At 72.9% G+C, this 230,686-nt stretch carries 175 protein-coding genes, 1 tRNA gene and 4 pseudogenes (1 of these 180 cut by a window edge); 86 read left to right on the forward strand and 94 right to left on the reverse strand.

The window, feature by feature from the left end:
- The 5 genes from ACIO3P_RS00730 to ACIO3P_RS00750 all read right to left on the reverse strand — a co-directional run.
- Positions 1-303 carry the 5' portion of a toxin Doc gene (locus ACIO3P_RS00730; protein ID WP_329823943.1) on the reverse strand. Its footprint begins 75 nt before the window's first position, so only the first 303 of its 378 coding nucleotides appear in the window; the start codon lies at positions 301-303; its stop codon lies off the left edge, out of view.
- Entirely contained in the window at positions 303-545 is a 243-nt protein-coding gene (locus ACIO3P_RS00735; RefSeq protein WP_329823942.1) for a hypothetical protein, read from the reverse strand. The genes ACIO3P_RS00730 and ACIO3P_RS00735 overlap by 1 nt, the downstream gene beginning before the upstream one ends.
- Positions 546-896: 351 nt before the next feature.
- Positions 897-1,715 (reverse strand): hypothetical protein, encoded by an 819-nt coding sequence (locus ACIO3P_RS00740; RefSeq protein WP_401849670.1) that lies wholly within the window; start codon positions 1,713-1,715, stop codon positions 897-899.
- Between the two features lie 12 nt (positions 1,716-1,727).
- Positions 1,728-2,216: a hypothetical protein gene (locus ACIO3P_RS00745; RefSeq protein WP_401849673.1), complete on the reverse strand. Its 489-nt coding sequence runs from the start codon at positions 2,214-2,216 to the stop codon at positions 1,728-1,730.
- A 9-nt stretch (positions 2,217-2,225) separates the two neighbouring features.
- Entirely contained in the window at positions 2,226-3,680 is a 1,455-nt protein-coding gene (locus ACIO3P_RS00750; protein ID WP_401849675.1) for a helix-turn-helix domain-containing protein, read from the reverse strand.
- Positions 3,681-3,853: 173 nt separating this feature from the next.
- Here ACIO3P_RS00750 and ACIO3P_RS00755 point away from each other — a divergent pair, with 173 nt between their 5' ends.
- Both ACIO3P_RS00755 and ACIO3P_RS00760 read left to right on the forward strand, forming a co-directional pair.
- On the forward strand, positions 3,854-4,312 hold the full coding sequence (locus ACIO3P_RS00755; protein WP_401849677.1) for a hypothetical protein: 459 nt from the start codon (positions 3,854-3,856) through the stop codon (positions 4,310-4,312).
- Positions 4,309-4,647, forward strand: a complete 339-nt coding sequence (locus ACIO3P_RS00760; protein ID WP_401849680.1) for a DUF6415 family natural product biosynthesis protein — start codon at positions 4,309-4,311, stop codon at positions 4,645-4,647. The genes ACIO3P_RS00755 and ACIO3P_RS00760 overlap by 4 nt, the downstream gene beginning before the upstream one ends.
- A gap of 99 nt (positions 4,648-4,746) precedes the next feature.
- Here ACIO3P_RS00760 and ACIO3P_RS00765 read toward each other — a convergent pair whose 3' ends face one another.
- The 5 genes and pseudogenes from ACIO3P_RS00765 to ACIO3P_RS00785 form a co-directional block, all read right to left on the reverse strand.
- Positions 4,747-5,805, reverse strand: coding sequence for a LacI family DNA-binding transcriptional regulator (locus ACIO3P_RS00765; protein WP_401794837.1), 1,059 nt, complete (start codon positions 5,803-5,805; stop codon positions 4,747-4,749).
- Between the two features lie 41 nt (positions 5,806-5,846).
- A complete protein-coding gene (locus ACIO3P_RS00770; protein WP_401849682.1) occupies positions 5,847-7,961 on the reverse strand; it encodes an alpha-galactosidase in 2,115 nt (704 codons plus the stop codon).
- Positions 7,958-8,965 (reverse strand): hydroxyacid dehydrogenase, encoded by a 1,008-nt coding sequence (locus ACIO3P_RS00775; protein WP_401849685.1) that lies wholly within the window; start codon positions 8,963-8,965, stop codon positions 7,958-7,960. Before ACIO3P_RS00775 ends, ACIO3P_RS00770 begins: the two co-directional genes overlap by 4 nt.
- A gap of 214 nt (positions 8,966-9,179) precedes the next feature.
- Positions 9,180-9,503: pseudogene (locus ACIO3P_RS00780) on the reverse strand (glycoside hydrolase 43 family protein); the annotation flags it as partial.
- Between the two features lie 55 nt (positions 9,504-9,558).
- Positions 9,559-9,999, reverse strand: a pseudogene (locus ACIO3P_RS00785) (family 43 glycosylhydrolase); the annotation flags it as partial.
- Positions 10,000-10,445: 446 nt separating this feature from the next.
- Here ACIO3P_RS00785 and ACIO3P_RS00790 point away from each other — a divergent pair.
- A complete protein-coding gene (locus ACIO3P_RS00790; protein WP_401849687.1) occupies positions 10,446-13,412 on the forward strand; it encodes a glycoside hydrolase family 2 TIM barrel-domain containing protein in 2,967 nt (988 codons plus the stop codon).
- A gap of 71 nt (positions 13,413-13,483) precedes the next feature.
- On the opposite strand, the gene ACIO3P_RS00795 is transcribed toward ACIO3P_RS00790, so the two are convergent.
- Genes ACIO3P_RS00795 through ACIO3P_RS00820 form a run of 6 tightly spaced genes read right to left on the reverse strand, consistent with a single transcriptional unit; the run spans position 13,484 to position 19,537 of the window.
- Positions 13,484-14,341, reverse strand: coding sequence for a phosphogluconate dehydrogenase C-terminal domain-containing protein (locus ACIO3P_RS00795; RefSeq protein ID WP_329823922.1), 858 nt, complete (start codon positions 14,339-14,341; stop codon positions 13,484-13,486).
- Positions 14,341-15,141, reverse strand: a complete 801-nt coding sequence (locus ACIO3P_RS00800; RefSeq protein ID WP_401849689.1) for a sugar phosphate isomerase/epimerase family protein — start codon at positions 15,139-15,141, stop codon at positions 14,341-14,343. The genes ACIO3P_RS00795 and ACIO3P_RS00800 overlap by 1 nt, the downstream gene beginning before the upstream one ends.
- A complete protein-coding gene (locus ACIO3P_RS00805; protein WP_329823920.1) occupies positions 15,141-15,926 on the reverse strand; it encodes a triose-phosphate isomerase family protein in 786 nt (261 codons plus the stop codon). Before ACIO3P_RS00805 ends, ACIO3P_RS00800 begins: the two co-directional genes overlap by 1 nt.
- Positions 15,926-16,402, reverse strand: coding sequence for a ribose-5-phosphate isomerase (locus tag ACIO3P_RS00810; protein ID WP_329823919.1), 477 nt, complete (start codon positions 16,400-16,402; stop codon positions 15,926-15,928). Before ACIO3P_RS00810 ends, ACIO3P_RS00805 begins: the two co-directional genes overlap by 1 nt.
- 26 nt (positions 16,403-16,428) lie before the next feature.
- Positions 16,429-18,165, reverse strand: a complete 1,737-nt coding sequence (locus ACIO3P_RS00815) for a dihydroxyacetone kinase family protein (protein ID WP_401849691.1) — start codon at positions 18,163-18,165, stop codon at positions 16,429-16,431.
- 1 nt (position 18,166) lies between these two features.
- Positions 18,167-19,537: an MFS transporter gene (locus ACIO3P_RS00820; protein ID WP_329823917.1), complete on the reverse strand. Its 1,371-nt coding sequence runs from the start codon at positions 19,535-19,537 to the stop codon at positions 18,167-18,169.
- 267 nt (positions 19,538-19,804) lie between these two features.
- Here ACIO3P_RS00820 and ACIO3P_RS00825 point away from each other — a divergent pair, with 267 nt between their 5' ends.
- Entirely contained in the window at positions 19,805-20,596 is a 792-nt protein-coding gene (locus ACIO3P_RS00825) for a FadR/GntR family transcriptional regulator (RefSeq protein ID WP_329823916.1), read from the forward strand.
- Between the two features lie 69 nt (positions 20,597-20,665).
- Here ACIO3P_RS00825 and ACIO3P_RS00830 read toward each other — a convergent pair whose 3' ends face one another.
- Together ACIO3P_RS00830 and ACIO3P_RS00835 are read right to left on the reverse strand one after the other, a co-directional pair.
- Positions 20,666-21,613 carry an MHYT domain-containing protein gene (locus ACIO3P_RS00830; RefSeq protein ID WP_401849693.1) on the reverse strand — a complete coding sequence of 316 codons (948 nt, stop codon included), beginning with the start codon at positions 21,611-21,613 and terminating at the stop codon, positions 20,666-20,668.
- Between the two features lie 220 nt (positions 21,614-21,833).
- Positions 21,834-23,111: an amidohydrolase gene (locus ACIO3P_RS00835; RefSeq protein ID WP_401849695.1), complete on the reverse strand. Its 1,278-nt coding sequence runs from the start codon at positions 23,109-23,111 to the stop codon at positions 21,834-21,836.
- A gap of 202 nt (positions 23,112-23,313) precedes the next feature.
- Between ACIO3P_RS00835 and ACIO3P_RS00840 the strand changes: the two genes are divergently transcribed.
- Entirely contained in the window at positions 23,314-23,490 is a 177-nt protein-coding gene (locus ACIO3P_RS00840) for a thiazolylpeptide-type bacteriocin (RefSeq protein WP_329823913.1), read from the forward strand.
- Between the two features lie 89 nt (positions 23,491-23,579).
- On the opposite strand, the gene ACIO3P_RS00845 is transcribed toward ACIO3P_RS00840, so the two are convergent.
- The 13 genes from ACIO3P_RS00845 to ACIO3P_RS00905 form a co-directional block, all read right to left on the reverse strand.
- Positions 23,580-25,622: a TOMM precursor leader peptide-binding protein gene (locus ACIO3P_RS00845; RefSeq protein ID WP_401849697.1), complete on the reverse strand. Its 2,043-nt coding sequence runs from the start codon at positions 25,620-25,622 to the stop codon at positions 23,580-23,582.
- Positions 25,619-26,374 (reverse strand): ABC transporter permease, encoded by a 756-nt coding sequence (locus ACIO3P_RS00850; RefSeq protein WP_329823911.1) that lies wholly within the window; start codon positions 26,372-26,374, stop codon positions 25,619-25,621. The genes ACIO3P_RS00845 and ACIO3P_RS00850 overlap by 4 nt, the downstream gene beginning before the upstream one ends.
- Entirely contained in the window at positions 26,371-27,417 is a 1,047-nt protein-coding gene (locus tag ACIO3P_RS00855; RefSeq protein WP_401849700.1) for an ATP-binding cassette domain-containing protein, read from the reverse strand. Before ACIO3P_RS00855 ends, ACIO3P_RS00850 begins: the two co-directional genes overlap by 4 nt.
- 62 nt (positions 27,418-27,479) lie before the next feature.
- Positions 27,480-28,595 carry a metalloprotease gene (locus ACIO3P_RS00860; protein ID WP_401849702.1) on the reverse strand — a complete coding sequence of 372 codons (1,116 nt, stop codon included), beginning with the start codon at positions 28,593-28,595 and terminating at the stop codon, positions 27,480-27,482.
- The gene (locus ACIO3P_RS00865) at positions 28,592-29,719 is read right to left on the reverse strand and encodes a lantibiotic dehydratase C-terminal domain-containing protein (RefSeq protein ID WP_401849704.1); all 1,128 of its coding nucleotides are present in this window, start codon (positions 29,717-29,719) and stop codon (positions 28,592-28,594) included. Before ACIO3P_RS00865 ends, ACIO3P_RS00860 begins: the two co-directional genes overlap by 4 nt.
- Entirely contained in the window at positions 29,707-32,724 is a 3,018-nt protein-coding gene (locus tag ACIO3P_RS00870; protein ID WP_401849706.1) for a lantibiotic dehydratase, read from the reverse strand. Before ACIO3P_RS00870 ends, ACIO3P_RS00865 begins: the two co-directional genes overlap by 13 nt.
- Positions 32,725-32,758: 34 nt before the next feature.
- Positions 32,759-34,423 (reverse strand): nitroreductase family protein, encoded by a 1,665-nt coding sequence (locus ACIO3P_RS00875; protein WP_401849708.1) that lies wholly within the window; start codon positions 34,421-34,423, stop codon positions 32,759-32,761.
- 33 nt (positions 34,424-34,456) lie between these two features.
- Positions 34,457-36,403, reverse strand: coding sequence for a TOMM precursor leader peptide-binding protein (locus tag ACIO3P_RS00880; protein WP_401850180.1), 1,947 nt, complete (start codon positions 36,401-36,403; stop codon positions 34,457-34,459).
- 49 nt (positions 36,404-36,452) lie between these two features.
- A complete protein-coding gene (locus tag ACIO3P_RS00885; protein WP_401849710.1) occupies positions 36,453-38,744 on the reverse strand; it encodes a TOMM precursor leader peptide-binding protein in 2,292 nt (763 codons plus the stop codon).
- A 133-nt stretch (positions 38,745-38,877) separates the two neighbouring features.
- The gene (locus tag ACIO3P_RS00890; RefSeq protein ID WP_401849712.1) at positions 38,878-40,743 is read right to left on the reverse strand and encodes a BTAD domain-containing putative transcriptional regulator; all 1,866 of its coding nucleotides are present in this window, start codon (positions 40,741-40,743) and stop codon (positions 38,878-38,880) included.
- A gap of 520 nt (positions 40,744-41,263) precedes the next feature.
- On the reverse strand, positions 41,264-42,067 hold the full coding sequence (locus tag ACIO3P_RS00895; protein ID WP_401849714.1) for a DeoR/GlpR family DNA-binding transcription regulator: 804 nt from the start codon (positions 42,065-42,067) through the stop codon (positions 41,264-41,266).
- 50 nt (positions 42,068-42,117) lie between these two features.
- The gene (gene pdxA / locus ACIO3P_RS00900) at positions 42,118-43,167 is read right to left on the reverse strand and encodes a 4-hydroxythreonine-4-phosphate dehydrogenase PdxA (protein WP_329823901.1); all 1,050 of its coding nucleotides are present in this window, start codon (positions 43,165-43,167) and stop codon (positions 42,118-42,120) included.
- Positions 43,164-44,549, reverse strand: a complete 1,386-nt coding sequence (locus tag ACIO3P_RS00905; RefSeq protein WP_401849716.1) for a four-carbon acid sugar kinase family protein — start codon at positions 44,547-44,549, stop codon at positions 43,164-43,166. The genes pdxA and ACIO3P_RS00905 overlap by 4 nt, the downstream gene beginning before the upstream one ends.
- Positions 44,550-44,802: 253 nt before the next feature.
- On the opposite strand from ACIO3P_RS00905, the gene ACIO3P_RS00910 reads away from it, so the two are divergent.
- The 8 genes from ACIO3P_RS00910 to ACIO3P_RS00945 are packed head-to-tail and all read left to right on the forward strand — an operon-like array spanning position 44,803 to position 53,267.
- Positions 44,803-46,401 carry an ABC transporter substrate-binding protein gene (locus ACIO3P_RS00910; RefSeq protein WP_401849718.1) on the forward strand — a complete coding sequence of 533 codons (1,599 nt, stop codon included), beginning with the start codon at positions 44,803-44,805 and terminating at the stop codon, positions 46,399-46,401.
- 3 nt (positions 46,402-46,404) lie between these two features.
- Positions 46,405-47,334, forward strand: a complete 930-nt coding sequence (locus ACIO3P_RS00915; protein WP_329823898.1) for an ABC transporter permease — start codon at positions 46,405-46,407, stop codon at positions 47,332-47,334.
- Positions 47,335-47,337: 3 nt separating this feature from the next.
- Positions 47,338-48,330: an ABC transporter permease gene (locus ACIO3P_RS00920; protein ID WP_401849720.1), complete on the forward strand. Its 993-nt coding sequence runs from the start codon at positions 47,338-47,340 to the stop codon at positions 48,328-48,330.
- 3 nt (positions 48,331-48,333) lie between these two features.
- Positions 48,334-49,254, forward strand: a complete 921-nt coding sequence (locus tag ACIO3P_RS00925; protein ID WP_401849722.1) for an ABC transporter ATP-binding protein — start codon at positions 48,334-48,336, stop codon at positions 49,252-49,254.
- Positions 49,251-50,186 carry an ABC transporter ATP-binding protein gene (locus ACIO3P_RS00930; protein ID WP_329823895.1) on the forward strand — a complete coding sequence of 312 codons (936 nt, stop codon included), beginning with the start codon at positions 49,251-49,253 and terminating at the stop codon, positions 50,184-50,186. Before ACIO3P_RS00925 ends, ACIO3P_RS00930 begins: the two co-directional genes overlap by 4 nt.
- On the forward strand, positions 50,183-51,172 hold the full coding sequence (locus ACIO3P_RS00935; protein WP_401794774.1) for an aldo/keto reductase: 990 nt from the start codon (positions 50,183-50,185) through the stop codon (positions 51,170-51,172). The genes ACIO3P_RS00930 and ACIO3P_RS00935 overlap by 4 nt, the downstream gene beginning before the upstream one ends.
- 59 nt (positions 51,173-51,231) lie before the next feature.
- Positions 51,232-52,026, forward strand: coding sequence for an aldolase/citrate lyase family protein (locus tag ACIO3P_RS00940; RefSeq protein ID WP_329823893.1), 795 nt, complete (start codon positions 51,232-51,234; stop codon positions 52,024-52,026).
- Positions 52,026-53,267, forward strand: a complete 1,242-nt coding sequence (locus ACIO3P_RS00945) for an exo-alpha-sialidase (protein ID WP_401849724.1) — start codon at positions 52,026-52,028, stop codon at positions 53,265-53,267. Before ACIO3P_RS00940 ends, ACIO3P_RS00945 begins: the two co-directional genes overlap by 1 nt.
- Positions 53,268-53,303: 36 nt before the next feature.
- Here the strand turns inward: ACIO3P_RS00945 and ACIO3P_RS00950 are convergent, their stop codons facing one another.
- Both ACIO3P_RS00950 and ACIO3P_RS00955 read right to left on the reverse strand, forming a co-directional pair.
- Positions 53,304-54,029 (reverse strand): aspartate/glutamate racemase family protein, encoded by a 726-nt coding sequence (locus ACIO3P_RS00950; protein WP_329823891.1) that lies wholly within the window; start codon positions 54,027-54,029, stop codon positions 53,304-53,306.
- Between the two features lie 4 nt (positions 54,030-54,033).
- Positions 54,034-55,545 carry an NCS1 family nucleobase:cation symporter-1 gene (locus tag ACIO3P_RS00955; protein ID WP_401849726.1) on the reverse strand — a complete coding sequence of 504 codons (1,512 nt, stop codon included), beginning with the start codon at positions 55,543-55,545 and terminating at the stop codon, positions 54,034-54,036.
- Between the two features lie 142 nt (positions 55,546-55,687).
- Between ACIO3P_RS00955 and ACIO3P_RS00960 the strand changes: the two genes are divergently transcribed.
- Complete coding sequence (locus ACIO3P_RS00960) at positions 55,688-56,365, forward strand: GntR family transcriptional regulator (RefSeq protein WP_401849728.1); 678 nt, start codon at positions 55,688-55,690, stop codon at positions 56,363-56,365.
- 180 nt (positions 56,366-56,545) lie between these two features.
- Here the strand turns inward: ACIO3P_RS00960 and ACIO3P_RS00965 are convergent, their stop codons facing one another.
- Positions 56,546-56,866, reverse strand: a complete 321-nt coding sequence (locus ACIO3P_RS00965; RefSeq protein WP_329822778.1) for a DUF6191 domain-containing protein — start codon at positions 56,864-56,866, stop codon at positions 56,546-56,548.
- A 169-nt stretch (positions 56,867-57,035) separates the two neighbouring features.
- Here ACIO3P_RS00965 and ACIO3P_RS00970 point away from each other — a divergent pair, with 169 nt between their 5' ends.
- Positions 57,036-58,358: a CAP domain-containing protein gene (locus ACIO3P_RS00970; RefSeq protein ID WP_401849731.1), complete on the forward strand. Its 1,323-nt coding sequence runs from the start codon at positions 57,036-57,038 to the stop codon at positions 58,356-58,358.
- A 9-nt stretch (positions 58,359-58,367) separates the two neighbouring features.
- On the opposite strand, the gene ACIO3P_RS00975 is transcribed toward ACIO3P_RS00970, so the two are convergent.
- Positions 58,368-59,135 carry a DUF4232 domain-containing protein gene (locus ACIO3P_RS00975; RefSeq protein WP_401849733.1) on the reverse strand — a complete coding sequence of 256 codons (768 nt, stop codon included), beginning with the start codon at positions 59,133-59,135 and terminating at the stop codon, positions 58,368-58,370.
- Positions 59,136-59,328: 193 nt separating this feature from the next.
- Here ACIO3P_RS00975 and ACIO3P_RS00980 point away from each other — a divergent pair, with 193 nt between their 5' ends.
- Positions 59,329-60,567: a PP2C family protein-serine/threonine phosphatase gene (locus ACIO3P_RS00980; RefSeq protein WP_329822775.1), complete on the forward strand. Its 1,239-nt coding sequence runs from the start codon at positions 59,329-59,331 to the stop codon at positions 60,565-60,567.
- Here the strand turns inward: ACIO3P_RS00980 and ACIO3P_RS00985 are convergent.
- The 6 genes from ACIO3P_RS00985 to ACIO3P_RS01010 form a co-directional block, all read right to left on the reverse strand.
- Complete coding sequence (locus tag ACIO3P_RS00985; RefSeq protein ID WP_401849735.1) at positions 60,539-61,792, reverse strand: glycosyltransferase 87 family protein; 1,254 nt, start codon at positions 61,790-61,792, stop codon at positions 60,539-60,541. The two genes, ACIO3P_RS00980 and ACIO3P_RS00985, sit on opposite strands and share 29 nt — an antisense overlap.
- Entirely contained in the window at positions 61,789-63,267 is a 1,479-nt protein-coding gene (mptB, locus tag ACIO3P_RS00990) for a polyprenol phosphomannose-dependent alpha 1,6 mannosyltransferase MptB (RefSeq protein ID WP_401849737.1), read from the reverse strand. The genes ACIO3P_RS00985 and mptB overlap by 4 nt, the downstream gene beginning before the upstream one ends.
- 154 nt (positions 63,268-63,421) lie before the next feature.
- Positions 63,422-64,870 (reverse strand): GH1 family beta-glucosidase, encoded by a 1,449-nt coding sequence (locus tag ACIO3P_RS00995; protein WP_401794746.1) that lies wholly within the window; start codon positions 64,868-64,870, stop codon positions 63,422-63,424.
- 55 nt (positions 64,871-64,925) lie between these two features.
- The gene (locus ACIO3P_RS01000) at positions 64,926-65,852 is read right to left on the reverse strand and encodes a carbohydrate ABC transporter permease (RefSeq protein ID WP_329822772.1); all 927 of its coding nucleotides are present in this window, start codon (positions 65,850-65,852) and stop codon (positions 64,926-64,928) included.
- Between the two features lie 18 nt (positions 65,853-65,870).
- Positions 65,871-66,884 (reverse strand): carbohydrate ABC transporter permease, encoded by a 1,014-nt coding sequence (locus ACIO3P_RS01005; RefSeq protein ID WP_401849739.1) that lies wholly within the window; start codon positions 66,882-66,884, stop codon positions 65,871-65,873.
- A gap of 155 nt (positions 66,885-67,039) precedes the next feature.
- Entirely contained in the window at positions 67,040-68,347 is a 1,308-nt protein-coding gene (locus ACIO3P_RS01010) for an ABC transporter substrate-binding protein (protein WP_401794743.1), read from the reverse strand.
- 270 nt (positions 68,348-68,617) lie between these two features.
- Here ACIO3P_RS01010 and ACIO3P_RS01015 point away from each other — a divergent pair, with 270 nt between their 5' ends.
- Positions 68,618-69,646: a LacI family DNA-binding transcriptional regulator gene (locus ACIO3P_RS01015; RefSeq protein ID WP_329822769.1), complete on the forward strand. Its 1,029-nt coding sequence runs from the start codon at positions 68,618-68,620 to the stop codon at positions 69,644-69,646.
- A 127-nt stretch (positions 69,647-69,773) separates the two neighbouring features.
- Here ACIO3P_RS01015 and ACIO3P_RS01020 read toward each other — a convergent pair whose 3' ends face one another.
- Complete coding sequence (locus ACIO3P_RS01020; protein ID WP_329822768.1) at positions 69,774-70,769, reverse strand: SDR family NAD(P)-dependent oxidoreductase; 996 nt, start codon at positions 70,767-70,769, stop codon at positions 69,774-69,776.
- Positions 70,770-70,986: 217 nt separating this feature from the next.
- Between ACIO3P_RS01020 and ACIO3P_RS01025 the strand changes: the two genes are divergently transcribed.
- A complete protein-coding gene (locus ACIO3P_RS01025; RefSeq protein WP_329822767.1) occupies positions 70,987-72,009 on the forward strand; it encodes an alpha/beta hydrolase in 1,023 nt (340 codons plus the stop codon).
- 112 nt (positions 72,010-72,121) lie between these two features.
- On the opposite strand, the gene ACIO3P_RS01030 is transcribed toward ACIO3P_RS01025, so the two are convergent.
- The 5 genes from ACIO3P_RS01030 to ACIO3P_RS01050 form a co-directional block, all read right to left on the reverse strand.
- A complete protein-coding gene (locus ACIO3P_RS01030; protein WP_329822766.1) occupies positions 72,122-73,600 on the reverse strand; it encodes a UDP-N-acetylmuramoyl-L-alanyl-D-glutamate--2,6-diaminopimelate ligase in 1,479 nt (492 codons plus the stop codon).
- Positions 73,601-74,003: 403 nt separating this feature from the next.
- On the reverse strand, positions 74,004-74,972 hold the full coding sequence (locus tag ACIO3P_RS01035; protein ID WP_329822765.1) for a DUF2510 domain-containing protein: 969 nt from the start codon (positions 74,970-74,972) through the stop codon (positions 74,004-74,006).
- 61 nt (positions 74,973-75,033) lie between these two features.
- Positions 75,034-76,443, reverse strand: coding sequence for a carboxyl transferase domain-containing protein (locus tag ACIO3P_RS01040; protein ID WP_401849742.1), 1,410 nt, complete (start codon positions 76,441-76,443; stop codon positions 75,034-75,036).
- Complete coding sequence (locus ACIO3P_RS01045; protein WP_401849744.1) at positions 76,436-77,890, reverse strand: acyl-CoA synthetase; 1,455 nt, start codon at positions 77,888-77,890, stop codon at positions 76,436-76,438. Before ACIO3P_RS01045 ends, ACIO3P_RS01040 begins: the two co-directional genes overlap by 8 nt.
- Positions 77,891-77,925: 35 nt before the next feature.
- Complete coding sequence (locus ACIO3P_RS01050; RefSeq protein ID WP_329822762.1) at positions 77,926-79,203, reverse strand: SLC13 family permease; 1,278 nt, start codon at positions 79,201-79,203, stop codon at positions 77,926-77,928.
- Positions 79,204-79,446: 243 nt separating this feature from the next.
- On the opposite strand from ACIO3P_RS01050, the gene ACIO3P_RS01055 reads away from it, so the two are divergent.
- Complete coding sequence (locus tag ACIO3P_RS01055; protein WP_329822761.1) at positions 79,447-80,163, forward strand: FadR/GntR family transcriptional regulator; 717 nt, start codon at positions 79,447-79,449, stop codon at positions 80,161-80,163.
- Positions 80,164-80,233: 70 nt separating this feature from the next.
- Here ACIO3P_RS01055 and ACIO3P_RS01060 read toward each other — a convergent pair whose 3' ends face one another.
- A complete protein-coding gene (locus ACIO3P_RS01060; protein WP_329822760.1) occupies positions 80,234-81,058 on the reverse strand; it encodes an aldo/keto reductase in 825 nt (274 codons plus the stop codon).
- 98 nt (positions 81,059-81,156) lie between these two features.
- Positions 81,157-82,350: an MFS transporter gene (locus tag ACIO3P_RS01065; RefSeq protein WP_329822759.1), complete on the reverse strand. Its 1,194-nt coding sequence runs from the start codon at positions 82,348-82,350 to the stop codon at positions 81,157-81,159.
- 148 nt (positions 82,351-82,498) lie between these two features.
- Between ACIO3P_RS01065 and ACIO3P_RS01070 the strand changes: the two genes are divergently transcribed.
- Complete coding sequence (locus ACIO3P_RS01070) at positions 82,499-82,957, forward strand: MarR family winged helix-turn-helix transcriptional regulator (protein WP_401849747.1); 459 nt, start codon at positions 82,499-82,501, stop codon at positions 82,955-82,957.
- Positions 82,958-83,079: 122 nt separating this feature from the next.
- Here ACIO3P_RS01070 and ACIO3P_RS01075 read toward each other — a convergent pair whose 3' ends face one another.
- Entirely contained in the window at positions 83,080-83,343 is a 264-nt protein-coding gene (locus ACIO3P_RS01075) for a type B 50S ribosomal protein L31 (RefSeq protein WP_329822757.1), read from the reverse strand.
- A 242-nt stretch (positions 83,344-83,585) separates the two neighbouring features.
- Here ACIO3P_RS01075 and ACIO3P_RS01080 point away from each other — a divergent pair, with 242 nt between their 5' ends.
- Positions 83,586-84,230: a histidine phosphatase family protein gene (locus ACIO3P_RS01080; RefSeq protein WP_401794707.1), complete on the forward strand. Its 645-nt coding sequence runs from the start codon at positions 83,586-83,588 to the stop codon at positions 84,228-84,230.
- A gap of 101 nt (positions 84,231-84,331) precedes the next feature.
- Here ACIO3P_RS01080 and ACIO3P_RS01085 read toward each other — a convergent pair whose 3' ends face one another.
- On the reverse strand, positions 84,332-84,535 hold the full coding sequence (locus tag ACIO3P_RS01085; protein WP_041994569.1) for a cold-shock protein: 204 nt from the start codon (positions 84,533-84,535) through the stop codon (positions 84,332-84,334).
- A gap of 252 nt (positions 84,536-84,787) precedes the next feature.
- A complete protein-coding gene (locus ACIO3P_RS01090) occupies positions 84,788-85,780 on the reverse strand; it encodes an aldo/keto reductase (RefSeq protein WP_401849749.1) in 993 nt (330 codons plus the stop codon).
- 55 nt (positions 85,781-85,835) lie between these two features.
- Between ACIO3P_RS01090 and ACIO3P_RS01095 the strand changes: the two genes are divergently transcribed.
- Positions 85,836-86,552 (forward strand): TetR family transcriptional regulator, encoded by a 717-nt coding sequence (locus ACIO3P_RS01095; protein ID WP_401850182.1) that lies wholly within the window; start codon positions 85,836-85,838, stop codon positions 86,550-86,552.
- Between the two features lie 88 nt (positions 86,553-86,640).
- Complete coding sequence (locus tag ACIO3P_RS01100; RefSeq protein WP_329822788.1) at positions 86,641-88,215, forward strand: MDR family MFS transporter; 1,575 nt, start codon at positions 86,641-86,643, stop codon at positions 88,213-88,215.
- A 76-nt stretch (positions 88,216-88,291) separates the two neighbouring features.
- On the opposite strand, the gene metF is transcribed toward ACIO3P_RS01100, so the two are convergent.
- The 5 genes from metF to ACIO3P_RS01125 all read right to left on the reverse strand — a co-directional run bounded on the left by metF (position 88,292) and on the right by ACIO3P_RS01125 (position 93,101).
- Positions 88,292-89,236 (reverse strand): methylenetetrahydrofolate reductase [NAD(P)H], encoded by a 945-nt coding sequence (gene metF, locus ACIO3P_RS01105; protein ID WP_329822754.1) that lies wholly within the window; start codon positions 89,234-89,236, stop codon positions 88,292-88,294.
- Positions 89,237-89,412: 176 nt separating this feature from the next.
- A complete protein-coding gene (locus ACIO3P_RS01110) occupies positions 89,413-90,501 on the reverse strand; it encodes a PrsW family intramembrane metalloprotease (protein ID WP_329822753.1) in 1,089 nt (362 codons plus the stop codon).
- Positions 90,498-91,118, reverse strand: a complete 621-nt coding sequence (locus tag ACIO3P_RS01115) for a hypothetical protein (RefSeq protein WP_401849751.1) — start codon at positions 91,116-91,118, stop codon at positions 90,498-90,500. The genes ACIO3P_RS01110 and ACIO3P_RS01115 overlap by 4 nt, the downstream gene beginning before the upstream one ends.
- 4 nt (positions 91,119-91,122) lie before the next feature.
- Positions 91,123-91,653: a cupin domain-containing protein gene (locus ACIO3P_RS01120; RefSeq protein ID WP_329822751.1), complete on the reverse strand. Its 531-nt coding sequence runs from the start codon at positions 91,651-91,653 to the stop codon at positions 91,123-91,125.
- A gap of 329 nt (positions 91,654-91,982) precedes the next feature.
- The gene (locus ACIO3P_RS01125) at positions 91,983-93,101 is read right to left on the reverse strand and encodes a type III polyketide synthase (protein ID WP_329822750.1); all 1,119 of its coding nucleotides are present in this window, start codon (positions 93,099-93,101) and stop codon (positions 91,983-91,985) included.
- A gap of 434 nt (positions 93,102-93,535) precedes the next feature.
- Between ACIO3P_RS01125 and ACIO3P_RS01130 the strand changes: the two genes are divergently transcribed.
- Positions 93,536-94,387, forward strand: coding sequence for an NAD(P)H-binding protein (locus tag ACIO3P_RS01130; RefSeq protein ID WP_401849753.1), 852 nt, complete (start codon positions 93,536-93,538; stop codon positions 94,385-94,387).
- 33 nt (positions 94,388-94,420) lie between these two features.
- Here the strand turns inward: ACIO3P_RS01130 and ACIO3P_RS01135 are convergent, their stop codons facing one another.
- Positions 94,421-94,558 (reverse strand): hypothetical protein, encoded by a 138-nt coding sequence (locus ACIO3P_RS01135; RefSeq protein WP_401849755.1) that lies wholly within the window; start codon positions 94,556-94,558, stop codon positions 94,421-94,423.
- A 152-nt stretch (positions 94,559-94,710) separates the two neighbouring features.
- On the opposite strand from ACIO3P_RS01135, the gene ACIO3P_RS01140 reads away from it, so the two are divergent.
- Positions 94,711-95,364, forward strand: coding sequence for a GNAT family N-acetyltransferase (locus ACIO3P_RS01140; RefSeq protein WP_401849757.1), 654 nt, complete (start codon positions 94,711-94,713; stop codon positions 95,362-95,364).
- On the opposite strand, the gene ACIO3P_RS01145 is transcribed toward ACIO3P_RS01140, so the two are convergent.
- From ACIO3P_RS01145 to ACIO3P_RS01155, 3 genes and pseudogenes are all read right to left on the reverse strand, one after another.
- Positions 95,342-95,560: a hypothetical protein gene (locus tag ACIO3P_RS01145; RefSeq protein WP_329822747.1), complete on the reverse strand. Its 219-nt coding sequence runs from the start codon at positions 95,558-95,560 to the stop codon at positions 95,342-95,344. The genes ACIO3P_RS01140 and ACIO3P_RS01145 overlap by 23 nt on opposite strands.
- 88 nt (positions 95,561-95,648) lie before the next feature.
- Positions 95,649-99,158 (reverse strand): phosphodiester glycosidase family protein, encoded by a 3,510-nt coding sequence (locus tag ACIO3P_RS01150; RefSeq protein ID WP_401849759.1) that lies wholly within the window; start codon positions 99,156-99,158, stop codon positions 95,649-95,651.
- Between the two features lie 300 nt (positions 99,159-99,458).
- Positions 99,459-101,141: pseudogene (locus ACIO3P_RS01155) on the reverse strand (SpoIIE family protein phosphatase); the annotation flags it as partial.
- Positions 101,142-101,396: 255 nt separating this feature from the next.
- Between ACIO3P_RS01155 and ACIO3P_RS01160 the strand changes: the two are divergent.
- A complete protein-coding gene (locus ACIO3P_RS01160; protein ID WP_329822746.1) occupies positions 101,397-101,669 on the forward strand; it encodes a chaplin in 273 nt (90 codons plus the stop codon).
- A 113-nt stretch (positions 101,670-101,782) separates the two neighbouring features.
- Here the strand turns inward: ACIO3P_RS01160 and ACIO3P_RS01165 are convergent, their stop codons facing one another.
- The 5 genes from ACIO3P_RS01165 to ACIO3P_RS01185 form a co-directional block, all read right to left on the reverse strand.
- Positions 101,783-102,646 carry a tyrosinase family protein gene (locus tag ACIO3P_RS01165; RefSeq protein WP_401849761.1) on the reverse strand — a complete coding sequence of 288 codons (864 nt, stop codon included), beginning with the start codon at positions 102,644-102,646 and terminating at the stop codon, positions 101,783-101,785.
- A 19-nt stretch (positions 102,647-102,665) separates the two neighbouring features.
- Complete coding sequence (locus ACIO3P_RS01170) at positions 102,666-103,172, reverse strand: tyrosinase family oxidase copper chaperone (RefSeq protein ID WP_401849763.1); 507 nt, start codon at positions 103,170-103,172, stop codon at positions 102,666-102,668.
- Positions 103,173-103,236: 64 nt separating this feature from the next.
- Positions 103,237-103,596 (reverse strand): Asp23/Gls24 family envelope stress response protein, encoded by a 360-nt coding sequence (locus ACIO3P_RS01175; protein WP_329822743.1) that lies wholly within the window; start codon positions 103,594-103,596, stop codon positions 103,237-103,239.
- Positions 103,593-104,297 (reverse strand): hypothetical protein, encoded by a 705-nt coding sequence (locus tag ACIO3P_RS01180; protein ID WP_401849765.1) that lies wholly within the window; start codon positions 104,295-104,297, stop codon positions 103,593-103,595. Before ACIO3P_RS01180 ends, ACIO3P_RS01175 begins: the two co-directional genes overlap by 4 nt.
- Positions 104,288-104,887, reverse strand: coding sequence for an RNA polymerase sigma factor (locus ACIO3P_RS01185; RefSeq protein ID WP_401849767.1), 600 nt, complete (start codon positions 104,885-104,887; stop codon positions 104,288-104,290). The genes ACIO3P_RS01180 and ACIO3P_RS01185 overlap by 10 nt, the downstream gene beginning before the upstream one ends.
- 184 nt (positions 104,888-105,071) lie before the next feature.
- On the opposite strand from ACIO3P_RS01185, the gene ACIO3P_RS01190 reads away from it, so the two are divergent.
- From ACIO3P_RS01190 to ACIO3P_RS01210, 5 genes are all read left to right on the forward strand, one after another.
- Positions 105,072-105,578, forward strand: coding sequence for an Asp23/Gls24 family envelope stress response protein (locus ACIO3P_RS01190; protein WP_401787438.1), 507 nt, complete (start codon positions 105,072-105,074; stop codon positions 105,576-105,578).
- 75 nt (positions 105,579-105,653) lie between these two features.
- On the forward strand, positions 105,654-105,836 hold the full coding sequence (locus ACIO3P_RS01195; RefSeq protein ID WP_329822785.1) for a hypothetical protein: 183 nt from the start codon (positions 105,654-105,656) through the stop codon (positions 105,834-105,836).
- On the forward strand, positions 105,833-106,891 hold the full coding sequence (locus tag ACIO3P_RS01200) for a DUF6286 domain-containing protein (RefSeq protein WP_401849769.1): 1,059 nt from the start codon (positions 105,833-105,835) through the stop codon (positions 106,889-106,891). Before ACIO3P_RS01195 ends, ACIO3P_RS01200 begins: the two co-directional genes overlap by 4 nt.
- Positions 106,875-107,507 carry a hypothetical protein gene (locus ACIO3P_RS01205; RefSeq protein WP_401849770.1) on the forward strand — a complete coding sequence of 211 codons (633 nt, stop codon included), beginning with the start codon at positions 106,875-106,877 and terminating at the stop codon, positions 107,505-107,507. Before ACIO3P_RS01200 ends, ACIO3P_RS01205 begins: the two co-directional genes overlap by 17 nt.
- A gap of 217 nt (positions 107,508-107,724) precedes the next feature.
- Complete coding sequence (locus ACIO3P_RS01210; protein ID WP_329822738.1) at positions 107,725-108,645, forward strand: YihY/virulence factor BrkB family protein; 921 nt, start codon at positions 107,725-107,727, stop codon at positions 108,643-108,645.
- 102 nt (positions 108,646-108,747) lie between these two features.
- Here the strand turns inward: ACIO3P_RS01210 and ACIO3P_RS01215 are convergent, their stop codons facing one another.
- The 9 genes from ACIO3P_RS01215 to ACIO3P_RS01255 all read right to left on the reverse strand — a co-directional run bounded on the left by ACIO3P_RS01215 (position 108,748) and on the right by ACIO3P_RS01255 (position 119,100).
- Positions 108,748-109,815 carry a glycoside hydrolase family 19 protein gene (locus ACIO3P_RS01215; RefSeq protein ID WP_401787426.1) on the reverse strand — a complete coding sequence of 356 codons (1,068 nt, stop codon included), beginning with the start codon at positions 109,813-109,815 and terminating at the stop codon, positions 108,748-108,750.
- A 133-nt stretch (positions 109,816-109,948) separates the two neighbouring features.
- Positions 109,949-110,974, reverse strand: a complete 1,026-nt coding sequence (locus tag ACIO3P_RS01220) for a LacI family DNA-binding transcriptional regulator (protein WP_329822736.1) — start codon at positions 110,972-110,974, stop codon at positions 109,949-109,951.
- Positions 110,974-112,422 (reverse strand): L-fucose/L-arabinose isomerase family protein, encoded by a 1,449-nt coding sequence (locus ACIO3P_RS01225; RefSeq protein WP_329822735.1) that lies wholly within the window; start codon positions 112,420-112,422, stop codon positions 110,974-110,976. Before ACIO3P_RS01225 ends, ACIO3P_RS01220 begins: the two co-directional genes overlap by 1 nt.
- A 37-nt stretch (positions 112,423-112,459) precedes the next feature.
- On the reverse strand, positions 112,460-113,878 hold the full coding sequence (locus tag ACIO3P_RS01230) for a BNR repeat-containing protein (protein WP_401849771.1): 1,419 nt from the start codon (positions 113,876-113,878) through the stop codon (positions 112,460-112,462).
- A gap of 71 nt (positions 113,879-113,949) precedes the next feature.
- Positions 113,950-114,270 (reverse strand): L-rhamnose mutarotase, encoded by a 321-nt coding sequence (locus ACIO3P_RS01235; RefSeq protein ID WP_329822733.1) that lies wholly within the window; start codon positions 114,268-114,270, stop codon positions 113,950-113,952.
- Between the two features lie 17 nt (positions 114,271-114,287).
- Positions 114,288-115,373, reverse strand: a complete 1,086-nt coding sequence (gene rhaS, locus ACIO3P_RS01240) for a rhamnose ABC transporter substrate-binding protein (protein ID WP_401849773.1) — start codon at positions 115,371-115,373, stop codon at positions 114,288-114,290.
- A gap of 52 nt (positions 115,374-115,425) precedes the next feature.
- A complete protein-coding gene (locus tag ACIO3P_RS01245; protein ID WP_401849774.1) occupies positions 115,426-116,499 on the reverse strand; it encodes an ABC transporter permease in 1,074 nt (357 codons plus the stop codon).
- Positions 116,483-117,532 (reverse strand): ABC transporter permease, encoded by a 1,050-nt coding sequence (locus ACIO3P_RS01250; protein WP_329822731.1) that lies wholly within the window; start codon positions 117,530-117,532, stop codon positions 116,483-116,485. The genes ACIO3P_RS01245 and ACIO3P_RS01250 overlap by 17 nt, the downstream gene beginning before the upstream one ends.
- Entirely contained in the window at positions 117,529-119,100 is a 1,572-nt protein-coding gene (locus ACIO3P_RS01255; RefSeq protein WP_329822730.1) for a sugar ABC transporter ATP-binding protein, read from the reverse strand. Before ACIO3P_RS01255 ends, ACIO3P_RS01250 begins: the two co-directional genes overlap by 4 nt.
- 277 nt (positions 119,101-119,377) lie before the next feature.
- On the opposite strand from ACIO3P_RS01255, the gene rhaI reads away from it, so the two are divergent.
- The 4 genes from rhaI to ACIO3P_RS01275 all read left to right on the forward strand — a co-directional run bounded on the left by rhaI (position 119,378) and on the right by ACIO3P_RS01275 (position 125,597).
- Complete coding sequence (gene rhaI, locus ACIO3P_RS01260; protein WP_329822729.1) at positions 119,378-120,547, forward strand: L-rhamnose isomerase; 1,170 nt, start codon at positions 119,378-119,380, stop codon at positions 120,545-120,547.
- Positions 120,548-120,696: 149 nt separating this feature from the next.
- Positions 120,697-122,748 (forward strand): bifunctional aldolase/short-chain dehydrogenase, encoded by a 2,052-nt coding sequence (locus tag ACIO3P_RS01265; RefSeq protein ID WP_329822728.1) that lies wholly within the window; start codon positions 120,697-120,699, stop codon positions 122,746-122,748.
- Positions 122,749-122,908: 160 nt separating this feature from the next.
- On the forward strand, positions 122,909-124,420 hold the full coding sequence (locus ACIO3P_RS01270) for a rhamnulokinase family protein (protein WP_401849775.1): 1,512 nt from the start codon (positions 122,909-122,911) through the stop codon (positions 124,418-124,420).
- 148 nt (positions 124,421-124,568) lie between these two features.
- A complete protein-coding gene (locus ACIO3P_RS01275) occupies positions 124,569-125,597 on the forward strand; it encodes a LacI family DNA-binding transcriptional regulator (RefSeq protein WP_329822726.1) in 1,029 nt (342 codons plus the stop codon).
- Positions 125,598-125,754: 157 nt separating this feature from the next.
- On the opposite strand, the gene ACIO3P_RS01280 is transcribed toward ACIO3P_RS01275, so the two are convergent.
- Entirely contained in the window at positions 125,755-126,246 is a 492-nt protein-coding gene (locus ACIO3P_RS01280; RefSeq protein ID WP_401849776.1) for a GNAT family N-acetyltransferase, read from the reverse strand.
- A gap of 264 nt (positions 126,247-126,510) precedes the next feature.
- On the opposite strand from ACIO3P_RS01280, the gene ACIO3P_RS01285 reads away from it, so the two are divergent.
- Together ACIO3P_RS01285 and ACIO3P_RS01290 are read left to right on the forward strand one after the other, a co-directional pair.
- Positions 126,511-127,248, forward strand: a complete 738-nt coding sequence (locus tag ACIO3P_RS01285) for a carbonic anhydrase (RefSeq protein ID WP_401850184.1) — start codon at positions 126,511-126,513, stop codon at positions 127,246-127,248.
- A gap of 182 nt (positions 127,249-127,430) precedes the next feature.
- Positions 127,431-128,438 carry a fibronectin type III domain-containing protein gene (locus tag ACIO3P_RS01290; protein ID WP_401849777.1) on the forward strand — a complete coding sequence of 336 codons (1,008 nt, stop codon included), beginning with the start codon at positions 127,431-127,433 and terminating at the stop codon, positions 128,436-128,438.
- On the opposite strand, the gene ACIO3P_RS01295 is transcribed toward ACIO3P_RS01290, so the two are convergent.
- Positions 128,423-129,382: a DUF6397 family protein gene (locus ACIO3P_RS01295; RefSeq protein ID WP_401849778.1), complete on the reverse strand. Its 960-nt coding sequence runs from the start codon at positions 129,380-129,382 to the stop codon at positions 128,423-128,425. The two genes, ACIO3P_RS01290 and ACIO3P_RS01295, sit on opposite strands and share 16 nt — an antisense overlap.
- Positions 129,383-129,494: 112 nt before the next feature.
- A complete protein-coding gene (locus tag ACIO3P_RS01300) occupies positions 129,495-129,908 on the reverse strand; it encodes a roadblock/LC7 domain-containing protein (protein WP_329822723.1) in 414 nt (137 codons plus the stop codon).
- Positions 129,909-130,055: 147 nt separating this feature from the next.
- Here ACIO3P_RS01300 and ACIO3P_RS01305 point away from each other — a divergent pair, with 147 nt between their 5' ends.
- The 4 genes and pseudogenes from ACIO3P_RS01305 to ACIO3P_RS01320 all read left to right on the forward strand — a co-directional run bounded on the left by ACIO3P_RS01305 (position 130,056) and on the right by ACIO3P_RS01320 (position 132,637).
- The gene (locus ACIO3P_RS01305) at positions 130,056-130,484 is read left to right on the forward strand and encodes a PPOX class F420-dependent oxidoreductase (RefSeq protein WP_401849780.1); all 429 of its coding nucleotides are present in this window, start codon (positions 130,056-130,058) and stop codon (positions 130,482-130,484) included.
- A gap of 63 nt (positions 130,485-130,547) precedes the next feature.
- Positions 130,548-131,147: a methyltransferase domain-containing protein gene (locus tag ACIO3P_RS01310; RefSeq protein WP_329822721.1), complete on the forward strand. Its 600-nt coding sequence runs from the start codon at positions 130,548-130,550 to the stop codon at positions 131,145-131,147.
- A gap of 189 nt (positions 131,148-131,336) precedes the next feature.
- Positions 131,337-131,606: a hypothetical protein gene (locus ACIO3P_RS01315; protein ID WP_329822781.1), complete on the forward strand. Its 270-nt coding sequence runs from the start codon at positions 131,337-131,339 to the stop codon at positions 131,604-131,606.
- An 82-nt stretch (positions 131,607-131,688) separates the two neighbouring features.
- Positions 131,689-132,637, forward strand: a pseudogene (locus ACIO3P_RS01320) (hypothetical protein).
- Positions 132,638-132,679: 42 nt separating this feature from the next.
- Here ACIO3P_RS01320 and ACIO3P_RS01325 read toward each other — a convergent pair.
- From ACIO3P_RS01325 to ACIO3P_RS01335, 3 genes are all read right to left on the reverse strand, one after another.
- Complete coding sequence (locus ACIO3P_RS01325; protein WP_329822719.1) at positions 132,680-133,150, reverse strand: GNAT family N-acetyltransferase; 471 nt, start codon at positions 133,148-133,150, stop codon at positions 132,680-132,682.
- Positions 133,151-133,233: 83 nt separating this feature from the next.
- Positions 133,234-133,416 carry a hypothetical protein gene (locus ACIO3P_RS01330; RefSeq protein ID WP_329822718.1) on the reverse strand — a complete coding sequence of 61 codons (183 nt, stop codon included), beginning with the start codon at positions 133,414-133,416 and terminating at the stop codon, positions 133,234-133,236.
- Positions 133,417-133,484: 68 nt separating this feature from the next.
- Positions 133,485-134,561 carry a fatty acid desaturase family protein gene (locus ACIO3P_RS01335; RefSeq protein ID WP_401849781.1) on the reverse strand — a complete coding sequence of 359 codons (1,077 nt, stop codon included), beginning with the start codon at positions 134,559-134,561 and terminating at the stop codon, positions 133,485-133,487.
- A 355-nt stretch (positions 134,562-134,916) separates the two neighbouring features.
- On the opposite strand from ACIO3P_RS01335, the gene ACIO3P_RS01340 reads away from it, so the two are divergent.
- From ACIO3P_RS01340 to ACIO3P_RS01430, 19 genes are all read left to right on the forward strand, one after another.
- Positions 134,917-137,892 carry an SNF2-related protein gene (locus tag ACIO3P_RS01340; RefSeq protein ID WP_401849783.1) on the forward strand — a complete coding sequence of 992 codons (2,976 nt, stop codon included), beginning with the start codon at positions 134,917-134,919 and terminating at the stop codon, positions 137,890-137,892.
- The gene (locus ACIO3P_RS01345; protein ID WP_401849784.1) at positions 137,889-139,274 is read left to right on the forward strand and encodes an SWF or SNF family helicase; all 1,386 of its coding nucleotides are present in this window, start codon (positions 137,889-137,891) and stop codon (positions 139,272-139,274) included. The genes ACIO3P_RS01340 and ACIO3P_RS01345 overlap by 4 nt, the downstream gene beginning before the upstream one ends.
- A gap of 99 nt (positions 139,275-139,373) precedes the next feature.
- Positions 139,374-140,627: a GAF domain-containing protein gene (locus tag ACIO3P_RS01350; RefSeq protein ID WP_401849785.1), complete on the forward strand. Its 1,254-nt coding sequence runs from the start codon at positions 139,374-139,376 to the stop codon at positions 140,625-140,627.
- Between the two features lie 145 nt (positions 140,628-140,772).
- Positions 140,773-142,242 carry an aldehyde dehydrogenase family protein gene (locus ACIO3P_RS01355; protein WP_401849787.1) on the forward strand — a complete coding sequence of 490 codons (1,470 nt, stop codon included), beginning with the start codon at positions 140,773-140,775 and terminating at the stop codon, positions 142,240-142,242.
- A complete protein-coding gene (locus ACIO3P_RS01360) occupies positions 142,239-143,798 on the forward strand; it encodes an APC family permease (protein ID WP_401849789.1) in 1,560 nt (519 codons plus the stop codon). Before ACIO3P_RS01355 ends, ACIO3P_RS01360 begins: the two co-directional genes overlap by 4 nt.
- 53 nt (positions 143,799-143,851) lie before the next feature.
- Complete coding sequence (locus ACIO3P_RS01365; protein ID WP_401787370.1) at positions 143,852-145,429, forward strand: GMC family oxidoreductase; 1,578 nt, start codon at positions 143,852-143,854, stop codon at positions 145,427-145,429.
- Positions 145,430-145,529: 100 nt separating this feature from the next.
- Positions 145,530-147,053, forward strand: a complete 1,524-nt coding sequence (locus tag ACIO3P_RS01370) for an aldehyde dehydrogenase family protein (RefSeq protein WP_329822710.1) — start codon at positions 145,530-145,532, stop codon at positions 147,051-147,053.
- 738 nt (positions 147,054-147,791) lie between these two features.
- A complete protein-coding gene (locus tag ACIO3P_RS01375) occupies positions 147,792-149,024 on the forward strand; it encodes a cytochrome P450 (protein WP_401849790.1) in 1,233 nt (410 codons plus the stop codon).
- Positions 149,025-149,250: 226 nt separating this feature from the next.
- The gene (locus tag ACIO3P_RS01380) at positions 149,251-149,940 is read left to right on the forward strand and encodes a restriction endonuclease (RefSeq protein WP_401849792.1); all 690 of its coding nucleotides are present in this window, start codon (positions 149,251-149,253) and stop codon (positions 149,938-149,940) included.
- 194 nt (positions 149,941-150,134) lie between these two features.
- Positions 150,135-150,206 (forward strand) — tRNA-Gln (locus tag ACIO3P_RS01385).
- 3 nt (positions 150,207-150,209) lie between these two features.
- Positions 150,210-152,513, forward strand: coding sequence for a hypothetical protein (locus ACIO3P_RS01390; protein WP_401849793.1), 2,304 nt, complete (start codon positions 150,210-150,212; stop codon positions 152,511-152,513).
- A 206-nt stretch (positions 152,514-152,719) separates the two neighbouring features.
- Positions 152,720-153,124, forward strand: coding sequence for a nuclear transport factor 2 family protein (locus tag ACIO3P_RS01395; protein WP_401849795.1), 405 nt, complete (start codon positions 152,720-152,722; stop codon positions 153,122-153,124).
- A gap of 181 nt (positions 153,125-153,305) precedes the next feature.
- Positions 153,306-154,595 (forward strand): ABC transporter substrate-binding protein, encoded by a 1,290-nt coding sequence (locus tag ACIO3P_RS01400; RefSeq protein ID WP_329822706.1) that lies wholly within the window; start codon positions 153,306-153,308, stop codon positions 154,593-154,595.
- 82 nt (positions 154,596-154,677) lie between these two features.
- Entirely contained in the window at positions 154,678-155,625 is a 948-nt protein-coding gene (locus ACIO3P_RS01405; RefSeq protein ID WP_329822705.1) for a sugar ABC transporter permease, read from the forward strand.
- 28 nt (positions 155,626-155,653) lie between these two features.
- Positions 155,654-156,496 carry a carbohydrate ABC transporter permease gene (locus tag ACIO3P_RS01410; RefSeq protein ID WP_329822704.1) on the forward strand — a complete coding sequence of 281 codons (843 nt, stop codon included), beginning with the start codon at positions 155,654-155,656 and terminating at the stop codon, positions 156,494-156,496.
- A gap of 71 nt (positions 156,497-156,567) precedes the next feature.
- Positions 156,568-157,569: a LacI family DNA-binding transcriptional regulator gene (locus ACIO3P_RS01415; RefSeq protein ID WP_401787635.1), complete on the forward strand. Its 1,002-nt coding sequence runs from the start codon at positions 156,568-156,570 to the stop codon at positions 157,567-157,569.
- 123 nt (positions 157,570-157,692) lie between these two features.
- The gene (locus tag ACIO3P_RS01420) at positions 157,693-159,627 is read left to right on the forward strand and encodes a cellulase family glycosylhydrolase (protein WP_401787354.1); all 1,935 of its coding nucleotides are present in this window, start codon (positions 157,693-157,695) and stop codon (positions 159,625-159,627) included.
- A gap of 253 nt (positions 159,628-159,880) precedes the next feature.
- Positions 159,881-160,480 carry a helix-turn-helix domain-containing protein gene (locus ACIO3P_RS01425; RefSeq protein WP_329822702.1) on the forward strand — a complete coding sequence of 200 codons (600 nt, stop codon included), beginning with the start codon at positions 159,881-159,883 and terminating at the stop codon, positions 160,478-160,480.
- Positions 160,477-160,608 (forward strand): hypothetical protein, encoded by a 132-nt coding sequence (locus ACIO3P_RS01430; RefSeq protein ID WP_329822701.1) that lies wholly within the window; start codon positions 160,477-160,479, stop codon positions 160,606-160,608. The genes ACIO3P_RS01425 and ACIO3P_RS01430 overlap by 4 nt, the downstream gene beginning before the upstream one ends.
- 8 nt (positions 160,609-160,616) lie before the next feature.
- On the opposite strand, the gene ACIO3P_RS01435 is transcribed toward ACIO3P_RS01430, so the two are convergent.
- A complete protein-coding gene (locus tag ACIO3P_RS01435; RefSeq protein WP_401849798.1) occupies positions 160,617-161,768 on the reverse strand; it encodes a serine hydrolase domain-containing protein in 1,152 nt (383 codons plus the stop codon).
- Positions 161,769-162,205: 437 nt separating this feature from the next.
- Here ACIO3P_RS01435 and ACIO3P_RS01440 point away from each other — a divergent pair, with 437 nt between their 5' ends.
- From ACIO3P_RS01440 to ACIO3P_RS01470, 7 genes are all read left to right on the forward strand, one after another.
- Positions 162,206-163,228, forward strand: coding sequence for an LD-carboxypeptidase (locus ACIO3P_RS01440; RefSeq protein WP_401849800.1), 1,023 nt, complete (start codon positions 162,206-162,208; stop codon positions 163,226-163,228).
- Between the two features lie 210 nt (positions 163,229-163,438).
- Complete coding sequence (locus ACIO3P_RS01445) at positions 163,439-164,743, forward strand: alginate lyase family protein (protein ID WP_401849802.1); 1,305 nt, start codon at positions 163,439-163,441, stop codon at positions 164,741-164,743.
- Positions 164,744-164,844: 101 nt separating this feature from the next.
- The gene (locus ACIO3P_RS01450; RefSeq protein WP_401850186.1) at positions 164,845-165,741 is read left to right on the forward strand and encodes a helix-turn-helix domain-containing protein; all 897 of its coding nucleotides are present in this window, start codon (positions 164,845-164,847) and stop codon (positions 165,739-165,741) included.
- A 120-nt stretch (positions 165,742-165,861) separates the two neighbouring features.
- On the forward strand, positions 165,862-166,776 hold the full coding sequence (locus tag ACIO3P_RS01455) for an ABC transporter ATP-binding protein (RefSeq protein WP_401849804.1): 915 nt from the start codon (positions 165,862-165,864) through the stop codon (positions 166,774-166,776).
- Entirely contained in the window at positions 166,773-167,831 is a 1,059-nt protein-coding gene (locus ACIO3P_RS01460) for an iron-siderophore ABC transporter substrate-binding protein (RefSeq protein WP_329822694.1), read from the forward strand. The genes ACIO3P_RS01455 and ACIO3P_RS01460 overlap by 4 nt, the downstream gene beginning before the upstream one ends.
- The gene (locus ACIO3P_RS01465; protein ID WP_329822693.1) at positions 167,828-169,930 is read left to right on the forward strand and encodes an iron ABC transporter permease; all 2,103 of its coding nucleotides are present in this window, start codon (positions 167,828-167,830) and stop codon (positions 169,928-169,930) included. Before ACIO3P_RS01460 ends, ACIO3P_RS01465 begins: the two co-directional genes overlap by 4 nt.
- Before the next feature lie 74 nt (positions 169,931-170,004).
- Positions 170,005-171,180: a peptidase C39 family protein gene (locus tag ACIO3P_RS01470; protein ID WP_329822692.1), complete on the forward strand. Its 1,176-nt coding sequence runs from the start codon at positions 170,005-170,007 to the stop codon at positions 171,178-171,180.
- On the opposite strand, the gene ACIO3P_RS01475 is transcribed toward ACIO3P_RS01470, so the two are convergent.
- Positions 171,089-171,556: an Rrf2 family transcriptional regulator gene (locus tag ACIO3P_RS01475; protein ID WP_329822691.1), complete on the reverse strand. Its 468-nt coding sequence runs from the start codon at positions 171,554-171,556 to the stop codon at positions 171,089-171,091. The two genes, ACIO3P_RS01470 and ACIO3P_RS01475, sit on opposite strands and share 92 nt — an antisense overlap.
- A gap of 153 nt (positions 171,557-171,709) precedes the next feature.
- Here ACIO3P_RS01475 and ACIO3P_RS01480 point away from each other — a divergent pair, with 153 nt between their 5' ends.
- The gene (locus ACIO3P_RS01480) at positions 171,710-172,831 is read left to right on the forward strand and encodes an NADH:flavin oxidoreductase (RefSeq protein ID WP_329822690.1); all 1,122 of its coding nucleotides are present in this window, start codon (positions 171,710-171,712) and stop codon (positions 172,829-172,831) included.
- A 114-nt stretch (positions 172,832-172,945) separates the two neighbouring features.
- Here the strand turns inward: ACIO3P_RS01480 and ACIO3P_RS01485 are convergent, their stop codons facing one another.
- The 5 genes from ACIO3P_RS01485 to ACIO3P_RS01505 all read right to left on the reverse strand — a co-directional run bounded on the left by ACIO3P_RS01485 (position 172,946) and on the right by ACIO3P_RS01505 (position 178,060).
- A complete protein-coding gene (locus ACIO3P_RS01485) occupies positions 172,946-173,614 on the reverse strand; it encodes a hypothetical protein (RefSeq protein ID WP_401849806.1) in 669 nt (222 codons plus the stop codon).
- 117 nt (positions 173,615-173,731) lie between these two features.
- Positions 173,732-174,463 carry a DUF1775 domain-containing protein gene (locus ACIO3P_RS01490; protein WP_401849808.1) on the reverse strand — a complete coding sequence of 244 codons (732 nt, stop codon included), beginning with the start codon at positions 174,461-174,463 and terminating at the stop codon, positions 173,732-173,734.
- A gap of 50 nt (positions 174,464-174,513) precedes the next feature.
- On the reverse strand, positions 174,514-175,170 hold the full coding sequence (locus tag ACIO3P_RS01495) for a thioredoxin domain-containing protein (protein WP_329822687.1): 657 nt from the start codon (positions 175,168-175,170) through the stop codon (positions 174,514-174,516).
- 162 nt (positions 175,171-175,332) lie between these two features.
- Positions 175,333-176,007, reverse strand: coding sequence for a hypothetical protein (locus ACIO3P_RS01500; protein ID WP_401787329.1), 675 nt, complete (start codon positions 176,005-176,007; stop codon positions 175,333-175,335).
- Positions 176,008-176,185: 178 nt separating this feature from the next.
- A complete protein-coding gene (locus ACIO3P_RS01505; protein ID WP_401849809.1) occupies positions 176,186-178,060 on the reverse strand; it encodes an amino acid adenylation domain-containing protein in 1,875 nt (624 codons plus the stop codon).
- 345 nt (positions 178,061-178,405) lie between these two features.
- On the opposite strand from ACIO3P_RS01505, the gene ACIO3P_RS01510 reads away from it, so the two are divergent.
- The 14 genes from ACIO3P_RS01510 to ACIO3P_RS01575 all read left to right on the forward strand — a co-directional run bounded on the left by ACIO3P_RS01510 (position 178,406) and on the right by ACIO3P_RS01575 (position 206,664).
- Positions 178,406-183,127 carry an amino acid adenylation domain-containing protein gene (locus tag ACIO3P_RS01510; protein WP_401849811.1) on the forward strand — a complete coding sequence of 1,574 codons (4,722 nt, stop codon included), beginning with the start codon at positions 178,406-178,408 and terminating at the stop codon, positions 183,125-183,127.
- Positions 183,128-183,129: 2 nt separating this feature from the next.
- Positions 183,130-183,939: a class I SAM-dependent methyltransferase gene (locus tag ACIO3P_RS01515; RefSeq protein ID WP_329822683.1), complete on the forward strand. Its 810-nt coding sequence runs from the start codon at positions 183,130-183,132 to the stop codon at positions 183,937-183,939.
- A gap of 21 nt (positions 183,940-183,960) precedes the next feature.
- Entirely contained in the window at positions 183,961-184,575 is a 615-nt protein-coding gene (locus ACIO3P_RS01520; protein ID WP_329822682.1) for a phosphopantetheine-binding protein, read from the forward strand.
- Complete coding sequence (locus ACIO3P_RS01525; protein ID WP_329822681.1) at positions 184,559-185,386, forward strand: hypothetical protein; 828 nt, start codon at positions 184,559-184,561, stop codon at positions 185,384-185,386. The genes ACIO3P_RS01520 and ACIO3P_RS01525 overlap by 17 nt, the downstream gene beginning before the upstream one ends.
- A gap of 87 nt (positions 185,387-185,473) precedes the next feature.
- The gene (locus ACIO3P_RS01530) at positions 185,474-185,785 is read left to right on the forward strand and encodes a helix-turn-helix transcriptional regulator (protein ID WP_329822680.1); all 312 of its coding nucleotides are present in this window, start codon (positions 185,474-185,476) and stop codon (positions 185,783-185,785) included.
- Positions 185,786-185,824: 39 nt separating this feature from the next.
- Entirely contained in the window at positions 185,825-191,386 is a 5,562-nt protein-coding gene (locus ACIO3P_RS01535; RefSeq protein WP_401849812.1) for an amino acid adenylation domain-containing protein, read from the forward strand.
- A 79-nt stretch (positions 191,387-191,465) separates the two neighbouring features.
- Complete coding sequence (locus ACIO3P_RS01540; protein ID WP_401849813.1) at positions 191,466-193,301, forward strand: hypothetical protein; 1,836 nt, start codon at positions 191,466-191,468, stop codon at positions 193,299-193,301.
- Positions 193,302-193,468: 167 nt separating this feature from the next.
- Complete coding sequence (locus tag ACIO3P_RS01545; protein WP_401787315.1) at positions 193,469-194,293, forward strand: phytanoyl-CoA dioxygenase family protein; 825 nt, start codon at positions 193,469-193,471, stop codon at positions 194,291-194,293.
- A gap of 43 nt (positions 194,294-194,336) precedes the next feature.
- Positions 194,337-197,726, forward strand: a complete 3,390-nt coding sequence (locus tag ACIO3P_RS01550) for an amino acid adenylation domain-containing protein (protein WP_401849815.1) — start codon at positions 194,337-194,339, stop codon at positions 197,724-197,726.
- A gap of 14 nt (positions 197,727-197,740) precedes the next feature.
- A complete protein-coding gene (locus tag ACIO3P_RS01555; protein WP_401787311.1) occupies positions 197,741-197,971 on the forward strand; it encodes an MbtH family protein in 231 nt (76 codons plus the stop codon).
- The gene (gene gntD / locus ACIO3P_RS01560) at positions 197,964-198,980 is read left to right on the forward strand and encodes a guanitoxin biosynthesis L-enduracididine beta-hydroxylase GntD (protein ID WP_401787309.1); all 1,017 of its coding nucleotides are present in this window, start codon (positions 197,964-197,966) and stop codon (positions 198,978-198,980) included. Before ACIO3P_RS01555 ends, gntD begins: the two co-directional genes overlap by 8 nt.
- A complete protein-coding gene (locus tag ACIO3P_RS01565) occupies positions 198,977-203,098 on the forward strand; it encodes an amino acid adenylation domain-containing protein (RefSeq protein WP_401849817.1) in 4,122 nt (1,373 codons plus the stop codon). The genes gntD and ACIO3P_RS01565 overlap by 4 nt, the downstream gene beginning before the upstream one ends.
- A gap of 271 nt (positions 203,099-203,369) precedes the next feature.
- A complete protein-coding gene (locus tag ACIO3P_RS01570; RefSeq protein ID WP_401849819.1) occupies positions 203,370-204,791 on the forward strand; it encodes a cytochrome P450 in 1,422 nt (473 codons plus the stop codon).
- The gene (locus ACIO3P_RS01575; protein ID WP_329822671.1) at positions 204,709-206,664 is read left to right on the forward strand and encodes a class I SAM-dependent methyltransferase; all 1,956 of its coding nucleotides are present in this window, start codon (positions 204,709-204,711) and stop codon (positions 206,662-206,664) included. The genes ACIO3P_RS01570 and ACIO3P_RS01575 overlap by 83 nt, the downstream gene beginning before the upstream one ends.
- On the opposite strand, the gene ACIO3P_RS01580 is transcribed toward ACIO3P_RS01575, so the two are convergent.
- From ACIO3P_RS01580 to ACIO3P_RS01600, 5 genes are all read right to left on the reverse strand, one after another.
- Positions 206,633-207,949 (reverse strand): MFS transporter, encoded by a 1,317-nt coding sequence (locus ACIO3P_RS01580; protein WP_329822670.1) that lies wholly within the window; start codon positions 207,947-207,949, stop codon positions 206,633-206,635. The two genes, ACIO3P_RS01575 and ACIO3P_RS01580, sit on opposite strands and share 32 nt — an antisense overlap.
- On the reverse strand, positions 207,946-208,485 hold the full coding sequence (locus ACIO3P_RS01585) for a helix-turn-helix domain-containing protein (protein ID WP_329822669.1): 540 nt from the start codon (positions 208,483-208,485) through the stop codon (positions 207,946-207,948). The genes ACIO3P_RS01580 and ACIO3P_RS01585 overlap by 4 nt, the downstream gene beginning before the upstream one ends.
- Before the next feature lie 66 nt (positions 208,486-208,551).
- The gene (locus ACIO3P_RS01590; protein WP_329822668.1) at positions 208,552-209,388 is read right to left on the reverse strand and encodes an ABC transporter permease; all 837 of its coding nucleotides are present in this window, start codon (positions 209,386-209,388) and stop codon (positions 208,552-208,554) included.
- Positions 209,385-209,999, reverse strand: coding sequence for an ABC transporter ATP-binding protein (locus ACIO3P_RS01595; RefSeq protein WP_401849820.1), 615 nt, complete (start codon positions 209,997-209,999; stop codon positions 209,385-209,387). Before ACIO3P_RS01595 ends, ACIO3P_RS01590 begins: the two co-directional genes overlap by 4 nt.
- 121 nt (positions 210,000-210,120) lie before the next feature.
- Complete coding sequence (locus ACIO3P_RS01600; RefSeq protein WP_401849821.1) at positions 210,121-211,419, reverse strand: wax ester/triacylglycerol synthase domain-containing protein; 1,299 nt, start codon at positions 211,417-211,419, stop codon at positions 210,121-210,123.
- Between the two features lie 624 nt (positions 211,420-212,043).
- Between ACIO3P_RS01600 and ACIO3P_RS01605 the strand changes: the two genes are divergently transcribed.
- From ACIO3P_RS01605 to ACIO3P_RS01620, 4 genes are all read left to right on the forward strand, one after another.
- Entirely contained in the window at positions 212,044-213,198 is a 1,155-nt protein-coding gene (locus ACIO3P_RS01605) for an SDR family oxidoreductase (RefSeq protein ID WP_401849822.1), read from the forward strand.
- Positions 213,199-213,293: 95 nt separating this feature from the next.
- A complete protein-coding gene (locus ACIO3P_RS01610) occupies positions 213,294-214,877 on the forward strand; it encodes a PfaD family polyunsaturated fatty acid/polyketide biosynthesis protein (RefSeq protein WP_401849824.1) in 1,584 nt (527 codons plus the stop codon).
- A complete protein-coding gene (locus ACIO3P_RS01615) occupies positions 214,874-220,996 on the forward strand; it encodes an SDR family oxidoreductase (RefSeq protein ID WP_401849826.1) in 6,123 nt (2,040 codons plus the stop codon). The genes ACIO3P_RS01610 and ACIO3P_RS01615 overlap by 4 nt, the downstream gene beginning before the upstream one ends.
- A gap of 88 nt (positions 220,997-221,084) precedes the next feature.
- Positions 221,085-227,696 (forward strand): beta-ketoacyl synthase N-terminal-like domain-containing protein, encoded by a 6,612-nt coding sequence (locus ACIO3P_RS01620; protein WP_401849827.1) that lies wholly within the window; start codon positions 221,085-221,087, stop codon positions 227,694-227,696.
- Between the two features lie 65 nt (positions 227,697-227,761).
- Here the strand turns inward: ACIO3P_RS01620 and ACIO3P_RS01625 are convergent, their stop codons facing one another.
- Positions 227,762-230,554 (reverse strand): LuxR C-terminal-related transcriptional regulator, encoded by a 2,793-nt coding sequence (locus ACIO3P_RS01625; protein WP_329822661.1) that lies wholly within the window; start codon positions 230,552-230,554, stop codon positions 227,762-227,764.
- Positions 230,555-230,686 lie beyond the last annotated feature (132 nt).

The following is a 230,686-nucleotide window of genomic DNA, read 5'->3' on the forward strand; positions in this document are numbered from 1 at the left end:
CTCGACGAGCGCCCCGTACGGCGGGTCGATGCCCTCGCCCGAGGCGTGCATGTACGCGGCGGCCACCTGGCAGGCGTACAGGCTGTTGCGGTACGGCAGCGGCTCCAGCCGTACCAGGGTGTGGATGAGAGCCGCGGCGCGCCAGGACACGTCGGGTTCGCTCGTGGCCGGGCGCGGGATGCGGGTCTTGTGCCGGGCGACGGCCGCGACGAGCGCGGAGTAGTCGGCCACGGACACGTCCTCGGGGACGGCCTGCTCCTGTACGTCAAGGAGCCAGGCCACGTCGATGTACAGGACGGGCATCAGGCGGCTTCCACCTGCCGCCCGGCGCCCGGAGCCGGTGGCACCTCGCCCGCGAACGCCTCGTCGAACTCGCCCCGGTGCTGCTCGCCCCACGCGACGGCGTAGCGGACGAACTGCAACCGCTGCTGTTCGCGCAGGGGCAGGTCGTGGACGTACTGCTTGAGCGACTTACCCTCGGCGGCGGCCGCGGCGCGGACGGCTTCGAGCTCGTCGTCGGTGAAGCTGATGTTGAGTGACGGCATACCCCAACGGTACCTAATAGGTACCGCGCCGGGAAAGCGGGCCGTCCGCCCCCTTCCGTCAGTCCTGGTCGGGCAGGTAGGAGGCGAACTCGATCCCGCTCAGATTGCAGCGCCCGTCGTGGTTGTCGTAGATCCGGATCCGCCGGTACGACGCCCGCCGCTCCAGCCCTCGCCTCGTACCACCGCGCGGTGTCGACGCCGCTGACGGTGTGCAGGTCGTGCCAGATCACCCCGTCGTCGGAGCCCTTGACGACGGTGCCGTCGGCCCGGGCGAGCTGGTTCGACCGCGGCAGCAGCCGGATCACGTCGATCACGACGGGGCCCGCGTCCCCCGCACCATTTCCATCCGCATCACACGCTTGCCGTTGTCGTCGAGGCGGTGTGCCGGGCGTAGCCGCGAGCGTGCAGATTGCGCAGGGCGATGTGGAGGATGTTGTCGTTGAGCGCCTCGTCGCCCCGGTGGCCGAGGGTGCGGTGGAACCACTCGGGCAGGTAGTTGGTGGACTCGCCGTAGTTGGCGACGTACCCGTTCTCCCGGGTGTGGCCGGCCTCGGTGACGGTGGTGTAGTGCCGGCCCAGCGGCACTCTGCGCACGACGTTGCCGTCGCGGTCGAGCTTGCTCCTCGCCAGGCCCTTGACCACGTAGCGGCGGTAGTCGTCGGTCCAGCGGGCCGTGGTGTCGTGGTAAAAGAGCGAGTGGAAGAGGTCCAGGTCCTGCCCGTCGGGACCGACCAGCACCTCCTCGCCGAGAAAGGGCTCCCAGCCCAGTGCCTCCCCCGCGATGCGGTGGCTGCGCGCCCTGCCCTCGTAGAACGGCGAGCCGATCACCCGCAGCCCCTCGTGGGCCTCCCACGCTCCTTCGTAGGTGTACATGACCTGGTTGAAGATGTACGAGAGGCGGGAGCGCGCGTAGTCGGAGTTGGCCTTGAGCACCCGTTCCCAAGCGCCGCGCCGGGTGAGCCGGCCGCCGTCCCACCCCACGCCCTTCAGCGAGGTCTCGCCCTCGCTCGTACCGGTGGTGAACTCCTCGTCCAGGAAGGCTTCGAAGGCGGCGCGGCCGAGGATCCCGGGGTCGGCGATGATGTTCTCGACGATGTACAGGGCCTCGCCGAGCGCCTGATGTACCGCGCGCCCCTGCTCTCCTCCGGGAGGGCAGGGGCGCTTCGTCATGTCCGGAACGGCTCAGGTCCTCCGGGCGGCTCCGTCGGGCCAGACCACGTCCACGGGGACACCGGCCGCGCGCGCCTCGGCAACGACGTCCGCCGTACCGCCACCCTTGCCCGCTGCTGGGGGCGCGCCGTTCCACACTGCGACGAGACGGTCCGCACGTTGCAGAAGAACAGCGTTCGCCGACTCGTACGCCTGCCGGTTCGCCGTCTCATGCGGCATCGTCACCACTTCGGCGGCAGCCCCCACCAGGCGGTCGAAGGCTGTCGCATGACTCGGCTTGACCTTTGCTGCCCGGTAGTCCTGGGAGGGGATCACCACAACGAGGCGACCGCCGATGGCGGTCACCTCCTCCGCGAACAGCGTGTCGGACCCGGCCGCGATGCACGACACTCCGGTCAGATCCTCCCGGTACGGCGCCAAGACCTCGCGCAGCGCAGCCCGTACGAGCGGCACGCTCTCCTCGGTCAGGTCCATGTGCCCCGTCACGGCCAGCGTCGTCATGTCCACCCCTCAGCTCGACAGCAAGTCGCGGATACTGTCCCGCGCTTCTCGGACCGTACGCGATGTGCTGTGCCCCACGGTGTACGGGTAGAGCTGGCCGAGCTGGCTGCGGACCCTCCCGGACTGGGTGAGCCGGGCGGCGTCCACCGCCCGGTGTGTCTCCTCCGCGCCGCCCGCGACATCGCCAACAAGGAACTGGCATTCAGCGAGGCCGATCCGATCCAGCGCGTGCGAGCGCCCCGCTTCGGTCCCGCGCGAGGATAGCGCACTGCGGATCTCGGCGGCGGCCCGCTCCGCGTGCCGACGCGGGTCCTGCCGCGCGAGGTCGAGGAGTCGGCCGCCGGTGACGCCAGCCAACTCGGCATCGTCGAAGTACGCAATCCAGTACGGCTCTTCCTCGTCCGGCCCGGCGGTGGCGAGTACTTCGGCTGCCCGCGCCGTTGCCCGCTGGAATCCTGCGGTACGGCCCTGCGCCGCGTACGCCCATGCCTCCCGGGTGTGCAACATCGCGCGGACACGCGGACCGATAACGTCTCGGGCCCCTTCCTGCGCCAGGTTGATGAGCTGGAGGGCATCGTCCGGGCGATCTCGGTAGAGCATCTGCCTGGCCATCCCCGCCAACACGTTGACACCGAACACTGTGTCATCGCCCGCGTGCGCCGACCGCAGAGCGAGCCGGTAGTACTCCTGCGCGCGCCGGTGCAGGCCCGAGTCCCAGGCCATCGTCGCGGCCGTCCCGGCGAGCTGCGCCATGATCCGGTACAGGCGGCTTTCGACCGCTGGCACCTGGTGGTCATCGAGGGCACTGGCGACCTCGCTGAGCTGGCCGAGCACCGCCTTGCGCCGGAGCCCGCCGCCGTACTGGTGGTCCCACTGCCGGAACGCCTTCGCGGTGATCTCCAGCTCGTCTATCTCCCGCATCCCTAGTCGGCCCCGGCGGGACGGCGTCGGCAGCGCGGCGGCGGGCTGGAGCCACCCTTCCAATGAGTCGAGCAGGACGGCGCCGGTCACCGCGGCTCCAGCCAGCGCGCGCGTGACTGCGCGTCGGTCCATCACGAGATCGCTCCTCGTCAGGTCTGCGGCCAGGTCGATGGTGGCGTCGGGCCGCCACGGAACCTCGTCGGCTGCTGGGCGCTCAACTCCCGGCGACTCTGGCGGGTGCTGTGTCTGCTGCTCGTGTTCCCATGGGCGTGGCGCGAGACCGAGCATGTGCCCGGGAATGCGCAGCCCATCGGCGATCCGGCACATCACCTCGAAAGACGTGACGCGCTGGCTGCCGCTGATGATCGTGGACACCTTGCCGGGGGTGAGCTGGCAGGCAGAAGCGATCCTGTTCTGGGACAGGCCGCCCCACTTCTTGATCAGTGCGAAGACCGCGGCGAAGTCGTGCTCAGCGAGGGCTCGCTGTACGTCGTCTCTGTCGAGGACTTCGGGGGCGAGCGGGCCGGGGGTGGTGGCTGCCATGGAGGCCGACTTCCGGAGCGATCCTATGCACGCGCGGGCGCCTTACTGGAACGCCAACGAGCGTATTACCGCCTCGGTAACCCCCGCTGGTTATCCCGCAGTCAGCAAATGAAGCCGACGCTACTTCCATGACTCGGTCGGCTGATGAGAGGGGCACAGGGATGCCCGCCAGAGTGAACGTTGAGACGGCCATCGTTCAGTGGCTCGCGTCTTCCATCCGGGACCCCGAGATCGCTCTCCGGGACTGGGAGGACGGCCGCCTCGCCATCCTTGGCCTGGGAACCGTCTTCGAGGCCGTCAAGGCCCCGCAACGTCTTGTGCACGCCGCGGCCGTGGCCCCCGAGCAGTCGGCGGTGGCCACGGTGCTGGCTCAACTCGGCGGGCCCGTCATCTGGGCGCCGCCCACCTGGTACATGATCCTCGTCTCCGCTGGCACCGCCAGTGACTGGGACTCCCCTCATGCTGGGGTGCTCTTCCACGGCAGCTACCTCCCGGTGCCCAGCCTCGCCCGGACTGGCCCGGAGGGCATCCACTGGGTCGTGCCGCCGGTCCACGCCGACACGCTCTGCTCCCCGGCTGCCGTCGCGCAGCTACTGGATGTCGGCCACCGGCGCCAGGGCCTGTCCCGATGAGCGTCAGCGCCATCGAGACCACTCTCGCCGAGTCAGCCGCTCCCGCCACCACGCGGCCCAGCCACCCCGAGTTGGTCGCGGCCGCCGCAGCGTTGCGGGCTCACATCACGGACCTGCTGCCCGTCGCCGAGAAGCAGGTTGACGGCCTGTGGCGGGGCGGACCGGAGTGGTGCGGCCGTCGGACACGCCTGGACATCGCGCAGCGTCACGCGTCCGACGTCATGCCGGCTTTGCCGCTCTCCGCCCACGTGTACGTATCCCTTCTGCGCCGCGATTGCGAGTGGCTCCTGGAGCACTACGGCCAGGCGCTACTCGCGGCAGGGGCGGCGCGGTGAGGGACGGCGGCGTGTGGGTGGGCGACGAGGTCCACGACGAGCGCACTGGTCGGGACGGCATCGTCACGGACGTAAGCGGTGGTACCGTCGAGGCCGGGCTCAGCGGCCGGGACGCACCGTGGAGCCGCGTACGACGATGTGCGTGCCCAGCATCTGGTGCTGGGCGTCCGGGAGTTCACGCCGGTGCAGGGCGAGCCGTACGGCGGTGCGCCCCAGCTCCTCGTGCGGGATGCTGACGGTGGTCAGGGCCGGGTGCAGGTCGATGGCGACCGGGATGTCGTCGTACCCCACCACGGAGACGTCCTCGGGGACCCGCACACCGCCCTCGCGCAGCGCCTGGAGCACCCCGGCGGCGACCATGTCGGTGGCGGCGAACACGGCGTCGAACTCGGCGCCGGACGCCAGGAGTTCGCTCGCCGCGCGGTATCCGAACGAGCGGGTGAACACACCGTCGACGATCAGCGCGGGATCGGCCTCCCGGCCCAGGGTCTCGTGGGCGCGCAGGAACCCCTCGACCCGCTGGCCGCTGGTGGACAGGCCGGGGACCCGCCCGAGGAAGGCGATCCTGCGGTGTCCCAGGCTCAGCAGGTGGGTCGTCATGGCGAAGGCGCCGTTCTCGTTGTCGTACTCGACCACGGTGGCGGGCACCCCCTCGCCGAGCGGGGGCCGCCCCACGAGCACCAGGCGTGAGCCGGCCCGGTCCAGGGCGTGCGCGAAGTGTGTCATGCGCTCCTGGTACTCCTTGTCGTCCCAGGCGCCGCCGACCACGATGACGGCGTCGGCGCGCTGCTCGCGCATCATCTCCACGACGGCCAGCACGCGCTGCGGGTCGCCGTGGGTCGTGCACAGCATGCACAACCGCCCCTCGGCGGACGCCTGTTCCTCGACACCGCGGGCGACATGGGCGTAGAAGGGGCCGGTGACGTCGTCGACGACGAACGCCACCGTCTTGTTGGTGGATCCGCCGAGCGCCCGCGCGTGCGCGTTGACGACGTAGTCCAGCTCGCGCATGGCGCGGAGCACCCGGGTACGGGTGGCCGCGGCCACCGGATAGGTGCCACCGAGCACCCGGGAGACCGTCGAGGCGGACACCCCGGCGCGTTTGGCGACGTCCCTGACCGTCGATGCTTCCTTACCGGTCGAACCCGTCGCGTTCATGTCCACGTGTGTGTCCCCTCGGCCTGCCGCCTGCGTTGCGCTCACGATAGTGGAGCGGCGGCACAGGAGAGCCGCAGCAGACGGGCCGACGGCGCCCGTGGCAGATCGATCCGCAGCCGTCCGCGCTCCGCGTCGAGCACCGCGCCGCCGGGCGCCACCTGCGGGTAGACGGGGACGACGGAGTGGGTTCCCGCCGGGGCGTCCAGCTCGCACACCTCCTCGGCGCCGCCTCTGCGCCAGATCGCGAGCAGTGTCTCCGTACCGGTGTCGAGGGCGAGCGCGAGCCAGTCGTCGCGCCAGCCGGGCAGTCCGAGCGGCCAGGAGGGCACGGCGTGCGCCAGGGTGCTTCGGTAGCCGCGGTAGCTGTCGAGCGCCTCGGTGACCAGGGCGAGCCGATCCGGTGGGAGCAGGTCGATCCTGCCGCTGAGGTGGACGCGGCCGAGGAGCGCCGACACCAGGGTGAAGACGATCTCCTCGTCGCTCTGTCCCGGCTGGGGGCAGGCCCAGACCGCGCCCTGTTCCGGCGGTACGGCGACCGGCGCGGCGGCGGCCACGGCGGCGAGGAGCAGGGCGTCCTGCTGATCGGTCAGGGACTGTACGGGGACGTGCGCGAGGGTGGCGTGGTCGATGCGCATGCCGCCGGCCGCGCAGCCTTCGAGGACGAGGCCGGGGTGGCGGTCGTGGACGCCGTCGATCCAGTCGAGGTAGGCGCGGTTGTGGGCCAGCAGGCCCTGGCCGGGGCCGTGCGGGCCGCTGTCCGTGCCGGCGCCGATGTCGATGTTGTAGTCGAGCTTCAGATAGCCGAGGCCGAACTCGGTGACCAGCCGGTCCACGGTGGCATCGAGATGGGCGCGCGCCGCGGGGTGGGTCAGGTCGAGCTGGTGGCGGCCCCACTCCGTGAGCCGTACGCCGTCGCGCCGGAAGAACGCCTCGTCGGGCAGGGCGGACGCCAACGGGCTGCGTACGCCGACGACTTCGGGCTCCAGCCAGAGCCCGGGGATCATTCCGGCGGCCTTGACGGCGTCGGTGACCTCGGCGAGTCCGCCGGGGAAGCGGGAGGACGAGGGCTCCCAGGCGCCGACGGAGTCCCACCAGCCCGGCACTCCCCCGGGGCCCTCGCCGGCCCGCTCGTCGTCGTACCAGCCGGCGTCGACGACGAAGTACTCGCAGCCGGTCGCGGCGGCGGCCCGGATCAGGGGCAGCAGCTTCTCCGTCGTGGGGTCGCCCATCAGGCAGTTCATGAAGTCGTTGAACACCACGGGGAGTTCGGTGGTGTCCGGGTGCGGGCGGCGGGTGGCCCGACGGTGGCCGGTGAGGTGCGCGATCGCCGTGTCCCGGTCGGGTGCGAGCGCCACGGTGACGGGCACGGTGGTGAAGCTCTCGCCGGGCGCGAGCCGCAGCGACCAGGCGTGTTCGCGCCGGGTGGGCCCCGACAGCAGCAGGAGGATCTCGTCGAACCGGTCGGCGACCTCGGCGTGCCAGGAGCCGTTGTGTTCGATCTGCCAGGCGAGGACGGCGGAGGGGCCCGCCAGCCACCCCGTCGGGAGGTGTTCCGAGGAGGGCCACGCTCCGGTGCTGGTGCGGGTGATCCGGTTCTTGGTGCCGGTCTGGCCGAAGCGGGTCATGCCGGTGTCGACCAGTCCCGCGTCGCCGAGCGGGGCCCCGCTCCAGCGGTACTCGCCGCTCCACGGGTTGGTCGCGGTCCAGATGCTCACATCGCGTTCCCACTGCCCGGGGCCGGGCGCGCCGAGCAGCTCGGCGATCCCGGCCAGCACGAAGGACGACACACTCTCCACGTCCAACGGGCTTTTCCCGGCGGTCACCTCGGTCCAGGTGTGCAGGACGGGCGCGCCGTCGTCGAGCCGGTAGTGGGTGGCGGCCCGCAGATCCGTCACGGGGTCGTGGGTCCGTACGGTGAGCTGTCGGTCGGCCGTGGTGTGACCGGCGTACCGCAGCCGCCGGGAGACGGAGCCGTCCACATGGCGCTTGCCCGAGGTGCCGGTACGGCCGTGTCCGGCGAGCTCGATCTCGACGAGCGGCAGGGCGGCGCGTCCGGGGGCGGCGCCGAGGGCGAGCCGTGGCGGGTGGCCGGCGTCGGTGGTCAGCCGCAGGGTGAGGGCGTCGGTGCCCCAGATGATGTCGGGGTGCGGGGTCATGCGGCTCTTTCCAGTTCGGCACGGTCGACCTGGTGGGAGAGCGGCACCCCGCGCAGCAGCCGCTCCAGTTCGTCGATGACGCAGAGGCCGAGCCGGTGCAGCTCGTTGCCCTGCGAGCCGGCGATGTGCGGGGTGACGAACGCGTTGGGCAGGTCGAGGAGCGGGGAGTCCGGCGGCAGGGGCTCGGGGTCCGTGACATCGAGTACGGCGCTGATCCTGCCGCCGCGCAGCTCCTCGACGAGCGCCGGGGTGTCGACGAGGCTGCCGCGCGCGGTGTTGACGAGGACCGTGCCCGACTCCATCAGGGCGAGTTCGCGGCGGCCGATGAGGTGCCGGGTCTCGGCGGTCGCGGGCGCGTGGACGGTGACGATGTCGCTGGTCCGCAGCAGTTCGTCCAGGTCCAGCAGGGTGACGCCGAGTCGCGCGGCCTCGGCGGCGTCGACGTACGGGTCGGCGAGCGCGACCCGGAAGTCGAAGGGGCGCAGCAGTTCGATGACACGGCGGCCGATGCGGGACGCTCCCACGATGCCGATGCGGCGGCCGTAGTTCCCGATGCCGGGGATGACCTCCGCGAGGGTGAAGGTGCGGTCGGCGCGGTAGCGCTCGCGGGCGGCGAGGAGTCCCTTGCCCACGAGCATGATCATGCCGAGGGTGTACTCGGCGACGGGCAGGGCGTTGGCGTCGGCGGCCGAGGAGACGACGAGTCCGCGCTCCCAGCAGCCGGGGGTGATCAGGCTCTTGACCGAGCCGGCGGAGTGCAGCACGGCCCGCAGACCGGGGGCCGCCTCCAGCACGCCGGTGTCGATGGCGGGGCTCCCCCATCCGGTGATGAGGACCTCGGCCCTGGCGAGGGCGCCGGCCACCCGTGGGTCGTGGAAGTCCTCGGCCACCAGGGTGGGGTCGATGTCCACCGAGGCCCGGAGCCTGGCCAGGGCGTCGGGCGGAAAGAGCTTCGGCAGGTTCTCTGCACTCATGGCGAACAACGCCAGGGGACGCTCGGGCAAGGGAAGTGGCCTCCGGCTCGGGTCTGTGGCTTCCGTATAGCAACCGATCTCTACGCTAAGCACCCGTGCCCGAGAGGGTCAATGGTGCGGTGTGACAGAAACGGCACCTGAAGAGGGAGTTAAGCGTCACGGTGGGGCGCAGCGGGCACGTCCCGCGTAGAGACCGGTTTCCGAATGGATCAGCCGGATCGGCCGGATCGTGCGGTCGTACGGCTCAGAGGCTGGTGAGCGCGAACCGGTCGAAGTCCGCGGTCACCCGTGTTCCGCCGAGGTCCTGGGCGCAGACGCCGACGAAGGCGCCCGTGAAGCGGAGCCGGTCGCCGTAGTCGTCGGAGAGCTTGCTCGCGTCGAGGACCGGGCCCACCCGGGTCCACTCCGCGCCGTCGGGCGAGGCGCTCAGACGCAGTGCGGCGCCGTCGAAGTCGGCCCGCAGGTGGAGCAGTGGCCACTCCTCGACGGGGAGTTCGCAGTCGGCGGGCTCGGAGTACGCGCCGTCGTCGCAGACGGCCAGGCCGAGCACCCGCCCGCGCCCCGGGGTCGTACTCCTGGAGCACGATGCCTGCGAAGGAGGGGCGGTCGGGACGGTGGTCCCAGCGGAGGTTGACCAGCCAGTGGCGGCCGTCCTCGTCGTGGAAGAGCGAGGGGTCGAAGCCGGAGGAGTTGAGGAAGACCGGCTCCGACCAGAGGCCCTCGATCGAGTCCGCGGTGACCAGGTAGTTGTCGACGTCCTTGTACGGGGAGCCGACGGTCCACACCGGGGAGTAGACGAGCCAGAACCGGCCGCCGTGGAAGGAGAGCGAGGGGGCCCAGACCCCGGCGGAGTTCGCGACACCGCGCAGATCGACGGTGTCAGGGCTGTTCAGGAGATGCCCGGCCGGTTCCCAGTGGACGAGGTCGGTGGAGCGGTGCACGGGGACGGCGGGGAACCACTCGAAGGTCGAGGTGGCGAGGTAGTACGTCTCCCCCACGCGCACGATGCTGGGGTCCGGGTGGAAGCCGGGAAGTACGGGGTTCCGGAGGTGGTCCACGGTCATTCGGGGCCTGCCTTTCACGACACGTTCACGACATGGGTCCGCTGCGGACGGGCCGCCCGCCGGTCGGGGCCCGGCCGCGGGCGGGGCGCCGCCGGCCGCGCCCCGAAGTACGGCCCGATCGCGCCCCGTAGTACGGGCCCGATCGCGCCCCGTACGGCCCGTACGGCCGCGTGGGGACGTGCCGTCGCGCCGCCGCGACGGGTCCCAGCGACCGGGCCGTCCTTGCGCGGGGGCCGCGCGGCCCCGACACTGATCGGGCGCGGGCGGGCTCCTCCATGTAGAAAACGGTTGCTATCCCAGTCAATGAGCCGGACAGGCCCACTCCGCCTCACTGACTTGATTTTCCCTGCCCAAAGGGGGCGACGAGGCGGGGATCAGTCACTTACGCTGCACAGAAACCGCCTTCTACCGGACCCCCGCACCGCCCTCGAAGGGATAAACACTCCGTGCCCAGCGACCGTCTCGACCACGCCTCCCTTGACTATGTCGAAAGCCGCGATCCGGGTCAGGGGCGGCTCGCCCCCCGGGCCCGGTACCGGTCGGATGCCATGACCCTGGACCTGGACGGCGATTGGCGCTTCCGTCTCGCGGACTCCCTGCACACCCTGACGCCGGACTTCGAAGCGCCGGATCACGACGACACCGGATGGGAGCGCATCCCCGTCCCGTCGAGCTGGCAGATGCAGGACATCGCCGGCACACCGCGCTTCGGCACCCCCGCGTACACCAATATCGTCTACCCGTTCCCCGTCGACCCGCCGCGCGTGCCCGACGCCAACCCCACCGGCGAGTACCGGCGGGAGTTCACACTGCCGCGGGAGTGGCCGGGCACCGGGCGCGGTGTGCTGCGCTTCGAAGGGGTCGACTCGGCCTTCGCGGTGTATCTGAACGGCGTCCGGCTCGGCGACGGCAAGGGCAGCCGGCTGCCCACGGAGTTCGACGCGACCGACGCGCTGCGCCCCGGCCGCAATGTCCTCGCCGTACGCGTCCACCAGTGGTCGGCGGGCAGCTACCTGGAGGACCAGGACATGTGGTGGCTGTCCGGGATCTTCCGTTCGGTGGCCCTGCTGCACCGGCCGGAGGCAGGCGTCGGAGACCTCTTCGTCCACGCCGGGTACGACCATCTCACCGGCGAGGGCACCCTGCGGGTGGAGGCCGACGCCACCGGCCGGGTCACCGTGCCCGAGCTCGGGCTCGACCTCGCGGTCGGCGAGCGGGCCACGGCGCCGGTCGAGCCGTGGACGGCGGAGACGCCCCGGCTGTACGACGCGGAGCTGACCACGGCGGGCGAACGGGTCAGGCTGCGGATCGGCTTCCGTACGGTGACGGTCTCCGGGGGCCTGCTGCGGGTCAACGGCACACCGCTCCTGCTGCGCGGGGTCAACCGCCACGAGTGGGACCCGGACACCGGCCGCACCCTCACCACCGAGACGATGCGCCAGGACATCGAGCTGATGAAGCGCCACAACATCAACGCGGTGCGCACCAGCCACTACCCGCCGGACGGCCGCTTCCTCGACCTCTGCGACGAGTTGGGGCTGTGGGTCGTCGACGAGTGCGACCTGGAGACCCACGGCTTCCACCTCAACGACTGGCGCAACAACCCGAGCGCGGACCCGGCCTGGCGCGAGGCGCTGCTCGACCGGATGCACCGTATGGTCGAGCGCGACAAGAACCACGCCAGCGTCATCATGTGGTCGCTGGGCAACGAGTCGGGCACCGGGGACAATCTGCGGGCCATGGCCGACTGGTCGCACGAGCGCGACCCGGGCCGCCCGGTGCACTACGAGGGCGACTGGGACAGCGGCTACGTCGACGTCTACAGCCGGATGTACGCGGACCACGCCGAGACCGACCGGATCGGCCGCGGTACGGAGGACCCGACGACGGACCCGGCGCTGGACGAGCACCGCCGCGCGCTCCCCTTCATCCTCTGCGAGTACGGCCACGCCATGGGCAACGGCCCGGGTGGACTCAGCGAGTACCAGCGCCTCTTCGAGCAGCACCCGCGGCTCCAGGGCGGCTTCATCTGGGAGTGGATCGACCACGGGGTCCGCCGCCGCACCACGGAGGGCGAGGAGTTCTTCGCGTACGGCGGGGACTTCGGCGAGGTGGTCCACGACGGCAACTTCGTGGCCGACGGGCTGGTCTTCCCGGACCGCGCCCCCTCCCCCGGGCTGATCGAGTACAAGAAGGTCGTCGAGCCGGTGGCGATCCGGGTGGACACCGCGGCGCGCACGGTGTCGGTGCGCAACGGCCTGGACTTCGCCGACACCGGTCATCTGCGCTTCCACTGGCAGGTGGAGGACGAGGGCGTCCCCGGCGGACAGGGCGAACTGGCCGTGCCCGTCGTCGCGGCGGGCGACTCGGCCGTGGTGGGCTGGCCGCGCGAACTGAGCGAGGCGGCGGACGCCGCAGCGGCCGGCGCCGAGCGGTGGCTCACCGTCGGCGCGCGGCTCGCCAAGGACGAGCCGTGGGCCCCGGCCGGCCATGAAGTGGCCTGGACGCAGGCGGCGTTGACCGCCGCGGCGCCCGCGCCGATACGCACCGGGGCGGGCGCCGAACCCCGGGTCGACGGTGCGCGGATCGCCCTCGGGGACGGTGTCTTCGACGCGTACACCGGACGTCTGGTACGGCTCGGCGCGCTCCCGGTCCACGGGCCGCGGCTCGATGTGTGGCGCGCGCCCACGGACAACGATCTGCGCGGCTGGCGTGGTTCCGACGCCGAGAAGTGGCGTGCGGCGGGGCTCGACCGGCTGGAGCACAAGGTGCTGTCCGTCGAGCCCGGGGACGGGTCGCTGACCGTGACCACCCGGGTGGCCGCCGCGGGCGGCGACGCCGCGCTGTCGGCGGTCTACCGCTGGAGCGCCGCACCGTCCGCCGGGACCGCCGGCGGCGCGCTGCGGCTGACGCTGGAGGTCCGGCCGATCGGCGCCTGGGACGTGACGCTGCCGCGTCTTGGCCTGCGCGCCGCCGTACCGGCCGCGCTGTCCGCGGTGAGCTGGTTCGGCGCCGGGCCGCACGAGGCGTACCCGGACACCAGGGCCGCCGCCCGCGTCGGACGGTTCGCCTCGGACGTGGACGGCCTCCAGACGCCGTACCTCTTCCCGCAGGAGAACGGCAGCCGTACCGATGTCCGCTGGGTGCGGCTCGCGCCGGCCGGCGGCGGGGCCGGGCTGCGGTTGAGCGGCCCCACGCCCTTCTCGTTCGCCGCCCGCCCCTGGACGAGCGAGGAGCTGGACGCCGCGGCGCACCCGACGGAGCTGGTACGGGGCGACCTCGTCCACCTCACGCTGGACGCGGCGCGGCACGGTATCGGCAGCGCGTCCTGCGGTCCCGGTGTGCTGCCCGAGTACCGGCTCCTCGCCGCTCCGACGGTCTTCACCGTCGACTGGGCGGTCGAGGGGGCGTAGGGCGTGGGACGGCGGTGACCGGCCTCCTCGGGGAGGCCGGTCACCGTGCTACGACCACGCGGGAGCGCGGGTCAGCGCTTGATCTCCTTGATGCGGAGCATGCGCGTGATGACCTTGTCCAGCTCGTCGTCCTCGAAGACCTTCTTCCAGTCGTCCTTGACGATCGACTCACGGCCGTAGTCCATGGCGATCAGGCAGGCGTCGGAGAACGGGTTGTCGCCCTTGAGGGTGTTGGCGAGCGCGACCTGCGTGTGGCCCAGCAGCATCGCGCGGGCGGCGGGCTCCGGCACACCGACGGTGTGGACCGTCTCGTGCAGGGCCTCGGTGAGCAGCGCGCCGACCATGCAGGCGATGGTCTCGACCAGGGTCGGCTCCAGGACGGCGAGCTGCTTGACCGTCACCCAGTGCACGTCCACGACGGGCGCGTACATCGTACGGATGACGGCCTCGGCCAGTTCCCGCACGGCCGGGTCGGGGCCCTCGAAGGCGGCGACGACCTCCTGCGGGGCGGCGATGCCGCCGAAGGTGTCCGCGTACTCCTCCTTGGTGGTGCGCTCCAGGAAGACGGACGGGTGGCAGGGGTGGGCGACGGCGTTGTGCACGTCGTCGCGGCGGGTCAGCAGGCCCGCGTAGGCCGCCGCCGGGTCGAGGGTGAGCAGGACGGCGCCGGGCTTCATCAGCGGGACGAGCTGCTCGGAGACGACACCGAGGACGACGTCCGGCACGGCGAGGATGAGGACATCGGCCTGCTTGGCGGCCTCGTCGGAGTCGGTCAGCTCGCGACCGAGTCCGCGGACCAGCTCCTGGCCCTGGGGCGAGTTCTCGGAGAACAGCGTCCGGAAGTCGCTCCTGACCAGGTTGTTGGAGACGCGCTGGCCCATCTTGCCAGCGGCGCCGATGACGGCGACGGTCTTGTTCTCGGTGGCCATTACTTACTCCTCTGAAGGGTGGTGATGCAGTGCCGGGTCCACTGGGCCTCGATCCGGGCCGTGGTCTCGAACCCGTCGTCCTGCCACGGGAGCCAGTGCTCCACGATCTGGTTGATGGCCCGCTCGTGCGGCCGTACGGTCTCGACGAGGTGGGCGTGGTCGAGCAGGCCCTCGCCCAGCGGGGCGCCGGCGTAGGTGAAGCCGACCCAGCCGTCCCGGCGGCTGAAGGCGAAGTCCTTGACATGAATGTTGACGACGTACGGGGCGGTGGCCTCGACGACATCCCGGGGGCGCTCCAGACGGGCGACGCAGTTGCCCGGATCGAGCACGACGCCCAGGTGGGGGTCGTCGACGGCGCGGACGACGGTGAGGAGGTCGTCGGTGGAGACCTGTTCGTAGGTCTCCAGGCCGAGGGTGACGCCCTGGGCCGCGTAGGCGGGGACGGTGCCCCGCAGCAGCTCGGTGGCCTCCGCGGTGCCGGGGCGGTGGTCGGCCGTGTTCATCATCGAGCGGACGAGGGTGACACCGAGCTTGCGCGCCAGGTCGAGATAGCGGGCGAGATGGTCCCGGCCGACGCCGCGGGTGCCGAGTTCCAGGGTGATGCCCAGGTCCTCGGCGGTGGCGCGGAGGCCGGCGAGGCGGGCGTCGTCGAAGGTCTCGATCAGCGGGTAGTCGCAGATCTGGAAGACGTCGCCGCCCAGTTCCCGGGTGTCGCGGAGCATCTCCTCGACGGTCAGCGGGACCGGGGCGCGCGAGGAGATCCGCCAGAAGTAGGCGTAGGTGCTCAGTCCGTAGGCCATTACGCGTCCGCCTTCACGGTCCGGTCGCTCAGCTCGTCGAGGATCTGTTCGACCGCCCGCGGGTCATGGGCGAAGCGCCCGAGGAAGAGTCCGTCGACGCCCTCGCCGAGGGTGCCCAGGAGCCCGGGGCCCGCGCTGCCGCCGTAGATGACCCGGCTTCCGGCGTACGCGGGCCGCTCCCCGAGCCAGCCGGTCAGGGCGGCGCAGACGCGGGTGATGTGGTCGGGCGAGGCGGGGCGGGGTGCGCCGATCGCCCACTGCGGTTCGTACGCCACGACGACCGGGCCGTGTTCGCCGCCTTCGTGCGCGGCGGTGTCGAGGATGCGCGCCAGCTCGGCGACGGTGCGCTCCGCGGCCTCGGCGGGTTCGGCGGGGTCGAGTTCACCGACGCAGAGCACGGGGGTGAGGCCGTTGCGCAGGGCGGCGGCGGTCTTGGCCGCGACGACGGTGTCGCCCTCGCCGAAGAGGCGGCGGCGTTCGGCGTGGCCGACCTCGGCGTAGGAGCAGCCGATCTCCTTGAGGTACGGGCCCGAGACCTCGCCGGTGAAAGGACCCCGGTCGTCGGTGGCGAGGTCCTGGGCGCCGACGGCGACGCCGGTGCCGTCCAGGACGGTGCCGAGCGGGACGATCGCCGGGAAGGCGGGCAGCACGAACACCTCGGTGAGGCCGCCGGTGACGGCCGGGTGCCGGGAGGCGATGTCGCCGATGCGGCGGGCCCAGTTGAGGGTCTCGTGATGACCGAAGTACATCTTGAGGCTCACCCCGAGCAGGGTGGGAGCGGACATCAGGCGGCGGCTTCCTCTTCGGTCTCGTAGTCGTTCATGAGCTGCACCTTGGCAGCGGAGGCGGACGACTCGTCGAAGCGGTACGTCAGCCACTCGGCGGCCAGCCGGCGGGCCAGTTCGACGCCGACGACGCGCTGGCCGAAGGTGAGGACCTGCGCGTTGTTGGAGAGGACGGCGCGCTCGACGGAGAAGGAGTCGTGGGCGGTGACGGCCCGGATCCCCTTGACCTTGTTGGCGGCGATCGCCACGCCGAGTCCGGTGCCGCAGACGAGCAGGGCGCGGTCGGCCTCGCCGCGCGCGACCATCTCGGCGGCGGCGATGGCGATGGTCGGGTAGGCGGTGTGGCCGTCGGCGTCGACACCGACGTCGGTGACCCCGGCGACGAGTTCGCTGTTCTGGAGGTCCTTCTTCAGTATTTCCTTGTAGTCGAAGCCGGCGTCGTCCGAGCCGACGACGATCCGCAGCTTGTCGCTCATGGGGGGTGCTCCTCGGTGGGTCGGGTTCAGCGGGTGACGAGTACGCCGTGGACGGCGCGGACGATCAGGGCGAGGGAGTGGGCTCCGGCGTCGGGGGTGCCGAGGGACCGCTCGACGTGCGGGCGGGCGCGGCCGATCCGGGGGACGAGGTCGGCGGTGGCCTTCGCGGCCTGTTCGGCGGCGGTGGCGGCGCGGTCCCAGGCGTCGGCGAGGGCGGCGCCCTCGGCGGTGGCGTCGGTGAGGGTCCGCGCGAACGGGACGAGGACGTCGACCATCGTCTTGTCGCCGACCTCGGCCCCGCCCAGGCGCTGTACGGCGGCGGAGGCTTCCGCGACGCCGTGGGCCACGGTCCGCGCGGTGGGCTTCTCGGTGTCGCCGAGCGCGGTGCCGACGGCGTGCAGCAGGACGCCCCACAGGGCGCCGGAGGTGCCGCCGGCCCGGTCGGACCAGGCGTCGGCGGCGGCGTTGACCGTCGTACGGGCGCCGGCGCCCGCCCCGGCGGCGGTGACGGCGGCGAGCCGGGCGGCCTCGGAGCCGCGGCGCATGCCGATGCCGTGGTCGCCGTCGCCGGCGACGGCGTCGATACGGCCGAGTTCGTCGGCGTGGGTGTCCACGATCTCGCTGATGGCGGTGAGCGCGGCGAGCGCGGTGGCCGCCGCCGCGCGGGACTCCTCGGTGGCGGCGGGAATCCCCGCGTCCGTCTCGCCCGTCGCGTCGGCCGGTGCCGGGTCCGTGACCGGAGCGGCCTGCGCGGTGACCGCGCCCTTGCGGTAGGCGGGGGTGTCGGCGCCCGCGGTCCACAGGGCTTCGAGGTCCTCGTCCAGCCAGCAGAGCGTGAGCGAGATGCCCGCCATGTCGAAGCTGGTCACCAGCTCGCCGACCTCGGGTTCGACGGCCTCGACGCCGGCCTCGGCGAGAAGCCGCGCGACCCGGCGGTAGACGACGAACAGTTCCTCGTACTTGACGGTGCCGAGGCCGTTGAGGATGACGGCGGCGCGCGCGCCGCGCGGCTCGTCGACGCCCTCGGGGAGTTCGGCCAGCAGCGTGGAGACCAGCAGTTCGGCGGCCTCGTCGGCCGTCGGGACGTCCTGCTCGCCGATGCCGGGCTCGCCGTGGATGCCGAGGCCGACGGCCATCCGGCCCTCGGCCACGCTGAACAGCGGACTGTCGGCGCCGGGGAGCGTGCAGCCGCCGAAGGCGATGCCGAAGGAGCGGGTACGGGCATTGGCGTGCCGGGCTGCCAGGACCACCTCGTCGAGGGAGCGGCCCTGTTCGGCCGCCGCCGCCGCGGCCTTGAAGACCGGCAGGTCCCCGGCTATGCCGCGGCGCTTGTCGCGCTCGTCCGCGCTCGCGCTGGAGATGTCGTCGGTGACGGCGACCGTACGGGTGTCGACGCCCTCGGCGATGAGCTGCTGCGCCGCCTGTCCGAAGTGCAGGACGTCGCCCGCGTAGTTGCCGTACATGAGGACCACGCCGCCGCCTGCGTGGGCGCTCCGCGCGACGGTGCGGACCTGCCGGGCCGACGGCGAGGCGAAGACGTTGCCGACCGCCGCTCCGTGGGCGAGTCCGGGGCCCACCAGCCCCGAGAAGGCCGGGTAGTGGCCCGAGCCGCCGCCGATCACGACGGCGACCTGGCCCGGCGCGGTCGGCGCGGACCGTACGACACCCCCGGAGACGGGGCGCACCCAGCGGCGGTGGGCCGCCACGAACCCTTCGAGCGCCTCGTCGGCGAAGGCTTCGGGAGCGTTGAACAGGCGGGTCATGTCAGTGCACCTCGAGAAGCGGCTGGTCCGCGGGGTCGGAGGGGTTGGCGGGCCGGCGCCTGGCGAGCACGACCATCAGGACGGCCGACAGGAGCATGAAGCCGCCCACCACGAACATGGAGAGGGTGTACGAGCCGCTGAAGTCCTTGAGCCAGCCCGTGACATAGCCGGCGGCGAAGCCGCCGATGTTGCCCGCGGTGTTGATGAGGGCGATGCCCGCCGCAGCGGCGGCGCCGGTCAGGAAGCGGGAGGGGATCGACCAGAAGACGGGCAGCGCGGCGAAGATCGCACACGCCGTCACGGTGATCACGGCGATGGTCGCGGCCGGGGAGTCCATGTAGAGGGCGACGGGGATGGAGATACCGCCGACGACGGCCGGTCCCGCGACGTGCCAGGTCCTGGTTCCGTGCCGGGTGGCGTGCCGGGACCAGAAGAAGAGGACGACGGCGGCCGGCAGGTACGGGACGGCGGTGATCAGCGCCTTGTCCATCACGCTGAAGGAGGTGCCGAAGCTCTCCTGGAAGCCCTCGATGATCGTGGGCAGGAAGAAGGCGAGCGCGTACAGGCCGTAGATGAAGCCGAAGTAGACCATCGCGAGGATCCAGACGCGGCCGTTGCGGAACGCCTCCTTCAGCGCGGCGCGGCCGTGGCTCTGGTCGGCGCCCGTCTTGGCGGCGTTCTCCGCGGTCAGCTCGGCGGTCAGCCACTCCTTCTCCGCCGGGGTGAGCCACTTGGCGTCGGCGGGCCGGTCGATCAGGTAGAACCAGGCGATGACGCCGAGGAGGATCGCGGGGATCGACACGAACAGGAACATCACGCGCCAGCCCTCAAGGCCGAACAGCCCGTGGTGGCCGATGAGCCAGCCCGCGAGCGGGGCGCCGAAGACCGTGGTGAGCGGCTGGGCCAGGTAGAAGAGCGCGAGCACCTTCGTACGGTGCCGGGTGGGCACCCACTGGCTCAGGAAGAGGATCGCCCCGGGGAAGAAGCCCGCCTCGGCGACACCGAGCAGGAAGCGCAGTGCGTAGAGCTGCTCACTGTTCTGCACCCAGGTGAACAGCAGGGACACGATGCCCCAGGTGACCATGATCCTGGCGAGCCAGCGGCGGGCGCCGAAGCGGTGCAGCGCCATGTTGCTGGGGACTTCCAGAATGATGTATCCGATGAAGAAGACCCCGGAGGCGAATCCGAACTGCGCCGCGGTGAGCGCCAGGTCCTCCCCCATACCGTTCGGCTCCGCGAAGGAGACCGCCGTCCGGTCGAGATAATTCACGAAAAACATCAACGCGACGAACGGGACGAGCCGGATCGAGACCTTCTTGATCGCTGATCGCTCGACGGCGGATGGCGCGGATGGCAACGCGGTAGCACCCATGGTGACTCCCTCGGCAGCGCCGGACAGCTCTGTCCGGACTCGGGTCACAGTCGGCGGCGTTCATGGCTGAAACAGAGCGCAGCACCCGCTCCACCGGCTGATGTGTCTTCAACGTAACCCCCAGAAGAAAATTGGTCACCAATTGACCAATGTGGCGAGCGTCACTCTTAAAGTGATGCACGCCACTCTTGACAAAGGGTGGGGCGACTCGGTTACAGGCGGGTTCAGGACACCTTTGAACAGCGGGAACACCCATCTGGTGTACTGGTGACCGTGACCAGTCAGCCTGATCAGCAATCGCCCGCCTCGCCGGATCTCGCCCAGCTTCTGCGCCCCGTCGTGCGCGAGTCATCGGTGAGCGAGGTCGCCAAGCGGCTTCTCGACCACCTCTCCGCGGGCGACATCAAGCCCGGCACCCGGCTGCCCGCCGAACGTCAGCTCGCCGAGGCCCTGGGGGTCGCGCGGTCCAGCGTGCGGGGCGCCCTCTCGGCCCTCGACGTGCTCGGCATCATCGAGATCCGTCCGGGCTCCGGCTCGTACGTGCGCGAGGGGACCTCGGAGTTCCTGCCGCGCGCCATCAACTGGGGGCTGATGCTCGGGCAGCGGCGCACCCAGGACCTGGTGGAGGTCCGTACCCACATGGAAGGGGTGTCGGCGCGGCTGGCGGCGGAGCGCGCCACCGAGCAGGACGTGGCACGGCTGGAGGAGCATCTGCGGCGGATGCGGGACGCCGGCACGGACGTCGCGGCGTTCATCGACGCGGACATCGCCTTCCACCTGGAAACGGCGAGCATCGCCAGGAACTCGGTGCTGAGCGACATCCTGCACTCCATCCGCGCGCTGCTCCAGGTGTGGATGGAGCGGGTCAGCGATCTGGAGGGGACCGTGAGCGGCACGCTGTGCGAGCACGACGCCGTCCTGGCGGCGATCCGCGCCCATGATCCGGACGCGGCCAACGAGGCGATGGCCGAGCACATGCGGATGGCCAGCGCACGGCTGCGGGAGTCGATCGGCACGGCGGACGACGCGACGGACGGCGCGGCGGAGCGGGACGCGTGAAGCGCCGCCCCGCGACAGGCGGGGCGGCGCTCCGGAACACCTCACCGAACGGCGGTCACCGGGGGACGGTCACCAGTCGTACGGACCCCTGGGGCCCGCGCCCCGGTGCGCCCCCGGCGCCGAGGTGGGCGCCTGGGGCGGCCGGGTGTGCGCCGGCGGCGGGGTGGGCGTCTGGGCCCTGCCGCCGTTCACATCGCCGTACGCCGGCGGCGGCGGCGGGACGGGCCGGGGCGCGGCACCGTTCCGTACGGGCTTCTTGCCGATCGGCCGGTCCCACTCGCCCTCGCCCAGGACGAGGAGAGGGTCGAACATCACCACGACGCCCGCCAGTACCAGGAAGACCGCGGGGCCGAGCAGCAGCGGGAACATGATCGAGGTCGGCGAACCGCCGCCCGCCGAGCCACCGGTGGCGCTCTGAAGGTGCACACTGATCGCCGCCATGCCCGTGTAATGCATGCCGGTCACGGCGACGCCCATCACGAGGCTCGCGCCGAGGCTGGGCAGGAAGCCGTGGATCGACACGGCGGCCCAGAGCGCGGCCGTCGCGGCGACGACGGCGATGACGACCGAGAGCACGACGGTCGTCGTGTCGTACTCCAGCCGTCCGTGCAGACGCATCCCGGACATGCCGATGTAGTGCATGGCCGCGACGCCGAGGCCGGTGATCGTGCCGGCGGTGGTCAGCGTGGCACGGGTCGCCCCCCGGTAGCCGACGATGAAGACCCCCACCCCGACCATGACGATCGCCACGAACAGGCTGAGCACGGTCGTGGGGACGTCGTAACTGACCGGCGCCTCCTCGACCTGGAAGCCGATCATGGCGATGAAGTGCATGGTCCAGATGCCCGAACCGATGGATGTCGCACCGAGCGCCAGCCAACCGGGCTTCCACCCCTGGTCGGTACGCAGCGACCTGGTGGTGCAGCGGAGTCCCAGGGCCCCGCCGAGAACTGCCATGAGATACGCCGCCACCGGTGTGACGACGCCGTAGTTGAACCCGTCGACGGTGCCCTGCATACGTGAGCGCCCTTCCCCCCGTGAGATTTATGTGCAGAAAACGTGTGCACTCGTGGCGAGACTATGGCTATGAGGGGTGGCGTAAAACATCCGTCCCATTACTTGTTGATAAAGGTGCACGGCTCCAAGAGCCCAAGAGCCGCCACATCGGCCGATATCGGCATGTGTCCCGCACCCCGGCCGGCCCCGGCACCCTGGACGGATCCGGATCGACGGTGCGTCAGAAACCCTCGGTGCGCAGCCGGGAGAGCGCCGCGGCCGTCATCGCCGTGATGCCGGCGGGCAGCGCGGTGCGGAGGTCGGGGGCGAACCCCGGGGAGTGGTGGGGCGGGAGGACGGCGAGCTTCTCCTCGGCCGTGCCCGGCGTCCGTGCCCACACCTTCGGGCCCACCACCCCGAACATCCAGTACACCAGCGCGATCCCCGCCTCCCCGTGGACGGGGAGGCCCGCGTCCCCGTACAGCGGGAAGTCCTCGGTCGCCATGGACGGGGGCCAGGACGCCACGCGCTCCGGGCCGAGGAGACGTGCATGGGCCTGGCGTACGACGGCCGTGGCCGCCGGGTCGGGATGGGTGACCGGGGAGCGGGAGACGGTGCGGATCTCCGGGTCCCCGGGGCAGCCGGAGGCGGCGCACTCCGCCCGGACGATCCGCTCCACCGAGGCCGTCATCCGGTCGAGTGTCCGCTCGGACAGGGCGCGGACCGTGATGCCGAGCGTCGCCCGGTCGGAGACGAGGTTGCCCGCCGTCCCGGAGTGGAGGGACCCGACGTTCAGCAGGGCCGGTTCGGTCGGCGCGCACTCGCGGGAGACCACCGTCTGGAGGCGCAGCACCGCCGCGGCGGCGGTGACCAGCGGATCCACCGCGAGGTGCGGGGTGCCCGCGTGACCGCCCCGGCCGTGCACGACGGCCTCGATGCCGGCGCTCCCCGCCAGCATCGGTCCGTACGCGTGGGCGACCATACCGGCGGGCAACAGGGCCGTGTGCTGGGCCAGTACGGCGTCGGGCCGCCCGAACCGCTCGTACAGCCCGTCCGCCAGCAGGGCCCGCGCCCCGGCGAGGGTCTCCTCGGCGGGCTGGCCGACGACCACGACGGTGCCGCGCCAGCTCTCCCGGCCCCGGGCCAGCAGGGACGCGGCGCCCGCGGCGGCGGCCATGTGGAGATCGTGGCCGCAGGCGTGCGCGACGGGGCCACTGCTGGTGTACGGCAGGCCGGTCCGCTCGGTGACGGGCAGCGCGTCCAACTCCGTACGGATCATGACGCGGGGGCCGTCGCCGTTGCGCAGCACTCCGACGACGCCGTGCCCGCCGATGCCGCCCGTCACCGTGTACCCCGCCTCGCGCAGCCACTCCCCCAGCCTGGCCGCCGTACGGCGCTCCTCGCCGGAGAGTTCGGGGTGCTGGTGCAGATCGAGACAGAACGCGACTGCGGGGCGCAGGACGTCCCGCAGTCCGTCCAGCACGGGGGTGTTCTCTCCGGGGTACGCGACGGGGCTCATCCGGTCCATCGTGCGGTGCCCCGGCCGCGTACCGCGTACAGACCGCTGACACGTCCGGTCAGTGGAAGACCCGCCGGGGTGGCAGTGGGTTGGCAGTGGGTTCGGCTGGAATACGAGGGCACCACGGCACCGCCGCAGAGCAGCACGGCACAGGACCACCGGGGAACCCCTCGGGGCCTGGCGTGGAAACCAAGGAGTCACCATGTCCGACAAGAACACCCTCGCCTCGCTGGCCGACGAGATCATGGAGCTGGAGTCGGAGACCTTCGAGATCTCGGACTACTCGGACGCCAGCGAGGTCGTGCTCGCGGGCTCCACGAGCTGCAGCTCCACGTCGACGTGCTCCTCCACCACGAGCACCACGTCCTGCAGCGCCTGATCCGGAGCGCGCCGTCACCGGACGGGCGGCACCCGCGGTCTTCCGCGCGGGTGCCGCCCGTTCGTGTGTGTGCGTGCCCTGGCGGCCTCTCAGGGGAAGGGGTGCGGCACGAGCCGGATCTCCCGCTCGGTCAGCTCCCGGGTGCGCAGCCCCGCGCGGTGGGCCGCGGTGCGCAGTCTCGGCATGCCCGGGGCCCGTCTGCGTGACCAGCCGAAGTCGATCGGCAGCAGACCGGGGACCACGGTGGCCACCGTGCACAGCCCCATGCGGCGCTGTTCCGGTGTGGTCTGGTCGACGACGATCACGTCGTGGCCCGCGCGGACGAGTTCGTCGCGGCAGTGTGTCACGTCGTCGAGCAGGTCGCCGGTACGGGGACGCAGCCGCTCCTCCCAGGTCCGGTAGATCTCCTCCGCCGGGCGGACGGCGGGCGGTTCCAGATAGCCGCGGACGTGCTCGGCCATCCGCGGCAGCCCGTAGAGCTGGGCGTGGTCCTTCAGGTGCAGGACCTTCCCGAAGTCGTCGGCCATGGCCTCCAGTTCGGCGCGGCGCTCCGTCACCTGGCGGGGCAGGTGTGGGATGTAGGTGAGCACTTCGGAGAGGGCGCCCTCCAGGGCGGCGGCCGGGTCCAGGCTCGCGCCGGCGCCGAAGGAGAAGGTGCCGGGGCCGCCGTCGCGCCGTACCGCGAGACCGGTGACGACCGGTACGGCGAGATCGATCCGGTTGTCGAAGGCGTGGACGTCGTAGCCCTGCGCCGCGGCCCGGTCGATCATGGTGCGTACCGTACGGTCCCGTACCGAGCCGAGGTCGATCTCGGTGAGCGGGGTGGCGCCGTACCAGGCGAGCAGGAAGGCGTCCCGCTCGATGAGTTCGAGGAGACCGCCGAGGATCGCCTCCTCCAGGCTGCCGCCGATGGCGCAGCCGTTGGAGCACTCGAAGACGAAGTTGTCGGAGGCGAGGCCCGCGCTGTAGTGGACGAGGCGGGCCGGGACGAGGATCGGGCGGTGGTCGCGCAGGGAGTGCCCCCGGACCCAGGGGATGGGCCGGTCCGGGTCGAAGGGGCTGACCAGCGGGTCGTCGCGGTAGGTCTCGGGCGGGTAGAAGCCGCAGTCGGCGGGCGAGAGGGCCGTGTCCCCTAGGTCGCGGTAGGCCGCGACGACGGGGGCGCCGCCGGTGCGCCGGTGGGTGCCCGCGTACCGTTCCAGCCCCTCCAGGAAGGCGAGGTCGCGGCTGGCGTCGAAGCCGTTGGCCTGGCCGCTCCAGGTGACGTCGGTGAGGCCCGCGTAACCGCGCATGAAGACACTGCCGGCGACCGGTGCGGTGGTGGGCGAGGTGACATTGATCCAGGTGCCCGCGCCGAGGACCCCGGTGACGGGGTTGGCGAGCGCCGTCACCGGCATCGGGTACGCGGACGCCGGGCGCAGCCGGTAGACGCCGGGGGCGGGTTTGGGCCGGCTCACGAGGGTGAGCGGAGCCGCGCCGTCGGCGTCGGCGTCCGTGCCGGAGGCGCGCGGCCCGCAGTGCGGGCAGAGCGGATCGGCGAGCAGGGGGTACGTCCGTACCTCCAGCGTGGCCAGATCCAGCCGTGACACCTGGGGCAGGGACCGGTCGGCGGCGCCGGGCCCCGGCGGGTCCACCCGGTCCGAGAGGACGACGGCGCGGTACAGCGCGTCGACCGCGTCGAGCACATAGGGGGTGAGATCCGGCCAGGGCCCGGCCGCGCGGGTGGCGGAGCCGGTCTCCAGGGCGTCGCGTTCGGTACGGGTGCGCAGCCGCTGCCAGCGCATCGCCAGGCACTGGCCGCAGGCGGGCGCGGTGCCGTCGCCGCCCCAGGGGCCCACCAGCACGTCACGCGAGGTGAGATGGACGGTGGCGGCGGGGCGGACCGCGGCGAAGGGGTCGCCGCCGCGGTGACCGAGGACATCGGCGGCGCCCAGCGGAACCACCGTGGGCGGTGCCGGTACCGGCACCGGACCGGGCACGTGCACCGCGCCCGGTCCGGCGGCCGGTGTGTGGCGCGCGGTGAGCGCCCGCTGGAGCAGGAGGCACGCCGCCGCCAGGGGGGTGCGGTCGTCCGGGGGCGACTGCGGCGGGCCGGCCGCGGCGCCCGCCGTCCGTACGGTGCCGGCCGTCATGCCGCGTTGCTCCAGCGGAACGTCTTCAGCGCGAGCGCCCCGAAGACCACGGTGAACACGGCCAGTCCGCCGCAGCCCAGAGCGATGTCGCCGAGGTCGCCCCGGCCGGTGAGGGCCGCGGACGCCGCGTCGTTGAGATAGCGCAGCGGCAGGACCCGCGAGAAGGTCTGGAGCCAGGACGGCATCATGTCGAGCGGCAGGAACGAGCCGGAGACGAAGGCCATCGGCACCATGAGGCAGTTGGCGATGGCCGCGACCGCCTCGGGGGTACGGGCGTACGAGCCGATGACCACGCCGATGGTGAGGAACGCGGTGATGCCGAGCACCAGCACGGGCAGCGCCAGCGGCCACCGGGCGTCCAGCTCCAGCCCGAAGAGCGGCAGCATGGCCACCACGACGAACACCACCGCCTGCACGACGCCCACCCCGAGGGCGAGGACGTAACGGGAGGCCAGGACCGAGAGGAGCGGGGTCGGGGTCATCCGGATCAGCCGGAGCAGATCGTCACGGCGCCACTGCATGAGGGTGAAGGCGATGCCGAAGACGGCGGCGTTGGCGACACCCCAGGACATCACGCCCGGCGCGATGTACGAGATGTACGGGCGGCCGGTCTCCTCGACCTCCTGGCCCCGGAAGATCAGCCCGAAGACGACCAGGAACAGCAGCGGGAAGGCGAAGGTGAAGAAGAGGGTGGCCTTGTCCCGGATCTGCGCCCGGTAGCCGGCCCCCGTCAGGCTTGCGTACGCGCTCATCCCTGCTGCTCCGTCGTGTCGGTGTCGGTGTGCGTGGTGTCGGTGTGCGTGGATTCGTTGTGCGTGGTGTCGGTGTGTGTCGTTCCGGCGGGGGTCGTTCCGGTGTGCTCGGCGCCGGTGAGCTGGAGGTAGACGTCCTCCAGCGTCGCGGTGCGGGTCTGGACACCGTCCAGGCCGATGCGCGCGTCGACGGCCTGGAGGACCTTTCCCGACGACGCCGTCTCCAGGACCAGGGAGCCGCCCTGCACGGTGACCCGGTCGACGCCCGGGAGGGCCGCCGCGTCCTCCTCGGCCATCCGCTCGACGGGGATCATGAGGCGGGTCGGCGTCGCGGCGGCGGTGACCAGGCGGTGCGGGGAGTCCAGGGCGACGACGGAGCCGCCGACGAGGATCGCCACGCGGTCGCAGAGCGCTTCGGCCTCGTCCAGGTGGTGGGTGGTGTAGACGATGGTGCGGCCCTCGCTCTTGAGTCCGCGCAGCACCTCCCACAGATCGCGGCGGGCCTGCGGGTCCAGCGCGGCGGTGGGTTCGTCCAGGAAGATCAGCTCGGGCCCGTGGACCAGGGCGGACGCGATGGCGAGGCGCTGGCGCTGGCCGCCGGAGAGGTCCTCGACGCGTACGTCGCGCCGGTCGGTCAGCCCGACCGTCTCCAGGGTGCGGTCGGCGTCCTCCCGGCCGGCCCCGTACAGCGCGGCGACGGTACGGAGGTGTTCGCGGGCGGTCTGGCGCACGAAGAAGGCGGACGACTGGGTCTGCACCCCCAGCCGGGGCAGCAGGGCGACGTCCCGGGGCCAGGGGGCCCGGCCGAGCACCGTGACGGTGCCCGAGTCCGGACGGCGCAGGCCCTCCATGATCTCGACCAGGGTGGTCTTCCCGGCGCCGTTGGGGCCGAGGAGCCCGAAGAACTCCCCGCGCCCGACGCGCAGGGAGACACCGTCCACGGCCTGGTGGCCGCCGTATCGTTTACGTATCTCCTCGACGACGATCGCCGGATCGGCGGCTGACTCGTGCGGCACGGACGCCATGGTCCTGGCCTCGCTCATGTGGTTCTGCGCCCCTCTGGGGTTGTGGATCGGTGAACTGGTGGAACGGGTGAACCGGTGGGTCAGTGAAGTAGCAGGAGGACAAGCCCTGTTGTCAGGGCCGCCAGGATGAGTGCGACGAGCAGGGCCGACCCCACGGCGTAGCCGAGGTAGAGGGTCCTGGCCCGGCGCGGGTACGCGGCGGCGTCCGGTCCGCCCCGCAGGCGCAGCCGCAGATAGCGCCCGCTCTCCGGGGCGAGACCGGAGACGCGCAGTGCGTGACCGAGCATCGTGTAGCCGTCGAGCGGCGGCAGCGGAAGGAAGTTGACGAGTGCCTGGACGCTGCCGAGCAGCAGCAGCGCCGACAGGACGCGGCGGGTCGGGTCCCCCGGCGGGAGCGCGGCCCACCAGACGAGGAAGGGCAGCAGGAACAGCAGATTGGCGAAGGCACCGGCGCCCGCGACGGCCATCTGGCGCCGACGGCCACGCAGATAGCGGTAGTTGTCGACCGTGCAGTACATGAGGGCCACCGGCAGCCGCCAGCGCAACCCGATCTCGCCGACGGTCCCGCCGTGGTGCCGTGCGGCGACTCCGTGGGCGAGTTCGTGCAGCGCGGTGGAGAGCCAGAGCAGGGTGCAGACGGCCACCAGGGGGACCGGCTGCCGGACCAGCCACCAGGTGTCCCGGGCCAGTTCGGGCAGATGGGTGGCGAGCAGGACCTCCATCGCCACCGTCAGGGCGGCGAGCGGGAGCAGGACGGGGGTGCGCAGCGCGGGGCGCAGCAGCCGGTGCAGCCGGGTGGTGGTGGCGTGGGCGTCGGCGACCAGCCGCAGGGTGCCCCGCAGCACGGTGCCGTCGAACGGCCCGCCGGGGGTGGGGGGTTCCGGCGCCGGTCGGGGCGGTCCTCCGGCCAGCAGACCCCGGGTGCCGAGCAGGTGGAGCAGCCGCTGCCAGTGCGGGGCTGCGAGGCGTCTGCCGTACGTCAGGGCGTACTCGTCGCCGATCTCCGCGAGGCTGCGGACCCCGTCGAGCCGGGAGATCAGGAAGTACTCCTTCTCCCCGACCTCGAACGACGCGCCCGCCGCCGGCTCCTTGATGAGATGCACGGTGGCGGGGCCGTGCAGCAGCGCGGGGCTGAGGAGGATGTCCGGTCTCAACGCCGGTCTGTGCGAGAGGAGTTCTCCCGGGGGTGTACTCATCGGGCCGCCGCCCGGTGACCCGGGACGTGAGCCGCTTCGGGGGTCGCGCCGGGGGTCGCTTCGGGAGCCGTGTCGGGCGTCTCCCCCTCGCGCAGGACCCGGCCGAGGACGTGTGACAGGTACGCCTCGTCGCGGATGGTGACATGAAGCCGGTTGTTGGTCATGTGCATGTACGGGGACAGCAGCAGCGGCAGGGCGACGGCGGGGTCCGTCACCCGCTCGTCCCGTGTGCCGTCCCAGGAGCGGAACACCAGCTCGCCCTGGACCGCCAACTCCTCGGCACGGGATCGCAGTTCGAGGCAGTGTGCGGCCCAGCCCCGCAGGAGGACGGGGAGCCGGTCCAGCTCGCCCGTCCGGACGGCGTCCCGGATGCCGGAGAAGCGGCGGGCGAGCCCGGGGGCCATGTCCGCGTAGTTCCGGTCGTACTCCTTCGAGCCGATGAAGCCGGTGCCGGGGAACGCGCTGTGCCAGAACTCGTAGTAGCGGTCGAGATAGGCGCCGAGTTCCTCCCGCTCGGGCAGGAAGCAGCCCGCCATGACCATCATCAACTGGGCGGCGGTGCCGAGCAGCACGGTGCGCAGATGAAGGTTCATGGTGTGGAAGGCGTCCATGACGAGTGTGCTGGAGCGGGCGAAGTGCCATTCGGCCAGCTCGATCCCGGCGGGTCCGCCGTACTTGCCGTACTCGGGCTCGTACGGTTCGTGGGAGAAGGAGTTGTTGGGGCGGAGGTTCATCCGGCCCTCGGCGTCCATGAACGCGCCGCGGTCGCCCTCCGGGAACTCGATCTCGAACAGGGTGTTGTAGAACTCGTTGAGGAAACCGGAGTCGACCTCGTAGAGCGCGGGCCGGTTGCGCAGGAAGGTGCTGATGGCCTCCTCGGCCCGGCGGACGACCTCGGGGGTGGCCGCCGCGTCGGCGGGCTTGAGCCGGAGCCTGACGTGCGGGCCCTCCAGCCAGTAGTTGATGAAGAAGTGCCCGGCGAGCAGGCCGTCGGCGGTCAGCTCCGCGACCAGGGGCCGGACGCATCTCACCAGCAGGGGCTGCGGGTTGGCCGCGTAGAAGATGTGGAGGGCCTGCCAGTCGCCGGAGGGGCCGGCGCCGGGGGCGGGGGTCAGCTCTGGCATGTCGGTGTGCCCTTGGTCGTCGGTCGGTCCGGGGTCGAGGCCGGGTGCGAAGGAGCGGTCACGGTCGCAGTCGCGGTCGTGGACGTGGACGCGGTCGTGGTGAAGGTTTCGACGGCCAGTTCCGCGACGTGGTGTCCGCGCGCCGAGCGGACGTGCAGACCGTCCTCGGAGGGGAGCATCTCGCGCAGGACGATCCGGTCGTCCGGGTGGTTCGGCAGCGCCTCGAAAGCGGTGAGCGAGAGCATGCTGTCGAAGTCCACGTACTGCGGCTTGGCGCCCGCGCCGCCCCGGGGGCCGCCGGACACCGTCGCGAAGACCCGGTCGGGCAGTGCGTGGGCGCGCCGCCAGCGCTGCCAGTCGAGGAACCGGTCCTGATCACCGGAGCCCGAACCGGAGCCCGAACCTGAGCCTGCCGCCGAGCCGGAACCCGAGCCGGAACCCGGCCCGGAGGCGGTGCCGAGGCCGGGGCGGCGTACGGGCAGCGCTCCGGCCGTCGTGGCCCAGCTCCGGCGGCTGAGGACGACCTGGCCGTGCGTCACCCGGGGCCGCGAGGTGACCCCGTCCCGCGCCGCGCCCTCCGGGACGCCGCCCCACACGTCCAGGGGCGCCATCGAGGTCGGTGACATCAGCAGCAGGGTGCGCGGTATCTCGGGCAGGGCGAGCGGCACGAGGTAGCCGAGGTACACGGGGATCACCTCGCGGCCGAGCCGTGTGGAGCGCAGGACCAGCCGGTCCGTGGCGGTGTCGTGCTCGACGTACAGATCGTCGAGGTGGATACGGCGCTCCACCGGGACGGAGCTGGACTCGCCGGGGCAGACGATCTGGTGGCCGGTGAGCGGGCTGTGCAGATTGAGGTTGCTGGTGACCGCTCCCCCGGTGATCTCGGCCAGCACCGCGCCGTCGGGGGTGACGGCGGAGGCGGTGTCACGCAGCCCCGCGGAGAACGCGCCGGGCCGTCCCGTCCCGTCCGGTGTGTCGTAGACGTGGGTGAAGCGGCTGAAGGGGAAGGAAAGTCCGCCGTAGGAGCGGTTGAGTACGATCAGCGGCGCGCCGTCCCGCTCCGTCCGCGCGAGTTGCAGGTGGTGGCACTGGGGTACGAAGTCGCCCGCGATCGGGGCGAGTTCGTCCGCGACGAGGGTGAGGTCCCGCTCCCCGAGCCGGATCTCCGCCGCCTCGTCGCCGCCCTGGTCCCACGCCTGTCGCATCCGGTCGACGAACATCCGCCGGGCCGCGTCGAGGGCACGGATCCCGGGCAGCCCGAGCCAGTTCTCCTCCGGGACATAGGCACCCCGGTCGTCGAACGGCCGCCTCTTGGCGGCGAACGAGAGGTACTGGTCGAAGAAGTCCTCGTGGAAGTCGTGGACGAGGCCCAGGAGATCGTCGCACCGGCCGCCGCTGCCGTAGCGAGCCAGGAAGAAGCCCTTGAAGGTGACGCGTTGCGGGAGGGTGAGGTCGAAGGCGGGCAGGATCCGTTCGACGGAGCGCAGGGCCCCGCCGGCGAGCCCGCCGTCCGGCCCGTCCGGTCCGTCCGGTCCGGCCCACGCGTCGAGCCCGCAGGTGAGGTCGCGGCCCGCGCTGACGTCCTCGTACAGCAGGGTCTGCGGCAGTGTGGCGGCCTCGCCGCCGCTCAGCCCGCGCTGCGCGGCCCGCAGTCCGGCGCGCAGTTCCCGCAGCAGTTCGCCCCGCCCGGCCCGGTCGGCGGCGGGGAAGCGGTCGATGGCGCGCAGGGGGGCTTCGAGGGCGGCGGCGAGCCCGTCGGCCCAGGGGCGCCCGAGTGCGGTCAGGGCGTTCCGGAAGGAGCGCAGCGGATCGGGGCTGTGGACATCGGTGTCCAGACACGGCACCCGGACCATGCCGAGCTGGAGGAGGGCGGCCACATAGGTCTCGCAGTGCGCGGGGTCGGCGTCGTGCTCGGTACGGAGCCGGTCGACCAGGTCGCGGTAGCGGGGTTCGGTGTCCCCGTCGAAGAGGCCGAGCAGTTGGTCCAGTGTGCCGCTGCGGCGCAGGAAGAAGAGCCGGTCCTTCACCGCGTCGAAGGTGACGGCCGCCGCGTCGTCGCCGGTGGTGATCCACTGGCGTACATATCTGACCCGGTCGCCGTCGCGCTCCCAGCCCGAGGCGAGGCGTACGGGCAGATCGCCCCGCCGGTCCGGATCGGCGAGGACGAGTTCGGCGAACCGCGCCAGCACGACGACATTCAGCCGGACGTGGCTCGTCCACCGCTCACCGAGCAGGACGGCGGCCGGGTCACCAGGACCCTCACCGTGGTGATCAGCGGCGTCGTGGCCCGAGGCGCCGGCCGTGGCACCGGCCGTGGCACCGTCGTCGAAGGTGCCGGCGGCGACGGCGGTGAAGGTGCTGAAGGGGCTGGTCTTGCACGCCGTCCGGTAGACGTACGAGAGCACCGACCGCTCGATCTTCCGCATCCGCCGGTCGGGAACCGCCCCGGTCCCCGACTGCGCCAGGTACCCGTCGAGTTGTCCCTCCAGGGTCGGGGAGGCGAGCTGGAGGCCGTGGCGCAGCCGGTCCTCGGCGAGCAGCCCCCGCAGCGCGGCGCGCGTCCTGGCGAGTTCGGCGGCGAGCAGCGGTGCGCCCTCGCTCCGCAGCTTCTCCAGCAGACGGCGCTCCCGCAGCCAGTCGGCGGTCGGCTCCACCGCGCCCGGGTCGAGCGCACCGACCAGGCGCAGGGCGCCCTCGGGGTCGGCCGGCAGCCGGTTGTTGAAGATCTGGCGGCGCAGCGCGAGCAGATGCCGGCGGTGCGCCGCGCCCTCCCCGTCCGGGTCGGTGTCGGTGGTGCGCACGAGTGCGTGGAGGAGGTCGCCGAGCGCGGCGCCCCGGCCGCGCAGCCGCTCCTCGGCCTCCAGGACCTCGTCGGCCCAGCGGCGGCTGTCAGCGCAGCGCAGCGCGCGCACGGACTCGACCGGCAGTCCCGCGACGCGCAGCATGAAGCGGCGCCCGGGTTCCCAGGTGGTGCGCGCCGTGCGCGTATCCGTGCCGGGTGTCATGACGGATTCCCCCATTTCTTCCCCCATTTCCCGGTCAGGCGATCTCGTAGCGGAAGTCGGCCGGGTGCGGCCGCTCGTTGCCGAGCAGCATGATCAGCAGTGGTTGTTCACCGGTCCGTTCGAGGCCGAGCTCCTCGATGTACGAGATGTTGTCGAAGCCGAGCGCGACACCGGCTCCGAGCCCGAGCGCCGTGGCCACGGTGTAGAAGGTCTGGGCGACGGCTCCGATCACCCCGTTGACCAGCCGGTATCCGCGGTCTCCCACGGCGTCGAGGACGGCGGCGGTGCGGATGGTCGGGACGATGACCACACCCGCCTGTTCGAGGTTGTAGTTGGAGAGGAAGTAGGTGCGCTGGAGGAAGGGGCCCGGCGGTCCCGGCACCACCGGGAGCAGGGTGTGGGCGGCGGGGTCGTAGGCGTACGCGCCGGGCTCGACGCCCTCGACATGGTTGACGAACGCGTAGTGGGTGACGAGGCCCGGTGTGCCGGTGGCGGGCGGTGGCGCGGGCCGTTCCGCCTCGCTGCCGAGCGAGGCGGTGGCGCAGGCGGCGAGGGTGGCGCCCAGTTGGGCGGGGGTGACGGGGCGGCCGGCGTCGAAGCGTCCGAAGCTGCTGCGGCGCTCGCGCAGGGCGTCGCGGACGCTCACCGGCGGCAGTTCGGCCGCGGGCAGCGGCACGGGGGCGCCGGTCGTCCTCGGTGGTACGGCGGCGGCCGGGGCCAGCGCACCGGGCGCGGGCCGGTCGGTGGCGGCTTCCGTCGTCGCGTGGTGGATGTGCCGCAGGGTCTCGAAGTCCAGGACCGTACGGGAGCGTTCGCTGTCGGTGTGCCGTACGGCCGGGGCCGGGGCCGCGGCGTCGGGCGGCAGGGCGGTGGGTCGTGGTGCGGAGGTGGGGGCGGGGGCGGGTGGCTCCGCGCCGTCCCAGGTCAGCGGGACGACGGCGAAGATGCCCTCCTCCTCGTTGTTCACGCCCAGCAAGCGGCTCAGCCTCATCTCGTCGAACCACAGCGCGGGTTCGACGCTCAGCCCCTGTGCGCGGGCCCAGAGACGCCAGGTCCCGAGGATCGCGCCGAGGTCCATGGTCACCGCGTGGAAGGAGAAACTGTTGTATTTGAAGGCGTTCTGCCAGTACTTGATCCCCAGGACGAGGAACTGGTCCTGATGCCCGTCCGCGTGGCCGAGTGCCGCGCGTACCTCGTCGCTCACGTCGCCGGTGAGCAGCCGCTGCATGGCGTGGTGGGGCGCGCTGTAGTAGTGGACACCGGGCGCGCGCGGCCCGCTGGGGCCGGAGACCCAGTACACACTGACCGGGTACAGTCCGCCGCCCGACGCGGTGCCGCGTGACCAGTTGGCCTGGGTGTAGTGGGGAAGCGCCGCAAGGTCGGTGTTGGTCTGGACGCCGAGCCTGCGTCCGGTCAGCCCGTAGGAGTCCCGCAGCATCCCGGACAGTGTGTCCATGGTGAACGCCCGTGCCGGAAGGGCGGATTGATCCGCACCGTCCGGTCCGTTCCGGCCCAGGCAGCCCGCCGCCACGGTGGCCTCGGCGGGGATGTCCGGGTCCGGCAGCGGGAACGACTCGACACCGGGGTAGAACTTCGACTTCCTGGGCCGGTCCGCCCAGTCGGGGACGAAGTCGGCGGGCTCCATCGGGATCCGGCCGCGCTGCATGATCGCGGCCGCGTACTCATGGGCGTAGCCCACGGGACCCTCCTCTCTGCTGAACGGCTGGGTGGGTCAGGGGAACGGGTGGGGGGCGGGGTTGATGTCCTCGGGCCGCAGATCGTGCTCGCGCAGCCCTGCCGTACGCAGGGCGGTCCGCAGCCGGGGCATGGTGCGGGCGCGCTGCCGGGACCAGCCGAAGTCGATCGGCAGGAGGCCGGGGACGAGCACACTGACGGTGTGCAGGCCGAGTGCGCGCTGTTCGGGGAGGGTCTGGTCGACGACGACCACATCGAATCCGGCCGAGGCGACCGCGTCGACACAGCGCCGCAGGTCTTCCCCGAGGTCCCGGGAGGCCGTGGCCCCGGAGGGGTCCGGCCAGCGCAACTCGCTCACCGGGCGCGGAGGTTCGGCGGGGACGCCGCGGCGGTGCGGGCTGCGCGGGTCGAGGAGGAACCCGGCGTGCTCGCCCATCTCCGGTACGCCGTAGACGAGCGGGTGGTCGTGGAGCGCGGTCACCCGGTCGAAGTCCCGGGCCATGGCGCGCAGCCGGGGCTCGTCGCGCTCGGTGCGGCCGGTGAGGTTGACGGCGTCGGTGGCCATCTCGCAGAGCGCCGAGTCCAGCGCCGATTCCGGGTCCAGCCCGGCGCCCGCGCCGAAGCACATCCGGCCGGGGCCGCCGTCGAAGCGCTCCGCCACGGCGGTGACGACCGGGACGGGGAAAGTGATCCGGGTGTCGAAGAACCGGGCGCGGTAGCCGTACATCGCGAGCCGGTCCACCATGTGCCGGGTGGCGGGGCGGGCGCTGGTGGCCGGGTCGATCTCCGGCAGGGGCTGCTGCCCGTACCAGGCGAGCAGGAACGCGTCGCGCTCGATGACCTCCATGAGCCCGAAGTAGATCGCCTCCTCCGGACAGCCCCCGGAGGCGCAGCCGTTGGAGCTCTCCTGGACGAACCGGTTCTCCAGGCCGGGTGCATGGTAGTACGTCAGCACCTCGGGGACCAGGCGGGGCCGGTCGTCGCGGAGCGAGTACCCCCACACCCAGGGGATCTCGCGGTCGGGTGCGAACGGGCGGACCCGGGGGTTGGCGCGGTGGAACTCCTCGGCGTACAGGCCGACTTCCCTGGGGTCCACGGCATCGGAGCCGAACTGGTCGAGGGTTCCGGTGACGCTGGTGACCCGGGAACGCGCCCGCATCCCCGCGTACCGTTCCATCCCCTCCAGGACGCCGATGCGGTTGCTGCGGTCGTACGAGTCGGCGTGGCCGCCCCAGAACGTCTCGCGGAGATAGTCACCGGCGCGCATCGAGAAGCAGCCGATGGTGGCGGAGGTGGAGGTGGAGGAGATGTCCTGGACGACGGAGGGCCCCAGCGCACCGCACACCGGGTTGGCGAAGGCCGCGACGTCGATGGCGTACGACTCGACCGGGCGCAGCCGGAAGGCGCCGGGGCGGTGTTTGGGTGCGGGGCGCGGGGTGATCCGCGCCGCCTCGGCGCTGTCGGTACGGGGGGTGGCGCAGCGCGGGCACTCCGGGTCGGGCACCAGCGGGTAGCGCCGGACCGTGAGGGTGCGCAGGTCCAGGAGGCGGATCTCGGGGAACGGCCCTTCGGCGGACGCGGGTTGGGCGGCCAGTGCGGTGATCAGGGCGGCGAGGGCGTCCACCGCGAAAGGCGTGGCGTAGGGCCACCCGCCGACGGCCCGGGTCTCCCCGCCGCGTTCGAGGGCGTCGCGCAGCGCCACCGACCGTACGGCCTGCCAGCGGCGGGCCAGGCAGTGCGCGCAGCCCGCCGGGCCCGGGGCGCCGTCGCCCGGTGGCAGGGGGCCGACGACGGCGTGCCCGCCGTACACCTGGACCGGGACGGTCGGCTCGGGGCCGCCGGGCTCCGGGAGGTGCGGGTCCCGCGTCGGGCCCCCGGGCGCGAACGCGTCGCGTGTGCCGAGTGCGGTGACGGTCACCCCGGGGCCGCCGAGTCCGTCGAGTGCGCGGCGGAGCGGGCCGAGCAGTGCCTGCCCCGCCGGGATGTCCCGCCGGGGGCGGCGGGCCCGTCCGTCCGGGCGGGCGTCGAGGGTGCTAGACGCCACGGGGTTCCTCCGTGGTGAGGAGTACGCGGGCGGTCCTGATGCCGGCGGCGGCCAGGTCGGCCGAGCCGGTGTCCGCCATCAGGGCGTCGCGGCCCGTCGCCTTCAGCCGGTCGAGCACCGCGGACCAGGGCGTCCGCGGGCCGGCGACGAGAGGGGCGACGGCCTCGGTGTCGGTGTGATCGGCGGGGCGGATCGTCGACGCGTCGAGGTCGCGCAGGAGCGGGTCGCCGGTGTCGAAGGGTACGGCGGTCTCCTCCCGGCCGAGCTGCACCCGGCCGAGCAGGTCGCGTACGGCGGCGACGGCGGCGCGCTGCCGGTCGGTGTCACTGCCGACGGCCCAGAGCCCCGCTCCCCTGGCGAGCAGGACATGGACGCCGGACCGGTCGCCCTCGCCGAGGTCGAGCAGTTCCAGGCCGACGTCGAGGACGGCGGCGGACCGTACGAGGAAGGTGAGTTCGGCGTCCTCGCCCTCCGCGAGGGCGGCCGGTGCCATCCGGTGTGCCGGGGCGCCGCGCAGGGTGCGGGAGAGCGCGTCGTGGGCGAGGGCGGAGAGCAGTCCGTGGGCGGCGGCCTCGGCCGTCGACATGCCCGCGCCGGTCCCGGCGCCGGTCGGTTCGAAGAGCCGGTCGGTGTTGTGCGGGCCGAAGGTCCGTACGGCCGCGGCGGGCACCAGGACCCGTTCCCCGGTGAGAAGGGAGGTGGCCGAGGTCCAGGCGGTCACCCGCCCACCGGCCGCTGTCGCCCCCGGGCCGATGGCGAGCGCTGCCGGCTCGATGACACGCAACCGCTCCCGCGTGGGACCGGACGGGCGTTCCGTCACCACATCGGTGGTGGGGACGACATGTTCGGCGTACACACCGGCCGCCACGTTCAGGGCCCGCAGCCGGGCGCCCGCGACATGGTGCACGTCGAAGGCGGCGACCCGGCGCCGCGTACCGTGTCCGAGGCCGAACTCGACCACACTGGCCTTCAGCGGTATCTGGGTGAGCGGCTCGTCCGCGAACCGGGTGAAGACGCCGACCCGTGGCCGGACGAGCGTCGAGCGGCGGTTCAGCTCCTCCACCAGTTCGTCGGCCTCCCTGGCCGTGTCCGCCGTCGGCATCGGCGGTGTGCCGTCGCCCACCGACCCGAGATCGACCGGATGTTCACCGGACGGCTCGGCGTCGGTGGCCGTCGCGCCACGGTCGGTGGCGCGGGCGGCGGCCTCGGCGCAGAGCGGGCAGCGGGGGTGCGGCAGCAGGGGTTCGGTGGTGACGTCCAGGGATTTCATGTCCTGGATGATCAGGTGGCCGGCGGTTTCGGCGGGCAGGGCGCCGGTGGTGAGGCGGAAGATCTCGTACCCCAGCAGATTGCCGATCATCGCCGACAGCGGCCCGCCGGGGTGTTCGCCCACCGGTACGGCGCCGGGCAGCGCGAGGCCGTGCCAGATGTCGGCGGCGGCCGCCGCTCCGTCGTGGGCGCCGACGCGCAGCACGGCGCAGGACCAGCAGCCGGTGGTACCGGCCGTCATCAGCGGCCCCACAACGGCCTGTTGGCCGTAGGACCAGGCCGGGAGCAGGGTGCGGCCCTCGGGTACCCCGGCCCGCAGCAGGGGGAAGAGCCGCCCCGGCGCCGCGGGGCCGCCGGTCGTCACGACGATGTCGTACGACGCGAGGTCCGCCCAGCTCACCGCGGTGTCGGGCGCCTCGGGGGCGATCCGCGGGAGGTCCACCGGGCAGCCGTCGGCGGCCGCTTCGCGCGCCTCGGCCTCGATCGCCCCGAGGTTCTCCGTGCCGAGCGCGGGACGCACACCGATGGTGGTGCAGCCGTTGCGGATCAGGCTGAGCACACACCAGCGGGCGACGAGATCGTCACCGAGTACGGCCACGCGCGCGGTGCGGAAGCGCTCGAAGCGGCGTTCCGCGTCGTCGGCGTAGTGGTCGACGTAGGAGATCTGCGGGGCGAACCGGCGGGCCGCGTCGGGCGGTGTGCCGGGGGTGCCGTCGGTGGCCGCCGGAGGCGGGACGGGACGGGCGAAGTCCCGTTCGTAGAGGCTCTTGACCAGCTCACCCACCATGGCGCGCTGCTGGTCGCCGAGTCCCGCGCAGATCTCCGTGACCGAGTGCTCCCCGGTGAGGTGCGGGACGATCAGGGTGGCGAAGCGGTAGGCGGATCGGGCGGTGAGCTGGAACCCGCCGTCCGCGTTGTGGAACAGCACACCGTCCGGTGTCTCGGTGAACAGGACGTCGCGGCGGATGCGCGGACTGGTGGAGGCAACGGCTTCGTAGGTCGCTGAGCCCATGAGAGATGACACCCCTGGATACGTGGTCAAGGTGGCTTGTTCGTAAGGGAGTTAGGGATTTGGGGAGTGAGGGAATTCAGAAGTTCGGGAGCGCGGGAGAGCGGGAGAGCGGCGGAGAGGGCGCGGACCGCTCTCAGTGGGGCACGGTCGCCGCCTCGCGGTCGTTCCGGTCGCCGGCCTGCCGACGCGCGTAGATTTTCAGCAGAGGATGGATGCGGTACGGGCCGGGCGGCCCCTCTTCGAGCAGCCCGGCGTCGGCGAGCCGCTCCAGCGCCTCTTCGGCCTCGGGCGAGTCGCCGAGGGCGTGGGCGGGGACCAGCAGCCCTTCGTGGTCCCCGAGTCGGCGGAAGGCTTCCCGCCAGCGCGGTTCCAGCCGGTCCAGGGCCCGTCCGAACACCTGCGGTACGGACATCCTCGGATCGTCGGCGAGGGAGAGCCTGGCCGGCAGGTCCTCGGCCAGCCAGCGGACACAGTCCTCGACACGCAGCCCGGGGCGGGTCAGCAGCCGGGCGGCGGCGATCCGCAGGCTGAGCGGGAAGTGGCCGCAGACGTGGGCGAGTTCGTCGGCGGCGGCCGGTTCCGCCGCCACCCGTGCGGCGCCGAGCGCCGCGGTGAGCAACTGCCGGGACTCGGCGGGGTCCAGGGTGGAGAGCCGGTGGACGCTGCCGCCGTGGGTGGCCATCAGCCCGGCGAGACCGCGCCGGCTGGTGACGATCGCGGCGCCGCCCGTCACCGCGGGGAGCAGGGGGCGCACCTGGTCGGCGGTGGTGACGTCGTCGAGGACGAGCAGGGTCCTGCCGTCGGCGGCGCCGGGCCGGGGCAGGTGGGCCGTCGCCTCGGCGGGGGTGAGGGCGGTGCCGTCCGGGTGGGTCATGGCGATGACGAACACACCGCCGGGGAAGCTGTCCTGGGTGTCGTGGGCACACTGCCGGGCCAGCGCCGTCTTTCCGATGCCCGGCGCTCCGGAGAGGACCACGAGGGTGGTTCCGGGGGAACACTCCGTCAGCCGGGCCGTGATGTCCGCCCGCTCGGCCGACCGGCCCGCGAAGGACGGCACCGGCGGTACGGGGAGTACCGGAGGCCCGGGAAGCGCGGCAGGCCCGGGGAGCATGGGCGGTACGGGCGGTACGGGCCGGTCCGTCACCCGTACCCCGTCCGCTTCCGCACGGTCGCCGTCGTCCCGGTCCGCGACCGGCGCCGCGCGCCGAGCCGGAGCGGCGATCTCCAGGGGTCCCGCAGGCTGGTCGAGGGCGGGCGGACCGAGGTCGTCGCCGCGCAGGATGGACAGTTCGAGCCGCTGGAGCGAGGCGCCCGGGTCGATGCCCAGTTCCTCCTTGAGCCGGCCCTTCACAGCGCGGTACTCGGCGAGCGCCTCCGACTGCCGTCCCGTGCGGTACAGCGCCTCGATGAGCTGCTCGGAGAAGCGTTCCCGGCCGGGGTGGCGGCGGGCGGCCTCCCACAGGTCGACCAGGACCTGGCGGCACCGGCCCAGCGTCAACTCGATGTCACAGGCCCGTTCGAGGGTGCGCAGCCGCTCCTCGGTGAGTCCCGGCACCTCGTCGCGGTGGAGCATCAGCGAGGGCACGTTGGCCAGCAGGGGCCCCTGCCACAGGGTCAGGGCCTCCTTGAGCCGGTACAGCTCACCCTCGGCGTCCCCGGCCGTGTCCGCCGCCCGTACGAGCATCCGGAACCGCACCAGGTCCAGGGTTCCCGCGTCCACGTTCATCCGGTAGCCGCCGGGCACCGCCTCGATGACATCGCCGGAGACCCCGTACTTGACGAAGATCCGGCGCAGCCTGAGCACGCAGCTCTGGAGCGCGGCCCTGGCCGTCGCCGGCTGGTTCTCGTCCCACAGGGCCCTCAGCAGATAGCCGGTGGAGACGACGGATCCGGGATGGAGGAGCAGGGCCGCCAGCAGGCTGGACGGCTTGGACGGTTTGAGCACAACGACGTCATGACCCTCGGCAATACTCAAAGGGCCCAAAAGCTGGAAACGCACACGACCCCCGCCCCTCGAATCAGCACTCGGGTCCACGACGCATGAAAGTGCCGAAAGATGGGCACCTCACGCCGCCAGGACATCCACAGAACGAATTTCTTCGTTTTCTCCTGTGGTACAGACCTCTGCCGGACCTCACGGATTCCCTACTCCCCCGTATCCGCATGGCCGAGCAGCCCGACACCTGCGGTGCGGGCCTGCTCAACGGAGCGATACGTCCAACTGTGCCGAGAGGCATTAACTGTGCTTTACCAAGAGATGAATAACAGTCGACACATCCTGGAGAGTTTCCACAATGCCACCGCCAAGAACTTGTTGGGGATCCTAGTAACTCGTCGGCGGAAAGTCGACCCTCCGGAACCCACATCGTTCGATATTCCGTACGGACATCCGCCGAGCCACTCCGCAATCGGAAGGAAGCGCTTATTGGGCATGAATGACGATCCGCCCCCGCGAACAGGAACAAAAAGGGAGGTCCCGCGGAGCGTGTGCTCCGCGGGACCTCCCCGGGTGTCCGGTTTCAGTCCGCCGGCCCCCGCGCCGAGCCCGGCTCCGCCGCGGTCAGGACGACCGTGACACCGCGCGAGCGCAGCCCCTCGACGACGCGGGGGTCGGCCGCCCGGTCGGTCACGAGGGTCCAGTCCGCCCTGAGCGGGGTCCAGGTGTGGAAGGGGCGGCGGCCCAGCTTCGCCGCGTGCGCCAGGACGTACACCCGGTCCGCGCGCCGCGCCATCAGCTCCTTGAGCCGCGTCTGGCGCAGGTCGGCCTCGCAGATGCCGTGTTCGGGCGAGACCCCGTCCGTCCCCAGGAAGAGCCGGTCGAACGTCAGGCGTTCCAGGGCCGCTTCGGTCAGCGGCCCCACGAACCCCTGGCTGAGCGGGCGCAGTGTGCCGCCCAGACACTCGACATGGACCGACGCGACGTCCGCCAGCTCCTGCAAGGCCGTCAGACCGGTGGTGGCGACGGTGACGTCCTTCGCGGTACGCAGTTCGTGCGCGAGGGCCCCGACCGTCGAGCCCGCGTCGAGCAGCAGCGACTCCCCGGGGCGCACCTCGGCCGCCGCCCACCGCGCGATGGCCTGCTTGGCCTCGAACGCCTCGCCCGTACGCTGCCGCAGTGACGCCTCGGGGTGGGCGGCCAGCGCCATGGCGCCGCCGTAGGTACGGGCGAGCTGTCCGTCGACGGTGAGCTTCGCCAGGTCGCGGCGGATGGTGGACGCCGTCACACCGAAGAGCCGTGACAGCTCCTCCACACTGGCCAGCCCGGTCGTCGTGGCGAGGTGGACGATACGGTCGCGTCGGGCCTTCGATCCGATGGGGGCCATCGCTGCTGTGTCCTCCGGTCCGGGTGTCCTGTGACGGGGGCGGCCGGTGGTCAACGGGCCGGAGCGGTCGCCATCTCGGCGGCCTGGCGCAGCGCCTCGACCATGCTGCCGGCCTCGGCCCGGCCCGTACCGGCGATGTCGAAGGCGGTGCCGTGGTCGACGGAGGTACGGATGACGGGCAGTCCGACGGTCAGGTTGACGCCCGCTTCGATGCCCATGACCTTGACGGGGCCGTGGCCCTGGTCGTGGTACATGGCGACGATCAGGTCGTAGTCGCCGCGCGAGGCGAGGAAGAAGGCGGTGTCGGCGGGGAGCGGTCCGACGGCGTCGATGCCGTCGGCGCGCAGCACCTCGATGGCCGGAATGATCTTCTCCTCCTCCTCGCCGTAGCCGAACAGGCCGTTCTCCCCGGCGTGCGGGTTGATGCCGCACACCCCGATGACCGGCTCGGGGACACCGGCGCGCACCATCGCCTCGTGGCCGCGGCGCACGGTGCGTTCGACGAGGCCGGGCTCGATCCGGTGCACGGCGTCGATCAGGCCGATGTGCGTGGTGACGTGGATGACCTTCACCTTCGGTGTGGAGAGCATCATCGACACCTCCTCGATGCCGGTGAGGTGCGCGAGGAGTTCGGTGTGTCCGGGGTAGAGGTGGCCGCCCGCGTGCAGGGCCTCCTTGTTCAGCGGCGCGGTGCAGATGCCCTGCACGTCGCCGCGTACGGCGAGTTCGGCGGCGACGCGCACGTACTGGTAGGCGGCGTCGCCCGCGACGGCGGAGAGCCGGCCCCAGGGCAGGTCGGCGGGGAGCAGTCCGAGGTCGATGACGTTGACGCGTCCTTCGGTGAACTCGGCCTGCTCCACGGTCTCGACGGAGACGATCTCGCAGGTGAGGCCGAGGATGTCGGCGGCCTGGCGCAGGCGCGGCGCGTCGCCGATGACAACGGGGCGGCAACGGCGCGCGGTGTCCGCGTGGAGCAGCGCGGGGACGATCACCTCGGGGCCGATGCCCGCGCCGTCGCCCATGGTGACCGCGATGAGCGGGAGCGGCCGGCCGGCGGTGTCGGTCGGCTCCGCGGGGGCGGTCGTCGGGGCTGCGTTCACAGGAACTCTCCTTGCGGTACGGGTGACACGGGCGATGGGGGGACGGACGCGCGGTGCTCGGCGCCCGGTACGGCGGGATCGGTCGTCAGGAGGGGGTCGTCCGGCCGCAGGGCGCGGGCGATGAGCAGCAGGGATCCGGTGTCGCCGTAACTCCCGGGGCGGGTGACGACCGTACGGCCGTCGGAGGCGAGGGAGCGTACGGCGCCGTGGTGGATCTGGCCGGACGGGAGGAGGTGGGTGATGCCGAGCGTGTCCAGCACGCGCCGCGCCGTCTCGCCGCCGGTGAGGACGAGGTCGGCGGGTCCGGGCGCCGCGGCGACGGTACGGGCGAGTCCGGCCACCACCCGGCGGGCGGCGCCGGGCCGGACACCGCGGGTGTGGTCCACGCTGACGACCGTGACGGCGCCCGGGTCCACGGTGAGCGGGAGGCACGCGCCGGGTTGGGCGAGCAGGTCCGCCGACAGCGCGGTGTGGCGGGCCCCGACGGCGACGAGTTGCGCGATCTGCGCAACGGCGGCGGGTTCCGCGGTGCCGACGACCACGAGCAGCGGGCGGCCGGCCGTACGGGCGGGCTCCGCTGACGGGCCGTCCGGTGACGGGTCGTCCGCCGGCGGGCCGTCCGGTGGCGGCCCGTCCCCCGACGCTCCGCCGTCGGCGTCGAGGAGGCGGCCGAGGGCGGCGGCGAGTCCGCCCGTCCCCATCAGCCGTACGCCAGGACCCAGCCGGAGCGCGGCGGCGGCGATCGCGTCGAGGTCGGCGTCCGTCTCCGCGTCGCACACCGGCCGCCGCCCGGCCAGGGCGAGCGCGCGCAGGTGCTCCGTCAGCTCCTGGGCGGGGCCGCGTACGGCGGTGAGCGGGACCGGTGCCGTACGCGGGTCGCCGAGCGCGGCGGCCACCGACAGTGGCGCGGGCAGCGGTTCGGCGCGCCAGGCGTCCGTGGCGTGCAGCGGGGTTCCGTGCAGGTGGACGACGCCGTCGCGGACGGTGCGGCCGGCCACCGGCAGCGCGGGGGCGATGACGAGTGCGGCGGCGCCCTCCGCGTAGGCGGCGGTCTCGGCGGCGAGGTTGCCGCGCAGCAGGGAGTCCGTCTTCTTGATCAGTACGGTGGAGGCGTCGGCGCCCCGTACCGCCTCCCGTACGGCGGAGGCGGCCGGTTCGGCGTCGAGCTGCCGGGTGTCGAGGTCCACGACGAGCGCCTCGCCGGGAGCGGGCCGCTCGGTGGCCGCGGGGCCCAGGAGGATCCGGGCGGGGCGGCGCAGCGCGGCGGCCGTCTCGGCCGCGCCGGACAGGTCGTCCGCGAGGGCGAGCACCCGCAGCGCCCGGGGCCCGCCGGGCGGCCAGGACGCGCCGTGCGGCTCGGGACCGGCCTGGTGAGGGAACACGGATACCTCCTCGGGCGACCCGGGGCGGGCTGCCTCGGTGCCCGATGATGGCACAGGTTGCGCGAAGTGCGCGAGACCTCTTGCGCGGAACACGCAATCGTGCCACCTTGTGCGGCGCGACACCTGTTGGTGCGACACGGACCGGCCACCGCGCCGGCCGGACCGGCACCGACGACTGGGCCCCGTCGCGGGACAGGGCCCAGGAGCCGCTGGACGAGCGAGTCCAGCACCCCGGAACCCGAGAAGGTCGACGATGACCCCTACTCCTCAGAGCGCTCCCCCCGACGCTCCCCCGCGTGCGGCGGTCGACCGCCGCACCCTGCTGCGCTGGGGCGCCGTCGGCGGCGCCGGCCTCGCCCTCGCCCCGCTGTCCGCCTGCGCGGGGCCCACCGGCGCCCCCGGCCCCGGCACCCTCACCCTCGGTCTGAACCGTTCGCTGGTGAGCCTGGACAACAAGCTCAACCAGTTCGACGCCGCGGTCACCGTGCAGCGCGCCGTACGGCAGGCACTCACCCGTATCGGCCCCGGTATGCAGCCGCGGCTCGTCCTCGCCGACCGCTTCGAGATGGCGGAGCCCACCGCGTGGACGGTGCGGCTGCGCGAGGGCGTGTGCTACTCGGACGGCAGCCCCGTCACCGTCGAGGACGTCGCCACCGCCCTCAAGATGTACGGCAAGGTCAACGGCTCCTTCCTGCTCGGTCTCTTCCCCGAACTGCCCACGGTGGAGAAGACCGGCGCCCGTACGTTCCTGCTGCACACCGGCAAGCCCGTACCGGTCCTCGACCGGCTGATGGCCAACATCCACATCACACCGTCCGCCGCCAACCGCCCCGAGGAGTTGCGGAGCGGGCTCGGCTCCGGTCCGTACCGCGTCCTCAAGGCGAACGCGGGCGCCGGCGAGTACACCCTCGGCCGCAACCCCGCCTACTGGGGGCGGCGCCCGCGGATCGAGACCGTACGGGTCAGGTTCGTCCCCGAGGAGTCCAGCCGGGTCGTCGCGCTGCGCAGTGGTGAACTCGACGTCGTCGACACCCTCACACCGGACTCGGCCGAACAGCTCACCGGGCTCCCCGGCGTCCGGGTCGAGCAGACCGCCGGTGTCCGGATGTGCCAGCTCTTCTACAACTTCCGCAAGCCGGAGGGGAGTCCGCTCGCCGACCCCCGGGTGCGCAAGGCCCTCACGTACGCGATCGACGGCAGGGCCCTGGTCGAGGACGTGCTGAACGGCTCGGCGGAGGAGGCCGGCGGTGTGGTGCCGCTCGCCCTCGAAGGCGCCGTGCGCACCGGCGGTTACGTGTACGACCCCGGCAGGGCACGCGCCCTGCTCAGGTCGCTGGGCGCCACGGACCTGCGGATCAGGATCATCTGGGAGTCGGGCGAGTTCGCGGCCGACGCCTCCGTCATGGAGGCGGTCGTGGACATGCTGGGATCGGTCGGTGTCCGCGCCTCGCTCCGCCAGTTCGAGCCGGGCGGCGACATCCTGACGTGGCGTCAGGGCAAGGCCGGTGACTGGGACGTCATCGGCAACGGCTACGGCAGCCCCACCGGCCAGGCGCTCACCACCCTCCAGGGCATGTACGGCGGCACCCCCGCCAAGGAACGCACCCGCGACGCCTTCATGGGGTACGTCGTCCCGCACGTCGAGAAGCAGCTCACCGCCGCCTCCACCCAGGTGGACGACGCCGAGCGCACCCGGCAGCTCGCCGCGGTCCAGAAGGCCATCTGGGAGACGTGGCCCAGCCTCTGGGCCTTCGCGCCGAAGACCCTGCTGGCCCGCAGGACCCGGGTGCGCGGCCTGTCGCTGCTGCCGATCAACTCCTACGACCTGTCCGCCGTACGGCTGGAGGGCTGAGCCGTGCCGAAGTATCTCGCCCGCCGGCTCGGCCAGAGCCTGCTCACCGTCTTCCTCACCCTGACCACGGTCTTCCTGCTGGTCCGGCTCGCGCCCGGCGACCCCGCCGCCGCGTACGCGGGACCCACCGCGACCACCGCCGATCTCGCCAGGATCCGCGGCCAGTTCGGTCTCGACCAGCCGCTGTTCACGCAGTACGGCATCTTCCTGCGCGATCTGTTCACCGGCGACCTGGGCACCAGCTACTCCTTCCACGCCCCGGCCCTCGACGTGGTCCTCGACCGGATGCCGTACACCATCACCCTCGCCGTCTCCGCGATCACGGTGACCGCCGTGGTGGCCGTCCCGCTCGGGGTGTGGATGGCGCGCCGCGCCGACTCCAAGCGTGAGCTGGGCGCCAATGTCCTGACCATCACCGGTCAGTCCATGCCGGACTTCTGGACCGGTGTGATGCTGCTGACCGTCTTCGCCGTGCTGCTGCCCGTGCTGCCCGCCTCAGGATTCACCTCCTGGAGCGGTCTGGTGCTGCCCACGGTCACCGTCGCCGTACTGCAACTGGCCCTGATCTCCCGGCTGGTGCGGCGCGAGATGACCACGGCGCTGAACTCCCCGTACATCATGGTCGCCCGCTCCCGCGGCTTCTCCGAGACCACCCTCACCTGGCGCTACGCCCTCGCCAACTCGGGGGTGCCGCTGCTCACCGCCCTCGGTACCCGGTTCGCGGCGCTGCTCAACGGTGTCGTCGTGGTCGAGGTGGTCTTCGGCTGGCCCGGGGTCGGCTCGCTCGTGGTGCGCGCCCTGGAGACCCGGGACTATCCGCTCATCCAGGCCACCGTCCTGGTCACCGCGGTCCTCGCGATCCTCGTCCAACTCCTCGTCGACCTCGCCTACCCGCTGCTCGATCCGCGGGTGCGCCTCGGAAAGGCGGCCTGAGACATGACCACCGCCCCGCGTACCGCCGCCTCTTCAGGACCCGCCCCCGCCGGCCCCGCGCCCTCCGGCGCCCGGCCGAGCGCGGTCACCGCCCGCGATCTCGCCCGTGCCACCGCCACCCGGCAGCGGCGCGGCGCCCGGTTCAAGCTCTGGGCGGGCACGGTCTGCACCGCGCTCGTCGTCCTGCCCGTCGCGCTGGCGGCGCTGCTGCCCCTGCCCGGCGCGGACGCGCAGGATCTGTCCCGGCGCCGGCTGCCGCCGCTCAGCGACGGCCATCTCTTCGGTACGGACCAGCTCGGCCGGGATCTGCTCTCCCGGATCCTGCACGGCGGCCAGGTGTCGCTGACGGTCGGTATCCTCGCCGTCCTCGTCTCCGGGGTGATCGGCGTCGCGGCGGGCGCGGCGGCCGGGTTCTTCGGCGGCTGGGTCGACGCGGTCGTCTCCCGGCTGCTGGAGGCCCAGCTCGCGCTGCCCCTGCTGATGATGCTGCTGCTCGTGGTGGCCCTCTTCGGCCCCTCCGTCACCGTCATCACCTGTGTGATCGCGGTCGCCCAGTGGCCGGAGGTCGCGCGGCTCACCCGCTCGCTCGTCCTCGTTGAGCGGGAGAAACCGTATGTCGCCGCCGCCCGCGTGCTGGGGCTGCGCGGCTGGTCGGTCCTCGGCCGCCATGTGATCCCCAATGTGATCCGCCCGGCCAGCCTGGTCGTCCTGCTGCTGCTCGCCCAGGCCGTTCTGCTGGAGAGCGCGCTGAGCTTCCTGGGGGCGGGCCCGCAGCGGCCGTTCGCGACCTGGGGCCGGATCATCTCCGACGGCCAGGACTACATCACCACCTCCTGGTGGCTGGTCACCCTGCCGGGCCTGGTCATCGCCCTGCTCGTGGTCGGCGTCAACCTGATCGGCGACGGTCTGCGCGACCGTACGCGGACGGTCAGGGCGCCGCGTGGAGCGCGCGTACCGCGCGGGTCGCGCCTGGCGCGCGCCAAGAAGGGAGCCTGAGCCATGGCCGAGACAGAGACCGGAACAGAGACGAAGACCGGGACAGAGACCGGGGCCGGGGCCGCGACCGGCCCGGGGAACGGCGATGTCCCGCTGCTGGACGTCGAGAACCTCCAGGTCGAACTGATCACCGCGCACGGGGTGATCCGCGCCGTCGACGGCGTGAGCTTCACCGTGGGCCGGGGCGAGACCGTCACCCTGATCGGTGAATCCGGCTCGGGGAAGTCGACCACCGCCATGGGCGTGCTGCGGCTGCTGCCCGAAGGTCTCGCGGTGCTGTCCGGCGCCGTACGGATCGGCGGCCGGGACGTCCTCGCCGACCCGGCGGCGGCCCGCGCGGTGCGCGGGCGCACCGTCTCGCTGATCCCGCAGGACCCGATGACGGCGCTCAGCCCCGTCCACACGATCGGCCGCCAGCTCGGCGACGCGCTGCGGCTGCGCCACCCCGCGATGTCCCGCGCGGAGCTCCGGGAGAGGGGGACGGAGCTGCTGGCGCAGGTCCGTATCCCGCAGCCGGAGACCCGCTGGAAGGCGTATCCGCACCAGTTCTCCGGCGGCATGCTCCAGCGCATGCTGATCGCGGTCGCGCTCGCCGGTGAGCCGGAGCTGCTCATCGCTGACGAGCCGACCTCCGCGCTGGACGCCACCGTGCAGGCGGGCGTTCTCGATCTGCTGATGGAGCTACAGGAACAGGAGTCCCTCGGGATGCTGATGATCACGCATGATCTGGGGGTGGCCCGGGTCGTCTCCGACCGTATCCATGTCATGAAGGAGGGCAGATTCGTGGAATCGGGTCCCGCCGCGCGCATCGTGGACGAGCCGGCCCAGCCGTACACCCGCGCCCTGCTCGCCGCCGTGCCACGGCTCGGCACCTGGGACGAGGACGCGCTCACCGGCGCCGCGCCGCAGGGGGCGACGGCATGAGCGCCCCCGCGCCGGCCGCGCAGGAAGCCGGGGAAGCCGGGGCCGCCGTGCCCCTGCTGAGCGTCGAGGACCTGGTCGTCGAGTACCCGACCGCGCGCGGCCCGTTCCGCGCCGTCGACGGGGTGAGCCTCACCCTGGAGCGCGGCGGCGCGCTGGCCGTCGTCGGCGAGTCGGGGTGCGGCAAGTCGACCCTCGCCCGGGCGCTCGTACGGCTGCTGAAGCCCGCGTCGGGCCGGATCGTCCTGGACGGCACGGACATCGCGGCGCTCCCGGAACGCCGGCTGCGCCCGCTGCGACGTCGGGTGCAGATGGTCTTCCAGGACCCGTACGGCTCGCTCGACCCGCATCTGACGGCCGAGCAGATCGTGGCGGAGCCCCTGCGCCTCTCCGGTGTGGGGGACCCGGCGGAGCGCGCGCGGCGCGCGGCCGAGCTGATCGACCGGGTCGGCCTGCCCTCCACCGCGCTGCACCGCAGGCCCCCGGAGTTCTCCGGCGGGCAGCGCCAGCGCATCGGCATCGCCCGCGCGCTGGCCTCCCGGCCCGATCTGCTGGTGTGCGACGAGGCGACCTCCGCCCTCGACGTGTCCGTACAGGCCCAGGTGCTGGAGCTGCTGCGGGAGCTCCAGAGCGAGACGGGCATCGCCTACCTCGTCATCGCCCACCACCTCGGGGTGGTCAGGGAGATCAGCACCGACGTCGTGGTGATGAACGCCGGCCGGGTCGTCGAGCGCGGCCCGACCGCCTCCGTCCTCGCCTCCCCCGCCGAGCCGTACACCCGGGCGCTGCGCCGGGCCGCCCTCGACCCCACCACCGTCCGGGGTGTCAAACCCCGGTACGTCCTCAACCCCGCGCTCCGTACGGAGCCGTCCCGCGCGACGGCGGCCCCCACGGCCGCGTCGCTCACCCCCGCACCGGAAGGCAACCGCTCGTGACCACCGGCATCGACCTGCCGCAGCTCCCCCGCCCCCTGTCGAGGCTCGTGCTCGGCACGATGACCTTCGGCGACACCGTCGACCGCGCGGGCGCCGCCGCCATGCTCGACACCGCGCTGGACGCGGGCATGACCGGCGTCGACACGGCGAACGGCTACGCGGGCGGCGAGAGCGAGCGCATCCTCGCCGAACTGCTGCCGGGGCGCCGTGACCGGATCGTGCTGGCGACCAAGGCCGGCATCCCCCACCCCGACCAGGGCGGGCACGCCCCGCTCTCCGCCGCCGGGATGCGCGCCGCGCTGGAGGGCAGCCTGAAGCGGCTGGGCACCGACCACGTCGACCTGTTCTATCTGCACCAGCCGGACCGGGCCACGCCGATCGCCGAAACCCTCACCGCCGTCGCGGAGTTCGCCGCCGAGGGGAAGATCCTCGCCCTCGGCGTCTCGAACCACTCGGCCTGGCAGATCGCCGAACTCACCCGCACCGCCGACGCCCTGGGAGCGCCGCGCCCCGTCGTCGCCCAGCAGCTCCACAATCTGCTGGCGCGCCGTCTGGAGGAGGAATACGTCGAGTACGCGAAGTACGCGGCCGTCACGGGCCTGCGCACCATGGTCTACAACCCGCTCGGCGGTGGACTGCTGACGGGCCGTCACACCTTCTCCCGTACCCCGGACTCCGGCCGGTTCGGGGACTCCCGGCTGGCCGCGATGTACCGCGAACGCTACTGGGACGAGCGGCTGTTCGCCGCCGTGGAACAGCTCACCGGGATCGCCGCCGAGGCGGGCGTCCCCCTCACCGAACTGGCGCTGCGCTGGCTGCTGGACCGGCCCTCGACCGACGCGCTGCTGCTCGGCGGCTCCCGCACCGAGCATCTGCGGGCCAACATCGCGGCCGCCGGGGCCGGTCCGCTGCCCGCGGACGTGACAGCGGCCTGCGACGAGGTCGGCGCCGCCCTGCGCGGCCCGATGCCCGCGTACCACCGCTGACCGGCCCCCGCACCCCTCCCCCGTACGCCACCCCCCTACGCTCTCAAGGAGCCCTTCCCATGACCCGCGACACGTCCGGTACGCCCGCCGCCTTCGCCACCGCGCTGCGCGCCCGCGAGCAGCTCGTCGGCTACTGGTCCGTCCTCGACTCCCCGGTCTCCACCGAGCGCGTCGCGCGCCTCGGTTACGACTATGTGGCGCTGGACGCGCAGCACGGTCTGATCGAGTACGCGGGCCTGCTCGCCTCGCTCACCGCCATCGACACCAAGGGGTCCACCGCCGTCGGCCTGGTCCGGGTCGACGCCAATGACGCGACACCGATCGGCAAGGCGCTCGACGCGGGCGCGGCCGGTGTCATCGTGCCGCTCATCGACAACGCCGGGGACGCGGCCGACGCGGTGGCCGCCGTACGCTACCCGCCGCTCGGCCGGCGCTCGTACGGCCCGATGCGTTCGGGGCTGCGGATCGGCCCCAACCCGGCCGAGGCGCACGAGCAGACCGTCGTCCTCGCGATGATCGAGACGGCGGAGGGACTGGCCAACGTCGAGGAGATCTGCGCCACCGAAGGGCTCGACGGCGTCTATGTCGGCCCCTCCGACCTGCGGATCGCCATCGGCGGTGCCACCTCGACCGACCCGTCGGTGGCCGACCGGTTCGAGGCCGCGCTGGTCACCGTACGGGAGGCCGCCGCGGCGGCCGGTATCGCCGCGGGCATCCACAACGCGGACGGGGCGAGCGCCGCCAGGCGGCTGGCCGAGGGGTACACCTTCGCGACCGTCGCCAGCGATCTGACCCATCTGGAGCAGATCGCCGGCCGTCATCTCGCCGACGCCCGCCCGTCCGGGGACGCCTGATGGCCGCCGGAACCGAGCAGGCGGCCGGAACCGGGACGTACGACGACGCGGACGGTGTGCTGCGCCCGCACCCCACGGAGCCGGGGCGCGCGGAGGCCCGGCTGTCGGCGCCCGCCGTGCAGAACCACGCCGCGAATCTGACGGTGCTGCCCGGCGGCGACCTCGGCTGCGTCTGGTTCGCCGGTACGCAGGAGGGCGTCGCCGACATCTCCGTCTGGTTCGCCCGGCTCGCCCCGGACGGCGGGGCGTGGTCGGAGCCGGTCCGGCTCTCCGGCGACTCCGGCCGCTCCGAGCAGAACCCGGTCCTCTTCCCCGCGCCCTCGGGCGACCTGTGGCTGCTGCACACCGCGCAGCCCGCGGGCCATCAGGACACCGCCGAGGTACGGCGCCGGGTCAGCCGGGACGGCGGAGCGACCTGGGGCGAGTCCCGGGTGCTGTTCCCTGCCACGGACGAGGGCGGGGTCTTCGTACGCCAGCCGGTCACCGTACTGGCGTCGGGGCGCTGGCTGCTGCCGGTGTTCCGGTGTCCGACCACGCCGGGCGAGCGCTGGTCGGGCGGCCGGGACACCAGCTCCGTGATGGTCAGTGACGACGGCGGAGAAAGCTGGACGGAGCGGCCGGTGCCGGCCTCCACGGGGCTGGTGCACATGAACGTCCAGCCGGGGCCCGACGGTTCGCTGGTCGCGCTGTTCCGCAGCCGCCGGGCGGACGCCGTCCACCGCTCCGTGTCGTGGGACGACGGGCACACCTGGAGCGCGCCGGAACCGCTGGACGTGCCCAACAACAACTCGTCGATCCAGTTCGTGCCGCTGGGCGACGGCCGGCTCGCGCTGGTCCACAACCACAGCAGCGCGGCCGACGCGACCGAGCGCCGGGAGTCGCTCTACGACGAGATCGACGACGAGGGAGTGAGCGAGAGTGCGGGCGCGGGCGGCGGCCAGGGGGCTCCGGCCGGCGCCCCCGCTGCCGACGCGGCCTTCTGGGGCGCTCCCCGCGCCCCGCTGACCCTCGCCGTGTCGTCGGACGGCGGGCTGACCTGGCCGGTCCGGCACGATCTGGCGACCGGTGACGGGTACTGCCTGACCAACAACTCCCGGGACGGGCTCAACCGCGAACTGTCCTATCCGTCGGTCGCCCGCTCCGGGGACGGGACGCTGCACGTCGCGTTCACCCGTCACCGCCGCTCGATCCAGTACGTCAGGCTCGCGCCGGAGTGGACCGACGCGCACCTGTCCGCGTAACGGCCGCGCGCCGGGACCGCCGCGCCGTACGGGAGGTCATCCGTACGGCGCGGGCCAGACGCGGCGCTTGGGGAGGGGCCGGGCGTAACCGCCCGCGCGGCTCGTGGTGAGTCCCAGCGCGACCAGGGACTCGGCGAGCCGGACGGCCGCCGCGACGCCGTCCACGACGGGCATGCCGAGGCGCCGCGCCACCTCGCCCACCGTACGGTCGAGCCCGGTCATGCCCGCGCAGCCGAGGACCAGTACCTCGGCGCCCGCGTCCCTGGCCCGTTCCGCGGCGGTCAGGAACGCCTCGGCGGTGCGCCCCTCGTCGGCCAAGTCGAGAACGCCCAGGCCGGTGCCGACGACGGCGGCGCAGTGCGCGCCGACGCCCGCCGTGTGGAGGCTGTCCTCGATCTGACCGCGGGTGCGGTCCAGGGTGGTGACGACGCCGTACCGCCGCCCCAGGAGGCAGGCGAGGTGGGCGGCGGCCTCGGTGATGTCCACGACGGGCACGTCGACGAGTTCCCGGGCGCCCTCGCGTCCGTGCTCACCGAATCCGGCCATGACGACCGCGTCGTACGGCTCCTCGTGGCGGCGCAGGGCGTCCAGGACGGCGGCGGCGGAGAGATGGCTGTCGAGCCAGCCCTCCGCGGACTCGGGTCCCCAGTCGGGGGTGAGCCCGGTGACGGTGGTGCCCGGGGCCGCCGCGCCCCGAGCGCCCCGGACGATCTCCTCGGTCATCGCCTCGGTGGTGTTGCAGTTGGTGACGAGGATCCGCACGCCGTCAGAGCTCCACCGGTCGCGGTCCCGGCTCCTCCGGGGACGGCTCCGCCAAGGGCGGTTCCGCCGGGGGCGTGGCGGCGCGTTCCGCGCGGCAGAGCACCGAGTAGAGGAGGCCGGAGGTGACGGTTCCGATGAACCAGGAGTACGGGGCGACGTCGGCGAAGTACGGGACGAGCGCGCAGACGGCGGCGACGGCGGCCGTCGGCAGGAACGCCTGGAGCGCCTTGGGGTTGAACCCCTTGCGGTAGTAGTAGCGGGAGCCCTCCCGCGCGTCGAAGAGCTGGTCCACGTCGACGCGTCCGCGCTTCACCCAGTAGTAGTCGACCATGATCACGCCGAACAGGGGGCCGAGGAAGGCGCCGAGGCCGCCGAGGAAGTAGTTGACGACCGCGGGGTTGGAGTAGAGGTTCCAGGGGGTGACGAGCAGCGCGGCGACGGTGCTGATCATCCCGCCGACCTTGAAGCTGATTTTCTGCGGCCAGACGTTGGCCAGGTCGTACGCGGGGGAGACGAAGTTGGCGACGATGTTGACGCCCATCGTGGCGATGGCGAAGGTGAGCGCCCCGAGCGCCAGGACCCAGGTGTTGCCCGCCTTGGCGACGAGCAGCGCCGGGTCGGTGATCGCCTCGCCGAAGACCTCGATGGAGCCGGCCGTGACGATGACGGAGACGATGATGAACGCCGTCGAGTTGATGGGCAGGCCCCAGAAGTTGCCGCGCCTGACGGTCCGGTAGTCGGGTGCGAAGCGCGAGAAGTCGCAGAAGTTGAGCATGAGCGTGCCGTAGATCGACAGGATCAGGCCGATCGCGCCGAACCACTGGGCGAACTGCTTGCCGGTGGAGACGGGGTGCGGGGTGGAGGTGAGCGAGATCGTCCAGCCCGCCTTGGCGAGGATCCACACGGCGAGCACGATCATCACGAGCCAGATCGCCGGGCCGCAGAAGTCCTGGAACTTGCGGACCGACTCCATGCCGCGGTTGATGATCAGCGCCTGGGCGGCCCAGAGGATCAGGAACGAGGTCCAGCCGAGCGCGTCGAGCCCGAGGAAGGAGTGGCGCGTCCAGGAGACGAGATCGGGCAGGGCCGCGAGCAGCATCACATTGACGGCGACGGAGGCCAGATAGGTCTGTATCCCGTACCACATGATGGCGATGACGGCCCGGATCAGGGCCGGGATGTTGGCCCCCCAGACCCCGAAGCTGATCCGGCTGACCACGGGGAAGGGGACGCCGTGCCGCTGGCCGACGCGGCCCATCATGTTCATCCCGAAGTAGATCAGGACGAAGCCGACGAGCAGGGAGGTGAAGATCTGCCAGACGTTCAGGCCGAGCACGAGCAGCCCGGCGGCGAAGGTGTAGTTGCCCAGGTTGTGGACGTCCGACATCCACAGCGCGAAGAGGTCGAAGACCTTCCACTTGCGGTGGGTGGCGGGGGCCAGGTCTTCGTTGGTGAGGCGCGGGTCGGGGACGAACGCGGGGGCCGCGACGGGTTCTGCGCGGTCTGCGAGGGACATGGGGCCTCCCGGCGAGGACAGGGGACGGCGACGTTTGGTATACCAAACAGTGCTCGCTATGGTCTTCCCCGGATCACCGCATGGCATGTCCCTGTCGTTACAGCTCGGTAAATCACCTCCCGGATCGGGGATCATGGCAGGTATGACCACCGCCGAACCGCTGGGGGCCGTCCGCGAGCGCGTACTCGCCGAACTGCGGCAGGACATCATCGCCGGGCGGCTGCGCCCCGGCGACCGCCTCGTCGAACGCGAACTCGCCGAACGCTTCACGGTCTCCCGCGTCCCGGTGCGGGAGGCCATCCGCGCGCTGGTCGCCGAGGGCTTCGTACTCTTCGAGACCCCGCGCCGCACGGTGGTGCGCCACCTCACCCGGACCGACGTGGCGGAACTGTTCGAACTGCGGGAGGCGCTGGAGGTGTACGCCGCCGGCCTCGCCGCCGAGCGCGCGGGCCGCGACTCCCTCGCCGAGCTGGAGGAACTGCTCGACGCCGCGGCGACCGCCGTCCGGACCTCCGATCCCGAACGGATCACCGACATCAACACCCTTTTCCACGACCGGATCCTGGCCATGGCGGGCAACAGCCTGCTCATCTCGGTGATGCGGCCGGTCGAAGGGCGGCTGCGCTGGCTCACCCGGCAGAACGACCGGTGGCCGGGGCTCCTCGCCGAACACCGCGAGCTGTACGGGGCGATCGCCTCCGGTGATCCCGAGCGGGCGCGCGCGAGCGCCCTCGCCCATGTCCGGGCCAACCACCGCTCCACCGTACGGCGGCTGTTCGGCCCGGAGGCCGCGACAGGGGAGCGCCCCGAGGCGGGGTAGCGGCCCGAGCGGTACGGCTAGTGCCGCGACCGGCAATGTTTGCCCCGAAGGAGCGTCGTCCGGTGCGTGCGATCGCAAGGCGGCCGGAAGCCCTCGTAGCGGAGCTACCAGGGCTTTTGGCCAACGCCGCGAGCGTGCGTGCGGGGCGGCGCGACGGGGCAAGGCTTGCCGGGAGGGGCACTAGCCGCGGGCGCCCGGCATCCGTACGACCGCCGTTCCGCCGTCCAGGTCCACCGTGGTGCGGTGCGGCGGGGCGCCGTCCTCCTCGTCGTCGCGCAGCAGCAGCGCCGACTGCCGCTCCTTCAGCTCGCTCTGCTTGCCCGGCGAGAAGCTCGCGTGAAGCTGCTCGAAGCCGGTGGCCGATATCTGCCCCTGCCGGGCTCCGTTGCGCCAGGGCAGCATCCCCGCCCGGCCGGCGCGCAGCAGAAGCTGGTCCACGAAGGCCACCACCGTCAGCACGATGACCAGTCCGGGCAGCGTCATGAACACCACGGTCTCCATCGCCCCAGTATGGGCGGGGGCACGGAGCGGCGGGAAGGCCCGGCGGCTTCCCGCCGCCGACGAGCGCGGTCCGGTGCGGAACCGTCCTGCCCCGTCCGGACGTTCACGGAGCGACGTCACACCGGACCGCCCGGGTCCCGGTGGGCGCTCGACCGGACAGGCGGTGCCGATGAGCGAGTTGACGGCCGGCGGGAATCTGGCCCTGCCGGACACGGAGCTGTCGATCCGGGTGCCGGGCCCCTTCGACCTCTCCGTCCTCGTCACCGGCGACAGCGGAAAGGTCGGCGGCGACGGCGACTTCGTCTTCTACAACCAGCCCTCCGCGCCCGGCGTCCGGTTGCTGCCCGGCGGCGGGATCAGCGTGGATCCGCGCAGGCTGCGGGCGGGCGCGAGCCGCCTCACGGTGGTCGTGAGCGCCGCCGATCCGGCCACCCCGCTCGGTGCGCTGCCGCCCCCGGCGATGACCGTCACCGGACCGGGCCCCGGCGTCCTCACCCGGTTCACACCGGCGCGCCCGACACACGAGACGGTGCTGCTCCTGGCGGAGGTGTACCGGCGCGGCACCGGGTGGAAGCTGCGCGCGCTCGGACAGGGGTACGCGGACGGGCTGGCCGGGATCGCCCGCGACTTCGGCGTCGATGTCGCGGAGGAGCCGGCCGGGCCGGGCGCCCCCGCCGGGACCGCGCCGTCCGCGCCGCCCCTGACCGGTACGGCGGCCGAGTTCGACGCGATCGTCCGCGGCCGGCGCCGGGCGGCGGGGCTGCCCCCGCTCGCCCTGGACGGCCGGCTCACGGCCGCGGCGGCGGCCCACGCGGCGGCGATGGCGCGCGGGCGGCGACTCGCCGCGGAAGGGCCCGACGGGCTCTCGCTCCACCAGCGCGTCACCACGGCCGGCTACCGCTGTCTGCGCCTCGAACAGCATCTCGTCTCCGGGCCGCGCAGCGCCGCCGAGTTCGTGGAGTACTGCCTGACCGACCCGGCCAGGCGCGCGCCGCTCCACGACCCGGACCTCACCGACGCGGGCATCGGCAGCGCCATGGACCCGGGTTCCGGTGAGACGTACTGGACGGCGCTGTGGGCGCGCCCCTTCACCGTACGGGGCCTGGCGGCGGTCGCCGCCGAGGTTCTCTCCCTGACCAACGCCGAACGCGCGGCGGCCGGGCTGGCGCCGCTGGCCGACGACCCGCTTCTGACGACGGCGGCGCAGGCGTTCAGCACCGACATGGCGGACCGCGCGTTCTACTCCCACACCTCCCCGGAGGGCCTCCAGCCCTGGGACCGCGCCGCCGCCGCGGGGGCCCGGCACCGCGGCATCGGGGAGAACATCGCCTGCGGCCAGCGGAGCCCGCGCGAGGTCGTCCAGGGCTGGATGGACAGCCCGGGCCACCGCGCGAACATCCTCAAGCCGGGCTTCACCCACCTCGGCGTCGGCTTCGCGGACGGCGGCCCGGCCGGTACGTACTGGACGCAGCTCTTCGGCCAGGCCGGCTAGGGCGTTGCCCTAGTGCCCTTCGGCGCTGACCGCGCTCACCATGAAGGTGTCCCCGCAGACCACGGGGGCGGAGGTGGCCAGGGTCATCGCGTCCTTGGAGCCCGGCGGATAGATCTGGAGCAGGCTGGGCCGGGGCCAGCAGCTCGATCCCTTGATGCCCTTGTTCAGGGTGTGCAGCGTGATGTGCGCGGCGGCACCGGACGCCAGGGTCACGGCGGGGAGCTGTCCGCCCTCACGGGTGGCCGGTTCGCCGATGGGGGCGCCGTCGCCCGCGAGGAGCGACACACCGGGGAAGCCCCGCAGGGTGCAGGAGCCCGGCCCCTTGTTGATGAGCCGCAGGTCGTAGTAGATCTGGCCCGCGCCGGGGTTCGGGGCGCTCAGGCTCAGGCCGAGGCGGGCCGCCGTGCACCGCGACGACGTGGCCTGGGCCTGTCCCGATGTCGGTGGCGCCGACGAGGCCGGTGTGGACGCAGAGGCCGAGGACGGGGCGGGTGGTGCGCTCGACGCGCCCGCCGTACCGCTCCCCGCTGTGGCGTCCCCCGCCGTACCGCCGCCGCCCGTGGGCGTGGTGGCCGAGGCCGCGGGCGGGGTGGAGGCCGCGGAGCCGCCGGACGCTCCCCCGCCGCTGTCGCAGGCGGCCGTCGCGACGGCCAGCAGCGTCGCGCTCGCCGCCATGGCGGCTATGCGCCATCCCCCGTGGTGTCCCCCGGCCCGCGCCGCGCCCCGGCGCCGGGGGAGCCGGGGTGTCGCCCCGGAGGTCTGGGAGTGATCGGACATGTGCTCCACCTGTCCCTTCGCATCGTGGGTATACCCGCCACAAACGCACCCATCGCACATATACCCGGAAGTCCGGGGAAATACGGCGCGGTCCCGCCCCGAGGACCGCGGGACGCCCGCCCGCACGTGTGCCCGGTCAGGGCGGGCACAACCGCGGCGGGGGTGTGAGACTCAAGGGAGGAGGTGGTCGCTGATGGTGGGCGAACCCCCCGCGGACGGCCCCGCGGCGACGTCAGGGCCGGCATCCCCCGCCGGGCCGGGACCCGGCGAGCGGCTGATCGAGGAACTCCTCGCGCGGGCCCACACCGCCGCCCCGATGGAGCTGCCCGCCCTGGTGAACCGGTGCGCGACCGCGATCGGCCTGGAGTGGATCGTCATCTATCTCGTCGACATCCAGCAGCGCCACCTCGTACCGCTCACCGACGGGCCGCCCTCCATCGAGGTGGACACCTCCGTCGCTGGCTCCGCCTACCGCTGGCTCGATCTGCGCGTCGAGGAGCGCCGGGAGGGCGGGCTCATGGCCTGGCTGCCGCTGGTCGACGGGGCGGAGCGCCTCGGCATCCTCGGTATCCGTACGGACGCCCTCGACACCGCCCGGCTGCGGCGCTGCCGCATGCTCGCCTCCGTACTCGCCATGGCGATCACCTCGAAGCGCGCGTACAGCGACAGCTACGCGCGCCACGCCAGGACCGAGGCCATGGACCTGCCCGCGGAGATGCTGCGCGGCCTGCTGCCCCCGCGCACCATCGGCTGCGACCGCGCCGTCTCGACGGCGGTGCTGGAGCCCGCGTACCACATCGGGGGTGACGCCTTCGATCACGCGCTGACCCCGTCCACGCTGCATGCCGCGATCTTCGACGCCATGGGCCACAATCTGGCCTCCGGGCTGACCACCACCGTGGCGATGGCGGGCTGCCGCAACGCCCGCCGCGCCGGCGCCGAGCTGACGGAGCTCGTCGACACCATCGACCAGGCGCTCGGGCGGTGGCTGCCCGACCAGTACTGCACCGGGATCGTCACCCAGCTCGACCTGGCCGACGGCGTCTTCCGCTGGTGCAACTGCGGACATCCCCCGCCCCTGCTCATCCGGGGCCGCCGCGTCCTGGACCGGGCGCTGGAGCGGCCCGCGCAACCGCCGATGGGGCTGCCCTCCCAGTTGGCCACGACCGCCCGCACGTCGTACGAGACCGTGCTCGAACCGGGCGACCGGGTCCTGCTCTACACGGACGGGGTGACGGAGTCCCGGGTCGAGGGCGGCGCCCAGCTCGGGCTGGGACGGTTCACCGACTCCATCATCCGCGGCGCGGACGCCGGGGAGCTGGCTCCGGAGGCGCTGCGCCGGATCATCCACACGATCCTGGACCGCCAGGGCAACCAGCTCCGCGACGACGCCACGCTGCTCCTCATCGAGTGGCGGCCGCCCCGTCCGTGACGACGCCCCGGCCGTGCCGGGTGCGCGGCGGTACGAACAGCAGCCCGAGCGTGATCCAGACATAGGCGTTGGCGCCGAGGAAGGCGTCGGGGCCGGTCGAGTCCCACCGCCACAGCCAGACCACGCTGCTGCACAGCACCACGTACAGGGCGACGCACACGCCCGGCCTGACCCGGCGCCCGCCGTCCGCTCCCGCCGACGCCGCGTCCGCCAGGACGATCAGCGCCGGGATCAGCCAGACGAGATGGTGCACCCAGGTCACCGGGGAGACCAGACAGGCGGCGAGGCCGGTGAGGGCGAATCCGGCGCGGTCGTCGCCGGCGCGTACGGCCGCGCGGGCGCGGTACGCCCAGACGGCGAGGACCACGAGGACGCACGCCGCCCAGAGCGCACGGCTCGGATGATCGGGCTGGAGGCGGGCCAGGACGCCTTGGAGCGACTGGTTGGAGACATAGCCGAGCGCTCCGACACGGTCCGTGTGCCACAGGGCGTCGGTCCAGAAGGCCCGGGACGCGGCCGGGTCCACGAGTGCGGCGAGGAGGGTGGCGCCGCCCGCCGTGGCGGTCGCGATCGCGGCCTGGCGCCGGCGGCCGGTGATCAGCAGGTAGACGACGAAGAGTCCGGGCGTGAGCTTGACGGCGGTCGCCAGGCCGATGCCGATACCGGCGTACCTGCCGCGCCCGGTGGCGAGGAGCCGCGCGTCGGCGAGGACGAGCGCCACGAGGACGAGGTTGACCTGGCCGAAGCTGAAGGTGTCGCGGACCGGTTCGAGGAGCGCGAAGAGACAGCCGACGACGGTGAGCGTGAACCACTCGTGACCGGCCGCCTCCTTGCCCTCCTCGCCTGCGGCACGGGTACGGGCGGCGAGCGCGCGCCGGACGACCGGGGCGGCCAGCCAGTGCAGCAGCAGCGCCGAGGCCACGGCGCTCAGCGCGATACTGGTCGCGACCGCCACGGGCCAGGAGACCAGGGCCATGGGCGCCATCGCGACCGCGGCGAAGGGCGGGTAGGTGAAGCCGTACTGGGTGCCGGGTTTGAGGTAGTCGTAGATCCGGCCGCCGTGGACCCAGTCGTCGACCGTGCCGTAGTAGACCGCCACGTCGAAGAAGTCCCGGTGCAGCGGGACGGTCGCGAGGAAGACGGCGGTGGCCACGACCAGGCAGCCCGCGGTGAGCACCCGGCGGGCGGGGCTCGCCACGGCCCGGCGCGGCGCGCTCGCGGTCATGACGCGGTCCGGGCGCGGGCGGGCAGTGTCGCCGGGTCCGACATCTCGAACATCCACCACAGGGCGAGCAGTCCGAGCGCCCCGCCGCCCACGGCGAGCGTCACCTGCAGCGCGTCCGGCGGGGAGCCGCTGGGCAGCAGGGCCAGGGCCAGGACGCCGCTGCCGGCCGCCGTCCAGCGGCGGATCCGGCCGTCGGGCGCGGCGGCGGCGATCAGGAACAGGCCCCACAGCGCGTACCAGGGGCGGAACGCGGGCCCGAGCGCGAAGACCGCGAGCAGGCTCAGCGCCAGCGCGTACACCGGTCCTGGGCGTGCCCGGCGCAGCCACAGCGCCGCGACGGCCACGGCGGTGGCCGCCAGTCCGCACCAGCGCCACGCCGGTACGGCCAGCTCGCCGAGGCCGGTGCCCGCCGCGTCCAGCAGCGCGCCGCTGAGCCGGCCGAGCGCGCTGGTGAGGGACCAGTTGTCCGGCGACACGGGGGTGGCGAGGGTGGCGAGCCAGCCGTACCCCGTGCCGGTCACGGCCGTCACCAGGACGGTGGTGGCCAGGGCTGCGGCGCAGGTCAGCGCCGCAGCCCTGACGACCCGGAGCCGACCGGTCAGTTGGGCGGACCACAGGGCGGCGACCGCGAGCAGTCCGAGCGCGGCGGGCGCCTTGACCAGCGCGGCGAGGGTGACGAGGAGGGCGGCGCACAGGGGCCGGGCGCCGACGGCCCACGGAGGCGCGGCCCGTGGGACGGGCCCGAGCGCCACGACCAGTCCGGCTCCGAGCAGCCCGAGCATCAGGGCGTCGTTGTGGGCTCCCGCGACCAGGTGCAGCAGGACGAGCGGGTTGAGCGCGCCGAGCCAGAGCGCGGCGGTCCTCGGGACGCCGCAGCGGTCGGCGAGCGGCGGCAGGCAGAGGGCCATCAGTCCGACGCCGAGCAGGGCGACGAGGCGCATGCCGAGGACGGCGGCGGAGACGTCGGTGGGGGCGAGTGGGGCCGGGAGGAGATCGGCGGCCCCGGCGGAGACGGCCAGGAAGACCGGGCCGTACGGCGCCGGGGTGTGCAGCCATACGGGCGCGACCTCGGCGGCGAGCGGTCCGCCCAGCAGCGCGGGCCCGTGGGTGTAGACGTCGATCCGCGCGTCGACCATGGCCCCCTGCGCGAGATAGCTGTAGACGTCGCGGCTGAACAGCGGCGGTCCGAGCAGCAGCGGCGTCGCCCAGACGGCGAGGGTGGTGAGCAGTTCACGGGGTGCGGGCGGGCGCGGGGAGCGTACCGCGCGGCCCAGCCACCACCAGGCCGCGACCAGCAGGACGAGGCCGAAGTAGGCGCACAGCAGGCCCAGGGCGCCCCGGCCCGAGGTGGCCGGCGGCATGTCCCGGAAGGGCAGGGCGCCCGCGGTCAGTCCGCCGGCGGTCAGCGCGACGGTTCCCACGAGCCCCACGATCCGGCACCGGTCCGGGTTCACATCGGCGTTCAGGGCGAGCATCTGTGGAGGCTCGCAGGAGGGGGTGGCCGACAGGCGACGCCGCCGCCACGTCCCGGTGGCAGCCGTCTGGCCACCGCCTGAAGCCGCGCGCCCGGACCGGCCGCCGCGCCGGGTCCGGGCGCGCCGGCCGTGGTCGGTCGCGCGCCGGACGTGGTCAGTCGCGCGGCGGGAGCGTCCCGTCCCGCGTGAGCTTCGCGTACCAGTGCGCGCTGGACTTGGGGGTGCGGCGCTGGGTCGCGTAGTCCACGTACACCGCGCCGAAGCGCTTGCTGTAGCCGTATCCCCACTCGAAGTTGTCGAGCAGCGACCAGAGGAAGTAGCCGCGGACGTCCGCCCCCGCCTCGATCGCCCGGTGGACGGCCGTGAGGTGGTCGTGGAGGTAGGCGATCCGCTCCGGGTCGCGGACCTCGCCCTCGGGTCCCGCGTAGTCGTCGAAGGCCGAGCCGTTCTCGGTGATCATCAGGGGCAGTCCGGGGTGATCGTCCCGTACCCGCAGGAGCAGTTCGTACAGCCCGCTCGGGTCGATCGTCCAGCCCATGGCCGTCCGGTCGCCGGGGGTCTGGTGGAAGGCGACGTGGTCGGCGCCCGGCCAGGGGCTGTGGTCGCTCGCGCCGTGCCCGTCGGCGCCGTGGACGGGTGGTCCGTCGTGGTGGGAGACGAGCGTGGGCGAGTAGTAGTTGACGCCGAGGAAGTCGAGCGGCTGGTGGATCCGTGCCGTGTCGCCGTCCCTGACGAAGGACCAGTCGGTGACGGACGAGGTGTCCTCGACGAGATCGGCGGGGTAGGCGCCGTTCAGCATGGGGCCGGTGAAGATCCGGTTGGCGGTGCCGTCGATCCGGCGGGCGGCGTCGCGGTCGGCGGCGCTCCCGGTGAGCGGCCGTACGTGGTGGAGGTTGAGCGTGACCGACACCTGGGCGCCGGCCGACAGCCGTTCCCGCAGCGCCTCGACGGCGAGCCCGTGGCCGAGGTTGAGGTGGTGCGCGGCGCGCAGCGCGTCGGCGGGGTCGGTACGGCCGGGGGCGTGGACGCCGGAGCCGTAGCCGAGGAACGCGCTGCACCAGGGCTCGTTGAGGGTGGTCCAGGTCTTCACCCGGTCGCCCAGGGCGTCGGCGACGAGGCCCGCGTACTCGGCGAAGCGGAACGCGGTGTCCCGCTCCGGCCAGCCGCCCGCGTCCTCCAGGTGCTGGGGCAGGTCCCAGTGGTAGAGCGTGACGACGGGTTCGATGCCCTTGGCGAGCAGCGCGTCGGTGAGCCGCCGGTAGAAGTCGAGCCCCTTCTGCGAGGCGGGCCCGCTGCCTGTGGGCCGCACGCGCGGCCAGGAGACGGAGAAGCGGTACGCGGAGACCCCGAGGGCGGACATGATCTCGATGTCCTCGGGCCAGCGGTGGTAGTGGTCGGTGGCGATGTCCCCGGTGTCGCCGTTGCGTACCCTGCCCGGCGTGTGGGAGTAGACGTCCCAGATGGAGGGGGTACGGCCGTCCTCCTGGACGGCTCCTTCGATCTGGTACGCGGCGGTCGCGGTGCCCCAGAGGAAGTCGGGCGGGAAGCTCAGGGGCGCCGCAGGGTCCAGGGCTCGCCCGGTGAGAGGTGCTGAGGTGGCCACAAGGGTCCTTCCGCAGAGATCGAACGGTGTGGTGCGTCGGGTGGATGGAGGGGTGTCAGCCCTTGACGGCGCCCTGCATGATGCCGCCGACGATCTGCCGCCCGAAGACGAGGAACATCGCCAGCAGCGGCAGGGTCCCGAGCAGCGCGCCGGCCATGATCACCGACTGGTCGCGGACATAGCCCGCGCTGAGCTGGGTGAGGGCGACCGGCACGGTCGGGTTGGTCATGTCCAGCGCGATGAAGGGCCAGAAGAAGTCGTTCCAGGCGTGCACGAAAGTGATCATGAAGAGGACGGCCATCGGGGGCCGGGCGATCGGCAGGACGATGGACCAGAAGATCCGCAGCGAGTGGGCCCCGTCGAGGCGTCCCGCCTCGATGAGTTCGTCGGGCAGGGCCTCCTTCAGGTACTGCCGCATGAAGAACACCCCGACGGCGCTCACCAGCGTCGGGAAGATGACGGACGGGAGCTGCTGCCCCCAGCCGAGGTCGGCCATCATCATGAACAGCGGTACGACACCGAGCTGCGGCGGCACCATCATCGTGCCGATGACCAGCATCAGCAGGATGTTGCGGCCCTTGAAGCGGAGCTTGGCGAAGGCGAAGCCGGCCAGGGTGGCGAAGAAGACGGTCGAGAGGGCGATCACTCCGGCGACGATCAGGCTGTTGACCATCGCCCGGCCCATCGCCGCGTCCGTCCACGCCGTCCCGAGGTTCTTGAACAGGTTCGGTCCCGGCAGGAACGGCGGCGGGGTCTGGGAGATCCGGGTGTTGTCCGTCGACGCGGCCACCATCGTCCAGTACAGCGGGAAGAGGGAGACCAGCGCGGCGAAGCCGAGCAGGGTGTACGCGAGGGGGCCCGCGTGGTGCTGGCGCCCGGCACCCGGCCGCAGGATCCGGCCGAACCGGCGCCGGGCGGGGGCCGGTGGAGGGTCGGTCCGGTCGCGTACGCCCGCCCGGACCTGTGCGATGTCGGTGGTCATGGGGGTGCTGCTCCCTGGTCAGGACTTGCGGGACGAGACGCGGGCGATGGCGCGCTGGAGGACGAAGACGAGGATGAGGATGAGGAACATGGCCCAGGCGATCGCCGAGGCCCGCCCCATCTGGTAGTTCTTCCAGCCCTCTTCGTAGAGCAGCAGGCCCAGCGTCTGGTACTGGTTGTCGGCGCCGCCGCTGATGCCGTTGGGCCCCTGTCCGAAGATCAGCGGTTCGCCGAAGAGCTGGGTCGCGCCGATCGTGGAGAGCACGATGGTGAAGATGATCGTCGCGCTGATGCCCGGGACGGTGACGGTACGGAACTGCTGCCAGCGGGACGCGCCGTCGATGGCGGCGGCCTCGTACAGGTCCTTCGGTATGGCCTGCATGGAGGCGAGGTAGAGCAGGGCGTTGTAGCCGGTCCAGCGCCAGATCACGATGGTGGAGATGGCGAACTGGGCGGGCCACTTCTGGCTCTCCCAGTCGATGTTGTCGATGCCGAACAGCCCGAGAGCCCAGTTGATCATGCCGAAGTCGCGCTCGAAGAGCATGGTGAAGACGAGCGCGGCGGCGCCGATGGAGGTCGCGTACGGGGTGAGGACGGCGACCCGGAAGAACACCGAGCCGCGGAGCCGGTAGTTGAGCAGATGCGCGAGCCCGAGGGCCATCAGCAACTGCGGGACGGTGGAGATGACCCCGATGGTGAAGGTGTTGGTCAGCGCGTTCCAGAAGCGCTCGTCCTCGAACAGCTCCGTGAAGTTGGCGAGCCCGCGCCACTCCATGGTGTCCATCGTGGAGAGCTCGACGCGGTGCAGCGATATCCAGAAGGTGTAGAGCAGCGGGTAGAGCCCGAAGGCGGCGAAGATCAGGAAGAACGGGGCGATGAAGCCGTACGGCACCGCCCCGAGGTCCAGGCGGTGCAGAAGGTTGCGCCGCGACTGCCGGGGCGCCCCGCCGCCGGCGCCGCCCTTCGCGGGGGGACCGGCTGACGCGGGGTACGGCTGCCCGCCGGTGGGGGCTGCCGGGGTGGAGGTGGCCACGCGGGCTTCCTTCCGTGGAGTGATCGGTGGGGCGGGCCCGGCCCGGCGGCGGTGGTACGCGCACACCGGCCGCCGGGGCGGGCCTGGGGGTCAGAGCGGGACGGCCGGGGTCACCTCAGGCCGGGAACGGCACAGCGGGCGTGGCCGGGCCGACGTCAGCGCGCCAGCTTCTCGATGCGCTCGTCCGTGGTCTTCCACGCCTCGTCCGGCTTCTTGCCCTGCTCCACGAGCTGGATCCCCGCCGAGAAGGTGTCCTTGATGCTGCCGTCCTTGCGTCCCAGGATCTGCTCGTCCGGGATCTCCTTGGCCGCGGCGCCGAAGATCTGGCCGATCGGCGCGTCACTGAAGTAGGCGGAGGTGCCCGAGGAGACCGCGGGCATGTCGATCGCCGTCTTCGAGGACGGGAAGTTGCCGAGCTTCTCGAAGATGTACGCCTGCTGCTCCGGCGCGGTCAGCCACGCGACGAGCTTCTCCGCCTCCTTCTTGACCGGGCTCTTCTCCATCACGCCGAGGAACGCGCCGCCCCAGTTGGCGCCCTTCGGGGCCTTGGCCACGTCCCACTTGCCCTTGTTCGCCGGGCCGGCCTTCTCGCTGATGTGGGCGAGCATCCAGGCCGGGCAGACGGTGGTGGCGAAGGTGCTGTTGGACAGGCCCGGGTCCCAGCCGGGCTGGAACTGGCGGAGCTTCGCGGTCAGTCCGGACTCGGCGGCGTCCGTCGCGAGGGCCCACGCGTCCTTGACGACCGGGTTGTCCTGGTAGACGAGCTTGCCGTCCTTGTCGTAGAACTGCTTCTCACCGCCGTAGATCATCGCGTTGAACAGCCCGCTGGAGGTGTCCATGTACGAGACCTTGTCGTCCTTGGACTTCGCCTTGAAGGTCCGCCCCGTCTCGACGTACTTGGACCAGTCCCCCGCCCACAGCTTCGCCACCTCCTCGCGGTCGGTGGGCAGTCCGGCCTGTTCGAAGAGGTCCTTGCGGTAACAGACCGCCATCGGGCCGATGTCCGTGCCGAGGCCGAGCAGCTTGCCGTCGGCGGTGGTGACCTGGCTCGACTTCCACGGCAGGAAGTGGTCGAGGTTCGCCGTCTTGGAGAGGTCGGTGAACTTGTCGGCCTGGGTGTCCACCAGTTCCTTGGCGCGGCCGATCTCTATGCCCTGGATGTCCTTGAGGCCGCTGCCCGCGGCGAGGTGGGTCTGGAGCGCGGTGTAGTAGGTCTGCTCGTCACCGGTCACATCCGCCTCGATCAGGATGTCCGGGTTCTCCTTCATGTAGCGGTCGAGGAGATCGGTCTCCTTGTACCCCATGACCCCGAACAGGCCCAGGCTGATGACGGTCTTGCCGTCCTTCGTACGCGCCTTGTCCGTCTCCGAGCCGCCTCCGCAGCCGGCGACGAGGACGAGGGACACCGCAACCGAGGTAACGGATGCGAGGGTGGAACCGAAGCGTCTGCGGGCAGTGCCCATGTGGATTCCTCCTGGCAGCGGCGCACAGGCGGGCGCTGCTGCGGCTCACGGTCGACTGGATGGGAGGCCCGCTCCACGACGAGAATGGGAGCGCTCCCAGCGGGTTGTGGAAGACTCTCGGTGAACACGGTCCCGTGTCAAGAGTCGAAGTCGGTTCCGTTGCGCGAATGTGTCCGAACTCCGGCCGTCCGCGACCGGATCCCCCGGAGGCCAGCACAATCTCCTGGTGAGCGCCCCGGCGCCGACCAGGGGCGAGAGTCAGGAGACGTGATGAGCAGCCGTAAACCACCAGGCCGGAGGCCAACTCTTGAAGCCGTGGCCCAGCTCGCGGGCGTGGGCCGCGGTACGGTCTCGCGGGTCGTGAACGGCGCGCCGAGCGTGAGCGCGAAGGCCAGGGCGGCCGTCGAGGCGGCGATCGCGGAGCTCGACTACGTACCGAACCCCGCCGCGCGCTCGCTGGTCACCAGCAGGACCGACAGCATCGCGCTGGTGATCCCCGAGTCGGAGAGCCGGCTGGCCTCGGAGCCGTACTTCTCCGCCGTCATCCGCGGGGTGAGTACGGAACTCGCCGACACGGAGATGCAGTTGCTGCTGATCCTGGTGCGCGACCGGCGCGAGCGGGACCGGCTGACCCGGTTCGTGGAGGCGCGCCGGGTGGACGGTGTGCTGCTGGTCTCGGTCCACCAGGACGACGCGCTGCCGGAGTTCCTGGAGAAGCTGCAGATACCGACCGTGCTGGCGGGGCGGCGCTCCCCCGCCGAGCCGCTGAGCCATGTCCGCTCCGACAACGCGGGCGGGGCGGCCCAGGCGGTGCGCCATCTGCTCGGCCGGGGGCGTACGGCGGTCGCCACGATCACCGGGCCGCTCGACATGGACGTCGGCGACGGCCGGCTCCAGGGCTGGCGCGACGCCCATCTCGAACGGGGCGCGGCGGCGGACGAGTCCCTGGTGGCCCTGGGGGACTTCACCGAGGAGGGCGGCCGGGCCGCCATGCGGGAACTCCTCGAACGGCGGCCGGATCTCGACGCGGTCTTCGCCGCGTCCGATGTGATGGCGGCGGGCGCGCTGACCGAGCTCCGGGCGCGGGGCCGGCGTGTCCCGGAGGACGTGGCGGTCATCGGTTTCGACGACTCGATGGTCGCGCGCCACACCGTGCCGCCCCTGACCAGTGTCGACCAGCCGTCCGAGGAGATCGGGCGGACCATCACCCGGCTGCTGCTCGACGAGATCAGGGACCCCGCCCGGCCCCGTCGGCAGCTCGTCCTGCCGACGACACTCGTCCACCGGCTGAGCGGCTGACGCGTGGTCGGCGTGGACCGGGCGTGTCACGAGGCGGGAACGACACGCCCGGGACGGGGCCCGCGGTGAAGGCGGTACGGACGGTGCGGGAGGTACGGAGGTACGGCGCGCGTGGGCCCCGGCCCGCTCAGCCGCCGGTCGCGAACGCGTCCACCCCGGTCAGCTCGGCGGAGAGGCGCCACAGGCGCGCCGCCTGCTCCGGGTCGGTCGCGTAGCTCCGTACGCCGGTACGGGGGCCGTCCTCCGCGGTGGTCTCCGCGATGTCGCAGTCCTCGCAGTAGACGCCGCCCGCGTCGGCGAGCCGGGGCGAGGTCGCCGCCCAGACCTGGGTGGCCGCGCCCTGCTCCGGTGACTTGAAGGACGGGTTGAGCGGGTTGCCGTCCTCGTCGATCCAGCCGGCCTCGACCATCTCCTCCCGGGTCAGGTGGCGCTGGAGCGGGGTGAGGATGCCGCCGGGGTGCAGGGCGAACGCCCGTACGCCGGACTCCCTGGCCAGCGCGTCGAGGTGGACGGCGAAGAGCACGTTGGCCGTCTTCGCCTGGCCGTACGCCTGCCACTTGTCGTAGCCCTGCTCGAACCAGGGGTCGTCCCAGCGGATCGCGGAGTTGTGGTGTCCGGTGGAGGACACCGAGACGACGCGCGCCCCGCCGGGGGCGATCGCCGGCCAGAGCCGGTTGACGAGCGCGTAGTGGCCGAGGTGGTTGGTGGCGAACTGGGCCTCCCAGCCGGGGCCCACCCGGGTCTCGGGGCAGGCCATGATCCCCGCGTTGTCGATGACGATGTCGAGGGTCCGGTCCGTGGCGAGGAAGCGTTCCGCGAAGTCCCGGACGCTGTCGAGGTCGGCGAGGTCCATCTCGTCCACCTCGGCGTTCTCGATGCCGGCCAGTGCCTTCCGCGCGGTGTCGGGCCGCCGGGCGGGTACGACGACCCGGGCACCGGCGCCGGCCAGCGCGCGTGTGGTCTCCAGGCCCAGGCCCGAGTAGCCGCCGGTGACCAGGGCGAGCGTGCCGTCGAGGTCGATGCCGCGCAGCACGTCCCGGGCGGTGCTCGTGGCGCCGAACCCCGACCCGATCGGGTGCTGCGGCGTCCGGCGGGGTGCTGCCTCGTTCTGTGGCGTTGTCATGCGACGCAGGCTACGAATTGGAGCGCTCTCGAAGTCAAGCGCACCGGCGGGCACCGGGCGCGGTTCACCCCACCGGGCGTCCTGCTGCGCGAGAGTCGAATTCACCAGCGGACCCGGGCGCGCGAATCGCCCACGATCGGGTCAGTGATGCGGGGCCCGGACGGGTCGGCTGCTAGGCAGGGACGTTCTTGTCCGTACCGGAGCTCTGGAGTCACCCATGTCGATCGATGCCGTTCTCGCCCAGGACCAGGAATCGCCCCGCGCCCACCCCCTCATCCCCGGGCAGGCGTACGACGGGGGCGCGCGCGGAGCGGCCGGCCCGGTCGAGGAGCGGGACCTCACCTTCGACGGGTTCCGCTACACCTGCCGCGTCGTGCACCGCGACGCCCCGCTGACGGAGCCGGTGGTGGTGCTGGGCGGCTCCTCCCAGGACCGTAACTCCTGGGTGCGGCACGAGAAGTGGCTGAGCCCGGTGGGGCAGGTGATCACGGTGGATCTGCCGGGGTACGGTACGGCGGACTTCCTGCCCGCCGCGTACGGTGTGGACTTCCTCGCCGCCGTCGTCCGCCACCTGCTCGACGAGTTGGGCGTCCCGCGCGTCAACATGGTCGCCGCCTGCTTCGGCGGGGCGATCGGGCTGCGGTTCGCCCAGCACTACCCGGCGATGGTCGCCCGGCTGATGCTGGTGGGCATGACGCCCCGGATCCCGACGGACTACGCGGCGGCGATGGAGCGGTGGGCCGTCATGATCGACCGCGGGGAGACCGCGACCATCGCCCGCGAGCTGGCGGAGCGCTTCATGTCGCCCCCCGGCACCGGGGTGGTGCGCAAGCACGCCGCCGTCTCCCGGCTGGTGTACCAGCAGATCGCCGGCCAGGACCCGGAGCAGCTCGGCAAGTCCGCCGAGCACAACACCCGGCTGATGCGGCACGAGTGGTACCGGCCCGAGCCGGTCCCCGCCGTACCGAGCCTGGTGGTGACCGGTGAGCACGACACGCTGACCACGCCCGCGATGGGGCGCGAGGTGGCCGCGGCGCTGCCCGAGGCGCGGTTCCTGACCATCGACGAGACCGACCATCTCGCCCCGGTGGAGCGGATCCCGGACTTCGCCGATCTGATGGCGCGCTTCTGCACCGACCGGCCGCTGGACGGGCTGCCGTACGCCTGCCGTCCCGAGGTCCTGGGCACGACGGTGGCCGCGTCGGCCCGTGGCGGCTTCGGTGGCCGGGCCGCGCTCTGACCGCCGCCGCCCGGGCCTGACCGCGGCCCGGGGACGGCCGCAGCGGGCCGGCCGGGGCCCGCCGGGCGGGCGCCGACCGCGCCCGGGCCGGGCGCGGCGCCGCCGCGTACCGCTACGCGGCGAGTTCGCGCACCGTGGCCATGTCGCTGAACGGAAGGAGCCGGTCCCCCACGATCTGGTACGGCTCGCTCCCCTTGCCCGCGATCAGGACGATGTCGTCCTGCCCGGCCGCCTCCAGCGCGAAGGCGATGGCCGAGCGGCGGTCGGCGAGCCGCTCGAACGGGGTGCCGGTCGCGGCGAGTCCGGGGGTGATCTGGTCGAGGATCGTCAGGGGGTCCTCGCCCCGGGGGTTGTCCGAGGTGAGGACGCACAGGTCGGAGTGGGTACCGGCGATCTCCCCCATCCGTGCCCGCTTGGTGTTGTCGCGGTCCCCGCCGCAGCCGAAGACGGTGATGACCCGGCCGCGGGCGAAGTCGCGGATGGTGGTGAGCACCTTCTCCAGGGAGTCCGGGGAGTGCGCGTAGTCGACGATGACCGCGGTGCCCCGCGGGGTCTCGTACCGCTCGAAGCGTCCCGGGACCGGCGGCATCCGGTCGAGCGCGCCGACGAGGCCGGACAGGTCGTGCCCGAGCAGATGGCAGGCCGCCACGGTGGCGAGGGCGTTGGCGACGGAGAACCGGCCCGGCACGGGGATCGCCGCCGGGTACTTGCGTCCCTCGTGGTGCAGGGTGAAGCGGGTGCCGAAGGCGTCCATGGCGAGATCGGTGGCCCGGTAGTCCGCCTCGGTGTCGAGGGCGTACGTCGTGACCGCGCCGGGCATCAGCGCGGCGATCCCGGCGCCCACCGGATCGTCGGCGTTGACCACCGCGCGCTCGCACAGCCCCTGGAACAGCCGGAGTTTGGCGTCCCGGTAGTTCTCCATCGTGCCGTGGTCGTCGAGGTGGTCCTGGGTCAGATTGGTGAAGATCCCGACGTCGACGTAGGCGTGGTCCACCCGGTGCGTCAACAGGCCCATGGAGGTGGCCTCCAGGACCACCGTGGAGACCGCCCGGTCACGCATCCGCCCCAGCAGGTACTGGAAGTCCGGCGACTCGGGCGTGGTCAGGACGGAGCGGGGCATGGGGATCAGTTCGTCGCCGATCCGGCTGCCCGCCGTCCCGATCACCCCGACCCTGGTGCCCTCGGCGAGCCGCAGCACGGACTCGACCATGTACGACACCGAGGTCTTCCCGTTGGTGCCGGTGACGGCGACCATGTCCATCCCGCGCCCCGGCTCGCCGTGGTACCGGGCGGCGACGGCGGAGGCGGCGGTACGGGTGTCCGCCACCCGTACGACACACACGTCCGTGTCCGCCCACACCGGCGCGTCGGCGCCGGGCGCCGCCGCGTCGACGAGGACCGCCACCGCGCCGCGCGCGAGGGCGGGTCCGATGGCACCGGGGCCGCCCTCCCGGTGGCCGGGGACGGCGACGAAGAGCGAACCGGGAGTGACCCGGTGCGTGTCGAAGCAGGTGCCCGCGGTGATCACCGTCTCCGGATCGCCCCGCAGAATCTCGTGGTCGTACCCGGCGAGCAGGGTGCTCAGCTTCACGGGGGTCCTCTCGTGGTGGTGGGGGTGCGGGGCACCGCGAACCGGCCCGGAGGGCAGCGTTCCACGGGGTGACAGGGGGAGAGAGGGATCCGGCGGTGGTGTACGGGGCACGGTCCTGCCCGGGCGGGATCCGGAGGAAAGGCCCTAACCGTGGCCGTGCAGGGCGAGAGCGGCGGCCTCCGGCGCGGACACGGGGCCGGGCGTCGTGGTGGCAGCGCGGGCGGCTGCCTCGCACCGGGCGCAGGGGGCCTGTCGCAGGCACTCCCTCACACCACGTGGACAACCCATGAGGCGAGTGTACGGCCGCGGGAGCGCTCCGGTGACCGGGCCCGCGGACACGGCAGTGGGGCGGGCCGCTCGACGCGGCCCGCCCCACTGCTCCGTACGACGGGGTGAAGTGCGGTCAGACCCCCCGGCCGGTCCCGCCCGTGCCGGTCCCGGCGGCCTTCTTGATCCCCTTGGTGATCTCGTCCATGACGGACAGCTCGGGCGCCTTGTCATTGACGTCGAAGCCCGAGCGGACCACGACCAGCAGGTCCGGCGAGGACGGGGAGGGGAAGGCCAGCGACTGCACGTAGCCGTCGTCGCCCTTGCTCGTGACCACCTTCCACCGCACCACGTAGCCCTTCTGCCCGGCGACGGTGACCGCCTCCGACTTGAGCTGCTCGTGCGAGGAGATCTCGCCGTAGGTCGTACCGCCGTACGACTCCTTGGCGTTGGTGTCGATGTCCTGCTCGGCCGCCGCCTTGGCCGTGGTGGCGGTGATCTTCAGCGCGACCGCGGGAACGGAGAACACACCGCCCCGTACGCAGGACTGCGAGGTGTCCCCGGGGCACTCGTACTTCCCGGTGGTCACCCCGGCGCCGACCGGTCCCGACTCGCCGGTCCAGCCGTCCGGTACGGGGATGCTGATCCCGCTGGCACCGTCGGTGGCGTAACCGTCCTCGGTCTGCGGCTGCTCCGGCGCGCCGCTCTCGCCGCCGCCGGAACCGCCCGACCCGCCTGATCCGCCGGGACCGTCGGGGGCCGGGGAGCCCTGCCCCGGCAGGGAGGGGGCGGTGGACGGCGCGGAGCCGGCCCTGCCCGCGGTGTCGTCGGTTCCGCCGTCGCGTCCGAGCAGGTAGAAGCCGCCCGCGATGGCCAGTGCCACGACCGCGGCGGTCGCCCCGAGTGCGATCCGCCGCCCGTTGTTCCGCGGTACGGGCGGGGGCGCCAAAGGGTAGGGAGGTGCGGCCGGTGGATCCCACTGGCCGGTGGGTGTGGCGCGGAGTTCGTCGGTCCACGCGGACCCGTCCCACCATCGTTCCTGGCGCGGACCGTCACCTGTGTGCCCCGGATCGGGATGCCAGCCGGGCGGCGTCGAATAAGTCACGACCCTCAGCTTAGGCATATTGTCTGAAAAGCTGGTGAGAGGCCCATGAGAATCGGCCCTCTCACCCGGCTCCCGGGACCCGATCGTCCGCCCGGTCCTGCCCGTTCCGTCCCGGGACGATGCCGCGCACCACCCCCAGCGACACCAGATCCTGGGGCCTCAGCCGGAGTTGGTCCGCCGTCGCGCGGACGCGCCCGGGATCGCGTTTGAGGATGGCGGTGGCGAGTTCGGGTGCGATGACGGAGAAGTAACTGTCCGGTGTGGCCCAGGTGTTGTCCGGGGCCGACAGGGCGAGCGCGCCGCCCGAGCCGCCCTCGCCGATCAGCAGGGTGGTGACCGGGACCCGGGCGGTGGCCACGGCGGCGAAGAGGTCCGCGATGGCGGCGCCCGCCCCCGCGCGCTCCGCCCGCGCGTCGTTGGCCGCGCCCGGGGTGTCCACCAGGGTCAGTACGGGGACGTCCAGCCGTTCCGCGAGCCGGATCAGCCGGGCGGCCGTACGGTATCCGGCCGGGAGCGTGGCGGTGCCGCACTGCGCGGCGTAGGCGACCGTCCGCCCCTCCCGGCGGCCGAAACCGCAGAGCATTCCAGGGTCCGTACCGCCGCAGCGGTCGCCGCGGATCTCCTCCCTGTGGTCGAAGTAGGCGTCCAAGTAGGCTGCGGCGCGCGGCCGTTCGGGCGACCTGGCCGCCAGGACGGCGTCCCATCCGGTGGCGGTGGGAGGGGCGCCACCGAGCGCGGCGGGCGGTGGCGCCGCGCCGGCGGCCCACCCATCGGCCGTCTCCGCCCCGCCGCCGGTGAGCAGCGCCAGCCAGCGTCCGACCGCCGCGCCCAGTCCGTCCTCGTCCACCACCGCGTCGATCTGGCCGGCGGCGAGCTGGGCCTCGGCGGTGTACGCGTACGGATCGGCGTCCGCCGGGCGCACCCGTGACCCCGCGAAGCCGATCTGGGCGCCGGGCAGCGCGAGGACGACATCGGCGCCCGCACCCAGGGTGGCCCAGCCGCCGCCGGTCGTCGGGTCGCGCACCACCGCGAGCTGGGCGAGCCCGGCGGCCCGGGTGAGCGCGCAGTGGCGTGCCACGCGCTGGAGTTGGAGCAGCGCGCGCATGCCCTCCTGCATCCGGCTGCCGCCGGTCGCGATCAGCGAGACGACCGGCAGCCGCCGCTCGCGCGCGTGGCGGTACGCGGCCTCCAGCCGGTCGCCGGTGCGCTCACCGAGGGATCCGCCGAGGAAGCCGAACTCGAAGGAGATGACGACCGCTTCGGTGGCGCCGATCCGGCCGGTGCCGCAGACGACGGACTCCCGCTCGCCGGTACGCTCCGCCGCGCGGGCCCGCGCGGCGTCGTACCCCTCCCAGCCGAGCGGCCCGTCCGGCGGGAACGCGCCCTCGGGCGGGGGGAGTTCGGTGAACGATCCGGCGTCAGCGCCGACGAGCGCCGCGATCGCCGCCCGTGCGCCGCGCGGCTCAGCCATGGAGCGCCCGCTTCATGATCTTCCCCATGTCGTTGCGTGGCAGCGCCTCCAGGTAGCGCACGGTGCGGGGGCGCTTGTGCGCGGCGAGCTGCCCGGCGACATGGTCGGCCAACTCCTTCTCCGTCGGCGGGGTTTCGGGGCGCGCGGGCACGATCCAGGCGACGATCCGCTCGCCGAGGTCCGGGTCGGGCTCGCCGGTGACGGCGGCCTCCCGGACCCCGGGATGCTCCAGCAGGACGTTCTCGATCTCGCCCGCGCCGATCTTGTAACCGCCGCTCTTGATCAGGTCGGTGGCCTTGCGGCCGACGATGCGGACATAGCCGTCGGGGTCCCTGATCGCCATGTCGCCGGTGCGGAACCAGCCGTCGGTGAAGGCCGCTTCGGTCGCGTCGGGGCGGTTCAGGTACTCCGTGAAGAGGTTCGGGCCGCGGACCTGGATCTCGCCGACGCTCTCGCCGTCGTACGCCGCGATGGCGGCGCCCGCCTCGTCGACCAGCCGGAGTTCGACGCCGCGCAGCGGGACGCCGACCGTACCGGCGCGCGGTTCGCCGTCCGCGCGGACGCTGGTGTTCATCAGGGTCTCCGTCATGCCGTACCGCTCGACGACCCGGCGGCCGGTCGCCGCGGCGATCCGCCGGTGGTCGTGGACGGGCAGCGCCGCCGAGCCCGACACCAGCAGCCGCGCACCGGCCAGCGCCTCGGCGAGCGCGGGGTCGTCGGCGAGCGCCTCGGCGATGCGGTGGTACATCGTGGGCACGCCGAACAGCATGGTGGCGCCCGAGGAGAGCTCCCGTGTGACGCCCGCGGTGTCGAACCGTCCGAGGTGGGTCACGGAGCCGCCCCGGCGCAGCGGGCCGAGGATGCCGAGGATCAGTCCGTGGACGTGGAACAGGGGCAGCGCGTGGACCAGTACGTCGTCGGCGGTCCACTGCCAGGCGTCCTCCAGCGCGTCGAGGGTGGCGGTGAGCGCGCGGCGGGGCAGGACGGCGCCCTTGGGCGGCCCGGTGGTGCCCGAGGTGTAGACGATCAGCGCGGGGGCCTCCGGCGAGGGCTCGGGGAGGGCCCCGGTCGCGTCCCCCGTCCCGTCCCGCGGCGCGTCCGCGGTGGCGTCGGCGCGGGCCAGTGCGGCGAGCGCGGGCGGCAGAGCGACGCCGGGCTCCGCGAGGACGAGGGTGGGGGCGCTGTCCGCGACGATGTGGGCGAGTTCCTTCTCGCCGCTCCTGGGGTTGACGGGGACGACCGGGACCCCGGCCAGCAGCGCCGCCACCACCCCCACCGCCGTGCCGAGGGTGGGGGTGGCCCAGACCGCGACCCGCCGCTCGCCGGTGAGCGTGCGGGCCAGGGAGCCGGCCGCGTCGGCCAGTTCGGCATGGGTGAGGGTGCGGTCGCCGAACCGGAGCGCGGGGCGCTGCGAGCGGGCGGCGAGGGCCGGGAAGAGAGGGGACACGCGTCGTTCTCCTTGCTGTGGACGGGGCTGACCGGTCATCCGAAGCCTGGCACCACCAGCAGCAGCCAGACAGCGGCGGGTACCACCGCCACCACGATCCCTCCGTAGACCATGAGCTGCCGGAAGAAACGCTCACGGTCGACGTCGGGCGCGGCGGCCAGCACCAGGGCGCCGTTGGTGGAGAAGGGGCTGACGTCGACGACGGTCGCCGAGATCGCGAGCGCCGTGATCATGCCGATCGCGCCGATCTCGCCCTGGGCGAGGAAGGGCACGGCGAGCGGGATGAGCGCGCCCATGATGCCGACGGAGGAGGCGAACGCGGAGACGATCGCGCCGATGTAGCAGAGCAGTACGGCGGCGAGGAGCGGGATGCCGATACCGCCGACGGCGTTGCCCGCGTAGTCGATCGTGCCCAGCTCCTCCATGACGCCGACGTAGGTGAGGACGCCGCAGATCAGCAGCACGGTCGGCCAGGCGATCTCCCCGACGGCCTTGCGGCTGGTGTCGGGCCAGCAGGCGCTGAGGAGGACGGCGAGGGTGATGGCGCAGAGTCCGGCGTCGAGGTCGAAGGCGAGGACGGCGACGACGAGGGCCACCAGGGCGGCGAGGGTGGCCGTGCGGGCGGGGGTGAGCCGTGAACCCGCCTCTCCCCCGGGCTCCTTGCCGTCCTTGCCCTCCGTGCCGTCCGAGGCCGGCGCGGGCTGGGTACCGCGCAGCGCGAGCCCGCCGCAGCAGACGAAGACGATCCCGGCGATGAGGAGATTGGCCGCGAGCGAGGCGAGGAAGAGGGTGAGCGGGCTGCCCGGGAGCTTCTCGCGTTCGACGATGCCGTTGACGATCGTTCCGTAGATGCTGATCGGCGAGAATCCGCCGCCCTGGGCCCCGTGCACGACCATGGCGCCCATGAGCAGGGGGCTGATGCCGTAGCGCGCGGCGAAGCTCAGGGCGATCGGCGCGACGATCGCGACGGCCGCGGGGGAGACGGCTCCGATCGCGGTCAGCAGGGCGGTGATCGCGAACATCACCCACGGGATCAGGGCGATCCTCCCGCGTACCAGCCGGATCGCGGCATGGACGAGCCAGTCCGTGGTGCCGTTGGCGCGGGCGATCGCGAAGAGGTACGTGACGCCGACGAGCACGACGAAGAGATCGCCGGGGAAGCCGGCGAAGATGCCCTTCGCGTCGAGACCGGCGACGAGTTCCCCGACGCCGAACGCGGCGGCGAAGGCGAGCGCGCCCATGTTGATGGACCGGGTGGTGGCGATCACGAAGACCACCACCAGCACAAGAATCGAGATCAGTTCGGCGGACATGGCGCGGGCTCCCGTCCCTGGGTCCCTCGACATGGAGGGGAAGGGGGTCGACGACCGACTGGCGGGCGGGCCAAGGGGTCGAGCGGCTGATTGGACCACTGGCCAAGTGGCTGGACCACATTGGCCGTCGGCCGGGACGGGCGTCAAGGGATCGGACAGGAATTGGCTCAGCCACTTGACCGCCCGGTGTTAGGCTGACGCGCCGGGGGACCGGGAGGAAACGGGGCGGGGAGGGCGTGGCGGATGTCCGACGAGCGAGGGGCCCTGCGACCGATGGCCCGGCCACGCCTGTACGAGCAGGTCCTCGACCGGCTGCGCAGCTATGTCACCGAGGGGCGGCTCGGCTCGGGCGACCGGCTGCCGCCCGAACGGGAGTTGGCGCAGCGGCTCGGCGTCAGCCGCGCCTCCGTCAAGCAGGCGATCGTGGTTCTGGAGGTCCAGGGGCTGGTCGAGGTGCGGCACGGCGGCGGCACGTATCTGCGCAAGGACAGTCTCGACCCGGAACCGGTCGAGCGGCTGGTGGAGCGCAGGCGCCGGCTCCCCGACGTGCTGGAGGCCCGCGAGGCCCTGGAGACCAAGCTCGCCGAACTCGCCGCCGAGCGGCACACCGCACCGGATCTGGCCGCGCTGCACGACGCGCTGGGGCACATGGAGGCGGAGATCGCGGCGGGCGGCCACGGTGCCGAGGGTGACCGTCTCTTCCACGCCGGCGTGACGGCCGCCGCGCACAGCACCCTGCTCGCGGAGTTCATGCGGGCCATCTCCGAGCAGATCACGGAGAGCCGCCATGAGTCCCTGCGCCAGCCCGGCCGCCCCGCGCGGTCGCTGGCGCAGCACCGCGCGATTCTTGAGGCGATCGAGGGCCGACGGGGCAAGGCTGCCGCCGCCGCGATGCGCCGCCATGTGCGGACGGTGGCGAAGGTGCGCCTGCTGGACTGGAATCCGGAGGACGGCGCCTGACACCGGCGCCCGGCGTGCGGCGGGGCCGGTTCCGCGGGCGTACGCCCGCGGAACCGGCCCCGCGCCCGGGTCAGTTGAGGGTGTCGGGGTCCGGGCCCGTGCGCATGCCGCGGTCGAGCGCGGTCAGCGCGTCGAGGTCGTCGGCGGACAGCTCGAAGCCGAGGACGTCGAAGTTCTCCCGGATCCGCGCGGGGGTGGCGGACTTGGGGATCACGATGTTCCCGATCTGGAGGTGCCAGCGCAGCACCACCTGGGCGGGTGTCCTGCCCAGGCGCCGGGCGATCTCCGTGATCGTCGCGTCCTTGAGCAGCGCGCCCTGCGCCAGCGGGCTCCATGCCTCGGTCGCGATGTCGTGCTGGGCGTGGAAGTCGCGCAGCACGGCCTGCTGCAGGCCGGGGTGCAGCTCGATCTGGTTCACGGCGGGAACGATCCCCGTCTCGTCCAGCAGCCGCTGGAGGTGGGCGGGCTGGAAGTTGGACACGCCGATGGCGCGGGTCCTGCCGTCGGCCAGCAGCTTCTCCAGCGCGCGCCAGGTGTCGACGTAGCGGTCGCGCTCGGGGGTCGGCCAGTGGATGAGGTACAGGTCCACCTGGTCGAGGCCGAGCTTGGCCAGACTCGTGTCGAAGGCGGTGAGGGCCGCGTCGTACCCCTGGTCGTCGTTCCAGAGCTTGGTGGTGACGAACAGCTCGTCGCGCGGCACCCCCGAGGCGGCGAGCGCGCGGCCGACACCGGGCTCGTTGCCGTAGACGGCGGCCGTGTCGATGCTGCGGTAGCCCGTTTCCAGTGCGGCGAGGACCGCGTCGGTGGTCTGTGCGTCGTCGACCTGGAAGACACCGAAGCCGAGCTGCGGGATCTTGACGCCGTTGTTGAGGACGACGTGGGGGACGGAGGTCATGGTGTTTCCTTTGCTTCCGGTCCGGTCCGCCGGACCGGCCTGTCGGGTGTGGTTCTCCGGAGAGGCGGAGAAAGGGGAGGGAACGGACACACCGGCTCTCAACGTACCGACGCCGTCGCCGTCGCGCGCTGCGGGCGTCCGGCAGTCGGCGTACGGCGCTCCAGCGCCGCCGAGACGACGGCGAGGACGAGCGCGGAGGCGGCCAGCGCGGCGCCCACCCAGTTCGGGGCGGTGTAGCCGTGTCCGGCGGCGATGACGAGCCCCCCGAGCCACGCGGCCAGCGCGTTGCCCAGGTTGAACGCGCCGATGTTGACGGCGGACGCCAGGGTCGGGGCGGCGGACGCCTGGTCGAGGACGCGCTTCTGGAGCGGGGGTACGGTCGCGAAGCCTAGGGCCCCGATCAGCACGAGCGTCACGGCGGCCGTGACCTTGTTGTGGGCCGTGAGGGTGAACAGCGCCAGGACGACGGAGAGCGCGCCGAGGGAGACCTGGAGCAGCGGCATCAGCCGGCGGTCGGCCAGCCGTCCGCCGATCAGGTTGCCGCCGACCATGCCGAGGCCGAAGAGCACCAGCAGCCAGGTGACCGACGTGTCCGCGAATCCGGCGGCCCGGGTCATCATCGGGGTGATGTAGGTGATCGCGGCGAAGACCCCGCCGAAGCCGAGCACGGTCATCGCCATGGCGAGGAGCACCTGTACGTTGCGGAAGGCGGCCAGTTCGTGGCGCAGCCGTACCCCCTCGGCCCGGGGCTGCTCCGGTACGAACCGGGCGATGCCAGCGAGCCCCAGCACCCCGAGCCCCGCGACGGCGAGGAAGGTGACCCGCCAGCCCGCGCTCTGGCCGATGAAGGTACCGAGCGGTACGCCGACGACATTGGCGACGGTCAGCCCCGTGAACATCATCGCGATGGCGCCGGCCTTCCTGCTCGGCGCGACCATGTTCGCGGCGACGACGGAGCCGATCCCGAAGAACGCCCCGTGGGCGAGTGAGGCGACGACCCGGCCCGTGAGCATCACCCCGAAGGTGGGGGCGAGCGCGGAGAGCGTGTTGCCCGCGACGAAGAGCCCCATCAGCAGCATCAGCATCCGCTTGCGGGGGATCCGGGTGCCGAGGACGGTCATCAGCGGCGCGCCCACGACCACCCCGAGCGCGTAGCCGCTGACCAGGAAGCCGGCGGTGGGGATCGGCACACCGTAGGCGTCGGCCACCTCGGGGAGCAGCCCCATGATCACGAACTCGGTGGTCCCGATCCCGAATGCGCCGACGGCCAGCGCGAGGAGCGCGAGTGGCATGGATGTCACCTTTCCGGACGACGGCCCGAACGATTGCGTGAGCTTCTTACAAGCGTCGACAATACTTGCAGGCGCCGACTACTTGCAAACGCGCTCTATTGCAGAGGTGTCCTATCCTGGGTCTTCGACCCGTACGCAGGAGGAAGCCATGACCGCCACGGACACCGCGCTCACCGGGCTCGCCCAGGGCTGGTGCGCGCTCTCACTGCTGCACGGCAGGATCGAGACGCACATCGAGCGGGCGCTCCAGACCGGGCACGATCTCAGCGTCCGCGAGTACTCCCTGCTCGACGTCCTCAGCCGCCAGCACGACGGCGAGGGCGGTCATCTCCAGATGAAGCAGGTCGCCGAGGCCGTCGTCCTCAGCCAGAGCGCGACCACCCGGCTGGTCACCCGGCTGGAGGACCGGGGGCTGCTCACGCGCTACCTCTGCCCGACCGACCGGCGCGGCATCTACACCAATGTGAGCGAGGCGGGACTGCGGCTGCTCGCCGAGGCGCGCCCCACCAACGACACCGCGCTGCGCGAGGCCCTGGACGAGGCGGCGAAGAACCCCGAACTGGCCCCTCTCGTGCGGGCCGTCGCCTCGCGCGGCGCCGCCGTCTGACCTGCGAAGAGCCGGGCGGGAGACCCTGTTCGGGTCTCCCGCCCGGCTCTTCGCCGACGGTGCGCGTCGGGCTCCTCCCGAGCGGATACCGGCGGATACGGGGTGGATACAGGCGGACGCGGTCAGCCGCGCCGGGCGCCGCCGTCCTTGCCGTAGCGGCGCTCGAAGCGCTCCACCCGGCCCGCGGTGTCCACCACACGGCCGGTGCCGGTGTAGAAGGGATGGCTCGCGGAGGAGATCTCCACGTCGATGACGGGGTACGTGTTCCCGTCCTCCCACTCGACGCGCCGCTCCGACTCCGCGGTGGAGCGCGTCAGGAAGGCCACTCCCCCGGCGCGATCCCGGAAGACGACCGGACGGGAGACGGGGTGGATACGAGGCTTCATGCGGCATTCCTTCCTCGGTGGTCCTGGGCATTCAACGCCGGATGCGGAACTGAATGTCATGTCCGTCAAGCGGCACATCCGTGTAACGCGACGCCCCCCGGCGGCATTCCCGCCGGGTCACCGGGGCGGGAACACGGGACACTGGGCCCGACGGAATGCGATCACGGCCCGCCGGGTTCTCCCCTTCGGATCCGCGCGGCCACACGGCGCGAGCGCGGCGAACAGGAAAGTGGGCGTCAGCCATGGGCGAGTTGATCCTGGTACGGCACGGGGAGACCGCCTGGTCCCTGTCCGGACAGCACACCAGCTACACCGATCTGCCGATGACCGGGCGCGGCGAGGACGAGGCCCGTTCACTGGCGCCGCTGCTGCGCGAGCGCCGTATCGGCGTCACGTTCGTCAGCCCCATGGCCCGCGCGCGGCGCACCGCCGAGCTGGCCGGTCTCACCCCGTACCGGGTGGAACCGGATCTGCGGGAGTGGAACTACGGAGGGTACGAGGGCATCACGACCGTCGAGATCCACCGCACACGCCCCGACTGGGACCTGTGGACCGACGGTGTCGTCCCCGGCCCCGCCGATCAGCCCGGCGAGGGCCCCGGCGAGGTGGGGCACCGCGCCGACCGCGTCCTCACCGAGGCGCTGGCGGCGCTGGACTCTGCGGACGGGGCGGATGTCGCACTCGTCGCACACGGACACTTCCTGCGGGTGCTGACCGCGCGCTACCTCGGGCTGGCGCCCGCGGCCGGCGCGCTGTTCCGGCTCGCGACCGGCACTCTCTCCCGGCTGGGCACCGAGCACGACCGCCCGGTGATCACCGCCTGGAACCTCGCCCTGCCCGGGGGCGGGGACACCACGGCGCCGCACGCGCGGGAGGCCGCCGCCTGACCCCGCCCCGGTGGGCGCACGGCCGGCGACGGCCCCGTACAACGCGGCGGGCGCCGGCCCGGTGGAGGTGAGTCCACCGGGCCGGCGCCCTGTTCCCCGGTTCAGGAGGGAAGGATGTTCTCCGCCTGCGGGCCCTTCTGGCCCTGCGTGACGTCGAAGGTGACCTTCTGGCCCTCCTGCAGCTCACGGAAGCCGGAGGTCGCGATGTTCGAGTAGTGCGCGAACACGTCCGGACCGCCGCCGTCCTGGGCGATGAAGCCGAAGCCCTTTTCCGAGTTGAACCACTTCACTGTTCCACTGGCCATGATGAGTCTCCAATTCAAGGGACGCATGGTTCCCGCACGGTACGGGAACCGGAGGTGATCGCCTTGGTCCTTAGAGACGCTGAACAGCACAAACGCCCGTGACGGCACGTCACGGGCGAGCGGTACTTCGGAACCACGACAGCTTGATCAAGACGCTACAGGGCGCGACGCGATACAGCCACAGAAACGACCAACTCTTGCGTCCGCGCCGCGCGATCGGACCGCGTTCGGCCCACAATCACCCTTTCGCCCCTACCAGCGTCCGTGGACCGAGGCGCGCAGACGGCGGTCGTACAGCTCCCGTACCGCGTCCAGGGTGGCGGGCGGCAGGGGCGCCTGCGCACCGGCCGCGGCGTTGGCGCGGACCTGCTCGACGGAGCGGGCGCCGGGGATCACGCTGGTGACCCCGGGCTGCTGCGCGATCCAGCGCAGCGCGGTCTGCGCGGGCGTCGCACCCTCGGGCGCCAGCCCGGCGAACTCGACAGCGGCGGCCAGCCCCGTCCCGTAGTCGACGCCCGAGAACGTCTCGCCCTGGTCGAACGCCTCGCCGTGCCGGTTGTACGAACGGTGGTCGTCGGCGGCGAAGACCGTGTCCTTCGTGTACCGGCCGGAGAGCAGCCCCGAGGCGAGCGGCACCCGCGCGATGATCGCGGCACCCGCCGCGCGGGCGGCCGGTACGACCTCCTCCAGCGGCTTGGTCCTGAACGGGTTGAGGATGATCTGCACACCCGCGACACCAGGACGCGCGAGGGCGGTGAGCGCCTCGGCGCAGGTCTCGACGCTGACGCCGTACGCCGCGATCCGCCCCTCCTCGACCAGGGTGTCGAGCGCGTCGAAGACCTCGTCGGACGCGTACACGGGCGTGGGCGGGCAGTGGAGCTGTACATAGTCCAGCGTGTCGACCCCGAGGTTCGCGCGCGAACGGTCGTTCCAGGCGCGGAAGTTCGCCAGGGTGTAGTTCTCAGGACGCTGCTCGGCCCGCCGCCCCATCTTGGTCGCGACGAACACCCCGGTGTCGGGGCGGTCCTTCAGATAGCGGCCGATGAGCCGCTCGCTGCGCCCGTCGCCGTACACGTCCGCCGTGTCGAAGAACGTGACACCCGACTCGACCGCCGCGTCCAGGACGGCGAAGGCGTCCGATTCGGCCACCTCGCCCCAGTCCGCGCCGAGTTGCCACGTACCGAGTCCGACGGCGGAGACGACCCGCCCTGTCCTGTCCCACGCGCGCTGCTCCATGCGGATCATGCTACGGCGTCACGAAGCCGAAAATAATTTTGCGGACCGTGCATTTTTGCATACCCTGCACGATGTGCAGAGTGAAGGTGCGGCGCCCGGTCTCCGTGAGCGCAAGAAGCAGGCCACCCGGACGGCGTTGTCGGAGGCCGCCGTGCGGCTGGCGGCCGTGCACGGGGCGGAGAACGTCACCGTGGAGGCGATCAGCGAAGCCGCCGGGGTCTCCCCGCGCACGTTCTTCAACTACTTCGACAGTCATGACGACGCGTTCGTCATGATCGACCGCACCGTGGGAGAGCGGGTACGGCGCGCGGTGCGCGACGCGCCCGCCGGGCTGACCGCCATAGAAGCGGTGCGCGAGGCGCTGGCCACCGAACTGACCCATGTGGAGGAGAGCCAGGAGATCTGGGCCCTGCGGAGCACGGTGCTGCACCGCTCGCCCCATCTGCTGCTGCGCGGCATGGGCGCCCATGTCGCCGAGGAGTACCAACTGGCGCGGACGATCGCCGAACGGCTCGGCTCGCCGCCCGCTCCGGAGCCGGACTCCTCCGAGGCACCCGGCACCGGGAAGGCACCGGCCTCGCCGGAATCCTGCGCCAAGGGCCCGGACACCTCGCATCTCGGCCTCTACCCCCGGCTGCTCGCCGCGGTCGCCACCACGGCCGTACGGGTCGCCATCGAACACTGGTGCGCCCAGGGCGACTCGGACTCCTTTCCCGACACCTTCCGGCGCGTCTTCGGCCATCTCGCCGACGGACTGACCGAGCCGCCGGCCGACGGCTGATCTCCCAGACGCACATGCCTCGAACCGAATGAATACGAAGAAGGACACCGTGAGTGCTACAGAGGCGCCGGAGCAGGCGCCGACCTCCATGACCAACCGTCAGATACTCCAGGCCATGTCCGGTCTGATGGCCGGGATGTTCGTCGCGATCCTGGCCGGCACGGTGGTGGCGAACGCCCTGCCCCGTATCATCGCCGACCTGCACGGCAGCCAGTCCTCCTACACGTGGGTGGTCACCTCCGAGCTGCTCGCCATGACGGCGACCGTGCCCCTGTGGGGCAAGCTCTCCGACCTCTACAACAAGAAGCTGCTGCTCCAGCTCTCCCTCTCGCTGTTCGTCGTCGGCTCGCTGCTCGCCGGCTTCTCGCAGGGCGTCGGCCTGCTCATCTTCAGCCGGGTCGTCCAGGGCATCGGCGCGGGCGGTCTGACCGCCCTCGCCCAGATCGTGATGGCCGCGGTCATCCCGCCGCGCCGCCTCGGCAAGTACGCGGGCATCTTCGGCGCGGTCTTCGCCGTCGGTACGGTCGCCGGGCCGCTGGTCGGCGGTGTCATGGTGGACACCTCGTGGCTCGGCTGGCGCTGGTGCTTCTTCATCGGGGTGCCGTTCGCGCTGGCCGCGATCCTGATGCTGCAGCGCACGCTGAAGCTGCCCACGGTCCGCCGTGAGGTGAAGATCGACTACCTGGGCGCGTTCCTGATCGTCGCGGGCGTCAGCGCGCTGCTCATCTGGACCTCCCTGGCGGGCAACAGCTTCGACTGGATGTCCTGGCAGACCTTCGCGCTCACCGGTACGGGCGTGGTGCTGCTGGTGGCCGCGGTCTTCGTGGAGGCCCGGGTCCCCGAGCCGGTCATCCCGCTGGACATCTTCCGCAACCGCACCGTCACCCTGACCACCGTCGCCAGCCTGCTGGTCGGTGTCGCCATGTTCGGCGGCACGGTCTTCCTCTCCCAGTACTTCCAGATATCCCTGGGCAAGACCCCGACCGTCGCCGGTCTGATGGGTCTGCCGATGATCCTCGGACTGCTGGTCTCGTCCACCGTCGCCGGACAGGTCATCAGCGCCACCGGCAGGTGGAAGGTCTATCTGGTCGCGGGCGCCGTGATCATGACGGCCGGTCTGGGCATGCTGGCCACCATCGACGCCGACACGAGCTTCGGACTGCTCAGCCTCTACATGGCCGTCCTGGGCGTCGGTGTCGGCCTGCTGATGCAGAACCTGGTCCTGGTGGCGCAGAACGATGTGCCGGCCTCGGAGCTGGGCGCGGCCACGTCCGTCCTGTCGTTCTTCCGCAGCATGGGCGGCACGATCGGTACGAGCGTGCTGGGCGCCGTCCTGGCCAACCGGGTGGCGTCCGAGATGACCAAGAGCCTGGGCGGGAGCGGCGAGGCCGCGGCCGGCGGCTCGGGCGAGAGCGCCGTACCGGACATGACGAAGCTGCCCGCGCCCATGCGGGAGATCGTGGAGCACGCCTACGGGGTCGCGACGGCGGAGCTCTTCCTCGTCGCCGCGCCGTTCGCCGCGCTCGCGCTGGTCGCGGTGGTCTTCATCAAGGAGAAGCCGCTCAAGACGACCAGCGGGATGGAGCGGCTCGCCGAGGAGGCCGAGGCCGGCAGGCAGGGCGGGGAGGGCGTCGAGAAGACCCCGGCCGCCCCGGTGAGCTGACCGGACTCCACCGGCATCCGTACGGGGCCGGGGGACGGGCGGGGAGAGATCCCCGCCCGTCCCCCGGCCTTTCGCGTCAGTGGGGCGCGGCGGCCAGGGCGCGGCCGCGCGGGGCGCCCACCCCGAGGTTCTGGTGGATCTCGGCCGTGGCCGTCGAGCGGTTGAGGGTGATGTAGTGCAGGCCGGGGGCGCCCTCGGCGAGCAGCCGCTCGGCCATCACCGTGGCGTACTCGACGCCGATACGGTGGCCCTCCTCGGGCTGGTCCTTGGCCGCTTCGAGCCGCCCGGCCAGCTCGTCGGGGAAGCGCGCGTCGCTGAGCTCCGCGAAGCGGCGGATCTGCCGTACGTCCGTGGCGGGCATGATCTCCGGGATGATCGGCGTGGTGCAGCCGGCCGCCACGACCCGGTCGCGCAGCCGCAGATAGTCCTCGACGTGGAAGAACATCTGGGTGATGGCGTAGTCGGCGCCCGCCCGGCACTTGGCGACGAAGTGGCGGATGTCGCTCTCCCAGTCGGCGGAGCGCGGATGGCGCTCGGGGAAGGCCGCCACGCCCACCGTGAAGTCCCCGAGCTCCCTGATCAGGGTGACGAGTTCATCGGCGTGGGCGAAGCCCTCCGGGTGGGGCACCCAGGCGCCGCGCGGATCGCCGGGCGGGTCGCCGCGCAGGGCGAGTACGTCGCGGATCCCGGCGTCCGCGTACTGGCCGACGATGTGGCGCAGCTCGGCCACCGAGTGGCCGACGGCGGTGAGGTGGGCGACCGGGCGCAGTGTCGTCTCGGCGGCGATGCGCTTGGTGACCTCGATGGTCCGGTCGCGCGAGGAGCCGCCGGCTCCGTAGGTCACGGAGACGAAGGACGGCGCGAGCGCCTCGATCCGGCGGATCGCGTTCCACAGCGTGCGTTCGCCCGCCGCGGTCTTCGGCGGGAAGAACTCGAAGGAGTACGAGGGTCCGTCGCCGGCCGGCAGGCCGCGGGAGCTCTGCCGGGCGTGGTGGGGACGGTCCGCGGTCTCTGCCGCCATGGAGAGGGTCCTTCCTGAAGTCGCTCGGTGCGTGGACGCGTACGGTCCGCACACACTAGCCGTGATACGCGTCCGTCCGCGGGCATGACCACAGTCTGATCACCCGCGTCGCGGACCTGGGCAACCGGCCCCGGTCCGCGCGGAGTTCGGCCCGGTACGGGGCGGTGGCGGCATGGTCACGAAGCTCTCCCCCGTACGCGCTCCTCAGGGCGCCACAGCACCGCCTGTTCCTCGACGACCTCCAGATAGGCCGCGGCGCGCTGCTCGGCGGCGGGGCGCCGCGCGGGCGGGAGACCGCGCAGGGCACGGCGCCGGGAGCCCCGGGTGAGCAGGTCGGGCGAGAGCGGGGTCCCCGGGGAGAGCAGGAAGGCGCGGGCCCGGCGCCGGGCCCGGTGGCGCAGCACGAGGTAGAGGGTGAGGGCGATGAAGAGGTTGACCGCCACCTTGGTGGCGAGCCCGGCCACGGAGTCCAGCAGCGGCGCGTCGAACAGCCAGTGCATGAACATCGCGGTGAGTACGCAGGCCGCCGCCGGGGCGATCCTGCGGCGTACGGGGCGGTCGCCGTGCGCGAGCAGGATGCCGACGCCGGTCCCGGCGACGGCGGTCATCGCCCAGTGCGAGCCGAGTCCCGTCACCACGACCCGGGTGACGAAGGACTGGCTGACGTCGGCGCTCCCCCGCACTCCCCCGCCGAGCAGGATGGCGTTCATGGCGTACGTCCAGTTCTCCATGACCTGGAAGCCGAGCCCGGTGAAGGCGCCGAGGAAGAACCCGTCCAGCGGGCCCCGTACCAGCGCCGGGGCCGCGAGGGCGATCAGGGCGACGCCGGATACCTTGATGAGCTCCTCGTTGAGCGGTGCGGTGAGCGCGGCGCCCCACTGCGAGCCGAAGTCGATCCCGGCGGACTTGTACCAGATGCCCTGGAGCCCGGTGTTGGCGACGACGGCGCAGCCGGCCGCCGCGGTGGCGCCCCAGAGGACGCCGCTCCAGGCCCAGCCGGCCGGCGGCGGCCGGAACGGGCGGACCCGCCCGAGGAGGGCCGTTCCGACGCTCACGGTGAGCGCCAGCAGGACAAGGGCCAGCAGCGCGGAGCCGGGGAAGACCCGGACGACCGGGGCGAATCCGTGGAGGAGCAGCAGGAGGCCGAGCAGACACAGGACGGCGAAGGCCCAGTGGGCCGGCCGGCGTCTCCAGGATCCGCGTACCCAGGCGATCAGGGACCGGAGCCGGGAGGCCGCCGGGGGCGCGGTGGCGGGCGCGGTCATGGCGTCCCCTGGGGAAAGGTGAGGCCGCGGGCCATGGACATGGCGTCGGCGACCGCGCCGGGCGTGGCCCCGGGCCGCGCGAGCACGACGATCTCGACGGCGTAGCCCCGGCCGGGCGGCAGCCAGAGGGTGGCCGAGCCCGCCCGGCCGCCGCCCGTCAGACTCCCCGACCGCCCGACGGCTCCCCGGGCGCCGCTGATCCGGCGCCCGGCGCCCAGCCGGCTGCCGCTGTCGGCGACGGACTGGACCTTGCGCAGTCCGCCCCACAGCGCGCCGGGGTCCCCCGTCCCGGTGAGGGGGACGTAGCGGGCCGCCAGGTCGACGCCGTCGCGGGAGAGCGCGTACGACATGTCCGGGTCGCTGGACGACTTGCTGAGCGCCCAGCCGTGACCCGTCACCCGGAGCACGGCGACCTCGTCGTCGGGGCCCAGCACCAGGGCGGTCCCCGCCGGGACCCGCTCGCGGTCGCCCAGGACCCCGTCGATCAGCGGCCAGCCGGCCGTCAGCGCGGCGATGACGAGCACCACCCCGAGGACCGCGCGCCGGGGCCGCGCGCGGCTGCGGCCGGCGCGGGGCGGGTCCTCGGCCGGGCGCCGGGTGGCCGGTGCGGGATCCACCGGGTCAGGCGTCGTGGCGCAGCGGGGTGAGCTGCTCGATGTCGTAGCGCTCGCGCAGATCGGCGATGGCCGCGGGGTCGGGGGTGCCGCCCTCCTTGAGGATGTCGAGGAGTTCCTCGAAGTACCGTTCGTGGTCGGAGGGCGGGGACGCCTGGAAGAAAATCTTGGCGGGGGCGCCGCTCCGGTTGGCGAAGGCGTGCGGGCAGCCGGGCGGTACGACGATGACGGTGCCGGGGGTGGCGCGTACCGACTTCAGCCCGGACACGGACTCCCAGTGGCGCCAGTCCTGGCTGAACACCCGTGGTTCGAAGGCCAGGACGTCCAGTTCACCGTCGAGGACGTAGAACAGTTCCTCGCTGTGGGTGTGCCGGTGGGCGCCGACGTCGAACCCGGACGGGACGACGACCTCGAAGCTGGAGGACACCTGGGAGTGTGCTCCGGTGACCTTGAAGGTCACCTGCTGCGCCGCGGTGAGAATGGTGGTGCCTCCGCCCGGCGGGACGATCAGCCCCTCGGACGGCATCACATGGGTCATGCGGTGCTCCAGGACGGTGCGGTGCTCCAGGACAGTGGTGGGACGGTACGGGCGGGGGGGGGGCGCCCGGGGGGGGGGGGGCGCCCCCCCGGGGGGGGCGGCCGGGGGGGGGGGGGGGGGGGCCCCCCCCGGGGGGTGCGCCGCCCCGGGGTGACTACCGGCCCCGGGGCCGCCATAAATGGGGGGGGGGGGGGCGCCGGGCGGGGGGGGGGCCCCGGGGGGGGGGGGGGGGGTTGGGGGGGGGGGGGGCCGGGGGGGGGGGGGGGCCCCGCCCCGGTGGTTCGACGCGCGTCTGCCGGGCGTCGTCACCGCACGGATTCGGGCGCCGGTCAGGACGTGGCGCCGCGGCCCGCCGTCTCCAGCAGGCCGTGCCGGGTCGTGTCCAGCCCGGCGGACGAGCCGGCCCCCGTCCACCGCCCCAGCGCCATCTCGGCGGTGATCCCGGGCCCGAACCCGGCGACGATGCCGCGTGCCCCGTCGGCGACGACGCCCTCGTCGAAGAGGCGGCGTACGGCGTCGAGGACGACGGCGCTGGCGATGTTGCCGTACTCGGTGAGGGTGCCCCGGCTGAACCGGAACGCCTCCGGCTCCACTTCGAGGAAGCGGCTGAGGTCGTCCAGGATGCGGGGCCCGCCCGCGTGGATGATGTAGAAGTCGAGTCCGGCGGCGTCCCAGCCGTGCTGGTCGGCCATCGTACGGAGCGCGGGGGCCAGCGGTTCCATGGTGGTGGGCACACGCTTGTCCAGCAGGAAGTGGAATCCGGTGGCGCGGACGCTGTAGGCGATCCAGTCGGTGGTGTCGGGCACGAGGTGGGAGCCGTTGCGCTCCATCCTGATGCCGGTGCCGCCCTCGCCCCGTACGACGGCGGCGGCGACCGCGTCGCCGAACAGGCCGTTGGAGAGCAGCGAGCCGACCCCGAGGTCCGTCGGCTGGTAGCAGAGCGAGCAGAACTCGCACGCGACGATCAGCACATTGCTGCCGGGGTAGGCCCGGCAGAAGTCGTGTGCCCGGTTGATGGCGGCGCCGCCCGCCGCGCAGCCGAGCTGGGCGATCGGGAGCTGCCGGGTGTGGCCGGGGAAGTCCATGGTGTTGATCAGCCAGGCGGTCAGCGACGGCATCATGAAGCCGGTGCACGAGACGTAGATGATCATGTCGATGTCGGCGGGGCGCAGCTCGGCGTGGTCGAGGGCGCGCCGGACCACCTCGGGCACGCGCCGCTTGGCCTCGGCCTCGTACAGCATGTTGCGGTCCTCGAAACCGGGGTGGCGCAGCGTCTCCTCGATGGGCTGGACGATGTGGCGCTTGGCGACCCCGGTGTTCTCGATCAGCCGCAGCGCGAGCGGCAGTTGCGGATGGTCCGCGTGGAGCGAGCGCGCGAGAGCGAGGGTGTCCTCCATGGTGATCACATGTTCGGGGACCGAGACCGCGGGTTTGCACAGAGTCGCCACGACGCTCTCTCTCCTTCATTCGTGTTCGCTGTGAACTGGGGCCCACATGGGCCCACATTCAGGGCTGGGCCACTGCCCCGCAACCTGGGGGAAACAGGTGGCGGCAGCGGCGGGCCACCGGTCGGGGGACGGATCGGCGAGGGAACCGAGGAGCCGTCAGGATTCCACGCGCGACTACGGAACGTAGGGAAGGCGTCGGTGGGGTCGCCCGTTCAGGGGGTGGTGGATCCGCGTGGGCATCACCGGGGGCCGGACGCGGGAGGGATGGTCCCCATGGCGTTCTCGTGGTGTGCGTGCCGGGTTCCGGCCGGTGGCGGCGGTCGTCCGCGCGGCGTCGCCGCCCCCGTCACGGCGCCCGGCGGACGGCGGCGCACGCTCCGCGGGGCGTACGGCGCCGGGCGTGTCGCCGGCGCGGGGTGCGGGGTGGCCGGCCGGTGATCCTGCTGACCGGGGTCACCGGGACCGTCGGCCGGCTGGTGGCGGAACGCCTCGCCACCTCCGAGCCGGTACGGCTGCTCTCCCGGGATCCGCGCCGTCTCGCCGCGCTCGCCGGGCCGGGCACCGAGGTCGTGGGCGGCGACTTCGCGGATCCCGCCTCGCTGGCCGCCGCGCTGTCCGGTGTGCGGGCGGCGTTTCTCGTCACGTCGGACCCGCTCGCGCCCGTCCACGACGAGCACTTCGTCACCGCGGCCCGGCGGGCCGGCGTCGCCCATGTGGTGAAGCTGTCGGCGCGGGTGGTGGCCGAGCCCGACGCCCAGGACCTGATCACCCGCTGGCAGCGGAGCGCCGAGGACCTGCTCCGCGCCTCGGGCGTCGGCTGGACCTTCCTGCGGCCCCGGGCGTTCATGTCCAACACCCTGGGCTGGGCGCGTTCGGTCCGCGACGAGGGGGTGGTGCGCGCCTTCCACGGTGCCTCGCCCAACGCCACCGTCGATCCGCGGGACATCGCCGAGGTCGCCGCGCTGGCCCTCACCGGCGCCGTGCTGCCGGGACGCGCCCACCCCCTCACCGGCCCGGCGGCGATCAGCTCGGCCGAGCAGGTCGCCGTACTCTCCGGGCTGCTGCGGCGTCCGCTGCGGCTGGTGGAGCTGACCCGGGACCAGGCGTACGAGGGCCTGCTCGCCCGGTGGCCGCGCCCGGTGGCCGACGCGCTCCTGGAGGGCGCCGTACGCCAGGCTTCGGGCGCCAAGGCGCGGGTGGAGCCGACGGTACGGACGCTGCTCGGGCGCCCGGCCCGGCCCTACCGCGCCTGGGCCCGGGACCATCTCCCCGCCTTCGGGGGCTGACCCACCGGCCGGTGCCCGCGCACGGCCCGCCCGTCAGTCCCTCGGCAGCCCCAGGGACCGCAGCGGCACCGGCAGGGACCGGCGCAACTCGCGCTCCCAGTAGGCGGACTCGTGCGCGCCCGTCGCGACCAGGGCGGCAAGGGCGCGGCGTAAGCCTCGTGTTCGGGGCATGGTCCCTCCTTGTTCGGGTCGTGCGGGGCAGGACGGCCTCGCGCGGGAGGAAGTTGCCCGATATGCGCCCGATCCGCCCCGGAGAAAACCCGGAATCACCCGGCGGCGGTTCCCTCTTGTCGGAGCGCTCCCGCTGCGGGCAGCATGCCGCCATGTCTTCCCTCGCTCCCGCCGTGCGCCCCTACCGTCCCGAGGACCTGCCCGCGCTGTACGACATCTGCGTACGCACCGGTCACCAGGGCCGGGACTCCCGGCAGCGGTACCCGGACCACGACCTGCTGCCGAGCATCTTCGCCGCGCCCTACGCCGTACTGGAGCCGGAGCTGGCCTTCGTGGTCGACGACGGGACGGGCCGGGCGGTCGGTTACGTGCTCGGCACCGCCGACACCGCCGCCTTCGTCACGGCGTTCCGTGAGGTGTGGCTGCCGCCGCTGACCGGCCGGTATCCGGCGCCGACGGGGCCCGCCCGTACCCCGAGCGAGGAGATGATCGCCCTGCTGCACCGGCCGGAGCGGATGGTTCTGCCCGAACTGGCCGGGTATCCCGCGCACCTGCACATCGATCTGCTGCCCGAGGCCCAGCGCCGGGGGCACGGCCGGGCGCTCATGCACGCCTTTCTCGGCGCCCTGCGCCACCAGGGCGTCGAAGCCGTCCATCTGTCGATGTCCACCGCCAACACCCCGGCCCGCGCCTTCTACGACCGGCTCGGCTTCCAGGTGATCGCGGTGCCGGACCCGGGTCCCGTCACCTATCTCGGGCGTTCGACCGCCGTGGACGAGGGCCTCACCCACCGCCCTTCCTCGTGACCGCCGCGGACGCCGCGCCCAGCGCCCCGCCGGCGACCAGCAGGACGACGCTCACATAGATCTCGTAGCCGTCGAAGAAGCCCATCCTGGAGACGACGGACCAGGGCTGGAACCACCCGTCGGTCAGTTCGTACAACAGACCGCCCACCCCTTGGGACAGCAGAACGAAGCAGAGGAATCCGAGAAACGTCTTCACCCGCCCAGGCTAGAAAGAGCACGTCGGGGCTGCTATCGGCCATCGGGCGCGGCATCCGGTACGAAAGTCGCCGGTGCCGCGCCCGCGGTCATCCCAAAGTCGCCGCGCCCCGGCCGGCGTCCGCGATCCGGATCGTCGCCCGGGTGGTCACCCCGCCCACGGTCACCGCGAGCGTGACCGTGCCCGGCCGCAGCGCCGTGAGGGTGCCGGTGGCCGGGTCGAGGACCGCCGCGTGGCGTGGCCGGGCGCCGTCGCGGTCGCCGATGCGAAGGTTGAGGGAGCCGCTCCAGTCGGCGCTGAGCGGAAAGCCGACGGGGACGGTCCGGGCGCCCTGGGTGACCGTCGCCGTCACCGTCGCGCCGCTGCCGGGCGTCAGGGTGGCCGGGGCGTCGAGGGTCAGCGCGTCGGTGTGCGCGCGGGTCGCCACGGAGACCCAGTCGGGGCCGCCTCTCCACGGGTTCAGCCGGGCGGCCGTCCACGCGCCCTTGGAGACCTGGTCCACCCCGACGAGCGACCAGCCGGTGAAGCCGCCCTCGCCGGGCGGGGCGGCGGGCGCCTTGCCGGAGTTGCCGTTGATCAGATACGGCACGCCGTCCACCCGCGAGGCGTCGAAGACCCCGACGTGGCCGCCGATGAACCCGGCGCCCTTGCCGGTCGTACGGCGGAACTCCGCGAGCCACTGTTCGAGGAGGGCCGCCTCCTTGCGGTCGCCGAGCCGGCTGGCCTGCTGGACGGTCGGGTCGCGCGGCGGTACGTGCTCGATCACCATCACCGAGCCGATGCTGTCGTCCCGCGCCGCCGCGTCGAGTTGCTCGCGTACCGTCCTGATCTGGGCGAGACCCCCGCCGCGCAGGGTCAGACCGGAGGTGTCGAGGGTGAGGAAGCGGGTGCCCCGGTGGTCGAAGACCCGCTGGGCGGGGCCGAACCGCGCCACGAACTCCTTGATGGAGCCGCCCATCACCTCGTGGTTGCCGGGCACGTAGTACCAGGGCAGGGTGTCGCCCAGTTCCTCGGTCAGGACGGTCCGGGCGAAGTCGAGGTCGGCGGGTGAACCCTCGTCCACCAGATCGCCGTTGACGACGAGGAAGTCCGGCTTCGCCGCCTTGATCTCGCGCAGGGTACGGCGGGCCTGGGCCACGATCGCGCTGTCCGGGTCGCGGGCGACGAACTGCGCGTCGGACATCACCGCGAACCGCCAGTCCCGCCCGGCCGTCCCGGCGACCGTGTCGATCAGCGGATCGGCCACGCGGGGCTGTACGGGCAGTTCGACGGCGGGCGGCACCTGCGCCGTCAGCTCGTCGATGACGATCTCCCCGGTGTACTGCCGGGTGGCGGCGGTCTCCGCGAGGTAGAAGCGGTGCACGGCGAGCGGGGTCGCCGCCCCGGCCGGTACGTCGAAGGTCACCTGCCGCCAGCCGGTCCAGGTGATGTACGGGCCGCGCAGCAACTGGTCGGAGCCCGCCGCGTCCTTGAGGTGCAGGGTGGGCCAGGCGCCGTGGCCGTCGCCCTTGATCCAGAGCTTGAAGGACTGCGGCTGCCCGGGCACCGCGATCCGCAGCGGCGGGGTGGCGTAGGCCGCGCGGGTCGCGGTGGAGCGGGTGAAGTCGTACGCGAGGGTCAGCCCGGTTCCGGTGCGGCCGTCCGGGGTGGCCGCGACCGAACCGTCCGCCCGCGCCTGGCTGAAGGTCCAGGACGCGGCATCGTCGAAGCCGGAGACCTGCTGTTCCTCCAGTCCGACGCCGACGGCGAGCGCGGTGGTGACGCCGCCGACGGTGGCGGTGATCCGTCCGGCGACGCCGTCCTTCAGCGCGGCGACGGTGAAGGAGCCCCGGCCGTCGTCGGTGACGGAGAAGAGCGTGCGGTCGTACCGGAGGGTCACGTCGCGGGGTTCGACGGGGGCACTGGTGCCGTGCGCGTCGAGTCCGACGATGCCGAAGGTGCCGGTGGCCGTGGCGTCCGCGAGGCCGACGCGCACGGTGGTCGGCAGGATCCGGGCGAGGGGGCCGAGCACCGTCAGCTCCGTGGAGCCGTGGGCGCGGCCGTGTTCGGCGCGTACGGGCGTGGTGCCGCCGGACCGCGCGGTGAAGACGCCGTCGCGGTCGACCCGGCCCACGGCGGGCCGCAGGGTCCGCCAGTGCGGGGCGCCGGCCGCGGGTCCGTACGTCTCGTCGTACCCGGCGGCCGTCAGACGGCGGGTCAGCCCGGGGAAGACCCGCTCGGGGTGGCCGCCCTTGACGGGGTCGACGGTGGGGGCGGCGCCGGGGGGCGTGCGGGTCTCGACCCAGAAGCCGGTCAGCTTCCCGCTGCCGTCGGGGGCGGTGAGGGCGAGGCCGTTGGGGACGGTGCGCTCGCTGCCGTCGGAGGGGCTGTTCTCCACCCGCAGCGCGTCGCTGCCGGGTGTCCGGGCGACCAGGGTGGAGGAGCCGCCACCGTCGAGGTTGAGCGCGCTGTACGCACCGGCCCGCGCCATCATCAGGCCCAGTTCGGTGAGGGTGACTCCGCCGCTGTCGGCCTGCCGGCCGTCGACGGTGATCACGTGCATGGTGGCGCCGTCACGGGAGAAGCCGACGGCGGTGCGGGGCGCGGCGGTGTTGTTGCCCTCGCCCTCGTGGCTCACCGCCCTGCCGTCGGTGACGAGGAGTTCACGCCCCCCGACGGCGGTGCGCGGCACGGGGCCGCCGTCGTCGGTGCGCGGCCGGTACTCCAGGGTGACGGGGTCGCCCGGGCGCAGCGCGGCCAGCGCCTCGGCGCCCGCTTCCCGGCCGACCAGGACGGTCGTACCGGCGGCGACGGGCCCGGTGCCGGGCCGGCCGGTGACGGAGACGACGCGCCCGTCCCGTACGGCGGCCTCGGCGACCGGGGTCGCGCGGTCGACGGTGAGCGCCCGGTCGGCCTCGCCCCAGGCGGCCGTATAGGCGCCGATGCCGCCCGCGGGCACGTTGGCCGCGTTGTACGCCTCCAGCGCGCGGGGCCCGGAGGGGAGGGTGACGGTGCCGTCGAAGTAGAGCCGCAGGACGCGTCCCGCGCCGCCGGGTCCGATGCCGACGGCCTGGTGGGCGCCGGGCGCCGGGGAGTGGACGACCTCGCCGTCCGCGATGCCGGGGCCCTGGGGCGCGCCCGTCTCGTTGATGTCGAAGAAGTCCGCGTTGATCGCGGCGACGGTGCGGCGGCCCGGCCCCGGATCGTGCCGGGCGGCGAGTTCGGAGACCGTACGGCGGTCGGAGACCTTCCCGGTGGAGAGGTAGTCGGCCCGTGTGCCGCCGCTGCCGAGGTCGACGGAGAGGGTGTCGACCCGCAGCCACTTGTCGGATTCGAGGCGGTCGTACGAGGACAGCCGGATCCCGGGGGCGACGGTCCTGGCGGCGTGGGCCGTCTCGATGCCGTCGCCGTCGGCCACGGAGCGCACCGCGGTCGCGGATCCGGCGGCCCCGGCGGCGGCGCTCGCGGGCGGCGGTGCGACGGGCCGCAGGACCTCCGCGGCGGTACGGGGGCGCGGGTCGGGGGTGGAGTCGGCGGCGGACGGGGCGCTCGCCCCGACGGTCAGGGCGGTCACGGCCGCGAACAGCACGGCGGTCCGCCCGGCGATGCGTGGGCCCACAACTTCTCCTGGATGACGGTGAGTACACCTGGGTGAGCGCGGTCCGTCACGGGGGCGACAGACCTGGACGAGTCCAGGATTGCCGTGCACACGCCAATGAACCAGGGGTTCGCGGGAACGGTGCGGAGAACACGCGGTGACGAGGTCGAACGGTCAACGGCACGCGGGCCCGTCAGGTCACGGCACGCCCGACGCGTCGAGCCGAGAGACGCCGCGAGGTGCTGCGAGGTGCTGCGAGACGCGCGAGGCCCTAAGGGGCCCTAAGGGGCGCTACGAGGCTTACGAGGTCCCGGGGGCGCGGCCGGGTCCCGGGGCGTCCCGGCGCAGGAGCAGCAGCGCCATGTCGTCGCCGCCCCCGGGCTCCCCCACCGTGCCGAAGAGCAGGTCGGCCAGTGCGGGCAGCTCCGCGGGGCCGGTCCGTACGGCCTCCCGGAGCGCTTCGAGGCTGTCACCCAGATCGACGCCGGGCCGTTCCACCAGGCCGTCGGTGCACAGGAGCAGGGTCTCGCCGGGGCCGAGCACCCCCGTGGTCACCGGATAGCCGACACCGCCCTGTCCGGCGAACTCCGCGGAGAGACCGAGCGGCAGCCCGCCGGCCGTCTCGATCCACTCGCAGCGCCCGTCGGCGTGCCGCAGCAGCGGGTCGAGATGCCCGGCGCGCACGATCCGCAGTCCCCCTCCGGCCAGGTCCACCTCCACGTACGTGCAGGTCGCGAAGCGTTCGGTGCCCAGTTCGCGCAGCAGCGCCGAGGCGCGGGCCAGCGCGGTCGCCGGCGGGTGCCCCTCGGCGGTGTACGCCCACAGGGCCATCCGCAACTGGCCCATCACCACGGCCGCGTCCGTGTCATGGCCCTGGACGTCACCGATGGTCAGCCCCACCCGGCCGCCGGGCAGCGGCAGTACGTCGTACCAGTCCCCGCCGACACTCCGGCCGAGCCGCGCCGAGCGGTACCGTACGGCGGTCAGCGCTCCGGGGATGTCGGGGATGCGCCGGGGCAGCATCGCCTGCTGAAGCCCCTCGGCGAGGTCGTGTCGCTGCTCGTACAGCATGGCGCGCTGCAGGCTCTGCGCGATGGAGCTGCCCAGGGCGAGCAGCAGCGTGCGCTCCTCGTCACTGAAGGCGCCGGGCAGCGGGGAGAGCAGTCCGAGCACCCCGATCGGGGTGGCCTGGGCGATCAGTGGGAGATAGGCGCCGGAGGCGACCGAGAGCGAGGCGATGTACGGCCAGAGCAGCGGGTAGGAGGCCCTGAACTCCTCGCGTGAGGCGATGAAGCGGGGCCGCCGGGTCCGTACCACCTCGCTCATCGGGAATCCGTCGTCGACCCGGGTGTAGCGCAGTTCCGGTACGTACGATCCCGTGCGCCCCTCGGCGACCAGCCGGATCCGTCCGCCCTCGACCACGCCGAGCATCACGCTCACCGCGGTGAGATGGCCCAGCGCCTCCGGGTCGCGCAGCACGTCGAGGACGTCCTCGACGCTGGACGCGCGGGCCAGCAGGGCGGTGGTACGGGCCACCACCCCGGTCAGTCTGCGCCGCGCCTCGGTCAGATCGCTCCGGGCGGCGGCCTGGGCCAGCTCGCGCTCGGCGCTCCGTACGACGCCGATGAGCCGACGGGGCCGTCCGCCGGCGTCATGGCCGAGGTAGCCCTGGGCGTGTGCCCAGCGTGGGGCTCCGTCGCGCGGCCTGACCCGGAAGTACGCGCTGTGCCGGGCGGTGCCGGCCTTGAGGGCCCGGGCGGCGAGGGCCTTCAGCCGGGCGGCATCGGCGTGCGGGATCCGGCTCATGAGGGTCGCGGGGTCGCCGCCGTACTCCCCGGGGAGCAGGTCGAGCACGGCGAGGGCGGCCGGGTCGAGGTGGAGCAGCCCGCTGTCGAGATCCCAGTCGAAGCTGCCCATGCGGTTGAGGGCCAGGCTCCGGTCCGGGCGGGCCGGCCAGTCGTCCGGCAGCGGTACGGCAGCCGGAGGTGCGCCCCGATCGGCCATGGAGCAACCATCTCACCGATCGGCCCTGGCCACTCCCGGAGGAGCGGGACCGGGTCGTCGGGATGGGCGGCCACCGGGAACGGGGGGCGCGGGGCGGCGGCATTTTCCGTCCGGACCACTGCGCTGACCAGGTGATGATCCGGATGTGCGCAATCGAATGGCGGCTGGTCCGTTACCCAGCGTGAGTCCGGGCGTTGAAGTGCGTGAAGGCCGTGCATCGTGCGGCTGTGCTCGAAACGTTCAAGGAGAAACTTGATGTCGCGTATCGCGAAGGCAACCGCTGTTCTCGTCGGCACGGGTGCCGTCCTGGCCGGTGGCGCCGGTATGGCCGCTGCCGACGCCGGCGCCGAGGCGGCGGCCATCGGCTCGCCCGGTGTCCTGTCCGGCAACGTGGTCCAGGTGCCCGTGCACCTCCCGGTCAACCTGTGCGGCAACACCATCGACGTGGTCGGTCTGCTCAACCCGGCGTTCGGCAACCAGTGCGCCAACCTGTCGGGCGAGCACCACCGCGCCGGCTACGGCGGCTGAGGCCGGCCTGACGGCGCGTGGTCCCGGGCCACGCGCCTCCGAGTGAGGGACGGCCCCCCGCGTACACACGCGGGGGGCCGTCGCACGTACCGCCGCTCGAACGCGGCGTACGGTCAAGCGTCGTAGCGGTACAGGTTCCGGTGGTCCAGGAGCGCGGACGGCGTGACGTTCCAGGGCGGCATGGGCTCCTCCAGGCTCAGCGCCCGGCCCCGCTGCGGATCCCCCGCGCCCAGCTTGGACCTGGGCAGATAGGTCGCCTTGGGGTGCTTGCGCTGCCAGCGGTCCCAGAGCAGGTCGACGAAGGCGTGGTGGAGCCAGAACACCGGGTCGTTCGGGGAGTCCGCGCCGAGCATGTGCCCGCCGATCCAGCGGTGGACACGGTTGTGGTTGCGCCAGCGCTCGGCGCCGCCGGACGTCCACCCCTCAAGACGGTTGCGGAAGCCGGTCGGGACGGTCGAGTCCCAGGGCGGCGCGTCGTACACCGTCTCGTTCATCGCCCAGGCCAGCTCGTCCTTGGTCGGCAGGGCGATCGGGGCCGAGGGGCGCCCCAGAGCGCGGGTGAGGTACTTCCCGGCCGTCACCTTGCCCTGAATCGTCCAGTTGCCGTTCCGGTACGCGAAGGGCCCGGTCGTGACCTGCTGGTCGCCCGAGCGGCCGGTGCCGCCGAGGAAGTCCTCGCCCCACAGCGCGGCGGCGGGGGTCCGGTCGGCCGTCCAGTCCCAGTACGGGACGCTCACGTTCGGGTCGACCCGCTGGAGGGCCCGCTCGAAGTCCAGCAGGAAGCGCCGGTGCCAGGGCAGGAACGAGGGCGCCATGTGCCCGGCGCGTACCCCGCCCTCCGCGTCGGAGACGTAGTACTGGGTGTGGACGCGGACGAACTCCTCGTACTCGCCGCGCCGTTTGAGTTCGAGTACGGCGCCGACGAAGCGCTTCTTCTCTGCGCCGGTGAGCGCGCGCTGGTTCTTTCTGGTGTACACCGGTGAGGGGCTCCCGCCGTCAGATGTGAGGATCCGGTCCGTGGTGCGGTCCGTGGACCGGCCCGGCGGGCGACAGTTGGGCTCCGCCGAGGTCGTCGACGGCCGCGCGGGCCGCTTCGAGCGGGGTCGCGAAGGACTCGTAGTGGTTGACCACGCTCAGATAGCTGCCGTCCGCCCTGCGCATCACCTGGAGCGGCCGTCCGTCGATCCGGATGTCGGGCACGGGTACGGCGCGGACGGCCGCTCCCGCGGCGATCGCGGTGGCCGGGCCTGCGGCCCCGGGGCCGACCCGGATGTGCCGGCCCCGGTAGCTCTCCTCCAGGGCCGCCCCGCCGGTCGCTGCGCCGTACGGCGGTGACGGTACGTGCGGCGCCGTACCCCGGCCCGCCCTGACGACGGGGGCGAGCGCCGCGGATGTCCCCGCGACCATGCCGAGGGTGAACAGCGCGCGCAGGAAACGGCGCCGGGTGCGGTGCGGGCCGCCCACCCGTGGCCCTCCGGCCGGCACCGGGATTCCGCCTGGCATGAGACCTCCCTCTCGTCGTCCCGAACAGGACAACGAGAGGGAGCCCATACGGTTCTCCCCGTCGTCAGACGATGCCGACGACGGTCACCGTGACCCGTACCGGACGCCCCGGGTCCGGCAGCACCTCCGTGGCCGCCGCGCAGACGGCCGCCCGTACGGCGCGGGTGACGTCGACGGTGCGGTGCCCCGTGCGCGCGACGAGCTGAAGGTCGAGATGGAACCCCGTGGCGCCCTCGCCCACCTGGCGGACCCGTACCCCCGTGGAGTTCGGGGCCGGCCGGGTGACCGGGCGTCCGGCGCGGGAGGCGGCGGAGGCGCGCAGCAGCTCGACGAACCCCGGGCGCAGGAACGCCACTCCCGGGACCCGCCGCGCGACGTCGGCGGCCACGAGGGCCAGCTCTTCCTGGATCTTCCGCTCGGTCATCGGTCTCCCCCTTCCTGCTCGTCGTCGGCGTGGTGGTCCTCGTCGGTGTGGTGGTCCTCGTCGAGGAGGTCGACGACCAGGACGTCGATGCGCGCCACCTCGATCCCGATGGCGTCCCTGGCCGCGTCGGCGACCCGCGCGCGGACCGCCTCCGCCAGCTCGTGCAGGGGCCGCCCCAGGCCGGCCGCGACCTCCAGCCGGACCTGGACGGGACCGCGGTCCGCGGGCCCGCCCGTACCGCTTCCGGTGGCGCGCGGCTCCAGCGGGCCGATCCGGCAGCTTCCGGCCCGTACCCCCGGCAGGGTCTCGGCGGCGGCGCGGAAGGCGCGGGCCGCCGCGGCCTCCACGATCCAGTCGTCCTCCTCGGGGGCGCCCAGCGGCAGCGTCCGGCCGGGGCGCAGCTCCAGGCGGACGATGTCCATGATGCGGCCGGTCAGCTCGGCCGGTGGCGTCCCGTCGTCGGTCTCCTCCTGGCGGGCCCGGCGTACGGCCTCGTCCAGCGACGTCAGATCGGCCAGGGCCGCCGTGCAGTGCGGGCAGTGCGCGAGGTGCGGGTCGGCCGCGGTCTCCCCGGCGTCCCACGCCTCCCAGACGTCGATCAGTTCCCGGCCGCACGGCAGGGGTTCCTCCTCGGGCGTCACCGCGTCCTCCGGTGTCCCTTCTGTCTCCCCGTGGCGGCCGGGATGCGCGTTCAGCGCCATGCGCTCATCGCCTCCGTCAGGTAGCGGCGTGCTCGGAAGACCCGGCCGCGGACCGCCTGAAGGCTGATTCCGACCGTCTCCGCGATGTTCTCGTAGCTCATGTCGTGCAGTTCCCGCAGCACCCAGCAGGCGCGCTGCTCGGGTGAGAGGCCCGCCATCGCCACGGCCAGGGCGCGGGTGGCCGCGTGGGACTCGGCGACCCGCGCGGGTGAGGACTGGTGTTCGGGCGCGGCGGGTTCCGGTACCGAGTCGAGGTCGGTGGCCGGGCGGCGCGCGCGCAGTTGGTTGAGGCACCGGTTGGTGACGATCCGGTACATCCAGGTTCTGAAGGCCGACGCGCCGCGGAACTCCGGCAGTTTGCGCCAGGCGCTCACGAACGCGTCCTGAACGGCGTCCTCGGCCTCGGTGCGGCTGCCGAGGAGACGTGTCGCGAGCTGGAGCATGACCGGACTGTGCCGGCGCACCAGCGTCTCGAACGCCTCTTCGTCGCCTTCGCCCGCGCGGACGGCCAGCAGGCCGTCGTCGGACCGCCCCTGTTCCAGGACCTGGTCCGGCGCGCGTGCTGACAGCTCATTCCCGTTGCCGGGCACTCACCGACTCCTTTCGACGCCCCCGTACGCCCGGTTGGACACACGGCACGGCTCATCGTCACGCGCGAGGAAACACGACAGGGAAAGTCGCGGATTCGGCGTGACGATCTCCCCGGCACGGAGTCCAACGAGTCGAGAGTCCCCGGGAGCCGGGTGACCGGACGAGAAGTCAGGAGGCTGTCCCGTGACAGCGACCCAGGAAGCACCCGTCACCACCAAGAAGTCCGTGACCGGGCAGGGCGGCAGCGCCGCGGGTTCCACCACCGTGGGCGCCGGGGCCGTGGGCGCGAACGAGCCGGCCGCCACGCGCGGGCGGACCTCCATCGCGGATGTCGTGGTCGTGAAGATCTCCGGCATGGCGGCGCGGGAGATCCCCGGTGTGTACGACATGGGCGGCGGCCTCTCCCGCACGATCGGCGCCGTGCGCGACCGGGTGCCCGGCGGTCGCCCCAACGTCGGGCGCGGGGTGAAGGTCGAGGTGGGCGAGCGGCAGACCGCGATCGATCTGGATCTGGTCGTGGAGTACGGCGTCGCCATCACCGATGTGGCCCGTGACGTACGGGAGAACGTGATCGCCGCGGTCGAGCGGATCACGGGTCTGGAGGTCGTCGAGGTCAACGTCACGATCAACGACGTGCATCTGCCCGAGGACGAGAACGACCCGGGTGTCACCGAGGGTCGCGTCGAGTAGGTCGTGCGGGCACGCGACGCCGTGCCCGTGACCGAGTGCCGGTGACCTACTGCCTTATCGAGTACGAGGTGAATGATGAACACAGCCGTGGTGGGGCTGGCCGCGGGGATGGCGCTGGGCTTCGCGGGCTGGTTCGGCGGGTTCGGGGCCTTCCTGCTGGTGGCCGCGCTCGGAGCGGTCGGCTTTGTCGTGGGCCGGCTCGCCGACGAGGGCCGGCTCGGGGAGCTGTTCCAGCCGGGTGAACGGAAGCGCTGGTGACCGCGGCGGCGGAGCCCGCCGAGCGGGGCACGACCCGGGTCGCCGACCGGGTGGTCCGGCGGATCGCCGGCCGGGCCGCGGCGCGGGCTCTGGGGCCCGGCGGCGAGGTGCTGCGGGTCTCCGCCGAGGCGGGGGACGGCGGTTCCTGGCGGCTGCGGCTCGATGTCGCACTGGCCTATCCGGTGCGGCTGGAGGCGGCCGGGGAGCGGCTCCAGGAGGAGGTCACCGCCCGCACCGCGGAACTCACGGGTCTGAGGGTCGGTCGTACGGAGGTACGGATCGGCCGGCTGGACCCGCGTGCGGCGGCCGTTCCCGGCCCTCGTACGGAGGCGGACACGGCGGCGGCCGAGACGGGCGCGGCCCGGCGCCGGTCCCGCCGCCCCTGGTCGGAGCGGCGGGTGCCGGCGGCGGTGCTCGCCGCGGGCGGCGCGGCGCTCTGCGGGCTGCTCCTCGCGGACGTGGTCGCGGTGGCGCTCGGCGGCACGGCGGCCGGTGCGCGGACGCGGCTGCTGCAGTGGGCGTCCGAACAGGACGCCGGCGGCACGGCGGTGACCGTGGGCGGCGTGGTGGCGGTCGTCGCCGGGCTGTGGCTGCTGCTGACCGGGCTCACCCCCGGGCTGCGCGGACGGCTCGCGATGGCGGACGCGGCCGACGGGACCCGGGCGGCACTCGACCGGGCGGCGGCCGGCGCGCTGGTGCACCACGGCGCGGCCGGGGTGCCGGGCATCTCCCGGGTCCGGGTGCGGGTGGGGCGCGGGGGCACGGCGGTGCGCGCGACGGTCGGTTTCGGCGATCTCGACGAGGCCCGGGAGGGAGTGGCGCGCGCGGTGGCTGAGGTGGTGGAGCGGCTCGGTCTGGCGAGGCCGCCCCGGATCAGGGTGCGGATCTCCCCCGACCCGCACTGGCGCGCCCCGGACTCCGGGACGGCCCGGCCCCCGGAGATCGAAGCGGCGGCCGAAGCGGTGACCGTAGCGGCGGCCGACGAGCCGTCAGGCACCGCGCCCACCGCACCGGGCGAGCATGAGAAGGAGAACGCCGATGCCCCGGCCGCGTAACGTCACGAACCGCGCTCTGCTGACCGTTCCGGGCGCCGCGCTGGTCTGCGCCGGCGGCTGGGCGCTGGCCGGGAACGCCGCCGTACGGGAGCGGCTGCCGCGCGGCCTGCCCGCCGCTGACCCCGGCGCCGTGCTCGCCGGCCGTGGCGCGCTGGGCAGGGCCCGTGAACAGGGCTGGTGGACCCCGTCCGTGATCGCCGTGCTCTCCCTGGTCCTGCTGGCGCTGGTGTGGTGGCTGCTGGCCCAGGCGCGGACCCGGCAGCCGGGGGTGCTCGCGCTGCCGCGCCCGGGGCTGGGGCTACGCGCCGGGGCGCTGGCCCGGGCGATGGCGGAGCAGACGGAGCGGCTGCCGGGGGTGGACCGCGCGCGGGTCCGGCTCTCGGGGCGGCCCCGTCGGCTGCTCGCGACCGTCGACGTACGGCTGTCGCCGGGCGCCGACCCGTCCGGGGTGGTGGAGCGCGTCACCGCCGGGGTACTGGCCGACGCCCGCGCGAGCGGTGCTCCGGTACGGGTCGACGCGCGGGTACGGTTCCATGGCCCTGCCCGGCGGGGAACGGGGTACAGGATCAGTGGCCGGGTGCGCGGTGACGGTCCGGGTCGGGTCCCGCCGGTGTGATGAGGCAGGCTGTGACCTGCGGTCGGTCGCCGGCCGGGCGTCACGTTCGAGCACGCAGGAGGCAGAGTTGTCCGCCGAGGAACCCGGGCACGGGGAATCGTCGCCGTCCGGCGACGGCCCTGATCCCGCACGGCCGGAGCCCGCACTGCCGGATCCCGCACGGCCGGGCGCCGGTCGGCCGGGCGCCGGTCGGCCGGGCGCCGGTCGGGGCAGCCGGTTGGCCGGCGCGCTGAAGCGCACGCCTCTCGCGCTGTGGCGGGACGACGCCACGGACCGGGCCGCCGCGCTCACCTATTACGCCGTTCTGGCGATCTTTCCGGCGCTGCTGGTCACCGTCTGCTCCATCGGGCTGGCCGGACCCGACGCCAGCGGGAAGCTGGCGAACCAGGTCGCGGCCATCGTGCCGGGGCAGTCGCAGGGCCTGGTGCACAGTTCGCTGGAGGAGATGGCGCGGCAGCGCTCCGCGGCCTGGCTGCTGGCGGCGTTCGGCACGGTCGGCGCGCTCTGGTCGTCCTCCAGCTATCTCGGGGTGTTCCGCCGGGGGTTGCACGCCATGCACGGCGCCGTCGACCACCGGCCGCCGTGGCGTACCGCGCCGCGGATCGCGCTCACCGCCTGCGCGCTGCTGGCGCTCCTGGTGACCAGCGCCATCACGCTCGTGCTGACCGGCGAGGCCGCCGCGGCGGTGGGGCGGGCGCTGGGGATGGGTACGGCGGTGCGGCTGATGTGGAACGCGCTGAAGTGGCCGCTGTTGCTGGCGATCGCTGCGGTGCTGGTGCTGATGGTGTTCCGTACCGGTCCGCCCGGGACGCGCAGGCTGCGGCGCGCGCTGCCCGGCGGGATCCTCGCGGTGGTGCTCTGGCTGCTGACCTCGGCCGGGTTCGCCGTCTACACGGCGCACGCGGGCACGTACAACCGGCTCTACGGTTCGCTCGCCGGGGTCATCGTCTTCCTGGTCTGGCTCTGGGTCACCAATCTCTCGTTGCTGGCGGGCGCGCAGTTCAACGCCGAGCTGGCCCGCGGTGAGGCGGTGCGCGGCGGTGCGGCGGCCGGTTCCCTGCCGGCGCCCGCCGTGAGCGCTCCCGCGAGCGGCACCGTGCCGGACGTGCCCGCCGGGGCCGGCCGACGGGCCGGCTGAGCGGACCGTACGGACGACGTCCGCGGCGTCATCGCGCGCGAAGGGGCCGGTGCGGGCGGGAAGTCCGCCGCACCGGCCCTTTCACGTGCCCCTGTTCCGCGCTCAGCAGCTCAGGTTGGATCCGGGGGTGGTGCCCAGGATCTGGGTGAACCTCTGGTAGTTGTTGATACGGCTCTGCACCTGCCCGGGGTTGCCCCCGTTGCACTCGATGCTGCCGTTGATGGAGCGGATGGTCTCACCGAAGCCACGGCCGTTGACCATGGCGTTGTGCGGGGTCATCGTGCCCGGGCCCGTCTGGGTGTTCCAGTACCAGAGGGCCGTCTTCCACGCCACGGCCGCGTCGGTCTGCACCAGGTTGGGGTTGCGGAGCAGGTCGATGCCGAGCGCGTCGCCCGCCGCCTTGTAGTTGAAGTTCCAGCTCAACTGGATCGGTCCGCGCCCGTAGTAGGCGGCCTGTCCGGCGGGGCAGCCGTAGGGCTGGCTCGCGTCGCAGTAGTGCGGGTAGTTGGCGGTGTTCTGCTCCACGATGTGGACGAGACCGCCGGTCTCGTGGCTGACGTTGGCGAGGAACGCCGCGGCTTCCTGCCGCTTGACCGTGTCGCTGCCGGTGTTCGCGAACCCGGGGTAGGCGCTGAGCGCCGCGGTCAGTCCGCTGTAGGTGTAGAAGGAGTTCCGGCTCGGGAACATCTGGTTGAACTGGCTCTCGCTGACCACGAACGAGCCCGAGGGCGGCGGCTCGGTCGGCCCGCCGGTGCAGGTGTAGGGCTCCCAGTACCAGGTGGAGATGACCGGGTCGTAGCCCGGGTTGTCGTGCTCGGCCCGGTAGAGCCGGCCGTCGGTGTACCGGACGATGTCACCGGCGACGTACGACCGTCCCGCGGCCCACGCGGGGTAGTCGCAGCTCGTGCCGGAACCGCCACCGGGGCTCGATCCGTCACAGCCGCCCTGGTCGGCCCAGACGTCGCTGGTGCCGGGGGCCTCGCCCTGCGTCCACCACTTGGCCGACCAGTTGCGGCCGTTGTACGAGGCGGTGGCACCGCCGGTGTAGACGGCGGACGCCGACCAGCCCGAGGCGCAGGCCGCGGCGGACGCCGGGGTGGCCGGCAGGAAGATCACCAGGGCGAGGGCCGCTGCCATCGCCGTGAGGAATGCAAGTGCGCGCTGTCTCAAACGACTCACTCCTTCGCGCGAGCAACCGGCGTCCGGCGCTCGCCATGGGGGGTGAGACAGAACCAACCGGAATCGCGTGCACCTGTCAAGGTCTAGACCAAGTTGGGGGTGGCGCGGCGTCACTTCCCGGCCGTCAGTGGCGTGAACGCGCCAGTGTGGAGGCGCGGACCACCAGTTCGGGCTGGAGCACGATGCGCCGGTGCGTGTGCGCGGCGGCGCCGTCCCCCGTCTCCTCGATGAGCAGATCGGCCGCGGCCCCGCCGAGCTGGACGGCGGGCTGGCGCACCGAGGTCAGGGGCACCGCGGCGGCCGAGGCGAACTCGATGTCGTCGTACCCGACGAGCGCGATGTCCTCGGGCACCCGGACACCCGCGTGGTAGAGGGTCTGGAGCACCCCGAGCGCGAGCAGGTCGTTGGCGCAGAACACCGCGCCGGGGCGGGGATCCATGCCCAGCAGCCGCGCCCCGGCGTCCCGGCCCTCCGCGACATCGAGGCGCGCGGCCTCCACGTGCCGCAGCGCGCCGGGCGGCAGCCCCGCCTCCGCGAGGGCCAGCAGCGCCCCCTCGCGGCGGTTCCTGCACTGCGCGAGATGCATCGGGCCGCTCACGTACACGATGTCGCGGCAGCCGCCGCGCAGCAGATGGCGTACGGCCAGGGCGCCGCCGCTGACATCGTCCACGGAGACCGAACAGCCGTCCGCGCTCGGCACGATGCGGTCGACGAGGACGAACGGGATGCGGTGGCGGCGGAACGCGTCGAGGTTGCGGCCGCTCAGATCGGCCGGGGTGACGAGGACGCCCCGTACCTGCTGCTCGGAGAAGAGCGTCAGATACGTGGCCTCCTCGGCCGGGGACTCCGCGCTGTTGCAGAGCATCACGCCGAGCCCGGCGGCGCGCGCGGAGCGCTCCGCTCCGGAGGCCACGTCCACGAAGAAGGGGTTGGCCATGTCGAGGACGAGCATGGCCAGAATGCGGCTGCGGCCCGCGCGCAGTTGGCGCGCGGACTCGCTGCGCACGTAGCCGAGCCGTTCGATGGCGGACAGGACGCGCCGGCGGGTCTCCTCGGTGACGGACTCGGGGCGGTTGATCACATTCGAGACGGTGCCCACCGAGACACCGGCCGCGCCGGCCACGTCCTTGATCCCCACCGGACGTCGCATCAGACGGAGACTTCCACGAGCTCCAGGCCGGACAGGCCGGAGAGCGCGCGCAGTTCCGGCAGGAGCCGGCCGGTGGCCAGGGCCCAGTGGTGGCCGACACCGCTGGCGCTCCACGCGTCGGTCCACTCGCCCGGGTCGCAGCCGAAGTCGACGCGGGAGGTGGTGTTGCCGATCTCCAGGTGCGGTCCGTCGACCACCTCGCCCTCGGCGGCGATCAGCCGGTAGCGGCCGTCGCGGGTCTGGCCGATTCCGACCAGGGTGACGGGGCCGTGCCGTACGTCGAACTCGACGGAGACGCCCCAGCCGCGCTTGCCGTGGTAGACGCCGAGTCCGCGCAGCAGGGGCCGGCGCGCGCTGATGGCGAGGTGTCCGGGGCCGTCGTGGCCCATCTCCACCACGCCGGCGTCGAAGTCCAGGGCCTGGAGCTCGGTGAAGGAGCCGCCCGCGCCGAGCCGGTCCGTGACCAGCATGGCCAGCGACGTACGCAGCTCGTACTCGCCGCAGGCCGGGATCCCGCGCGCGGTCAGCAGCGAGGAGCCGAGGATCATGCCGGCGCCGAGCCGTTCGTGGATCTCGGCGTCCAGGCCGCGGTGGTAGTACGCGAGGGAGTCCAGGTCGAAGTCGGCGACGAGCCGGTCGAGACCGACGGAGACCTTGGCCGCCCAGCGCAGGTCCTCCGCGACCACCGAGTCGGCGAGTTCGAAGACCTCCCGGGTCTCGTCCAGCTTCGCGGACAGTTCGTCGTCGCTCACCTTCTCGACCCGGACCCGCAGGTCGTCGAACTCGACGACCTCGACATGGCCGCCGAGCTGTCCCGGGACCATGGTGAGGTCGGTCGACACGTCGTACATCCCCGGGTAGAGGTGGCCCATCAGCCCGTGCCGGCCGCCGCGCAGGACGGAGCGGACCCCGGCGGCCCGGATCCAGCGGCCGATGCGCCCCCAGGCGCGCTCGTCCTCCAGATGGCCGGAGACCGAGCGGAAGGGGACCCCGACGCGCTCGAAGGCGTTGGCCATCTCGGGCAGCGGACAGGCACCGCAGTAGGCCAGCCACTTGCCGGTGTCGAAGGAGGCGTGGTCCATGGCCGGGGACGGCTGGAGGTTGATCAGCAGGACGGGCGCGCCGCTGCGCTGGGCGACGGGGACGAGCATCGTGGCCGTCATGTAGGTGGTGAGGAAGCCGACGATCAGATCGCAGTCGGCGGCGCGCAGCTTCTCGGCGGCCTCGGCGCCCTCCCGCGCGTCGGAGATGAACCCGACGTCGACGACCTCGGCGTCGAACTCCCTCATGCGCTCGGTGACGCGGGCCGCCGAACTCCGGAGCTGCGGGAGGAGGTCGGGGAACTGGGGCCAGTAGGCGCCCAGACCTCCGGCGACCAGCCCGATCCTCGGCTTGCGGGCTACGGCGGGCGTACGGGCGGCAGGGCGGGCGGGGGTACGTGCGGTCATGGCGGCTCCTCTGTACCTCTCGGGACGGAACGGTGTGTCAGGACGGCAGCCGGAAGTCGACGACGCGGAGGGCGGAGGGCGTGGTGCCGCTCGACTTCTGCTGGTACATGAACGACAGCACACCGTCCTGGGCAATGCGGGTGTCGTCGACGACGACCTCACCGAAGGCGTTCAGCCCCGCGCCGTCGAACAGCGTCTTCCAGTCGGTGTACCCGGACGCCCTGGAGGCGGCGACGATCCGGCCGTACGGCAGGACGGCGTAGGCGTTGTCGTACCGGTCGAGGACGAGATGGGTGCGCTGGCTGGAGCCGAGCGCGACCGGTATCTCGGTCTTCTTCCAGGTGCCCGCCGCGTTCCTGAAGAGGTGGAAGGCGCGGCCGTTCGCGGTGCGGTCGGCCACGTAGTCCGTGGTGCACTGGCCGAAGCGGCCGGGGACGTAGCTGATGACCGCGTGGGGCAGACCGGCGGAGTCGGTGGCCTGGCTCTCCTGGTTCATCAGCGAGTGGTCGGGGTTGATCGGGTCCACGACCGTACCGGCGTCGCCGACGGTCACCTGGTCGGCGCCCCCGGTGGTGCCGGCCGCGCCGCCGGCCGCGGTGCGCCAGGTGCGGCCGCGGTCCGCGCTGTACACGTAGCCGGTGTCGTGGTTGGTGATGCCGCCTCCGGCGCACATGACGGCGCTGTTCTGCTCGCGCCAGGTGAAGAAGGCGTGCAGCCGGCCGTCGGCGCCGTAGTCGATGCCGTGGAGATACATGTTGCGGGCGGTGCTGGAGCCGTGCTCGCTGGTGTACGTGCCCGTGGATCCGGCCCATTCGCCGAGGGCGGTCCACTTCGAGCCGTCGTACTCGGCGAGCGCGTTGCGTCCGTTGCCGGAGACGCCGACGCGGTAGCTGAGCTGGAGTCGGCCCTCGGGGGTGGCGACGAACTGCGGATAGGTGAACTGGGAGGTGAGCGCGACGCCGTCGAGGGTGGTCTGGACGGCGCCGAACCGGCCGCTGTTCCAGGCGTGTCCGGCGGGGTCGTCCAGGAGCCCGGCGGCCGATTTGACGTAGAAGAAGCCGTTGCTGTGCGAGTCCATGTTGAGGTGCAGCCGGCCGTCGACGCGCGAGAGCCCCATCGAGATGACGTTGTGGGAGTCGTTGACGGTGAGCCGGTGCGGCAGCCGTACCGTCTGCCAGGAGGCGGCTCCCAGGGCGCGGCGGCCGACGACGGCGGTGCGGTCGGCGGTGTACCAGGCGGCGTACTGGTACCCCCGGTAGGTCAGCAGGCCGTTCTTCTGGAAGGAGTTGTTGTTGACCAGGCCGTCGTAGGAGACGAAGTAGACGGCCTGGCCGTCGAGTTGGGTGTCGGCGACCCGGGTGACCGCCGGTGCGGGGTCCGCCGCCGTGGGCGCCCCCGGGAGTGCGGCGGTGGCGAGGAGTGCGAGGGCGGGCAGCACGGCGGTCAGGGGCCTCATGCGCGGATCTCTCCTTCGTCCTGCGGAGCGTGGGCCGGGCGGGATGGGTCGGGTGAGGCGCCGGGCGGGCGTCAGGCGAGGTGGAAGACCTCGGTGAGCGGTCGCATGGCCTCGTCCGGCTTGGCGCCGTCCAGCGCCTCGAAGAAGTCGGCCATCTCGTTCTGCCACCGGGTGTTGACGTCGGTGGCGGCCATGGCGGCCTGGGCCGCCGCGAAGTCCTCGGTCTCCAGATAGCCGACGAGCAGTCCGTCGTCGCGCAGGAAGAGCGAGTAGTTGTGCCAGCCGCACTCCGACAGGGCCTGGAGCATGTCCGGCCAGACGGCGGCGTGCCGTTCACGGTATTCGGCGATGCGGCCCGGGCGGACCTTCAGCAGGAAGCAGACACGTTGCACGGAAGTCACCGTCCCGCTCAGAAGTCGAACTTGTCGATGTTCTTCTTGTCGAAGACGGTCGGCTCGCCGAGGATGACCTCACCGTCCTTGCCGATCGTGTACTCGCCGAGCCTGCCCGCCGTGAACTTCTCGCCCTCGGCGCCGGTGATCTGCCCGGAGGCGAGGGAGGCCGCGGCGTACGAGCCCAGGTAGCCCAGCTCCTCCGGGTTCCACAGGGAGAACTGCTCGACGGTGCCGTCCTTGACGTACTTGCGCATCTGGTTGGGTGTGCCGAGCCCGTTGAGGACGACCTTGCCCTTGTACGAGGAGTCGCTGAGGTAGCGGGCCGCGGCGGCTATGCCGACGGTGGTGGGCGAGATGATGCCCTTGAGGTCGGGGTAGGCCGAGAGGAGCCCCTGGGTCTGCTGGAAGGACTTCTGGTCGGCGTCGTCCCCGTACGCGACCTTCACGAGCTGCATGTTCTTGTACTTGGGCAGCTTCAGCTCGTCCTTCATGAACTCGATCCAGGTGTTCTGGTTCGTGGCGTTCTGGGTGGCCGAGAGAATCGCGATCTTGCCCTGGTGACCGAGCTGTTCGCCCAGGTGCTGGACGAGGCTACGGCCGATCTCCTCGGAGCTGGCCTGGTTGATGAAGAGCTGGCGGCAGTCCTTGGCGGTGTCGGAGTCGTACGCGACGACCTTGATGTCCTTCTTCATGGCCTGTTTGAGCGGGCCGCACACGGCGTTCGGGTCGTTGGCGGCGATCAGGATGGCGTCCTGGCGCTGCTGGATGAGGGTGTTGATGTACGAGACCTGGGAGGAGGCGTTGGCGTCGGAGGGGCCGACCTCCTTGCCGGTGGCGCCGTACTCCCCGGCCGCCGCGATCCCGGCCTCGTCGACGATCTTCTCGTACGGGTTGTTGATCTGCTTGGGGAGGAACGCGAGCTTGAGGCCCTTCTTCAGGGGCGCGTCCGGGTCGGCCTTGGCGCCGGCGGCGGCGGTCGCGGTGTCCTTCTCCGCACTGTCCTTGGTGGTGCCGGAACAGGCCGTCAGCGCGACGGCGAGGGCACAGGCGGTGGCGGCGGTGGCTGCCGCGCGGCGACGGGCGGGGTGACGGATCAGCATGGCGGGCGGGACCTTTCGGGAGGCTCGGCGGGCTCGGGGTTTCCGGGAGGGTTCAGGACTCGGGGACGGTGCTGTCGGCGGCGCGCCGGTGCCTTCGTTCCACGGCGGCGGCGATGACCCGGGGGGTGAGGACGGAGGCGACGAGCAGCAGCCCGGTCACGATGACCTGGACCTCGTTGGGTACGTCGTTCAGCGTGAGCAGGTTCTTCAGGACCCCGATGAGCAGCACGCCGGCGACCGCGCCGAAGAGCGTGCCCTTGCCGCCGTCGAAGTCGACGCCGCCCAGCAGGACGGAGGCGATGACGAGCATCTCGAAGCCGAGACCGTTGTCGGCGCGGGCGCTGCCGTACCGCAGGGTGAAGACGACACCGGCGAAGGCGGAGACCGCCCCGGTGAGCACGAAGAGGATCAGCTTGAAGCGCTTGACCCGGATGCCGGCGAAGTAGGCGGCCTCCTCCTGGGCTCCGATCGCGAACAGCGACCGGCCGAAGGCGGTGGCGTGCAGCACCACGGCGGTGACCACGGCCAGCACGAGGAAGAGGAGCACGGGGTAGGTGAGGAAGGTGCCGGGGACGGTGGTGGTGTCCACGGCCCAGTCCGCGTACGTGGCGGGGAAGTCGGTGACCGCGTCGCTGCCCAGCGCCACGGAGGCGAGGCCGCGGTAGAGCGCGAGCGTGCCGATGGTGACGGCGAGCGAGGGCAGCCCGACCCGGGTGACGAGCCAGCCGTTGAGAAGCCCTCCGGCGACGCCGACGACCAGCACGACGGGGACGATCGTCTCGAAGGCCCAGCCCGCGTTCCACAGGGCGCCGGTCAGCGCGCTGCCCAGGCCCAGCATGGAGGCGACGGAGAGATCGACCTGTCCGGCCACCACCAGCAGGGTCATGGGCAGGGCGATGAGGGCGACCTCGGCGATGTCGTTGAACGCGAAGGCCAGGTTCTCGCCGGAGGCGAACCCTTCCGTGGTGCCGAGGCCGACGACGAACACCGCCACCAGCAGGGCGCCGACCGCCGTGTCCCAGCGCAGGCCCACGGCCCGTACCCGCTCCCCCGCCGTCGCGGGACGCTCCTCGGGCGTCTTCACCGGGGGCCGCGGCGCGGTCTGTGTGTCAGGCGCCATTCCCATGTCGGGCGCTCCTCTTCCTCAGTGCTGCGGTCATGCGCAGGGAGACGATCCGGTCGACGCTGATGGCCGTGAGGAGCAGCGCGCCGGTGATGGCGCCCTGCCAGAACGCGTCGACCTTCAGGACGATCAGCGCGCTGCCGATGGTGGTGAGGAGCAGCGCGCCGAGCGCCGCGCCCCAGACCGTTCCGGTGCCGCCGGTGATGGCGACGCCGCCGACGACGACGGCGCTGACGACGGTGAGTTCCCAGCCGTGGGCATTGTCCGCGACGACGGTGCCGAAGCGGGCGAGCCACAGGGCGCCGGCGAACCCGGCGACGGCGCCGGAGAAGGCGTACGCGCCGAGGATCCGGCGGCGGATCGGGACCCCGGCGAGCCGCGCCGCCTCGGGGTTGGAGCCGATCGCGTACAGCTCGCGTCCGGACCGGTAACCGCGCAGGAAGTAGGCGGTGGCGGCGAGCAGGGCGAGGGCGATGAGCGGGAGGTAGGGGATGCCGAGGACGCTGCCGCTGCCGAGTCCCAGGATCGGGTCGGGGACGTCGCTCGCGCTGATCTGGTCGCCCTGCGCCCACCAGTAGTCGAGTCCCTGGATGATGTAGAGCATGCCCAGGGTGACCACGAGCGCGGGGACCCGGCCGAAGCTGACGAGGGCTCCGCTGACCAGTCCGCAGGCCACACCTATGGCGATGCCCAGCAGCAGGACGGTGAGGACGCCGTGGTCGGTGCCGGCGACGAACTTGCCGCAGGCGAAGGCGGAGAGCCCGACGACCGAGCCGACCGACAGGTCGATGTTGCGGGTCACGACGACCACGGACTGGCCGACGGCCAGCAGGACCAGGATGGAGGCGTTGAGGAGGAGGTCCTTGACGCCCTGGTCGTCGAGGAAGCGCGGGTTGGAGATCCAGGTGCCGAGGATGAGCAGCGCCAGCGCTCCGGCGATGCTGATCTCCCTGGCCCGGAACACGGTGTCGACGAGGGAGCGCGCCGAGGTGTCGTCCTTGGTGTCCGTGGTGGGCCGGTCCGTCACGGTGGTCATGCCGCAGCCCTTTCGCCCAGACCGGTCGCCGCCGCCATCACCGTCTCCTCGTCCGCCTCGGCCCGCGGTATCTCCGCGGTGAGCCGCCCCTCGTGCATGACGAGCACCCGGTCGGCCATGCCCAGCACTTCGGGCAGGTCGGAGGAGATCATCAGGACGGCGAGTCCGTCCGCGGCGAGCGCGGAGAGCAGCCGGTGCACCTCCGCCTTCGTGCCGACGTCGATGCCCCGGGTGGGTTCGTCGACGATGAGCACGGCGGGTTCGGTCGCCAGCCATTTGGCGAGGACGACCTTCTGCTGGTTGCCGCCGGAGAGCACGCCGACGGGGTCGGCGAGGCGGTTGTACTTGAGCTGGAGGCGTACGGCCCAGTCGGCGGCCCGGCCGCGCTCCAGGACCCGGCTGACCATGCCGCCCCGGCCGAGCCGGCCGAGTCCGGTGAGGCCGATGTTCCGCTCGATGGACATGTCCATCACGAGGCCGCGCAGCCGGCGGTCCTCGGGGACCAGGGCGAGCCCCGCGGCCATGGCGGCGGTCGGTGATCCGGCCGGCAGGGTCCGTCCGCCGACCTGGACCTCGCCCGCGTCGGCCCGGTCGACGCCGAAGACGGCCTGCGCGACCTCGCTGCGGCCGGCGCCCACCAGGCCGGCCAGGGCGACGATCTCGCCCCGGCGCACGTCGAAGGAGACGTCGCGGAAGACGCCCTCCCTGGTCAGTCTCCGTACCGACAGCGCGATCTCGCCGACGGTCGCCCGCTGCTTGGGGTAGAGCTCGCCCAGGTCGCGGCCGACCATGGAGCGGACGAGGTCGTCCTCGGTGAGCCCGGCCAGCGGCTGCGAGGAGATCCAACGGCCGTCCCGCAGGGTCGTGACGCGCTGGCAGAGGGCGAAGATCTCCTCCAGGCGGTGGGAGATGAACAGGACGGCGGCGCCCTCGGCGCGCAGCGTTCGTACGACGGAGAAGAGCCGGGCGGTCTCGCCGCCGGTGAGCGCCGCGGTCGGCTCGTCCATGATCAGGACGCGGGCGTCGAAGGAGAGCGCCTTGGCGATCTCCACGATCTGCTGGTCGGCGATGGAGAGTCCGCGGGCGGGCCGGTCGGGGTCGAGTTCCACGCCGAGCCGCTTCATCAGCGCGGCGGTGGTCTCCCGTACGGCCCGGTGGTCGATCCTGCCGAGGGCCCGGCGCGGCTGACGGCCCATGAAGATGTTCTCGGCGATCGACAGGTCGGGGAAGAGCGTGGGCTCCTGGTAGATGACGGCGATGCCCGCGTCCCTGGCGTCCGCGGGGCCGTGGAAGACGACGGGCTCGCCGTCGAGGAGTACGTCTCCGGCGTCCGGCCTGTGCACCCCGGCGAGCGTCTTGATCAGCGTGGACTTGCCGGCGCCGTTCTCCCCGGCGAGGGCGTGCGCCTCACCGGGCAGGAGTTGGAGGGAGACGTCCCGCAAGGCGCGTACGGCGCCGAAGGACTTGCTCACGTCCCTCAGGGCCAGCACGGGGGCGGGCGCCGGTGCCGGGTCCGGTGCGGGGTCTGTTCCGGGGTCCGTGGCCGGGTCCTTGGCGGGCTCGTTCATGAGGGGCTCCTCAGCGAGGGGGACGCGTTGTGCCACCCGCCCTGAAAGGTTTCAATGAGGTTGCACGGAAGCTAAACGGCGATGCTCTGCGACGTCAATGGGGTGCGCTCGACATTTTCCGGTGAGGCTCACGGGGACATGACACACAGCGTTCAAAGGTGCCGCGCGGAGGGTTGACACGGATGGGGGACTCCCATAGCTTCACGCGATGAAACGATTCATAAAGGATCGTGACACCGACTCGCCCCGCGAGTCCGCACCACGGGAGCGCTGAGAGATGACGGGTCGATCCGCCGTGTCCGCTGTGAAGGCGGCGCTGAAGTCGCAGGCAGTCGAGACGCCGTCGTGGGCGTTCGGGAACTCCGGTACACGGTTCAAGGTCTTCGCGCAGCAGGGCGTGCCGCGCACACCGCAGGAGAAGCTCGCGGACGCCGCGCGGGTGCACGCCCACACGGGGGTCGCGCCGTCGGTGGCGCTGCACATCCCCTGGGACCGCGTGGACGACTACGGCGCGCTCGCCGCGCACGCGCGCGAGTTGGGGCTGCGTATCGGGACGATCAACTCGAACGTGTTCCAGGACGACGACTACAAGCTCGGCTCGGTCACCCATCCGGACGCCGCCGTGCGCCGCAAGGCGCTGGGGCATCTGCTGGAGTGCGTGGACATCATGGACGCCACCGGGTCGCGCGACCTGAAGCTGTGGTTCTCCGACGGCACCAACTACCCCGGCCAGGACGACCTCTCCGCCCGTCAGGGACGGCTCGCCGAGGCGCTGTCCGCGGTGTACGAGCGGCTCGGCGAAGGCCAGCGGATGCTGCTGGAGTACAAGCTGTTCGAGCCCGCCTTCTACGCCACGGACGTTCCCGACTGGGGCACCGCGTACGCGCACTGCCTCAAGCTGGGCGAGAAGGCGCAGGTCGTCGTGGACACCGGGCACCACGCGCCGGGCACCAACATCGAGTTCATCGTGGCGCTCCTGCTGCGCGAGAAGAAGCTCGGCGGCTTCGACTTCAACTCCCGCTTCTACGCGGACGACGACCTGATGGCCGGGGCGGCTGACCCCTTCCAGCTCTTCCGGATCATGTACGAGGTGATCAGGGGCGGCGGGTACACGGCGGACACGGCCTTCATGCTCGACCAGTGCCACAACATCGAGGAGAAGATCCCCGCGATCATCCGCTCGGTGATGAACGTCCAGGAGGCCACGGCCAAGGCGTTGCTGGTGGACGCGGAGGCGCTGGATTCGGCCCAGCGCTCGGGCGACGTGCTCGGGGCCAACGCGGTGATCATGGACGCCTTCAACACGGACGTCCGGCCGCTGGTGGCCGAGGCGCGCGCCGAACTGGGCGCGGACGCCGACCCCGTCGCCGCGTACCGCGCCTCCGGATACGGCGAGAAGATCGTCGCCGAACGGATCGGCGGGACCCAGGCGGGCTGGGGCGCCTGAGGGGGCCGGCCCAGCAGCGCCGTACCCCTGCCCGGCCTCTCGTACCCGGCCGGCCCGTCCGCCCGCCTCGTACCCCCGTACCCGTACCCCCGTACCCCCGCCCGTCCGCGCCTTCCGCCCCCGAAGACCGCACCTCACAGAGGGACATGATGACCGACCAGCCTTCCATCCATCCGGCGGCGGCCGAACTGCTGGAGCGTTCGCACCGGCTCGGCGCCGATCCGCGCAACACCAACTACGCCGGTGGCAACACCTCCGCCAAGGGATCCACCACCGACCCCGTGACCGGCGACGACGTCGAGCTGATGTGGGTCAAGGGGTCGGGCGGCGATCTGGGCACCCTCACCGCGGGTGGTCTCGCCGCGCTGCGGGTGGACCGGCTGCGCGCGCTGACCGGGGTGTACCCGGGAGTGGAGCGCGAGGACGAGATGGTCGCCGCGTTCGACTACTGCCTGCACGGCAAGGGCGGTGCGGCGCCGTCGATCGACACGGCGATGCACGGGCTGGTCGACGCCGCTCATGTGGACCATCTCCACCCCGATTCGGGGATCGCGCTGGCCTGCGCGGCCGACGGCGAGAAGCTGACGGCGGAGTGTTTCGGCGACACCGTGGCCTGGGTGCCCTGGCGGCGCCCCGGCTTCCAGCTCGGTCTGGACATCGCCGCGGTCAAGGAGGCCAACCCCGCCGCGATCGGCTGTGTGCTCGGCGGGCACGGCATCACCGCGTGGGGCGCCACCTCCGAGGAGTGCGAGCGCAACTCGCTGCACATCATCCGTACGGCCGAGGCGTTCCTGACGGAGCGTGGCACGCCCGAGCCCTTCGGTCCCGTACGGGAGGGGTACGCGCCGCTGCCCGAGGCCGAGCGGCGGGCGAAGGCCGCCGCGCTCGCCCCGCTGATCCGGGGCCTCGCCTCCACGGACCGGCCTCAGGTCGGCCACTACACGGACGCGGAGCCGGTCCTCGACTTCCTGGCGCGTGAGGAGCATCCGCGGCTGGCCGCGCTGGGCACCTCCTGCCCGGACCACTTCCTGCGCACCAAGGTCCGCCCGCTGGTCCTGGATCTGCCCGCCGGGGCGCCGCTGGAGGAGATGCGGGAGCGGCTGGCCGCGCTGCACACGGCGTACCGGGCGGAGTACCGGGCGTACTACGAGCGGCACGCCACCCCGGACTCACCGGCGATGCGCGGGGCCGACCCGGCGATCGTGCTGGTGCCGGGCGTGGGGATGTTCTCGTTCGGCAAGGACAAGCAGACCGCCCGGGTCGCCGGTGAGTTCTATGTGAACGCCGTCCATGTGATGCGCGGCGCCGAGGCCGTCTCCTCGTACGCGCCCATCGAGGAGTCCGAGAAGTTCCGTATCGAGTACTGGGAGCTGGAGGAGGCCAAGCTGCGCCGGATGCCGGCCCCGAAGGCGCTGGCCACCCGGGTGGCGCTGGTGACGGGCGCCGGGTCGGGGATCGGCCGGGCCGTCGCGCACCGGCTGGCCGCCGAGGGCGCGTGCGTCGTGGTCGCGGATCTCAACGCCGAGGGCGCGGCCACCGTCGCCGAGGAGCTGGGCGGCACGGACCGGGCCGTCGCGGTGACCGTCGATGTGACGGACGAGGAGCAGATCCGGGCGGCGTTCGACGCGGCGGCCCTCGCCTTCGGCGGGGTGGACCTGGTCGTCAACAACGCCGGCATCTCGATCTCCAAGCCGCTGCTGGAGACGACGGCCAGGGACTGGGACCTCCAGCACGACATCATGGCCCGCGGCTCGTTCCTCGTCTCGCGGGAGGCGGCCCGGGTCATGACCGACCAGGGGTTCGGCGGGGACATCGTCTACATCGCGTCGAAGAACGCGGTGTTCGCCGGCCCGAACAACATCGCGTACTCCGCGACCAAGGCCGACCAGGCCCATCAGGTACGGCTGCTCGCTGCCGAGCTGGGCGGGGCCGGGATCCGGGTCAACGGCGTCAACCCCGACGGGGTGGTCCGGGGCTCCGGGATCTTCGCGGGCGGCTGGGGCGCGGAGCGCGCGGCGGTGTACGGCGTGGAGGAGGAGAAGCTGGGCGAGTTCTACGCGCAGCGGACCATCCTCAAGCGCGAGGTGCTGCCGGAGCATGTGGCGGCGGCGGTCTTCGTCCTGACGGGCGGCGAGCTGAGCCACACCACCGGTCTGCACGTCCCGGTGGACGCGGGCGTCGCGGCGGCGTTCCTGCGCTAGAGCTGTCCGGCCCCGTAGCGGACCGCGCGGCCGGGGCCCGTCCGTGACGGCAGGTCCCGGACCGCGCTCCCCCGCTGTTCACCGCCGTCCGCCCGTTCCTTCTTCCGCCCGCTGGTCCCCGGCGTCCGCCGGGGCCCGCCGTGTCATCCCGGGGTCCGCCGTGTCATCCACCGAACCGCTTCCCTTCGCCGCCGTCGACCTCGGCGCGTCCAGTGGCCGCGTCATGGTCGGCCATGTCTCCGGCCGGGGCGCCGGGACGCTGCGCCTTGAGGAGGTCCACCGGTTCCCCAACCGTCCGGTGCGGATCTCCGGCACCCTGCACTGGGACATCCTGTCCCTGTACGGCGGGGTGCTGGACGGTCTGAGGGCCGCGGGCGCGGCGGCCGGGCGGGCCCCCGCGAGCGTCGGCATCGACACCTGGGCCGTCGACTACGGGCTGCTCGACGCGTCGGGCGCGCTGCTCGGCAACCCCGTGCACTACCGCGACACGCGTACCGAGGGCGAGGCCGAGAAGGTCGCCACGGTGCTGCCGCCCGCCGCGCTGTACGGGGCGACCGGCCTGCAGTACCTGCCGTTCAACACCGTGTACCAGCTCACCGCCGCGCGGGGCAGTGCGGCGCTCTCCGCCGCGGACCGGCTGCTGCTGATCCCCGATCTCATCGCGTACTGGCTCACCGGCGAGGCCGGCACGGAGCTGACCAACGCCTCCACGACGCAGCTCATCGACCCCCGGACGCGCGACTGGGCCCGGTCCGTCGCCGAGCCGCTCGGGATCGACCTCTCCCTCTTCCCCGCCCTGCGGGCGCCGGGCGCGCCGGCCGGGACGCTGCTCCCCGACGTGCTGGCCGAGACGGGGCTGAGCGGTCCGGTGCCGGTGACGGCCGTCGGCTCGCACGACACGGCGTCGGCCGTCGCCGCGGTGCCCGCCTCCGGCGACCGGTTCGCCTATGTCGCCACCGGCACCTGGTCGCTGGCCGGTCTGGAGCTGGACGCCCCGGTACTGACGGAGGAGAGCAGGCGGGCCAACTTCACCAACGAGCTGGGCGTGGACGGCACCGTCCGCTATCTGCGCAACATCATGGGGCTCTGGCTGCTCCAGGAGTGCCTGCGCACCTGGGAGGCCGAGGCCGCCCCCCAGCCGCTGGACCGGCTGCTCGCCGAGGCCGCCGAGGCGCCGGGGCTGCGGTCGTTCGTCGACGCGGACGACCCGGCGTTCCTGGCGCCGGGCCAGATGCCGCACCGTATCGCGGACGCCTGCCAGAGCCTCGGCGTACGGGTGCCGCAGGGGCCCGCCGAGACCGCCCGGTGCGTCCTGGACTCGCTGGCGCTGGCGCACCGGCGCGCGATCGAGGACGCGCAGCGGCTGTCCGGGCGCTCGGTGGACACGGTGCACATCGTGGGTGGCGGCGCGCACAACACGCTGCTGTGCCAACTCACCGCGGACGCCTGCGGCCTGCCCGTCGTCGCGGGCCCGGCGGAGGCAGCGGCCCTCGGCAACGTCCTGGTCCAGGCGCGCGCGGCGGGCGCCGTCGACGGCACTCTCACCGATCTGCGCGCGCTGCTGCGCGCCACGCTGGAGCCGCGCCGGTACGAACCGGCCGCCGACCGGGCCGGGCGGGCGGCGTGGGACCGGGCCGCCGCGCTGATCGAGGACGCGGGGGTACGGCGCTGACGTACGGACCGGACCGGGGCCGGCCGCGCGCTCAGCGACGCGCCGGGCGATTCGGGTGTACACGGCACGTGTCCGGACCCGTGTCCCCCGATATGATGGTTCACCCGGTCAGGGGTACCAGCGAGATGTGACAGAACGGGCAGGACGCGTGGCGCAGACGGTCGGCATCAAGGACGTGGCCCGGCTGGCCGGTGTCTCGGTCGGCACCGTCTCGAACGTGCTCAACCGTCCCGAGAAGGTGTCCGAACCCACTCGGGTGCGGGTGCGTGCGGTCATAGACCAGCTCGGATTCGTCCGCAGCGAGACGGCCCGGCAGCTCCGGGTGGGTACCAGCCGCATTCTGGCGATCCTCGTGCTCGACATGGCGAACCCGTTCTTCGTGGCCGTCGCCAAGGGGGCGGAACGCGCGGCGCGCGAGACCGGGCTCGGGGTGATGCTCTGCAACAGCGCGGGCAGCCCGGCCGAGGAGGCGGAGTACCTGTCGCTCTTCACCGAGCAGCGGGTGCGCGGGGTGCTGCTCACTCCGGCGGACACGACGGGCCACAACGTACGGGAGTTCGCGCGCCGGGACATTCCGTTCGTCCATGTCGACCGTGCCGTGCCCGCCTCCGAGGGCTGCTCCGTCTCGGTGGACGACGTGGCGGGCGGCGCGCTCGCCGTGGGGCATCTGCTGGCCGCCGGGCACCGCTCCGTGACGTACATCAGCGGCCCGATGTCACTCCCCCAGTGCCGGGACCGCCGTACGGGCGCGCTGGCGGCCCTGCGCGAGGCCGGACTGCCGGAAGAGGCGCTGCGCCAGGTGGAGTCGGCGCGGCTGGACGTCGCCTCGGGCATCGACGCGGGGGCGCGGCTGCTGGGTCTCGCCGAGCGTCCGACGGCCGTGTTCTGCGCCAACGACCTGCTGGCGCTGGGGGTTCTCCAGGCGATGTACGGGGCCGGGGTGGACGTCCCCGGAGACGTGTCGATCGTCGGCTACGACGACATCGAGTTCGCCGCGGCGGCGGTCGTCCCGCTGACGTCCGTACGGCAGCCCGCGGACGCGATGGGGCGGACGGCCGCGGAGATGCTGATGGACGAGACGGGGCCGGACGCGCAGCACCATACGCACCGCTCGGTCGTGCTCCAGCCCGAGTTGGTGGTCCGCAGCTCCACGCGCCGTCTGGAGAGCGGGGAGTAGCCCGGCCGCGGCGGGCGAGACCGACCGTCCGTACGGGACGCGCCCCTCCCCCGGAGCGCGGACGCGGTGTCGCTCCGAGGGTGCTGGAGGCGCCGGCGCCTGGGGCACCGGCCGATGTGGCTCCACCGGCTGGACGGCCTGCGTCCGCACGTGCGGATCAGGGGTGACGCGACGCCTGGCCCGTGGACCTGACGGGGGCCGCGTAGCAGTGGACGGTGACCGTCTGCTCCTGGCTCCAGCGCTGTTCGGCGATGTCCAACAGGGTCCAGCCCAGATGTTCGTAGAACGCCACGGAGCCGGTGTCGGCCGCCAGGACGTCCAGGACGGGGTGCAGCCCGCGGGTTCCGGCCTCACGTAATGCCTGGGACATCAGGAGAGCTCCGATGCCGTGGCCGCGGGCGTCCGGGGAGACGAACAGACGGGTCACCACGGCGACTTCGCCGGGGGCCGCGCCCGTGCGTTCGCCCCAGAGCGCGGGTGCCGCGTCGCCCTCGACGGGCGGGGAGAGTGCGAGGTGGCCGACGATCCGGCCGTCGAGTTCGGCCACCCAGGCGGCGAGCTGCTCGGGCGGCGCCAGCCAATCGGCGGGCGTGGCGGGCCAGTTCACCGGATAGCCGTCGACCTTGTGCACTTCGGCGAGCACACTCACGCAATCGTCGAGATCACCCACGTCGCGTCGCCGGACATCGCACATCGGGATGTCATCGGCCGCTGGCATAGTCTGTCGATTCACCCGGACCATGCAACCACAGCCCGCCGCGGAAGCGCTCCGCGACCACCCGGCCGAGGGGTGAACGCAGCGGGTCCGGAAGCCCAACCCCCTGCGTACGCCGCATGCTTGGTTCAAGAATGCGTCAACAATTCCCCCGTGAAAAGCAATGGCCAAGGTTGTCACGGTTAGTCTCCGGCGGTGATATTGACCAAGCGCACCCAGAGACCATCGCCCACCACCGGCACACCCCGCCGCACCCTGCTCCGCGCGGCCCTCGCGGGGACGGCCGCCACCGCCGGTGTGGCACTGACCGCCCCTGTCGCCGGCGCCGCCGCACCGGCCGCCCGGCCGCGGCCCACCACCGCCGACGAGGCACTGGCCGAACTCACCGAGGGGAACCGGCGCTGGCGGACCTTCCGGCAGCATCACCCGGACGAGTCGGAGGCCGTCCGTACGGCCCTCGTCTCGGGCCAGCACCCCTTCGCCCTCATCCTCGGGTGCATCGACTCCCGGGTCCCGCCGGAGCTCGTCTTCGACCAGGGGCTCGGCGATCTGATGACCGTACGCTCGGCCGGCGAGGTGCTGGACGAGGCCGTCCTCGGCAGCATCAGCTACGGCGTGCTCGAACTGGGCATACCGCTGATCCTGGTCCTCGGCCACCAGTCCTGCGGCGCCGTCGCGGCAGCGGTCGAGGCCGAGGAGACGGGTGAGGAACTCCCGGCCCACATCCAGTACCTGGCCGACCAGATCCGGCCCGCGATCGACCACACGCAGCACGGCACCGCGCGCGTCGACTCCACCGTGACCGCCAACGTGGAGATGGTCCGCGCCCGCCTCGCCTCGGAGCCCGACCTCGCGGCCAAGGTGGCCGAGGGCAAGCTGGCCATCGTCGGCGCACGGTACGAACTGGGCACCCAGCTCGTCCACCGCACCGCCTGACCGTACCGCCGCAGTACCGGCACCCGCCGCCCACCCCGCCCCCGCCGGGGAAGGGCGGCGCCCGGAACTCCCCCTCCCCCGCGCGCCTTTCCCGCGCAGCGATGCGAACCTCCCTCTTGATGTGAACCCGACACCTGTGTCATATATGTCTAGACCATTGCACCCGGGTGAAGGACACGGCCATGACCAGGTTCCGTACCGGCGCCACGCTCGGTCTCGTATGCACGGCTCTCCTCGTGACGACCGCGTGCGGCGCGAACGACCGGCGGGCGACGGCGCCCTCGGCCCCCGCGGGGGTCACCGTCCAGGCCGGCAGCGCCACGTCCGCCCATGTCATGTGGCACCCGGCCCCGGCCGAGGACGGCGTCCGCGGGTACGACGTCTACCGGAGCGGGACGAAGGTCAAGGACGTCCCCGGCGACACCACCATGACCGACATCGCCGGGCTCACCCCGTCGAGCCGCTACACCTTCACGGTCCGCGCCCGGGGCACCGACGGCACCGTCTCGCCGCACAGCGCGACCGTGTCCGTCGCCACGCCCGCGACCGTCGCCGAGGACCAGGACCCGCCCGCCGGCCCCACCGGGGTGCGGGGCAGGAGCGACGGCGCCCGCGCGGCGCGCCTCACCTGGGACCCGGCCCCGGACGGGCAGGGCATCGTCTCGTACGACATCCACCAGGGCGGCTCCAGGATCCACAGCGTCGGCGCGGACGCGACCTCGGCCCGGGTCACCCTGCTGCGGCCGGGAACCCCCTACCGCTTCACGGTGGTCGCCCGGGACGCGGCGGACAACACCTCGCCCGCGAGCCGCACCGTCGAGATCACCACCCCGCACGGCCCGGGGGACGACCCGGACACCGCGCCGACCGGCCTGCGGGCCACGGCGCGTGCCGCCGACGGCGCCTACTACGCCGACCTGTCCTGGCTCCCACCGCGGACCGGCGGTGAGGTGCCCGCCTATCAGATCCATCTGGACGGGAAGTTCGCGACGACCCTGGTCTGGGGCGACGAGGCACCCCGGGGCCGGGCGACCTACAGCGTCTACGTGAGCAGGACCGCGGGCGAGTCCTTTCGGGTGAAGCTCCGGGCGAAGCTGCCCGACGGCACCTGGGGCGCCTTCTCCGCGGAACGTACCGTCGTCACCGCCCCGGACGGTCGACCCACCGCGGACCGTCACCCCCGATCGTGAGACGGCGCGGCGCCCATGGGACCCGGCCCCCGCTCCCGCCTGGCCCGCAGTCGCGTCAGGAGGCCACCGAGCGGGCCGCCGAACGGCGGCCCTGCCCCCTCCGCACGCGTGGTGGGCCCCTCGGCCCGCGGCGCGGGACGAGCCAGCCTCGCCTCCGTCAGAAACGTCTCCAGACTGGCGCGGTGCCAGCCGATCTCGTCCGGGTGGTCCGCCAGCAGCAGCCGCCCCACCGCCGACCTCGCCGCCTCGGACTCCGGATACGGGCGGAAGAGATCGGGCGCCAGCCGGTTCAGATAGGCGCGCTCGTACGGGTCGCGCACCAGCTCGGCGAGATGGGCGGCGTCGAGCACACACCCCACGACGGCCACCCGTTCCCAGGGGTCCTCGCTCTCGTGCAGAAGATGGCCGATACGCCGACCCCTCCAGTTGCGCGGGCGGCGGTCGTCGCTCTCGTCGACCCCGGCACAGAGCCCTCGCGGCAGCCGCCCGACGCGCAGCCTCGGATCCCCGGCGGCGCACGCCCGCAACTCGTCGGCCAGATAGAGCCAGACCACCGTGCGGTAACGGTTGAGGTAGAAGTTCACCGGCGCGACGAAACCCGCCCTCGCCAGCCGGGTGAACCGGCCCGGACTGACGGACATCAGCGCCGCCCCCTCCGCCGTGCCCACCGTCCGTACCCGCTCGCGCAGCGCGTCCGGGAACCCCTCCGCCGCCCGCAGCCGCTCGATCTCCCGCCGGCTCACCTGTCGTCGGCCACCGGCCGTCCCCGCCTCGGTGCGGATGTGCCCGAGCTGCGTCGCGAGCTCGAACTCACCGCGCTTCAGTTGCAGTTCCCGCGCCGCCCGGATCAGTCCGACCCCGCCCGAGGCGCTCTCCTCGGCTTCGGACGCGGCTCCCCCGTCGTCGCCGGTCCTGACATGGGTCCGTGCCTCGCTGATGGACATGGTCGTCGTCCTCCCCGTGAGTGGTAACTACTCTCGGTGACGACCGTAGCGCGTCCGCGGACTTTCCCGCCCGGCCTGTGGACAACTCCGGCAGCCGAGCGAAGAGACCTGGTCAGAGGCCACTCAGCGTGGTGTGGTCGGGTTGTCTCGCCGCGACACCGAGATGCTCACCGACCCGGTTGACGAGCAGAGTCATCTCGTAGGCGACCTGGCCCACATCGGCCTCGGCCGCGGTCAGCACGCACAGGCAACTGCCGTCCCCCGCCGCGGTGACGAAGAGCAGAGCCTCGTCGAACTCGACCATCGTCTGCCGCGCCTTGCCCGCCCGGAAGTGACGTCCCGACCCCCGTGCGAGGCTGTGCAGCCCCGAGGAGACCGCCGCGAGGTGTTCCGCGTCCTCGCGTGCCAGCCCCGTACTGGCGCCCGTGACCAGACCGTCGTTCGAGAGCACCAGCGCGTGCTTGATGTGCTCGACCCGTTCGGTCAGGTCGTCCAGCAACCAGTCAAGTCCCTTTTCGAGTGGCATTGCCGTCCCTCCCCGTTCAGATGTTCCCCAAGTCCCACAACGCCCGTAGCCTTCCGCACCGACCGTCTCCGGGCAAGCCGCGCCCTGGACAAGGGAGTGCCGGTGCGTCACTTCGCGCCGCGTCTCCCCGCGCGGGAATATGCGGGCATGGCGACAAACATGAGCAAGGACGAGTGGCACGCCTTCGTCTCCGAGGGCACGCGCACCGGCAAGCTGTCCACCGTACGAGCGGACGGATCCCCGCACATCGCACCGATCTGGTTCGTCCTCGACGGGGACGACCTGGTCTTCAACACGGGCAAGGAGACCGTGAAGGGCCGCAATCTGCTGCGTGACGGACGGCTCGCGCTCTGCGTGGACGACGAACGGCCGCCGTTCGGCTTCGTGGTGATCCAGGGCCGTGCCGAGGCCGACGAGGACCCCGAGCGGCTGCTCCACTGGGCGACCCGCATCGCCGCGCGGTACATGGGCGAGGAGCGCGCCGCGGAGTTCGGCAGGCGCAACGGCGTTCCGGGCGAACTGCTGGTGCGCGTACGGATCGAGAAGGTCTTGGCGTACGCGGGCGTGGCGGACTGATCCGCACCCGCTGATCCGCACCCGCGCGCCGCGCGTGGCCCGGCCCTGGGGGATCATGGGCGTATGGCCCATGACCACACGCAGGTACGGGAGTTCTTCGGCGCGCGGGCGGCGGGGTGGGACGCCCGGTTCCCGGACGACGGCCCCGCCTATGCCGCCGCCGTCGCCGAACTCGGGCTGCGCCCCGGCGACGCGGTCCTGGACGCCGGATGCGGTACGGGGCGTGCGCTGCCGCCCCTGCGGGACGCCGTGGGCGAGCGGGGCACGGTGCTGGGCGCCGATCTGACGCCGGAGATGCTGGCGGCGGCGGTACGGTCCCGGCGGCACCGCGCCGGGCGGCTCCTGCTCGCCGATGTGGGCCGGCTGCCGGTGCGGTCGGAGACGCTGGACGCGGTGTTCGGCGCGGGCCTGATCGCGCATCTGCCCCGGCCGCAGGAGAATCTGCGCGAGCTGGCCAGAGTCGTACGGCCCGGCGGACGGCTGGCGCTGTTCCACCCCATCGGCCGGGCCGCGCTCGCCGCCCGGCAGGGGCGCAGGATCACCGAGGACGATCTGCGCGCCGAGCCCCGGCTGCGCCCCCTGCTGGCCGGTGCCGGCTGGCGTATGGAGTCGTACACGGACGAGGACACCCGTTTCCTGGCGCTGGCGGTACGGGCCGGCTGACGGCCGGGTCGCCCTGACCGCGGCCGCGTCCGGCCCCGGCCCCGGGCCCGGAGGGCCGGTGACGCCGAAGGGCCTCTTCTGTCGGCGCCGCGCCGACCGTACGTTGGAGGGGCGACCCGCTCAACCGTGCGGTTCGCATCGCGCCAGGCAGCAGGGAAGGCGGACCCGGTGTTCAGCAGACTGCGCAGGATCCTTGTGTCGGACGGTGCCGCCGCACCGTCCGCGAACCACCCCCGGCCCCGGCAGCACAACCTGTTCGAGGCCGCCGCAACCTATGTGTCCGCGTGCGCGGAGGACGATCAGCAGCGGATCGACGAGGCGGCGGGCTGGGTCTCGCCCGAGGCGCTCTCCTTCGGCGTCAACGAGCTGGCCTGCCGGGCGGTGATCGCGCTGGCCCGCGAGCGGGACGAGTCGCCCCAGGCCGTGGCCCGCAGCCTGCTGGGCCTGCCGACCGCGTGAGAAGCGCGTCCGCCCGGCTCTCGACGCCCGGGGCACCGACTGGCTAGGGTGCGCCGACAGACCCTGGGGATGGGGAGGTGCCGTGGCCGCGACGGACGACTCCGTGGACGACGACGCGCTGTACGTACTGACCGCCGCGCTGCTCACACCCGCGCGGTTCCCCGCCGTGCTCGGCGACGACTACGCGCAGGCGTGCGCCGCCCTCGGGCTGGAGCCGTACCCGGGCGGATACGGCCTGGTCATGGGCCAGGACGGCGAGGGCGCCCGCTGGACCGTCGTGGTCGACGACGTCTCCCTGGTCGCCGTCGCGATCGCGTCCTGGGACTGCGGGATGGAGTACGACCTGTCCCCGGGCGAACGTACCGTCGTCTGCGCGCTGCCCGGCTGGCCCCTGGCCCTGGCCGTCGCGGCACCGGGTGTGCCGGCCCCGCACGATCCGGAACCGGCGGCTTTCGAGGACTCCGGGGCCGGGGAGAGCGCCGTACGGCTGCCCCTGACGCCGCCCGACACCGAGGCGTGGGGCCCGGCTCAGCGGCGCCTCGGGGCGGACGAGGTGGCGCTCCAATGGGCGTCGTGGCGTGAGCGGTTCGAGGACGCCGAGGACTCCGCCCCGGAGACACCCGACGGGCCCGATGCCTCCGATGCGCCCGAGGCTTCCGACGGGCCTGAGGTCTCTGATGCGCCTGAGGCTTCCGATGCGCCTGAGTCCTCCGGGCTCCCCGCGGCCTCCGGGGCCGGCGGTATGCCGACACCCTCGCATCCGGGGGTGGTGCGCGCCCTGGCGGAGCTGCGCGCCCATGTGGACGCCGACACGGCGCCGCCGCCCGGCCGGATACGGTCCGGCTTCGCCCCGGACGAGGCGCGGACGCTGCGCGCCGACGGTCCCGGCTGGTCCTTCGTGGCCAGGACCGACGACATGGCGTTCGTCCTCCTGGACGAAGGAGCCGGGCGAGGTGCTGCCGGTCGGGCGCGGCCCTCAACTGCCCGGGCTGCTCAAGGCGCTCGACGAGATCGCCGTACGCCCCGCCTGAGGTGGGCACGGCACCGCCGCGGCGCCGTTTCACCGCACCGTGTCACAGGGGTTTCCGGAAGAACGTGCTGTCCGGATGGTCGCGGTAGAAGCCGAAGCCCGTGGTCGGCACATAGCCGCTGGACCGGTAGAGCCCGACCGCCTCGGCCAGCACATCGCCGGTCTCCAGCACCATCCGTACCCGGCCCGCGCGCCGCGCGCTCTCCTCCAGCTCCGCCAGCACCCGGCGGGCCAGCCCACGCCCGCGCGCCTCGGGGACGACGAACATCCGCTTCAGCTCCGCGTCCCCGCCCTCGTACCCCTCGGCCACCGTGTCCTGGGCGCGCCAGCCGCCGGAGGCGACGGGCGCCCCGTCCCGGTAGGCGACGAGGAACAGCCCCAGCGGCGGGTCGAAGTACGACGGGCGCAGGGGCGTCAGGTCGTCATGGCCGAAGCGTTTCAGGTACTCCGCCTGCGCCTCGTCGCTGAGCTTGACGGCGTCGGGGTGGTCGAAGGCTATGGGCATGATCTCCACAACCGACGACCTTAGCGCCCCTCGAAGGCCCCGGACCGGTCACCCCGGTCCGGGGTCCACGCCCACGCGCCACGGTCCGCCGCTCAGCGGCCCAGCTCCTTGCGGCTGATCCTGCGCAGCCTGCGGCGCTGCGACGGGTCCAGCATCAGATACGCGGCTGTCGGCACCCCTATCACCACCAGCAGCGAGAACCAGAATCCGATCAATGGCATCAGAAGAAGGCCAACGGCCACTCCCCCGATGGCGATCTTCGCGCTTGTCGACATCTCGACGCCTCCTTCGCGGCGTGGCCGCTTCCTGCTCACTGAACGCACGCGGTCCTCCGCCAGTTCCACTATGCGCCCGCGCGCAGCGGTTCGCCGACCTCGTGCAGGTGGCTGAGCGCCTGGCGGTACGACTCGATCAGCCCGGTCTCGGTGTACGGGATCCCCAGCGTCCGGCAGTGCGCGCGGACCAGCGGCTGCGCGAGCCGGAGGTGGGGGCGGGGCATGCTGGGGAAGAGGTGGTGCTCGATCTGGTAGTTCAGCCCGCCCAGGAACCAGTCCGTGAACAGGCCGCCGCGGACGTTGCGCGAGGTGAGGACCTGGCGGCGCAGGTGCCCCCAGTCCGCGCAGTTCTCCGGGTCGGGCATCTCCATGCCCTTGTGGTTGGGCGCGAAGGCCATGCCGAGGTGCAGCCCGTGGAGCATCTGGTGGATCACCGCGAAGACGACGGCCTGTCCGACGCTGAGCGTGGTCAGCAGCAGCGTGGCGTAACCGACGGCGTGGGTCAGGAGCAGCAGGCCCTCCGTGACCCGGCGCCGGGCCGGCATCCGGTCCGCACCGCGTGCGAGGACGGCCTGGACGCCGTAGACCTTGAGGGCGATGCCCTCCAGCGTGGTCAGCGGGAAGAACAGCCATGCCTGGTGGCGGGTGAGCCAGCCGCGCAGCCCGGAGCGCCCCTCGCTCTGGTGCTGGGTGAAGACGAGGATGTCGGCGGCGACGTCCGGGTCCTTGTCGATGTGGTTGGGGTTGGCGTGGTGCCGGTTGTGCTTGTCGTTCCACCATTCCTGGCTCATGCCGAGCAGCAGATTGGCGTGCACGAGCTGGACGAGCCGGCTCTTCCCTCGGTGGGCGGTGATCTGGGAGTGCCCGGCGTCGTGGGCGACGAATGCCAGCCGTCCGGAGACGAGGGCCAGTGGCGGCGCCAGGAGCAGCGCCCACCAGGAGGGGCCGACGAGGACCAGCCCGGCGACGATCGCGGCCATGAGGAGGAGGTTGACGGTGATGCCCCGCGCGTACCAGCCGACGCGGCGTTCCAGGAGTCCCTGTTCCCTGACCGTCCGCAGGAGGGGTGCGAAGTCGCTGCCGGCCGCGCGGGGCGCGGGGGCGGGTATGGGCTCCGCGACGGGGGCTGCGGCGGTTCGGGGCATGTCGGTCTCCGGTCTGTCGGCCGAGATGAGTACGGGACGGTGGGTACGGGATGGGTACGCGTGGGGACGGTGAGGACGCGATGGGGACGGTGAGGCGTGAGCGAGGGGCGAAGGGCGGCGCGCGCAGCGCGTCTGACCTCCTGAAACGTACGGCGGCGCGGCATACGCGGGCCATGGCGCCAACCCCCGGAAGGGGTAGGGGGTTTACGGGGGGTGGGGGTGTTGCTGGCTACACCTGTCCGGTCGGCGGGGTGAGCCACGTCACGGCTGCGACCGCTCCGTACGAGGGGACGGGTGGGGTACCCTCGGCGGCTCCGACCCCGCAGTAGTCAAATTTGAGGAATGCGTCTTCGCTGTGCACAGGCTTCCCGCGGCAACGCTCTCCCGGACCACCGAACTCGCCCGCTGTTCCACCGTCTTTCTTCCCGCGGATCCGGCCCGCGCCGGCCGGATCGCCTACTGGCATCCCGACGGCGCGGCGCCGCCGTCCGCCCCGGGCTCCCTGGAGGAACTGGTCGTCGTCGACACCGAGGGCCACCTTCTCACGGTCAGGGCGCTCCTGGTGCCCGTGGCCGGCGCGCTCCCCTCGCTGACCCGCGGACGCGCCGCGCCCGACGCCTCGCCGTCGGCCGCTTTCTGGGGCACGGCCGCCCTGTTCGCGCTGCAACTCGTCGCCCGAGGGCTGCTGTTGCCCGGCCTCACCGGCACCGATCACGACGGCTGGCGGGTCGGCCCGCTCGCCGCGCGGGACCTGGAGCACATACGGGCACTCTCGGCGTCGATGCCGCCGACCGCGCACGCCGTCCCGCTGCTCACCCCGCCCGCCTCCACCGCCCCCACCGCGCCGGCGCCCGACACGCTCCTTCTGCCCGCGCAGGAAGGGCTGTTGAGGGACTTCCTGGACGCGGTCGCGGACACGCTGCCGCGGTCCCCCGCCGCCTCGGTCGTCGCCGGCGGACCCGCGTTCGCCGCCACCCCCGCGACGCCGCCGCGCCGGTTTCCCGAACTCCGCGGCTGGGCCGCCGATGTGGCCGCCGGACACGACGCGGGTGTACGCCTCTCGCTCCGCGTCGAGCTGTCCGGCCTGCCGGATCCCGACGGCCTCCCGGACCTCCCGGATCTCCCCGGCTCCGCCGAACCGCCGCCCGCCGGGGGCGACATGGCGGCGGGGGCCGGGGCGGTCTTCCGCGCCGTGCTCCAGATGCACAGCGTCAGCGACCCCGCGGTCGTCGCCGACGCCGCCGATGTGTGGTCCGGCTCAGCGGGTACGGGCTTCGCCCCGCGCGCCCGGATGGACGCCCTGCTCGCCCTGCGCCGCGCCGCCCGCGCCTGGCCGCCGCTCACCCCGCTGCTCTCCGCAGCCGCGCCCGACGCCGTCGACCTCGCCGACGAGGAGGTCACCGAGCTGCTGGGCGAGGCGTCCGGGGCGCTCGCCGCGACCGGCGTCCAGGTGCACTGGCCCAAGGAGCTGGCCCGCACCCTGACGGCACGCGCCGTGATCGGACCGTACGGCGACGACGCCGAACCCACCGACGGGCCGGGTCCGAGGGAGAGAGCGGACAGCGAGCTGTCCTCCTTCCTCTCCGCCGACGCGCTGCTCGCCTTCGACTGGCACTTCGCGCTCGGCGATCAGCGGATCGGCCGGGCCGAGCTCGACCGGCTCGCCGAGGCGAGCCGCCCCCTCGTGCGGCTGCGCGACCAGTGGGTGCTCATCGACCCGGCGGAGATCCGGCGGGCCCGGGAGAGCCAGGACCGCACGCTCACCCCGGTCGACGCGCTCGAAGCCGTGCTGACCGGCTCCACGGAGGTCTCGGGCCGCCGGGTCGAGGTGCGGGCGGCGGGCTGGCTCGCGGCGCTCCGCGACCGGATCGCCGACCCCGCCGGCGCGGAGCCCGCGATCGGGCAGCCCGCGGCGCTCGCCGCGACCCTGCGCGACTACCAGGTGCGCGGGCTCGACTGGCTGCACCGGATGACCTCGCTCGGTCTCGGCGGCTGTCTCGCCGACGACATGGGCCTCGGCAAGACCATCACCCTGATCGCCCTCCATCTGCACCGGCAGACCGACCCGTCGGCCGCAGGACCCACCCTGGTCGTCTGTCCCGCCTCGCTGATGGGCAACTGGCAGCGCGAGATCGAACGGTTCGCGCCCGGCACGCCCGTGCGCCGCTTCCACGGCGCCGCCCGCGCCCTGGACGGCCTGGCGGACGGGGAGTTCGTCCTCACGACGTACGGCACGATGCGGCTGGACGCGGAGCGGCTCGCCGGTACGGACTGGGGACTGGTCGTCGCCGACGAGGCGCAGCACGTCAAGAACCCGTACTCGGCGACGGCCAAGCAGCTCCGCGTCCTCGGCGGGCGGGCCAGGGTCGCGCTCTCCGGCACCCCCGTGGAGAACAACCTCTCCGAGCTGTGGGCGATCCTCGACTGGACGACTCCCGGGCTGCTCGGCCGCCTCGGCACCTTCCGTACCCGCTACGCGCGCTCCGTGGAGAGCGGCGACGATCCGGCGGCGGCCGAACGGCTGGCCGCGCTGGTCCGCCCGTTCCTGCTGCGCCGCCGCAAGTCCGATCCGGGCATCGCGCCCGAACTGCCGCCCAAGACCGAGACCGACCGGGCGGTCTCCCTGACCGCGGAGCAGACGGGGCTCTACGAGGCGGTGGTACGGGAGACCCTCGCGGCGATCTCGGCGGCGGACGGCATGGAGCGGCGTGGTCTGATCGTCGCCCTGCTGACCTCGCTCAAACAGATCTGCAACCACCCCGCGCAGTATCTGAAGGAGGAACAGCCACGCCTCGCGGACCGCTCGGGGAAGCTGGAGCTGCTGGACGAACTGCTCGACACGATCCTGGCGGAGGGCGCGAGCGTCCTGGTCTTCACCCAGTACGTACGGATGGCGCGGCTGCTGGAGTCCCATCTCGCGGCGCGTGGCGTGCCGACGCAGTTCCTGCACGGCGGTACGCCGGTCCCGGCGCGCGAGGCGATGGTGGACCGGTTCCAGAACGGCGAGGTCCCGGTGTTCCTGCTCTCGCTGAAGGCGGCGGGCACGGGGCTCAATCTGACCCGCGCCGAGCATGTGGTGCACTTCGACCGCTGGTGGAACCCGGCCGTCGAGGCGCAGGCGACGGACCGCGCCTACCGCATCGGCCAGCACCGCCCCGTACAGGTCCACCGGATGATCACCGAGGGCACGATCGAGGACCGCATCGCGGACATGCTCGCCCGCAAACAGCGGCTGGCCGACGCGGTGCTGGGCTCCGGCGAGGCCGCGCTGACCGAACTGACCGACGCCGAGCTGGCGGACCTGGTGGAGCTGCGAGGGGGCGCCCGATGACGAACGGCACGGAGAACAGCCGGGAGAACGGCGGCGAGTTCACCCGTACGGAGGGCCACGAGCCCGACGCCGAGCGGACGTTCGCCGCGCTGCCCCCGGCCCACGGCCGGGGCTTCGCCGGGACCTGGTGGGGCCAGGCATGGCTGAAGGCGCTGGAGGACACCGCGCTCGACGGCCAACAGCTCAAGAAGGGGCGGAGGATGGCCCGCGAGGGCGCGGTCGGCGCGGTCTCCGTACGGCCGGGCCGGATCACCGCGGTCGTCAGGGACCGGGACGGCACCGCACAACGAAGCGACGTGCTGCTCCAGCGGCTGGGCGCGGAGGAGTGGGACCGGTTCCTGGACATGGCGGTCGACCGGGCCGGCCATATCGCGGCGCTGCTGGACCGGGAGATGCCGCCGCACCTGCTGGAGGACGCGGCGGACGTCGGTATCGAGCTGCTGCCCGGCATCGGTGATCTGGAGCCGGAGTGCGCTTGTGAGGCGTGGGACCACTGTCCGCACTCCGCGGCGCTCTGCTACCAGGTGGCCAGGCTGCTCGACCAGGACCCGTTCGTCCTGCTGCTGATGCGCGGCAGGAGCGAGCGCGGGCTGCTCGACGAGCTCCAGGTACGGAGTGTCGCGCGGGCCGCGCGGTCGCGGCAGGACGACGGGGAGGCGGCGGACGGCGGCGCGGCGCCGCAAGGGCCCGCCGGGGTGTCCGCCGTGGCGGCCTTCGCTGCGGGCGGCCTCCTGCCGCCGCCGCCCGCTCCCCCGGGGCCGCCGGCCGCTCCCGGGCAGCCGCCGACGCTCGACACGGAGACCGCGCCGCCCGAGGGGATCGACGCCGACGCGCTGGAGTTCCTGGCCGCCGACGCGGCGGCGCGCGCCCTGCGGCTGCTCGCCGAGGCGCTGGCCCCGGACCCTCACGAGGCTCCGTGGGAGGAGGAGCTGACACCGCGCCAGGACGGGGTACGGCTCGCCGCCGCGAGCGGGGGCGAGCGGTTCGCGGCGCGGCTGGCCTCCGGCACAGGCCGGCCGCGGGCGGAGCTGGATCTCGCCGTACGGGCCTGGCGGTACGGCGGCGCCGCGGCCCTCGCCGTACTGGAGGACGAGCGGACCCCGGAGCCCGAGGAGCTCGCCCGGGCCGGAGCGGCGCTCGACGCGGCCTGGGAGGGCGGGGACCGGCCGGGGCTGCGCGCCGTCGGCCGGGGCCGCTGGACCGTGCCGGGCGCGGGGGTCCAGCTCCGGTACGGAGCGGACGGGCGCTGGTGGCCCTACCGCAAGGAGGGGTCCCGCTGGGCCCCGGCGGGACCGGCGGACCACGACCCGGCGGCGGCGTTCGCGGACGCCCTCGGATCAGGGGACGCCCCGCCGCCGGGGTCCGAGGCGCCCGCCGGCTGACCCGGACGCGGGCCGCGTTCCCGGCGCAGGACGCTTGCCGCGCCGGGGCGCCCGGGCGACGATGGTCGGGTCCGGAGGGACCCGACCGGGGAGGGCGCGGTGACCGACACCTGGGTGGCTCTCGAAGCGGGCGCCGACCCGGCCGAGCGCCGTGGCGCGCTGGGCAGGGCGTACGAGTCGTTCGCGACCGCCGGCCGGGTGGACCGGCCCGTACGGTCCGTGGTGGCGGCCTCCTGGCGGCGGTCGGCGCGGGCCCGGGTCAGCCCGGAGGGCACCGCGGCCGTCGAGCTGTCCGACGACGAACTGGCCGCGCACCGGGACGGCCATCCGCTGGCCGGGGTGATGCCGCTCATCCGCGAGTTGACGGACGCGTACGCCCTGGACGGCGAGCATCTGATGGCGGTGTGCGACGCGCACGGCCGGCTGCTCTGGGTCGAGGGCCACCCGGCGACGCGGCGGCTCGCGGGGCGGATGAACTTCGTCCCCGGGGCGCGCTGGTCGGAGGCGGTGACCGGTACGAACGCGCCGGGTACGGCGCTCGCCGTCGACCGCCCCGTGCAGGTCTTCTCCGCCGAGCACTTCCAGCGGCCCGTACACCCGTGGACCTGCGCCGCGGCGCCCGTCCACGATCCGCACAGCGGGCGGCTGCTGGGCGCGGTCGACATCACCGGCGGCGACCGGCTGGCCCATCCGCACAGCCTGGCGTTCGTCGGCGCGGTCGCGCGGGCCGCCGAGTCGCATCTCGCGCTGGTCGCGCCGCCACCCGCCGCCGACTCCGTACGGCTCTCCTCGCTGGGCCGCGACGAGGCGCTGCTCGTGGCGGGCGGCGACAAGCTCCGGCTCAGCCGGCGGCACAGCGAGATCCTGACCCTCCTCGCGCACCGCCCGGAAGGCGTCGCCGGGGAGGAGATGCTGCTGGAGCTGTACGAGGACGAGTCGGTCACCCCGGTCACGCTGCGCGCCGAACTCTCCCGGCTGCGCGCGCTGCTCGGCCCCGGGCTGCTGCGCTCCCGCCCGTACCGGCTGGCGGCACGGGTCGACGCGGACTTCGACACGGTGGCCCGGCGGATCGCCTCGGGCGCGGTGACCGCCGCGATGAGCGCGTACGCCGGGCCGCTGCTGCCCGCCTCCCGGGCGCCCGCGGTCGTACGGCTGCGGCAGCGGCTGGCCGGTCAGGTGCGCGCGGCGCTGATCGCCCGCGGCGACCCGGGGCTGCTGGCGGACTGGGCGTACAGCCCCTGGGGCGAGGACGACCTGCCCGTGTGGCGGGCGCTCGCCGCCGTGCTCCCCGTACCGCAGCGTCCGGCGGCGCTGGCGCGGGTCCGGGAACTCGACGCGTGGCAGCGCGCCTGACGGGACATCCGGCGGCCGGGCGGCCCGCCCCCGCAGGCGAAACCGGGCATATCTCCTTACTGTCGGTGGAGAGCGCGCCCTGGTGCGCGGCCGGCCGGACCCGCCGGGCCGCTCCGGGCGCCCCATCCGAACCGGAGGAGCCCGCATGCCGGAGCTGTTCATCGGCGGCACCTGGACCGCCGCCGTCGGCGGGCAGGTGCGCGAGATCCGCTGCCCAGCGGACGGCACCCTGGTCGCCACGGTCGACGAGGCCGGACCGCCGGACACCGCCGCCGCCATCGCGGCGGCCCGTGACGCCTTCGACAGCGGGCCCTGGCCCAGGACCCCGGCCGCCGAACGGGGCAGGCTGCTGCTGCGCGTCGCGGACCTGCTGGAACGCGACAAGGCGGTGCTCGCCCGAGCCGAATCCCTCGACACCGGGAAGCGGCTGGTGGAGAGCGAGTACGACATGGACGACATCGCCAACTGTTTCCGCTACTTCGGCCATCTGACGGCCGCGGGCGGTACGGACCGGATCGTCGACACCGGCGATCCGGCCGTCGACAGCCGGGTGGTGCACGAGCCGGTCGGGGTGTGCGCGCTGATCACACCGTGGAACTATCCGCTGCTCCAGACCTCCTGGAAGGTGGCCCCCGCGCTCGGCGCCGGCAACACCTTCGTCCTCAAGCCCAGCGAACTGACCCCGCACACCGCCATCCTGCTGATGCGGCTGCTGGCCGAGGCGGGACTGCCCGACGGCGTCGCCAATCTGGTCCTGGGCGCCGGGCCGACGGCGGGCGGGCCGCTCAGCACGGACCCCCGGGTCGACATGGTGTCGTTCACCGGCGGGCTGGTGACCGGACGGCACATCATGGCCGCCGCGGCCCCGACGGTGAAGAAGATCGCCCTGGAGCTGGGCGGCAAGAACCCGAACATCGTCTTCGCCGACGCCGACTACGAGGCGGCCGTCGACTACGCGCTGACGGCGATCTTCCTCCATTCGGGCCAGGTCTGCTCGGCCGGGGCGCGGCTGCTGGTCCAGGACGAGCTGCACGACAGGTTCGTGACGGACATGGTGGAACGGGCGCGGGCGATCCCGCTCGGCGGCCCGTTCGACGAGCACGCCCGTACCGGACCGCTGATCTCCGCCGCGCACCGCGCCAAGGTGGAGGCGTACGTGGCGGCCGGGCTCGCCGAGGGCGCGGTGCTGCGCTGCGGCGGCGCGCGCCCCGACGACCCGGCGCTGCGCGACGGCTTCTACTACCTGCCGACCGTGCTGGACGAGTGCACGCCGGAGATGTCGGTCGTACGCGACGAGTCGTTCGGCCCGGTCCTCACCGTCGAGCGGTTCCGCGACGAGGAGGAGGCACTCGCGCTCGCCAACGACACCATCTACGGGCTGGCCGGGGCGGTCTGGTCGCAGGACGTGGGCCGGGCGCACCGGGTCGCGTCGCGGCTGCGCGCCGGCACCGTATGGATCAACGACTTCCAGCCGTACGTCCCGCAGGCGGAGTGGGGCGGGATGAAGCAGTCCGGCTTCGGCCGTGAACTGGGCCCGGCGGGGCTGGCCGAGTACCAGGAGGCCAAGCACGTGTGGCGCAATCTGTCCCCGAAGCCGCTGGGGTGGTTCGTATGAGCACCGGTCCGGGACAGGAGCCGGCGGGTCCGGCGCCCGAGAACCGTACGGCCGACGAGATCCAGAGCCAGGACGACGACGACTCGCTCAAGGCGTTCGGCTACAAGCCGGAGCTGAAGCGCACGCTGGGCAACTTCCACACCTTCGCGGCCGGGATCAGCTACATCTCGATCCTGACGGGGACGTTCCAGCTCTTCTACTTCGGGGTCAAGTTCGCCGGTCCCGGCTACTGGTGGTCGTGGCCGATGGTCTTCCTCGGCCAGCTCATGGTGGCGCTCTGCTTCTGCGAGCTGGCCGCGCGCTACCCGGTGGCCGGTTCGATCTACAACTGGTCGAAGAAGCTCGGCGGTCCGCACATCGGCTGGCTGGGCGGGTGGATGATGGTGACGGCCACGATGGTCTCGCTCGCCGCGGTGGCCCTCGCGTACCAGATCACGCTGCCGCAGATCTCCAGTGTGTTCCAGGTGATCGGGGACGGCACCGGGCCGACCGACGCGGCGGCCAACGCCGTACTGCTCGGCACGGTCCTGATCGTCTTCACCACGCTCGTCAACGCCTTCGGCGTCAAGCTGATGGCCCAGATCAACTCCGCCGGGGTGATGATCGAGCTGATCGCCGCCATCGTACTGATCGGGCTGCTGGCGGCCCACATCACCCGCGGCCCCAGCGCGATCGTGCAGACCAACGGCTACGGCGCGGGCGAGTCGCTCGGCTACTTCGGCGCCTTCCTGACCGCCTCGCTCGCCTCCGCGTACGTGATGTACGGCTTCGACACGGCGTCGTCGCTGGGCGAGGAGTCGCTCAACCCCAGCCGCAACGCGCCGCGGGCGATCCTGCGGGCGCTGATCGCGTCGTTCCTCATCGGCGGACTGATCCTGCTGTTCGCGCTGCTGGCCGTGCCGGATCTGCACTCCCCGAGCCTGGCCGTGGACGGGCTCCAGTACGTGGTGCTCTCCACGCTCGGCTCCACCGTCGGGCAGATCGTGCTGTGGTGCGTGGTCGTCGCCATCACGGTGTGCGCGCTGGCGGTGCACGCCGCCGGTATCCGGCTGGCGTTCGCGATGGCCCGGGACAACTGTCTGCCCGCGTCCTCGTGGATCGCCCGGGTCAGTCCGCGGTTCGGGACGCCGGTGGTGCCCGCCGTCTTCATCGGGCTCGTCGCCATCGTCATCCTGGTGATCAACATCAACCAGCCGCAGATCTTCTCGGTGATCACCAGCATCGCGATCATCATGATCTACGTGGCCTATCTGCTGGTCACCGTCCCCATGCTGGTCCGACGGCTGCGCGGCACATGGCAGGCGTCCGAGAACCACTTCTCGCTCGGCAGGTTCGGGCTGCCGGTCAATGTGCTCGCCGTGCTGTGGGGCGCGGCCATGTCGCTCAACCTGGCCTGGCCGCGGCCGGAGGTGTACAACGCGACCGGTCCGCACCACTGGTACCTGCAATGGGGCGCGTTCCTCTTCGTCGGCATCGTCGCGATCGGCGGCTTCGCCTACTACTGGTTCATCCTGCGCAAGCACACCGGCGTACTCGAAGCACACCGGTCGACCTGAGCACACCGGTCCCACCGACCACAAAAATCCCCCGTTCCGAGCCTGGAGCAGCGATGTCCCCGGAGAACCCTGCGCACACGTTCGACTATGTGGTGGTCGGCGGCGGTACGGCGGGAGCCGTCGTCGCCGCCCGGCTGACCGAGGACCCGGACGTCACCGTCTGTGTCGTGGAGGCGGGTCCCTCCGACGTCGGGGACGACAACGTCCTGCGGCTCGACCGGTGGATGGCGCTGCTGGAGTCCGGCTACGACTGGGACTATCCGGTCGAACCGCAGGAGAACGGCAACAGCTTCCTGCGCCACGCCCGCGCCAAGGTGCTCGGCGGCTGCTCCTCGCACAACTCGTGCATCGCCTTCTGGGCGCCCGCCGAGGACCTCGACGAGTGGGGGGCGCTGGGCTGTACGGGATGGAGCGCGGCGGAGTGCTTCCCGTTGTACCAGCGGCTGGAGACCAACGACGCGCCCGGGGACCACCACGGCCGCTCGGGCCCGGTCACCATCCGTACCGTGCCGCCCGACGACCCGTGCGGCCGGGCGCTGCTGGAGGCGTGCGCGGCGGCGGGCATCCCCGTCACCCCGTTCAACACCGGTGCCACGGTGGTGCGCGGCGCGCACTGGTTCCAGATCAACGCGCGGGAGGACGGTACGCGGTCCTCCGCCTCGGTCTCGTATCTGCACCCCCTGATCGGCGGACGGCCGAATCTGGAGATCAGGACCGGACTCACGGCCAGACGGCTGACGTTCGACGAGGCCCGGCGCTGCACGGGCGTCGAGTACCTGGAGCCCGACACCGTCCACAGCGGCGCGGTGACGGCACGGCGCGAGGTGATCGTGTCCTGCGGGGCGATCGACTCGCCGAAGCTGCTGATGCTGTCGGGCATCGGCCCGGCCGGGCATCTGCGGGACACCGGCGTGGACGTACGGGTGGACTCCCCCGGCGTCGGCTCGCACCTCCAGGACCATCCGGAGGGCGTGATCATGTGGGAGGCGAAGCAGCCCATGGTCACCTCGTCCACCCAGTGGTGGGAGATCGGCATCTTCGCCGACACCGAACCGGGCCTCGACCGGCCGGACCTGATGTTCCACTACGGCTCCGTGCCGTTCGACATGAACACCTTCCGACGCGGCTACCCGACCTCGGACAACGCCTTCTGCCTCACACCGAACGTGACGCGGGCGCGCTCCCGGGGCACGGTCCGTCTCCGTACCCGCGACTTCCGGGACAAGCCCGAGGTCGACCCGCGCTACTTCACGCACGAGCACGACATCCGGGTGATGACGCACGGACTCCGGCTCGCCCGGGAGATCACCGCCCAACCGCCGATGGCCGACTGGACCGGCGCCGAACTGGCCCCGGGTCCGGGCGCCCGTACCGACGAGGAGTTGTTCGCGTACATCCGCGACACCCACAACACCGTCTACCACCCGGCGGGCACGGTACGGATGGGCCCGCCCGGCGACCCGGACTCGCCGCTGGATCCGTCGCTGCGGGTCAAGGGGGTGAGCGGGCTGCGGGTGGCGGACGCGTCCGTGATGCCGTTCCTGCCGGCCGTCAATCCGTGCATCACCACGATGATGATCGGCGAGAAGTGCGCAGACCTGATCAAGAGCGATCAAACTGCCTCTGTCTGACCGCGGCTGCGGCAACCTGCTTGCAACGTACGAGTCCCTAGCGTGCGCAAGTGGCGTCGTCCAACGGCGGGCGGCGCCGGACATCCGGGAGGCCCCAGAGATGACCCGTTACGCAGCGCCCGGCAGCGAGGGCGCCATCGTCTCGTACGAGTCCCGCTACGACCACTGGATCGGCGGCGCGTACGTCCCGCCGGCCCGGGGCCAGTACTTCGAGAACCCCAGCCCGGTCAACGGCCGCCCGTTCACCGAGATCGCCCGGGGCACCGCCGACGACGTCGAGCGCGCCCTTGACGCGGCGCACGGCGCGGCCCCCGGCTGGGCCAGGACCTCCGCGGCGGACCGGGCGGGCGTGCTCAACCGGATCGCCGACCGGATGGAGGCGCACCTGGAGGAGCTGGCGGTCGCGGAGAGCTGGGAGAACGGCAAGCCGGTACGGGAGACCCTCGCCGCCGACATCCCGCTCGCCATCGACCACTTCCGCTACTTCGCGGGGGCGCTGCGCGGCCAGGAGGGCACGCTCAGCGAGATCGACGACGACACCGTCGCGTACCACTTCCACGAGCCGCTCGGCGTGGTGGCGCAGATCATCCCGTGGAACTTCCCCATCCTGATGGCGACATGGAAGCTGGCGCCCGCCCTGGCCGCCGGGAACACCGTGGTGCTCAAACCCGCCGAGCAGACCCCGGCCTCGATCCACCTCTGGATGAGCCTGGTCGCCGACCTGCTGCCGCCGGGTGTCGTGAACATCGTCAACGGCTTCGGGGCCGAGGCGGGCAAGCCGCTGGCGTCCAGCCCGCGCGTGGCGAAGGTCGCGTTCACCGGGGAGACCACGACGGGGCGGCTGATCATGCAGTACGCCTCGGAGAACATCAAACCGGTCACCCTGGAACTCGGCGGCAAGAGCCCGAACCTCTTCTTCGACGACATCTGGGCCGCCGACGACGACTTCCGCGACAAGGCGCTCGAAGGCTTCACCATGTTCGCCCTCAACCAGGGCGAGGTGTGCACCTGTCCGTCCCGCGCACTGATCCAGGACGGCCACTACAACGAGTTCCTGGCGGCGGGCATCGCCCGCACGGAAGCGATCGTTCCGGGCCACCCCCTGGACACGGACACGATGATCGGCGCCCAGGCGTCCAACGACCAACTGGAGAAGATCCTCTCGTACCTGGACATCGGCCGGCAGGAGGGCGCGAAGGTCCTGACGGGCGGTGAACGCATCGACCACGACGGCGAACTGGCCGGCGGCTACTACGTCCAGCCCACGATCTTCGAGGGCCACAACCGCATGCGGATCTTCCAGGAGGAGATCTTCGGCCCCGTCCTCGCGGTGACGTCGTTCAGCGACTTCGACGACGCGATCAAAACCGCCAACGACACGCTGTACGGCCTCGGCGCGGGCGTCTGGACCCGGGACATGAACACGGCGTACCGCGCGGGCCGCTCGATCCAGGCGGGCCGCGTCTGGACGAACTGCTACCACGCCTACCCGGCACACGCCGCGTTCGGCGGCTACAAGCAGTCCGGCATCGGCCGGGAGAACCACCGGATGATGCTGGACCACTACCAGCAGACGAAAAACCTCTTGGTCTCGTACTCGCCGAAGAAACTGGGCCTCTTCTAGGGGCGCGGAAAAGGGCGCCTGAACTGGGCAGTTGCCCGTCAGGCGCCCTTCGTGGCCCACGGTTGAGCAGCGAGCCGAAATATACGACTCCGCTCCCGCCATCCCTCACCGATATCCCATCTCTGACAAGCCGTTACGGGGCATTTCCGGGGCAAGGTCCCGCTCACGTGCCCTCGGCACCGCCCGTCGACTCCTCAGCCCGGATCCACCGGCTTGATGCCGGTGGATCCGGGCTGACTGGTTGAGGATCTCGGGAATTGAGGTTCCGCCCAACTCATTGCCACGGCTGTCACCGCTCGTATCGTGCGCACCATCAGTCACATCGCACCCGCAGGACTCAGACTGGGCAGCGCGAATTCGCCCCCGCCAGCGCCTACTACAAGACCCACGGGAACCGGATCATAATGACCGGATACAAGACGTCCGGCCCCGATCCCATCAGCGCAGCGTCTGCCACGCCGGAAATCTCAGCCGCGGACGCATCAATGCACTCAGCGGAATCGGAATGCGAGGTGCTCGTCGCCCACCTCACGACTTACGGAGACCGGCTTCATGACTGCGCTGTTACTGACCCTCGCCCTGCGATGACCTCCATCAGCACCCAGCCCCCCACCGGGGCGGACAGAATCCCCTTGTATCTCCCGGAGTTCGCCGCCGACCCGCACGCCGTCTACGAGCGCACGCGGGAAACCCACGGCGCCCCGTCCTCTTCCCCACCACCCGCTGAAGGAGCCCCCTGTGCCCGAGCAGCCGCCACTCGTCCTGGATCCCACCGGCGCCGACCACCACGCCGAGCACCAGGGCCTGCGCTCCCGAGGGCCGGCCACCCGCGTCGACATCCTCGGTGTCACCGCGTGGTCCGTCACCGACCCCGTGCTCCTCAAGCAACTCCTCACCAGCCCGCAGGTCTCCAAGGACGGTCGCGCCCACTGGCCGGCCTTCGCCGAGACCCTTCCCACCTGGCCCCTCGCCCTGTGGATCGCGGTGAACAACATGTTCACCGCCTACGGCGGAGACCACCGGCGCCTGCGCCGCATGGTCGCCCCGGCCTTCAGCGCCCGTCGTATCCAGGCCATCAATCCCACGGTCGAAGCGGCCGTCACCACACTCCTCGACGCCCTCGAAGCCCGGCCCGCCACTGACAGCGTCGACCTGCGCGAACTCCTCGCCTACCCGCTGCCGATCGCCGTGATCGGACAGCTCATGGGCGTCCCCGACCATCAGCGCGAGAGTTTCCGCGCCGTGGTCGACGGAGTCTTCGACACCACCCTCACCACCGAGCAGGCCACCGCCAACACCGCCGCCCTGTACGAGGCCCTCGACGACCTGATCACCGCCAAGCGCACCGAGCCCGGCGACGACATGACCTCCCTGCTCATCGCCGCCCGCGACGACGAGGGCGACGGCAGCGGCCTCACCCACCCCGAACTGCGCGACACGCTGCTGCTGATGATCAGCGCCGGCTACGAGACCACCGTCAACGCGATCGACCACGGCGCCACCGCACTGCTGACCGACCCCGAGCAGCTCGCCCACCTCCACACCGGCCGCGCCGACTGGAGCGACGTCGTCGAGGAGACCCTGCGGCACGAACCGGCCATCAAGCACCTGCCCCTGCGCTACGCCCTCACCGACATCCCCCTGCCCGACGGACGGACCATCGTCCAGGGCGAAGCGATCCTCGCCTCCTACGCCGCCGCCAACCGCCACCCCGACTGGCACGGACCGACCGCGGACCGCTTCGACGCCACCCGGCCGTCCAAGGAGCATCTCGCCTTCGGACACGGCGTGCACTTCTGCCTGGGCGCCCCGCTCGCGCGCCTCGAAATCGCCGCCGCCCTGCGCATGCTCTTCGAACGGTTCCCCGAGATCGAACTCGCCGTGCCCGCCGACGAGCTGAAGCCCCTGCCCTCCCTGATCAGCAACGGGCACCAGGCCCTACCCGTACGGCTGCGGCCGACCACCCGCTGACCTCCGAACCGAGCCGGAAAGCCACCATGACCCGCCACCGCGCCGGCTCCTGATCAGGATCCGGCCACGCAATCACTTTGCGTCAATCACCGGTAACCAGGGGGTACGGGCGCGTGGTTGCGCGGTACACAAGGGGGCTGAGAGGTCTGTCCTGCGCAGTCGTACCAGGACGGCCGGGGTCTGTCGGTTCCCACCGCGGAGCACGGGCCCGGGGAACGGGGGAATGATGGCGGTACGTCGACGGCGTCGACGCTTGAAGAAGCGGACGCGCAGGCAACTGCGGGGCTGGGGCGCGGTGGCGGCGGTGGCCGCCGCGGTGTGGGTGGCCGGGCACTGGGCGGTGGTGTGGCCCGTCCTGGTGGCCGTGCTCGCCGCGGCCGTGGTGGGCGGGGCCGGATGGGCGCTGTTACGTGCGCACCGTCTCGCGGTCGGCAAGGACCGCGCGTGGCGGGCACAGGAAGAGGCACGGGCGCGGGAGTTGTCGATGGCCGAGGTCGACGCGTTGTCGTGGCAGGAGTTCGAGACGTATGTCGCCGATCTGTGCCGCCGGGACGGCTGCACGAACGTCGTCGTCAGCGGCGGGAGCGGCGACCTGGGCGCGGACGTCGTCGGTTACCTGGCGGACGGCCGCAAGCTTGTCGTCCAATGCAAAAAGTATGCGCCGCACCGCAGCATCTCCTCGGAGGACATGCAGAAGTTCGTCGGCACCGCCCGCCTCGAACACGGAGCGGACATCGCGTTGTTCGTCACCACCTGCCGCACGTTCACCAGGGCCGCACTGGGCCTGGCGCTACGCCAGGACATCGTGGCCCTGCACCGCGACCTGCTGGGCTCCTGGGTCAAAGGCGCCCATCTGGAAACCTTGATCCCGCTGAACGGCAGTGGCGGCGGCGCCGGACGGCGTCCCTCTGCCTGATGGGGTCGTCCGCTCCCGTCCGAGGATCTTGTCCACTGCCTCGGCGTCCCGGAATACGGGGGTGATCGGGATGACCGAGGGCACCGCGCATCCGGCCTGGCACGCGGTCCGCGACTCGCTGCGCGGTTCCGGATCGCTCCCGGAGGAAACCCGGTTGCCGGGTGATCAGCCGGACATCTACTCTCAGGCTTCATCGACGTGTAGCTCAGCAGTAGAGCACCGGGCTCTGGACCCGGAGGGCGCAGGGGCGGAACCTGCCACGTCGGCTTATGAACGACAACGCTGAACAGCAGCCTCTCACCGTGACCCTGTCCTATCCGCAGGGCCAACTGGCCAAGGCATTTGTGACCGCGCTGACCCACGAGGACGCCGACACCCGGCGCCGGGCCGAGGTGCGCGGGCAGCGCTGGCGGGAAGTCCTGGAGGCAATGGCCGCAGGCCGGCTGTCGGTCGGTTCGCGTACGCCCGTGGACGAGCTTCCGCCCTGGGTGACCCCTGAGGTGGTACGGGGTGGCTACGCCACCGGGACCGCGAGTGCGGGCGGCCCGCTCCATACCGACGAGACCGAGGCCGCGCAAAGCTTCGGGGTGCCCGCTGAGCGGCGCGCGCTCTTCGCCCACTGCCTCACCGAGCCCGGACTCGCCTGGCTGTGGGCCCGGTTGGACAGTGGCCGCTACGAGATCGGCGTGGCCGAGGAGGCCGCGCTGCTCACCATGGCCTGGCTGGTCCGGCAGGGGGAGACCGACGCGGCGCTCGACCTCGTGGCGGAGCTGGAGCCGTTCGCCGACCGGCTGCGGTTCCTGCCCCGGCCGGCGGACGGGCCCCCGGCGGACGCCACCGCCGCCGTCCATCGGCACACCGTCTCCGAGGCCGTCGACACCCTGACACGGCGGCGGCCCAACACCGCCGTCGAGGCCCAGCGCGAGGCGCTCGCCGTGTGGCAGCCGTTCAGCGACGAACTGCTCGTCCACTGGCTGCGGACGGCGCGGGACGGACAGGTCCTCGAACGTGTCCCGGATGCCGACTGGCTGGCGCGGGGCGAGGTTCTGCTCGGCCGCTACCGGCTGCTCGCCGCGGAACACACCCGCTGCACCAAGCACCGCGACCCCAAGGAGAACCTGGGCATTCTGCGCGGCGCGCTGGAGGAGACCGTTGCCGGACGGCCGCTGGATACACGCCGGCTCGGTCTGCTGCGGCACGCGGTGCGGTCCATGGTGCGCAGGCGCGGTCAGCCCGGCTCCGCCGCGCACATGGCCCTGCGACATCGCCAGACCGAGCAGGCGGCGCTTCCCTCCCACCATGGCCTGGCCCGGCTGGTGCTGCGTCGACTCGCTGTCCTTCCGCGCGAGACGGGTATCACCGACGTCGCCTCTTTCCTGGGCCCGGTGACCGAGGAGGAGAGCCGGGAGACCGGCCTGCCCGCGGGAGCAGTTGTACCTGCCACGATCCGCCAGGTGGTCGAGTCCGCGCTGAGCGCACCGCTCGGCACGCTCGTGGAGCGGGGCGTCGTCCCGTCCGCCGAGGTCCTGGCCGAGCTGGTCCCGCAGTTGGTCGCCGCCGCCACGGCGCACGCGTACGGCGACGACACGCTGCGAGCGCTGATGGCCGCGAACTACCGGGCGTTCCGCAACCGCCGTTCGTTGCTCCTGCTCAACCTGGAACGGCAGGTACGGGTGGAGGAGCTGCCCTGGGTACGAGCGGTGTCGGGGCAGCGTTCCGCAGTGCTCGGCAGTGCGGAGGGCGACGGTGCGCTCGACGTACTGCGGCAGTTGGGCGAGCTGGCCGTGCAGGCGTTCCCGGGCACGATCCTGCCCAACCCGCTCATCCGCGAGCTCGGCGTTCTTGAACGCCAGTGCGATCTGGGTGCCCCGTTCGTGGAGGAGCTGGCCGCCGACATCTTCATGGGCACGTTCAGCCCGAAGTTCCTCACGGCTGCGCGGGTCGCGGGCGAACTGCTCGGCGGCGGCACACTGTACGAGCGGTACTACGGCATCGACTACGCGGCGATACGTAATCTGGCGATCACCGAGACCAGCACGGCCTTGACCCGTTCGTACCAGGCCCGCACCTCTCCCGGTTTCGCGCGGCTGTGCGCCGAGCGGGCCGGAAAGGCGTCGCGGTCCTGGTCCGTCGCGGCGAACGGCATGGTGATCGAGCAGGCGCAGATCCTCACCACGCACAACCTGGCCACGCTGGTCCACCGGGTGGGCGTCGCTCCACAGCCCGGCTGGGCCGACCTGGCGCGCCGCTGCTTCGTGACCGTGTGCCGGCTGACCGCTCGTGTGCACCACAACCCACGGCCGTTGGGCACCATCAAGGACGCCGCGTACGCATGGCGCCAGATGGTGTTCCACCTGTCCCTGTGCCCGCCGGAGGAGCAGCGGCGGGTCATCGCGGGCCTGAACGAGGAGACGGCCCGTCACCCGGCCCATGCCGCGACCCGGCTCGTCCCCGCCCTGGCGGGCCTGGCCCTGGCCGTCGAGGGCGGAGCCTTCGGCCCTGACGGAACGGCGGACGGCGGCCCCGCCCGGCGCTTTCTGGGGTGGAGCACCGACGGGCACTGGATGCGGTGAGGACAGCGGCGGGGGCGCGGCGGTGCGACGCTGCGCTTCAGCCGCTGTGGGGTGGGGTGAAACGGTGCGGCCGTGAAGGTGCCACGGTGGTCGGCTGCCGCCCTCCGATCCGGCCGAAGGGAGGACCCGGCGGCCCAGGCCCGGCCTGCCCCGGGCGGCTGTGGCTCGGAGGGCCTAGGCTGTCACCGCTACGGAAGGGCGGTGCCATGGATGCTGACTCCCGGACCAGGGCTGCGGTCGAGGAGCACTGGCGGGCCTCGGAACGCGGGGACACCGAAGCCGAGCACGCCATCTACGCCACGGACGCGGTCCTGGACTACCCGCAGTCGGGCGAGCGGTTCCGGGGCCGGGCGGCGATCTCGGCGCAACGCGGCCGGCACCCGGCGGACCGGCACTTCGCCGTCCAGCGGATCACCGGCCATGCGAATCTGTGGGTGAGTGAATGCCTCATCACCTACGACGGTGTGCCTTCGTACTCGGTGAGCATCATGGAATTCGCTGACCAGCACGTGGTGCACGAGACGCAGTACTTCGCCGCCCCCTTCGGCGCGCCGGCCTGGCGGGCCGCGCTCGGGGAGCCGATGCCGGGCCGGACCATCGCCGGAGCCTGAATTCTCGGGCTTGCTCGGGTCCGCCGGGTGACGAGCCGTGCAGATGGGCGAACGTACCCGTCCCGCCGCCCGCACGAGGGGGGGTTGACCGTACCCGCAACTGCCCCTACCTTTCTCGCAACCCGCTGGTACATCGATTAACCATTCCTGGTTGACGTCCTCTGGTTGGAGACATCCCGCTGTGCGCTCACCTCTGAGTCGGCGTGGCTTCCTTGCCGCAGGTTCCGGTATCACCGCCGCCACCGCTCTCCCCGCCCTGTCCGGCTGCTCCTCCATCGCCTCGGCCGACTCCGATCCCGACACTCTGCTCGTCCATACCCAGTTGGGCACCACCGCACCCGGTTCGGTCACGTACACCGCCATGGTGAAACAGTTCCGGAAGGAGAATCCGGGACTCCGGATCAAGAACCTCGTCAACGGCGACGACCTTGCCCAGGTGTACGAGACCTCCCGGCTGGCCCGCAAGGAACCCGACGTCGTCATGGTCAACCTGTACGACAAGACGCTGGCCTGGACCGATGTCGGGGCCACCGTCGATGTCGAGGAGTACCTCGACGCCTGGGGGCTGCGGAAGCGGGTGCTCCCCGCCGCGCTGGCGGCGTGGACCGACGGGAAGGGACGGCTGCGCGGCTTCCCGTACTTCGCCACCAACTGGCCCATCGCCTTCAACACGGCCCTCCTCGACCGGGCCGGGGTCGGCGCGGTGCCGACCACCGGGGACGAACTCATCGGCGCGGCACGCACGTTGCGCGCCAAGGGCATCGCCCCCGTCACCGTCGGCGGCAACGACTGGACGGGGCAGAAGCTGCTCGCCCAGATCATCCAGACCTTCCTCCCCCAGGAGGAGGCCCAACAGGTCTACGCGACCGGCGACTTCGGCGGCAGGGGCGCCCGCGAGGGAATCGAGTACTTCGTCTCCCTGCGGGACGCCGGGGTCTTCGCCGACAAGGCACAGGGGCTCACCTCCGACACGATGACCACGCAGTTCAACACCCAGGCCGCCGCGATGGCGTCCGCGATGTCCTCGGCCCTCGCGAAGGTGCCGGCGGAGGTGGCCGCGCACACCGAGGTCGGCGGCTGGCCGCTCGCGCCCGGCGCCGCGCACGACAAGCCGACGATCATGCGCGCCTTCACTCTCGTCGGCTTCTGGATCAGTCCCAACGGTACGAAGAAGCTGCCCGCCGTCGAGAAGTTCCTGCGCTTCATGTACCGGCCCGACGTGGTCTCCCGCTTCATCACCGAGAGCGGCCGGGACATGGCGCTGGTGACGGACACGGTCAGCACGGACTTCCCGCTCGTGGCCGCGGCGCAGCGGCTCGGCGACCGGGTCGGCCAGGTGCTGCTGCCGGATCTGTACGTGCCCCCGGCGGCCACCCAGCCACTGATCACCGCGACCAGTACCGCCTTCACCCGGGGTACGAGCGCCGCCTCCGTACGCTCCGCCCTCGAATCCGCGTACCGCGGGGCCTGAGCGGTCGCGCCGGCGGGTGGGACGCCGCTCCCCCGGCAGCGCGACCCCCGGATCCCTCGCCCGAGCCTCCGAAAGTCAGGCCATGACGATGCTCTCGTCCGCCACCCCCGGCGGCACCACGGCCCACCGCGTCCCCGCCCGTCCGTCCCCCTCCCCCGCCGGCCGCGACCGCCGCAACCAGGGCGGCGTCATCCTGGCCGTTCCGGCGCTCTTCTGGTACCTGGTCTTCATGGTCGGCCCGCTGGTCGCCATCTTCGTCATCGCGGCCCTGCACTGGCCCGGCATGCTCCAGCCGGTCTCCTTCGCCGGGCTGGGCAACGTCCGTACGGTCCTCGCCGACCCGGTCTTCCGGGACGCCGTGGCCAACACGGCCGTCCAGCTCGCCGTCGCGCTGCCGGTGATGATCGTGGCCGCGTACATGCTGGGCTACTACGTGGCGCAGCAGCCGCCGGGCCACCGTGTGCTGCGCTACCTCCTCTTCATCCCCGGTCTGATCTCGACCCCGGCCAAGGCCATGGTGTTCTACGCGGTCCTCTCCCCGGACGGGCTGTTCAACGGGGCACTGGAGAAAGCCGGCCTGGGCTCGCTGGCCGACGCCTGGCTGGCCTCGCCCTCCACCGCGCTGCTCTGCCTGATCGTGGTGGACGTGTGGAGCGGCATCGGTTTCACCGCGGTCCTGTTCGCCGCGCGCCTGGGCAGTGTGCCGGACGAGATAGGCGAGGCCGCGCAGCTCGACGGCGCCGGACACTGGCGCACGATGTGGCGCGTCCACTACCCCGTCATCCGGGACTTCGTGGGCGTCGTGACGATGCTCCAGTTCCTGTGGACGCTGTTCGGCTCCGCCCAGAACGTACTGCTGCTCACGCAGGGCGGCCCGGGAAGCTCGTCGACGACGTTGTCCTTCCTCGTGTACCAGAAGGCGTTCATCGCGGCGGACCTCGGCTACAGCCAGACCGTCGGTGTGATCCTCTTCCTGGTCGGGCTGGCCGGTCTGCTCGTCATCCGCCGTGTCTTCCGCCAGAACTACTGAACCGATCCGCAGATCTGGAGCCCGTGCCATGAAGCCCAGTGCCACGAAACTCGGAAAGTCCTGGCTGCCGGCGCATATCCTCGCGTGGCTGTACGCGGTGCTGCTGGTGGTCCCCCTCTACTACCTGCTGGTCTCGGCGTTCAAGACGAACGACGAGGTGTTCAGCAGCCCCTTCGCGCTGCCCACCTCCCTCTCCTTCGGCAACTTCGACGAGGCGTTCTCCTCCGCCGACCTGGGCCTGGCCGTGCTCAACTCGGCCCTCGTCACCGTGTTCGCGCTCGTTCTGACCCTGCTGCTCGCCATCCCCGCGGCCTTCGCGATCGCCCGCGCGGAAGGACCGCTGGGGGCACTGGTGGAGCGGGTGTTCTCGCTCGGGTTCCTGGTGCCCACGTTCGCCGCGCTCTTCCCGACGTTCCTGCTCTCCGCGGCCACCGGGCTGTTCCACACACGCTCCTTCATGGTGCTGTTCCTCCCGGCCACGGCGATGCCGCTCTCCGTCGTCATCCTCGTCCAGTTCATGCGGACCATCCCGCGCGAGATGGAGGAGGCCGCGCGGATCGACGGCGCGTCCACCTTCGCGGTGCTGCGGCACGTCTACACACCGATGTGCATGCCGGGCATCGCGACCGTGCTGCTGCTGAACTTCCTGACCTTCTGGAACGAGTACCTCTACTCGCTCGTGATCATCGGCCCCGATCCCGCGCAGCGCACGGTGCAGGTGGCACTGCCCACCCTCAGGTCCGTGACCGGCACCGACTACGGCATCCTGACCGCCGGTACGGTATTGACCCTGGTGCCGGTATGGATCGTCTACACCGTGCTCCAGAAGCGGATGCAACAGGCTCTCGTCAGCGGGGCGGTGAAGATGTGACCCAGCATCCCCACAGGGCGCCCCGGCAACGGGACACCCCGCCCGCCCGGGCGCGCCCCACCATCAAGGCCGTGGCCGCCGCGGCCGGCGTCTCCACCGCCACGGTCTCCCAGACCGTCAACGGCACCGGCCGGATCACCGAGGCCACCCGCCGTCGCGTGCTCGACGCCGTCGCCGAGCTGGGCTGGTCCCCGAGCGCGTCCGCGACCGCGCTGCGCCGGGCCAGGACCCGTACGATCGCGCTCGTCGTACGCCGCCCCACCGACGTCCTCGGAGCCGACCCGCACTTCGGCGAACTCATCACGGGACTGGAGGGCGAACTCGCCCCGCGCGGCTACGGTCTGCTGCTCCATCTGGTCGCCGACATGGCGCAGGAGAGCGCGCTGTACGAACGGCTGGTCGCCGAGGGCCGGATCGACGGAGCGGTGCTGACCGACGCCCGCGCCGACGACCCGCGCCCGCCGCTGCTGCGCGGCCTCGGGCTGCCCGCCGTCCTGCTGAGCGCTCCCGACCCCGCCTCCCCGGTCGTGAACGTGGGGCTCGGACATCAGGACGCCGGGGTGCGCGAAGCCGTCGCGCACCTGCTGGCGCTGGGCCACCGACGGATCGCCTGTGTCACGGGCCCCGCCGATCTGACCCACACCCGGCTGCGGCGCGCCGCCTTCGAGGAAGCGCTCGCCGAGGCCGGGGTACGGCCCGTCGCCGTGCGCGAGACCGACTTCACGGAGGCGGCGGCGGTCGCCGCCACCGAGGAACTGCTGGCCCTGGCCGACCGGCCCACGGCCGTCGTGTACTCCAACGACTCGATGGCCGTCTGCGGGATCGGCACGGCCCAGCGCGCCGGGCTCGGGGTGCCGCGCGACCTGTCCGTCGTCGGGTACGACAACCTGCCGCTCGGCCGCTGGATGTACCCCCGGCTGACCACGGTGGACCAGCAGGTGCAGGCCGTCGGCGCCGCCGCGGCCCGGGCCCTGCTCACCGAGTGCGGTGAAGACGTACCGGCGCCCGTGCTCGACGGCCGGCCCCGGCTGGTCGTACGGGAGACCACCGGCCCGGCGCCCTCCGCGCCCTGACCGCCTCCCGCTCGATTTCCCTCGTCCCTCGTGCCTCTTCCCTTGTCCCTGTCCCTTTCCCGCCTCCGTATCTCAGCTCCACGTCTCGAACCGTCCACCCGCCGAGATCCAGAGAAAGATCCCATGCGACGCCACAGCGCCCAGCTCACCCATGACTCCGCCGTTCTGCCCTGGCTCGGTGCCAACTTCTGGTCCCGCAGCGGCGGTCCGCTGATGTGGCGGGACTACCGGCCGAAGACGGTCCGCGAGGAACTGGCCGTCCTGCGCGACCACGGCCTGACGATGACCCGGTCCTTCTTCTACTGGCCGGACTTCCACCCGGAACCGCACCGGATCGACGAGGAACTGTGCGACCGCTTCCGTGACTTCCTCGACGCGCACACCGAGGCGGGGATGGGCACGGTCCCCACCTTCATCGTCGGCCACATGTCCGGGGAGAACTGGGACCCTGCGTGGCGCGGCGGCCGGGATCTGTACGAGGACGTCTGGCTCGTCGGCCGTCAGGCGTGGTTCGTCTCCCAGATGACCCGGCGCTTCAAGGACCATCCCGCCGTCACCGGCTGGCTGATCACCAACGAGATGCCGGGGTACGGCCGCGTCTACCAGGTCGACCCGCCCTCCTCCGACGTCGTCACCGCCTGGGCGCAGTTCATGTGCGACGCGGTGCGCGCGGCGGGTGGTACGCAGCCGGTGTCGCTGGGCGACGGCGCGTGGGGCATCGAGGTGACCGGCCGGGACAACGGCTTCTCGCTGCGCGACACCGCGGAGTACGTCGACTTCGTCGGACCGCATGTGTACCGCTCGGACACGGACCGGCCGCGCCAGCACTACCGCGCCGCCTTCGAGTGCGAACTCGCCGCCGTCACCGGGCAGCCGGTCGTGCTGGAGGAGTTCGGCCTGTCCACCGACACCGTCTCGGCGGCGAACGCGGGCGTCTTCTACCGGCAGACGCTGCACAACTCGCTGCTCGGCGGCGCCACCGGCTGGATCGCGTGGAACAACACGGACTACGACGACCTGTGGGAGCGGTCGCCGTACGACCACCACCCCTTCGAGATGCACTTCGGCATCACCGACCACACGGGCCGGCCCAAGGAGCCGCTGCGCGAGCTGGCCGCCTTCGCGGCGGTGCTGGAGCGCGTCGACTTCGCGCGCTGCCGTCGCGGCGACGCCGACGCGGCGCTGGTGGTGCCCGCGTTCCTGGAACGCGGCTACCCCTACAGCCGGCCCGCCGACCGACCGCTGATCTTCACCTCGCTGCATCAGGGGTACGTGGCCGCGCGCGCCGCCGATCTGCCCGTCGCCCTCGTCCGCGAGGCGGACGGGCTGCCGGAGGACGCCAGGCTCTATCTGCTGCCCTCGACCCGGCAGTTGACCACCCGCACCCGGCGCGTGCTGGAGCGGCGGGCGCAGGCGGGGGCGACGGTGTACCTGTCGTTCTGCTCGGGCGAGCACCCGACGACGCGCGGCCCGTGGTTCCACGACCTGGACGGGCTCTTCGGGGTGGAGCTCCAGCTCTCGTACGGGGTGGCCGAGCCCATCGAGGACGACGTGCTGGAGATGACGTTCACCGAGGACTTCGGCTCGGTCGCGGCGGGCGAGACGCTGCGCTTCCCGGTCGCGGGGAACGAGGACAGCCGTGCCTATCTGCCGGTCGTCCCCGCCGGGGCGCGGGTCGTCGCCACCGACGCGCACGGCCGCCCGGCGCTGCTGGTCCACGAGACGGGCCGGGGCCGTACGGTCCTCGCCACATATCCGCTGGAGCACATGGCGGCCCGCACCGCCCGGGTCAACCCGGAGCAGACCCACCGGCTGTACGCGGCGCTCGCGCGGATCGCCGGCGCGGAGCGGCCGGTGACCGTCGACACGCCGTACGTTTCGGCGGACACGCTGATACGGGAGGACGGAAAGCGCTTCGTCTGGCTGGTGAGCCAGGCGGAACGGGAGCTGACCGTGCGCCCCCGCGCGGAGGGTGAACTGCACGACCTGGACAGCGGGGAGCCGGTGCGGGACGTGGTGATCGCCCCGTACGGGGTGCGCGTCCTGGAGCTGGACTGAACGCGCTCCTCCCAGGCTCCGGCACCTCGTCCCCCGCCCGGCAGGCGGATGTCCGTCGGGTTCAGCGACGCCGCGGAGACCTGACCTGGATCTGCCCCGGATCTGGCCGCGGCGTCGGCACCTCCGCCACCGTGAACCGTTCCGGCGGGCCGTAGTCGGTCGCAACAACTGCCTTCATGGATATCGCTGATATCGCTCTCCCTGAGCCCGGCCCCATAAACGGACCGAGCGGTCAACTTGCTAGGGTGGAGGTATGACAGAAGCCCGCCCCCTTCGCGCCGACGCCGCCCGCAACAGGGAGCTGTTGCTCACGGCGGCGTCGCAGGAGTTCGCCGAGCGGGGTTTCGACGTGTCGATCGCCGACATCGCGCGCCGCGCCGGCATTGGCAAGGGCACGGTTTTCCGCCACTTCCCGACCAAGGACCACCTGATCTCGGCGATCGTCATCGACCGGGTCGTCACCCTGACCGAGGCCGGAGAACACCTGCTGGACGCCCCTGACGCGGGTGCGGCGCTGCTGCGGTTCCTCACCACCGCCGCGCGCGAGCTACGCCGGCTCGACCCGACGTTCCTGACCAGCGCGGAGGATCCGACCGCCGAGGTGGTCCAGACCCAGCAGCGGCTGTACGCCACCGTCCACGCACTGGTGGATCGCGCTCGCGGCCAAGGCGACCTGCGGCCCGATGTCACCGGAACGGACGTCGTGGCACTGATGTGCACACCGAACCACGTGGCGGGATGCTTGCCGAACGCCTCACCCGACCTGTGGCAGCGCTACCTCGGGATCATCTTCGACGGCCTGCGGCCCCAGGGCGCCCATCCCCTCCCGCACCCGCCGCCACTTCCGTTGTGACAACCACCGGGCCGCGCCGTTCCACGGCACGGCGGTGGAACATGAAGACCCCCGGCGCGGTCCTGGACAGCTCCACCGCACCGGAGGTCTTCGCCCAGCCGAGGTCGGTCCGGTTGGGACGGGCCTGACGACGGTCCTATCGGACCGATTCGTAGACGGCCGCGACGTAGGCGGCGCTCCGGTCGGAGCCGATGACGCCCGGCGCCATCCTGTTCATCATGTACGAGATGGTCATCCGCCGTTCGAGGTCCATGATGATCATCGAGCCGCCCCAGCCACCCCAGAAGCAGGTCCTGCCTTCGGGGATCCACGGCAGGGTCGCCGGTTCGGGCAGCGCGAAGCCGATGCCCCAGCGCAGCGGTATCCCCAGCACCAGGTCCACGCCGCGGGCCTGCTCGTCGAAGATGAGGTCGATCGTGTCGCGGCCGAGCAGGCGGACACCGTCGACCTCGCCGCCGCGGGCGATGACCGACAGGACGCGGGCCACGGAGCGGGCGTTGCCGTGTCCGTTGACGGCACCGAGGTCCGCGCGACGCCAGGCAGGGCTGTTGGCGCTGACCGCGTCCCCGCCGGACCCCATAAAGGTCTTGAGCGCCGGACTGTCCTGGCCCAGCGCCTTGAGGCCGAACTCCATCGGAGGCGGCGGGACCACGTCCGCGATCCGGCTCCAGTCCCGCTCGGCGGCCCCGATCTGGAAGTCGGCGCCGAGGGGGCCGGCGATCTCCTCGGCGACGAACCGCTTCAGCGGCTTTCCGCTCACTCTGCGGACCACTTCGCCTATCAGGTGCCCGAAGTTGGAGACGTGATAGCCCGATGCCGTCCCCGGCGGCCACCAGGGCGCTTGCGCGGCCATCCGCGCGGTGGACGTCTCCAGGTCGTAGAGATCTTCGGGGACCGCGGGCTGGTCGAGTCCGGACACCCCGGAGGTGTGGGAGAGCAGGTGCCGGATCTCGACGTCCGCCTTGCCGTTGGCGGCGAACTCGGGCCAGTACTGGGCGACCGGCGCGTGGACGTCGATGTCGCCGCGGTCGACGAGCATCAGCGCGGCGAGGCTGGTGACGGTCTTGGTGGTCGACCACACGTTGGTGATCGTGTGCTTGTCCCATGCCGTGGTGCGGGCAGTGTCACGGAAACCGCCCCAGAGGTCGACAACGGTGTCCCCGCCGATGTCGACGACCAGGGAAGCCCCGAGTTCCTCACCGGAGTCCAGGTTCGCGCTCAGAGCGGCGCGCACCGCGTCGAAGGACGGATCGCAGAAACCTTGCGGATCGGGTGTAGTCACCAGCATGTCCCCTTCGGAGAGTTGTTTACTCTTCAGAACGGCGGAAAGCCGCATCCTCATCCCGCTCGGTGCGCAGGGCGGCCGGGCGCACGGCGTGCGTGACGCTCGAACGGCGGGCCGGATCGTACGGGTTGGGCCGGATCCACGTCGGCCTCCAGCGGGCCGGCCGCACACCGATCTCGCGAGCGATGCCAGTCACACCTCCGCCGCCCAGAACGATCACACTCGCTCCCTCCGAGTCCGAGCACCCCAAACGGACCGTGCGGTCATGTTATGTCGGTAGACTAGCTACAAGCGGACCGAGTGGTCAACTTGACATGGTGTCTGCGGGTCGCGGTGAGATCGTGGATGCGGCCGGGCAGCACGTACTCCGCCGCCGCCCTGCCGGGCAGGTGATCGGTAAATGGGTGGCATGTCGCCGAGGGCGTCGAAAGACTGCCTCGGTGATCCCTGCTGACTTGCCTCAACTGCTGCGGCCTCGCGCCCTGCGGCCCGGAGATCTCGTCGTTGTCGCGTCGCTGTCGGGGCCGCTGCACGCCGTGTACGAGCCCGACCTTGAGCAGGCGGTGGTCGTGCTCAAGCGGATGGGGTTCCGCGTACGCCGGGCGCCGCTGCTCGAAGTGGGGCGGCAGCGCTGGTGGAGCGCGGCGACGCCGGCGGCGATCGCCGAGGAGCTCAATGCTCTTCTGCGTGATCCCGAGGTGCGCGCGATCATCGCGCACGACGGCGGTCAGACGGTGTTCGGCTACCTCGACCTGATCGACTTCGAGGCAGTCACCGCCGACCCCAAGCCGATCCTCGGCTACAGCGACATCTCGCTGCTGCATCTGGTGCTCTACGCGCGAACGGGTCTGGTCGGGTTCCATACCGACCTGGCCACCCCTGGGCTCGGCGGACACTGGCAGACCGCGCCCGCCGCACGCAGAGCGGAACTCGAAGAGCTCTACTCGACGCTGCTGACCAGTACGGAGCCGATCGGTACGCTGCCGACCGCCCCGTCGTGGGAGTGCTGGCGTGCCGGTCGCGCCGAGGGCCGGCTGATCGGCGGGGTGATCAACCGCATCGTGCTGGCGCAGGCGACGCCTTACGCGCTGCCACTCGAATGGTTCGACGGCGCGGTGCTGTTCTGGGAGGAGTTGGGCGGCCACGCCTCGCATGTGTGGACCTGTCTACAGGTATTGCGGCACGCCGGCATCCTCGATCGGATCGCCGGCATGGTCGTGGGCATCCCGACCGCGATCGACGGACTCGACTCGCCCGACGCGTCCCCGACGCTGCGAGAGATGGTCCTCGACGTCCTCGGCGACCGCGACATCCCGGTCCTGGGCAACGTCGAGGTCGGACACGCCGGACCGAATCTGCCGATGCCGGTCGGCACCCGCGTCGCCCTCGACGCACAACAGCGGACCCTCGCGCTGCTCGAACCGGCGGTAGGCCCGCGCACGGTGACCCGGCCGGGTGGCTGAAAAACGGCTGAACACCGCCCGTCGGGACGCGTCGGCGGCGGCCCCGGTCCACGGAGCGCCCGGAACATCCGCCCCCGCCCTTCGGGGCGTTGGTCATGGGGGCACGGCACCTTCCTTGCCGTGCACACCTGTTGTCAGGGATACGCCGCGCCTCTACGCTCACACGGTCTCGTTCGTGAATCGTGTTCATATACATGATGGGAGCGTTCGATGAACGGCACTCCTCGGTCGCGTCCGGCAGCCCTGCTCCTCTCGGTGACCCTCGTCCTCGTCACCCTCTCCGCCGCACTCGCCCCGACCGCCACCGCCACCGCCACCACCCCGGACCACGGCACGCGTGCGATCCCGGCGACCGTCGTGATCGACGGCAAGCGGATGCGGCAGACCCGTATCGCCCTCGACCGGGGCGACCCCGCGCTCCGTACATCCGTCGCCGCCCTCACCGCACAGGCGGATTCCTGGCTCGGGCGGGGCCCCTGGACCGTCACCGACAAGCCGCGCCCCGCCCCCAGCGGCGACCCGCACGACTACCTGAGTCAAGCCCCGTACTGGTGGCCCTCGCAGCCGAAGACCACGGAGAACCCCTGGGGCTGCCCGTACGTCGAACGCGACGGCGAACGCAACCCGGACCTGGAGACCGGCACCGACCGGCCCGACCTCAGCCGGGTGGTCACCTCCGCCACCACGCTCAGCCTCGCCTGGTACTACACCGGCCGCCAGCGGTACGCGGAACACGCCGCCGAGATCCTGCGCACCTGGTTCGTGGACCCGGCCACCCGGATGAACCCGAACCTGAACCACGGACAGTTCATCCCGTGCAAGTACGACGGCCGCTCCATCGGCATCATCGACTTCTCCCAGCAGTACACCAGCGTGCTGGACGCACTCGCCCTCCTCGACACCGGAGCCCCGGGGTGGACCAGGAGCGACCGGGCCGGGATGCGCGCCTGGAACCAGGGGTTCCTGGACTGGCTGGTCAACTCCCCCTTCGGCAAAGAAGAGTCCGCGGCCAGGAACAACCACGGCACCTTCATGGACATGCAGGTCGCCGCCCTCGCCCTGGCCACCGGCGACCGGGCCCTCGCGCGCCGGACCGTCCTCGACGCCCGGACGAAGCGGATCGACGTGCAGATCGCCCCGGACGGCAGCCAGCCCCAGGAGCTCGCCCGCACCCGGAGCTGGCACTACTCGACCTTCAACCTGGTCGCGTACGCGCGTCTGGCCGCCACCGGCCGGCAGCTCGGCGTGAACCTCTGGGCGTACGAGGGGCCACAGGGCCAGAACCTGCGCAAGGCCGTCCGCACGCTGCTGCCGGCCGCCACCGGCGCGGCCAACTGGCCTTATCCGGAGCTGGAGTTCTACCGCTACGCGGCGACGGACATCGTCCACGCGGCGGCGGACGCCGGCGACCGCGCCGCCCGCGCGGCGATCCCACGCCTGCAACCGCCACCGGGCGGCGACCTGTGGGCGCTGCGCCCGGCGGCCGAACAGCTCGACGGGCCCCTCTTCCCCTAGGCCCCCGCCATCGGGCCGCAGGCCGGATCCGGTCTGCGGCCCGCGCCCCGGATAGACTCCTTCGCATGGTCCGATCGTCCCCTGCCGGCGCGAGCCCCGGTATGTGGCGGCGCGAGAAGGGGACCGTGGTACGCCGGGCCGCGGCACTTCCGGACCGGGCGACAGGACCCTTCGTCATCATCGCCGGGTCGCGGGTTCCGCGCGTTCCCACGGAGTGGGCGCCGCACGCGCATCCCCTGCACGAACTGGTCTGGGTGCGCGGGGGAACGCTCACCTCCCGTGTGGAGGACCGTATCTTCACCGTGTCCGAGGGGCACGGGCTGTGGATGCCGGCCGGAGTGGTGCACGAGGGCCGGTCGACGGCGGGTGCGGAATTCCACGACGCCTTCTTCGCCCCCGACCGAACGCCGTTCACGTTCGAGGGGCCGATGGCCGTCGCCATGACGCCGGTGCTGGAGTCGTTGCTGACCCATCTGTCCCGCACGGATCTTGACGCCGGGGCCAGGGCGCGGGCCGAGTCGGTGGTGTTCGACGTGCTCCAGCCGCTGGAGCACCAGTTCGCGTTGCACCTGCCCGGCGACGCCCGGATCGACGCGATCGCCGAAGCCTTGCTGGACGATCCCGCCGACTGCCGCTCGCTGGACGAGTGGGCGCGCGCGCTGGGGGTCAGCGACCGCACGATCACCCGTGCGTTCCGCCAAGCGACAGGGCTCTCCTTCGCGCGGTGGCGACAGGTGCTGCGCGTCCATCGGGCGCTGACGCTGCTCTCCGAGGGGCTCGATGTGCAGACCGTCTCCGAGGCGCTCGGCTACGCGCAGCCCAGTACCTTCATCGCCGCCTTCCGGCGGGTCACGGGAACCACGCCGGGCGCGTTCTTCGGCGCGGGCGACGGGACACCGGGCGGTGTCCGGAATCCCGTATCGGGTGTCCGGAACACCGGATTGCCGACACGGCGAGTGGAATATAACCTTCCTCCAGTTAGGCAAGGCAACCCTTAGTTGCCGCTCGCCGCGTAAGGGGGATCTCTCCGGGCGCCGGAGAGTCTCTACGGCCCGGTCGGCGACGTCCGGACGGAGGGTGCCGCACGTCGTTGCCCCTCCAAGCGTCCGGAACCACCCATGTTCACAGACCCCTCCCGGCCCGCCGGTCGGCGTGCGGCCGGTCCTGCCACGCCGGTGGCCGCCCTCAGCGGGCACGACCTGGTGCTGCGGTACGGCGGGACGCCGGTCGTCCACGGCGTCTCGCTGGCCCTGGAGCCCGGTCGCGCGACCGCTCTGGTGGGGCCGAACGGCAGCGGGAAGTCCACGCTGCTGCGCGCGCTCTCCCGACTGCACAAGGTGGACGACGGCCGGGTGACGCTCGGTCCCCGTGACGGGCACCCCGAGCGCGAGGCTGCCCTGCTCAGCGCACGCCGGTTCGCGCGCGAGGTCACCCTCTTCTCCCAGTCGAGGCCCGCGCCCCAAGGACTGACGGTGACGGAGGTCGTGGCCTTCGGGCGCCACCCGTACCGGCGTGGCTTCGCCGGCCTGTCCGCCGACGACCGGAGCGCCGTCGAGCACGCCATGGATGTCACCGGCGTGCGGGACATGGCGGGCCGGCCGGTCGGGGAACTCTCCGGCGGGGAGATGCAGCGCGTCTGGCTCGCGGCCTGCCTGGCCCAGGACACCGGCGTCGTCCTGCTGGACGAGCCGACGAACCATCTGGACCTGCGCTATCAGATCGAGACGCTCGACCTGGTGCGCGATCTCGTCGAGGAGCACGGCGTCGCGGTGGGGATCGTGCTGCACGACCTCGACCAGGCTTCCCGCGTCGCGGACACGCTGGTCCTGATGCGCTCCGGCCGTGTGCATGCCGCGGGCGCACCCGCCGACGTCCTCACCGCGGAGAACATCAGCGCGGTCTACGACATCCGTGTCGAGGTCACCGTGGACCCTCGCACGGGCCGTCTCCGCATCGATCCAGTCGGGCGGCACTCCGCCCGGAGCGGCGCATCCGCCGCTCCGACGCTTCACAAGAAAGAAGACGTTTCATGAACCGTGCCCGTCACCTGGCGGCGTCGGCCGCCGCAGGGCTCGTCGTCCTCACCGCAACGGCTTGCGGTACGACCGGTGTCGACAAGGCCGAGACCAGCAGCAGCGCGTCCCCCTCGTCGAAGAGCTGCGCCGAGGACACCACGGCGACCTCGAAAGAGCCGGTGTCCTTCAAGGACGGCGTCGGCCGGCAGGTGAAGCTCGACAAGCCCGCCGAACGGATCGCGGTCCTGGAATGGCAGCAGGTCGAGGACGCGCTGACCCTGTGCGTCACCCCCGCCGCGGTCTCCGACGCGAAGGGATACCGCACCTGGGTCAGTGCGGAGAAGCTGCCCGACGGGGTGACGGATGTCGGCACCCGGGAGGAGCCCGACCTCGACACCCTCTTCGCGGCGAAGCCCGACCTCGTCATCGTGGAGGCGTTCGACGCCGACGACGAGACCATCGCGAAGCTGGAGAAGCGAGGCGTGCCGGTGATGGCCACGCTGGGGGCGAATCCGGCCGACCCGATCGGGAACATGCGGGACGTGTTCAGCATGATCGGCAAGGCGACGGGGCGCACCGAGCGGGCCGAGCAGGTGCTCCAGGAGTTCGACGAGCACCTCGCGACGGCCAAGAAGCGGGTGACCGCGGCCGGGCTGCCGACGAAGGACTTCCTGTTCTTCGACGGATGGCTCCAGGGAGGCAACCTCACCGTCCGCCCGTACGGTGAAGGAGCCCTGTTCACCGCGATAGGCGAAGAACTCGGCATGACCCCCGCGTGGACCGACGACGTCGACAAGGCCCACGGGGACGGGGGCGTCGATCCCTCCTACGGCCTTGCCCAGACCGATGTCGAGGGACTGACCGCGGTGGGGAAGGCCAACCTCTTCTACGCCAACGACGAAGGGGTCGGAGGGTACGTCGAGGCGCTGGGGAAGAACCCGATCTGGAAGTCGATCCCGGCCGTACGGGAAGGCCGTGCGCACGCGTTCCCGGCGAGGGTGTGGGGCGCCGGCGGTCCGCGCTCGTGCGCGCAGGCGATCGACGCGTACGTCGACGTACTCGCCGAGAAGTGAACACACCGCGGATATCGGCACCCGGACGGAGACCGCTGCCGTACGCCGACCACGGCGGCGGTCCCACCGGGGTGGCCGTCCTGGCGCTCCTTCTCTTCGTGACCGCCCTGGTGGGCATGTGGCACCTGACGCAAGGGACGTCGGGCGTGGGCGTCGGGGACCTGGTGCGGTATCTCGTCGGTGGCCCGGAGAGCGCCGGCGGGGCGCCGGTCGGCGAGATCCTCACCGGCTCACGCCTGCCACGCCTGTTCGCGGGGGTCGCGGTGGGCTTCGCCCTCGGCTGCGCCGGCGCGCTGCTGCAGTCCGTCACCCGCAACGCGCTCGCCTCCCCCGACACCCTGGCGGTCACGGCCGGGGCCTACTTCACGCTCTCGCTCGTCGCGGCCCTCGGTCTCGCCGTCCCGCTGTGGGCGTCGGGCGCCGTCGCCTTCGCCGGGGGCCTGCTCGCGGCGGCGCTCGTGCTGGCCCTCGCCGGCCGGGCCGCGGGCACCACGGGTACGCGCCTGATCCTCGCCGGATCGGCGACGGCGATGGCCCTGGACGCGGCGACCGCGATGCTGCTCATCCTGTTCGACCAGAACACGACCGGTCTCTTCGCCTGGGGAAGCGGTTCGCTCGCGCAACTGAACATCGACGCGTCGGTACGCGCGTTCCCGCTCGTGGCCGTGGTGCTGTGCGTCGCCCTGACCCTGTCCCGGAAGCTGGACGTGATGGGCCTCGGCGACGACGCCGCGTCCACCCTCGGCGTGCCGATCCGGACCATCCGCGTGACCGCCGTGCTCTGCGCGGTGCTCCTGACCAGTACGGCGGTGACCCTCGCCGGCCCGATCTCCTTCGTCGGCCTCGGTGCCCCCGTCCTGGCCCGCCTGATCGCGGGACGGGTCAGGGCGCTGCACCGGCATCTCCTCCTGGTGCCCGCGTCCGGCCTGCTCGGCGCGTTGCTCATCCTGCTCGCGGACGCGTCGCTGCGTGCGGTGCAGGGTGCCGACGGGGCCGCCTCCATTCCCACGGGCGTGCCGACCGCGTTGCTCGGCGCCGTCGTGATCGTGGTCCTCGCGCTCCGTCTCCGCGACACGGGCCAACTCCGGCAGCCCCCGCACGCGCGGGTCGGCATCCGGTCGCGCCGCGCGTTCCTCCTCGTCGTGCTCGGCGCGGCGGCGCTCCTGGCCGGGGCGGTCCTCGTGGCGGTCCTGGCGGGGAGCCTCTGGCTGCGGACGGGGGACCTCGCGCTCTGGGCCCGGGGGGCCGCCCCGGACCTGATCGGCCAGGCGCTCGACGACCGGGTCCCGCGCGTGCTCGCCGCGGTCCTCGCCGGCGCGGCGCTCGGACTGGCCGGATGCGCCGTGCAGAGCGCGGTGCGCAACCCGCTGGCGGAGCCGGGTGTGCTCGGCATCACGGCGGGCGCCGGGCTGGGCGCGGCGAGCGTCGTGACGTCGGACCTGCCCGGCGGACGGCCGCTGCTCATCGCGGCGGCGGTCGCGATGGGGCTCGCCACGTTCGCGGTGATCGCCCTGCTGACCTGGCGCGGCGGCTTCCTGCCCGACCGGTTCGTGCTGGTCGGCATCGGCTGCGGGTACGGCCTCAGCTCCGTCACCACCTTCCTCCTGCTGCGTGCCGACCCGTGGAACACGCCCCAGCTCTTCACCTGGCTCTCCGGCACGACCTACGGGCGCACGCTGCCCGATGTCGTACCGGTGGCGGTGGCGCTGGCGCTCGCGCTCCCCCTGCTCCTCGCCATGCGTGGTCAGCTCGACCTGCTCGCCGTCGACGAGGACACCCCGCGGGTGGTCGGCGTCAGGCTGGAACGCGCGCGCTTCGCCGCCCTGGCGATCGCCGCGGTGCTCGCGGCGCTCAGCGTGATCGCCATCGGCGTGGTCGGCTTCGTGGGACTCGTCGCCCCGCACCTCGCCCGGTCACTGGTGGGTGCCCGGCACAGCCGCGCGATCCCGGTCGCGATGCTGCTCGGCGGGCTGCTGGTGTGCGTGGCCGACACCCTCGGCCGCACGCTCGTCGCACCTGCCCAGATGCCGGCGGGCCTCATGATCGCCCTGGTCGGAGCTCCGTACTTCGTCTGGGTGCTCCGCCAGTCCCGCGCATGACACGAGTCCCCGCCCTCGCCGTCGCCTCCGCCCTCGCCCCGCCCCGCCCTCGCCGAACCGCCAGGAGTGCCGGAATGCCGCCTCATCCCCCTGATCCGCCTCGTCCGCCGCATCAGGAATCGCCCGTGAAGGGCATCGTCGTCCCGTTCGAACCCGACACGTTGCCCGCCCCGCTGAGGCGGCTCGGGCCCCCCGATGTGCTGGAGCGCTGGCGCGCGGTCGACCGTTCCGCCCATGCCCCGCACCTCGTGGCCGTTCCCGGGGGCGACGGTGAGGAGTGGGCCGCCGCCGCGCTCGTGACGGCGCGCCCGCGCACGGCCTATCTGAAGATCGTCGATGCCGTCGGTGACGTGCCGGCGGCCGTCGACGCCGTGGTCTCCTCCGCACTCCACCAGGGGCTCGCGCAGGTCAAGTGGGAAGGGTGGACGGCGAGCGCCGAGGAAGCCGCCGGTGCCGGCTTCGCCCCGCTGGGTGTTCCGCTCGCGCGGGCGGAGGACGCGGGAGGGCCTGACTCCGGCTACGTACGCTGGCTGTGCGAGGGTGCGGTGCCCGCCGCGCCCCCGTACTACGGGCAGACGACACACTTCACCTGCGGCGCCGTCACCGCCCTGGTCGCGCAGGCACACGCGGGGGCGCTGCCGCGGGAATCGCTCGACCGTACGGCGGAGTTGACCCTGTGGCGTGACGCGACGAACTTCCCCGCGTGCGAGCCCGTCGGGCTGGGCCTCGCCGTGCGTCGGGCGTGGCCCTCGTCCCCGGTCACGATCTTTCTCGACGTGGACCGGCCCGTCCTGCTCGACCACTTGACGGAGAGCGAGCGGGAGTGGCGTGCCGTGCTCCAACGCGCGTCGCGACGCGGCGCCGGAGAGACCGGTGTCCCGATCGACTCACGCCACCTGCCCCCGACCGCGATCCGGAGTGCGATCGGCCGACGGGAGCATGTGCTGCTCCTGGTCTCGCTCGCCGCGATGCAGGGGTTCGACGTGCCGCACTGGGTGCTCTGTCACGGTGCCGTACCGGGCGCGGTCGTGATCGAGGACCCCTGGGCCAACGCGGCCACGGGGGACACCTGGGTCGACGCCCACCTGCTCCCCGTACCCGATGCGTCGCTCGACGCGATGTCGCTGATCTCGTCGGACCGTTTCCGCGGTGCCGTGATCATCGGCTCCCCGGAGCACAGCCCTCCTGGACGCTGTTCCCCTCCAGGCGGCGCAACTCCCGCAGGCCGTCGGCGAGGGTCTGGTCGGTGAACGCCCCGAGCACCGCCTGCTCGGCCTGTTCGGTGAGCCGGGTGAAGTAGTCGTTCATGTGGGCGGTCACCAGGCACACGTGCTGACTCTCGGGGCGGCACGCCCACAACGGCTTGTCGCCGACCACGCAGCGGTAGACCTCGGCGAGGGTGACGTCCTCGGCGGGCCGGGCCAGCCTCGTACCGCCCGCGCGGCCCTTCACCGACGTCACCAGCCCCTCCCTGACGAGCGGCACCAGAAGCTTGCGGACCAGGCTGGGGTTGGCGTCCAACTGCTCGGCGAGCTGTGCGGAACTCACCACCGGGGAGTCGGTCTCGGCCGCGACCGCGAGAAACAGCAACACCTTCAGGGCGCTGGAGAACCTGACGTCCAGCATGCGGCGCACCCTCTCTGTCGGTCGGTCACAGTGCATCGAACCGCACTGTTCCCGCCATAATAGCAACAATCACTGTTGCATTTACATCCAGGGAAACTGTACCTTTCACAGGAACAGATAGCTCGATCGAACGTCACTCAGGAGGACGGCACCATGTCCACTCGCGCGGCTCAGTCCCTGGCTCGGCCTTTCACACTCGGCTCGGCGGAACTGCGGAACCGGATCGTGATGGCTCCCATGACCCGCGCCCAGTCCCCCGGCGGCATACCCGGCGAGAACGTCGCCGCCTACTACGCGCGCAGGGCCGCGGCGGGGACCGGCCTCATCATCACCGAGGGCACCTATGTCGACCACCCGAGCGCGGGCGACGTCGAGAGCGTGCCGCGCTTCCACGGCGAGGAACAGCTCGCCGGGTGGCGCCGGGTCGTCGACGCCGTACACGCCGAGGGCGGCAAGATCATGCCCCAGCTCTGGCACGTCGGCATCCAGCGCCAGGCCGGGAAGCCGCCGTTTCCCCAGGCACCGTCGGTCGGCCCGTCCGGCGTCGCGCTCGACGGCACCGCCGACGCGGGTGAGGCGCTGTCCCTCGCCGACATCGACAAGATCATCGAGGCGTTCGCCGACGCCGCGCGGGAAGCCGAGCGCATCGGGTTCGACGGCATCGAGCTGCACGGCGCGCACGGCTACCTGATCGACCAGTTCCTCTGGGGGCGGACCAACCGGCGCACCGACGCCTACGGTGGCGACGCGGTCTCGCGCACGAAGTTCGCCGCCGACATCGTCGCCGCGGTACGCGAACGGGTCTCACCGGACTTCCCGCTGGTACTGCGCTTCTCGCAGTGGAAGGCCAACAACTACGACGCCAAGCTCGCCACGGACCCGGACGAGTTCCAGGCGCTCCTGGAGCCGCTGGCGCAGGCCGGGGTCGACGCCTTCCACGCCTCGGGCCGCCGCTACTGGGAACCCGAGTTCCCCGCGTCCGGCCTGGACCTGAACGTCGCGGGCTGGGCCAGGAAGCTCACCGGCAAGCCCGTCATCACCGTCGGCTCGGTCGGGCTGGACGCCGCCTTCGATCCCAGCGCCTTCACCCCTGAGGCACGGGCCGGGGTGGAGAGCGTGGAACGTCTCCTGGAGCGCCTGCAGCGCGACGAGTTCGACCTCGTCGCCGTCGGCCGCGCGCTGCTCGCGGACCCGGAATGGGCGGACAAGGTCCTGGAGGGCAGGGAGACCGAGCTGACGCCGTTCAGCCACGACTCGCTCAGCAAACTGCACTGATCCACCGCGGGCCACGAGTCCGCGACCGGCCACGTCCTGGAGAGGGGTGCTCCTCTCCAGGACGTGGCGCGCGTACCGTATCCGGACGGGTTCGCGGGAGCCTGGGGCCGTCCGTCAGTTGGCGCTCTGGATCTGTTCGATCCTGGCGTTACGGATCAGGAACTTGCCCGGTTCGCGGACCTGCTCGAACGCCTCGTTGTTCAGCAGGGCGCAGCTACCCGACGTCGAAGTGACCTTCACCGTCGTGGACTTGGCATTGTCGAGGTTGGTCACGCGGAGCGTGGTACCGACGGGGAACTGATTGCTGGAGGCAGCCGGGGCACCTGCCTCGCCCGAGAGGGTGATGGTGGATCCGGCGCACACGACAGCGCCCTCGGCGCTTCCGCCGGCGTCCCCGGCACCTGCGGCACCGCCCGCGTCCGCCCCGCTGCCCGCTTCCGCCCCGCCTCCTGCCGGTTCCCCCGAACCCGCCTCATCGGCGGCGCCGGCACCGGCACCGCTACTGCCCTCGCCGACCTCGCAGTTGGACGCTGCCTGCTTCCGCTTGATCTCCTCGATGACGGCGGCGCGGTTCGCGATCCGCGCCTCGGACTGCGCGTCCGGGGCGGCGCGCTGCGCGGCGATGAAGCTCTCGTTGTTGCCCAGGGCGGTGGCCAGCCCGTCGCAGACCACCGACGCCTGACTCGTACCGGTCATCGCCACCGCCGTACCGCCGACCAGCGCTGCCGCGCCGACCAGCAGGGAAATCGTCTTCTTACGGCTCAGGGTCTTCTTACGGGACACGTGTGGGGCTCCTGTTCCCGGCCGCGAAGGAACGAGGCCGGCTGGGTTTCCGTGTGCCGTTACATACGAGGGATTCAGCCATCGCGCTCACCTGCCACAGAGATAACTTCGGCCGACTCACGGCGAGTTCGTCTTCTGCCGCCGGGCGAGCCACCACCCACCCGCGCCGAGCCCGAGCAGCACCGCGACACCGACGCCGATCAGCGGCACCGGAAGGGAGCCGTCGTCCTCCTGAGCGGTGTTCTCCTGAGCGGTGTCCTTCGGACCGGGCGTCTCGGTGCTGGACGGGGCCGAGTCAGTGGCGGACGGGGGCGCGCTGGTTGCCGGGCTCGGGCTCGTCGGAGCGGCCCCCGGTGCCGCGGCCTTGAGCTTGAGAACCGGGGCAGGCTGTTGCGGTTCCTCGGCGCCGCTGGGTATCTCGATCCAGCGGGAGACCTCTCCGTCGCTGTACGTCTCCACTGTCTTGAACGCGATCTCGTTGCTTTCCGGAAGCTGCCGGACCTTGATCTTGTGTTCGGCGTCGGTGCCGACGGGGAGAGCCGGCCCTTCGACGGTGTAGCCGTCCTGGACGGTCTTCAGTTTCCAGCCCTTGGGGCCGTCGGTCAGCGAGACGTCGTCCGGCGCGATCCCCTGGGGCAGGACGACGCGTAGTTGCGTGAAGCCCGCGGATGCGGATTCCGCCTCGGATATGAAGCTGAGTGTGACGTCTTCCGCCAGGGCCTGCGGCTTGTCGGCGGTGACCTCCGCGTGAGCGTAGGCCGTACCGGCCGTCGTGAGAGTGGCCGTCAGTGCGAGGGCGGCGACGAGCCCGAAACGCCGTGTTGTGCGGGTGATGTGTTGCGTGGGCACGGGGGGAAGCTCCTTGCTCGGGGAAGGGGACGCGGCGAAGTCTCCCCGCGTCATGGGCGGGACAGCCGGTTCTCGATGAGTGCCGTGAGTTCCTGGGGCGAGCCAGGGGTGACTTTCTCTCCGTCGATGAAGAAGGTCGGTGTGCCCTGCACACCGAGCCCGAGCCCGTCGCGCTGGTCGGCTCGCACACGCTCAGCGGTCGCGGGATCGTTGAGCGCGGCATTGAACTTCGCCATGTCCAGGCCGAGTTGTTCGGCGAAGCCGCGGAAGACGGTTTCCTTCGACTCCTGGGCTTCGCCCCACTGGGCCTGGGTGGTGAAGAGCTTGCTGTACATCTGCTCGAACTTGCCCTGCTGGGCGGCGGCTTCGGCCGTACGGGCGGCGAGTTCACCGTTGCGGTGGCCGGGCATGGGGAAGTAACGGGCGACGAAGGTGACACGGTCCTGGTATTCCTCGCGCAGCTTCTCCACGACGGGATACGCGGCCCCGCACGCCTCGCACTCGAAGTCCAGGAACTCCACGACGGTCAGTTCGGAGCTTTCGGGCCGGGTGAGGCGGTGGCTCGTCCCGCGTACGGGCTGGGCCTCGGCGACGGGCGCGGCGTTCACCGCGCCGCTGGGGCTGTCGGGACGGAACAGCAGGAAGGAGCCGAGTGCGGCGGCGAACGAGGCGACCAGCACGGCGGCGATGTACAGGTGCTTCTTCATGATTCCTCGGGTTGTCCGGGTGCGGAGGGCGCGCGGGCGGAGCCGAGCACGTCCTCGGCGGGTGACGGCGGAGCGTCGCGTACGGCGAGTGCGGACGCGGGTGCGGACGTACGGGACAGGCCCATCGCCGACGTCCCGCGGGCAGTCCGCCCGTCGTGCCCGTCAGGGCAGGCAGGGGCCGCCGATCGGCGTCGGCCGGGAAAGGGCGAGGGGAGCAAGCCCATGACGCGGCGGCGCTCTGCCCGAGTGGAGGCGCGCGAGCACGGCCGGCTTCAGGGGCGAGGGCCTTTCCCTGACCTCCTGTTCCGGGCCGTGCCGGTGCGCGGCGCGCGACGGCGGCCAGATGAACAGCAGCAGGTGTCCCACGGCCAGCAGCAACGGCCCGCTCTGCCACAGCAGTCGTTCCGTGATCCCCAGCAACCGGGCGCCGATGAACAACGTCACCAGATGCCCGGCCAGCAGCACCGCGGGCGGCGGCCCGGCGGCCGCACCGTGCTCGATCAGGGCGGGCAGGCCGTCAGCGGTCCCGTCGCCTCCCCCGATCACCGTCCGGCAGGCACCGGGCAGTGAATAGGCGACGTGGTAGGCCGCTTGTGAGGCGGCGAGAACACCGACCACCTGTGTGTCGGTCAGCCGACGGCGCGTCAGTGCCACGGCGCCGGGAACCGCCACCGCGGCGACTCCGGCGACGATGATCCACCGGGGTGTGTGTCCCTGGGAGAGGGCATGTCCGGCCAGCGGCAGCAGTACGCACAACACCGCGAGCGCCCCCGCGCGCAGCCCGCGGAGCACCCCGGTCGCCGGGGAGGCGGAGCGCGTCGGGCGGAGCGGTCGCATGGGTCGCATCTTTCGGGACGTACGCCTCCGTGGCGGACGGGTGGCAGGCATTGCGGCGTGCGCGTACTGAGCCCTGAGCCTACCTACTCCGCCGCACCGTTTCGCCCGAGCCCCCGCCCCCGCCTCCGCCCCCGCTCCGTTCCCCGCCCCTCCCCCGTCGCGCCGGACCGGACGCGTGTCAGCCCGCCGTGGGGAAGAGGCGTACGGACAGCTCTGCGACGGTCGGTGCCTCGAAGAAGACCCGCACGTCCTCGATCCGCGTGTCCAGCGCGGTCTGGATGCCCGCGGCGTAGCGGACGGCGAGCAGGGAGTTCCCGCCGAGGTGGAAGAAGTTGTCGTCGACGGTCAGTCCGGCGATGCCCAGGACCTCGGCGGCCAGCGCGCACAGCGTGCGTTCCACGGGCGTACGCGGCTCCCGGCCGGTGCGGTCCGGAGCGGGGCTCCCGGGTACGGGGAGGGCGCGTCGGTCCAGCTTGCCGTTGGGGGTCAGCGGCAGCGCGTCCAGGGTGACGAACGCCGCGGGCACCATGTAGTCGGGCAGCCGTGCCGTCAGCGCGTCCCGCAGGCGCGCGGTGTCGGGGCCGTCCGGCCGGGCGGTTCCGGCACCGAGGGCGGGGGCGGGGGTCACGTACGCCACCAGGCGGGGGTCGCCCGGCCGGTCCTCGCGCAGGACGACGACCGCCTGCCCGACGTCCGGACGCTCGGTCAGCGCCGCCTCGATCTCCGCGGGCTCGATACGGAACCCGCGCACCTTCACCTGGTGGTCGGCGCGCCCGTGGAACAGGAGGTGGCCGTCCTCGTGCCAGGCGGCGAGGTCACCGGTGCGGTACATCCGGGCGCCCGGTGCTCCGAAGGGGTCCGGGACGAAGCTGGACGCCGTCAGGCCCGGCCTGCCGAGGTAGCCGTGGGCGAGCTGGACGCCGGCCAGGTACAGCTCGCCGGTCCCGCCAGGGGCGACCGGGCGCAGCGCCCCGTCGAGGACGTAGGCGCTGGTGTTCCACACCGGTCTGCCGATCGGGACCGTCACGGAGGTGTCGCCGCCCGGGAGGCAGGGCCAGGAGGTGACGTCGACGGTCGCCTCGGTGGGGCCGTAGAGGTTGTGGAGGTCGGCCCCGAGCGTACGGAGGCAGGGCTCCACGAGGTCGGCAGGGAGGGCCTCGCCGCTGCAGAACACCCGGCGCAGGCTGTCGCAGCCGGAGGCGCCCGGTGCCTGGAGGAAGTACCGCAGCATGGAGGGGACGAAGTGGACGGTGGTCACCCGCTCGGCGCGGATGAGGCGGACGAGGTGGCCGGGGTCCTTGTGCCCGCCGGGCCGGGCGATGACCAGGGTGGCTCCGGTGATCAGGGGCCAGAAGAACTCCCAGACCGAGACGTCGAAGCCGGCGGGGGTCTTCTGCAGGACGCGGTCGTCGGCCTCCAGCCCGTAGGTGTGCTGCATCCACAGCAGGCGGTTGACGACGGCGCGGTGCGGGACCACGACGCCCTTGGGGTGGCCGGTGGAGCCCGACGTGTAGATGACGTAGGCGGGATGGCCGGGGGTGGGCGGGGCGCCGAGGCCCGCCGCGGTGGGTGAGGACGGGGGGAGGGACGCCAGCGAGGCGGCGGTGCGCGGATCGTCCAGGAGGACGGCGTCGTCGGGCGCGTCCACGGCCTCGGCGACCGGGGTGGTGGTGAGCACCACGCGGGGTGCGGAGTCGCGCAGCAGACGGCGGACACGGTCGCGGGGGTGGTCGGGGTCGACCGGTACGTACGCCGCTCCGCTCTTGACCACCCCGAGCAGGGCGACCACCAGGTCCACGGAGCGGGGCACCGCCACCGCGACCCGGTCGCCGGGGCCGACACCGCGCTCCAGCAGCAGGTGCGCGAGGCGGTTGGCGTCGGCGTCGAGCCGGTCGTAGCGGGTCCGGCTCCCCTCGAAGACCAGGGCGGTGCGGTCGGGTGTGGCCGCGGCCTGGGCCTCGAACAGTTCGGGGAGTGTGGCCTGGGGGATCTGGTGCGAGGGGCCGTGCCACGGAACGCGCGCGGTGGCGGGTACGGCGGATGACGGTGACAACTCTCAGCTCTCCCAACGGGGCAGGACGCCGCGTGCGCTTCGGCGGGGATTATTCCCTCGCGCGTGAGCGGAACGGCGTTCACAGACGTGGTGGAAGGCGGAGCCGCGATGTGCCGAAGCTGCCACAGGGGTGAGGGGCTGTCAACGGGGCGTCGTACCGGAAGGAACTAGATCGATGGCACCCAAACCTGTCAAGTCACAGGTTCTGGTGAATGGTGTGCGCGTCGGCCGTCGGCAAATGTGTCTAGTGGATTGGCGGGAGCTTGCGTAGTAATTCTCGAACAACGAAAAGCCGTGATGAGTAAGTAAATGTGACGTTCCGTCGGATGATGTGAGGAGACCGCAGTGGTCGATTCGGGGGCATGGGCGTCCGTATGCGAGGCATTCGCCGCGCGGCGGGCGGCACATCCCGACGCCGTGGCCGTCACAGGTGCATACGGTGATCTTTCCTTCGCGCAACTGGGCACGATGGCGGATTCCGTCGCGGCCTCGGTACGGGCGCTCGGCACCCCGCCCGAGGGAGCGGAGCTGCCCGTCGGCTATCTGGGGGCGCGCCGCCCGCACTTCCTGGCCACGGTGCTGGGGGTGCTCGGCAGCGGCGCGGCGTATGTGCCCCTGGATCCGTCGTGGCCGCCGGCCCGTATCGCGGAGGTCGCCGACGTCGCGGGCCTGCGGCATGTGTTCGTCGACGCGGAGCACACCGCTCTCGCCCGCGACGCCGGGCTGTCCCTGGTGCTCCCGGTGGAGGAGGCACTGGCACCGGAGCGCCCGGCGCCGGTGGCGCGGTGGGCCGGGACGGGCGCGGACCTCGCCTACCTCGTGTTCACCTCGGGCTCGACCGGCGCGCCGAAGGGCGTACTGACCGAACACGCGGCCCTGGCCAACACCTGTGCCAGGATGGCCGAACGCTGGGGGCTCACCCCGGCGGACCGGGTGCTGCAGTTCACCTCGCTCGGCGTGGACATCACGCTGGAAGAGGCGTTCAGCGCGTGGACGGCGGGTGCCGCGCTCGCCCTGATGGATCCCGCGACCGCGGGCGACCTCGTGCGGTTCACCGCGTTCCTGGAGGAGTTCCGGGTCAGCGCCCTCGATCTGCCGACCTCCTTCTGGACCGCGTGGCTGTCGGCGGTGGAGGCGGGGGACGTGCCGCCGCCTCCCGGATGTGTGCGGACGGTCGCGGTCGGCAGCGAGGAGGTCGGCGCCGACGACATCGCCCGCTGGCAGGCCGTCGCCGGGCCGGGGTGCCGTACGTTCAACATGTACGGGTCGACCGAGCAGGCCATCACCTCCGTCGTGGACGGGCCCCTGGCACCCGGTGACCCGGTGGGCAGCGGGGTGATCGGCCGGCCGCTGTCCGGCGTCCACGCCTATGTGCTCGACGCGGGGCTGCGCCGGAGGCCGCCGGGCGTTCCGGGAGAGCTGTACGTCGGCGGACTGGCCACGGCCCGCGGCTACGTGGGTCAGCCGGCGCGCACGGCGGAGCGCTTCCTGCCCGACCCGTTCGCGGGCCGCCCCGGCGCCCGGATGTACGCGACCGGGGACCGGGCGGTGGCCCTCACCGACGGCGGTTTCCGCTTCGCCGGGCGCATCGACACGCGCCTGAAGATCAGGGGCTTCACCGTGCAGCCGCGTGAGGTCGAGGGCGTGCTGGCCGAGGTGTCCGGGGTCGAGAAGGTCGCGGTGACCACGGAGCCGGGGCCGGACGGCCGGGAGCTGCTGGTCGCCGAGGTGGTCACGACGGTCGCCGCCGAGGAGGCTGAACGGCTCGTCGGGGAACTCGGCGGGCGGGCGGCGGAGCGGCTGCCGGACTACGCCTGCCCGCAGCGGTACGTGGTGCACTCCCACGGGGGTGGTACGCCGCGCACGCTCGGCCCGTCGGGCCGCCCGCCGCGCAGCGCCGACACCGCCGGGGTCGCCGAGGGCCCGCCGGGCGCCGGGCAGGCCCATCGCGCGGCGGTCGCGGCGGTCACGGCCGTGTGGCGGGAGCTGCTGGGCGACCAGGAGATCGCGGAACGGGACAGCTTCCTCGACCTGGGCGGCAACTCCCTGCTCGCCATCCAGTTGCTGACCCGGCTGCGCGGACGGTACGGCGTGGCCGTCGACGTCGCCCGGTTCTTCGACGAGCCCACGGTGGCCGCTCTCGCTTCGGCCCTCGTCACGGCCGGTGTGATGACGGAGGAGAGCGGGCGCGACGACGAGAGCGGTCCGCCCCGGCTGCTGCCGCGCACGGCGGGCGACGAGGGACCGTGCTGGTCCGGCCAGGAGCGGATGTGGTTCCTCCAGCGCCTGCTGCCGGAGTCCGCCGCGTACCACATCCCGCTCGCCTTCGAGGTCACGGGCGGTGTCAGTGTGCCGGCGCTGCGGGCCGCGCTGCGGGCGGTGGCGGCGCGGCACGAGCCGCTGCGTACGGCCGTACGGCTCGACGGCACCCGGCTCACCCAGGTCGTGGTCGCACCGGACGTCCCCGTGGAGACGGCCGCCGTCCCGCACACCGTCCAGGAGGAACTGGAGTCGCTGGACGGCGTGCTGGCCGCGTTCGTCTCGCGCCCGTTCGACCTCAGGGCGGGCCGGGTGCTGCGTGCCACGGTGGTCGAGTGCGCGGCCGGGCGGACCCTTCTCGCCTTCGCCGTCCACCATGTGGCCTTCGACGAGTGGTCGGTGGGGCTGTTCCTCGACGAGCTGAGCGACGCGTACGCCGCCGCCCTGCACGGCGCTGCGTACGCGCCGCGCCCGCTCGGCGCGCGCTATCTGGACTTCTGCGGCTGGCAGGCGGATCCGGCGGTCCGGCGGCGCGTGACGGAGCGGCTCGGATTCTGGCGGGAGTACCTGGAGGGGCTGCCCGAACAGGCCCTGCCCGCCGATCTGCTTCCGCCGGAGCGGCCCACCCGGGTGGGCGACGAGCGGCGCTTCACCGTGCCGCGCCGTCAGGCCGCCGCCCTCGCGGCCCTCGCCCGGCGCGAGGGGGTCACCCGCTACCACACCCTCCTCGCGCTGTTCTCCGTCCTGCTGGCGCGCTACAGCGGGACGTACGACCTGGCGGTGGGCGTGCCCGCCGCCAACCGCGGCTCGGAGGAGCTGGAGGAGCTGATCGGGTTCTTCGTCAACACCCTTCCGGTGCGGGCGCGGCTGGCGGACAACCCCACCTTCGCCGAGGCGGTGCGGCGCGTCAGCAAGAGCACCCTGGCCGCGCAGGCCGCCGGGCACGTCCCGGTGGACGAGATCGCCCGCGCCGTCGGGCGTCACGGGTCCGCGACCCGGAACCCGATGTTCCAGACGCTGTTCGTGATGGACGAGGAGCAGCGGGGTTCGCTGCGGCTGCCCGGCTCCGAGGTCCGGTCGGCGCATGTGCCGGTGCGGTCCTCCGCGCTCGACCTCACGCTGGCCGTCGGTGACGGCGACGACGGGACGCTGAGCGGGCGCCTGTGGTACTGCGCCGAGGTGTTCGGCCCGGAGACCGCGGAGCGCATGGTGGCGAGCTTCCTGACCCTGGTGGACCAGGTCGTCGCCGACCCGGATCTGCGGGTGCGGGACATGGACGCGGCGCGCCCGGCCGACCGGTCGCTGGCCACGTCCGCCGCCCCGGCCCTCGGGCCGGAGGAACAGGCGCCGCTCGCGGTGCGGTTCGAGGCCGCCGCCCGGCGGTGGCCGGAGCGCACGGCTCTCGTCTCGGACGGCCGGGGCATGACGTACGGCGCGTTGTCCGTCCTCGTCGAGGAGGTCCGCGCCCGGTTGCGCGACGCGGCGCCGGTGTCGGCTTTCGTGCCGCTCGTACTCCCCGAGGGGCCCGCGCTGATCGCCGCGATGCTCGCGGTGAACAGCCTGGGCCGGGCCTTCCTGCCCGTCGACCCGCGCTGGTCGCGGGAGCGCGTCGCGGAACTCGTCGCACGGACCGGGAACCCGTTCGCCGTCGTGGCCGAGGACGCGGACACGTCGGCCCTGCCGTCCGGTGTGCGGCCGCTGTCCGTCGGGGCCCGGCCGCGGCCGGACGCGGGTGAGGCGCACGGGACGGCGGACGCCGTGCCGGACGCGGTGGACGCGCCCGGCGACGAACGGCGCCCGATGTACGCGGTGTGCACGACGGGGCCGGCCGACCCGCCGCATCCGGCCGTCGTGGCGCACCGGGCGTTCGCCCGTCACACCGCGTGGGCCGTCCGGTACTTCGGTACGCGGGCGCCCACGGTCCTGCACGCCACACCGCCCGCCCGCGCGCACGGCGTCTGGGAGTTGCTGTGGCCCCTCGCGCACGGTGGGACCGCCGTCCTGCCCGGCTCCGGCGAACGGACCGACCCGAAGGCGCTGGCGGCGACGCTGGCCCGGGACGGCGTGGACACGCTCTTCCTCCTGCCGAGCGCGCTGGCCGATCTGGTCGACCAGGTGGCGGCCGAGCCCGGTCGCGCCGAGGACCTCGCGGCCCTGCGGACCGTGGTCACCATCGGTGAGGCTCCCCGGGAGCACGCGGCGCGCCGCTTCGCCGCCCTGGCTCCGGCCGCGCGCCTGTACCACCTGCACACGGACGCGGGAGGGGGCCTGGCCGCGCTGGTCCGGGCGATGACCGGTGACCCGGAGGAGAGCCGTGGGCTCGTCGCCGGTGACGGTTCGGCCGTTGTCGTCGACGACCGGCGCCGGGCGGTGCCCCACGGCGTGCTCGGCGAACTCTGCCTGACCGCCGACGACGACGGAGGCGGGGCCGACGGCGTCCCGAGCGCCGCCCTCGACCGGCGGCGTCTCGTGGAGAGCCGCCACCCGGAACTGCCGGCCGGTGTCCGTCTGGTGCGGACGGGCGAGCTGGCGCGGATGCGGCCGTCCGGCGACATCGAGCTGTGCGGTCCGGCCGACGACCGGGCCGTGCTCCGCGGCGTCCGGGTGCGGCTCGCCCGGATCGCCGCCCAGGTGGCCGACCATCCGGGCGTACGTTCCGCCACCGTGGCCGCGACACCGCCCGGCGCCGCCCCGGTGCAGCGGGTGGCCGCACTCCTGGCCGCCGCGCCGCCCGAGGTGGCCGCCGCAGCGCTGCGCGCGGTCACCGGCGCGGACGTTCTCCCGACCATCCCGCCGACCGGAAGGTGACCATGCTGCGCCGCTACAAGGACTTCGCCGTGGATCTCGACATCCGGCGGGACGCCTTCATCGACGCGCCGCGCGCGGAACAGCGGCGCTGGGTGATCCACCGCGCCGTCGACGAGCTGGCCGAGCAGCTACGTCATCTCGACGTCATCGCGCCGGACTTCATCGGCGGCACCACGCGTGGCGAGATCCACGCGAACTGGGACGAGAGCGAGGCCGACTACCACGACGACCAGCTCCTCATCGAGGGCCAGCAGGTGATGCAGGACTGGGAGGAACGGCTCATGCACCGCATGGCGGAGCGAGTGACCGCCACCCACGGCGACATCCTGGAGATCGGGTTCGGCCTCGGGCTGTCGGCGACCTTCATCGAGGAGCAGGGGGTGCGTTCGCACACCATCGTCGAGTACAACGACGGCGTGCTCGACAAGGCCCGGCAGTGGGCCGCCGAGCGCCCCGGTTCCGACATCGAGCTGCTGCGGGGGCACTGGCAGGCCGCGCTGCCGCGACTCGGTGACTTCGACGGCATCCTGTGGGACGCCTTCCCCACCAGCGAGGCCGAGTTCGACCAGTACGTGCTGCGGGACAGCACGGTCGCCGAGGCGTTCTTCTGCGAGGCCGCCGCCCATCTGCGCTCCGGCGGGGTCTTCACGTACTACACCAACGAGCGGGACTCGCTGAGCCGCCGTCACCAGCGTGGTCTGCTGCGGTACTTCTCCTCGTTCGCGGTGGAGGTCGTGGACGGTCTCCAGCCGCCGCCGGACTGTCAGTACTGGTGGACGGACCGGATGACCGTTGTGACCGCGACCCGCTGAGCAGTGGCAGAAAGGAACTCCGTGTCCCTCCCCGGAATCGCCGGCCTCTCCCCTTCCCAGCTCGACGCGCTGGAGGACCTGCTCACAGCGGGTGGCACCGCGTCGCGGGAGAACACCCGGCCCGAGCTGACCGTCTACTACGTGCCGGAGCCCGGGTCGCCGCCCGGCGAGGCGGAGCTGCGTGCGCACACCGCGCGGCTGCTGCCGGACGAGGCGGTGTGTCTGCGCTTCGTCCCGGTCACGGACCTGTCGTCCCCGTCGGGGGACGCGGCCCGCGGGGACGCCGGCGGGCGGCCGGACGACGCCGCCGCGTCCGAGGACGCCGTGGCGCCCGCCGGTGACCTTCAGCGCTGGCTGGCCGCGATCTGGGCCGATGTGCTCGACGCGCCCGTCACACGGGTGGACGCGGACTTCTTCACGCTGGGCGGGAGTTCGCTGCGCGCCGTGCGGGTCCTCGCCCGTGTCCAGGCCGTCCTGGGCATCGAGCTGCCGGTGGCGACCCTGTTCGGTCACCGCACCGTGGCCGCTCTCGCGGACGCCGTCGAGGCGCGCTCCGCGGAGGTGCCCCGCTTCGCCGAGATCGTGGCCGTGGCCGCCGAGGTGTACGGGGAGGAACCGGATGCCGGGCAGCGGTGACGCGAGGCCCGCCTGGGCTCCGCTCGTCCCGGACGCCGACGGGGATGTGGTGCTCGCGGTGGACTTCGCCACGACGGGGCGGCGCGAGGCGACGTTCGCCGAACTCGCCGGGCTGCTGCCGGGCTCGCTCGACGTACGGCAGGCCGTGCCGCCGCCCGACGCGCCCGCCACGGGACCGGAGGACGACCGGTCGCGGCACCACCTGGACTGGTGGGCCGGACAGGTGGCGTACGGGCCCGCCGCCCGCCCGGTGCGCGCGGTGCTCGGCTACTGCGCGGGGAGCGTGTTCGCCTCGCGTCTGGCGGACCTCGTGGAACGCCGGCAGGGCGAGCGGCCGGCTCTGCTGCTCTTCGATCCGGAGGTGCCTGCGGTGGCGAGCCTCGACCGGGACATCCGCGTGGCGGTGGACGGGATGGACGGGGTGAGCGACGAGGAGCGGGCCGAACTGCGCCGCGGGATCGGCCGGATCCGCGACGCGGTGGGCGACGACTTCGACAAGGCGGCGGAGGCGTTCGTCGCCCTGTACCGCGAGGCGTACCGGACCGCCCTCGCGCGCATGGGCGTCGGCGGTGACTTCGCCGAACAGCTCACGAGGCTGTTCCGTTCCTACACCGGGTACCTCTCGGCGGCGCGGGCCCTGGGGCCGGGGCCCGGCTGGGCGTCGGCGACCTCTCTGCTCTCCACGGGCCGGACCGGTGGGCTCACCGGGCGGGAAATCCGGTTCCCGGTCGGTCAGGAAGATCTTCTGCGCGACCCCGAAGTGGTCCGGACCGCTTACGAACTGATATCACCGACGGAATTCACCGGGTGACCACCCATCATGAGCCGCTGGAAAAGTCAAGAGGGCCCGAAATGGCGACCGCGAGCCAAGTGCCCTATATTTGACGTCCGTTGAGGGTTGACCGAGCTCGATTTTGCCGATGATCCGCAGGGGGAACGTGCGTTGCACAGGTCAGCGAGTAAACCCGAAAATGGGGCACACGTGAACGGCCAGAGCGTGTCGCCCAGAGAACTCCAGGTCGTGAAATACGTCGCCCGGGGTTTTACATACAGTCAGATCGCCACCAGGCTGGGAATCAGCGTACATACCGTCAATACCTATATTCGACGAGTACGTCAGAAATGTGAAGTGGAAACACACGCGGATATCGTCCGCCTCGGAATTTCCTTGACGAATGACATGGGCGGCTCGGGCGCCGCTGCCGCGTGATGTGCGACCGGTCGGACCAACGGGGAAGGGTGGGCGCGCATGTCTGAGAGTGGTGGATCCCGGAGCGTCGCGGGGCTGGTCGAAACCGTCCGCCGGCACGCGGAGTCGGCCCCTGACGCGATCGCGGTGACGTATCCGGCGGAGGGGAGCACGCTCACCTACCGCGAGCTGGACCGGCGGGCCGCCCGGCTCGCCGGTGACCTCGTGTCGCAGGGCGTGCGGCCCGGGGACCACGTGGTGCTCTGTCTGCCGCCGGGCGCGGATCTGGTGGTGGCCTTCCTCGCGGTCGTACGGGCCGGCGCCGCGTACGTACCACTGGACCCCGGGCACCCGGACGAGCGGCGGCGGCTGATCGCACGCGACTGCGCGGCACGCGCCGTCGTCACCCTGTCCCGGTTCGCCGACGCCCACGCGGACACGGGCCCGACGGTGATCGCCCTCGACGCCGCGGCCGAACGGATCGCGGGCAGGGACGCCGCCTTCGCCCCGGTGTCCGTGGGCCCCGAGGCGACCGCCTACGTGTGCTACACCTCCGGGACGACCGGCACGCCCAAGGGCGTCGTCGTCCCGCACCGCGCCGTCCTGGACCTGGTGAACTCCACGGACTACGTCCGCATCGAGGCGGACGACAAGGTCGCCCAGGCGGCGAACCCCGCCTTCGACGCCATCACGTTCGAGATCTGGGCCACGCTGTGGGCCGGCGCCACGGTCGTCGGGCTGGAGAAGGACGTCGTCCTGGACCCGATCGCCTTCGAGACGGCGGTGCGCGACCACGGGGTGACCGTGCTCTTCCTGACCACCGCGCTCTTCCAGCAGATCGCGAACGAACGGCCTTCGGCCTTCGCCCCGTTGCGCACCCTGCTCTTCGGCGGCGAGGTGTGCGACCCCCGTACCGTACGGCGCGTACTGGACACCTCTCCCCCGGCCCGGCTGCTGAACGTCTACGGGCCGACGGAGGCCACCACCTTCGCCACCTGGCACGAGATCGGCGCGCACGAGGACACCGCCCGGCCCATCCCCATCGGTAAGGCGATCGGCGCCACCGTCACCCGCGTGCTGGACGACCAGGGGTCCCCGGTGGGGCCGGGTGGCACCGGGGAGCTGTACCTCGGCGGCCCCTGCCTCGCCCGGGGCTATCTGGGCCAGGACGGCCTGACCGGGGAGCGCTTCGTACCCGACCCGACCGCCTCCGCCGGGAGCCCTGACCCGGGAGACGGCGGTGGCGGTGGCGACGGCGACGGAAGGGAGGGCAGGCTCTACCGCACGGGAGACCGGGTCACGGTGCGCGAGGACGGCGCCCTCGTCTTCCAGGACCGCGTCGACAACCAGGTGAAACTGCGCGGCTTCCGCATCGAACCGGGCGAGATCGAGGCGGTGCTCGTCGGACATCCGAGCGTCGCCCAGGCCACCGTGGTCCCGCGCCGGACCCCGACCGGCGACAAGAGCCTCGCCGCGTACGTCGTGCCCGCCACGTCGGGAACCGCGGACGTCGACGCGCTGACGGCCGAGTGGCACGAGATCTACGAGACGCTCTACAGCGAGCCGGACACGGCGGGCTTCGGCGAGAACTTCGTCGGCTGGAACAGCAGTTACGACCATGCGCCCATCCCCCGGCAGGAGATGCGCGAGTGGCGCGACGCCACCGTGGCGCGCATCCGCGAACTGGACACCCGGCGCGTCCTGGAGATCGGTGTGGGCACCGGGCTGCTCCTGGCGCACCTGGCGCCCGGCGCCGACGAGTACTGGGCCACCGATTTCTCCGGGACCGTGCTCGACGCGCTCCGGCTCCAGCTCCACGAACGGCCCGAGCTGCGGGACAAGGTGACCCTGCGCTGCCAGGCCGCCGACATCACCGCGGGACTGCCGCGCGGCCACTTCACGGCCGTCGTGCTCAACTCGGTCGTCCAGTACTTCCCGGACGCCGGTTACCTGCGCGCCGTGATCGAGGGCGTCCTGCCGCTGCTGGCCCCCGGCGGCTGTGTGTTCCTCGGCGACCTGCGCAACGCCGCGCTCCAGCACCACATGCAGACCGGGGTGGCCCTGGCCCCCGGCGGCACGGAGCGGGAGGCCGAAGCCGTGCGCCGGGAGATCCACGAACGTGTCACCGTGGAGACCGAACTGCTCCTCGACCCCGGCTTCTTCGACATCCTGGCGCGCGACCTGCCCGGTATCCGCTCCACCGATGTCCGCGTCAAGCGCGGCCGGTGCCACAACGAGCTGACGCGCTACCGCTTCGACGCGGTGCTCGGTACCGCTCCGCCCGCCGCCGACCTGCGGGAGGCGCCCCGGGCCGGCTGGGGGAAGGACATCGCCGACGCCGAGGAGCTCGCCCGCCACCTGAAGGAACACCGGCCCGCCCGGCTCCGGGTCACCGGCGTGCCCGACGCGCGCACCGCGGGGGAACGGGCGGCCACGGCCGCGCTCGCCGAGGGTGCCCCGGTGGCCGCCGCCCTGGCGGCCCTGGCGTCGCCGCCCGCCGTCGGCGCGGGAGGGCCAGGCGACCCGGAGGAGCTGTGCGCGCTGGCCGAGCGCATGGGCTACCAGGCCCTGGCGACCTGGTCGGGTGCGCGGGGTACCGACGGACCACCGGACGGGTCGCTGGACGTGGTGCTGCTCGACCCCCGGCATCTTCCGCCGGGCCGGCTGACCTCGGTGTTCGTCACCGCGGAGGACGACCCCCGGGAGCTGAGCGACTGCGCCAACACCCCGACCGCCTTCGACCGTACCGTCGACCCGGCTCTCGTACTCCGCAGGTATCTGCGGGAACACCTCCCCGACTACATGGTCCCCGCCACCCTCACGACCCTGGGCGCCATGCCGCTCACCACCAACGGCAAGGTGGACCGCAACGCGCTGCCCGAGCCCGTACGCGGCGAGTCCGCCCCCGGGCTGCCGCCCGCCACCCCCCTCGAAGAGACCCTGTGCGACCTCTTCGCCGACACCCTCGGCATGCCCAGGCGCGACCTCCACGCCGACTCCGACTTCTTCCTGTCCGGCGGGCACTCCCTCGCCGGCGCACGGCTCCTCTCCCGGCTGCGGACCACCCTGGGGGTCGACCCCGGCGGACGCGCGCTGTACGAGGCCCCCACACCGGCCGCGCTCGCCGCGCTCCTCGGCGAGGAGACCGCCCTGCCCCACCGGCCTGAGGGCGTCCCGGGGCGGGAGGCGCCGTCATCCGCATCACCCGAACCGGACGCGGACACCTGCCGGTTGCTGCCGCTGCGGCTGACCGGGCCCCTGGACACGGAGGCCCTGCGCACCGCGCTGCGGGACGTGGCCCGGCGCCACGAGATGCTCCGCGCCACGTTCACCGCCACCGGGCCGCGCGGCGGCGGTGAGCGCGCGACCGGCGCCCCCGACGCGGTCCGTGTCGACCTGCCGGTCCTCCGTACGCCGTCCGGGACCGGCGTCGCCGACGTGCTGCGCGCGGCGGGCCACCCGCTCCCCGATCCGTACGGCACCACCCCTCCGTGGCGGGCCGAGCTGCACGAAGTGGGTCCCGACGACCATCTGCTCCTGGTCCGGCTGCATCCGTGGCTCGCCGATGTCTGGTCGCTCGCACCGCTCGGCGCCGATCTGCTGGAGGCATACCGCTCCCGGGTCAACGAACACGCCCCGCGCTGGGAGCCGTTGCCCCCGCTCGGGCCGGAGCCCGGGAAGCGGGTCGCGGCACCGGACGCGGTACGGCCCACTCCCCTGCCCACCGCGACCGCCACCGCCACCGGACGACGGCCGGACGGCGGCGTCCCCGCGCACGGCGTCCACCGCGCCCGTATCGGGGCCGACCTGCACGGTCGGCTCGCCGCGTACGCCACGGAGCACGACACCACCCTGTCCGCGCTGCTGCACGCGGCGCTGGCCGCGCTCCTCTCCCGGCGCGGCGCCGAAGGACCGGTCGTCACCACGGTCCCCGTCGCACGGTCCGGCGGCCCGGCCGCCCGCCGGACCGTGGCCCCGCTGACCACCGCCCGCGCCCTGCGGATCGACACCTCGGGCGACCCGGCGTTCGGCGTACTCGTCCGGCGGGCGCACGAGGCGGTGGTCCACGCCTGCCTGCGGCCGGGCGCCGAGCCGGCCCTGCCGGGGGGCGTCGCACTCGCCCTGTGGCGCCCGGCCGTCCTGTCCGCCGAGGTCGCGGGGGTGGAGGCGGCGGCCGAGCCGGCGCCCGCTCCGTGCGAGGGGGCCGATCTGAGCCTGGTGCTGACGGAGGAGCAGAGCCACACCGGCGCCCGCGAGGGCATCGGCGTCACGGCGTTCTTCCGGGGCGAGGCGGTGGCCGGGGAGACTGCGGCCGACCTGGTCGACGCGTGGATCACTCTTCTCGACTCGGCCATGGACGACCCCGAACGGCCCGTGGGCCGCCTCGATCTGATCGCCCCCGCGGCCCTGGAGCGGGCGCAGAGGCAGTGGAACGGCGACGAACAGCCCCTGGAACCGGGCACGGTGGCCCGGCTGCTGGACGCGACGATCCACGAGGCGCCCGGCACCCCGGCGCTGGAGCGCGCCGACGCCGCGGGGCCGGCCGGCACGGTGGTCACGTACGCGGAACTGGCGCTGCGCGCGCAAGGCGTCGGCGCCGTGCCGAGCGGGCGGGAGGCCGGTCCCGGCGGGCCGCCTTCGCCGTTCGCCTCCCCGGTCGACCACGTGGCCGCCCTGGTGGCCGCTGCCCGGGCCGGAGCCGACGGCGGCCTCGTCCTCCACGGCGAGGCGGGGACGGTCGCGGGCGGCTGCCGGATCGGCGCGCGGCGCGTGGACGCCGCGGCGGCGTACCGCCGGCGGACCCTGCCGGGCGCGCGCGCCGCCTGGCTGGCCGAGGGCACGTACGGCGGTACGGCGGGGGCGGTGGACCTCCTCGCGGCGCTCGCCGCGGGCAACACCGTGCTCGTACCCCGGCCGGGCACGCTCGGGGACCCGCGGGCGCTCGCCGTCTGGCTGGCGGAGAGCGGGGCGCGGGACGCGATGGCCGGGCAGGAGACCGCGCTGCGGCTGTGCCACGCGATCGCCGCGCGCGACGGGCGTCCCGAGGCGCTGCGCTCCCTCACCGTGACCGGCGACGCGTACGACCCCGACCCGGCGCTGGTCCGCGCCGCCGGGGCACTCGGTCTGCGTCTCGTCCACCGTGGCGGACCGGAGGAGGCGCGCCTGGTACGCGTCCACGGCACGGACGGCGGGGTGACGGTCGCCCCGAACCACCACATGTACGTGCTGGACGCCGCGCTGCGTCCGGTGCCGCCCGGCTCCACCGGCGCGCTCTGTGTCGCGGGCGCGGGCGTCGCCTCCGGCTACCCGGACCTGCCGGGGGACACCGCGGAGCGGTTCCTCCCCGACCCGTACCGGCGGCCGGGCGCCCGGATGTGGCGCGCGGCCCGCGCCGCGCGGCGGTGCGCGGACGGCCGGGTCGAGGTGCTCGCCGAGCCCTGGCCCGAGGACCCGTACGAGGACGAGTACGGCACCTTCCGGGTGGTCGAGAACGAGGCGGGGCGGCACGCGGTGTGGCCCAGCGGCCTGTCTGTCCCGGCCGGCTGGCGCGAGGTGCACGCCGAGGACCTGCGCGAGCTGTGCCGGGAGTACGTCGTCGAGCGCGCTTCGGACGGCGCCTGACCCACCCGCGCCCACGGGGCGGGACGCGCGCCGGCGCGCGCCGACTTCCATCGAGGCCCTCCAGGAATCGAGGCATCCCATGAGCTCCCCCGAGGCGGTCTTCCTGCCGTGCAAGTCGCTGGACGAGTACCGGGCCGCGGTGGCGCGGTTCACGGACTCCGCCACGTCCCCCGTGCCGGTGTGGACCGGGGCGCGGGAGGACCTGTTGGACGGCGTCGCGCTCGCCGAGGACGTCTACCCCGCCCGCGGGGCGGTCCGGCCGTGCGCCACCGGTGTCGTCCTCGGCGACGCCCTCCCCGAGCCCGTCCTGCGCGCCGCCCGCCCCCTCGCCCTGACCTGGGTGACCGACGTGGACGACCTGCCCGAGTCCGGCTCGGTGCTGGTCGTCGGCGCGTATCCGGAGCTGACCGCCGAGAAGCTGCGGCCCCTGGTCGACGCCACGCACCGCTCGTCGCGGAACCTGTTCCTGCTCACGGGACGTGATGTGCACAGTGTGAGCTGGATGATCGCCAAGCAGTACGCCGCGCCGGACGCCCGGGGGCCGGTCGGGATGTTCTCCGCGCTGGACTCGGCGTCCCCGGTGCCCGGTGTGGAGTGGTTCGGCGCCGACGACATGCGCCACCGCGACATCCAGGGGCTCGCCCTGAACCGGGTGTGGCGCCGTCTGCTCTTCCACGGCAACGGCACCGAGGACCAGTTGCACCTGGGCCAGTTCACGGTGTGCGGCCTCAGCCCCGCCGGGGACCGGGAGCCGGGGCGGCAGGGGCCGAAGTGCGCCTTCGGGCTCGGATGCGTCAAGCCGGAGGACAAGCTGGTGCCGGCGCGTGCGGTGCGGGCGGCCGAACTCGTCCTCGCCAACTGCTTCAGCGGCCCGTTCGCCGACCACGGGGCGTACGACCCGAAGTACCTCGGTCTGCTGGCCGCCGTGGACGGGCCGGCCCAGACCGTCGTGGCCACCCTCTTCGCGTGCGACGCGCAGCGCCCGGAGGTCCTCGCCTGGCTGGGGGCCGCCGAGCGGGGCAGCGCCGCGCGGGCCCTCAACGACCGGCTCGCCGACATCAACCCCTACCCCGCCTTCGTCCAGGTGGGGCTCCAGGCACCCGCGGCGGCCCACGAGCCGGTCGTGCCCGGCGGCGAGGACATCGAGGACCGCGAGGCCGCGGGGTCGTACCTGCGCGAGGTGGGCGGACGGCTGTCGGGTCTGCTGGACAGCGGGCTGACGGCGCAGGACCACCCGCTGCGCCCTCGGCTGCGTCCCCTCGCGGACACCGTGCTGCGCGACACGGTGCGTACGGTCACCGGTGCCGCCCCGGAGCGGCGGGCGGCGCTCGCGGCGGTCGCGAAGGAGGTGACCTCGCTCGACCTGGCGCTGGCCCAGCGGTTCGCCAAGCACCGCGACGACCCGGTGTTCGACTTCTCGACGTACTTCGGCGAACGCAGCGTCGCTGAGGAGTGGACCGCCCTTGACGCGGCGTGCGCGTGCGGCGGCCCGCTGGACGGCTATCTGCACCGGGGGGTGGTGCCCCAGGTGACGGACACGGTGCGCGGAGTCTGCACGCGGTGCGGCGACGTGTACAACGCGCTCGTGGGGGCACCGCTGCTGCGCGTCGACACCCCGATCGGTGGTGCGCCAGGGACGAGCATCACGGTGCGGGTCGAGGCCGTGGCGCGGCGGGCGGGGACGGTGAACCTGGGCATCGTGCCGTCGCCGACCATCCGGGTGCGGGTGCGGCCGGCGCTGCGGCGCGTGGAGGTGGCGGCGGGGCGGCCCGCGCGGGCGGAATTCACGGTCGAGATCGAAGAGGACGCCGTACCGCAGTTGTACTGCCTGCTGCCCTTCGCGGTGCACGACCTGGGAATCGCGGTGAGCCGCGTCTACTTCACCGTCGCGCCGGACGAGCGCGAGCGGGAGTGAGCGGGAGGTAGGACGCGGATTCCGCCGGTGCCCGGAGGGTATTTCGGCATGCGTCCGAATGCACCGGTGGTGTCAAGTCCCGTTTTTCCGTGACTCAACAGGCCGTCACCGTCATTGAAATCCTGCGAAGGCACGAGAGACCTCCGATCAGAGAGGCAGGCTTTCCGTTGCTGACCGAGAAACAGATCGAGCAGTACGAGGAGGACGGATATCTTCTGCTGCCCCGGTACCTGAACCACGCGGAACTCGACGTACTGCGCGGAGAACTCCCGGTGGTTTTCGACGAGGACTCGCCCCGGCGGGTCCTGGAGGAGGGCAGCGGCGTCGTACGCGGAGTGCACGGTGTGCACGAGACCAACTCCGTGTTCCGTACGCTGGTGCGGCTTCCCCGGCTGGTCGAGCCGGCCCGTCAGTTGCTGGGCAGTGACGTCCATGTGTTCCAGTTCAAGATAAACGCGAAGCTCGCCCTCGTGGGTGATGTGTGGGAATGGCACCAGGATTACCGGTTCTGGCGCGACGAGGACGGAATGCCGACCGACCGGGCGCTCAGCGTGGCGGTACTGATGGACGACGTGGACGAGTTCAACGGCCCTTTGATGTTCGTCCCCGGGTCGCACCGGGACGGGCTCTGCGCCGTCGACACGCATGACGCGGACTGGACCCGGACCCTCACGTCGAAGCTGAAGTACTCCCTGCGCGTGGAGGCGCTGGCGTCCGCCGCCAAACAGCGCGGAATCGTGGCGCCCAAGGCCCCGGCGGGGTCCGTGCTGCTGTTCCACAGCAGCCTCCTCCACGGCTCCGGGCCCAACATGTCCCCGGACAACAGGACCATGGTGCTGATCAGTTACAACAGCGTGGAGAACCCGCTGCGCGAAGTGCCCCACCCGCGCCCCGAGTTCCTCGCGAGCCGCACCCCCGACCCGGTGGTGACCGTCGGCGACGACGCGCTGGCCGCCGGATTCCCGCGCGCCCAGGGCGTGTTGCGAAAGTAGCGCCTGGCCTCTCGTTCGGATCTTGCCTGGAGGAGACACCGCCATGAGTGTGGACAGTCGCGAGGAGCGGATCGCCGCGCTGCTCGCCCAGCGGGGCCTCACCCGGCCGGGTGGGGACGGACCGGCACCGCGCGGGGACCGGAGCCGTGGCCCCCTCTCCCGGGGGCAGCGGCGGATGTGGCTGGCGCAGACGATGCGGCCGGACAGCGCCGCGTACAACGTCGCTTCGGCCTGGCGGGTCGAGGGCGACGTGGACGAGCCGGCCCTCGTACGCGCCCTGGAGCGGCTGTGCCTGCGCCACGCGGCGCTGCGGACCGTCTTCCGCGCGGCGGGAGAAGCGCTGGAGCAGGTCGTGCTCGACGCCCCGCCCGAGGTGGAGATCGTGGACCTCGGCGCCGCGGCCCCGGACCAGGACGACGAGGCCGCGCTCGCGGCGGCGCTGGCGGAGCGGGCCGGCGCCCCGTTCGACCTGGCGCAGGCGCCGCCGGTGCGGCTGACGCTCTACCGGCACCCCGGACGCCGCTGGACGCTCGGCATGGTGCTGCACCACATCCTCGTCGACGACTGGTCCCTGGGGATCCTCCAGAGCGATCTGGCCGCGCTCTACCGGTCCGCCCGCGACGGTGAGGGGGCGGACGGCGCCCCGGGCCCCTCGTACCTGGACTGGGCGGAGCGGGAGCATGAGCGGCAGGACCTGACGCGGCCCCAGGTGAGCTACTGGGCGGAGCGGTTGCGGGACGCTCCCCGGCGCATGGACCTGCCCGTCTCCGGTCCGCCCGGGGACTCCCCGGCGGCTCGGGTCCGTGTCCCCGCCGGCCCCGCCGCGCTCGGCGCGCTGCTGGACCTCGGCCGCGCGGAGGGCTGTTCCCCGTTCACCGTGCTGCTCACGGTGTGGGCCACCCTGCTGCACCGGGTCACCGGGGAGCGGGACATGGTGGTCGGGACCCCTGCCACGCTGCGCGACCGGCCCGAGACCCACCGGACGGTCGGCTTCTTCCTCAACACGTTCGCGCTGCGGCTCGCGGTACCGGCCCGCGCCTCCTTCCGGCGGATGCTGTCCCACACCGCCGACGCCCTCGCCGAGGCCCACACCCACGGCGCCGCCCCCTACGACGCGGTCGTCGAAGCCGTGGACCCGCCCCGGCAGGACGTGCGTCACCCGCTGTTCCAGGTGTGGTTCGCCGCCGAGGGCGAGGGCGTGGACGCCCTGGAGCTGGACGGTGCCACGTGCCGGGAGATCCCGGCCGGGGGCGGCGACGCCAAGTTCGACCTGGCGCTGTTCGCCACCGGCGCCGGGGACTCCACCCGGCTGACCCTGGAGTACGACGCGTCGATGTTCGACCGGGAAGCGATGGAGGGGATGGCCGGCCGGCTGGGCCGTCTCGCCGACGCCCTCGCCGCTTCCCCCGACACCCCGCTCGCCGATCACGACCTGCTCGGCCCCGCCGAACGCGATCTGGTCCTGCGCGTCTGGAACGACACCGGGAGCGCGCCCTCCCCCGTACCGCTCGCACACCAGTGGTTCGAGCGCAGGGCGGCGGCCGAGCCCGGCCGTACGGCGCTGGAGCAGGACGGGCGGCAGGTGACGTACGGCGAACTCGACGAGCTGGCCGAGGCGGTGGCCCACGCTCTGCGCGAGGCGTCCGTGCGGCCGGGTGACTTCGTGGCCGTGGCGGTGCGCCGCTCCCCCGCCATGGTCGCCGCGGTCCTGGGGGTGCTGAAGGCGGGCGCCGCGTACGTACCCCTCGATCTCGATCATCCGGCGGGCCGCCTCGCCATGATCCTGGAGGACACGGCCGCCCCCGTGGTGCTCGTCGACGCGCACACCCGCGCCGCGCTGCCCCCGACCTCGGCGCGCCTCCTGGACGTCTCCGAGGTCGGCGGGCGGGCGCCCGCCGTCCCCGGCCCGGTGCCGCGGATCCCTGCGGACGCGGTGGCGTACGTGACGTACACCTCGGGATCCACCGGCCGCCCCAAGGGCATCTGCATGCCGCACCGGGCGGTCGGCAACCTCGTCGGCTGGCAGCTCGAACGCTACGCCCCGGTTCCGCCGGGGCGGCGGACCCTCCAGTTCGCCTCGCTGAGCTTCGACGTCTCCTTCCAGGAGATCTTCTCCACCTTCGCGGCCGGCGGGACGCTCGTCCTCATCTCGGAGGACCAGCGGCGCGACGTCCACGGCCTGGCGGAGTTGCTCACCGCACTCCGTGTGGAGCGGCTCTTCATCCCGGCGGCGGCGCTCCAGCAGATGGCCGAGGGACACCGGGCGGGCGGTGGGCTCCCGGAGACCCTGCGGACGGTGATCTCCGGGTCGGAACAGCTCGTCGTCACGGACGACCTGCGTCATCTGTTCGCCGACCTGCCGGACGGGCGGCTGTACAACGAGTACGGCCCCTCGGAGACCCATGTCACCACGGCGCACGCCCTCGCGCGCGATCCGGCCGACTGGCCCGCGTGGGCGCCGATCGGACGGCCCGTCACCGCGTCCCGTGTGTATCTGCTGGACGCGTGGGGACGTCCGGTGCCCGTCGGTGTCGTCGGAGAGCTGTGCGTGGGCGGCGTCGGTCTGGCCCACGGATACCTCGGTATGCCCGCCGCCACCGCCGCCGCCTTCGTGCCCGACCCGTTCTCCGGCGAGCCGGGCGCCCGGCTGTACCGGACCGGGGACCAGGCGCGGTACCGGCCCGACGGCACCCTCGAATTCCTCGGCCGCGCCGACGACCAGGTGAAGATCCGCGGCTACCGCGTGGAACTCGGCGAGGTCCGCACGGTGCTGGAGGAGCACCCGGAGGTGGGCACCGCCTTCGTCCGGGTGTGGGGCGAGCGCTCCGCCGACCGGCGGCTCGTGGCGTACGCGACCCCGCTGCCGGGGGCGGACCCGGACGAGGAGGGGCTGCGCGAGTTCCTGCGGGCCCGGCTGCCTACGTACATGGTGCCCGCGGCGTACGTCCTGCTGGAGAGGTTCCCGCTGACGGTCAACGGCAAGGTCGACCAGCGGAGGCTGCCGGAGCCGCGCTTCGGCTCCGCCCGGCGCAGCGGCGGGGAGCGCGTCGAGCCGCGCGGCGAGCGGGAACGGCGCGTCGCCCGTCGGTTCGCGGCCGTCCTGGGCACGGACGCGGTGGGGCGGGACGAGGACTTCTTCCGGCTGGGCGGCAGTTCCCTGCTGGTGGCACGGCTGCTGACGAACATCCGGGAGGAGTTCTCGGTCACCGTGCCCTTCACAGGCTTCTTCGGCGACCCCACGGTCGCGGGCCTCGCCGGGCTCGTGGCACGGGCCGAGACCGGAGAGGGGACCGAGGCCGGAGAGGGGACCGCGCGGGACAAGGCCGGCGCGACGGGCGCCGCGGACGACGGCGCGGGTCTCGCACGGCTGGACATGCTGCTCGACGAACTGCTGGGCCCCGCCGGTGATCCCGGCGCGGAACGGCCCGAGTGAGGAGGAACGGCTCCATGGAGAACACGGACAGCGACGAGGGCGTGGAGAACGCCTGGTTCGTGGTGGTCAACGACGAGGACCAGCACTCGGTCTGGGCGGTCGGCCGCCCCGTTCCCGACGGCTGGCGGACCGTGGGCGAGGCGAAGGACAAGGCCGCCTGCCTGGCCTACATCGAGGAGCACTGGACCGACATGCGCCCGAAGTCGGTACGCGGCGCCCTGGCGAACGGAGGACACCGTGGCTGAGACCGCCGGCCTGCCCGAAGGGGCGGGCGTGAGCGCGCCGGGAGCCCCCGGCATCGAGCTGACCCTGACGGACGCCGAGCGCCGGGTGGTGGAGGACGTCACGTCCCGGCTGGCCGGCGAGGTGCCCGCCTCGGCGCCGTACGACCTCTGCCGCGAGGCCCCGGTGATCGCCCATGAGCTGCCGGTCCGGCTCCGCCGGGCCCTGGGGAGACTGCGGCAGGACGGCCCGGCCGCCTACGCCCTCGTCCATGGCCTCGCGGTGGACGACGAGGCCATCGGCACCACGCCCCCGTCGTGGGGTGAGGCACCGGCGCGGGAGCGCACCCGCCGCCAGGAGATCCAGGCGGTGCTGATCGGCTCCCTGCTCGGGGAGGTCTTCGGCTGGCAGAGCCAGCAGGACGGTGCGGTGGTCCACGACGTACTGCCGATGCGGGAGTACGAGAACACCCAGATCAACTTCGCCAGCCAGGAGCCGATCTGGTGGCACACGGAGGACGCCTTCCACCCCTTCCGGCCCGACTACGTCGGCCTGCTGTGCCTGCGCAACCCCACGGCCGCCGCCACGACGGTGAGCTGCGCGACCGACTGGGACCTGGGCGACCCGGCCTTCGACGTGCTCTTCGAGCCGAGGTTCCGCCAGCTCCCCGACCACTCGCACGGCGTGACGGGTGACGGGGCGGAGCGCCGCCCGGTGCTCTTCGGGCCGCGCGAACGCCCGTACGCGTGCGTGGACCCGTACTTCCTGGAGCCCCCGGAGGACGGTCGGCTGGCCGAGGTGCTGCGGCGGTTCTACGACACCGTGGAGGCTTCCCTGCGCCAGGTGGCGCTGGCGCCGGGCGACGTGCTGCTGGTGGACAACCGCAGCGCCGTGCACGGCCGCAGGCCGTTCGCCGCCCGGTACGACGGCAAGGACCGCTGGCTGAAGCGCATCAGCGTCAGCAGGGACCTGGGCCGCTGCTGGTCCGCCTGGAGCAAGGACACCCGGCACGTGCTCGTCGGCGACCAGTGACGGACACCGGACGGCCGCTACCGGCGGAGGGCACCCGCCCGTCCGCCGGCGGCCCCTTCGAGCGCCTCTCGCTCCTCCCGCCGGAGCGCCGGAGCGCGTTCCTCGCCCGGGTCCGTGGCGACGAGCGGCTCGGTGACGAGGTCCTGCTGACAGCGGCGCAGCGGCGCATGTGGTTCATGGGGCAGTTGACGCCCGGCAGGGCCGCCTACACCATCCCGCTGGCGTACCGCTTCCGCGGGCCGGTGGACACCGCCGCGCTGCGCCGGGCGCTGCTCGCGCTGGTCGAGCGGCACGAGATGCTGCGGATGCGGTACACGGAGATCGACGGGGTGCCGGTCCAGTTGCCCTCCGGGGAGCCGCTGCGCTGCCCCGTGACCGATCTGCGCGGGGCGGCGTCGCCGGAGGAGGCGGCCGAGGAGGTGCGGCGGCGCGTCGAGGAGGCGGCCGACGAGCCGTTCCGCCTCGACGGGGGGCCGCTGGTGCGCGCCGGGATCCTGCTCACGCGGGAGGCCACGGTGCTGGTGCTGACGCTGCATCACAGCGTCGCCGACGGCTGGTCGCTGGAGATCCTCTTCACCGACCTGGCCGCGCTCTACGACGCCGAGGCGGCCGGGCGTCGGGCGGCGCTGCCGGCGCCCCCGTACCGTTACGCACGGCATGCCGCCTGGCAGCGTGCGTGGCTGGAGGGTCCGGAGGCCGCAGGGCAGATCGCCTACTGGCGGCGGCAGTTGGCGGGCGCGCCCGAACTCCTCGCACTGCCCGCCGACCATGCGGACGCCCCGGGCACGGTGGGCGGGGCGGGCGCGGCGGACGGGGTCGTCGGAGCCGCCGCGGAGCTGCCGGTGCGGACCGCCGTACGGCTGCGGGAGCGCGGGCACGCCGAGGGCGCCACGCCCTTCATGGTGGTGCTGGCCGCCTACTCCCTGGCCCTGCACCGGTTCACGGGGCAGGACGACGTGCTGGTCGGGTCGCCCGTCTCCGGCCGCCACCGTCAGGAGGGCGAGGGAACGGTCGGGCTGTTCGTGAACACCGTCGTGCTGCGCAGCGTGCGGGCGGGGGCGGAGACCTTCGCCGGGCTGCTGTCGCGCACGCGGCGGACGGCGCTGGACGCCTACGCCCACCAGGACGTGCCCTTCGACGTCCTGGTGGACGCGACGGGCGCGCGGCGGGTGCCCGGGCACAATCCGCTCTTCCAGGCGTTCCTGTCGATGGAGGGCTTCACCGAGCACCCGGTGGCACTGGGCGGCGTGCCGGGTGAGGAGATCACACCGCCCGGCGGCGGGTCCCGCTTCGACGTGGACCTGTGGGTGAGCGAGCGGTTGGACGGCAGCCTGGCCCTGCGGCTGAGCCTCGCCGAAGAACACTTCGAGGAGGCAACGGCGCGGCGCGTGCTGGACCATGTCGTCGCCGTCCTCACGGCGGTCGCCGACCACGGCACCGCGCTCGCGCTGTCCGGGCTGGGGACGGCGGGCCGCCCCGCCGCCCTGCGGGGCGCGGCCCCCGCGGGACCGCCCGGGACCACCGTGTGCGACCTGGTGGCGCGGCAGGCGGAACGCACCCCGGACGCCCTCGCCCTGGCCGCCGGCGCGGAGCGGCTGACGTACCGGCGACTGCACGGGGAGGCCCACGCGTTCCGCGACCGGCTCGTGGCGCTCGGGATCGGCCCGGGCGACCGGGTCGGGATCCATCTGGAGCGGACCGCACGGCTGCCCGTCGCCGTCCTGGGCGTCCTCCTGGCCGGGGCGGCCTACGTACCGCTCGACACCGCACTGCCCGCCGAGCGCCTGACCTGGGTCCTGGAGGACTGCGGTGTGCGCCTCGTGGTCACCGGTACGGACGCGGGGCAGGACACCTTCCGGGCGGCCGGGGTGCGCGCCCTGCGGGTCGACGGGAGCGGCGCGGACGAGCCGGTGTCCCGGGGGCAGGAGCAGGGGCAGGGGCGGGACGGTGCGCGGGTCGGCCCCTCGGACCTCGCCTATGTGCTCTACACCTCGGGTTCGACCGGCCGCCCCAAGGGTGTGGCGGTCGAACACCGCAGTGTCGTCGCGATGGTCGAATGGGCCCTGCGGACCTACACGGCCGAGGAGTTGGCCGGGGTGCTGGCCGCCACCCCGCTCTCGTTCGACATCTCCGTCTTCGAACTGTTCGTGCCACTGGCCGGGGGTGGCACCGTGGTGCTCGCCGACGGCCTGGGCGGGTTGTCCGCACCGCCGGACGGCGCCCCGCCGATCACGCTGGTCAATACGGTCCCCAGCCTCCTTCAGGACCATCTGCTGGAGCACTCCCTGCCCGGATCCGTCCGTACGGTGAACCTCGCCGGTGAGCCGCTGCCCGCCACGCTCGCGCGGGCGGTGCACGCGCGCCGGTCGGTGCGGCGCGTCGTCGACCTCCGCGTCGTCAACCTCTACGGGCCGAGCGAGGACACCGTCTACTCCACCTGGAGCGAGGTGCCGCCGGAGACGGCCCGGCCCGCGATCGGCCGGCCGGTGGACGGCTGTTTCGCCTATGTGCTCGACGAGCGCGGCGGTCCGCTGCCCGAGGGCGCGGTGGGCGAGCTGTACCTCGGCGGCGCGGGTCTGGCGCGCGGCTATCTCGACCGGCCCTCGCTCACCGCCGCGCACTTCGTGCCCGACCCGTTCACGCCGGTCCCCGGCGGCCGGATCTACCGCACCGGGGATCTCGTGCGGCAGCGTCCCGACGGGGAGTTGGAGCATCTCGGCCGCGCGGACCACCAGATCAAACTGCACGGCCTGCGCATCGAACCCGGCGAGATCGAACACGCCCTGCTGCGTTCGCCCGGTGTGCGCGGCGCGGCCGTCACCGCGTACGGGAAGGGCCCGGAGGCCCGGCTCGTGGCGTATGTGGCGGGTCCGGAGACGCTGGCCCCCCGTGCGCTGGCCACCGCGCTGCGCTCGCGGCTCCCCGCGCACCTGGTGCCGTCGCAGTACGTGGTCCTCCCCGCGCTCCCGCTGACAGCCAGTGGGAAGACCGACCGGCGGGCGCTGCCCGACCCCGGGGCACCGGTCGGCCGCCCGGACTCGCCGACGCCGCGCACGGCGGAGCAGCGTCTGGTCGCCGAGGTCTGGGGCGAGGTGCTCGGGCGCGACGGGCTGCGCCTGGCGGACGACTTCTTCGTACTGGGCGGCAACTCCCTGACGGCGCTGCGCGCGGTCGGCCGGCTGAACCGGGAGGCCGGTGCGCGGCTGGCCCCGGCGTCCTTGTTCGAGGCGCCGACCGTGGAGCTGTACGCCGGGCTGCTGGCGACGCCTGGCGCGCGGGAAGCGGAGGGGCCCGCGGGTGCGACACGGGTGACGGTCCTGCGGGAGGGCTCCGGCCGGGCGCCGGTGGTCTGCCTGCCGCCGGTGGGCGGGGACGTCCTGGGGTACGCCGAGTTCGCCACCGCCCTCGGCGCCGGCTTCCCGGTCCTCGGGGCCGTCGCCCCCGGTCTCGATCCCGTCTCCGGCCCGCGCCCGCTGGAGTCCGTACCCGAGATGGCCGACCACTACCTGACGTTGCTGCGCCAGGAGGGCGTCGACGGGCCGGCGGCGCTGGTGGGGTGGTCGATGGGCGGGGTGGTCGCGGTGGAGATGGCGCACCGGCTGCGGGCGGCGGGCGGTGTGGCGCCCCCGGTGGTGCTCATCGACAGCACGGTGCCAGGACCCGAGTTCGATGTCGCGGACCCTCTCGCCGAGTTCGGCGCCCATCTGGCCGCGGGGGCCGGGCTGACCGAGCACGTCCACGACGGGAAGTGGCCCGACGCGGCTGCGCTGCTGAGGTGGGCGCGCCGGCGCGGGGTGCTGGGCGAGGAGACGGAACTCGACCGGCTTCAGGCGCGGCTGAGGGTCTTCCGCGCCCATCTGGCGGCACTGTCCCGGCACCGTGTCCCACCGCATCCGGGGCCGGCGCTCTATCTGGCCTGCCGTGACGAGCGGGCGGACGAGCGCTGGGAGCCGTGGCGGCCGGTGCTCGGCGAGGGCCTGGCGATCCGGGAGGTGCCCGGCGACCACCACAGCGTCATGCGCCGGCCTCATGTGTGGTCGGCCGCGCGGGAAACGCGGGCCTGGCTGAATTCGCTGTACGGAATGGAAAGCGAGCAGCGAGACGAAACCCCCGGATGATACGGCCGAAATTCCCCCCTATCCCTTATGGACGACCAAGTCCGGCGTCATTAGGATTATCCCGAATCGCCGAACGGCGGTTTTCCCTCATCGAAGGAGTTGCTGAAATGGCTCGTATGAAGGCGACGATCCTCCACGTCATGGGCCGCACCGACAAGGGGATGCGCCGCGTCGCCTACACCCCGATCGTCTGGCTCTGACCTTACGAAACGGAAGCCGTGGGGCCCGGCGTCACCTCGCCGGGCCCCACGGCGCAGCGGGCGGGAAACGGATGGAAATGGAAAAGGGCAGACTTCTGGATCCGCTCACCCGGCGCCAGCAGATCCGCAATGCGAGCGCCTTCGAACAGGACCCTCTGGAATTTCTCCGCGGTCAGCTCCGACTACAGGGCGACATATTCCGCTTCAGCAACACCCTGACGGTGTTCCAGCACCCCGACCACATACACGATATTTTCGCCGACGCCCATGGCGCCTTCGCGCTGGGTGCCGCTGAGGCGGCCGGGGAGGGAGGCGTCACCGGAGGGCAGGCGTGGCTGAGCGCCCGCGCGGACAGCACCCATCTTCTCGGGACCTCGGCGGCACGGGCCTCCGGCGAGTCCATCGCGGCGGCCTTCCAGGCGCACTTCGCGCGCCACGCGGGCTCCGAGATCGACGTGGTCGACACACTCTTCGACATCTGCGGCGCCACCGTCGCCGACCTGTGCGCCGGGCCGTACGGGGAGCGGCTGGAGCGCGCCGCGGCCGACCATCTGCGCGCACTGCTGGCGGGGGCGGCCACCTCCGGGCTGCTGCCGTCCTGGCTCCCGCTGCCCCGTGCCCGCCGTATCCGCGCGACCGGCGCGGAACTGGCGGAGCTGATCGACGACGCCGCGGCGCGCGGCGCGCCGCCCGACGACCCCGAGGCGCGGAACTTCCTCCAGGTGCTGGCCGCGCGAGGAGACGAGCTGGGCGGCCGGCTGCCCGCCATGATGCGCACCATGCTGGTCGCCTCCCTGGCCTCCCCCGCCGCGGCTCTCGCCTGGGGGGTACGGGAACTCGCGCTCCGCCCCGCGGAAGCCGCGGCCCTGCGCGAGGAGATCGCCTCGGTCGGCCTCGCCGGGATCGTCCGTGACCCGTTGCGCGCCGCCCCTCTGACCGTGGCGTTCCTCAAGGAGGTGCTGCGGTTCCACTCCCCCGCCTGGCTGCTCCAACGGGACGTGGTCCGCCCGGTCACCGTGGGCGGCGTACGTCTGGAGCCCGGCGAGCGGGTGGCGTTCAGCCTCTACCTCCTCCACCACGACGAGCGCTGGTGGAGCGAGCCCTGGGCATTCCGTCCCGGCCGCTGGCTGGCGGACGCCCCCGCCCACGCGCCGCGCGCGTACCGCCCCTTCGGCGGCGGCCCCCGGATCTGCGCCGGAGTCCAACTGGGCATGGTCCAGATGGTCTGCGGTATCACGACCCTGCTCGCCCACTACGACATCGACGCCCCGGGGGCGGCGGCTCCGCCCGGCAGGCCGGAGGCCGTGCGCGCGCCGTCCGGCCTGCGGGCCACCCTGCGGCCCCGCCCGGCCCCCGTACCACCGGCCGGTGGCGGTGACGGCGAAGGACGGAAGGACGGAACGACACCGAATGGAACCGACACCCCGCTCCGAGGAGATCGACGCCGCGCTGCTGGACCACCCCTGCGTACACCAGGCCCTGACGACCGGTGATGGCAACGTCTCGTACGTGGTTCCCCGCGCCTGGGCCGGGGAGGAACTGCGCCTGGAGCAGCTCAGCGACTGGCATCAGGTGTTCGAGTCCCTGTACGCGGACCCGGAGCCGCTGCCGCTCGGGGAGCACTTCGGCGGCTGGTTCAGCACCTACGACGGCAGTCCCATCCCGCTGGAGGAGATGCGTCAGTGGCGCGACGCCACGGTGGCGCGCGTCCGGGCGCTGCGCCCCCGCCGTCTGCTGGAGATCGGCGCGGGCAGCGGGCTGCTCCTCTCCGAACTCGCCCCGCACTGCGCCGAGTACTGGGCCACGGACTACTCGGCGCGCGCGGTCGCGCTGCTCGACGACCGGCTTCGCGAGCGCCCCTCCCTCGCCGGGCGGGTACGGCTGCGGTGCGCTCCCGCCCACGTCGTCGACGGACTGCCGGCCGGTCACTTCGACACCGTCGTCCTCAATTCCGTCATCCAGTACTTCCCCGACGACGCCCATCTGCTCGACGTCATCGGCAGGGCGCTCTCGCTCACCGCGCCCGACGGCTCCCTGTTCCTCGGTGACGTGCGCACCGCCACCCTCGAACGGGGCTTCCACTGCGCGGTCAGGCTCAGCCGCGACGACGGCACGTCGGACCGGGCCACGCTGCTGCGCGGCCTCGCCGACGGCCTGGCGCAGGACAAGGAACTCCACGTCGACCCCGGGTTCTTCGCCGCGCTGCCCGCCGTGTTCCCCCGCATCACGGCGGTCGACCTCCAGATCAAGGAGGGGCGGGCGCACAACGAGCTGACGCGCTACCGGTACGACGTCGTGCTGCGCACCGCCCGTCCGACGGTCGACCTCTCCGCCGCCCCACGGGTGCGCTGGGGCGAGGGCGCGCACACACTCGCGGAGGTGGCGGAGCTGCTGACCGCGCACCGCCCGGGGGCGGCCCTGCGTCTGGAGTCGGTCCCGAACGCCCGGATCGCCGCCGAGACCGCCGCGCTGCGCGCGCTCGACGCGGGCGCCGACGTCGCCACCGCGAAGGCGCTGCTGCGCACCGCACCACCCTCCACGGTGCCCGAGCCCGACGCCCTGCGGGCACTCGGCGCCCGCCTGGGCTACGCCGTGACCGTCACCTGGTCGCCCCTCGACCCCACCGCCCTCGACGCGGTGTTCTGGCGGAGCGCGGAGGGGCCGGACGGCGAGCAGGGTGCTCCGGTTCCGTCCGGCGGCTACGCCCCGGCCCGGCCGGCCGCTCCCGACCGCCTGACGGAGTACGCCGCCACACCGGCGGTCATCGACCCGACGGCGCCGCTGGCCGCCGCGCTGGCGGCCCACCTCGCCGAGCGGCTGCCCGGCGGGCGGCTCCCCGGCGCCGTCGTCGTCCTGCCCGAACTCCCGTCCGCTGACCGGCTGCCCGCGCCGTTCCCGGTGGAGCACGACCCCCGGCCGGACGCCTGGGCGTGGCGACCGCTGCCGGACGGCCGGGCCGAGGTCTCGCTGCGCCTGGTGGGCCGGGTGGACCGGGGGGCGTGGCTGAGCGCGCTGCGGGCGCGCCTGGGCCCCTCGGTGCTCCTGCGGGCCCGTAACGCCACCACCGGGGCGCTGCCCCGGCTGACCGGGGAACTGCCGGACGAGTCGGCGGCGTTGTTCGTCCTCGGTCCCGAGGAGCACCGGCTCACGGTCGTCTCGCGGCGCCCCGAGGCGTACGGCGCGGGCGCCGGTCCTTTCGTACGCGGCGTGGTGGCGGCGTACCACGCCCACCGCACCGGACGGACGGAGCCGCCGGGGTCCGTGGCCGCCGGCTCCGGCACGGAACCGTCCGGCCCGGTCGGTGCGCGCTTCACACTCCCGGGCCTCACGGTCCTCACCCCGCCGGATCCCGCGTCGGCTCGGTAGCGGCGACGGTGCCGGGGGCGACGGCCGCCGCCCCCGGCGCCTCGGCCTCCACCAGCCCGCCCTTGACGGTCAGCGACCGGACGTCCTTGCTGCACAGCGCCGCGACGGTGGCGAGAAGGACCAGGCACACGCCGCCGAGAAGCGTCGCGCGCGACCCGTAGCGCTCGGAGAGGGTGCCTGCCGTCATCTCACCGACGGGCAGCGCGAGGATCGAGCCCAGCATGTCGTACGAGTAGACCCGCGCCAGCCGGTCGGGCGGGACGTTCTCCTGGAGCGACACGTCCCAGGCGACTCCGAACTGCTCCAGTGCGAGGCCGTTGAGGAACATCGCCACCACCAGCAGCGCCAGGGGCGCCGCCTCGGCCAGCGCGATCAGCGGCAGGGCGTCGAGGGCCACCACGGCCACGCCGATGCGCAGGGCGTGACGGGAGCGGGAACGGCCCACCACGAACCCGCCGATGAGCGCGCCGGCCATCTGTGTGGCCAGCACCAGCCCCCAGGCGGTGCGCCCGTAGGTGCTGTTGGCGATGGTCGGTCCGAGCACCTGGATGCCGCCCGCGGTCACGGCGTTGACCACGAAGAACTGGAGCACCACCACCCACACCCAGGTGCGTGCGGTGAACTCCGCCCAGCCTTCCCGGAGTTCGCGCAGCGGCTGGGCGGGCGCGTCCGACGTCGGCTTCGCCCGGGGCACGCGCACACCGTGGTAGGCGAGGGCGGCGCCCGCGAACACGACGGCGTTGGCGGCCATACCCCAGCCGGGGCTGAAGACGGCCGTGATCATGCCGCCGACCGAGGCGCCGACGATCATGCCGGTGTTCACACCCATGCGGCTCAGGGCGTTGGCGGCGCGCAGTTCCCCGGCCGGAACGGTCTGCGGGACCAGCGAGGCCGACGCGGGCATCGACACCGCTGCCACCGCGCCGTTGACCACGCTCAGCAGGATGAGCACCCCGAGCGAGGCGGCCTCGGTGAGCAGCACCACCGCGACCGCCGCCTGCACCGTCGCGGCCGACAGGCTGGACCCCTGGAGGATGAGGGAGCGCGGCACCCGGTCGGCGAGGATGCCGCCGAAGAGGACGAGGAGGACGTTGGCGATCGACCGCGAGCCGACGACGATCCCGACATCGACGGCGGAGCCCGTCATGTCCAGGACGGCGAAGGCCAGGGCGATGGGCGCCATGGAGTTGGCGCAGTGCGTCATCGTGCGGCCGAACACCAGGTTGCGGAAGTTCCGGTGGCGTAAGGACGCCAGAACGGAAGCCTTCTCAGCTCGCTCGGTCACTCTGAGGTCCCCTCTCGGGCCATTTCGAACAGCATGAGCGTCGCGCTGGCACGTACGGTCCCCGGTGTGTCCGGCGGCCGGGCCTCGGCGTGCATGATCACCCCCAGCTCCACGGCGAGCTCCCGCACCCGCTCCCATGCCTCGGGGGGCAGCCACAACTCGGCGTCGGTGAAGGCCCCCGGCGATCCGTCGACCCGCTCGCGGCTGCGGCGCCGCAACTCCTCGGAGAGGGCGGCGGCCAGGCCCGCGTAGTCGTCGAGGGATCCGCCGGAGACGGACTCCCCACTCGCCGGGTTGTGGCGGTACCGCTTGGCCCGGCCGCCGCGCACGGAGGTCTCCTCGACCATCTCCAGCAGGCCGGCGGTGTGCAGATGGCGCATGTGGTAGCTGACATTCGCCTGCGACTCGCCCAACTCGCGCGCGGCCTCACTGGCACTCATGGCGTGCGCGGTGAGCAGGGACAACAGGCGCAGGCGCAGCGGATGAGCCAGCGCACGCAGCCCGCCGAGCTCCGCGCGTCTCTCGGCAGCGGACATGCCATGAGTATCCGGCCCCGGTCAGCGCACTGTCAAACACTTCTTTTGGGGCTGTCGGCCTGGGCCTCAGTTGGGCCGCTCGCCCGATACGGCCTGGTCCGCTTTCGACCCGGTGGTGTCCGGAGGACGTCGCTTCCGTGCCCGTGGGAGCGCGTCGCGGGTACGCCGGCGGAAGACCAGGAACGCCGCGAACGCCGCGCCGGTGAGCCAGAGGAGCTGGATCGCGAGGCCCTGGGCCACCGACGCGGTGGAGAAGGCCGCGGACATGCTGGCCTGCACGGCCCCGTACGAGGGCAGGAAGCGTACGACGGCGCTGTCCGATCCGGAGCTGGAGAGAGGGTTCTGGAGCGCGACATCGAGGATGCTGATCATCAGGATGGCGAACATCCCCTCCACTTCCCGGCCGAGCACCGACCCGAAGACCACGCCGAGCGCGCCGTAGGTCAGGGCGGCGCAGAACAGCCCGGCGGCGAGCATGAGGGGCTGCCGGGGGGACCAGGCGAAGCCGGCCGCCGCCGTGGCGTACGCGGCGATGGCGGCGCAGACCAGGGTGAGCGCGGAGAGCTTGGCGAGCACCAGGTGGAAGCGCGGGTATCCCGCCATCGCCAGGCGCCGGTCGAAGGCACCGCCGGTGAAGGTGGCGGCGAACATCATGAACCCGGCGATCAGTGTGACCGCGTTCAGCGCTCCGGTGATCTGGGTGAGGTGGTTGCCGGGCGGGGACAGGACCTCGCCCGTGGCCCGCAGCCGGAAGGGCGCCGGCCGGTCGGGAATGGTCACGTAGGCCAGGGCGATCCAGACGGGGATGTACACGACGACCAGCAGCATCGCGAACCGGTTGCGGGCGTGCCCGATCAGCGCGTACCGGGAAGCCGTGGTGAACAGGGCCCAGTGCCTCCTCATACCGGCTCCTCCGACGCCCGGTCCCGGCGGGTGAGGCGTCCGTCCTCCAGGCGCCACAGCTCGTCCAGCCGGTCGACGTCGTACGCCAGGTGTGAGACGACCAGCACCGAGCGTCCGGCGTCGCGCAGTTCCGTCGCCAACTCCCAGAAGCGCAGATACGTCTCCCAGTCGAAGCCCTGGTACGGCTCGTCCAGCAGCAGCACGTCCGGGTCGTGCATGAGCGCCAGGGTCAGGTTCAGCTTCTGCCGCGAGCCCCCGCTGAGCAGCCCCGCGCGCCGGTCGAGGTACTCGGTGAGGGCCAGGGTCTCCATCACCTCCTCGGCCCGCCGCAGATCCGCGAGCCCGAAGGCGTGCCGGAAGAGGTCCAGATGCTGGCGTACGGTGAAGGAGTCGTCCAGGACCACGGACTGCGGGCAGTAGCCGAACCTCCCGCTGTGACGCACCGAGCCCCGGTCAGGGGCGAGTTCACCGGAGAGGATCTTGAGCAGCGTCGTCTTGCCCGCGCCGTTCTCCCCGACGATCCCGGCGAGGACCCCGGGCCGCAGATGGAGGTCGACGCCCCGCAGGACGGCGTGCCGACGGTAGGAGTGATGCACTTCTCTGACGTCCATCGGGCCGCTCCGTCCCTTCAGGTCTTCGGGTCTTCTGGATTGCGTCTTCGGTCTTCCGCCTTCAGGTCTCCCGGATGGCGGCGCAAACGGCGCCGCACACCGCTCACTTGGGCGCCGGGGCCTACTCCAGTTCGACCACGGCCCGCTCCCACAGTCCCGGCAGCGACTCCCCGAGGGGAAGGGCCCGGTCGGCCACGAAGGACACCTCGGCCCAGGTGCCGAAGAAGGACAGGCCCACCCCGAAGAGGTGTCCGGGTACGAGCAGGGGGAGCAGGGCGGTTCCCGTCACATGGGTGTCCCCCAGGCCGGCCTGGTCGGCGAGCGGCATGGAGGTGGCCATGACGTCGGTGACGCGCGGTGAGGTCACCCGTCGCAGGTACCACTCGGTCGGACGGCCCGGCATGAACCGGACCATGTCCTGCATGGCCTGTCGCCAGGTCTCGCCCCGAAGCTTCCGGGTCCTCGCCATGACGCGGTCCACCCTCCACAGCGGCGGGGCGCCGTCCCGGGAAGCGTCCGCGCCTTTCGGGCCCGTCCGCAGGGGCAGCTCCAGCGGCAGGGCGAAACAACGGTTGCCCCAGGTCTGGTCCTCGTCGGGGCGGCGCGCGTCGACGGGTACCAGTGCCGTCACCCGTGGGAGCGGTACGCCGGACCGCTCCGACCAGGCCGCCAACGCACCGGCGAGCGCGGCCAGATGGACGTCGTGGGCCGAGCCGCCGCGCGCCGCGCCGATCCGGCGGAGGGCGTCCGCCGGTACCCGGCCGCGCCACAGCCGCCTCTCGCCCGTGGGTACGAAGGGGAGGGCCGGACGGGGTCCGCGGACGACCAGGGGGCCGGCCGCGAACCTCACGGCCAGGCCGACGGCCAGGCCCACCCGTCGGGGCAGGTCGGCCCGGCGGCCCTTCCCCGGCACCGGGCGGGCCGAGGGTTCCCCCTCACCCAGCATGGCCCGGAACGTCATCGCGGCGGCCGAACCGTCCTGACAGGCATGGCGGAAGCGGTAACACACCGCGTACCGGTCGGGCACGTGGCCGTGGACCAGCCAGGCCCCCCAGTAGGTTCCCGGCGCGAAGGGCGCGTTGAGCGCGGTGTGCAGGGCCGAGTCCCACTCCCCGGGGCCGTCCGCGACCACTTCGTGCACATGCCGGTCGACGGCGAAGTCCGAGTCCGGCCGCCACCAGGGGCGTCGCGGACCGCCCTCGACCCGGCTCGTCTGCAAGGGCAGTTGGGGGAGGCGGAAGCCCACGTACGCGCGGAAGTCCGCCAGGCTCGGGGGCGGACCGCTCAGATACGCGACGCCACCGGCTTCCCAGCGGGCGTCGGGGTGGCGGCGCTCCATGCTGAGGAACGCCCGGTCGAGCGCGTGGGCGGGGTGGCGGGGCGAGGGAACGGACGGGGCTGACGGTACGGACTCGGGCATCGGACCACTCCAGTTCGATCGGCACGGTGCCCATCCGGACGTGATGGACGCCCGTTTATATCCGGCGGCGGTGGACCTCCGTACGCGCCCGGCGCCCCCGGAGTGTGCGCCGGCCCCGTCCCGTAGTCCGGCCCAGCACACTCACCCCGCCCGCCGACCAGCGTCGCGCGCCCCGGGACCGCGTCCCGATCGGGGCCCGTGAAACCACCCGAAAGGGGGACAGGGCCGTGGGCGGTCCGTACCGCAGGAGCCGCTTCGCACATCCGTACAGTCGACCCCTCTGACCTGCGACGGGACTCCCGCAGAACCCTCCTGGCGCACCCCGGGCCAGGGCGCGGGTACTCCGTTCAGGTGAGGAGGGTGAATCGGGGCTCCGCCACCGCCCGCCGCCTGGCACTGTGTGCCTTGCGTCAGCGGTCGCCGGGCCCGGGAGGAGGGTCAGGGAGCCTGTCGGGTGACCTCCGAGCCGGGTGACCTCCGACAGCGCGGCCACACCCGGCCACACCCACGCACCGCGCTGCCGAAATGCCCTGGCAGCTCCGCTGGTTCCGCGATGACGGCAACCCACCGCCGTAACGCGGTCGCGGTCCCGTCCCTTTCGGAACTTTCGAGATCTTTGGAGTCATGGTCGTGCATGTCGCCCTCACCGGCGCCACCGGATTCCTCGGACTGCGTCTGCTGCGCCGTCTGCTCGCCGCGCACCGGTCGGTGACGGTCCTGGTCCACGCGGGCTCGGGTGACGCGCTGCACCGCATCACCCGGTTCTTCGAACTGACCGGCGCGCCCGAGGAGTTCACCACCGGACTCACCGGCCGGCTGCGGGTGGTGGAGACCGAACTGGAGCGGCCCCGGCTGGGCCTCTCGGGGCGCGCCTTCCAGGAACTGGCCGACGGTCTCGGCGCGATCTGGCACAGCGCGGGCAGTATCAACCTGGAGGGAGACCTCCCCGAGCTGCGCCGGACCAACGTCGAAGGCACCCGGCACGTACTGGAGTTGGCCGCCGCCGGGCGCGGGCGGCCCGTGGTCCACCACGTGAGTACGGCTTTCGTGGCCGGGCGGCGACGCGAGGGCGTGGCGTACGAGGACGAACTGGACGACGCGTACGGCTTCGAGAACGCCTACGAACACTCCAAGTACGAGGCGGAGAAGCTGATCCACGCGTGGTCCCGGGAGCACGCCCGTCCGGTCGTGGTGCTGCGGCCGAGTGTCCTGGTCACGGACCTGCCGCCGCACGCGGAGCTGCCCGCACATCCGCTCCAGGTCATCGAGCGGATCATGCGCGACGCACGGCGCACCGCCGGAACCGGGGGCCAGGGCCGCGACGGCCGCCCCCGCGTCCGGCTGGTGGGACATCCGCACGGCCGGCTGAACCTGCTACAGGTGGAGCACGCGGCCGAGGTCATGGTGCGCCTCGCCAGCCGGACGCCCTCGGGCGGGGTCGACACGTACCACGTCGTCCACGACCGTGACGTGCCCGTACCGACGGTCGTGACCCTGCTGGAACGGCTGACATCGGTCGCGATCGAGCTGGTCGCCACAGAGCCGGACGACCCGTCGCCGCTGGAGTCCCTGCTGAGGTTCTATCCGGGGCTGACGGCCTATCTCGCCCATCGGCGGCGCTTCGACGACACCCGGGTCAGGACCCTGCTCGGTCCTTCGGCGGCCTCCGGCCGGGTGGACCTCGGCTATCTCTGCTCCGGCCTGGCCACGAGGGACCGCGTCCCCGCCGGGCCGGCGGCCCCGGCCCCGACCGGCTTCCCCTCCGGCCACCACCCCTGAGTGCCGGTCGGTGTCCCCGAGCCCGCCCGTACTCCTGAGTGCCCGTCAGCACTCCCGAGTGACCGTGAGACCCGTCTCTCCCGCTGGAGCCCTCCGTGTCCGTTCTCGCCGCTTCCGGCGCCCCCGCCGCGTCCACGCCGGTCTTCACCCCCGAGGGGATCGCCGCCCGCGCCCGGCTCATCCGGGAACCCGTCCATGTCGTCAGCGGCCCTGACGGACGTGAACGGGGGCTCGCGACCGGCCCCGTGCCCGGCGGCCCGGTGCTCGGTACGCTGCCGCCGCTGTACCCCGAGTGGCTCGGCGGGCGCACCTTCTGCGAGGCGCACGGCGTCCGTTTCCCCTATGTCGCGGGCGAGATGGCGAACGGTATCGCGACGACCCGGATGGTGTCCGCGATGGCCCGTGCCGAGATGCTCGGCTTCTTCGGCGCGGGCGGACTGGCCTACGAGGACGTGGAGCGGGCCGTGCGCACACTCGCCGACGAGCTGCGCTCCCACCGGAACTGGGGCGTGAACCTCATCCACTCACCGGCCGAACCCGAGCTGGAGTTCCGCGTCGCCAAGCTGCTGCTGCGCCACGAGGTGCCCCGGATCTCGGCGTCGGCGTTCATGGAGCTGACCCCGGCCGTCGTGCTGTGCTCGGCCCGGGGGCTGCGCCGGGGCGCGGACGGCGGGATCGTCCGGCGGACCCGGATGCTCGCCAAGGTCTCCCGCCCCGAGGTGGCCGAAAGGTTCCTCTCGCCCGCCCCGGCCGCGCTGCTGGACCGGCTCGTCGCCCAGGGGGAGCTGACGCCTCAGGAGGCGGAGTGCGCGGCCCTCGTGCCGGTGGCCGAGGACATCACCGTGGAGGCCGACAGCGGAGGGCACACCGACAACCGGCCGCTGTCGGTCCTGCTGCCGAGGATCGCCTCGCTGCGCGACACACTGTGCCGGCGGTTCGGCTACCGCCGGGCGGTCGGGGTCGGCGCGGCCGGCGGCCTGGGCACACCGGACGCGGTCGCCGCCGCCTTCGCCCTCGGCGCGTCCTACGTGGTCGTCGGCTCGGTGAACCAGACGGCCACCGAGGCGGGGCTCTCCGACGAGGCCAAGGCGATGCTCTGCGAGGCGGACATCGCCGATGTGGCCATGGCACCGGCGGCGGACATGTTCGAGCTGGGCGTCCACCTCCAAGTGCTGTCCCGGGGAACGATGTTCGCCGCGCGGGCCGGCCGGCTCCTCGCGGCGTACCGGGCACACGGTTCGCTGGAGGAGATCCCGCCGGCGGTGCGCGCCCCGATCGAACGGGACGTCCTGCGCGCCCCGTTCGAGGAGGTCTGGCGGCACACCGTCGCGTTCTGGGAGCGGCGCGACCCCACCGAGATCACCCGAGCCGCGTCCGACCCGAAGCACCGGATGGCGCTGGTCTTCCGCTGGTACCTGGGCAGTTCGAGCCGATGGGCGATCACCGGCGAGTCGGCCCGGCGCGCCGACTACCAGATCTGGTGCGGTCCGGCGATGGGCGCGTTCAACCGGTGGGCCGCGGGCACCTTCCTGGCCGATCCGGCGAACCGGTCCGTGGCGCAGATCGCGCTCAACCTGCTCGAAGGCGCCGCGGTACTCACCCGCGCCCACCAACTGCGTACCTACGGAGTCCCGTTGCCGCCCGACGCGTTCGTCCACACACCGTGCGCCCTGGCATGAGCGGCCGCGGCGCCCCCGATCCCTCAGCTCCCGCCGTCCCACTCCGAGGAGAGACCGTGACCGCCGCCACCCCTCGCCAGGTGCCCGTCGCCGTCGTCGGTGTCGGCGCCCTCGTGCCCGGCGCGCGGGACGCGGCCGGCTACTGGCGGATCGTGACCGGCGGCCAGGACCTGATGACCGAGGTGCCGGCCTCCCGCTGGCTGGTGGCGGACCACTACGATCCGGACCCGGCCGCCCCCGACAAGACGTACGCCCGCCGGGGCGCGTTCCTGCCGGACATCGACTTCGACCCGATGGCGTACGGTGTGCCGCCCACCAGCCTGTCCGCGACGGACACCTCGCAACTGCTCGCCCTGATGGTGGCCGACCAGGTGCTGACCGATGCCGGTGGTCCGGCGGGCCTGGACCGGGACCGGATCGGCGTCGTCCTCGGGGTGTCCGCCCTGGAACTGCTGTCGCACATGTACGGGCGCACCGAACGCCCCGTGTGGTTCAAGGCGTTACGGGAGAGTGGACTGCCCGAGGCCGAGGCGCGGGCCGTGTGCGACCGCATCGCGGCGCACTACACGCCGTGGCGGGAGTCGACCTTCCCCGGGCTGCTCGGCAATGTCGTCGCGGGCCGGATCGCCCACCGGTTCGATCTGCACGGCACCAACCACACCACCGACGCCGCCTGCGCCAGTTCCCTGGCGGCGCTGTCCACCGCGGTCGGCGAGCTGGCGCTCGGCCGGGCCGACCTGGTGATCAGCGGTGGTGTGGACACCGGCAACGGAATCGGCATGTTCCTGTCCTTCTCCAAGACGCCCGCGCTCTCCCCCAGCGGCGACTGCCGCCCGTTGTCGGACACGGCGGACGGCACGATGCTCGGCGAAGCCGTCGTCATGTACGCGCTGAAGCGGCTGTCCGACGCCGAGCGGGACGGCGACCGCGTCCACGCGGTGATCCGGGGCATCGGCACCTCGTCCGACGGCAGGAGTTCGGCGATCTACGCGCCGCTGCCCGACGGGCAGGCCCGTGCTCTGCGACGCGCCTACGAGGAGGCGGGCTACGGACCGGGGACCGTGGAGCTGGTCGAGGCGCACGGGACCGGCACCAAGGCCGGTGACACCGCCGAACTCGCCGCCCTGAACGAGGTGTTCGGGGCGTCGGGGCGCCCGGACGGACAGTGGTGCGCGATCGGCTCGGTCAAGTCGCAGATCGGCCACACCAAGTGCGCGGCGGGCGCGGCGGGACTGCTCAAGGCGGTCATGGCCCTGCACCACCAGGTGCTGCCGCCGACCATCAAGGTCGACCGGCCGAACCCGGCGGCAGCCGCGCCCGACGGTCCGTTCTACGTCAACACCGAGGCCCGCCCCTGGGTACGGCCCGCCGGTCACCCGCGCCGGGCGTCGGTGTCGAGTTTCGGCTTCGGGGGCAGCAACTTCCACGTCACGCTGGAGGAGTACGTGCCCTCGGGCACCCCGGGCAACTCGGGCACCCCGGGCCGGGTGGCACCGCGCCACCGCTCCGCGCCGAGCGAACTCGTCCTGTTCAGCGGCGCGTCGCCGTCCGACCTGGTGGCACCGGACACCGGGGACGGCCGTTCGCTGGCCGCGCTCGCGCGGGAGAGCCACGGCGCGTTCTCGCCCACCGCCCCGGTACGGCTGGCCGTCGTCGCCACCGGCGTCGAGGAGTTACGGGAGAAGTACGCGCGGGCACTCGCACTGATCCGGCAGCGGCCCGGCACGGCGTTCTCCACACCGACCGGTGTCCGGTACGCCTCGGGGACACCCACGCCCGGCCGTATCGGCTTCCTGTTCCCGGGACAGGGGGCCCAGTACGTCGGGATGGGCGCCGAACTCGCCATGCTGGCACCGGCCGCACAAGCCGTGTGGGACGAACGGGGCGGCACCGGGTCCGACGGGCCGCCGCTGCACCGGGTGGTGTTCCCGCCGCCCGCCTTCACCGACGAGGAGCGCGCCGCCCAGCGGGAGTCGCTGGCCGCCACCGAGTGGGCGCAGCCCGCGCTCGCGGTGCACGCGCTCGCGCTGCTGGAAGTGGTGCGGTCCCTGGGGCTGCGGCCCGACTGTGTGGCGGGCCACAGCTTCGGTGAGCTGGTGGCACTGCACTGCGCGGGTGTCCTGGACGCCGGGTCGCTGGTCGCCGTGGCCCGCAGACGCGGTGAGCTGATGCGGGACGTGGCCACCGCGCCGGGCGCGATGCTCGCCGTGGCGGCGGATCGCGCGCACGTGACGGCGGTACTGGCCGGTGGCGGACTCGGCGACCTCTGGCCCGCCAACCACAACTCCCCTCTTCAGACGGTACTTTCGGGGACGACGGAGGCGGTGGCGCGGGCCGAGAGGGCGTTTGCGGCCGAGCGGGTCGGCACCCGCCGGCTGACCGCCTCGACCGCCTTCCACAGCCCGCTGGTCGCCCCGGCCTGTGAACCGCTCGCCGCGTTCCTGCACACGGTCCCGCTCTCGGAGCCCAGGATCGAGGTCTACGGCAACGCGGACGCGGCCCCCTACCCGGCCTCGCCCGACGAGGTACGCCGCCGGATCGCCGGCCACCTCGCCTCGCCGGTGCTCTTCCAGGACCAGATCGAGGCGATGTACGCGGCGGGGGTGCGGACCTTCGTCGAGGTCGGCCCCGGCACCGCGCTGACCGGCCTGGTCGGACAGATCCTCGGCGACCGCGAGCACGCGGCCGTCCCCCTGGAGCGGCCGGGCCGGTCCGGGATCAGTACCCTGCACGCCGCGCTCGGCGCACTCGCCGTCCGCGGTGTGCCCCTCGATCTCGCCCCTCTCTGGGCGCCGTACGCCCCGCCCGGAACCCCGGCGAAGGAGCGCGGGCCCCGGATGACCGTGAAGATCAGCGGAGCCAACCACGGTCAGCTCTATCCGCCCCTCGGCGGAGCCGCCGAACCACCGCCGCCCGCGCCGGGAGCACCGCTGGAGCGACAGCCGCGGCCCGCCCCCGGCCCCGCTCCCGACCCCAGCCCCGCTCCCGCTCCCGCTCCCGCTCCCGCTCCCGCTCCCGACACCATGGCGGTTTCCATGCCCGCGTACTCCCCCACCCCTCTCCCCCCGTCGGAGCCACCGGTGTACGAAACGGAGCCCGCCGATGCCGCGGTGCCCGGCTACGGCACCGCGCCCGGGGCCACCGGCGGTGCCGACTGGTACGCCGCGGTCGAGAGCGTCCAGCGGCAGACGGCGGAGGCCCACGCCGCCTGCCAACGCATGCTGACGGACAGCCATATCGCCTTCCTGCGGATGACCGAGACGACCCTGACCGCGATGCTCGGCGGGGTGGCCGAGGCCCCCGCTCCCCCTCCCCCGGCACCGCTGCCGCTCCCCCGTCCTTCGGCGCCGCCTCGGGCACCGGTGTCCATGACACCGGCCGCGGTCGAGGTTCCCGTAACCGCCCCTGCCCCTGTCCCCGCCCCCGCGGCCGTACCTCTCCCCGTACCCGTACCGGCGCCCGACCGGATGGCTCCGCCCGAACCGGCCGCCTCCGCCCCCCTGTCGGCGTCGGAGCTGGAAGAGCTGCTGCTCTCGGTGGTGGCCCGGCTCACCGGCTATCCCACGGACATGCTGGGCGTGGACATGGAGTTGGAGGCGGATCTGGGGGTCGACTCCATCAAGCGGGTCGAGATCCTGTCCGCCGTGCGCCGGCAGGTGGGCGATGTCGCGGCGGGGGATGTCGGTCAGCTCGGCAAGCTCCGCACCCTGCGCGAGATCGTCGAGGCGCTCACCACCGCCACCGTCCCGGAGGCTCCCGACACGGTGAGCGCCCCGGCCCCCGAGTCCCCCGCCCTGCCCGCCCTGTCCGGGGCCGGTACGGAGGCCGGGGCCGGGCCGGAGGCGGCGCTGACCAGGCTGGTGCCGCGCGCGGTGGAGTCACCGGCGGCGGGTCTGGCGATGGCGGGGCTCCTGGACGGGCCGCTCGTGGTGACCGGAGAGGGACTCGACGGCGGCGGTCTCACCGGCCTCGTCGCGCGGAGGCTGGCGGAGCGCGGCGTGGACGCCACCGCGGTCGCCGAAGTGCCCGAGGACGCGCGCGGGGTCGTCCACCTCGGCGCGCTGACCGGGGGCGGTACGCCGGACGAGGCGCGGGAGGTCCACCGGTCGGTGTTCCGTGCGGCGCGCTCGGTGGCGGCCCGAGCGGCGGAAGGGGGCGGGCTGTTCGTGACCGTGCAGGACACCGGGGGCGACTTCGGGCTCGGCGGCCACGCGCCCGACCGTGCGTGGCTGGGCGGTGTCGCCGCTCTGGTCAGGACCGCGGCGAAGGAGTGGCCGGGCGCCTCGGTCAAGGCCGTCGACTGCGAGCGGGGCGGCCGGGACGACGAGGCGGTCGCCGAGGCGATCGTGCGGGAACTGCTCGAAGGCGGCCCCGCCATGGAGGCCGGTCTGCGCGCGGACGGTACCCGCACCACCCCCCGGGCGGTGCCCGCGCCGGTGACGCCCGCCGCCACGCGGCGGATCACCTCCGCTTCGGTGATCGTGGCCACGGGAGGCGCCCGGGGAGTGACCGCCGCCGCGCTGCTGGACCTGGCCAGGACACACCGTCCGCGGATCGTGCTGCTCGGCCGGACCGAACAGGTCCCCGAGCCCGACGGGCTGGCCTCGGCCGGTGACGAACCGGCGCTCGTCCGGCTGCTCGCTGAACGCTCCGCGGAGCACCCCGCCACCGGCACGGCGGACTCCTCGCCCGCCCGGATCACGGCACGGGCCCGGGAGATCCTGGCCGCGCGTGAGGTACGGGCGACGCTGGCCGCACTGGCAGCGGCGGGGTCTCCCGCCCGGTACGTCCAGGTCGACGCCCGCGACGGCGAGGCACTCGCCGCCGCACTGCGCGACGTACGCGAGGAGTGGGGGCCGGTCACCGGCGTCGTGCACGGTGCGGGGGTGCTGGCCGACCAGCGGATCGTCGACAAGACCGACGCGCAGGTCGAGCGAGTGATGTCGACCAAGGTGGACGGTCTGCGCGCGCTCCTGGCCGCGACGGCGGACGATCCGCTCGACGTCATCTGCCTGTTCTCCTCGGTGGCCGCCGTCCACGGCAACGTGGGGCAGAGCGACTACGCCATGGCCAACGAGGTCCTGGGCCAGGTGGCCTCCGCCGAGCAGGCCCGCCGGCCCGGCTGTCTGGTGCGGTGCGTCGCCTGGGGCCCGTGGCAGGGCGGTATGGTCACACCGGCCCTGGCCGCGCACTTCGGCCGGTCCGGGGTTCCGCTCATCCCTCTGGAACGGGGCGCCGCCGCCTTCACCGCCGAACTGGACGGTACGAGCGGCGAGGCGCGGGTCATTCTGGCTGCCGGGGACGATCCGGCGGCCCTGTCCCCCGGCGGCGACCCTCCCCCGGCACAGGTGCTGGTCCGGGCGGACACCCTGCCGCAACTGGCCGACCACGCGATCGCCGGGGTTCCCGTGCTGCCCGTGGCGATGGTCCTGAACTGGTTCGCCGGGGCGGCCACCGCCTGGCGGCCGGATGCCGGACCGCTCGTCCTGCGCGATCTGCGGGTGTACAAGAAGCTCACCCTGCCGGAACTGACCGGCGAGGGCCACCGGCTCACCGTACGGGGCAGCCGGGGGGCGGCCGGTTCGGCGGCGGGACTGGAGACGGAGCTGCGGGGCGCGGACGGTGTGGCGCACTTCCGGGCCGTGCTGGACACCGGGGCGGCGGAGCCTGATCCGGCCGCCTGGGGCAGCCCGGACGGCCTGGAGCCGCTGGACCGCGCCGAGTTCTACGACGGAGAGGTCCTCTTCCACGGACCCCGGTTCCAGTCCCTCCGTACCCCGCACGGTGTCTCGGAGCACGGCGCCGAGGCGACCGTCGCGGGCGTGCGCGCCCTGGGCTGGAGGGGGGAACACTGGGCGCTGGACCCGGCGGCCGTGGACGGCGCGCTCCAACTCGCCCTGCTCTGGGCACGGAACGCCGTCGGTGCGGCGACGCTGCCGATGGCCGTCGCGGAATGCAGGGTGCACCGGCGCGGCCCGGTGGACGGCACCGTGCGGTGTGTGGTGCGGGGCCGGAAGGCGCACAGCACGGGAGCCCGCTGCGACGCGGCGCTGATCGACGCGGACGGGTCGGTCCGTCTGGAACTGCTCGGCGTGGAACTCGTCAGCCGTCCCTCCTGAGCGACCCACCCGACCCGCGCGACCCACCGCCCACCGCCCGTCCCCGTCCCCGTCCTCGTTCCCCGCCCCGCCCCGAAGTGAGACGCGCATGGAATTCGAACCGATCGCCGTCGTCGGCCGGGGCTGTGTGCTGCCCGACGCCCTCGATCCCGACACGTTCTGGGACAACGTCGCGGCGGGCCGCAGCAGCCTGTCCGCCGTCCCCGAAGGCCGGTGGCGGCTGCCGCACCGCTGGGCCACGGGCTCGGTGGACGACCACCTCGACCGTACCTATTCCGACGTCGGCGGGTACGTACGTGGGTTCGAGTCCGTCTTCGACCCGAGCGGCCTGCGCATCGCCCCGGAGCGGATCCGGTCGCTGGACCCGCTCTTCCACTGGGTCATGTACGGCGTCCGCCAGGCCCTCACGGAGGCGGGCCTGGCGGGCCCGCTTCCGCGCGCGGGGCTGGTGCTGGGAAATCTGTCCTACCCCACGCCCCTGGGGACGGCCTTCGCCGAACACGTCTGGCTGTCCGCGCAGCGCCCCCCGGTCCGTGACGCCCTGCTGACGGGAGAGCGCCGGGTGCGGCCCGACGCCCGTAACCGCTTCTCGTCCGGACTGCCCGCCCACCTCGCGGCCCGGGCGCTCGGACTCGGCGCGGGCGCGTGGTCCCTCGACGCCGCCTGCGCCTCCTCGCTGTACGCGATCAAGCTGGCGTGCGACCGACTGCACGACGGCACGGCGGAGCTGATGGTGGCGGGAGCGGTGAGCCGGGCCGACCCCCTCTATCTGCAGGTCGGGTTCTGCGGGCTGTCCGCGACGAGCCGCACCGGGCGCAGCCGGCCCTTCCACCGGGACGCGGACGGGCTGGTGCACGGCGAGGGCGCCGGGTTCGTCGCCCTGACCCTGCTGTCCGCGGCCCGCGCCGCCGGGCTGCCCGTGCTCGGCGTGATCCGCGGGGTCGGGCTGTCCAACGACGGGCGCGGCGCCGGGCTGATCAGTCCGGCGGAGGAAGGCCAGGTACGGGCCATGCGCCTGGCGTACGACGCGGCGGGCCTCGCCCCCGGGAGCGTCTCGCTCATCGAGTGCCACGCGACGGGGACACCGGTCGGGGACGCGGTGGAGGCGCGCGCCATGGCCCGGGTCTTCGGGTCCTGTGACGAGGTGCCCATCGGTTCGGCGAAGTCGAACGTCGGGCATCTGCTGGCCTCGGCGGGGGTGGCGGGGCTGCTGAAGGTGCTCGGCGCGCTGCGTACGGGGATCCGCCCGGCGACGCTCGGCGCCGAACGTCCGCTGGACGCGCTGGCGGGCACACCGCTGCGGGTGCTGACCGCGCCGGAGCCGTGGCCGGGGCCGCGCAGGGCGGCGGTGAGCGCCTTCGGGTTCGGCGGGACCAACGCCCATCTGATCGTGGACCTCCCGGACGACGGCGCCCCGGGGTCCGCCGGGCGCTCCCCGGCGCGCCCGGTGTCCGCCGCGCCCGCCCCGGCCGCGGTACGGGACGCGCCGGGCGGCCGTGGCCCGGTGGCGATCGTCGCCCTGGGCGCCCGGGTCGGCGACGGGACCTGCACCGAGGACTTCCGCCGGGCGGTGCTGGGCGGTGAACGGCGCGGGCCCGCAACGGAGATCGCCGTGGAAGTGACGGACCTGTGCTTTCCGCCGCTCGCCCTGGAGCGGACCGTACGCCATCAGCTCCTGGTGCTGGAGGCCGCCCGGGAGGCCGCGGGGACGGTGTCCCTGCCCCGCGAGCGGACCATGGTGGTCATCGGTATGGGGGTGGACCCGGAGGTGGCGCGGGCGGGGGCGCGCTGGCGGGTTCCGTACTGGCTGGAGCAGGCCGGACCCTCCGGCGTGGTGCCCGGCGCGGCCCTCGCCCGGGACGCCTTCGCTGGGCCCATGACGGCGGAGGCGGTGGTGGGCAGCCTGCCGAATCTGGTGGCGAACCGCATCAGCACCCAACTCGACCTGGCGGGGGCGAGTTTCGCGGTGTCGGCGGAGGAGGCGTCCGGTCCGGTGGCGCTGGAGGTCGCGGCCCGGGCGGTCCGGGCGGGAGAGGTGGACGCCGCGCTCGTCGGTGCCACCGATCTGTCCCACGAGGTGGTCCACCGGGCCGCGCTGCGGGAGTTGGGGCACGAGAGCGAACCGGGGGACGCCGCCGTCGTGCTGGTCCTCAAGTCCCTGGAGACCGCCCGCGAGGACGATGACACCGTCATCGCGCTGCTCGACGAGGAACCCGTCGGCCCGACCGCTTCCTCCGGCCCGACCGCTTCCTCCGGCCCGACCGCTTCCTCCGCCCCGGCCGATGTGCCCGACATGGTCATCGGGGACGGCCCCGACGCGGTGTTCGACCCGGCGTCGGCCTTCGGCCGCGCGCACGCCGCGTACGGGCTGGTCTCCGTCGCGGTCGCCGCGCTCGCGCTCCAGCACCGCGCGGTGCCACGTCCGGGCGGGCCCGCGGACGCCGGGGCCGTCGCGCACACCGCGAAGGTCGTGGTGACACCGATGGAGGGGCCCGTCGCGACCGTACGGCTGCGCGCCGGGGACGCCCGGCCGTGGCTGCGAGGACGGGCTCCGCGCCTGCATGTCTTCTCCGGAGCGGACCGCCGGGAGGTGCTGGCGGCGCTGGAGTCCGACACGCGGTCCGACGCGGGACCGGCCCGACTGGCGCTGGTGGTCGACGACGCCGCGTTGCCGGGCCGTAGGGAGGCCGCCCGCCGCTGGCTGGCCGAGGGCGGCATCCGTCCGGCGGATGTGCTGTACCGGGACCAGCCTGTCACGGGGCGGACCGCGTTCGTCTACACCAACGGCTCGGCCGCGTACCCGGGTATGGGCCAGGAGCTGATGCTCGCGCTGCCGTCCCTCGGGGAGGCCGTCCGGGCCGAGCACGGGGCCATCGGCGCCCGGCTGCGCTCCCGGACGGAGCGGGGTGTGCTGGACCAGATCTGGGACGCCGCCGAACTCGCCGTCTTCCACACCGTGCTCTCCCGGGAGGTGCTCGGGCTGCGGCCGGACGCCGCTGTCGGGTACTCCTCGGGCGAGTCGGCCGCGCTGGTCGCCCTGGGGGCCTGGCCGGACGCCTCGGGACTGTACGACGCCACCCTGGACAGTGGCCTGTTCACCACGGAGCTCACCGGTGAGCTCCGTGCGGTCCGGCGTCACTGGGCGCGGCTGGGCGTCCAGGGCTCCCGCTGGGCGACCTACCTCGTCAACGCGCCCCTGGAGGAGGTCCGTTCGGAGCTGGCCGGTGAGGTCGCGGTCCACCTGATGGCGGTGAACGCGCCGGGGGTCTGTGTCATCGGCGGCGAGTCCCGCGCGTGCGCGGCCGTCGTGGCCCGGACCGGCGCCGACCGCGCGATCGAGCTGGACTATGAACTGGCGGCGCACGCACCGGAGTTGGCCGAGGTGCAAGGGGCGTGGCGCACGGTGCACCACCGGCCCACCGTCGATGTCCCCGGGGTGCGGTTCTACAGCGGGGCCACCGGACGGTCGTACCGGCCGACGGCCGAGCGGGCCGCCGAGGCCCTCACCGCGCAGGGGCTGAACACGATCGACTTCGCGGCCACGATCGAGCGGGCATGGGCCGACGGTGTCCGGGTCTTCGTGGAGCACGGTCCGCGCAAGCTGTGCACCGGCTGGGTCAAGCGGGTGCTCGGCGACCGGGAGCATGTGGCCGTCGCCCTGGACGCCCCGGACGACACCGGGCTGCGGCAGTTGTGCCTCGCGGTCGCCGAACTCGTCGTCGCCGGGGTGCCGGTACGCGCCGGCGAACTGTTCGCCCGGCTCGCGGACGCCGCCACCGAGGTCCCGCGCCCGGGGCCCAGCGTCACCGTTGCCGTACCCACGACGCCGTGTCTGCCCCAGCCGTCCCCGGAGCCGGTCGTGGTGACCCTGCCCCGGGCCCCCGAACTGGCGCCGGTACCGGGACGGGAGGCCGGTCCGCCCGACACCCCGGGCCCCGTGCCCCGTTCGGCGGGAGTGGCCGAGAAGGCGGGAGCGGTGGGGGTCCGTGCCGCGGTCGTGCGGCAGAGCCTGCGGGTCGCCGCGCTGCACCAGGAGATCATGGCCGTACACACCGACGCCCACCAGCGGTTCCTGCGGATGTCGGCCCTCGCGGTCACCGCGCTGACGGCCGCCGGGCCCCTCCCCGCACGGGCGCCCGGCCTTCCGGCGCCGCGTCCGGCCGCCGGGGCGCCCGTCCCCGTACGTGCCGAGCGGCTGCCGGAGGCCCCACCGGCGCCCGCCCACCTCGTGCGGCCGGGGCCGAAGTTCGACCGTGCCCAGTTGGAACACCTCGCCTCCCGGGAGATCTCCGCGCTGTTCGGCCCCCGGTTCGCCGAGCAGGACGCGTACGCGGTTCAGACGCGGATGCCCGGGCCGCCCATGCTGTTCGCGGACCGGGTCACCGGCATCGACGCGGTGCCGGCGGCGCTCGCCACACCCGGCCAGGGACGTACCGACGGAAGGATCTGGACCGAGACCGATGTCCTGCCCGGCAGTTGGTACCTGGACTCCACCGGGCGGATGCCGGCCGGTCTGCTGATCGAGGCGGGCCAGGCGGATCTGCTCCTGCTCAGTTGGCTGGGCGTCGATCTCCTCAACCGGGGCGAGCGCGCCTACCGGCTGCTCGGCTGCGAGGTCACGTACCACGGCAGTCCGCCGGAGGCGGGGGACACCCTGTGCTACGAGATCTACATCGACGGCCATGCGGAGCACGACGGTGTCCGGCTGGCCTTCTTCCACTACGAGTGCTTCGTGGACGGCGAGTTACGGCTGAGCGTGCGCGAGGGCCAGGCCGGGTTCTTCACCCCTCGGGAGCTGGCCGAAGGTGGCGGTGTGCGGTGGGACCCGGCCGAGCACCCGCCCGGTGACGACCTGCCGCTCGACCCGCCCACCGTACGGTGCGGGCTGACCCGCTTCGGCACGGAACGCGTCGCGGCCCTGGCCCAGGGCCGGCCGGCGGAGTGCTTCGGGCCCGGCTGGGAGACGACGGCGGCCCAGGTCCGCCCGCCCGGGCTCGACGACGGCCGTCTGCGGCTGATCGACGAGGTGACCGCGTTCGACCCGGCGGGAGGACCGTGGGGCCGCGGCTATCTGCGGGCGGAGACCTCGCTGTCGCCGGACGACTGGTTCTTCGAGGGGCACTTCAAGAACGACCCCTGCATGCCCGGCACCCTGATGCTCCAGGGCGGTCTCCAGGCGATGGCGTTCTATCTGGCCGCCATGGGCTTCACCGTCGACCGGGACGGCTGGCGCTTCGAGCCGGTCGACGGTCACCCGTGCCGGGCGATGTGCCGGGGCCAGGCCACCCCGTCCGGTCGGCGGGTCGTCTACGAGGTGTTCGTACGCGGCGTCTCGGCCGGCCCGGTGCCCACGCTGTACGCCGATGTGCTGGGCTCGGTCGACGGAGCGAAGGCGTTCCTGGGCCGCGATGTGGCGCTGCGGCTGGTGCCCGACTGGCCGCTGTCGCAGTGGCGGCGCTCGGGCCCGCCCACCATACAGGCCGATGCCGCGCCGGTACCGCTCCCGCTGCTCGGCGGGCTGGCCGGGCACCGGGAGGAGAAGCCCGTGGCGGCGGCGTCCGACGGACTCCCCTTCGGCTACGCCTCGTTGCTGGCGTGTGCCTGGGGCAGACCGAGTGAGGCGTTCGGCGCCGCGTACGAGCCCTTCGACGGCGCCCGGAGGGTCGCGCGGCTGCCGGGCCCCCCGTACCACTTCATGAGCCGGATCGTCTCGGTGGACGGGCCGCAGGGCGGTATGCGGGAGGACAGCGGTGTCGTCGCGGAGTACGACGTACCCGCGCGGGCCTGGTACTTCGAGCAGAGCGGCGGCCGTACGATGCCGTTCGCCGTCCTCATGGAGATCGCGCTGCAACCCTGCGGGTGGCTGGCCTCGTACGTGGGCAGCGCGCTGACCAGCGCCACGGATCTGCGGTTCCGCAACCTCGACGGGACGGGGACGGTCCACGGTGAGGTCACCCCGGCGACGGGCACGGTCCGCACCCATGCCGTACTGACCCGTGTCTCCCGCAGCGGGGACATGATCGTCGAGTCCTTCCGGGTGACGTGCACGGCCGACGGCGCGCCGCTGTTCGAACTCTCCACGGTCTTCGGCTACTTCCCGCCGTCCTCCTTCGACCGTCAGCCGGGCCTCGCGGTGGCGGCGGAGGAGCGGATCCGGCTCGACGAGCCCTGCGGGCGCCCGGTCGTCGATCTGACCGGGCGGCCCGCCCGGTACTTCGCCGGGGAGCCGCGGCTGCCGGGCCCGATGCTGCTGATGCTCGACCGGATCACCGGCTCGTGGCCGGACGGGGGCCGCGCGGGGCTCGGCCGGCTGCGGTCGGAGAAGGACGTGGTCCCGGACGCGTGGTTCTTCCGGGCGCATTTCTTCCAGGACCCGGTGCAGCCGGGGTCGTTGGGGCTGGAGGCCATGTGCCAGTTGCTCCAGTACCACCTGCTCGAACGCGGCGCCGCCGACGGCGTCCCGTACCCGCGGTTCGAGCCGGTGCTGCCCGGCCGCGAGACGGTCTGGACGTACCGCGGCCAGATCACCCCGGCCGGCCGGCTGATCCGGGTGGACATGGACATCGTCGAGTCCGGTACGGACGCGCGGGGCCCGTACGCGCTGGCGGACGCGTCGCTGTGGGGGGACGACACGTGCATCTACCGGGTGCGCGGACTGGGCATGCGCATGGTCTCCGACGCCGCTCCCGCGCCCCGCTGATCACCCAGGAACGGTCCCAGTTCTACGTGCGCGGTGGCAGTGGCGGGTGGCGGTGGCGGTGGCGGTCAGGGCACGATGCGGGCCAGGTCCACTCTCGACTGGATGTCGAGCTTGCGGTAGATCTGGCGCAGGTGGAAGCCGACGGTGTGCCGGGAGATGAACAGCTCGCTCGCGACCTGGCGGTTGGTCAGCCCCTGTGCGACGAGCCGGGCGACCTTGGCCTCGGTGCTGGTGAGGCTGTCCCAGCCGGTCTCGGGCCGGGTCTCGTGGCTCCAGTGCCGGCGCCGGACTCCGAGCCGCCGCAGCTTGCGCCGAACCCGCGCCGAGTCCCATTCCGCACCCACCTCCTCGTAGATCACCATCGCCCGGTTCAGTTCCTCGACGGCCTGCTCGCGGTCGGTCTCCCGCCGGCGTGAACCGAGGTCCTCGGCGAGCGAGGCCACCATCCACGGATCGCCATACAGCTCCCCGAGCCCGGCGAGTGCGGTGAGATCGCCGTCCAGCAGCGCCCGGCCGTGCCGCGCCGCCGCCACCATCGGACCGTGCCGCTGGTTGGCCAGGGCGATCTCCTCGGCGGTGACCACGATCCGCTCCGCGAACGGCCGCTGGTCCGTGGCCAGCGCGATGCGTACCGCCCACGCGATGCCCACCGGGGCCTCCAGCACCAACTGCCTGCGCAGGAAGGGGTCCTGTGCCAGCCCGCGGATCTCGTCGATCGCCGCGTGCGGGCCCGATTTGGCCGAGGCCACCAGCCCGGTGAGCAGTCGCCGCATCGCCGACCACCAGTGGACCAGCTCGGTGGGCACCGACTCGTCCAGCCTCCGCAGCGCGTCGGCGGCAGCGGCCAGGTCACCACGCCGTAGCGCGCAGAAGGCCAGAACCGCGCGGAGCGGAGGGTCGTAGAGCGGCATCTCCGCGCGCTTCGATGCCGCGAGTCCCGCGGCCGCCTCCTTCTCGGCCGCGGCGATGTCGCCCTTGACGAAGAAGATCATCGCGCGCAGGGCGAGCGGGACCGGGCTGAGTACGCCCGTGCCGTCCCAGTCGATGGTGCGGCAGGCGGTGTCGGCCGCGGTCAGCGCCTCGTCGAGCCGGTGGAGCCTGGTCAGCATCCACGCCTTGGTCCACAGCGGATCGCACTGGCAGGTCTCGGTGAGCTGCCCGCGCAGCTCCACCGCGTCCTCCACACAGACGAGCGCCTCGTCGATCCTGCCCGCACGCCACCTCGCCATCGCCCGCACGTTCAACGCCGCCACCCGCACCTCGACGCTGTAATCGCCGGTGGCCGCGAGCACCCGGTCGGCCAGGCCGACCCTCGCGGTCCGGTTGTCGTGCGACAACATGCTCAGCATCAGCAGTTCGATGCTCGGGTCCGGACCGTCCCCGGGAGCCGTGGTGGCGAAGGGCTCCTGGGAGACCTGCCGCGCGGCGGAGGCGTCGCCGCGCAGCATCAGCGCCGTGGCCAGCCAGGTGCGCAGCAGGCGAACGGAGTCCACCGGGGCGGGCCCGGCCACCCGCAGCAGTTCCTGGGCGAGTTCGGATGCCTGGGTGAGCTTGCCCTGCCGGACCAGGCCCGCGGTGGCCGTGGTCCCCAGCGCGAGGTGATCGGGCCCGCCGGGCTCGGTGGCCTGCAGCCCGCGAGCGGCCAGCGCCGCCGCCGACTGGGGTGAGGACGGCAGCAACCGCCGCGCCGCCTTGCTGATGATGGCCAGTGCCTCGGCGTCACCGGCCTCCGTACAGTGCACCAGATGCACCGCCGCGTCCACGGTCGGCTCCCCCGCCCTGGCGAGCAGCATGGTGGCGGCCTGCTGGTGCAGCATCGACCGCAACGGCGCAGGGACGGTCCCCAGCACCGCACGCCACACCGGTTCGCGGTGGAACACGAATCCCTCGTTGTCGCTGCTGAGCAGCCCCGCGCCCATCGCCTCCTGCAACGGCCCCAGCAATTGCACGGGGAGCTCACCCAGCATCTCCGCGAGGTCGCTGGGGGCGAATCCGCTGCCCAGCACCGCCGCCACCTGCAGCATGTTCTGCGTCCGCTGGGACAGCTCGTCCAGCCGGCCGCGCACCGACCGCAGCAACGGCTGCGGCAGCCGCCCGACCGGATCCTCCGCGACGGCCACGGCGATGCCCGAGGCCATCGGCCCCGAACCCAGCGACGCGCCCCTGTCGTTGATCGCCACGCAGTGTTCCTCGCGCAGTTCGTGCACCAGGTCCACGATCGCCTGCGGGGTGCCGCCGACGCTCTCGCACAGCTCCACCAGGTCCCGGTCGGGAACCGCGTCGAGAAGGTCGCCGGCGAGGCCGACGACGGCGTCACCGGCCAGCGGGCCCAGCGGGCCGAGCCAGTCGCTGCGGTGGGCGCGGGCCATGCCCCGCAGCAGCAGGCTGTTGGCCGACTCGCCCTGCTCGGCACGGAGCGCGAACAGCCACAGCACCGGCGAGTCGTCCAGCTTCGACATCAGGCCGCCGAGCGCCCGCAGCTCCGTCAGGTCCGTCCACTGCGCGTCGTCGAGCACCATCAGCACCGGACCGCGCCGGAGTTCGGCGTCGAGCTGCGCCTCAAGCTGCGCGGCCGGCCGGCCGATCCGGTCGGTGTCGGGCCGGCCCTGGCGTGGGCCGACCATGGTGAGCGACTTCGGCAGGCCGCTGACCACCGCGAACCCGTTCCGCTCGGCCAGCGCCATCGCCTCGAACAGCAGCCTGGTCTTGCCGGTGCCGATGCCGGATTCCAGGACCACCAGGTGTCCCCGGTGGTCCTCGGCCGTCGCGCGCATCAGCCGCTCGATGCGGTGTACCTGTTCTTCACGGCCGTGCAACGTCCAGGAGACCGACTGCGCCTGCGGTGTCGCCGGCTCCATGAGCTTCTCGAGAATCCGAGGCTCCACGTTCTCTCCCATGTCGGCGGTGCACATCTGCTGTCGTCAGTTCCTGAGGAATGCGGGGGCGGCCGCAGGGACACGGACTCGCTCGGTCTCCTGTCCGCCCGGTCT

Origin of the sequence: Streptomyces sp. NPDC087310 (genome assembly GCF_044744405.1) — a bacterium.
Lineage (GTDB): Bacteria > Actinomycetota > Actinomycetes > Streptomycetales > Streptomycetaceae > Streptomyces.

Excerpts from the sequence above, each read along its gene's own strand:
- ACIO3P_RS01620 (WP_401849827.1), top strand. The coding sequence starts at position 221,085 with ATGGAATTCGAACCGATCGCCGTCGTCGGCCGGGGCTGTGTGCTGCCC.
- ACIO3P_RS01220 (WP_329822736.1), bottom strand. The coding sequence starts at position 110,974 with ATGCGACGTCCGGTGGGGATCAAGGACGTGGCCGGCGCGGCCGGTGTC.
- ACIO3P_RS01460 (WP_329822694.1), top strand. The coding sequence starts at position 166,773 with ATGAACCGTGCCCGTCACCTGGCGGCGTCGGCCGCCGCAGGGCTCGTC.
- ACIO3P_RS01600 (WP_401849821.1), bottom strand. The coding sequence starts at position 211,419 with ATGCCCGAGTCCGTACCGTCAGCCCCGTCCGTTCCCTCGCCCCGCCAC.
- ACIO3P_RS01205 (WP_401849770.1), top strand. The coding sequence starts at position 106,875 with ATGCCCCGGCCGCGTAACGTCACGAACCGCGCTCTGCTGACCGTTCCG.
- ACIO3P_RS00770 (WP_401849682.1), bottom strand. The coding sequence starts at position 7,961 with ATGACCCCGCACCCCGACATCATCTGGGGCACCGACGCCCTCACCCTG.
- ACIO3P_RS01290 (WP_401849777.1), top strand. The coding sequence starts at position 127,431 with ATGACCAGGTTCCGTACCGGCGCCACGCTCGGTCTCGTATGCACGGCT.
- ACIO3P_RS01365 (WP_401787370.1), top strand. The coding sequence starts at position 143,852 with ATGTCCCCGGAGAACCCTGCGCACACGTTCGACTATGTGGTGGTCGGC.
- ACIO3P_RS00925 (WP_401849722.1), top strand. The coding sequence starts at position 48,334 with ATGGCCGAGACAGAGACCGGAACAGAGACGAAGACCGGGACAGAGACC.
- ACIO3P_RS00735 (WP_329823942.1), bottom strand. The coding sequence starts at position 545 with ATGCCGTCACTCAACATCAGCTTCACCGACGACGAGCTCGAAGCCGTC.
- ACIO3P_RS00765 (WP_401794837.1), bottom strand. The coding sequence starts at position 5,805 with ATGAACGCGACGGGTTCGACCGGTAAGGAAGCATCGACGGTCAGGGAC.
- ACIO3P_RS01345 (WP_401849784.1), top strand. The coding sequence starts at position 137,889 with ATGACGAACGGCACGGAGAACAGCCGGGAGAACGGCGGCGAGTTCACC.
- ACIO3P_RS00795 (WP_329823922.1), bottom strand. The coding sequence starts at position 14,341 with ATGGCCACCGAGAACAAGACCGTCGCCGTCATCGGCGCCGCTGGCAAG.
- ACIO3P_RS00870 (WP_401849706.1), bottom strand. The coding sequence starts at position 32,724 with ATGACACCCGGCACGGATACGCGCACGGCGCGCACCACCTGGGAACCC.
- ACIO3P_RS00820 (WP_329823917.1), bottom strand. The coding sequence starts at position 19,537 with ATGGGTGCTACCGCGTTGCCATCCGCGCCATCCGCCGTCGAGCGATCA.
- ACIO3P_RS00815 (WP_401849691.1), bottom strand. The coding sequence starts at position 18,165 with ATGACCCGCCTGTTCAACGCTCCCGAAGCCTTCGCCGACGAGGCGCTC.
- ACIO3P_RS01250 (WP_329822731.1), bottom strand. The coding sequence starts at position 117,532 with ATGACCACCGTGACGGACCGGCCCACCACGGACACCAAGGACGACACC.
- ACIO3P_RS01410 (WP_329822704.1), top strand. The coding sequence starts at position 155,654 with ATGAAGCCCAGTGCCACGAAACTCGGAAAGTCCTGGCTGCCGGCGCAT.
- ACIO3P_RS01295 (WP_401849778.1), bottom strand. The coding sequence starts at position 129,382 with ATGTCCATCAGCGAGGCACGGACCCATGTCAGGACCGGCGACGACGGG.
- ACIO3P_RS01090 (WP_401849749.1), bottom strand. The coding sequence starts at position 85,780 with ATGATCCGCATGGAGCAGCGCGCGTGGGACAGGACAGGGCGGGTCGTC.
- ACIO3P_RS01585 (WP_329822669.1), bottom strand. The coding sequence starts at position 208,485 with ATGTCCGCTGCCGAGAGACGCGCGGAGCTCGGCGGGCTGCGTGCGCTG.
- ACIO3P_RS00895 (WP_401849714.1), bottom strand. The coding sequence starts at position 42,067 with ATGGCCCCCATCGGATCGAAGGCCCGACGCGACCGTATCGTCCACCTC.
- ACIO3P_RS01555 (WP_401787311.1), top strand. The coding sequence starts at position 197,741 with ATGGAGAACACGGACAGCGACGAGGGCGTGGAGAACGCCTGGTTCGTG.
- ACIO3P_RS01170 (WP_401849763.1), bottom strand. The coding sequence starts at position 103,172 with ATGCCAGGCGGAATCCCGGTGCCGGCCGGAGGGCCACGGGTGGGCGGC.
- ACIO3P_RS01225 (WP_329822735.1), bottom strand. The coding sequence starts at position 112,422 with ATGACCGCACGTACCCCCGCCCGCCCTGCCGCCCGTACGCCCGCCGTA.
- ACIO3P_RS01590 (WP_329822668.1), bottom strand. The coding sequence starts at position 209,388 with ATGAGGAGGCACTGGGCCCTGTTCACCACGGCTTCCCGGTACGCGCTG.
- ACIO3P_RS01070 (WP_401849747.1), top strand. The coding sequence starts at position 82,499 with ATGACCGCCACGGACACCGCGCTCACCGGGCTCGCCCAGGGCTGGTGC.
- ACIO3P_RS00965 (WP_329822778.1), bottom strand. The coding sequence starts at position 56,866 with ATGGAGACCGTGGTGTTCATGACGCTGCCCGGACTGGTCATCGTGCTG.
- ACIO3P_RS00750 (WP_401849675.1), bottom strand. The coding sequence starts at position 3,680 with ATGGCAGCCACCACCCCCGGCCCGCTCGCCCCCGAAGTCCTCGACAGA.
- ACIO3P_RS01245 (WP_401849774.1), bottom strand. The coding sequence starts at position 116,499 with ATGGGAATGGCGCCTGACACACAGACCGCGCCGCGGCCCCCGGTGAAG.
- ACIO3P_RS01335 (WP_401849781.1), bottom strand. The coding sequence starts at position 134,561 with ATGCCCCGAACCGCCGCAGCCCCCGTCGCGGAGCCCATACCCGCCCCC.
- ACIO3P_RS01495 (WP_329822687.1), bottom strand. The coding sequence starts at position 175,170 with ATGAAGAAGCACCTGTACATCGCCGCCGTGCTGGTCGCCTCGTTCGCC.
- ACIO3P_RS01435 (WP_401849798.1), bottom strand. The coding sequence starts at position 161,768 with ATGCTGGTGACTACACCCGATCCGCAAGGTTTCTGCGATCCGTCCTTC.
- ACIO3P_RS01025 (WP_329822767.1), top strand. The coding sequence starts at position 70,987 with ATGTCGATCGATGCCGTTCTCGCCCAGGACCAGGAATCGCCCCGCGCC.
- ACIO3P_RS00860 (WP_401849702.1), bottom strand. The coding sequence starts at position 28,595 with ATGAGTACACCCCCGGGAGAACTCCTCTCGCACAGACCGGCGTTGAGA.
- mptB (WP_401849737.1), bottom strand. The coding sequence starts at position 63,267 with ATGCTCGCCCTGAACGCCGATGTGAACCCGGACCGGTGCCGGATCGTG.
- ACIO3P_RS01160 (WP_329822746.1), top strand. The coding sequence starts at position 101,397 with ATGTCGCGTATCGCGAAGGCAACCGCTGTTCTCGTCGGCACGGGTGCC.
- ACIO3P_RS00885 (WP_401849710.1), bottom strand. The coding sequence starts at position 38,744 with ATGGGCTCAGCGACCTACGAAGCCGTTGCCTCCACCAGTCCGCGCATC.
- ACIO3P_RS00940 (WP_329823893.1), top strand. The coding sequence starts at position 51,232 with ATGACCCGCGACACGTCCGGTACGCCCGCCGCCTTCGCCACCGCGCTG.
- ACIO3P_RS01300 (WP_329822723.1), bottom strand. The coding sequence starts at position 129,908 with ATGCCACTCGAAAAGGGACTTGACTGGTTGCTGGACGACCTGACCGAA.
- ACIO3P_RS01575 (WP_329822671.1), top strand. The coding sequence starts at position 204,709 with ATGGAACCGACACCCCGCTCCGAGGAGATCGACGCCGCGCTGCTGGAC.
- ACIO3P_RS00810 (WP_329823919.1), bottom strand. The coding sequence starts at position 16,402 with ATGAGCGACAAGCTGCGGATCGTCGTCGGCTCGGACGACGCCGGCTTC.
- metF (WP_329822754.1), bottom strand. The coding sequence starts at position 89,236 with ATGGCGGCAGAGACCGCGGACCGTCCCCACCACGCCCGGCAGAGCTCC.
- ACIO3P_RS01175 (WP_329822743.1), bottom strand. The coding sequence starts at position 103,596 with ATGACCGAGCGGAAGATCCAGGAAGAGCTGGCCCTCGTGGCCGCCGAC.
- ACIO3P_RS00840 (WP_329823913.1), top strand. The coding sequence starts at position 23,314 with ATGTCCGACAAGAACACCCTCGCCTCGCTGGCCGACGAGATCATGGAG.
- ACIO3P_RS01615 (WP_401849826.1), top strand. The coding sequence starts at position 214,874 with ATGAGCGGCCGCGGCGCCCCCGATCCCTCAGCTCCCGCCGTCCCACTC.
- ACIO3P_RS01355 (WP_401849787.1), top strand. The coding sequence starts at position 140,773 with ATGCCGGAGCTGTTCATCGGCGGCACCTGGACCGCCGCCGTCGGCGGG.
- ACIO3P_RS00945 (WP_401849724.1), top strand. The coding sequence starts at position 52,026 with ATGGCCGCCGGAACCGAGCAGGCGGCCGGAACCGGGACGTACGACGAC.
- ACIO3P_RS01110 (WP_329822753.1), bottom strand. The coding sequence starts at position 90,501 with ATGACCGCGCCCGCCACCGCGCCCCCGGCGGCCTCCCGGCTCCGGTCC.
- ACIO3P_RS01475 (WP_329822691.1), bottom strand. The coding sequence starts at position 171,556 with ATGCTGGACGTCAGGTTCTCCAGCGCCCTGAAGGTGTTGCTGTTTCTC.
- ACIO3P_RS00865 (WP_401849704.1), bottom strand. The coding sequence starts at position 29,719 with ATGCCAGAGCTGACCCCCGCCCCCGGCGCCGGCCCCTCCGGCGACTGG.
- ACIO3P_RS00960 (WP_401849728.1), top strand. The coding sequence starts at position 55,688 with ATGACCACCGCCGAACCGCTGGGGGCCGTCCGCGAGCGCGTACTCGCC.
- ACIO3P_RS00985 (WP_401849735.1), bottom strand. The coding sequence starts at position 61,792 with ATGACCGCGAGCGCGCCGCGCCGGGCCGTGGCGAGCCCCGCCCGCCGG.
- rhaS (WP_401849773.1), bottom strand. The coding sequence starts at position 115,373 with ATGCTGATCCGTCACCCCGCCCGTCGCCGCGCGGCAGCCACCGCCGCC.
- ACIO3P_RS01310 (WP_329822721.1), top strand. The coding sequence starts at position 130,548 with ATGGCCCATGACCACACGCAGGTACGGGAGTTCTTCGGCGCGCGGGCG.
- ACIO3P_RS00830 (WP_401849693.1), bottom strand. The coding sequence starts at position 21,613 with ATGCAGGGCACCGTCGACGGGTTCAACTACGGCGTCGTCACACCGGTG.
- ACIO3P_RS01015 (WP_329822769.1), top strand. The coding sequence starts at position 68,618 with ATGAGCAGCCGTAAACCACCAGGCCGGAGGCCAACTCTTGAAGCCGTG.
- ACIO3P_RS00920 (WP_401849720.1), top strand. The coding sequence starts at position 47,338 with ATGACCACCGCCCCGCGTACCGCCGCCTCTTCAGGACCCGCCCCCGCC.
- ACIO3P_RS01455 (WP_401849804.1), top strand. The coding sequence starts at position 165,862 with ATGTTCACAGACCCCTCCCGGCCCGCCGGTCGGCGTGCGGCCGGTCCT.
- ACIO3P_RS01195 (WP_329822785.1), top strand. The coding sequence starts at position 105,654 with ATGAACACAGCCGTGGTGGGGCTGGCCGCGGGGATGGCGCTGGGCTTC.
- ACIO3P_RS01020 (WP_329822768.1), bottom strand. The coding sequence starts at position 70,769 with ATGACAACGCCACAGAACGAGGCAGCACCCCGCCGGACGCCGCAGCAC.
- ACIO3P_RS01370 (WP_329822710.1), top strand. The coding sequence starts at position 145,530 with ATGACCCGTTACGCAGCGCCCGGCAGCGAGGGCGCCATCGTCTCGTAC.
- ACIO3P_RS00850 (WP_329823911.1), bottom strand. The coding sequence starts at position 26,374 with ATGAGCGCGTACGCAAGCCTGACGGGGGCCGGCTACCGGGCGCAGATC.
- ACIO3P_RS00740 (WP_401849670.1), bottom strand. The coding sequence starts at position 1,715 with ATGACGAAGCGCCCCTGCCCTCCCGGAGGAGAGCAGGGGCGCGCGGTA.
- ACIO3P_RS01470 (WP_329822692.1), top strand. The coding sequence starts at position 170,005 with ATGCCGCCTCATCCCCCTGATCCGCCTCGTCCGCCGCATCAGGAATCG.
- ACIO3P_RS01390 (WP_401849793.1), top strand. The coding sequence starts at position 150,210 with ATGAACGACAACGCTGAACAGCAGCCTCTCACCGTGACCCTGTCCTAT.
- ACIO3P_RS01255 (WP_329822730.1), bottom strand. The coding sequence starts at position 119,100 with ATGAACGAGCCCGCCAAGGACCCGGCCACGGACCCCGGAACAGACCCC.
- ACIO3P_RS00800 (WP_401849689.1), bottom strand. The coding sequence starts at position 15,141 with ATGGCCTACGGACTGAGCACCTACGCCTACTTCTGGCGGATCTCCTCG.
- ACIO3P_RS00930 (WP_329823895.1), top strand. The coding sequence starts at position 49,251 with ATGAGCGCCCCCGCGCCGGCCGCGCAGGAAGCCGGGGAAGCCGGGGCC.
- ACIO3P_RS01230 (WP_401849771.1), bottom strand. The coding sequence starts at position 113,878 with ATGAGGCCCCTGACCGCCGTGCTGCCCGCCCTCGCACTCCTCGCCACC.
- ACIO3P_RS00980 (WP_329822775.1), top strand. The coding sequence starts at position 59,329 with ATGGTGGGCGAACCCCCCGCGGACGGCCCCGCGGCGACGTCAGGGCCG.
- ACIO3P_RS01305 (WP_401849780.1), top strand. The coding sequence starts at position 130,056 with ATGGCGACAAACATGAGCAAGGACGAGTGGCACGCCTTCGTCTCCGAG.
- ACIO3P_RS01120 (WP_329822751.1), bottom strand. The coding sequence starts at position 91,653 with ATGACCCATGTGATGCCGTCCGAGGGGCTGATCGTCCCGCCGGGCGGA.
- ACIO3P_RS01570 (WP_401849819.1), top strand. The coding sequence starts at position 203,370 with ATGGAAATGGAAAAGGGCAGACTTCTGGATCCGCTCACCCGGCGCCAG.
- ACIO3P_RS01330 (WP_329822718.1), bottom strand. The coding sequence starts at position 133,416 with ATGTCGACAAGCGCGAAGATCGCCATCGGGGGAGTGGCCGTTGGCCTT.
- ACIO3P_RS00745 (WP_401849673.1), bottom strand. The coding sequence starts at position 2,216 with ATGACGACGCTGGCCGTGACGGGGCACATGGACCTGACCGAGGAGAGC.
- ACIO3P_RS01420 (WP_401787354.1), top strand. The coding sequence starts at position 157,693 with ATGCGACGCCACAGCGCCCAGCTCACCCATGACTCCGCCGTTCTGCCC.
- rhaI (WP_329822729.1), top strand. The coding sequence starts at position 119,378 with ATGACGGGTCGATCCGCCGTGTCCGCTGTGAAGGCGGCGCTGAAGTCG.
- ACIO3P_RS01100 (WP_329822788.1), top strand. The coding sequence starts at position 86,641 with ATGACCAACCGTCAGATACTCCAGGCCATGTCCGGTCTGATGGCCGGG.
- ACIO3P_RS01480 (WP_329822690.1), top strand. The coding sequence starts at position 171,710 with ATGTCCACTCGCGCGGCTCAGTCCCTGGCTCGGCCTTTCACACTCGGC.
- ACIO3P_RS00835 (WP_401849695.1), bottom strand. The coding sequence starts at position 23,111 with ATGAGCCCCGTCGCGTACCCCGGAGAGAACACCCCCGTGCTGGACGGA.
- ACIO3P_RS00910 (WP_401849718.1), top strand. The coding sequence starts at position 44,803 with ATGACCCCTACTCCTCAGAGCGCTCCCCCCGACGCTCCCCCGCGTGCG.
- ACIO3P_RS01515 (WP_329822683.1), top strand. The coding sequence starts at position 183,130 with ATGCTGCGCCGCTACAAGGACTTCGCCGTGGATCTCGACATCCGGCGG.
- ACIO3P_RS01075 (WP_329822757.1), bottom strand. The coding sequence starts at position 83,343 with ATGAAGCCTCGTATCCACCCCGTCTCCCGTCCGGTCGTCTTCCGGGAT.
- ACIO3P_RS01380 (WP_401849792.1), top strand. The coding sequence starts at position 149,251 with ATGGCGGTACGTCGACGGCGTCGACGCTTGAAGAAGCGGACGCGCAGG.
- ACIO3P_RS01405 (WP_329822705.1), top strand. The coding sequence starts at position 154,678 with ATGACGATGCTCTCGTCCGCCACCCCCGGCGGCACCACGGCCCACCGC.
- ACIO3P_RS01085 (WP_041994569.1), bottom strand. The coding sequence starts at position 84,535 with ATGGCCAGTGGAACAGTGAAGTGGTTCAACTCGGAAAAGGGCTTCGGC.
- ACIO3P_RS00955 (WP_401849726.1), bottom strand. The coding sequence starts at position 55,545 with ATGTCCCTCGCAGACCGCGCAGAACCCGTCGCGGCCCCCGCGTTCGTC.
- ACIO3P_RS01050 (WP_329822762.1), bottom strand. The coding sequence starts at position 79,203 with ATGTCCGCCGAACTGATCTCGATTCTTGTGCTGGTGGTGGTCTTCGTG.
- ACIO3P_RS01605 (WP_401849822.1), top strand. The coding sequence starts at position 212,044 with ATGGTCGTGCATGTCGCCCTCACCGGCGCCACCGGATTCCTCGGACTG.
- ACIO3P_RS01055 (WP_329822761.1), top strand. The coding sequence starts at position 79,447 with ATGTCCGACGAGCGAGGGGCCCTGCGACCGATGGCCCGGCCACGCCTG.
- ACIO3P_RS01140 (WP_401849757.1), top strand. The coding sequence starts at position 94,711 with ATGTCTTCCCTCGCTCCCGCCGTGCGCCCCTACCGTCCCGAGGACCTG.
- ACIO3P_RS01360 (WP_401849789.1), top strand. The coding sequence starts at position 142,239 with ATGAGCACCGGTCCGGGACAGGAGCCGGCGGGTCCGGCGCCCGAGAAC.
- ACIO3P_RS00970 (WP_401849731.1), top strand. The coding sequence starts at position 57,036 with ATGAGCGAGTTGACGGCCGGCGGGAATCTGGCCCTGCCGGACACGGAG.
- ACIO3P_RS01625 (WP_329822661.1), bottom strand. The coding sequence starts at position 230,554 with ATGGAGCCGGCGACACCGCAGGCGCAGTCGGTCTCCTGGACGTTGCAC.
- ACIO3P_RS00855 (WP_401849700.1), bottom strand. The coding sequence starts at position 27,417 with ATGAGCGAGGCCAGGACCATGGCGTCCGTGCCGCACGAGTCAGCCGCC.
- ACIO3P_RS01000 (WP_329822772.1), bottom strand. The coding sequence starts at position 65,852 with ATGACCACCGACATCGCACAGGTCCGGGCGGGCGTACGCGACCGGACC.
- ACIO3P_RS01180 (WP_401849765.1), bottom strand. The coding sequence starts at position 104,297 with ATGGCGCTGAACGCGCATCCCGGCCGCCACGGGGAGACAGAAGGGACA.
- ACIO3P_RS01525 (WP_329822681.1), top strand. The coding sequence starts at position 184,559 with ATGCCGGGCAGCGGTGACGCGAGGCCCGCCTGGGCTCCGCTCGTCCCG.
- ACIO3P_RS01595 (WP_401849820.1), bottom strand. The coding sequence starts at position 209,999 with ATGGACGTCAGAGAAGTGCATCACTCCTACCGTCGGCACGCCGTCCTG.
- ACIO3P_RS00845 (WP_401849697.1), bottom strand. The coding sequence starts at position 25,622 with ATGACGGCCGGCACCGTACGGACGGCGGGCGCCGCGGCCGGCCCGCCG.
- ACIO3P_RS01550 (WP_401849815.1), top strand. The coding sequence starts at position 194,337 with ATGAGTGTGGACAGTCGCGAGGAGCGGATCGCCGCGCTGCTCGCCCAG.
- ACIO3P_RS01135 (WP_401849755.1), bottom strand. The coding sequence starts at position 94,558 with ATGCCCCGAACACGAGGCTTACGCCGCGCCCTTGCCGCCCTGGTCGCG.
- ACIO3P_RS01425 (WP_329822702.1), top strand. The coding sequence starts at position 159,881 with ATGACAGAAGCCCGCCCCCTTCGCGCCGACGCCGCCCGCAACAGGGAG.
- ACIO3P_RS01535 (WP_401849812.1), top strand. The coding sequence starts at position 185,825 with ATGTCTGAGAGTGGTGGATCCCGGAGCGTCGCGGGGCTGGTCGAAACC.
- ACIO3P_RS01010 (WP_401794743.1), bottom strand. The coding sequence starts at position 68,347 with ATGGGCACTGCCCGCAGACGCTTCGGTTCCACCCTCGCATCCGTTACC.
- ACIO3P_RS01080 (WP_401794707.1), top strand. The coding sequence starts at position 83,586 with ATGGGCGAGTTGATCCTGGTACGGCACGGGGAGACCGCCTGGTCCCTG.
- ACIO3P_RS01040 (WP_401849742.1), bottom strand. The coding sequence starts at position 76,443 with ATGGCTGAGCCGCGCGGCGCACGGGCGGCGATCGCGGCGCTCGTCGGC.
- ACIO3P_RS01065 (WP_329822759.1), bottom strand. The coding sequence starts at position 82,350 with ATGCCACTCGCGCTCCTCGCGCTGGCCGTCGGCGCATTCGGGATCGGG.
- ACIO3P_RS01395 (WP_401849795.1), top strand. The coding sequence starts at position 152,720 with ATGGATGCTGACTCCCGGACCAGGGCTGCGGTCGAGGAGCACTGGCGG.
- ACIO3P_RS01060 (WP_329822760.1), bottom strand. The coding sequence starts at position 81,058 with ATGACCTCCGTCCCCCACGTCGTCCTCAACAACGGCGTCAAGATCCCG.
- ACIO3P_RS01445 (WP_401849802.1), top strand. The coding sequence starts at position 163,439 with ATGAACGGCACTCCTCGGTCGCGTCCGGCAGCCCTGCTCCTCTCGGTG.
- ACIO3P_RS00760 (WP_401849680.1), top strand. The coding sequence starts at position 4,309 with ATGAGCGTCAGCGCCATCGAGACCACTCTCGCCGAGTCAGCCGCTCCC.
- ACIO3P_RS01265 (WP_329822728.1), top strand. The coding sequence starts at position 120,697 with ATGACCGACCAGCCTTCCATCCATCCGGCGGCGGCCGAACTGCTGGAG.
- ACIO3P_RS01500 (WP_401787329.1), bottom strand. The coding sequence starts at position 176,007 with ATGCGACCGCTCCGCCCGACGCGCTCCGCCTCCCCGGCGACCGGGGTG.
- ACIO3P_RS01450 (WP_401850186.1), top strand. The coding sequence starts at position 164,845 with ATGTGGCGGCGCGAGAAGGGGACCGTGGTACGCCGGGCCGCGGCACTT.
- ACIO3P_RS00805 (WP_329823920.1), bottom strand. The coding sequence starts at position 15,926 with ATGTCCGCTCCCACCCTGCTCGGGGTGAGCCTCAAGATGTACTTCGGT.
- ACIO3P_RS00975 (WP_401849733.1), bottom strand. The coding sequence starts at position 59,135 with ATGTCCGATCACTCCCAGACCTCCGGGGCGACACCCCGGCTCCCCCGG.
- ACIO3P_RS01540 (WP_401849813.1), top strand. The coding sequence starts at position 191,466 with ATGAGCTCCCCCGAGGCGGTCTTCCTGCCGTGCAAGTCGCTGGACGAG.